General features: G+C 62.7%; 191 protein-coding genes, 1 tRNA gene and 1 pseudogene. 93 read left to right on the top strand and 100 right to left on the bottom strand.

Annotated elements, in window-relative coordinates:
* Positions 1-136 precede the first annotated feature (136 nt).
* Positions 137-1,336: a tyrosine--tRNA ligase gene (gene tyrS / locus MF4836_RS27110; protein WP_078472902.1), complete on the bottom strand. Its 1,200-nt coding sequence runs from the start codon at positions 1,334-1,336 to the stop codon at positions 137-139.
* Between the two features lie 209 nt (positions 1,337-1,545).
* On the opposite strand from tyrS, the gene MF4836_RS27105 reads away from it, so the two are divergent.
* Positions 1,546-2,967: a peptidoglycan DD-metalloendopeptidase family protein gene (locus tag MF4836_RS27105; RefSeq protein WP_078472901.1), complete on the top strand. Its 1,422-nt coding sequence runs from the start codon at positions 1,546-1,548 to the stop codon at positions 2,965-2,967.
* Between the two features lie 3 nt (positions 2,968-2,970).
* The gene (locus tag MF4836_RS27100) at positions 2,971-4,062 is read left to right on the top strand and encodes an anhydro-N-acetylmuramic acid kinase (RefSeq protein ID WP_078472900.1); all 1,092 of its coding nucleotides are present in this window, start codon (positions 2,971-2,973) and stop codon (positions 4,060-4,062) included.
* Between the two features lie 66 nt (positions 4,063-4,128).
* On the opposite strand, the gene erpA is transcribed toward MF4836_RS27100, so the two are convergent.
* Entirely contained in the window at positions 4,129-4,479 is a 351-nt protein-coding gene (erpA, locus tag MF4836_RS27095; protein ID WP_007947969.1) for an iron-sulfur cluster insertion protein ErpA, read from the bottom strand.
* Between the two features lie 138 nt (positions 4,480-4,617).
* Positions 4,618-5,652, bottom strand: a complete 1,035-nt coding sequence (gene argC / locus MF4836_RS27090; protein WP_078472899.1) for an N-acetyl-gamma-glutamyl-phosphate reductase — start codon at positions 5,650-5,652, stop codon at positions 4,618-4,620.
* Positions 5,653-5,787: 135 nt separating this feature from the next.
* Between argC and hemJ the strand changes: the two genes are divergently transcribed.
* The 6 genes from hemJ to coq7 all read left to right on the top strand — a co-directional run bounded on the left by hemJ (position 5,788) and on the right by coq7 (position 10,281).
* Entirely contained in the window at positions 5,788-6,219 is a 432-nt protein-coding gene (hemJ, locus tag MF4836_RS27085; RefSeq protein ID WP_078472898.1) for a protoporphyrinogen oxidase HemJ, read from the top strand.
* Positions 6,220-6,252: 33 nt separating this feature from the next.
* On the top strand, positions 6,253-7,221 hold the full coding sequence (locus MF4836_RS27080; protein WP_078472897.1) for an NAD(P)H-dependent flavin oxidoreductase: 969 nt from the start codon (positions 6,253-6,255) through the stop codon (positions 7,219-7,221).
* Positions 7,222-7,313: 92 nt separating this feature from the next.
* Positions 7,314-8,243, top strand: coding sequence for a DUF805 domain-containing protein (locus MF4836_RS27075; RefSeq protein ID WP_078472896.1), 930 nt, complete (start codon positions 7,314-7,316; stop codon positions 8,241-8,243).
* Positions 8,244-8,303: 60 nt separating this feature from the next.
* Complete coding sequence (locus MF4836_RS27070; RefSeq protein ID WP_020295496.1) at positions 8,304-9,092, top strand: SDR family NAD(P)-dependent oxidoreductase; 789 nt, start codon at positions 8,304-8,306, stop codon at positions 9,090-9,092.
* Between the two features lie 76 nt (positions 9,093-9,168).
* A complete protein-coding gene (locus tag MF4836_RS27065; RefSeq protein ID WP_020295495.1) occupies positions 9,169-9,507 on the top strand; it encodes a histidine triad nucleotide-binding protein in 339 nt (112 codons plus the stop codon).
* Positions 9,508-9,633: 126 nt separating this feature from the next.
* A complete protein-coding gene (gene coq7, locus MF4836_RS27060; RefSeq protein WP_078472895.1) occupies positions 9,634-10,281 on the top strand; it encodes a 2-polyprenyl-3-methyl-6-methoxy-1,4-benzoquinone monooxygenase in 648 nt (215 codons plus the stop codon).
* A gap of 61 nt (positions 10,282-10,342) precedes the next feature.
* Here coq7 and speD read toward each other — a convergent pair whose 3' ends face one another.
* Positions 10,343-11,137, bottom strand: coding sequence for an adenosylmethionine decarboxylase (speD, locus tag MF4836_RS27055; protein WP_020295493.1), 795 nt, complete (start codon positions 11,135-11,137; stop codon positions 10,343-10,345).
* Positions 11,138-11,376: 239 nt separating this feature from the next.
* The gene (locus MF4836_RS27050; RefSeq protein WP_020295492.1) at positions 11,377-11,799 is read right to left on the bottom strand and encodes an OsmC family protein; all 423 of its coding nucleotides are present in this window, start codon (positions 11,797-11,799) and stop codon (positions 11,377-11,379) included.
* 235 nt (positions 11,800-12,034) lie between these two features.
* Here MF4836_RS27050 and crp point away from each other — a divergent pair, with 235 nt between their 5' ends.
* The gene (gene crp, locus MF4836_RS27045; protein WP_020295491.1) at positions 12,035-12,679 is read left to right on the top strand and encodes a cAMP-activated global transcriptional regulator CRP; all 645 of its coding nucleotides are present in this window, start codon (positions 12,035-12,037) and stop codon (positions 12,677-12,679) included.
* Here crp and MF4836_RS27040 read toward each other — a convergent pair.
* The 17 genes from MF4836_RS27040 to MF4836_RS26960 all read right to left on the bottom strand — a co-directional run bounded on the left by MF4836_RS27040 (position 12,676) and on the right by MF4836_RS26960 (position 32,378).
* Positions 12,676-13,377, bottom strand: a complete 702-nt coding sequence (locus MF4836_RS27040; RefSeq protein WP_078472894.1) for a lipoate--protein ligase family protein — start codon at positions 13,375-13,377, stop codon at positions 12,676-12,678. The genes crp and MF4836_RS27040 overlap by 4 nt on opposite strands.
* A 68-nt stretch (positions 13,378-13,445) precedes the next feature.
* Entirely contained in the window at positions 13,446-14,282 is an 837-nt protein-coding gene (gene trpC, locus MF4836_RS27035; protein ID WP_078472893.1) for an indole-3-glycerol phosphate synthase TrpC, read from the bottom strand.
* Positions 14,279-15,328, bottom strand: coding sequence for an anthranilate phosphoribosyltransferase (gene trpD / locus MF4836_RS27030; RefSeq protein WP_020295488.1), 1,050 nt, complete (start codon positions 15,326-15,328; stop codon positions 14,279-14,281). Before trpD ends, trpC begins: the two co-directional genes overlap by 4 nt.
* A 9-nt stretch (positions 15,329-15,337) precedes the next feature.
* Positions 15,338-15,931, bottom strand: coding sequence for an aminodeoxychorismate/anthranilate synthase component II (locus tag MF4836_RS27025; protein ID WP_020295487.1), 594 nt, complete (start codon positions 15,929-15,931; stop codon positions 15,338-15,340).
* Between the two features lie 12 nt (positions 15,932-15,943).
* The gene (gene trpE, locus MF4836_RS27020) at positions 15,944-17,431 is read right to left on the bottom strand and encodes an anthranilate synthase component I (RefSeq protein WP_078472892.1); all 1,488 of its coding nucleotides are present in this window, start codon (positions 17,429-17,431) and stop codon (positions 15,944-15,946) included.
* A gap of 70 nt (positions 17,432-17,501) precedes the next feature.
* Positions 17,502-18,320 (bottom strand): phosphoglycolate phosphatase, encoded by an 819-nt coding sequence (locus tag MF4836_RS27015; RefSeq protein WP_078472891.1) that lies wholly within the window; start codon positions 18,318-18,320, stop codon positions 17,502-17,504.
* A complete protein-coding gene (rpe, locus tag MF4836_RS27010) occupies positions 18,317-18,991 on the bottom strand; it encodes a ribulose-phosphate 3-epimerase (RefSeq protein ID WP_078472890.1) in 675 nt (224 codons plus the stop codon). The genes MF4836_RS27015 and rpe overlap by 4 nt, the downstream gene beginning before the upstream one ends.
* An 80-nt stretch (positions 18,992-19,071) precedes the next feature.
* Complete coding sequence (locus MF4836_RS27005) at positions 19,072-20,220, bottom strand: iron-containing alcohol dehydrogenase (RefSeq protein ID WP_078472889.1); 1,149 nt, start codon at positions 20,218-20,220, stop codon at positions 19,072-19,074.
* A 119-nt stretch (positions 20,221-20,339) separates the two neighbouring features.
* Positions 20,340-21,785, bottom strand: coding sequence for a hypothetical protein (locus MF4836_RS27000; protein ID WP_078472888.1), 1,446 nt, complete (start codon positions 21,783-21,785; stop codon positions 20,340-20,342).
* Positions 21,786-21,864: 79 nt separating this feature from the next.
* The gene (locus tag MF4836_RS26995) at positions 21,865-23,013 is read right to left on the bottom strand and encodes an iron-containing alcohol dehydrogenase (RefSeq protein WP_078472887.1); all 1,149 of its coding nucleotides are present in this window, start codon (positions 23,011-23,013) and stop codon (positions 21,865-21,867) included.
* Positions 23,014-23,208: 195 nt separating this feature from the next.
* Positions 23,209-24,582 carry a sigma-54 interaction domain-containing protein gene (locus MF4836_RS26990; RefSeq protein ID WP_078472886.1) on the bottom strand — a complete coding sequence of 458 codons (1,374 nt, stop codon included), beginning with the start codon at positions 24,580-24,582 and terminating at the stop codon, positions 23,209-23,211.
* A gap of 102 nt (positions 24,583-24,684) precedes the next feature.
* Positions 24,685-25,509: an ABC transporter permease gene (locus MF4836_RS26985; RefSeq protein ID WP_020295479.1), complete on the bottom strand. Its 825-nt coding sequence runs from the start codon at positions 25,507-25,509 to the stop codon at positions 24,685-24,687.
* Between the two features lie 13 nt (positions 25,510-25,522).
* Complete coding sequence (locus MF4836_RS26980; RefSeq protein ID WP_078472885.1) at positions 25,523-26,770, bottom strand: ABC transporter permease; 1,248 nt, start codon at positions 26,768-26,770, stop codon at positions 25,523-25,525.
* 68 nt (positions 26,771-26,838) lie between these two features.
* Entirely contained in the window at positions 26,839-27,882 is a 1,044-nt protein-coding gene (locus MF4836_RS26975; protein WP_020295477.1) for an ABC transporter substrate-binding protein, read from the bottom strand.
* 44 nt (positions 27,883-27,926) lie between these two features.
* Positions 27,927-29,051 carry an ABC transporter ATP-binding protein gene (locus tag MF4836_RS26970; protein ID WP_078472884.1) on the bottom strand — a complete coding sequence of 375 codons (1,125 nt, stop codon included), beginning with the start codon at positions 29,049-29,051 and terminating at the stop codon, positions 27,927-27,929.
* A gap of 259 nt (positions 29,052-29,310) precedes the next feature.
* The gene (locus tag MF4836_RS26965) at positions 29,311-29,940 is read right to left on the bottom strand and encodes a response regulator (protein ID WP_020295475.1); all 630 of its coding nucleotides are present in this window, start codon (positions 29,938-29,940) and stop codon (positions 29,311-29,313) included.
* 44 nt (positions 29,941-29,984) lie between these two features.
* A complete protein-coding gene (locus MF4836_RS26960; RefSeq protein ID WP_078472883.1) occupies positions 29,985-32,378 on the bottom strand; it encodes a PAS domain-containing sensor histidine kinase in 2,394 nt (797 codons plus the stop codon).
* A gap of 74 nt (positions 32,379-32,452) precedes the next feature.
* On the opposite strand from MF4836_RS26960, the gene MF4836_RS26955 reads away from it, so the two are divergent.
* On the top strand, positions 32,453-33,448 hold the full coding sequence (locus MF4836_RS26955; RefSeq protein ID WP_078472882.1) for an alpha/beta hydrolase family protein: 996 nt from the start codon (positions 32,453-32,455) through the stop codon (positions 33,446-33,448).
* 40 nt (positions 33,449-33,488) lie between these two features.
* Here the strand turns inward: MF4836_RS26955 and MF4836_RS26950 are convergent, their stop codons facing one another.
* Genes MF4836_RS26950 through MF4836_RS26940 form a run of 3 tightly spaced genes read right to left on the bottom strand, consistent with a single transcriptional unit; the run spans position 33,489 to position 35,954 of the window.
* On the bottom strand, positions 33,489-34,256 hold the full coding sequence (locus tag MF4836_RS26950) for a TerB family tellurite resistance protein (RefSeq protein WP_078472881.1): 768 nt from the start codon (positions 34,254-34,256) through the stop codon (positions 33,489-33,491).
* Position 34,257: 1 nt separating this feature from the next.
* Positions 34,258-34,932, bottom strand: a complete 675-nt coding sequence (gene murU, locus MF4836_RS26945; RefSeq protein ID WP_078472880.1) for an N-acetylmuramate alpha-1-phosphate uridylyltransferase MurU — start codon at positions 34,930-34,932, stop codon at positions 34,258-34,260.
* Positions 34,929-35,954 carry an aminoglycoside phosphotransferase family protein gene (locus tag MF4836_RS26940; protein ID WP_078472879.1) on the bottom strand — a complete coding sequence of 342 codons (1,026 nt, stop codon included), beginning with the start codon at positions 35,952-35,954 and terminating at the stop codon, positions 34,929-34,931. Before MF4836_RS26940 ends, murU begins: the two co-directional genes overlap by 4 nt.
* Positions 35,955-36,084: 130 nt before the next feature.
* Between MF4836_RS26940 and MF4836_RS26935 the strand changes: the two genes are divergently transcribed.
* The 11 genes from MF4836_RS26935 (at position 36,085) to MF4836_RS26885 (ending at position 50,170) form a co-directional block, all read left to right on the top strand.
* A complete protein-coding gene (locus MF4836_RS26935) occupies positions 36,085-38,859 on the top strand; it encodes an LPS-assembly protein LptD (RefSeq protein WP_078472878.1) in 2,775 nt (924 codons plus the stop codon).
* A complete protein-coding gene (surA, locus tag MF4836_RS26930; protein WP_020295468.1) occupies positions 38,840-40,156 on the top strand; it encodes a peptidylprolyl isomerase SurA in 1,317 nt (438 codons plus the stop codon). Before MF4836_RS26935 ends, surA begins: the two co-directional genes overlap by 20 nt.
* Positions 40,153-41,142 carry a 4-hydroxythreonine-4-phosphate dehydrogenase PdxA gene (gene pdxA, locus MF4836_RS26925; RefSeq protein ID WP_078472877.1) on the top strand — a complete coding sequence of 330 codons (990 nt, stop codon included), beginning with the start codon at positions 40,153-40,155 and terminating at the stop codon, positions 41,140-41,142. Before surA ends, pdxA begins: the two co-directional genes overlap by 4 nt.
* The gene (rsmA, locus tag MF4836_RS26920) at positions 41,139-41,957 is read left to right on the top strand and encodes a 16S rRNA (adenine(1518)-N(6)/adenine(1519)-N(6))-dimethyltransferase RsmA (RefSeq protein ID WP_078472876.1); all 819 of its coding nucleotides are present in this window, start codon (positions 41,139-41,141) and stop codon (positions 41,955-41,957) included. Before pdxA ends, rsmA begins: the two co-directional genes overlap by 4 nt.
* A 122-nt stretch (positions 41,958-42,079) precedes the next feature.
* Positions 42,080-42,460, top strand: coding sequence for a Co2+/Mg2+ efflux protein ApaG (gene apaG / locus MF4836_RS26915; protein WP_020295465.1), 381 nt, complete (start codon positions 42,080-42,082; stop codon positions 42,458-42,460).
* Complete coding sequence (locus tag MF4836_RS26910; protein WP_078472875.1) at positions 42,460-43,344, top strand: symmetrical bis(5'-nucleosyl)-tetraphosphatase; 885 nt, start codon at positions 42,460-42,462, stop codon at positions 43,342-43,344. The genes apaG and MF4836_RS26910 overlap by 1 nt, the downstream gene beginning before the upstream one ends.
* Positions 43,345-43,377: 33 nt before the next feature.
* The gene (gene glpE, locus MF4836_RS26905) at positions 43,378-43,707 is read left to right on the top strand and encodes a thiosulfate sulfurtransferase GlpE (protein WP_078472874.1); all 330 of its coding nucleotides are present in this window, start codon (positions 43,378-43,380) and stop codon (positions 43,705-43,707) included.
* Between the two features lie 297 nt (positions 43,708-44,004).
* A complete protein-coding gene (locus MF4836_RS26900; RefSeq protein ID WP_078472873.1) occupies positions 44,005-45,927 on the top strand; it encodes a PrkA family serine protein kinase in 1,923 nt (640 codons plus the stop codon).
* A 118-nt stretch (positions 45,928-46,045) separates the two neighbouring features.
* Entirely contained in the window at positions 46,046-47,317 is a 1,272-nt protein-coding gene (locus MF4836_RS26895; protein WP_020295461.1) for a YeaH/YhbH family protein, read from the top strand.
* Positions 47,314-48,876 (top strand): SpoVR family protein, encoded by a 1,563-nt coding sequence (locus tag MF4836_RS26890; protein ID WP_078472872.1) that lies wholly within the window; start codon positions 47,314-47,316, stop codon positions 48,874-48,876. Before MF4836_RS26895 ends, MF4836_RS26890 begins: the two co-directional genes overlap by 4 nt.
* Before the next feature lie 64 nt (positions 48,877-48,940).
* The gene (locus MF4836_RS26885) at positions 48,941-50,170 is read left to right on the top strand and encodes a multifunctional CCA addition/repair protein (RefSeq protein WP_078472871.1); all 1,230 of its coding nucleotides are present in this window, start codon (positions 48,941-48,943) and stop codon (positions 50,168-50,170) included.
* A gap of 57 nt (positions 50,171-50,227) precedes the next feature.
* Here the strand turns inward: MF4836_RS26885 and folK are convergent, their stop codons facing one another.
* Entirely contained in the window at positions 50,228-50,743 is a 516-nt protein-coding gene (folK, locus tag MF4836_RS26880; RefSeq protein WP_078472870.1) for a 2-amino-4-hydroxy-6-hydroxymethyldihydropteridine diphosphokinase, read from the bottom strand.
* Positions 50,734-51,087 (bottom strand): dihydroneopterin aldolase, encoded by a 354-nt coding sequence (gene folB / locus MF4836_RS26875; RefSeq protein ID WP_078472869.1) that lies wholly within the window; start codon positions 51,085-51,087, stop codon positions 50,734-50,736. Before folB ends, folK begins: the two co-directional genes overlap by 10 nt.
* Before the next feature lie 74 nt (positions 51,088-51,161).
* Between folB and plsY the strand changes: the two genes are divergently transcribed.
* Positions 51,162-51,731 (top strand): glycerol-3-phosphate 1-O-acyltransferase PlsY, encoded by a 570-nt coding sequence (gene plsY / locus MF4836_RS26870; protein ID WP_078472868.1) that lies wholly within the window; start codon positions 51,162-51,164, stop codon positions 51,729-51,731.
* A 52-nt stretch (positions 51,732-51,783) separates the two neighbouring features.
* Here plsY and tsaD read toward each other — a convergent pair whose 3' ends face one another.
* Positions 51,784-52,809 (bottom strand): tRNA (adenosine(37)-N6)-threonylcarbamoyltransferase complex transferase subunit TsaD, encoded by a 1,026-nt coding sequence (gene tsaD / locus MF4836_RS26865; protein ID WP_078472867.1) that lies wholly within the window; start codon positions 52,807-52,809, stop codon positions 51,784-51,786.
* 200 nt (positions 52,810-53,009) lie between these two features.
* On the opposite strand from tsaD, the gene rpsU reads away from it, so the two are divergent.
* The 5 genes from rpsU to MF4836_RS26840 all read left to right on the top strand — a co-directional run bounded on the left by rpsU (position 53,010) and on the right by MF4836_RS26840 (position 61,550).
* Positions 53,010-53,225, top strand: coding sequence for a 30S ribosomal protein S21 (gene rpsU, locus MF4836_RS26860; protein ID WP_002551877.1), 216 nt, complete (start codon positions 53,010-53,012; stop codon positions 53,223-53,225).
* A gap of 487 nt (positions 53,226-53,712) precedes the next feature.
* Positions 53,713-55,680: a DNA primase gene (gene dnaG / locus MF4836_RS26855; protein ID WP_078472866.1), complete on the top strand. Its 1,968-nt coding sequence runs from the start codon at positions 53,713-53,715 to the stop codon at positions 55,678-55,680.
* 67 nt (positions 55,681-55,747) lie between these two features.
* Positions 55,748-57,595 (top strand): RNA polymerase sigma factor RpoD, encoded by a 1,848-nt coding sequence (gene rpoD, locus MF4836_RS26850; protein ID WP_078472865.1) that lies wholly within the window; start codon positions 55,748-55,750, stop codon positions 57,593-57,595.
* Positions 57,596-57,714: 119 nt separating this feature from the next.
* Positions 57,715-61,458 (top strand): EAL domain-containing protein, encoded by a 3,744-nt coding sequence (locus tag MF4836_RS26845; RefSeq protein WP_078472864.1) that lies wholly within the window; start codon positions 57,715-57,717, stop codon positions 61,456-61,458.
* A 15-nt stretch (positions 61,459-61,473) separates the two neighbouring features.
* A tRNA-Ile gene (locus MF4836_RS26840) sits at positions 61,474-61,550 on the top strand.
* 133 nt (positions 61,551-61,683) lie between these two features.
* Here MF4836_RS26840 and MF4836_RS26835 read toward each other — a convergent pair.
* From MF4836_RS26835 to MF4836_RS26785, 11 genes are all read right to left on the bottom strand, one after another.
* Positions 61,684-62,235, bottom strand: coding sequence for a serine acetyltransferase (locus tag MF4836_RS26835; protein WP_078472863.1), 552 nt, complete (start codon positions 62,233-62,235; stop codon positions 61,684-61,686).
* Between the two features lie 44 nt (positions 62,236-62,279).
* Complete coding sequence (locus MF4836_RS26830) at positions 62,280-62,966, bottom strand: CatB-related O-acetyltransferase (protein WP_153050272.1); 687 nt, start codon at positions 62,964-62,966, stop codon at positions 62,280-62,282.
* Positions 62,967-63,210: 244 nt separating this feature from the next.
* Positions 63,211-64,131, bottom strand: a complete 921-nt coding sequence (locus MF4836_RS26825) for a CobW family GTP-binding protein (protein WP_078472861.1) — start codon at positions 64,129-64,131, stop codon at positions 63,211-63,213.
* On the bottom strand, positions 64,128-65,876 hold the full coding sequence (locus MF4836_RS26820; protein WP_078472860.1) for an amidohydrolase: 1,749 nt from the start codon (positions 65,874-65,876) through the stop codon (positions 64,128-64,130). Before MF4836_RS26820 ends, MF4836_RS26825 begins: the two co-directional genes overlap by 4 nt.
* A 92-nt stretch (positions 65,877-65,968) precedes the next feature.
* Positions 65,969-67,150 (bottom strand): pyridoxal phosphate-dependent aminotransferase, encoded by a 1,182-nt coding sequence (locus MF4836_RS26815; RefSeq protein WP_078472859.1) that lies wholly within the window; start codon positions 67,148-67,150, stop codon positions 65,969-65,971.
* A 48-nt stretch (positions 67,151-67,198) separates the two neighbouring features.
* Positions 67,199-67,888: an ABC transporter permease gene (locus MF4836_RS26810; RefSeq protein ID WP_078472858.1), complete on the bottom strand. Its 690-nt coding sequence runs from the start codon at positions 67,886-67,888 to the stop codon at positions 67,199-67,201.
* A 9-nt stretch (positions 67,889-67,897) separates the two neighbouring features.
* A complete protein-coding gene (locus MF4836_RS26805; RefSeq protein ID WP_078472857.1) occupies positions 67,898-68,611 on the bottom strand; it encodes an ABC transporter permease in 714 nt (237 codons plus the stop codon).
* Between the two features lie 36 nt (positions 68,612-68,647).
* Positions 68,648-69,424: a transporter substrate-binding domain-containing protein gene (locus tag MF4836_RS26800; RefSeq protein WP_078472856.1), complete on the bottom strand. Its 777-nt coding sequence runs from the start codon at positions 69,422-69,424 to the stop codon at positions 68,648-68,650.
* A gap of 55 nt (positions 69,425-69,479) precedes the next feature.
* The gene (locus tag MF4836_RS26795; RefSeq protein WP_020295443.1) at positions 69,480-70,268 is read right to left on the bottom strand and encodes an ABC transporter ATP-binding protein; all 789 of its coding nucleotides are present in this window, start codon (positions 70,266-70,268) and stop codon (positions 69,480-69,482) included.
* A 59-nt stretch (positions 70,269-70,327) separates the two neighbouring features.
* Positions 70,328-71,911: a peptidase M20 gene (locus MF4836_RS26790; protein ID WP_078472854.1), complete on the bottom strand. Its 1,584-nt coding sequence runs from the start codon at positions 71,909-71,911 to the stop codon at positions 70,328-70,330.
* Between the two features lie 34 nt (positions 71,912-71,945).
* Entirely contained in the window at positions 71,946-73,547 is a 1,602-nt protein-coding gene (locus MF4836_RS26785) for a 5-guanidino-2-oxopentanoate decarboxylase (protein ID WP_078472853.1), read from the bottom strand.
* A 194-nt stretch (positions 73,548-73,741) separates the two neighbouring features.
* Here MF4836_RS26785 and MF4836_RS26780 point away from each other — a divergent pair, with 194 nt between their 5' ends.
* Together MF4836_RS26780 and MF4836_RS26775 are read left to right on the top strand one after the other, a co-directional pair.
* Positions 73,742-74,659: a LysR substrate-binding domain-containing protein gene (locus tag MF4836_RS26780; protein ID WP_078472852.1), complete on the top strand. Its 918-nt coding sequence runs from the start codon at positions 73,742-73,744 to the stop codon at positions 74,657-74,659.
* A gap of 107 nt (positions 74,660-74,766) precedes the next feature.
* Positions 74,767-75,885 (top strand): succinylglutamate desuccinylase/aspartoacylase family protein, encoded by a 1,119-nt coding sequence (locus tag MF4836_RS26775; RefSeq protein ID WP_078472851.1) that lies wholly within the window; start codon positions 74,767-74,769, stop codon positions 75,883-75,885.
* Between the two features lie 123 nt (positions 75,886-76,008).
* Here the strand turns inward: MF4836_RS26775 and MF4836_RS26770 are convergent, their stop codons facing one another.
* A complete protein-coding gene (locus tag MF4836_RS26770) occupies positions 76,009-78,378 on the bottom strand; it encodes a glucose/quinate/shikimate family membrane-bound PQQ-dependent dehydrogenase (RefSeq protein WP_078472850.1) in 2,370 nt (789 codons plus the stop codon).
* A gap of 240 nt (positions 78,379-78,618) precedes the next feature.
* On the opposite strand from MF4836_RS26770, the gene MF4836_RS26765 reads away from it, so the two are divergent.
* From MF4836_RS26765 to MF4836_RS26715, 11 genes are all read left to right on the top strand, one after another.
* A complete protein-coding gene (locus MF4836_RS26765) occupies positions 78,619-79,530 on the top strand; it encodes a sugar ABC transporter substrate-binding protein (protein WP_078472849.1) in 912 nt (303 codons plus the stop codon).
* Positions 79,531-79,598: 68 nt separating this feature from the next.
* Positions 79,599-80,060: an Lrp/AsnC family transcriptional regulator gene (locus MF4836_RS26760; RefSeq protein WP_078472848.1), complete on the top strand. Its 462-nt coding sequence runs from the start codon at positions 79,599-79,601 to the stop codon at positions 80,058-80,060.
* A gap of 267 nt (positions 80,061-80,327) precedes the next feature.
* A complete protein-coding gene (locus MF4836_RS26755) occupies positions 80,328-82,010 on the top strand; it encodes a flavin monoamine oxidase family protein (protein ID WP_078472847.1) in 1,683 nt (560 codons plus the stop codon).
* A 79-nt stretch (positions 82,011-82,089) separates the two neighbouring features.
* Positions 82,090-82,884 carry a carbon-nitrogen hydrolase family protein gene (locus MF4836_RS26750; protein ID WP_078472846.1) on the top strand — a complete coding sequence of 265 codons (795 nt, stop codon included), beginning with the start codon at positions 82,090-82,092 and terminating at the stop codon, positions 82,882-82,884.
* 48 nt (positions 82,885-82,932) lie between these two features.
* Entirely contained in the window at positions 82,933-85,389 is a 2,457-nt protein-coding gene (pqqF, locus tag MF4836_RS26745) for a pyrroloquinoline quinone biosynthesis protein PqqF (RefSeq protein WP_078472845.1), read from the top strand.
* 156 nt (positions 85,390-85,545) lie between these two features.
* Positions 85,546-85,620: a pyrroloquinoline quinone precursor peptide PqqA gene (gene pqqA, locus MF4836_RS26740; protein WP_020295432.1), complete on the top strand. Its 75-nt coding sequence runs from the start codon at positions 85,546-85,548 to the stop codon at positions 85,618-85,620.
* A gap of 111 nt (positions 85,621-85,731) precedes the next feature.
* Positions 85,732-86,643, top strand: coding sequence for a pyrroloquinoline quinone biosynthesis protein PqqB (gene pqqB / locus MF4836_RS26735; protein WP_078472844.1), 912 nt, complete (start codon positions 85,732-85,734; stop codon positions 86,641-86,643).
* Between the two features lie 95 nt (positions 86,644-86,738).
* Positions 86,739-87,491, top strand: a complete 753-nt coding sequence (pqqC, locus tag MF4836_RS26730) for a pyrroloquinoline-quinone synthase PqqC (RefSeq protein ID WP_020295430.1) — start codon at positions 86,739-86,741, stop codon at positions 87,489-87,491.
* Positions 87,488-87,763 carry a pyrroloquinoline quinone biosynthesis peptide chaperone PqqD gene (pqqD, locus tag MF4836_RS26725; protein WP_020295429.1) on the top strand — a complete coding sequence of 92 codons (276 nt, stop codon included), beginning with the start codon at positions 87,488-87,490 and terminating at the stop codon, positions 87,761-87,763. The genes pqqC and pqqD overlap by 4 nt, the downstream gene beginning before the upstream one ends.
* The gene (gene pqqE / locus MF4836_RS26720; RefSeq protein ID WP_078472843.1) at positions 87,735-88,904 is read left to right on the top strand and encodes a pyrroloquinoline quinone biosynthesis protein PqqE; all 1,170 of its coding nucleotides are present in this window, start codon (positions 87,735-87,737) and stop codon (positions 88,902-88,904) included. The genes pqqD and pqqE overlap by 29 nt, the downstream gene beginning before the upstream one ends.
* Positions 88,870-90,702: a S9 family peptidase gene (locus MF4836_RS26715; RefSeq protein ID WP_078472842.1), complete on the top strand. Its 1,833-nt coding sequence runs from the start codon at positions 88,870-88,872 to the stop codon at positions 90,700-90,702. The genes pqqE and MF4836_RS26715 overlap by 35 nt, the downstream gene beginning before the upstream one ends.
* A gap of 68 nt (positions 90,703-90,770) precedes the next feature.
* Here the strand turns inward: MF4836_RS26715 and MF4836_RS26710 are convergent, their stop codons facing one another.
* From MF4836_RS26710 to MF4836_RS26685, 6 genes are all read right to left on the bottom strand, one after another.
* Positions 90,771-90,929 carry a YqaE/Pmp3 family membrane protein gene (locus tag MF4836_RS26710; protein ID WP_003228885.1) on the bottom strand — a complete coding sequence of 53 codons (159 nt, stop codon included), beginning with the start codon at positions 90,927-90,929 and terminating at the stop codon, positions 90,771-90,773.
* A gap of 142 nt (positions 90,930-91,071) precedes the next feature.
* Positions 91,072-91,392: a helix-turn-helix domain-containing protein gene (locus tag MF4836_RS26705; protein WP_078472841.1), complete on the bottom strand. Its 321-nt coding sequence runs from the start codon at positions 91,390-91,392 to the stop codon at positions 91,072-91,074.
* A complete protein-coding gene (locus MF4836_RS26700) occupies positions 91,385-91,741 on the bottom strand; it encodes a type II toxin-antitoxin system RelE/ParE family toxin (protein ID WP_078472840.1) in 357 nt (118 codons plus the stop codon). Before MF4836_RS26700 ends, MF4836_RS26705 begins: the two co-directional genes overlap by 8 nt.
* A gap of 238 nt (positions 91,742-91,979) precedes the next feature.
* Positions 91,980-92,705 (bottom strand): type 1 glutamine amidotransferase, encoded by a 726-nt coding sequence (locus MF4836_RS26695; RefSeq protein WP_078472839.1) that lies wholly within the window; start codon positions 92,703-92,705, stop codon positions 91,980-91,982.
* Positions 92,705-93,988 (bottom strand): aspartate aminotransferase family protein, encoded by a 1,284-nt coding sequence (locus MF4836_RS26690; protein WP_078472838.1) that lies wholly within the window; start codon positions 93,986-93,988, stop codon positions 92,705-92,707. Before MF4836_RS26690 ends, MF4836_RS26695 begins: the two co-directional genes overlap by 1 nt.
* Entirely contained in the window at positions 93,985-94,683 is a 699-nt protein-coding gene (locus MF4836_RS26685; RefSeq protein WP_078472837.1) for an MOSC domain-containing protein, read from the bottom strand. Before MF4836_RS26685 ends, MF4836_RS26690 begins: the two co-directional genes overlap by 4 nt.
* A gap of 102 nt (positions 94,684-94,785) precedes the next feature.
* On the opposite strand from MF4836_RS26685, the gene MF4836_RS26680 reads away from it, so the two are divergent.
* On the top strand, positions 94,786-95,715 hold the full coding sequence (locus MF4836_RS26680; RefSeq protein WP_078472836.1) for a LysR family transcriptional regulator: 930 nt from the start codon (positions 94,786-94,788) through the stop codon (positions 95,713-95,715).
* A 236-nt stretch (positions 95,716-95,951) separates the two neighbouring features.
* On the opposite strand, the gene MF4836_RS26675 is transcribed toward MF4836_RS26680, so the two are convergent.
* The 10 genes from MF4836_RS26675 to bioB all read right to left on the bottom strand — a co-directional run bounded on the left by MF4836_RS26675 (position 95,952) and on the right by bioB (position 108,385).
* A complete protein-coding gene (locus MF4836_RS26675) occupies positions 95,952-97,730 on the bottom strand; it encodes an acyl-CoA dehydrogenase C-terminal domain-containing protein (protein WP_078472835.1) in 1,779 nt (592 codons plus the stop codon).
* A 187-nt stretch (positions 97,731-97,917) separates the two neighbouring features.
* Complete coding sequence (locus MF4836_RS26670; RefSeq protein ID WP_078472834.1) at positions 97,918-99,714, bottom strand: acyl-CoA dehydrogenase C-terminal domain-containing protein; 1,797 nt, start codon at positions 99,712-99,714, stop codon at positions 97,918-97,920.
* A gap of 89 nt (positions 99,715-99,803) precedes the next feature.
* Positions 99,804-101,096 carry a GGDEF domain-containing protein gene (locus MF4836_RS26665; RefSeq protein ID WP_078472833.1) on the bottom strand — a complete coding sequence of 431 codons (1,293 nt, stop codon included), beginning with the start codon at positions 101,094-101,096 and terminating at the stop codon, positions 99,804-99,806.
* A 220-nt stretch (positions 101,097-101,316) separates the two neighbouring features.
* On the bottom strand, positions 101,317-103,122 hold the full coding sequence (locus MF4836_RS26660; protein WP_078472832.1) for a phenylacyl-CoA dehydrogenase: 1,806 nt from the start codon (positions 103,120-103,122) through the stop codon (positions 101,317-101,319).
* Between the two features lie 293 nt (positions 103,123-103,415).
* Positions 103,416-103,712, bottom strand: a complete 297-nt coding sequence (locus MF4836_RS26655) for a hypothetical protein (protein ID WP_020295416.1) — start codon at positions 103,710-103,712, stop codon at positions 103,416-103,418.
* Between the two features lie 107 nt (positions 103,713-103,819).
* On the bottom strand, positions 103,820-104,500 hold the full coding sequence (gene bioD / locus MF4836_RS26650; RefSeq protein ID WP_078472831.1) for a dethiobiotin synthase: 681 nt from the start codon (positions 104,498-104,500) through the stop codon (positions 103,820-103,822).
* The gene (gene bioC / locus MF4836_RS26645; protein WP_078472830.1) at positions 104,497-105,309 is read right to left on the bottom strand and encodes a malonyl-ACP O-methyltransferase BioC; all 813 of its coding nucleotides are present in this window, start codon (positions 105,307-105,309) and stop codon (positions 104,497-104,499) included. Before bioC ends, bioD begins: the two co-directional genes overlap by 4 nt.
* A complete protein-coding gene (locus MF4836_RS26640) occupies positions 105,302-106,033 on the bottom strand; it encodes an alpha/beta fold hydrolase (protein ID WP_078472829.1) in 732 nt (243 codons plus the stop codon). The genes bioC and MF4836_RS26640 overlap by 8 nt, the downstream gene beginning before the upstream one ends.
* Positions 106,026-107,204, bottom strand: coding sequence for an 8-amino-7-oxononanoate synthase (bioF, locus tag MF4836_RS26635; protein WP_078472828.1), 1,179 nt, complete (start codon positions 107,202-107,204; stop codon positions 106,026-106,028). Before bioF ends, MF4836_RS26640 begins: the two co-directional genes overlap by 8 nt.
* 125 nt (positions 107,205-107,329) lie before the next feature.
* Entirely contained in the window at positions 107,330-108,385 is a 1,056-nt protein-coding gene (bioB, locus tag MF4836_RS26630; protein ID WP_078472827.1) for a biotin synthase BioB, read from the bottom strand.
* Between the two features lie 92 nt (positions 108,386-108,477).
* On the opposite strand from bioB, the gene MF4836_RS26625 reads away from it, so the two are divergent.
* The 5 genes from MF4836_RS26625 to rarD all read left to right on the top strand — a co-directional run bounded on the left by MF4836_RS26625 (position 108,478) and on the right by rarD (position 114,310).
* Positions 108,478-109,218 (top strand): ComF family protein, encoded by a 741-nt coding sequence (locus MF4836_RS26625; RefSeq protein ID WP_078472826.1) that lies wholly within the window; start codon positions 108,478-108,480, stop codon positions 109,216-109,218.
* 63 nt (positions 109,219-109,281) lie between these two features.
* Complete coding sequence (locus tag MF4836_RS26620; RefSeq protein ID WP_078472825.1) at positions 109,282-110,046, top strand: TOBE domain-containing protein; 765 nt, start codon at positions 109,282-109,284, stop codon at positions 110,044-110,046.
* Positions 110,047-110,212: 166 nt separating this feature from the next.
* Complete coding sequence (locus tag MF4836_RS26615; protein ID WP_078472824.1) at positions 110,213-112,114, top strand: PhoX family protein; 1,902 nt, start codon at positions 110,213-110,215, stop codon at positions 112,112-112,114.
* Positions 112,115-112,239: 125 nt separating this feature from the next.
* On the top strand, positions 112,240-113,214 hold the full coding sequence (locus tag MF4836_RS26610; RefSeq protein ID WP_078472823.1) for a serine/threonine protein kinase: 975 nt from the start codon (positions 112,240-112,242) through the stop codon (positions 113,212-113,214).
* A 208-nt stretch (positions 113,215-113,422) separates the two neighbouring features.
* Positions 113,423-114,310, top strand: a complete 888-nt coding sequence (gene rarD, locus MF4836_RS26605) for an EamA family transporter RarD (protein ID WP_078472822.1) — start codon at positions 113,423-113,425, stop codon at positions 114,308-114,310.
* Positions 114,311-114,536: 226 nt separating this feature from the next.
* On the opposite strand, the gene MF4836_RS26600 is transcribed toward rarD, so the two are convergent.
* Entirely contained in the window at positions 114,537-115,055 is a 519-nt protein-coding gene (locus MF4836_RS26600) for a glycine cleavage system protein R (RefSeq protein WP_078472821.1), read from the bottom strand.
* Positions 115,056-115,556: 501 nt separating this feature from the next.
* Here MF4836_RS26600 and MF4836_RS26595 point away from each other — a divergent pair.
* Positions 115,557-117,734, top strand: a complete 2,178-nt coding sequence (locus MF4836_RS26595; protein WP_078472820.1) for a malate synthase G — start codon at positions 115,557-115,559, stop codon at positions 117,732-117,734.
* A gap of 247 nt (positions 117,735-117,981) precedes the next feature.
* On the opposite strand, the gene MF4836_RS26590 is transcribed toward MF4836_RS26595, so the two are convergent.
* Positions 117,982-118,428: a response regulator gene (locus MF4836_RS26590; RefSeq protein ID WP_078472819.1), complete on the bottom strand. Its 447-nt coding sequence runs from the start codon at positions 118,426-118,428 to the stop codon at positions 117,982-117,984.
* A 258-nt stretch (positions 118,429-118,686) separates the two neighbouring features.
* On the opposite strand from MF4836_RS26590, the gene MF4836_RS26585 reads away from it, so the two are divergent.
* From MF4836_RS26585 to MF4836_RS26550, 8 genes are all read left to right on the top strand, one after another.
* A complete protein-coding gene (locus tag MF4836_RS26585; RefSeq protein ID WP_207202151.1) occupies positions 118,687-120,621 on the top strand; it encodes a DUF294 nucleotidyltransferase-like domain-containing protein in 1,935 nt (644 codons plus the stop codon).
* Positions 120,618-121,325 carry a 3'-5' exonuclease gene (locus MF4836_RS26580; RefSeq protein ID WP_078472817.1) on the top strand — a complete coding sequence of 236 codons (708 nt, stop codon included), beginning with the start codon at positions 120,618-120,620 and terminating at the stop codon, positions 121,323-121,325. Before MF4836_RS26585 ends, MF4836_RS26580 begins: the two co-directional genes overlap by 4 nt.
* Before the next feature lie 224 nt (positions 121,326-121,549).
* A complete protein-coding gene (locus tag MF4836_RS26575) occupies positions 121,550-122,068 on the top strand; it encodes an RNA polymerase sigma factor (protein WP_078472816.1) in 519 nt (172 codons plus the stop codon).
* A complete protein-coding gene (locus MF4836_RS26570; protein WP_078472815.1) occupies positions 122,065-123,039 on the top strand; it encodes a FecR domain-containing protein in 975 nt (324 codons plus the stop codon). The genes MF4836_RS26575 and MF4836_RS26570 overlap by 4 nt, the downstream gene beginning before the upstream one ends.
* A gap of 198 nt (positions 123,040-123,237) precedes the next feature.
* Positions 123,238-125,697: a TonB-dependent siderophore receptor gene (locus tag MF4836_RS26565; protein ID WP_078472814.1), complete on the top strand. Its 2,460-nt coding sequence runs from the start codon at positions 123,238-123,240 to the stop codon at positions 125,695-125,697.
* 69 nt (positions 125,698-125,766) lie between these two features.
* Positions 125,767-126,897 (top strand): PepSY-associated TM helix domain-containing protein, encoded by a 1,131-nt coding sequence (locus MF4836_RS26560; RefSeq protein WP_078472813.1) that lies wholly within the window; start codon positions 125,767-125,769, stop codon positions 126,895-126,897.
* Positions 126,894-127,073, top strand: a complete 180-nt coding sequence (locus MF4836_RS26555) for a hypothetical protein (RefSeq protein ID WP_078472812.1) — start codon at positions 126,894-126,896, stop codon at positions 127,071-127,073. The genes MF4836_RS26560 and MF4836_RS26555 overlap by 4 nt, the downstream gene beginning before the upstream one ends.
* A 380-nt stretch (positions 127,074-127,453) precedes the next feature.
* Positions 127,454-128,761: an MFS transporter gene (locus MF4836_RS26550; RefSeq protein ID WP_078472811.1), complete on the top strand. Its 1,308-nt coding sequence runs from the start codon at positions 127,454-127,456 to the stop codon at positions 128,759-128,761.
* A gap of 46 nt (positions 128,762-128,807) precedes the next feature.
* Here the strand turns inward: MF4836_RS26550 and MF4836_RS35715 are convergent.
* From MF4836_RS35715 to rloA2, 5 genes and pseudogenes are all read right to left on the bottom strand, one after another.
* Positions 128,808-129,308: pseudogene (locus tag MF4836_RS35715) on the bottom strand (hypothetical protein); the annotation flags it as partial.
* Between the two features lie 240 nt (positions 129,309-129,548).
* Positions 129,549-130,928, bottom strand: coding sequence for a cell envelope integrity protein CreD (gene creD / locus MF4836_RS26540; protein WP_078472809.1), 1,380 nt, complete (start codon positions 130,926-130,928; stop codon positions 129,549-129,551).
* Positions 130,929-131,127: 199 nt separating this feature from the next.
* Positions 131,128-132,549 carry a two-component system sensor histidine kinase CreC gene (gene creC, locus MF4836_RS26535; RefSeq protein WP_078472808.1) on the bottom strand — a complete coding sequence of 474 codons (1,422 nt, stop codon included), beginning with the start codon at positions 132,547-132,549 and terminating at the stop codon, positions 131,128-131,130.
* On the bottom strand, positions 132,549-133,229 hold the full coding sequence (gene creB, locus MF4836_RS26530) for a two-component system response regulator CreB (protein ID WP_078472807.1): 681 nt from the start codon (positions 133,227-133,229) through the stop codon (positions 132,549-132,551). Before creB ends, creC begins: the two co-directional genes overlap by 1 nt.
* Before the next feature lie 75 nt (positions 133,230-133,304).
* Complete coding sequence (gene rloA2, locus MF4836_RS26525) at positions 133,305-133,805, bottom strand: retropepsin-like aspartic peptidase RloA2 (protein WP_020295390.1); 501 nt, start codon at positions 133,803-133,805, stop codon at positions 133,305-133,307.
* Between the two features lie 200 nt (positions 133,806-134,005).
* Between rloA2 and MF4836_RS26520 the strand changes: the two genes are divergently transcribed.
* Complete coding sequence (locus MF4836_RS26520) at positions 134,006-134,893, top strand: acyltransferase (protein WP_078472806.1); 888 nt, start codon at positions 134,006-134,008, stop codon at positions 134,891-134,893.
* Here MF4836_RS26520 and MF4836_RS26515 read toward each other — a convergent pair whose 3' ends face one another.
* Positions 134,894-135,451, bottom strand: coding sequence for a DUF2780 domain-containing protein (locus tag MF4836_RS26515; protein ID WP_078472805.1), 558 nt, complete (start codon positions 135,449-135,451; stop codon positions 134,894-134,896).
* Between the two features lie 191 nt (positions 135,452-135,642).
* Here MF4836_RS26515 and MF4836_RS26510 point away from each other — a divergent pair, with 191 nt between their 5' ends.
* The 3 genes from MF4836_RS26510 to MF4836_RS26500 all read left to right on the top strand — a co-directional run bounded on the left by MF4836_RS26510 (position 135,643) and on the right by MF4836_RS26500 (position 137,674).
* The gene (locus MF4836_RS26510; RefSeq protein WP_078472804.1) at positions 135,643-136,284 is read left to right on the top strand and encodes a sigma-70 family RNA polymerase sigma factor; all 642 of its coding nucleotides are present in this window, start codon (positions 135,643-135,645) and stop codon (positions 136,282-136,284) included.
* Entirely contained in the window at positions 136,281-136,955 is a 675-nt protein-coding gene (locus MF4836_RS26505; RefSeq protein WP_078472803.1) for an anti-sigma factor, read from the top strand. Before MF4836_RS26510 ends, MF4836_RS26505 begins: the two co-directional genes overlap by 4 nt.
* 149 nt (positions 136,956-137,104) lie before the next feature.
* Positions 137,105-137,674, top strand: coding sequence for a hypothetical protein (locus MF4836_RS26500; protein ID WP_078472802.1), 570 nt, complete (start codon positions 137,105-137,107; stop codon positions 137,672-137,674).
* Between the two features lie 184 nt (positions 137,675-137,858).
* On the opposite strand, the gene fdhA is transcribed toward MF4836_RS26500, so the two are convergent.
* The 8 genes from fdhA to MF4836_RS26460 form a co-directional block, all read right to left on the bottom strand.
* Positions 137,859-139,058: a formaldehyde dehydrogenase, glutathione-independent gene (fdhA, locus tag MF4836_RS26495; RefSeq protein WP_020295384.1), complete on the bottom strand. Its 1,200-nt coding sequence runs from the start codon at positions 139,056-139,058 to the stop codon at positions 137,859-137,861.
* Between the two features lie 119 nt (positions 139,059-139,177).
* Entirely contained in the window at positions 139,178-140,035 is an 858-nt protein-coding gene (gene purU, locus MF4836_RS26490; RefSeq protein ID WP_020295383.1) for a formyltetrahydrofolate deformylase, read from the bottom strand.
* 82 nt (positions 140,036-140,117) lie between these two features.
* Complete coding sequence (locus MF4836_RS26485; RefSeq protein WP_078472801.1) at positions 140,118-140,750, bottom strand: sarcosine oxidase subunit gamma; 633 nt, start codon at positions 140,748-140,750, stop codon at positions 140,118-140,120.
* A gap of 60 nt (positions 140,751-140,810) precedes the next feature.
* Positions 140,811-143,828, bottom strand: a complete 3,018-nt coding sequence (locus MF4836_RS26480; RefSeq protein WP_078472800.1) for a sarcosine oxidase subunit alpha — start codon at positions 143,826-143,828, stop codon at positions 140,811-140,813.
* Positions 143,825-144,127, bottom strand: a complete 303-nt coding sequence (locus tag MF4836_RS26475; protein ID WP_020295380.1) for a sarcosine oxidase subunit delta — start codon at positions 144,125-144,127, stop codon at positions 143,825-143,827. Before MF4836_RS26475 ends, MF4836_RS26480 begins: the two co-directional genes overlap by 4 nt.
* A gap of 14 nt (positions 144,128-144,141) precedes the next feature.
* On the bottom strand, positions 144,142-145,392 hold the full coding sequence (locus tag MF4836_RS26470; protein WP_078472799.1) for a sarcosine oxidase subunit beta family protein: 1,251 nt from the start codon (positions 145,390-145,392) through the stop codon (positions 144,142-144,144).
* A gap of 22 nt (positions 145,393-145,414) precedes the next feature.
* Positions 145,415-146,668, bottom strand: a complete 1,254-nt coding sequence (gene glyA, locus MF4836_RS26465; RefSeq protein WP_020295378.1) for a serine hydroxymethyltransferase — start codon at positions 146,666-146,668, stop codon at positions 145,415-145,417.
* 269 nt (positions 146,669-146,937) lie between these two features.
* Positions 146,938-147,678, bottom strand: coding sequence for a TraX family protein (locus tag MF4836_RS26460; protein ID WP_078472798.1), 741 nt, complete (start codon positions 147,676-147,678; stop codon positions 146,938-146,940).
* A 221-nt stretch (positions 147,679-147,899) separates the two neighbouring features.
* On the opposite strand from MF4836_RS26460, the gene MF4836_RS26455 reads away from it, so the two are divergent.
* The 3 genes from MF4836_RS26455 (at position 147,900) to MF4836_RS26440 (ending at position 152,014) form a co-directional block, all read left to right on the top strand.
* Positions 147,900-148,940, top strand: a complete 1,041-nt coding sequence (locus MF4836_RS26455; RefSeq protein WP_078472797.1) for a threonine aldolase family protein — start codon at positions 147,900-147,902, stop codon at positions 148,938-148,940.
* A gap of 807 nt (positions 148,941-149,747) precedes the next feature.
* Positions 149,748-151,193 carry a purine-cytosine permease family protein gene (locus MF4836_RS26445; protein WP_078472796.1) on the top strand — a complete coding sequence of 482 codons (1,446 nt, stop codon included), beginning with the start codon at positions 149,748-149,750 and terminating at the stop codon, positions 151,191-151,193.
* Complete coding sequence (locus tag MF4836_RS26440; protein ID WP_078472795.1) at positions 151,190-152,014, top strand: nitrilase-related carbon-nitrogen hydrolase; 825 nt, start codon at positions 151,190-151,192, stop codon at positions 152,012-152,014. The genes MF4836_RS26445 and MF4836_RS26440 overlap by 4 nt, the downstream gene beginning before the upstream one ends.
* Positions 152,015-152,196: 182 nt before the next feature.
* Here MF4836_RS26440 and gbcB read toward each other — a convergent pair whose 3' ends face one another.
* A complete protein-coding gene (gene gbcB, locus MF4836_RS26435) occupies positions 152,197-153,297 on the bottom strand; it encodes a glycine-betaine demethylase subunit GbcB (protein WP_078472794.1) in 1,101 nt (366 codons plus the stop codon).
* Positions 153,298-153,582: 285 nt separating this feature from the next.
* Here gbcB and gbcA point away from each other — a divergent pair, with 285 nt between their 5' ends.
* Positions 153,583-154,878 (top strand): glycine-betaine demethylase subunit GbcA, encoded by a 1,296-nt coding sequence (gene gbcA, locus MF4836_RS26430; RefSeq protein ID WP_078472793.1) that lies wholly within the window; start codon positions 153,583-153,585, stop codon positions 154,876-154,878.
* Between the two features lie 93 nt (positions 154,879-154,971).
* Here the strand turns inward: gbcA and MF4836_RS26425 are convergent, their stop codons facing one another.
* From MF4836_RS26425 to MF4836_RS26395, 7 genes are all read right to left on the bottom strand, one after another.
* Complete coding sequence (locus MF4836_RS26425; protein ID WP_078472792.1) at positions 154,972-156,228, bottom strand: metallophosphoesterase family protein; 1,257 nt, start codon at positions 156,226-156,228, stop codon at positions 154,972-154,974.
* A 992-nt stretch (positions 156,229-157,220) separates the two neighbouring features.
* The gene (etfB, locus tag MF4836_RS26420) at positions 157,221-157,991 is read right to left on the bottom strand and encodes an electron transfer flavoprotein subunit beta (protein ID WP_078472791.1); all 771 of its coding nucleotides are present in this window, start codon (positions 157,989-157,991) and stop codon (positions 157,221-157,223) included.
* A gap of 10 nt (positions 157,992-158,001) precedes the next feature.
* Complete coding sequence (etfA, locus tag MF4836_RS26415; RefSeq protein ID WP_078472790.1) at positions 158,002-159,222, bottom strand: electron transfer flavoprotein subunit alpha; 1,221 nt, start codon at positions 159,220-159,222, stop codon at positions 158,002-158,004.
* Positions 159,222-161,165 carry a dimethylglycine demethylation protein DgcB gene (gene dgcB / locus MF4836_RS26410; RefSeq protein ID WP_078472789.1) on the bottom strand — a complete coding sequence of 648 codons (1,944 nt, stop codon included), beginning with the start codon at positions 161,163-161,165 and terminating at the stop codon, positions 159,222-159,224. The genes etfA and dgcB overlap by 1 nt, the downstream gene beginning before the upstream one ends.
* Positions 161,166-161,261: 96 nt before the next feature.
* Positions 161,262-163,322 carry a dimethylglycine demethylation protein DgcA gene (gene dgcA, locus MF4836_RS26405; RefSeq protein WP_078472788.1) on the bottom strand — a complete coding sequence of 687 codons (2,061 nt, stop codon included), beginning with the start codon at positions 163,320-163,322 and terminating at the stop codon, positions 161,262-161,264.
* Between the two features lie 14 nt (positions 163,323-163,336).
* On the bottom strand, positions 163,337-163,867 hold the full coding sequence (locus tag MF4836_RS26400; RefSeq protein WP_078472787.1) for a 4-vinyl reductase: 531 nt from the start codon (positions 163,865-163,867) through the stop codon (positions 163,337-163,339).
* A 151-nt stretch (positions 163,868-164,018) separates the two neighbouring features.
* A complete protein-coding gene (locus tag MF4836_RS26395; RefSeq protein WP_078472786.1) occupies positions 164,019-164,996 on the bottom strand; it encodes a dipeptidase in 978 nt (325 codons plus the stop codon).
* Between the two features lie 237 nt (positions 164,997-165,233).
* On the opposite strand from MF4836_RS26395, the gene MF4836_RS26385 reads away from it, so the two are divergent.
* The 4 genes from MF4836_RS26385 (at position 165,234) to MF4836_RS26370 (ending at position 166,758) form a co-directional block, all read left to right on the top strand.
* On the top strand, positions 165,234-165,635 hold the full coding sequence (locus MF4836_RS26385) for a lysozyme inhibitor LprI family protein (protein WP_078472784.1): 402 nt from the start codon (positions 165,234-165,236) through the stop codon (positions 165,633-165,635).
* Between the two features lie 141 nt (positions 165,636-165,776).
* Positions 165,777-166,001 (top strand): type II toxin-antitoxin system RelE family toxin, encoded by a 225-nt coding sequence (locus tag MF4836_RS26380; protein ID WP_238596209.1) that lies wholly within the window; start codon positions 165,777-165,779, stop codon positions 165,999-166,001.
* A complete protein-coding gene (locus MF4836_RS26375; RefSeq protein ID WP_078472783.1) occupies positions 165,982-166,308 on the top strand; it encodes a helix-turn-helix domain-containing protein in 327 nt (108 codons plus the stop codon). Before MF4836_RS26380 ends, MF4836_RS26375 begins: the two co-directional genes overlap by 20 nt.
* Before the next feature lie 33 nt (positions 166,309-166,341).
* Positions 166,342-166,758, top strand: a complete 417-nt coding sequence (locus MF4836_RS26370; protein WP_078472782.1) for a DUF3010 family protein — start codon at positions 166,342-166,344, stop codon at positions 166,756-166,758.
* An 18-nt stretch (positions 166,759-166,776) separates the two neighbouring features.
* Here MF4836_RS26370 and MF4836_RS26365 read toward each other — a convergent pair whose 3' ends face one another.
* Entirely contained in the window at positions 166,777-167,724 is a 948-nt protein-coding gene (locus tag MF4836_RS26365; RefSeq protein ID WP_078472781.1) for a GlxA family transcriptional regulator, read from the bottom strand.
* A 195-nt stretch (positions 167,725-167,919) separates the two neighbouring features.
* Here MF4836_RS26365 and MF4836_RS26360 point away from each other — a divergent pair, with 195 nt between their 5' ends.
* From MF4836_RS26360 to MF4836_RS26345, 4 genes are all read left to right on the top strand, one after another.
* Positions 167,920-168,864 (top strand): choline ABC transporter substrate-binding protein, encoded by a 945-nt coding sequence (locus MF4836_RS26360; protein WP_078472780.1) that lies wholly within the window; start codon positions 167,920-167,922, stop codon positions 168,862-168,864.
* An 87-nt stretch (positions 168,865-168,951) separates the two neighbouring features.
* The gene (locus tag MF4836_RS26355; protein WP_078472779.1) at positions 168,952-169,839 is read left to right on the top strand and encodes a 3-keto-5-aminohexanoate cleavage protein; all 888 of its coding nucleotides are present in this window, start codon (positions 168,952-168,954) and stop codon (positions 169,837-169,839) included.
* Between the two features lie 60 nt (positions 169,840-169,899).
* A complete protein-coding gene (locus tag MF4836_RS26350) occupies positions 169,900-170,865 on the top strand; it encodes an L-carnitine dehydrogenase (RefSeq protein ID WP_078472778.1) in 966 nt (321 codons plus the stop codon).
* A gap of 60 nt (positions 170,866-170,925) precedes the next feature.
* Positions 170,926-171,402, top strand: coding sequence for a thioesterase family protein (locus MF4836_RS26345; protein ID WP_078472777.1), 477 nt, complete (start codon positions 170,926-170,928; stop codon positions 171,400-171,402).
* 229 nt (positions 171,403-171,631) lie between these two features.
* Here the strand turns inward: MF4836_RS26345 and MF4836_RS26340 are convergent, their stop codons facing one another.
* Positions 171,632-172,060, bottom strand: a complete 429-nt coding sequence (locus tag MF4836_RS26340; protein WP_078472776.1) for a DUF4952 domain-containing protein — start codon at positions 172,058-172,060, stop codon at positions 171,632-171,634.
* A gap of 263 nt (positions 172,061-172,323) precedes the next feature.
* Between MF4836_RS26340 and MF4836_RS26335 the strand changes: the two genes are divergently transcribed.
* Both MF4836_RS26335 and aac(6') read left to right on the top strand, forming a co-directional pair.
* A complete protein-coding gene (locus MF4836_RS26335; protein WP_078472775.1) occupies positions 172,324-172,584 on the top strand; it encodes a hypothetical protein in 261 nt (86 codons plus the stop codon).
* A 66-nt stretch (positions 172,585-172,650) separates the two neighbouring features.
* Positions 172,651-173,097: an aminoglycoside 6'-N-acetyltransferase gene (aac(6'), locus tag MF4836_RS26330; protein ID WP_078472774.1), complete on the top strand. Its 447-nt coding sequence runs from the start codon at positions 172,651-172,653 to the stop codon at positions 173,095-173,097.
* On the opposite strand, the gene MF4836_RS26325 is transcribed toward aac(6'), so the two are convergent.
* A complete protein-coding gene (locus MF4836_RS26325; RefSeq protein WP_020295353.1) occupies positions 173,098-174,201 on the bottom strand; it encodes a GlxA family transcriptional regulator in 1,104 nt (367 codons plus the stop codon). It lies immediately after the preceding gene.
* 448 nt (positions 174,202-174,649) lie between these two features.
* Positions 174,650-176,026 carry an L-serine ammonia-lyase gene (locus tag MF4836_RS26320; RefSeq protein WP_078472773.1) on the bottom strand — a complete coding sequence of 459 codons (1,377 nt, stop codon included), beginning with the start codon at positions 176,024-176,026 and terminating at the stop codon, positions 174,650-174,652.
* A 430-nt stretch (positions 176,027-176,456) separates the two neighbouring features.
* Between MF4836_RS26320 and MF4836_RS26315 the strand changes: the two genes are divergently transcribed.
* From MF4836_RS26315 to choV, 3 genes are all read left to right on the top strand, one after another.
* Entirely contained in the window at positions 176,457-177,413 is a 957-nt protein-coding gene (locus MF4836_RS26315; protein WP_078472772.1) for a choline ABC transporter substrate-binding protein, read from the top strand.
* Between the two features lie 71 nt (positions 177,414-177,484).
* On the top strand, positions 177,485-178,330 hold the full coding sequence (gene choW / locus MF4836_RS26310; protein WP_020295350.1) for a choline ABC transporter permease subunit: 846 nt from the start codon (positions 177,485-177,487) through the stop codon (positions 178,328-178,330).
* The gene (gene choV / locus MF4836_RS26305; protein ID WP_078472771.1) at positions 178,327-179,505 is read left to right on the top strand and encodes a choline ABC transporter ATP-binding protein; all 1,179 of its coding nucleotides are present in this window, start codon (positions 178,327-178,329) and stop codon (positions 179,503-179,505) included. The genes choW and choV overlap by 4 nt, the downstream gene beginning before the upstream one ends.
* Before the next feature lie 242 nt (positions 179,506-179,747).
* Here the strand turns inward: choV and MF4836_RS26300 are convergent, their stop codons facing one another.
* Positions 179,748-181,688, bottom strand: a complete 1,941-nt coding sequence (locus tag MF4836_RS26300; RefSeq protein ID WP_238596212.1) for a BCCT family transporter — start codon at positions 181,686-181,688, stop codon at positions 179,748-179,750.
* A 484-nt stretch (positions 181,689-182,172) separates the two neighbouring features.
* Here MF4836_RS26300 and betI point away from each other — a divergent pair, with 484 nt between their 5' ends.
* From betI to yccS, 9 genes are all read left to right on the top strand, one after another.
* Positions 182,173-182,766 carry a transcriptional regulator BetI gene (gene betI, locus MF4836_RS26295; RefSeq protein WP_078472769.1) on the top strand — a complete coding sequence of 198 codons (594 nt, stop codon included), beginning with the start codon at positions 182,173-182,175 and terminating at the stop codon, positions 182,764-182,766.
* A gap of 108 nt (positions 182,767-182,874) precedes the next feature.
* Complete coding sequence (betB, locus tag MF4836_RS26290; protein WP_078472768.1) at positions 182,875-184,347, top strand: betaine-aldehyde dehydrogenase; 1,473 nt, start codon at positions 182,875-182,877, stop codon at positions 184,345-184,347.
* A gap of 195 nt (positions 184,348-184,542) precedes the next feature.
* Positions 184,543-186,246: a choline dehydrogenase gene (betA, locus tag MF4836_RS26285; protein ID WP_078472767.1), complete on the top strand. Its 1,704-nt coding sequence runs from the start codon at positions 184,543-184,545 to the stop codon at positions 186,244-186,246.
* Positions 186,247-186,499: 253 nt separating this feature from the next.
* Positions 186,500-187,942, top strand: coding sequence for a TldD/PmbA family protein (locus MF4836_RS26280; protein WP_078472766.1), 1,443 nt, complete (start codon positions 186,500-186,502; stop codon positions 187,940-187,942).
* Entirely contained in the window at positions 187,942-189,279 is a 1,338-nt protein-coding gene (locus MF4836_RS26275) for a TldD/PmbA family protein (RefSeq protein ID WP_078472765.1), read from the top strand. Before MF4836_RS26280 ends, MF4836_RS26275 begins: the two co-directional genes overlap by 1 nt.
* 68 nt (positions 189,280-189,347) lie before the next feature.
* Positions 189,348-190,775 (top strand): multidrug transporter subunit MdtD, encoded by a 1,428-nt coding sequence (gene mdtD / locus MF4836_RS26270; protein WP_078472764.1) that lies wholly within the window; start codon positions 189,348-189,350, stop codon positions 190,773-190,775.
* 324 nt (positions 190,776-191,099) lie between these two features.
* Positions 191,100-192,437, top strand: coding sequence for an ATP-dependent RNA helicase DbpA (gene dbpA / locus MF4836_RS26265; protein WP_238596211.1), 1,338 nt, complete (start codon positions 191,100-191,102; stop codon positions 192,435-192,437).
* Positions 192,438-192,627: 190 nt separating this feature from the next.
* The gene (locus MF4836_RS26260) at positions 192,628-193,806 is read left to right on the top strand and encodes an NAD(P)/FAD-dependent oxidoreductase (protein WP_078472762.1); all 1,179 of its coding nucleotides are present in this window, start codon (positions 192,628-192,630) and stop codon (positions 193,804-193,806) included.
* A 138-nt stretch (positions 193,807-193,944) separates the two neighbouring features.
* Positions 193,945-196,119, top strand: coding sequence for a YccS family putative transporter (gene yccS, locus MF4836_RS26255; RefSeq protein WP_078472761.1), 2,175 nt, complete (start codon positions 193,945-193,947; stop codon positions 196,117-196,119).
* A 65-nt stretch (positions 196,120-196,184) separates the two neighbouring features.
* Here the strand turns inward: yccS and MF4836_RS26250 are convergent, their stop codons facing one another.
* Entirely contained in the window at positions 196,185-196,922 is a 738-nt protein-coding gene (locus tag MF4836_RS26250) for a substrate-binding periplasmic protein (RefSeq protein WP_078472760.1), read from the bottom strand.
* A 276-nt stretch (positions 196,923-197,198) separates the two neighbouring features.
* Between MF4836_RS26250 and MF4836_RS26245 the strand changes: the two genes are divergently transcribed.
* A complete protein-coding gene (locus MF4836_RS26245) occupies positions 197,199-197,651 on the top strand; it encodes a GNAT family N-acetyltransferase (RefSeq protein WP_078472759.1) in 453 nt (150 codons plus the stop codon).
* Positions 197,652-197,673: 22 nt separating this feature from the next.
* Here the strand turns inward: MF4836_RS26245 and MF4836_RS26240 are convergent, their stop codons facing one another.
* The 3 genes from MF4836_RS26240 to MF4836_RS26230 are packed head-to-tail and all read right to left on the bottom strand — an operon-like array spanning position 197,674 to position 200,671.
* Positions 197,674-197,970, bottom strand: coding sequence for a winged helix-turn-helix domain-containing protein (locus MF4836_RS26240; protein ID WP_020295336.1), 297 nt, complete (start codon positions 197,968-197,970; stop codon positions 197,674-197,676).
* Between the two features lie 22 nt (positions 197,971-197,992).
* A complete protein-coding gene (locus tag MF4836_RS26235; RefSeq protein WP_020295335.1) occupies positions 197,993-198,505 on the bottom strand; it encodes a M48 metallopeptidase family protein in 513 nt (170 codons plus the stop codon).
* 42 nt (positions 198,506-198,547) lie between these two features.
* Positions 198,548-200,671, bottom strand: a complete 2,124-nt coding sequence (locus MF4836_RS26230) for a putative bifunctional diguanylate cyclase/phosphodiesterase (protein ID WP_078472758.1) — start codon at positions 200,669-200,671, stop codon at positions 198,548-198,550.
* A 319-nt stretch (positions 200,672-200,990) separates the two neighbouring features.
* Here MF4836_RS26230 and MF4836_RS26225 point away from each other — a divergent pair, with 319 nt between their 5' ends.
* Entirely contained in the window at positions 200,991-201,662 is a 672-nt protein-coding gene (locus tag MF4836_RS26225; RefSeq protein WP_020295333.1) for a polysaccharide lyase family 7 protein, read from the top strand.
* A 57-nt stretch (positions 201,663-201,719) separates the two neighbouring features.
* Here the strand turns inward: MF4836_RS26225 and fba are convergent, their stop codons facing one another.
* From fba to tkt, 6 genes are all read right to left on the bottom strand, one after another.
* Entirely contained in the window at positions 201,720-202,784 is a 1,065-nt protein-coding gene (gene fba / locus MF4836_RS26220; protein WP_020295332.1) for a class II fructose-bisphosphate aldolase, read from the bottom strand.
* 187 nt (positions 202,785-202,971) lie between these two features.
* Positions 202,972-203,301, bottom strand: coding sequence for an MliC family protein (locus MF4836_RS26215; protein ID WP_078472757.1), 330 nt, complete (start codon positions 203,299-203,301; stop codon positions 202,972-202,974).
* A 59-nt stretch (positions 203,302-203,360) separates the two neighbouring features.
* Entirely contained in the window at positions 203,361-203,582 is a 222-nt protein-coding gene (locus MF4836_RS26210) for a hypothetical protein (protein WP_078472756.1), read from the bottom strand.
* A 31-nt stretch (positions 203,583-203,613) separates the two neighbouring features.
* On the bottom strand, positions 203,614-204,777 hold the full coding sequence (locus MF4836_RS26205) for a phosphoglycerate kinase (RefSeq protein WP_078472755.1): 1,164 nt from the start codon (positions 204,775-204,777) through the stop codon (positions 203,614-203,616).
* A 17-nt stretch (positions 204,778-204,794) separates the two neighbouring features.
* Positions 204,795-205,874 (bottom strand): erythrose-4-phosphate dehydrogenase, encoded by a 1,080-nt coding sequence (epd, locus tag MF4836_RS26200; RefSeq protein ID WP_078472754.1) that lies wholly within the window; start codon positions 205,872-205,874, stop codon positions 204,795-204,797.
* A gap of 231 nt (positions 205,875-206,105) precedes the next feature.
* Positions 206,106-208,103, bottom strand: a complete 1,998-nt coding sequence (tkt, locus tag MF4836_RS26195; protein ID WP_078472753.1) for a transketolase — start codon at positions 208,101-208,103, stop codon at positions 206,106-206,108.
* Positions 208,104-208,360: 257 nt separating this feature from the next.
* Here tkt and MF4836_RS26190 point away from each other — a divergent pair, with 257 nt between their 5' ends.
* The 4 genes from MF4836_RS26190 (at position 208,361) to MF4836_RS26175 (ending at position 212,938) form a co-directional block, all read left to right on the top strand.
* On the top strand, positions 208,361-209,356 hold the full coding sequence (locus tag MF4836_RS26190) for an ArsR/SmtB family transcription factor (RefSeq protein WP_020295326.1): 996 nt from the start codon (positions 208,361-208,363) through the stop codon (positions 209,354-209,356).
* A gap of 18 nt (positions 209,357-209,374) precedes the next feature.
* A complete protein-coding gene (gene metK / locus MF4836_RS26185) occupies positions 209,375-210,565 on the top strand; it encodes a methionine adenosyltransferase (protein ID WP_078472752.1) in 1,191 nt (396 codons plus the stop codon).
* 202 nt (positions 210,566-210,767) lie between these two features.
* Positions 210,768-212,447 (top strand): NAD-dependent DNA ligase LigB, encoded by a 1,680-nt coding sequence (ligB, locus tag MF4836_RS26180; RefSeq protein WP_078472751.1) that lies wholly within the window; start codon positions 210,768-210,770, stop codon positions 212,445-212,447.
* Positions 212,448-212,542: 95 nt separating this feature from the next.
* Positions 212,543-212,938, top strand: a complete 396-nt coding sequence (locus MF4836_RS26175; RefSeq protein WP_078472750.1) for a DUF1090 domain-containing protein — start codon at positions 212,543-212,545, stop codon at positions 212,936-212,938.
* Between the two features lie 165 nt (positions 212,939-213,103).
* Here the strand turns inward: MF4836_RS26175 and MF4836_RS26170 are convergent, their stop codons facing one another.
* The gene (locus MF4836_RS26170; protein WP_078472749.1) at positions 213,104-213,553 is read right to left on the bottom strand and encodes a c-type cytochrome; all 450 of its coding nucleotides are present in this window, start codon (positions 213,551-213,553) and stop codon (positions 213,104-213,106) included.
* A 128-nt stretch (positions 213,554-213,681) separates the two neighbouring features.
* On the opposite strand from MF4836_RS26170, the gene mltA reads away from it, so the two are divergent.
* Positions 213,682-214,854, top strand: coding sequence for a murein transglycosylase A (gene mltA, locus MF4836_RS26165; RefSeq protein ID WP_078472748.1), 1,173 nt, complete (start codon positions 213,682-213,684; stop codon positions 214,852-214,854).
* A gap of 82 nt (positions 214,855-214,936) precedes the next feature.
* Here the strand turns inward: mltA and MF4836_RS26160 are convergent, their stop codons facing one another.
* Positions 214,937-215,323, bottom strand: coding sequence for an MAPEG family protein (locus MF4836_RS26160; protein WP_078472747.1), 387 nt, complete (start codon positions 215,321-215,323; stop codon positions 214,937-214,939).
* Between the two features lie 34 nt (positions 215,324-215,357).
* Positions 215,358-216,191, bottom strand: coding sequence for an EamA family transporter (locus MF4836_RS26155; protein ID WP_078472746.1), 834 nt, complete (start codon positions 216,189-216,191; stop codon positions 215,358-215,360).
* 296 nt (positions 216,192-216,487) lie between these two features.
* On the opposite strand from MF4836_RS26155, the gene MF4836_RS26150 reads away from it, so the two are divergent.
* Positions 216,488-217,753 (top strand): cation:proton antiporter, encoded by a 1,266-nt coding sequence (locus MF4836_RS26150; RefSeq protein ID WP_078472745.1) that lies wholly within the window; start codon positions 216,488-216,490, stop codon positions 217,751-217,753.
* Here MF4836_RS26150 and MF4836_RS26145 read toward each other — a convergent pair whose 3' ends face one another.
* Positions 217,754-218,641 (bottom strand): formate/nitrite transporter family protein, encoded by an 888-nt coding sequence (locus MF4836_RS26145; protein WP_078472744.1) that lies wholly within the window; start codon positions 218,639-218,641, stop codon positions 217,754-217,756.
* 87 nt (positions 218,642-218,728) lie between these two features.
* Positions 218,729-219,133: an acyl-CoA thioesterase gene (locus MF4836_RS26140; protein ID WP_020295316.1), complete on the bottom strand. Its 405-nt coding sequence runs from the start codon at positions 219,131-219,133 to the stop codon at positions 218,729-218,731.
* Positions 219,134-219,164 lie beyond the last annotated feature (31 nt).

Genomic DNA, 219,164 nt, shown 5'->3' with positions numbered 1-219,164 from the left:
CTTCGATGATCTGAAGCAGCTCGCTGTCGAAAACCGCGTAACTCTTTGTTTACCAAGGAGTTTTCCGTTTCGACTGCGCCGGAAGTGGGGCGAATTATAGACTTCCAGAATCTGCCGTCAACCCCTATTTTCAGCTTTATTCAGATTTGAGGGTAATTCGTGCAAATGCCTTCTTGCCGGCTTGGCAAACATGAGTCGCGCCCAGCTTATATATAAAGGTGCGATCAACCACCTCACCATCTATACGCACGCCACCCGAGCCGAGAAGATCCCGCGCCACAGCAGAGTTCTTCACCAGGCCCGCCTTATTAAGGACAGCCGCGATCGGCATATCCTCGGCTGCAACCAGTTCGACCTCTGGCAGATCATCCGGCAGCTCGCCATCCTTCATGCGATTGCCCGCGCCGCGATGAGCGCTCACCGCAGCCTCTTCGCCATGGAAGCGCGCAACGATCTCTTCCGCCAGTTTGATCTTGATATCCCGAGGATTAGCGCCCGCTTCAACGTCCGCCTTAAAGGAAAGGATCTCTTCCATCGTGCGGAAGCTGAGCAGCTCAAAGTAACGCCACATCAGCGCATCTGGAATGGAGACCAGCTTGCTGTACATAACACCCGGCGCTTCCTGGATACCGACATAGTTACCCAGCGACTTGGACATCTTCTTGACGCCATCCAGCCCCTCGAGCAACGGCATGGTCAGGATGCACTGAGCCTCCTGACCATAACCACGCTGCAGCTCACGCCCCATCAGCAGATTGAACTTCTGATCGGTACCGCCCAGTTCGACGTCGGCACGCAATGCCACCGAGTCATACCCCTGAACCAGCGGGTAGAGAAACTCGTGAATCGCAATGGGTTGATTGGTCGAGTAGCGCTTGTCGAAGTCATCGCGCTCAAGCATGCGAGCTACGGTGTACTGAGAAGTCAGGCGAATGAAATCCGCCGGCCCCATCTTGTCCATCCATGTGGAGTTGAAAGCCACTTCGGTTTTGGCCGGATCTAGAATCTTGAAGACCTGACTTTTATAAGTCTCGGCGTTATCGAGAACCTGCTCACGGGTCAAAGGAGGACGCGTTGCGCTCTTGCCACTCGGATCGCCGATCATGCCGGTGAAGTCGCCAATCAGGAAGATCACCTGGTGACCCAGATCCTGGAACTGACGCAGCTTATTAATAAGCACGGTATGACCCAAGTGCAAATCCGGCGCAGTCGGATCGAAGCCAGCTTTAATACGCAGCGGCTGACCGCGCTTGAGCTTCTCGATCAGCTCGGACTCGACCAATACTTCTTCCGCACCACGTTTGATCAGCGCTAGCTGCTCTTCAACCGACTTCATAACAGACCCGTAAGGCTCAGATTCAAAGGGAACCAACCATACAAGATCACGGACTAATTACAAGTTTTGCCCCGCGCGCGGAGGCCATTGCACGAGCAGAGTGTCCGCGAGCTTGCGTCACAGATGATTTGGTTATATTTTATACAGTTATTTCATCTTCATCATGTCATTCATCTTTTCCAATTCATCTTTTCAAAGTCAAATTACCTATGACCACAGAACCGTCTAAAGCGCCGCCGCTTTATCCGAAGACCCACCTGCTCGCAGCAAGTGGTATCGCCGCCCTCCTCAGCCTGGCTCTCCTGGTATTCCCTTCCAGTGATGTAGAAGCCAAACGAACAACCCTGAGTCTTGACCTGGAAAGTCCAGCAGAACAACTGACACAAGATCAAGACGCTGCCGACGCCGTCCAAGCCACAAATGAAGCCGTCGCTTCGCCTTTTGCACAGATTGAAAACACCGCTGAAGACACCGCGCAAACCGCTGAGGCCGAGCCCGCTCCAGTCGCGGCAGAAGAGCCGAAGGCGCCGGGCCATAGAGAAGTCATCGTTAGCAAAGGCGATACGCTTTCCACGCTGTTCGAAAAGGTAGGCCTGCCCACCTCATCGGTGCATGAACTGCTGGCCAGCGACAAACAGGCCAAGCAATTCACCCAACTCAAGCACGGTCAGAAACTGGAGTTCGAACTGAGCCCAGACGGCCAGTTGAACAACCTGCACAGCAAAGTCAGTGACCTCGAAAGCATCACCCTGACCAAAGGTCCCAAGGGTTATGCCTTCAATCGCGTCATCACCAAACCGGTTGTGCGCTCGGCTTATGTACATGGCGTGATCAACAGCTCGCTGTCCCAGTCCGCGGCGCGCGCAGGCCTGTCCCACAACATGACCATGGACATGGCCAACGTGTTTGGCTACGACATCGACTTTGCCCAGGACATTCGCCAGGGCGACGAATTCGACGTGATCTATGAGCAGAAAGTGATCAATGGCAAGACGGTCGGTACCGGCAACATTCTTTCTGCTCGTTTCACCAACCGCGGCAAGACCTACACCGCAGTGCGCTACACCAACAAGCAAGGCACCAGCAGCTACTACACCGCTGATGGCAATAGCATGCGCAAAGCGTTCATCCGCACCCCAGTGGACTTCGCACGCATCAGCTCGCGCTTTTCCATGGGGCGCAAGCATCCGATCCTGAACAAGATCCGCGCTCACAAGGGCGTTGATTACGCGGCACCACGCGGTACACCAATCAAGGCCGCAGGTGATGGCAAGGTATTGCTGGCCGGTCGCCGCGGCGGCTACGGCAATACGGTGATCATCCAGCACGGCAATACGTACCGCACGCTGTACGGCCACATGCAAGGTTTCGCCAAGGGTGTGCAGACCGGCGGAAACGTCAAGCAGGGCCAAATCATTGGCTATATCGGTACTACCGGTCTATCCACTGGCCCGCACCTGCACTATGAGTTCCAGGTCAACGGTGTCCACGTCGACCCGCTGGGCCAGAAGCTGCCAATGGCCGACCCAATTGCAAAAGCAGAACGCGCGCGCTTCCTGCAACAGAGCCAGCCGCTGATGGCGCGCATGGATCAGGAACGGGCCACCATGCTGGCCTCGAGCAAACGCTAAGCCATGGTGCTCTATATAGGTGTGATGTCCGGAACTAGCCTTGATGGCCTGGACATCGCACTGATTGAACAGAGCCCGGCGATCAAACTGCTCGCCACCCATTACATCCCCATGCCTGAATCCCTGCGCGCCGAGCTCTTGGCTTTGTGCGCCAGCGGCCCCGATGAGATTGCCCGTTCAGCCATCGCCCAACAACACTGGGTCCGGCTGGCCGCACAGGGCATTCACAGTCTTCTCGAAAAGCAGCAATTGAAACCCGACAGCATTCGAGCGATTGGCAGCCATGGGCAAACCATTCGCCACGAACCCGCTCGGGGGTTTACGGTGCAGATCGGTAACCCGGCGCTGCTGACAGAGCTGACCGGGATCACCGTAGTCAGCGACTTTCGTAGCCGCGACGTGGCTGCAGGCGGGCAAGGCGCCCCGCTAGTCCCGGCCTTTCACGAAGCACTGTTCGAGCAGCGCGCCGGCCAGCGTGCGGTGCTGAATGTGGGCGGCTTCAGCAACCTGAGCCTTATAGAACGCGACAAGCCGGTGGCCGGATTCGACTGCGGCCCAGGCAACGTGCTGCTGGATGCGTGGATCCACTCCCAGCGTGGGGATAACTTTGATCGGGACGGCAGATGGGCTGCCAGCGGTAACGTCGAAGCCAGCTTGCTGAAGACGCTATTGAGCGATCCTTTCTTTGCCACCCAGGGCCCAAAAAGCACCGGCCGCGAAGTGTTCAATCTGCCATGGTTGCAACAGCATCTCGCCACATTGCCAGCCTTTGCGCCGGAAAACGTGCAAGCAACCCTGCTCGAACTCACCGCGCTGACCATCGCCGAGTCACTGCAAGCCGCCCAGCCGGCCACCCAGGAGCTGCTGGTCTGCGGCGGCGGCGCTCATAACTCCGCCCTGATGAACCGCCTGGCCCAGTTGCTCCCTCACAGCAAGGTGGCCAGTACCGCGACCCATGGCGTGGACCCGGATTGGGTCGAGGCCATGGCTTTCGCCTGGCTGGCTCATTGCTGTCTTGAGGGTATTGCCGCCAACCGACCGAGCGTCACTGGCGCCCATGGCCTGCGAGTACTGGGCGCGATCTACCCGGCCTGATCGCCAGACAGCAAAACGCCGCAAGGCCTTGAAGCTATGCGGCGTTGAGTAAAACCTTAAATCGGATCAGATCGAGAACGATGAACCGCAACCACAGGTGGTGCTGGCATTCGGGTTCTTGATCACGAAACGCGAGCCCTCCAGACCTTCCTGGTAATCCACCTCGGCACCCGCCAGGTATTGGAAACTCATCGGATCAACCACCAGACTCACACCTTCGCGCTCGACGATGGTGTCGTCATCGGCCACTTCCTCATCGAAAGTGAAACCGTATTGAAACCCTGAACAACCGCCGCCCGTAACGAATACGCGCAGCTTCAAGCGATCATTACCCTCTTCATCGACCAGGCTCTTCACCTTGTGCGCAGCACCGTGGGTGAATTGCAAAGCCGTGGGGGTGAAGGATTCGACGCTCATGCTGACTATCTCCCGGCGTTACGCCGCCATAATGCGTGATGACGGGCATTATCCGCTTCTCCTAGAAAAGCGGTCAACTATTAGCGGAGCAGCGGCAAGCCTGAAGCTACAAGCCGACCGCTTGGATGCCCTGTGCAGTTACGGCAACATGCCGGCGTGGGACAGGCCCAAACGCTCATCCAGACCGAACATGATGTTGAGGTTCTGCACTGCCTGGCCAGATGCGCCCTTGACCAGGTTATCGATCACCGACAACACCACCACCAGGTCGCCGTCCTGCGGCCGATGCACGGCAATCCGGCAGACGTTGGCGCCGCGCACACTGCGCGTTTCCGGGTGGCTGCCCGCGGGCATCACATCCACGAAAGGCTCGTTGGCATAGCGCTTTTCGAACAGTGCCTGCAAATCGACCGACCTGTCGACCACGGTTGCATAAAGCGTGGAGTGAATGCCGCGAATCATCGGCGTCAGGTGCGGGACAAACGTCAGGCCCACATCCTGGCCTGCTGACCGGCGCAGGCCCTGGCGAATTTCCGGCAGGTGGCGATGGCCTTTGACGGCGTAGGCTTTCATGCTTTCCGAGGTTTCTGAATACAGGGAACCAACGCTGGCGCCGCGACCGGCACCGCTGACCCCGGATTTGCAGTCGGCAATCAGGCGGGAGCTATCGGCAAGGCCGGCTTCCAGCAACGGCAGGAAACCCAGCTGGGTCGCCGTCGGATAGCAACCTGGTACGGCAATCAGGCGGGCGTTCCTGATCTGCTCGCGATTGACTTCCGGCAGTCCGTAGACCGCTTCGCCCAGCAACTCGGGCGCACCGTGGGGCTGGCCGTACCACTTGGCCCACTCCTCGGCATCCTGCAGACGGAAATCGGCCGACAGATCGATGACCTTGGTCCCGGCCGCCAGCAACTCACCGGCCAGCGCGTGGGCTACGCCATGGGGCGTCGCGAAAAACACTACGTCGCAGGCGCCCAGGGTGTTGATATCCGGCACGCTGAATTCCAGGCCGTCATAGTGGCCTCGCAGGTTGGGGTACAGATCGGCTACAGCCAGCCCGGCCTCGGATCGCGAAGTAATGACTTCCACTTGCGCCTGCGGGTGCTGTGCCAATAGACGCAGCAATTCGACACCGGTGTAACCCGTGCCGCCGACGATACCGACCTTGACCATATACCTGCCCTCAACGAACCCACTGGAAAGCCGTCGATGATAGGGCGCGCCCTGCCCTGCGACAACCGTCAAGGTGACGTGCGGACGCTCTACCCTCTACTATCTCGCCTACCGTGAACCTGGGAATAACTAAAAATGCTTTATCTATGGCTCAAAGCTTTTCATATCGTCAGTGTGGTCTGCTGGTTTGCCGGCCTGTTCTATCTGCCACGACTGTTTGTCTACCACGCCCAAAGCGAGGACACCGTGAGCAAGGAGCGCTTCAGCCTCATGGAGCGCAAGCTGTATCGCGGGATCATGGGCCCGGCGATGGTCGCGACCCTGGTGTTCGGCATCTGGCTGCTGAGCCTCAACCCCAGCGCCTACTTCGGCCAGGGTGGCTGGATGCACGCCAAGTTGACCCTGGTGGTGATCCTGATCGGCTACCACCACATGTGCGGCGCGCAAGTGAAACGTTTTGCCCGTGGCGAAAACACCCGCAGCCATGTCTTTTATCGCTGGTTCAATGAAGTACCCGTTCTGATATTGCTGGCTATTGTAATTTTGGTTGTTGTACGACCGTTCTAACCTCTACAGACGTCATTAACCGGGGTACTTCCAATGTCGCTGCCTGCTCTGCTCGAACAACGCCTGCGCCTGCCTGTGGTCGTGGCGCCCATGTTCCTGATTTCCAACCCGCAATTGGTCCTGGCTTGCTGCCGTAATGGCGTGGTCGGCAGCTTTCCGGCGCTGAACCAGCGTGAAAGCAGCGGGTTCAAGGCCTGGCTCGAGGAAATCGAAGCGGGGCTGGCGACACTGGAAAATCCCGCGCCCTATGCCGTCAACCTGATCGTGCATAACAGCAACCCGAGATTGCAGGCCGACCTGGAGATTTGCATCGAGCACAAGGTGCCGATCGTCATTACCAGCCTGGGCGCCGTGAAGGAATTGGTCGACGCGGTGCACAGCTATGGTGGCCTGGTGTTCCATGACGTCACCACGCGTCGCCATGCGGAGAAGGCAGCCGAGGCCGGGGTCGACGGACTGATTGCAGTGGCCGCCGGCGCGGGGGGCCACGCCGGCACCTGGAGTCCCTTCTCGCTGATCGCGGAGATCCGCCAGTTCTTCGACAAGACCCTGTTGCTCGCTGGTTGCCTGAACCACGGCCACGAGGTGCTCGCCGCACAGTTGCTAGGCGCGGACCTGGCTTACTTCGGCACCCGTTTCATCGGCACCACGGAAAGCCACGCCCCGGATGCCTATAAAGAGATGCTGCTGAGCTCCCGAGCCGCCGATATTGTGCACACCGCCGCAGTGTCCGGGGTTCCCGCCAGCTTTATGCGTCAGAGCCTGGAGAATGCAGGTTTCGACCTCGCCGCCCTGCAAGGCAAGGGCGAGGTCAACTTCGGCTCCAAGCTCAAACCCGTCAGCGACGAGGCCAAAGCCTGGAAAACCGTGTGGTCTGCGGGTCAAGGGGTAGGCGAGATCCACGATCTGCCCAGTGTCGACCAATTGATTGCACGCCTGGATGCCGAGTACCGCCAGGCGCTTGAGCAGGCGAGCCAACTGCCGAAACGTTGGCCACGCTGAAATGTCTGAGGTTTGTTAGCCAGCCACGGGTAGCTGGCCTTAAACTGCTGACCTTTATGTAAGCCTTCATTTCAGATGACAAGGATGCCCCTATGAGCGAACCCCGCTTCAAGATTGTTTTCGATGGCGCCCTGTTACCCGGTGTCGAAAAAAACAGCGCTCAGCAAAAGCTCGCCGAGCTGTTCAAGAGCGACATTGCCGCAATCGAACCCCTGTTCGGCGGCCAGCCGGTGGTACTCAAGCGCGAACTGTCCCAAGCCGATGCCGACCGCTACCTCGAAGCCCTGCACAACACCGGGATCGCCGCGCGCATTGAGGCTGAACAAGCCCTGGACCTGAACCTCGCGCACGTCGAACACACGCCCCCCGTCGCGGCCCCGATCGCGGCCAGCAATCCTGAATCGCCCTACGCCCCACCCCGGGCCACCGTGGGTGAAGTGCTGCCAGAGTTTTCCGAGCTCAAGGTCTTCAGCATCCAGGGCCGTATCGGCCGCCTGCGCTACCTGGCCTGGACCCTGGTACTGACCGTGGCGATGATGGTGGTGGTCGGGATCGGCGCCCTGATCGGCTTTGCCAGCCTGATGTCCGCGGAGTCTTCAGGGTTGGCCATGGGGTTTGGTGCCCTGGTCGCGATTGTGCTGTTCGTGGCCTTCGTGGTGGTCAGCATCCAGATCAGTGTTCAGCGTCTGCATGACCTGGGCTGGTCCGGCTGGCTCTGGCTGATCAACTTTGTGCCCATCGTGGGCAGCTTCTTCCCACTGGTCCTGGTCGTCAGCCCCGGCAGCAACATCGCCAACCGTTACGGCCCGCCACCACCGCCAAACACCACAGCCGTAAAAGCATTGGCGTGGATGTGGGTGGCGTTGATCGCCCTGATCATCGTTGCCGGCGTGGCAGGCGGCCTGAGTTCGCTCAGTGAGTACAGCGAAAGCAGCTCCAGCTACAGCGAAAGCCAGAACACAACCGGCGATGAAGACGCGGCCGAAGCGGCCTCACCCGCTGTAAACTATGAAGAAGAATAAACGTACCTGAGCCTGCGACCTCTCTGTCGCGGGCCATTGGCCGTTGCGATGGAGAACTGCATGACCCGTTACGCTCTGATCACTGGCGCTTCCAGCGGCATAGGCCTGGCCTTGGCGGAAGCACTGGCCCGGCGCGGGCGCAACCTGATTCTGGTGGCCCGTCAGCGTGATCAGTTGGAAAGTATCGCCCTTGAACTGACCCAGCGCTTTGGCGTAGAGGTGCTGTTTCGCGCGTGCGACCTGGGCGAGCCACTGCGTCTCTCGGGCTTTCTGCTGGAACTCGAAGAAGGCGATCGGCAGATCGATCTGCTGGTCAATTGCGCCGGCATGGGTACCAGCGGCCCATTCCTGGCACAGGACTGGATGACCGAACAGGACCTGATTGAAGTCAACATCCTGGCCCTGACCCGCCTGTGCCATGCCCTGGGCAACAGCATGGCCTTGCTGGGCGGCGGGCAGATTCTTAATGTCGCTTCAGTTGCCGCCTTTTATCCCGGCCCCTGGATGAGCACCTACTACGCGAGCAAGGCTTACGTCCTGCACTTTTCCGAAGGCTTGCGCGAAGAGTTGAAAAACTGCGCGGTCAAGGTTTCGGTGCTCTGCCCCGGCCCGACACGCACCGCGTTCTTTCGCACCGCCCAACTGAACGCTGAAAAGCTGCAAGCCAGCAAATTGCTGATGAGCCCCGAGGAAGTTGCACTCTATGCCGTGCGCGCCATGGAAAAGAATCGCGCGATCATCATTCCCGGCCGCCTGAACCGCTGGATGGCATTCAGCAGCCGCCTGGGCTCACGATGGCTGACGCGCAAGCTGGTCGGCTACGCCAACAGGGCCTATTGCCCGCGCTAGGCATCACGTAAATGGCTGGGCGCACGCAGGTCGCCTGAGTACACTCAGCCCGGACCCACCCAATGGAGAAACAGCTGTGGATACTCTGTTCACCAAGATCATCAACAGAGAAATACCCGCGAAGATCATTTACGAGGACGACCAGGTCCTGGCCTTCCACGACATTGCTCCGCAAGCGCCAGTGCACTTTCTGGTGATCCCGAAGAAACCGGTGCGCACCCTCAACGACCTCACCGAGGACGACAAGGCTCTGGCCGGCCACATTCTGTTCACCGCTCAACGCCTGGCCAAGGAGCTGGGCTGTGAAGATGGTTTCCGTGTGGTCATGAACTGCAATGAGCTGGGCGGGCAAACCGTCTATCACATTCACATGCACGTACTTGGCCAGCGCCAGATGAACTGGCCTCCGGGCTGATCGCTCTATCTGGCCCTTTTGCGGCGCACTCTCAGCCTGTTTCAGGCGAGGGTGCGCTGATCCAGCGCAGGTTTCGTCCCATCGATTGGGGTAAACTGGCCGCCGTGATTTTTCCCGGAGGTAAGCATGACTACCCAACGTCACTACTCGCCGATTGACCGTCTGCTGCTGCAAGCCGATACGGCCATGCGCACCCTGCTGCCCTTCAGTGGCCAGCCTTATCGCCCTTCGCCAGCCATTGTGCAGCCCGATGCGCAGATGACTGAAGAAGACACCCGCCACGTCGCGGGCCTGATGCGGATCAACCATACCGGCGAGGTCTGCGCCCAGGCGCTGTATCAGGGCCAGGCCCTGACCGCCAAGTTGCCCCAGGTGCGCGAGGCCATGGAGCACGCCGCCGAAGAGGAAATCGATCACCTGGCCTGGTGTGAACAACGCATTCGCCAGTTGGGCAGCCACCCCAGTGTGCTCAACCCGCTGTTCTACGGCCTTTCGTTCGGTATCGGCGCGGTCGCCGGCTTGATCAGCGACAAGGTCAGCCTGGGTTTCGTGGCTGCCACCGAAGACCAGGTGTGCAAGCACTTGAATGAACACCTGGAGCAATTGCCGGCCGAGGACGAAAAGTCCCGGGCGATCCTGCAACAAATGCGCACCGACGAAGAACACCATGCCCAGAGCGCACTGGAGGCCGGCGGTTTCCGCTTCCCGGCACCGGTAAAGTTCGGCATGAGCCTCTTGGCCAAGGTCATGACCAAGAGCACCTACCGCATCTGACGCGGTAAATCGCAGGCACAAAAAAGGGCGCTATCTCAGCGCCCTTTCTTTTGCCTGAAAATCAGCTCGGCATGTTGCGCGCGTAGAAGATTTCCAGCATTTCGTGCTTCACACGCTCTGTCACCTGGGCACGCTGCTCGGTGGACAGGTTGCTGGTGGCGTCGCCGAACAGGTAGTTATCCAGTTCGAAGTTCTTCAGCAGCATCTTGGTGTGGAACATATTCTCCTGGTACACATTCACATCGGTCATCTGGTAACCGTCGCGGGTGTCTTCGGACAAGTAGTTCTGGATCGAGTTGATCTCGTGGTCGATGAAGTGCTTCTTGCCTTCGACGTCACGGGTGAAACCCCGCACGCGGTAATCCACGGTCACGATGTCCGACTCGAACTGGTGAATGAGGAAGTTGAGGGCTTTAAGCGGTGAAATGACCCCGCAAGTCGACACATCGATATCCACACGGAAAGTTGCAATACCGTCCACCGGATGGATCTCCGGGTAGGTGTGCACCGTGATGTGGCTCTTGTCGAGGTGGGCCAGGATAATTTCAGGCAACGGGCCTGGGGACTCTTCGATCTGGCTCTCGGTAGGCGTTACCGGCTCTTCCGAGATCAGAATGGTCACGCTGGCACCTTGGGGATCGTAATCCTGACGGGCGATGTTCAGGATATTGGCACCAATGATATCGACAACTTCCGTGAGGATCTGCGTCAGGCGTTCCGCGTCGTACATCTGGTTGATGTATTCGACATAGGCCTGCTGGTCCTGCGGGGTTTCCGCATAGCAGATGTCATAGATGTTGAAGCTCAAGGTCTTTGTCAGGTTATTGAACCCATGGAGCTTGAGTTTGCTTTTCACCGTTTGAAAACTCTCTGTGTATTGCGGCACGGCCGCGTGATCAAGCATGCCCGTCAGATGCGAACGACGCAGCTGCGTAGGACGGTTAACACCTCTTCGCGATGGCGATTTTGGTTGTCTGTTCGGGCGCGTGACCTGTTGATTAACCGATCACTGCCCTGAAAAAAGTGGCGCATTATGCAGACCTCAGCCAGTGATCGCCAGAGTCTGCGCCGCTTTTATGATAGTTGAATGTCGATTCAACCCAGCTCGACGATTTCGTAATCGTGAGTAATGGCTACGCCGGCAGCGCCAAGCATGATCGATGCCGAGCAATACTTTTCGGCCGACAGCTCGATGGCGCGCTTGACCTGGGCTTCCTTGAGCCCGCGGCCCTTGACCACAAAGTGCATGTGGATCTTGGTAAACACCTTGGGGTCTTCGGTGGCGCGCTCGGCTTCGAGGAAGGCTTCGCAGCTTTCAACGGCCTGCCGAGACTTCTTGAGAATGCTGACCACATCGAAGTTGCTGCAACCGCCCACGCCGAGCAGGAGCATTTCCATAGGGCGAACGCCCAGGTTGCGGCCACCGGCTTCCGGCGGGCCATCCATTACCACCACATGCCCGCTGCCCGATTCACCGAGGAACATGGCTTCGCCTGCCCATTGGATGCGTGCCTTCATGGCCAAGACTCCACTGCTAAAAAAGGGTCGCCAGCTTAGCACAGGGGCCTGAAACGGCAGCGTGCTGACGATTCATCGGCACCCGCGGCTGTCACTCGGAAATATCTTAATTTGAGCGAGATCCGTCTGTTAAGCTGGCGCCAAATCAATGGCGCATCGCCAGCTTGAAATGGCCCGGCAACAGGCCTCATAAGAAAACCAAAACACCACCGTGTAGTCTTTTCGGGATACAACCATGGTTGCTATTGCCCCCACCCCCAAGATCAAGAACCTCGACAAGCTGCTGATGCACTGTCAGCGCCGTCGCTATCAGGCCAAGAGCAATATCATTTGCGCGGGCGATGCGTCGGACACGCTGTTCTTCATCATCAAGGGCTCGGTCACCATCCTCATCGAAGACGATGACGGGCGGGAAATGATCATCGCCTACCTCAACTCCGGGGATTTTTTCGGTGAACTGGGGCTGTTCGAGCAGGCCGGACACGAGCAACAACGCAGCGCATGGGTCCGAGCCAAGGTCGAGTGCGAGGTGGCGGAAATCAGCTACGCCAAGTTCCGTGAGCTGTCCCAGGTCGACCCGGACATTCTGTACGTGCTCAGCGGGCAAATCGCCCAGCGCTTGCGCAACACCACCCGCAAGGTCGGCGACCTGGCCTTCTTCGATGTCACGGGGCGGGTTGCCCGCTGCCTGCTGGAGTTGTGCAAGCAGCCGGACGCCATGACTCACCCCGATGGCATGCAGATCAAGGTCACCCGGCAAGAGATCGGGCGCATAGTCGGCTGTTCACGGGAGATGGTCGGTCGGGTGCTCAAGGACCTCGAAGAGCGCAACCTGGTGAGCGTCAAAGGCAAGACCATGGTGGTGTTCGGCACCCGTTAAGCGGCGAATACCTGCGCCAGCATCTGCCGATACAGGGTCTCCAGGCGCTCCATGGCCTGAGGAGCGGCAAAGGCTTCATGCAGCGCGATATGACTCTGGGCGCGGCAGCGCTGCTCCAGGCCACAGGCCTGATTGAAGCAATTGACCGCGGCGACCATCGACTCACGCTCGTTATCCAGCAGCAGCGCACCATGCACCAACCCCACCGGGCGCTGCCCGCCCCGGCTCTGGCGCCAGCGTTGCGCCGTGCCCACCAGCTTGCGGCCATCCAGATTGACGTTGAAACGTCCATCGCAGAAGGCGCCGTCCACCTCCCCCAGCGAAGGCGTACCGCCCAGCTCGCTCAGCAGGTCGCAGATCGGCTGGCACAGCCGGCGGTAGGCGGTTTCGATCCGACTCTGATCCCCTTCGCTGCGCGGCGGCGCATAGACCAGGGCGATATTCACCGTCGCGGCCGATTGCGGCACCGGTTCGCCGCCGGTCTCACGCAGCAGCACCGGCCAGCCGGTGGCCGCCACCGCCGTGCAAGCCTGTTCGAAATCCGCCAGTCGACTCAGACGACGGGGCATGACCAGGGCTTTATCGCTCGGCCGCCAGAACAGCAGGCCAAAATCTTCATCGCCGGCACAGATGCGCGCCAGCAGGTCCTGTTCGGCTTGCAGGCCGGCTTCGACAGTCAAGGCAACGGGCTGAGTCATGGCAGTAGAGCTTCCTTGGCGATGGCTATAAAAAAGCCGGCATCGCCGGCTTCTTCATGGGGTCAGGTTCAATCCAGCGTGGAGCCGGTCACCGGCAGGCCACGCTCCGGGAAGAACAGACGCTGCAACTCCGCGCCCGGGCTTTCGGCGCGCATGAACGCTTCGCCAACCAGGAACGAATAGACGTCACTGATTTCCATCAGCTCCACATCGGCACGGTTGAGAATGCCGCTCTCGGTGATCACCAGGCGATCGCGGGGAATACGCGGCAGCAGGTCGAGGGTGGTTTCCAGGCTGACGTCAAAGGTGTGCAGGTTGCGGTTGTTGACGCCGACCAAGGGCGTGTCGAGGGTCTTCAGCGCGCGCTCCAGTTCGTCACCGTCGTGCACTTCGACCAGTACATCCAGGCCCACGCTTTTGGCGACGGCGGCCAGTTCGGCCATTTTCCCGTCGTCCAGGGCCGCCACGATCAGCAACACGCAATCGGCGCCCAGGGCCCGGGCCTCAATGATCTGATACGGATCGATCATGAAGTCCTTGCGGATTACCGGCAGCTTGCAGGCCGCACGGGCCTGCTGCAGGTAGGCATCGGCGCCCTGGAAGTAGTCGATATCGGTCAGCACCGACAAACAGGTCGCCCCGCCCTTCTCGTAGCTCTTGGCGATATCCGCCGGCACGAAGTTTTCGCGGATCACGCCCTTGCTCGGCGAGGCTTTCTTGATCTCGGCAATCACCGCTGGCTGCTTGAGCTTGGCCTGCGCCAGCAGAGCCTTGGCGAAACCACGGGGTGCATCAGCAGCCCGAGCCAGGCCTTCGAGTTCAGCCAGGCTGACCCGCGCGCTACGCTCGGCAACTTCCTGCACCTTGCGGGCAAGAATCGCTTCCAGAACCGTCGGCACACTCATCCCTCATTCTCCTGCTTGAATACCGCGGTAAAGGCACCCAGTTCCTCGAGCTTCTCCCGGGCCAGGCCGGTGTGCAACGCATCGTGGGCCAGGGCAACGCCCTCTTTGAGGCTGCTGGCATGGTCGGCGGCATACAGCGCGGCGCCGGCATTGAGCACGATCATCTCCGCTGCTTTCTGCCCATGTTCGGTCTTGCGCCGGCCGAGCGCGTCGCGGATCAACTCAAGCGACGCCGCAGGGCTTTCGACCACCAGGCCGAACAGGCTCTGGCTCTTCATGCCCAAGTCTTCGGGCTGGACCCAATACTCGGTGATGGCATCGTTTTTCAACTCCGCGACAAAGGTCGGCGCGGCCAGGCTGAACTCATCCAGGCCATCCTGGGAATGCACCACCAGCACATGCTTGCTGCCCAGACGCTGCAAGACTTCGGCCAACGGACGGCACAAGGCCTGGCTGAACACCCCGACCACCTGGTGCTTGACCCCGGCCGGATTCGTAAGCGGGCCGAGCATATTGAACAGGGTACGCAGCCCCAGGTCGCGGCGCGGCCCGGCGGCGTGCTTCATCGCACCGTGGTGCGACTGGGCGAACATGAAGCCGATGCCGACGTTATCGATGCAGCGCGCCACCTGGACCGGGGTCAGGTTCAGGTAGATCCCGGCCGCTTCCAGCAGGTCGGCACTGCCGCTCTTGCCGGAAACTGCACGATTACCGTGCTTGGCCACGGTGCAACCGGCGGCGGCGACCACAAACGAAGACGCAGTGGAGACGTTGAAGATATTCGCCCCATCGCCGCCAGTGCCGACCACGTCGACCACGCCGTCGAGGGTTTTCAGTTCGACCTTGTCTGCCAGCTCACGCATGACCGAGACCGCGCCGACAATTTCGTCGATGCTCTCGCTTTTCATGCGCATGGCCATCATGAAGGCGCCAATCTGCGCATCGGTGCATTGACCGGTCATGATTTCGCGCATGACATCGCGCATTTCGTCCGTGCTCAGGTCCAGATGGCCGACGATACGGCTCAGGGCAGTCTTGATATCCATGGAAAGTCCTTAGCGCGTGCCGCCGCTCTGTTTAAGAAAATTGGCGAACAGCTCGTGGCCCTGCTCGGTGAGAATAGACTCGGGGTGAAATTGCACACCCTCGATATTCAGCGTCTTGTGGCGCAACCCCATGATCTCGTCGACGGAGCCGTCTTCCAGCTGCGTCCAGGCAGTCAGTTCCAGGCAGTCGGGCAAGGTTTCGCGCTTGACCACCAGCGAGTGGTAGCGGGTTACGGTCAGCGGATTGTTCAGGCCGCGGAAAACACCCTGATCCTTGTGGAACACCGGGCTGGTCTTGCCGTGCATCACTTGCCGGGCCCGTACCACGTCGCCACCAAAGGCCTGGCCGATGGACTGGTGACCCAGGCACACGCCGAGAATCGGCAGCTTGCCGGCGAAATACTTGATGGCCTCGATGGACACACCGGCCTCGGTCGGCGTGCACGGGCCGGGAGATACCACGATCCGCTCAGGCTTGAGCGCTTCAATCTGCGCCACGGTCAGCTCGTCGTTGCGCACCACTTTGACTTGCGCCCCCAACTCGCCGAGGTACTGCACGACGTTATAGGTGAAGGAGTCGTAATTATCGATCATCAGCAACATAGTAAAAGCTCCTCAGGCATCGGACGCGGGGGATTGTGCAGCGAGCGCAACGGCGCGAAACATCGCGCGGCGCTTGTTCAGCGTCTCTTCCCACTCCAATGCCGGCACCGAGTCGGCGACAATGCCGCCCCCGGCTTGAACATGCAGTTCGCCGTCCTTGATCACCGCCGTGCGAATCGCAATCGCGGTGTCCATGTTGCCGTTCCAGGCGAAATAACCCACTGCGCCACCATAGACGCCACGCTTGACCGGCTCCAGTTCGTCGATGATTTCCATCGCGCGAATCTTCGGCGCCCCGGACAGGGTGCCCGCCGGCAGAATCGCCCGCAGCGCATCCATGGCGGTCAGCCCGGCTTTCAACTGGCCGGTGACGTTGGAAACAATGTGCATCACGTTGGAATAGCGCTCGATCACCATCTTCTCGGTGAGCTTCACCGAACCGATCTCGGATACCCGACCGGTGTCGTTGCGGCCCAGGTCGATCAGCATCAGGTGCTCGGCGATTTCCTTGTCGTCAGACAGCAGGTCCTCTTCCAGCGCCAGGTCCGCCTCTTCAGTGGCGCCACGCGGGCGGGTGCCGGCAATCGGTCGCACGGTGATCAGGTTGTCTTCGACCCGCACCAGCACTTCCGGCGAACTGCCCACCACGTGGAAATCGCCGAAATTGAAGAAGTACATATAAGGCGTCGGGTTGAAGCAGCGCAGCGCGCGATACAGATCGATCGGCGCCGACGTGAAGTCGATGGACATGCGTTGCGACGGCACCACCTGCATGCAGTCACCGGCCAGGATGTATTCCTTGATGGTGTCGACCGCACGCTCGTAGTCGCCCTGGGTAAAACTGGAGCGGAACACCGGATCAGCCGCCTGTTGCTGGCTGAAGTCCAGGCCACGACGCGGCGTGATCGGCTGGCGCAATTGCGCCAGCAATTCCTGCAGACGCGCCTGGCCCTTCTCGTAGGCATCGTCCTGGGCCGGGTCGGCCAGCACGATCGCGTGCATCTTGCCTGCCAGGTTGTCGAACACCACCACGGCATCGGAGACCATCAGCAGAATGTCCGGCACCCCCAGCGGATCCGGGTTCGGGCACTTGCCCAGACGCCGCTCCACATAGCGCACACAGTCATAACCGAAATACCCCACCAGGCCGCCGTTGAAACGCGGCAGGCCGGCGATGGTCGGCACGTTGTAGCGCGCCTTGAATTCTTCGACAAAGGCCAGCGGGTCGGCCACTTCGAGGCTTTCGATCTCGACGCCGTCGTGGGTCACGCTGACCTGGTGGTCATGCACCCGCAACACCGTGCGGCACGGCAGGCCAATGATCGAGTAGCGCCCCCACTTCTCGCCGCCCTGCACCGACTCCAACAGATAGGAGTTGGGCTGGTCGGCCAGTTTCAGGTAGATCGACAGCGGCGTATCGAAGTCGGCCAGGGTTTCGCAGGCAAGCGGAATGCGGTTGTAGCCGGCAGCGGCCAAACGCAAGAATTCTTCACGGATCATGAGGTGCCTCGTGGCTTGAGGGTCTAACAGTCAGGTATGCAAACGTGCCGGCGAAGCCGGCCAGAAAAAGTCAGGCGCGCCAACGCCAGCGGGCCAGGGCCTTGATGACTTTCATCCAGAGTTTGCGAGTGACCACCACGATGGAGTTTCCAGGAGGGGATGGAACAGCGTCGGGCAACGTTATCTCAGCGGCAGGATCCAGGCAACCGGGAATTAGCTGGCGCAGGTCGTCGATCACCAGCGCTGGCGACTCTTCGGCAATCGGCCGGCCATGGTTGTAGCCGTAACTCAGGGCCACGCACTTCACCCCGGCGGCCTTGGCAGCCAGCACATCACTGCGCGAATCCCCGACAAACAGCGATTGCGACGCCGGGACGCTGGCCATTTTCATCACGAAAAACAGCGCCGCCGGGTCAGGCTTCTTCTGCGGCAGGGTATCGCCGCCGATGATCCAGCGGAAATACCGGCCGATCTTCATCTGATCCAGCAGCGGCGCGACAAAACGCTCCGGCTTGTTAGTGATGAGCGCCATCTCCACGCCCTGCTTGTGCAGCCACTTGAGGGTTTCCCGTGCGCCGGGATAGACCACGGTCAGCGCATGCCCATCCTCATAGGCCACATTGAACAGCTCCAGAGCGTGTTCGGCTTCGACGTCATCGACGCCTTCGGGATCCAGGCTGTTGGCCAGGGCCCGGCGCACCAGCATCTGCACGCCGTTGCCGACCCACTCGCGCACCGACTCGATGCCGGCGGGCGGGCGCCCCAGTTTGAGCAGCATGTCGTCCACGGCCGCCGCCAGGTCTGGCACCGAATCGACCAGAGTGCCATCGAGGTCGAACATCACCAGCCGTGGCAGGCGCCCGGGGAACAACTGCTCAAATCCGCTCATGGACGAGCCAACGCCAGTTCGGAGCGCATCTTGTCGATCACTTCCTGATAGTTCGGCGTGTTGAAGATCGCCGAGCCGGCCACAAAGGTGTCAGCACCAGCGGCGGCGATTTCACGGATGTTATTGACGTTGACCCCGCCGTCGATCTCCAGGCGGATGTCGCGTCCGGACGCATCGATCAAGGCCCGCGCTTCGCGCAGCTTGTCGAGGGTCCCGGGGATGAACTTCTGCCCACCGAAGCCCGGGTTGACGCTCATCAGCAGGACCATGTCGACCTTGTCCATCACGTACTTGAGCGCATCCAGCGAGGTGGCCGGGTTGAACACCAGGCCCGCCTTGCAACCGCCTTCGCGGATCATTTGCAGGGAGCGGTCGATGTGCAGCGTGGCTTCCGGGTGGAAGGTGATGTAGGTCGCACCGGCCTCGATGAAGTCGCCGATGATGCGATCCACCGGGCTGACCATCAGGTGCGCATCGATCGGCGCGGTAACGCCGTACTTGCGCAGGGCGGCGCACACCATCGGACCGATCGTCAGGTTCGGCACGTAGTGGTTGTCCATGACATCGAAATGCACGAAGTCGGCGCCGGCGGCGAGAACGTTGTCCACTTCCTCACCCAGGCGGGCGAAATCGGCGGAGAGAATCGACGGAGCAATTACGAAGGGCTGCATGACGCACCTTTTTTGAGCAGAATCACGGTGGCGCGCATTGTATACCTCATGCTTTGGGGCGCACACCGTGGCTGCGATGATCAGTAGGCTGCGCGATAGATCTTCTCGATATCGGCAGGGCTCAGTTGGCGAGGATTATTGCGCATCAGACGCTCGATGCCCGCCGCTTCCTGGGCCATGGCCGGGATCGCCTCTTGCGGCACGCCGAAGCTGCGCAACCCCAGGGGAATCTCCACCGCTGCGCACAATTGGGTCATCGCCGCCACCGCGCTCTCGGCAGCCTCCAGGGCGCTGAGGTGGGCGGTCTTCACCCCCATGGCTTCGGCGATATCCTGCATACGCTCGACACAGGCCATTTTGTTCCAGGTCATGACATAGGGCAGTAGCAAGGCGTTGCTCACGCCGTGGGGGATATTGAAGCGCCCGCCCAGTGGATAAGCCAACGCATGCACCGCACCGACCCCGGCATTGCCGAACGCCATGCCGGCCATCAGGCTGGCAGTGGCCATGTCTTCGCGGGCCTGCTGGTTGGCGGGGTTGGCGTAGGCCTTGGGCAGCGCCCTGGCGATCAGTTTGATAGCCCCCATGGCCAGGGCGTCGGTGATCGGCGACGCATTCAGCGACAGATAGGACTCGACCGCATGCACCAGCGCATCCACCCCGCTGGCGGCGGTCACGCTGCGCGGGCAGGTCAGGGTCATCTGCGGGCTGACCAGCGCCACGTCCGGCAGCAGGTAGTCACTGACGATGCCCTTCTTCAATTGCGCCGCCTTGTCGGAAAGAATCGCCACATTGGTCACTTCGGAACCGGTGCCGGCCGTGGTTGGGATCGCAATCAGCGGTGGCCCCTTGCGCGGTACCTGGTCCACGCCAAACAGGTCCGCCAGGGCGCCGTGATAACCGGCGTACGCCGCGACGCTTTTGGCGATATCAATCGCACTGCCACCGCCCAGGCCGATCAGGCCGTCGTGCCCACCCTCGCGGTAGACCCGCATGCAGTCTTCGACGATGGTGATTTCCGGGTCCGGTTGCACCCGATCGAAGATTTCGTAGCTGCGCTCACCCAATTGCGCCAGCGCCAGCTGCACCGTGCCGGACTTGACCAGTGCGACATCGGTGACGATCAGCGGGTTATCCACATCCAGGCGGGTCAGTTCAGCGGACAACTGCTCGATGGCGCCAGCGCCGGTGAGCAGTTTGTGAGCGATTTTGAACGAGGAAAGACTCATGGGCGCAGCCTCTTATAACGATGGGAGCTGGCACAAAGAGTAGCTGGGGATCGGAGTTTGTCAGTTCGGCTCGCCCTGCTGCCGACCTATGCCGGTAACGGGGCGAACCGCACCATCACCTAGACCGGTTCGCGGGCCGCCTGGCGTTGCACCGTGGCTGCAGTGGCTGCAGGCTCGGCGGGCGCTGGCGGCGCGTCGGGGCTGTTCAGGTCCTTGCTGAAGGTCTTGTCGTTTTCGCCCTTGAAGAAGTTCTTGCCGTAGATCAGCAGGCACAGCACCACGCCAATCGCAAACCCCCAGCTGGCGCCCTTGATCGCCAGGACCGCGCCGATCACTCCGGCAATGCCCAGGTCACGCTGGCTGCGCGCTTCGAGAATCCCCAGGCGCACGCTGACATAGCCCTGGATCAGCAAGGTCAAGGCCAGGGCTACGCCAAGAATCGGCTGCACCAGGGTCACCACCGGCAGCAACAGCAAGCCGGTATTGGTGCCCCAGCGAAACGAACCCATGCCGCCATAGATCGACTTCATGGCCTTGGGCCCGCCCTTGAAGCGTTCGATGACCACTACCAGCATTGCCGCCCACTTCGGGCCGCACATGGCGATGTCCGGGCCAAAAATACTCATGAAGGCGTTACGCCCACCGAAGATCAGGTGCGAGCGGTCCGGGTCATAGTCGATCTTCTCGTCCTTGCGGATCTGTTCGGCCTCGTCCAGCAACACCTTGGCACTGAGCACGTCGCCGAACACGATGATGTACACCGCCAGCATGGTCGGCAACGCGGTAATGAACATCGACAGCGGCGGCATGCCCAGGCCGAACACCGTGTAGTTGCTCCACAGGCCCACGAAGTCCGGCTTGCTGAAGCCCCATTGGATAGTCGGCCACGGCGCCTCGCCAAACAGCGGCGCAATCACCACCGCCAACAGAATGATCGGCAGGATGCCGAGCTTGGCGAAGTTCCACCAGAAGCGGTTGCGCAGCTTGAGCTGGGCAAAGTGCTGGGAAAAGATCAGGTAGAAGGCAATGCCGATGGCGATGGAAATGGTCCAGGGCAGGCTGTCGAACTTGCCGCCCACCTGGAACACCGCCGTGACCGCACTGATGCCGGCGCCGACGATGATCCCCGACTTGATCGCCGAGGGCACGAACCCCACCACCTTGCGCGCCATGCCGGTAGCCCCCAGGGCAATGGAAAACACCCCGAGCATCAACTGGAAGGCAATCAAGGCATGGACACGCTCCGGGCCCATGGGGAACTGCGAGCAGTAGGCCATCAACAACGGCACCGCCGGCGTGATCCAGCCCGGCACCACGGGGTCGCCCAGCAGGTGGTGGGCCAGGTACAGCAAGCCATTGAGCATCACCACGGCCAGGGCGATTTCGAACGGCATGCCGAGAAATTCGGTCATCAACGGAATGGCCGCCAGGTCGACGGCGCACATCAACAGGCCCTGCAGGTAATCCGGCAGTTCGAACTTGTAGTGGATAAAGGGCAAACGCACCTTGAACGGGCCAAGGGGTATGTACGGCGACTCGTGCCGCGTATCGGAAGGGGTTGGCATCAACTGCACCTGTCTTATTGGTATTGGTTGCGGTGTAAAACCGCCCGCAGCGGCACGGACCGCCACGGGCGTGGGTCGATCAGTACGCGGCGCGGTAGATCTGCTCGATATCGGCGGCGCTGAGCTTGCGCGGGTTGTTGCGCATCAGGCGCTCAATGCCGGCGGCTTCCTGGGCCATGGCCGGGATCGCCTCTTCGGGCACGCCGAAGCTGCGCATGCCGGTGGGGATATCGACGGCGGCGCACAACTCGGCCATCGCCTCCACTGCCAGGCTGGCCGCCTGCTGCTCGCTCAGGCCCGCCAGGGGCACGCCCATGGCGTCGGCAATATCGCGAAAGCGCTCGACGCAGGCCATTTTGTTCCAGGCCATGACATAGGGCAGCAGCAAGGCATTGCTCACGCCGTGGGCGATATTGAAACGCCCGCCCAGCGGGTAGGCCAGGGCATGCACCGCGCCGACCCCGGCATTGCCGAAGGCCATGCCGGCCATCAGGCTGGCGGTGGCCATGTCTTCCCGGGCGTGCAGGTTGGCCGGGTTGGCGTAGGCCTTGGGCAGCGCCTTGACGATCAGGCGAATCGCCCCCAGGGCCAGGGAGTCGGTGATCGGCGAGGCATTCACCGACAGGTAGGACTCGATGGCATGCACCAGGGCATCCACCCCGCTGGCGGCGGTTACGCTGCGCGGGCAGCTCAAGGTCATCTGCGGGCTGACCAGGGCCACGTCCGGCAACAGATAGTCGCTGACGATGCCTTTCTTCAGTTGCGCCGCCTTGTCGGAGAGGATCGCCACATTGGTGACCTCGGAACCGGTGCCGGCCGTGGTTGGAATGGCAATCAGCGGCGGCCCCTTGCGCGGCACCTGGTCGACGCCAAACAGCGCCTCCAGCGGGCCGTCATGACCGACAAAGGCCGCCACCGCCTTGGCGATATCGATGGCGCTGCCGCCGCCCACGCCGATCAGGCCATCGTGGGCTCCAGCCCGATAGGCCCGGGCACAGTCTTCGACGATGGCAATCTCGGGCTCGGGTTTGACCTCATCGAAAATCCCATATTGGCGCCCGCCCAACTGGGCCAGGGCCAGGTCGACGGTGCCGGACTTGACCAGGATCGCGTCGGTGACGATCAACGGATGGTTGATCTTGAGGCGCGTGAGTTCGCCGGCCAGCTGCTCGATGGCGCCTTGGCCGGTAATCAGTTTGTTGGCAATTTTGAACGCGGAAATACTCATCAGCTCGGCCTTGATTAATTGTTGTGGCAAGAGCCGCGCAGGGGCGGCTCTCCGAAGGGCTCGAACGCTATAGAGCGAAAGCTGTGCCAAGATGTCGCAGGCCATGTAGATCAAGGCCTGCCGTGGTGCGAGGGGCAAATGACCGGGCACTTGCGATTGGTTTTCTAATCAACCGGGCGGCCCTTGATCAGCAATCTAATCAGAGCGCTCCCAGCGCTTCATCTTCTGCACCACCGTGGCCTGGCTCACCCCCAGCGCCTTGGCCGCCAGGCGGGTGGTCTTGTGCAACTGCAAGGCTGAACGTATGGCCTGGCGCTCGGCGTTCTCCAGCACCTTGCGCAGCGGCAGGCGGCTGTCATCGGTGTTGCGCGCCTGCACATCGATGATTTCCTCGGGCAGGTCCAGGGCTTCGATCACGGGGTTGCTGCAGGTCACCACCAGACGCTCGACCACGTTGATCAGCTCGCGGATATTGCCCGGCCAGGCGTATTCCCCCAGCAGGTCCAGGGCTTCCAGGCTCCATTGCGCCTGGCGCTGATAACGCTGGTTGAAGTGCTGCAGGTAGTACTCGAGCAAGGGCCCGACCTCCTCGCTGCGCTCGCGCAATGCCGGAATCATGATCGGCACCACATTCAGCCGGTAGTACAGGTCGGCGCGGAACTTGCCCTCGGCCACCCGTTGCTTGAGGTCGTGGTGGGTGGCGCTGATGATGCGCACATCGACTTCCTTGAGCTCCAGGCCGCCCACCGGGATAAAGCGGTTTTCCTCGATCACCTTGAGCAGCTTGACCTGCACCGCCAGCGGCAGGTCGCCGATTTCATCGAGAAACAGCGTGCCGTTGTGCGCCAACTCCAGCAGCCCGCGCTTGCCCTTGCTGCCGGCACCGGTAAAGGCCCCCGGGGCGTAGCCGAACAGCTCGGCCTCGATCAGGTTTTCCGGCAGGGCCCCGCAATTGAGGGCGAGGAAGGGTTCGCGGGCGCGCCCGCTGGCGTTGTGGATGTACTGCGCCACCAAGGTCTTGCCGACACCGGTCTCGCCCTGGAGCAAAACCTTCACATCGCAGTCGGCCACCTGCCGCGCCAGGGCGAACACCCGCCCGGAGACTTCCTGGTCGGCCATCAGGGGTGATTGCAGCAGGTTGTCGCGCTGGCCGGCGTGTAACCGAGCGGTGCTGTTGCGCAATTGCTTGAGCTGCTGCAACTCGTCGCGCTCGCGCTTCATGCGCAGCAGTTCGGTCATGTCCCGCACGGTGCTGACCACGTAGCGGATGCTCTGGTCGGCCGCCAGGATCGGCGTAGCACTGACCAACAGTTTTTTGCCCTGGCTCAGGCTCTGCATCACCGACGTCGGCTTGCCGTCCTGCAGCACGCGTAACGAGGCGGACTGGGAAATCAGCCCGGACTTGACCAGTTCCTGCATCTGCCGCCCGAGCAAATCGGCGCCGCTCAAGCCGGTCAGCCGTTCGTAGGCCTGGTTGACCTTGAGGGTCTTGCCCTGGCCGTCGGTGATGTAGACACCGTCATGCAGGGCATTGAGCAGCTCTTCGAAACTGGCATCGTTGAAGTTCACCCGGGACTCCGCGGTCGGCTTGTGGGACGCGAAGTTTACGGCTGATCGGCAGACAGGTGTTGCGCGGCGGCCCCGACCTTGGTCCAAGGCCGCCGAGAGGATTCAGACTTGTGCGGTACGCAGCTTCTCACTGCGCCCGCGCAGCCATTCCAGGGTCAGCAACAGCACCACCGAGAAGGCGATCAGCAGTGTTGCCGCTGCGGCGATGGTCGGGCTGAGGTTTTCGCGGATACCGCTGAACATCTGCCGTGGCAGGGTTGCCTGTTCCGGGCCGGCGAGAAACAGGGTCACCACCACTTCATCGAACGAGGTGGCAAAAGCGAACAGGGCTCCGCTGATCACCCCCGGCGCGATCAGTGGCAAGGTCACCCGGCGAAACGCCGTCAGCGGCGACGCGCCCAGGCTGGCCGCCGCCCGCACCAGGTTGTGGTTGAACCCCTGCAAGGTGGCCGAGACGGTGATGATCACAAAGGGCACCCCCAGCACCGCATGCACCACGATCAGCGAGAAGAAGCTATTGCCCATGCCCAGCGGCGCGAAGAACAGGTAGCTGGCAACACCGATGATTACCACCGGCACCACCATCGGCGAGATCACCAGCGCCATCACCAGTGCCTTGCCCGGGAAGTCGCCGCGGGTCAGGCCGATGGCCGCCAGGGTGCCGAAAATCATCGCCAGCACCGTGGCCGCCGGGGCGACGATGATGCTGTTCTTCAGGGCGCGCATCCATTCGGCGGAGGCGAAGAAGTCCTGGTACCAGTGCAGCGAGAAGCCCTGCAACGGGTACACCAGAAAACTCCCCGAGTTGAACGACAGCGGGATGATCACCAGCACCGGCAGAATCAGGAACAGCAGGATCAGCCCGCAGAGAATGCGCAAGCTGTAGAACCAGACCCGCTCGACGGGCGACATGTAAGGGCTCAGCATTTCGATTCTCTCCTTAGCTCAGGCGCAGGCGACTGGCGCCTACCAGCCAGCTGTAAATCAGATAGAGCACGATGGTCGCCAACAGCAGCAGCCCACCCAGTGCGGTCGCCATGCCCCAGTTGATGCTGGTGTTGGTGTAGAAGGCGACGAAGTAGCTGACCATCTGATCGTTCGGGCTGCCCAGCAGCGCCGGGGTGATGTAGTAGCCGATGGCCAGAATGAAGACCAACAGGCAACCGGCGCCGACACCGGCATAGGTCTGCGGGAAATACACCCGCCAGAAGCTGGCGAACGGATGGCAGCCCAGGGAGATCGCCGCCCGCATGTAGGTCGGCGAGATGCCTTTCATCACGCTGTAGATCGGCAGAATCATGAACGGCAGCAGGATGTGCACCATGGAGATGTAGACCCCGGTGCGATTGAACACCAGCTCCAGCGGTTTATCGATCACGCCCATGGCCAGCAGGGCGCCATTGATCAGCCCGCCCGATTGCAGCAGCACGATCCAGGCCGCCACCCGGACCAGGATCGAGGTCCAGAACGGCAGCAGCACCAGGATCATCAACAGGTTGCTCTTGCGCGCCGGCAGGTTGGCCAGCAGGTACGCCAGGGGATAAGCCAGCACCAGGCAGATGGCGGTGATCACCAGGCCCATCCAGAAGGTGCGGGCGAAAATATCGAGGTAGATCGACTGGTCCGGGGTGGCCGGAGCCACTTCGCCGAGGTCGTCGATCCGATGGTCGACGGCCGCCAGCAGGTAATACGGCGTCAGGCTACTGGTGTTGCGGCGGATCGCCTGCCAGTAGGCCGGGTCGCCCCAACGCTCGTCCAGGGCTTCCATGGCTTCCTTGTAAGAAGCCGGCTGCTCCTTGAACGGCAAGGCGCGGGCGGTTTTGGTCAGCAGGCTGCGATAGCCGGCCAACTCCATGTTCAGGCGCTTGGACAGATCGCCCAGGGTTTGATTCTTGCGGGCCTCGGCCAGGTCTTCGCTCAAGGCTTGGTACACCGGCTCGGCCGGCAGGCCGCGACCATCCCAACTGGTCACCGCGGCCACGGTACGCGGCATGCCACCGACCACCTCCGGGTTACCGACGCTTTTGTACAGCAGCGCCACAATCGGCACCAGGAACACCAGCAACAGAAACAGCACCAGGGGCGCGATCAGGGCCTGCGCCTTCCAGCGGTTGACCCGCTCGGCACGTGCCAGGCGCTGCTTCAAGGTGGGGCTGGTGACCTCGTTCAGGGGAACGGTGATGGCCATGACAAACTCCGCAAAACTTTAAACGATGGCGGCGTCACCCAGGGGTGACGCCGCGTTTGCACGGCGCCTTACTTGGCCGCCCAGGCGTTGAAGCGCTGTTCCAGTTGCTCGCCGTTGTCAGCCCAGAAGCTGACGTCGATCTGCACCTGGTTGGCGATGTTTTCCGGGGTGGTCGGCATGTCTTTCAGCACGTCCTTGGGCAACAACGGCACGGCTTGGGTGTTGGCCGGGCCGTAGGCGATGTTTTCCGAGTAGGTCTTCTGCTGCTGCGGCATGACCGAGAACGCGATGAATTTCTTCGCCGCTTCTGCACGGGCCTTGTCCAGGCCACGTGGAATGGCCCAGGCGTCGAAGTCGTAGATGCCGCCGTTCCACACCACCTTGAGGTTGCTTTCTTTCTGTACCGCGGCGATCCGACCGTTGTAGGCCGAGCTCATGACCACGTCACCCGAGGCCAGGTACTGCGGTGGCTGGGCACCGGCTTCCCACCATTGGATGCTCGGCTTGAGTTCGTCGAGCTTCTTGAAGGCACGGTCCTGGCCATCTTTGCCGGCCAGCACTTTGTACACGTCCTTGGGCGCCACGCCGTCGGCCATCAAGGCGAATTCCAGGGTGTACTTGGCGCCTTTACGCAGGCCACGCTTGCCCGGGAACTGCTTGGTGTCCCAGAAATCCGCCCAGCTGGTGGGCGCGGTCTTCAGCTTGTCGGCGTTGTAGGCCAGCACGGTGGACCAGACGAAGAAACCCACGCCGCACGGCTGAATCGCGCCCTTGACGTAGTCTTCAGACTTGCCGAACAGCGCCGGGTCCAGTTGCTCGAACATGTCCTCGTCGCACCCACGGGACAGTTCAGGCGACTCAACCTCGACCAGGTCCCAGGACACGCTTTTGGTGTCGACCATGGCTTTGACCTTGGCCATCTCGCCGTTGTATTCGCCCGCCACGATCTTGCCGTGACCTGCCGCTTCCCACGGGGCATAGAAGGCTTTGACCTGGGCCGCCTTGTTCGCGCCGCCAAAGGACACCACCGTCAGGTCCGGGCCTGCCGCCATCGCGTTTGCCGCACCCATCAAGCCCAGGGTCAGGGCGGTGAATTTCAGGGATCTCAACATTTATTGTGTTCTCCACGTGCAGGGTTGGTGAAGCAAGGGGGCGATCAATGCGCCTCTAGAAGTGGGTCGAGCGCACGAACGTGCTCGACTTGCCAGCCAAGCGGAACCACATCGCCCACCGCCAGCGCAGGATCGAGCTCGGCAATCGGCTGTTTCACAAAGAAGTCGGTTTTGCCACAGACTTCCAGGCGAACCCGGACGTGGTCGCCCAGATAGATGAATTCCGCCACCCTTCCCGAGAAGCGGTTAACGCAACTTTCGCTGGAACCGTTGAGGCTCACGCGCTCCGGGCGGATGGACAGGGTGACCGGACCGCCGATCTGGCCGACGTTGACCGCCAGCGCCTCGACCTTCTCGCCACGGCCCAGCTCAACCACGCAGCGATCACCGGTGTGGCTGTGCAGGCGCCCATTGAGGCGGTTGTTTTCGCCGATGAAGTTGGCGACGAAGGTGTTCTTCGGCTCTTCATAAAGCGTGCGCGGCGGGGCGATCTGCTGGATCTCGCCTTGATGGAACACCGCCACCCGGTCGGACATGGTCAGGGCTTCGCCCTGGTCATGGGTCACGTAGACCACGGTCACGCCGAGGCGCTGGTGCAGGTGTTTGATCTCCATCTGCATGTGTTCACGCAGCTGTTTGTCCAGCGCCCCCAGGGGTTCGTCCATCAGCACCAGTTGCGGCTCGAACACCAATGCCCGGGCCAGGGCCACCCGCTGTTGCTGGCCACCGGAGAGTTGCGCCGGGTAACGCTGGGCGAAGGCATCGAGCTGGACCATGCTCAGCACGCGCTTGACCCGCTCACTGACGTCGGTCTTGCTGAGGCCGCGCACCGACAGCGGGAACGCCAGGTTCTCGGCCACGGTCATGTGCGGGAACAGCGCGTAGTTCTGGAACACCATGCCGATGTCGCGCTTGTGCGGCGGCACGTTGTTGATGGAGCGACCGGCCAGCTGGATCTCGCCGGCGGTCGGGGTCTCGAAACCGGCCAGCATCATCAGGCTGGTGGTCTTGCCGGAGCCGGAAGGCCCGAGCAAGGTGAGGAATTCGCCTTTGCGAATCTCCAGGTTGAGGTCTTTGACGATCAGGTTCTCGCCGTCGTAGCTCTTTTGCACTCCACGAAAGCTGACCAGAATATCACTCGCCCCAGCGCTTGAATCGACCTCGCTCATACCCGCACCTTTGTGTTCTTCATATATAGGACTGCTGTGGACTAAGCCTAGTGGAGGCCACACGCCCCGCAAATCGGGGGGTAGGAGAGATTTGCCTCAGGTGCTTGGAAGGTTCCTTGTAGGGATTGCCCTACAAGGATGGCGGGGATAGATAAGAGCAGCGGCTAGCGACACGCTGTAAGCGGCAAGAACAGGCAAAAGCCCTGGAGTGGGGATGTCGCAAATGGGTATGTCGCCCTTTTGGGCGGTGAGGGGCTGGTCAGAGCAGTTTGTGCTCCATGGCGTATTTCACCAGCTCGGCGAGAGAGGTGATGTTGAGTTTCTGCATCAGCCGCGCTTTGTGGGTGCTGATGGTCTTGCTGCTCAGGGCCAGTTGCTGGGCGATGTCATTGACGTTGGCGCCCTGGGCCAGGCGTTCGAATACCGAAAACTCGCGCTCCGAGAGCAGCGAATGCAAGGGTCGGGAATCGGTCAGGCCAACCTCGAACACCATGCGGTCGGCCAGGTCGGGGTCGATATAACGACCGCCCGCCGCGACTTTGCGAATGGCGGTCAGCAGTAGCGCGGGATCGCTGTCCTTGGTGGCATAGCCGGCGGCGCCGACTTTGAGGGCGCGGGCCGCCATTTGCGCTTCGTCATGCATCGACAACACCAGGATCGCCGGCGGATTGTGCAACGCGCGAATCCGCGGAATCGCCTCCAGGCCGTTGACCCCGGGCATGGAGATATCCAGCAGCACCACCTCGCAGGGAACGTGGCGCAGGGTTTCGAGCAATTGCTCGCCGTTGCTCGCCTCCCCCACCACCGTCAGGTCCTTGGCCAGGCCGATCAGTTGCTTGATGCCCTCTCGCACAATGGTGTGGTCTTCGGCTACCAGTACACGGATCACTCGTTTCTCCTCTTTATTAGGGCGATCGTTGCAGGCTTCACGGTCTATGGATCCAGCGGCACCCGAACGGTGAGGGACGTGCCCTCACCCTGCTCGCTGTGCAAGTCCAGGCTGCCGCCCATGATCAACACCCGTTCACGCATACCCACCAACCCGAAGGATGTGGGGCGGCCGGAGTCGACCACGAAACCCTGGCCGTCATCACTGATGCTCATGCACAACTCGTTGCCCTCAAGTACCAGGCTCAGTTCGACAGTATGCGCCTGGGCATGGCGCATGACATTGGTCAGGGCCTCTTGCAGGATCCGAAACAAACCAATGGCCTTGGCATCGCTGAGCAAGGGCAGGTTGTCCGGCACCTGCACCAGGCACGGGATCTGGGTGCGCGCCTCGAAACGCCGGGCCTGCCATTCGATAGCCGAGGCAATCCCGGCGTCGAGGATCGGCGGGCGCAAGGCCGTGGCCACATCGCGGACCAGTTGGAACAACTGGGCGATCAGGCGCTTCATGCTGTTGAGACGCTCCTGCAGGCCAGGATCGAGCTGGGCATAGGCCAGCTCGCACATCGAGGTTTCCAGCTTGAGCACCGTCAGCATCTGCCCCAGCTCGTCATGCACCTCACGGGCGATACGGGCCTTTTCCTCTTCGCGCACGCTTTCCAGGTGCGCCGACAGCTCCCGCAGTTGCTCGCGAGAGGCGGCCAGCTCCAATTCGATGCGCTTGCTTTCGCTGATGTCCCAGACGATGCCGTCCCAGACAAAGGCGCCATCGTCGAGACGGCGGGTCACGGCCTTGATCTCGGCCCAGCGCTGCTCGCCCTGGCGCGTAAGAATCCGCCCCTGCCAGGACCAGTCGCTGTCGGTGTCCAGGGCCAGGTCCTGGGTCCGGTGGTAGCTGGCCTTGTCATCCGGATGGACCAGGCTGCGCAATCCGGTATCGCGCTGGCTGAGCACCGCTGGGGCGTAACCCACCAGGCTCTCGCTGCCTTCGCTGATGTAGGCGAAATCGATCTGCCCGGTGACCGGCGCCCGCTCCAGGCGGAACACCAGCCCCGGCACATTGGCGGCGATGCCTTGCAGCCGCGCCTCGCTTTCCTGCAACGCGGCCAAGGCCCGACGGCGCTCGGTGACGTCGTTGAGGTACACCACCAGGTACTCGCTGTCGCGAAAGCGCAGGAAGCTCAGGGACACATCGGCCGGCAGGATGCTGCCATCGGCCCGCACGCAACGGGTTTCAAAACTTTGCGCGGCGCCCTCGCTGGCCCGAGCGCGCTTCCACAAGCCGAGCCAGCGGTCCATGTGCAGGGTGGGCTCGAAGTCGATCAGCGGGCGGTCGATGACCCCGCCTGCGGGGTAACCGAGCATGTCTTCGGCGGCCCGGTTGGCGTAGCGAACGTGGCTGTCCCAATTGACCCAGAGAATGCCCACGGTGCTCTGATCGATGGAAAACTGGGTCAGGCGCAGCGCCTCCTCGGCCGTTTCACGCAGGGCGATATCGGCCCGGGCCGCCAGCAGGCGTTGCTCCAGCCCACGCTGTTGGCGCCGCTGCCAGAACAGGATCCCCAGGCAGGCGAAAAACAGCACCGCGAACAACAGGCTGAGGTTCTGCCAGAACCCCGGGGACTCCGCCAGCCGTGGGTATTGCGGCTGCAGCCAGCGATTGTGCAACTGCTCGATGTCCCGGGCGGGAATCGCATGCAGCGCGCGCTCGATGATGCCGGCCAGCTCCGGCCAGTCACGGCGCGTGGCGACCCGCAGCAATTGCGGCAGGCCGATATCACCGACCACCGCCAGGCCGGCGAACTCCGGTTCGCTGGACAAGCGGCTGAGTTGGGCCTCATCGATCACCGCATAGCGCGCCTGCTGACTCAACAGCAGTTGCAAGGCCTGGCGCTCCAGCGGCACCCCTTGCAGATTCAGATTGGGATAAGTGGCCCGCAGGTAGTCAGCCACGGCACCGGGCATGCGTACGGCTACCCGAGATTGGGCGTCGAGTTTCTCCAGTTCTACCGCGCCGGCGCCCTGGCGTTCGCCGACCACCAATTGCGGGACCCGCATATAAGGGTCGCTGAATTGCCACAGGCGCAGGCCAGCGGGGGTTTGGGTCAGGCCTGGCGCGAGGTCCACCTCACCTTCGCGCAATGCTCTCTCCAACTGCGCCTGATCCGGAAAGTTACGCCAGCTCAGCTCGACCTGCAGCGCCCGGCCCACCCACTGCATCAACTCGACGTTGACCCCGGACAACCGCTGCAAGCGCCGGTCGTATTGGGCGAAGGGCGCCTGCAACACCACGCCAACCCGCAGCTCAGGGTGCTGGACCAGCCATTCGCGCTGTCCGGCACTCAGGTTGGCCGCAGGCACATGGGGCCCGGGAGCCGCCCAGCCCATCAAGGGAAAACTCAGCCAGCCGATAACCAACAGACAGCGAAAAAGCATCATCCGAACTCTCGCACACTGACAAATACTGACCAACCCATTAGGCTGCCGGAATTACTTCTGGCCTGGAATCTCCGATGCCCTTCGTTTACCGCTCGGCACTGAACGCATTGTGCCTGTCGCTGCTGTTGCCTTGTGCCCTTTCCGTCCAGGCTGCCGATCCGGCGCCTGCTGCCGGCGACAAGGCGGCCCAGGAAAAACCCGCCGAACGCCAACCCTTGCTGGAGCGTAGCCAGGAAGATGCGCTTGCCCTTGAGCGCCGTATTCCGCAACAGGAACAACAGCAGTTGCAGGCTGGCGGCGACACCTTCCTCGCCCTGTGGAAACCGGCCAACACCAGCGAGCCCCAGGGCGCGGTGATTATCGTCCCGGGCGCCGGCGAAACGGCTGACTGGCCGCAAGCAATCGCTCCGCTGCGCAACAAACTGCCGGATGTCGAATGGTCCAGCCTGAGCCTGACCCTGCCAGACCTGTCGAGCGAGGCCAGCATGCCACGCATCGTCGAAGCCGCCCCGACGCCGCCGACCAAGGACACCAGCAGCAAGGACGCCAGCACCGAAGCCAAGCCGATCGAACAGGCTGCTGGCGGTGAAGCCGATATCGCCGATCGCGCGGTGGCCGAGAGCACCGAAGAACAAAGCAAGGCCGATGCCGAGCGGATCTTCGCCCGGATCGACGCCGCCCTGGCCTTTGCCGAGCAGCAGAATGCCCGCAGCATCGTCCTCCTCGGACACGGCACGGGCGCCTACTGGGCCGCGCGCTACCTGAGTGAAAAACAGCCCTCCCAGGTGCAGAAATTCGTCATGGTCGCCGCCCAGGTGCCGACCAATGCCAAGCCGCCGTTGGCCGAGCTGACCCCGACCCTGAAGCTGGCGACCGCGGACTTCTTCTATAAAGACACGCCCCTGGCGCAAAAAGCCGCACTCGAGCGACTCCAGGCCAGCAAACGGCAGAAGACGTCGACCTTTACCCAGATCGCCCTCAAGGCCTTGCCCGGCAATAGCGCGGCGCAGCAGGAGCAGCTCTTTCGCCGTGTGCGCGGCTGGCTGAGCCCGCAGCCCGTCGCCGACTGAGCCTTGCGCCATCGCGGCCCCGGCCACGATGGCGGCTGTTTCAGCGGAAGTCCCGACGTTCACGGATCAGCGTATAGGCACTGTGCAGTTCACGGGTTTTCTCCGTGGCTTCACGTACCTGAGCCGGTCCGGCGCCGCTGCCGGCAATCTTGTCCGGATGGTGGCGACTGAGGAGGCGCCGGTAAGCGCGCTTGATCTGGGCCGGCTCACTGGTGCTCGATACGCCGAGTAGCCTCAGCGCTTCCTGATACGCCCCGGCACTGCTGAGCGCAGGCTTTCTAGCCGGCTCGTAATCCGCCGCCAGTGCCTGCACCTGCTGCGGCGTCCATCCCAGCCACTTGCCCCAGAGTTGAATCAACTCGCGCTCGGCGCTGCTGGCCCGCGCGTCAGCCCAGACCATGCGCCAACAAGCTCGCAACACGCCCTCGGTGGCATGGGGCTGCGCGCTCAGGCGACGCAGGTAGCCGCGCAGGGAGTCGTTGCCCGACTTGCCCCGGTTGAACGCGGCAATGGCCCGGCGCTGCGCCGACTCGTTCATGTCCAGCGCGCGCATTTCCTGGCGCGCCTGCTGGATATGGCCATCCACCACCTGGCCATCGCTCTTGGCCAGACGCCCGAGCAAGACAAACAACAGTTCATCGTTGCGCAGCGCCGGGCGCCCGCCCAGGCGCTCGCGCAGTTGCGCCCAGCTGTGCAGTTGCAGGCGCCGGTCCAGCGCCTGGCCCAACAGCGCACCCAATATGGCCCCCGGAATACTGGCTATGGCATAGCCCGCTCCGGCTCCGATCAGAGTCCCTGGCCACCACATATCAGCGACTCGCTTCTAGCAATTGTTCCACCTGTGCCAGGCGCTCGACGGTGCCGACATCGACCCAGCGGCCCTGCATGTGCTCGCCACTGACCTGACCACGAGCCATGGCCTGGCGCAACAACGGCGCCAGCTTGAACGGACCGGGCACGCAGTCGGCGAACAGCTCGGGGTGCATCACCGAAATACCACTGAAGGTCAAGGCCTCGGCGCCGGGCGTCGCGTCATGCAGCAGGCCGTTTTCCAGGCAGAAATCACCGCCGCCCGGGTGATGGGGCGGGTTGTCCACCATCACCAGGTGAGCCAGGCCGGGACGCGGCTGGCGCAGGGTAGCGAAGTCGTAGTCCGTCCAGATGTCGCCATTGACCACCAGGAACGGCTCAGTCCCTAGCAACGGCAGGGCGCGGAAGATCCCGCCGCCGGTTTCCAGGGCCTCGGCCTCCGGCGAATAGGCAATGCTCAGCCCGAACGCCGAGCCATCGCCCAGGTGATCTTCGATCTGTTGCCCCAGCCAGGCATGGTTGATCACGACCTGGGTAAAACCTGCCGCAGCCAACGCCCGCAGGTGATATTCGATCAGCGGGACACCGGCCACGCGAATCAGGGGTTTGGGGGTGGTCAGCGTCAACGGGCGCATGCGCTCGCCTTTGCCGGCCGCAAGAATCATTGCCTTCATTGCGCGGCTCCAGGCGAACGACCCAGGCTGGCCAACAATTGGCCCAGCTCCGCCAGTTCAGGCCGACGCGCCACCACCGCTTCTATATAAGCGAAGAAGCGCGGCACATCGGCCAGGTAGCGCGGCTTGCCATCGCGATGGCAGATCCGCGCGAAAATACCGATCACCTTGAGGTGACGCTGTACGCCCATCAGATCGCTGGCGCGCAGGAAGTCTTCAACATCGGCGTGCACCGGGATGCCAGCACGACCGGCTTGCTGCCAATAGTCCTCGAGCCAGCCGCGTACCCGGGCCTCAGGCCAACTGAGGAAGGCGTCCTTGAACAGGCACGTGACGTCGTAGGTCACGGGGCCGTAGACCGCGTCCTGGAAGTCCAGCACGCCTGGATTTGGCTGGCTGAGCATCAGGTTGCGCGGCATATAGTCGCGATGCACCAGGACCTTGGGCTGGGCCAGGGCACTGTCGATCAGCACCTGGCTGACCCGCTGCCACTGTGCTTGCTGCTGCGGATTCAGCTCTGCCGCCAGCTCGCGCCCCACGTACCATTCGGGGAACAATTGCAGCTCGCGGCGCAACAGGGCGTCATCGTAGCTGGGCAATGGCGCCTCCATCGGCAGCTGCTGAAAAGCCAGCAATGCCGCCAGCGCATCCTTGAACAAGGTGTCGGCATTCTCTTCGTTGATCACGTCCAGGTAGGTCTGATTACCCAGGTCGTTGAGCAAAAGAAAACCGCGCGGTAAATCCTCGGCATAAATTTTCGGCACATTTATGCCGGATGTGGCCAGCAAATGAGCAATATCCACGAAGGGTTTGCAGTTTTCCTGGGGCGGCGGAGCATCCATTACCACAAAGCTGCGCCCCTCCCCCTGCCAGCGGAAATACCGGCGGAAACTCGCGTCGCTGCTGGCTGCAGTCAATGTGGCCGGGGGTACGGCACCCCAGCCATGGGTGGCATAAACGATTGCCAACTGCTCATCGAGCCAAACTTTCAGGTGTTGCAAGCGTACATCTTGGTCAGGCATTGCAAGGGTCTCCGACGGCGCTAGCCGTCAAGCGGGTCATGCTTTATTATCCAGCATCTTTTTCAGACCATCGAGAGGCGTGCGGCCCACACCGCGGGCAGATGGCACGCAGGAAGCCCGGACTAATAAGATGGCATTGAAATCCCCCGCGTTTCGTAAAAAATTTCCGTTGTTGGTTACCGGCAGTTTGCTGGCCCTGCAACCTCTAGCCACTTCATTCGTGGTCGCCGCGGAACAGTATGACTGCTCAGTCTCTGCTTCCGGTGCCTGGGACTGTGCGCCGAAAACCAACTCGGCCCAATTGCCGCCGCGGCCGGTGCATGACGCCAGCTCGGTCAGCTCCAGCAGCCCGACCCCGACAGACAGCGGCTCCACCGCAGAAGCCGGTGACAAGCCGGTGCTGGTTACCGAAGCCAAAGGCCGTGGCCTCAAGGCTCGCAGCGCCGACTACAGTCACCTCGACTGGGTACCGCGGGATAAGCTGACCCCTGCCCAATTGGCTGAGACCGGTCCTTACTGCTCTGGTAGCTATATCGAACCAATTCGTCCTGGCATGAATGACAAGACGAATAAAAGTGACGCCCCGACCTTTATCGGCGCCAAGGCATCGCGTTATCAGCAGGATGAGCAGGTTGCCACCCTCGCCGGTGACGTGGTCATGCGCCAGGGCAGCATGCAGGCCGAGGCTGACGAAGCCAGCCTGTATCAGGCCGAGAACCGTGGCGAACTGAACGGCAACGTTCGGGTGCGCGACAACGGCGCCCTGCTGGTCGGCGATCACGCTGAAGTCCAGCTCGACACCGGTGAAGCCAAGGTCGACAACGCCGAGTACGTGCTGCACAAATCGCGGATTCGCGGTAACGCGCTGTACGCCAAGCGTGCGGAAAACGCCATCATCCGCCTCAAGGATGGTACGTACACAACGTGCGAGCCGAACAGCAACGCCTGGCAGCTCAAGGGCAACAACATCACCTTGAACCCGGCCACCGGCTTCGGCACCGCGACCAACGTGACCCTGCGCGTCAGAGACATCCCGGTCCTGTACACGCCGTACATCTACTTCCCGATCGATGACCGTCGCCAGTCCGGCTTCCTGCCGCCAAGCTTCAGCAGCGGTGGCGAAAGCGGATTTACCCTGGTCACGCCGTACTACTTCAACCTGGCACCCAACTACGATGCCACGTTGTACCCGCGCTACATGAGCAAGCGCGGCATGTTGATGGAAGGCGAGTTCCGCTACCTGACCAAGTCCAGCGAAGGACAGTTCGGTGGTGCCTACCTCAACGACGACAACGACGAGCGCAGCCGTCAGTCCGATTACGAGAAGACGCGCTACATGCTCAACTGGCAGCACAAGGGTGGCCTGGACTCTCGCGTCCTGACCGAGGTCGATTACACCAAGATCAGCGATCCGTATTACTTCCAGGATCTGCAGACCGACCAGATCGGCGTCGAAAGTCAAAGTTTCGTGAACCAGCAGGGCGCAGTGACCTACCGCGGCGATAACTACACCGCGCGCGTCAATGCCCAGGCTTATGAGCTGGCCACCGTTTCCGAGATCACCCCCTACAATCGCCTGCCGCAAATCACTTTCGATGGTGCGCTGCCTTACCACCCAGGCGGGGTGAACTTCGCTTATGAAACTGAAGCGGTCCGGTTTGAACGCGATCTGCAAAACGGCATATTCACCGACGAAGGCGGACTCCCGACTCGTCGCTTGGATACCTATGTCACGGGCCTGACTCGTGCCAACGGTACTCGTTTGAATGCCGCTCCAAGCGTCGAGCTGCCGCTGAACTGGACCTACGGCTATGTCACGCCGAAGCTCAAGTACGAGTACACCAAGTACGATCTCGACCTCGATGGCACCGGCAAGTCGCAAATGGCCACCGCGGGCCAGAAATTCAAAAGCTCCCAAGACCGTGCGATTCCGATCGCCAGTGTCGACAGCGGCCTTTATTTCGACCGCAACACCCAGCTGTTCGGCAAGACCTACAACCAGACCCTGGAGCCACGCCTGTTCTATCTCTATGTTCCCGAGAAGGATCAGGACGATATTCCGGTGTTCGACACCAGCGAATACAGCTTCAACTACGCCTCGCTGTTTCGTGACAACCGCTTCGCCGGCTCCGACCGTGTCGGCGATGAGAACAAATTGTCGCTGGGCGTGACCAGCCGCTGGATCGAAGAAAACGGTTTCCAACGTCAACGGGTATCCGTCGGCCAGGCGCTGTACTTCAAGGACCGCGAAGTTCAATTGCCGGGTGTGGTCGCCAAGGACCGCTCCGACGCGCAGTCCAATGTGTCGCCTATCGCCATGGACTACGAGTTCCGCTTCAACCGCGACTGGCGCGCAACCGCCGACTACAACTGGGATCCGGACAGCCACAGCCCACGCTCGGGCAGCGCGATGTTCCACTACCAGCCTGAAGACAACCCGAACAAGGTCATCAACGCCGGCTATCGCTATCGCAACGACCAGGTGGTCTACAACCAGTTGACCGGCAAATGGCAATTCGGTGGCGACTACGGCACCCCGGGCGCCGAGAACTTTGTGAAGGACTACTACAAGATTCAGCAACATGACTTCTCCGTCATGTGGCCGATCGTTCCGCAGTGGAACCTCATCAGCCGCTGGCAGTATGACTATGCCCGCAACCGTACCCTGGAAGCCTTCGGTGGTTTCGAGTACGACAACTGCTGCTGGAAACTGCGCCTGATCAATCGCTACTGGGTTTCTAACGACGAATACACGCAGATCGCTCCTCTCAATGAAAAAGGCGACCACGGCCTCTTCCTGCAAATTGTCCTCAAAGGGCTGGGCGGGCTGACTGGTACCAAGGTAGAGAGCTTCCTCGACAAAGGCATCCAAGGTTATCGTGAACGTGAAGACCAAGCTTTCTGATTGTCTGCGCCCGCTGATGCTGGGCGCGCTGTTCCTGGGTACCGCGGCCAACGCCGCGGTGCAATCCATCGACAAGGTCGTGGCCATCGTTGATAACGACGTGGTCATGCAAAGCCAGCTGGACCAGCGGGTTCATGAAGTGCAGCAGACCATCGCCAAGCGTGGCGCCGGCCTGCCGCCGACCAGCGTATTGGAACAGCAGGTACTGGAACGCCTGATCGTCGAAAACCTGCAACTGCAGATCGGCGAACGTTCCGGCATCCGCATTACCGATGAAGAGCTGAACCAGGCCATCGGCACCATCGCCCAACGCAATAACATGACGATCGATCAGTTTCGCGCCGCACTGGCTCACGATGGTTTGTCTTATGAAGACGCCCGTGACCAGGTCCGTCGCGAAATGATCATCAGCCGTGTTCGTCAGCGCCGGGTAGCCGAGCGCATCCAGGTTTCCGAACAGGAAGTGAAAAACTTCCTGGCATCGGACTTGGGCAAGATGCAACTCTCCGAAGAGCTGCACTTGGCCAATATCCTGATTGCGACCCCGGAAAGCGCCAACTCTGAAGCCATTCAGAATGCTGCGCGCCAGGCGATGGACGTTTATCAGCAACTCAAGCAAGGTGCGGACTTCGCCCAATTGGCAATTGCCAAATCCGGCAGCGACAACGCTCTGGAAGGCGGCGACATGGGCTGGCGCAAGGCGGCGCAACTGCCGCCTCCGTTCGACCGTGAGCTGAGCAGCATGGCTGTTGGCGACATCACCCAACCAGCGCGCACACCTGGAGGCTTCATTATCCTGAAGCTCCTGGAGAAACGCGGTGGCGGCAATCAGGTGCGCGATGAAGTGCACGTGCGTCACATCCTGATCAAGCCAAGTGAAATTCGTAGCGAAGAAGAGACCAAGCGCCTGGCGCAGAAGCTCTACGAGCGGATCGAGGCCGGTGAAGACTTCGCCGAACTGGCAAAAAGCTATTCGGAAGACCCGGGTTCGGCACTCAACGGCGGCGATCTGAACTGGATCGACCCGAACGCCCTGGTTCCAGAGTTCCGCGAAGTGATGGCCAAGACCCCACAAGGTCAGCTGTCGAAGCCGTTCAAGAGCCCATATGGCTGGCACGTACTGGAAGTCCTTGGCCGTCGCGCCACCGACAGCACCAGCCAGGCCCGTGAGCAGCAAGCGATGACCGTACTGCGTAACCGCAAATACGACGAAGAGCTGCAGACCTGGTTGCGTCAGATCCGTGACGAAGCCTACGTCGAGATCAAACTCCCTGGCGCCGACCAGGCTGCACAGTGAAACCCCAGCGTTTCGCTGTGACACCCGGCGAGCCGGCCGGCATTGGTCCTGACCTGTGCCTGCTGCTTGCCTCGCAACCCCAGCCGCACCCCCTGATCGCCATTACCAGCCGCGACCTGCTCCTTGAGCGGGCCGCGCAGCTGGGTGTGGCTGTCGACCTGTTGCCGGTCACCCTGGCGAACCTGCCGGATGCTCCTGCGCCGGCCAACAGCCTGTATGTCTGGGACACGCCACTGCAAAACAAGGTCGTTGCCGGTCAACTGGATCAGGCCAACGCCGCGTTCGTCCTGGAGACCCTGACCCGCGCCGGCCAAGGCTGCCTGGATGGACATTTTGCCGGGATGATCACCGCCCCCGTACACAAAGGCGTGATCAACGACTCCGGCATTGCGTTCTCCGGGCATACCGAGTTCCTGGCCGACCTGACCCACACCGAACAAGTGGTGATGATGCTTGCGACCCACGGCCTGCGCGTAGCCTTGGTGACCACCCATCTGCCGCTGCGCGAGATTGCCGACGCCATCACCAGCGAACGCCTGGAACGTGTCACCCGAATTCTGCATGCCGACTTGCGCAACAAGTTTGGCATCGCCCAGCCACGCATCCTTGTCTGCGGGCTCAACCCTCATGCCGGCGAAGGCGGGCATCTGGGCCATGAAGAAATAGACATTATCGAACCCACCTTAGAGCGCTTGCGCACCGAAGGCATGGACCTGCGTGGTCCGTTGCCCGCCGACACTCTGTTTACCCCCAAATATCTGGAGCATTGCGACGCAGTGCTGGCGATGTACCACGACCAGGGCCTGCCCGTACTGAAGTACAAAGGCTTCGGCGCGGCGGTCAATGTGACCCTCGGCTTGCCGATCATCCGCACCTCGGTCGACCACGGCACCGCCCTGGACCTGGCCGGCAGCGGCAGGATCGACACCGGCAGCCTGCAGGTCGCCCTGGAAACCGCCTACCAGATGGCCGAGACCCGTATATGACCGAGCATTACCAACACCGGGCGCGCAAGCGTTTCGGCCAGAACTTCCTGCACGACGCCGGCGTCATCGATCGCATTCTGCGTTCGATTCATGCCAAGCCCGATGACCGCCTGCTGGAAATCGGCCCGGGCCAAGGGGCACTGACCGAAGGCCTGCTCAACAGCGGCGCACAACTGGACGTGGTTGAACTGGACAAGGACCTGATCCCGATCCTCAACCAGCAATTCGCCGGCAAGAGCAATTTCAGCCTGCATCAGGGCGATGCCCTGAAGTTCGACTTCAAGTCCCTGGGCGCCGAGCCGAACAGCCTGCGGGTGGTCGGCAACCTGCCCTACAACATCTCCACCCCGCTGATCTTCCACCTGCTGCAGAACGCCAGCCTGATTCGCGACATGCACTTCATGCTGCAAAAAGAAGTGGTGGAGCGCCTCGCTGCCGGTCCGGGTGGCGGTGATTGGGGGCGGCTGTCGATCATGGTGCAGTACCACTGCCGCGTGGAGCACCTGTTCAACGTCGGTCCGGGCGCGTTCAACCCGCCACCGAAAGTCGACTCGGCCATTGTGCGCCTGGTACCTCACGCCGTGCTGCCGCAGCCGGCCAAGGATCACCGCCTGCTGGAGCGCATCGTCCGCGAAGCCTTCAACCAGCGCCGCAAAACCTTGCGCAACACCCTCAAGGCCCTACTGACCAGCGCCGAAATCGAAGCCGCCGGCGTCGACGGCAGCCTGCGTCCGGAGCAGCTCGACCTGGCCGCGTTCGTACGCCTGGCCGACAAGCTCAGCGAGCAGCCTGTGGATAACCCAAGCGCCAGTTGACACGCCATGAGCGTTATCGGGTAGGACGCCAGGCGCGATGTCTGGTTTACTACCCGATACTTGGCCTAGACTGAGTCTCATCTGTCTTGTCCCGCGCCCCGCTTGCTTTTAAGGCCTCTTGCATGTCCGATCCTCGCTATCAGGTCGACGTCAGCGTCGTCACCCGCTTTCTGGCAGAACAATCCCAACCCGAGCAAAATCGCTTTGCCTTCGCCTATACCATCACCGTCGAGAACCATGGGCTGCTGGCAGCCAAGCTGCTCTCGCGGCACTGGGTCATCACTGATGGCGACGGTCATGTCGAGGAAGTTCGCGGCGCCGGCGTCGTCGGCCAGCAGCCGCTGATCGCCCCGGGCCAAAGCCACACCTACAGCAGTGGCACAGTGATGACCACCCGAGTCGGCGCCATGCAGGGCACCTATCAAATGCTCGCCGACGACGGGCAGCACTTTGATGCCGTCATCGCCCCCTTTCGCCTGGCGGTGCCCGGAGCCTTGCACTGATGGCGACTTACGCCGTCGGCGACCTGCAAGGCTGCCTCGAACCGCTGAAATGCCTGCTTGAACAGGTGGCCTTCGACCCAACCCGGGATCGCCTGTGGCTGGTGGGAGACCTGGTAAACCGTGGTCCGCAGTCCCTGGAAACCCTGCGCTTTCTGTATGGCATGCGTGAGTCGCTGGTCTGTGTACTGGGCAATCACGACCTGCATTTACTGGCGGCGTGGCGCAATATCGAGCGCCTGAAAAAATCCGACACCCTGCGTCCGATCCTCGAAGCTCCCGATTGCCCGGAGCTGATGCAGTGGCTGCGCCAGCAAAAGCTGATGCACTACGACGAACAGCGCAACATTGCCCTGGTCCACGCAGGCATTGCGCCACAGTGGTCAATCAAGAAAGCCCTCAAGTGCGCCGCAGAAGTCGAAGAAGCACTGCGTGACGACAATCTGTTCCAGCCTTATCTGGATGGCATGTACGGCAACGAGCCGGCGAAATGGGACAGTGACCTGCAAGGCGTGACCCGGCTGCGGGTGATCACCAACTACTTCACCCGCATGCGTTTCTGCACCAGCGAGGGCAAGCTCGACCTCAAAGGCAAGGAAGGCGTGGATACCGCGCCTCCCGGGTACGCACCATGGTTCAGCTATAAAGAGCGCAAAAGCAAAGACGCGAAGATTATTTTCGGACACTGGGCAGCCCTGGAGGGCAAATGCGACGAGCCCGGCATCTTTGCCCTCGACACCGGTTGCGTCTGGGGCGGCGCCATGACGCTGCTCAATGTCGACACCGGTGTCCGCCTGCAATGCGCCTGCGATGCCCAGGGCCATGCCAGCCAGCAGCCCTCACCCCCCAACCCGATAGCGCCACAGCCGGTAACGGCCAAGCACTAGACCGCGCCTTTATTCAGGCCCCAGGAGCCCGCCATGAGTGAATTCAAACGCATCCCCCCCGATCAGGCCCAGTCGCTGCGCGAACAGGGCGCGGTCGTGGTCGATATCCGCGATCCGCAGACCTACGCCCTGAGCCACATCAGTGGCTCACAGCACCTGGATAATCACTCCATCAGTGACTTTATCCGTGGCGCCGATCTCGACGCCCCGCTGGTCGTGGTCTGCTATCACGGCAACTCCAGCCAAAGCGCGGCGGCCTACCTGGTCAGCCAGGGCTTCTCCGACGTCTACAGCCTGGACGGCGGCTTCGAACTGTGGCGCACCACCTACCCGGCCGAAACCGCCCAAGGCCAAGCCGAATAAATTTTTTCCAGGCTCTAGCCCGCGTGCTACGCGGGCTGGGCAGCGGCAGACGAACGGTCTGTCGCAACTAATTACTCATCTCGCCTTTACCTCTCGGATTCCGAACTATCCTTAGCCTCAGGCCATCCAAATCAGGGGAGAGCCGGTACACCGGCGCACGGGTCATCGGTACTAGCTTTCAAGGTAGATAGCTTTGAAAGTGTTCTGGGGGGTAAACAGCAACTGGACTTTCAGTTGCATGCCAGCACTTGACTGACTGATCCGGCGACGGCTCCACGTATCGAGCGAGGTGACGTCATGAGTATTTTTAGCCACTTCCAACAACGCTTCGAATCCACACGCCAGGAAGAGTTCTCGCTGCAGGAATACCTGGAGCTATGCAAAAAGGACCGAAGCGCCTATGCCTCCGCCGCCGAGCGCCTGCTATTGGCCATTGGCGAGCCCGAACTGCTCGACACGTCGACCAATTCGAGGCTGTCGAGGATCTTTTCCAACAAGGTGATCCGCCGCTATCCGGCCTTTGAAGACTTCCATGGAATGGAAGAATGCATCGATCAGATCGTCTCCTACTTCCGCCATGCCGCTCAGGGCCTGGAAGAGAAGAAACAGATCCTCTACCTCCTCGGCCCGGTGGGCGGCGGCAAGTCGTCCCTGGCGGAAAAACTCAAACAACTGATCGAGAAGGTGCCCTTCTACGCGATCAAGGGCTCACCGGTCTTCGAGTCGCCCCTGGGGCTGTTTAACGCCACTGAAGACGGCGCCATCCTCGAAGAAGACTTCGGCATTCCTCGGCGCTACCTCAATACCATCATGTCGCCCTGGGCCACCAAGCGGCTCTCCGAGTTCGGTGGTGATATCAGCCAGTTCCGGGTGGTCAAGCTCTATCCGTCGATCCTCAACCAAATCGCCGTGGCCAAGACCGAGCCGGGTGATGAAAACAACCAGGACATCTCCGCGCTGGTGGGCAAGGTCGATATCCGCAAGCTGGAAGAATTCCCCCAGAACGACGCCGACGCCTACAGTTACTCTGGCGCCCTGTGCCGGGCCAACCAGGGCCTGATGGAGTTCGTGGAGATGTTCAAGGCACCGATCAAGGTGCTGCACCCACTACTGACCGCCACCCAGGAAGGCAACTACAACAGTACCGAAGGCCTGGGAGCGATCCCGTTCACCGGGATTCTGCTGGCCCACTCCAACGAATCGGAGTGGCACACCTTCCGCAACAACAAGAACAACGAAGCCTTCATCGACCGTATCTACATCGTCAAGGTGCCGTACTGCCTGCGGGTCAGCGATGAAATCAAGATCTACGACAAACTGCTGTTCAACAGCTCCCTGGCCAAGGCCCATTGCGCGCCCGACACCTTGAAGATGCTGGCGCAGTTCACTGTGCTTTCGCGGCTCAAGGAGCCGGAAAACTCCAACATCTACTCCAAAATGCGGGTCTACGACGGGGAAAACCTCAAGGACACCGATCCCAAGGCCAAGTCGATTCAGGAATACCGGGATAACGCCGGGGTGGATGAAGGGATGAACGGGCTCTCGACCCGCTTCGCCTTCAAGATCCTGTCCAAGGTGTTCAACTTCGACCCCCATGAAATCGCCGCCAACCCGGTGCACCTGCTGTACGTGCTGGAACAGCAGATCGAACAGGAGCAATTCCAGGCCGAAACCCGGGAACGCTACCTGCGCTTCCTCAAGGAATACCTGGCGCCGCGCTACATCGAATTCATCGGCAAGGAAATCCAGACCGCCTACCTCGAGTCCTACAGCGAGTACGGACAGAACATCTTCGACCGCTATGTGCTCTACGCCGATTTCTGGATCCAGGACCAGGAATACCGCGACCCGGAAACCGGCGAGATCCTCAATCGCGTGGCACTGAACGAAGAACTGGAAAAAATCGAAAAACCGGCCGGCATCAGCAATCCGAAGGATTTCCGCAACGAGATCGTCAATTTCGTGCTGCGCGCCCGTGCCAACAACAATGGCAAAAACCCGACCTGGCTCAGCTACGAAAAACTGCGGGTGGTTATCGAGAAGAAAATGTTCTCCAACACCGAAGACCTGCTCCCAGTCATCAGTTTCAACGCCAAGGCCAGCAAAGAGGACCAGCAGAAACACAACGACTTCGTCACACGCATGGTCGAACGCGGCTACACCGACAAACAGGTACGGCTTCTTTCCGAATGGTACCTACGGGTCCGGAAGTCGCAGTGACGCAGCTGCAAGCTTCTAGCTACAAGCTGTAAGAAAGAAGTGTGTGAACCGGACATCCGGGTAGTCGCTTCTGCTTGCAGCTTGCAGCTCACAACTTGAAGCTGCCCGGAGGGCCACCATGAGCTATGTGATCGACCGACGTCTCAATGGCAAGAACAAGAGCACGGTAAACCGCCAGCGTTTCCTGCGGCGCTACCGTGATCACATCAAAAAGGCCGTCGAAGAGGCCGTCAGCCGCCGCTCCATTACCGATATGGAGCATGGCGAACAAATCAGCATTCCCGGTCGCGATATCGACGAGCCGGTGCTTCACCATGGCCGCGGCGGCAAACAGACCGTGGTGCATCCCGGCAACAAGGAGTTCACCAGCGGCGAGCATATCGCCCGCCCGCAAGGGGGCGGCGGCGGCAAAGGTCCGGGCAAGGCCGGCAACTCCGGCGAGGGCATGGACGAGTTCGTGTTCCAGATTACCCAGGAGGAATTCCTCGAATTCATGTTCGAGGATCTGGAACTGCCCAACCTGGTCAAACGCAACCTGACCGGCACTGATACCTTCAAGACCGTACGCGCCGGCATCAGCAACGAAGGCAACCCGTCGCGCATCAACATCATCCGCACCCTGCGCTCGGCTCATGCACGGCGCATCGCCCTGTCCGGCAGTAGCCGCGCCAAGCTACGGGAAGCAAAAGAGGAGTTGGCCCGATTAAAGCGGGAAGAACCGGACAACTTCGGCGATATCCAGGAACTGGAAGCAGAAATCGAGAAACTCAGCGCGCGCATCCATCGCGTGCCCTTCCTCGATACTTTCGACTTGAAGTACAACCTGCTGGTCAAGCAACCCAACCCCAGTTCCAAGGCCGTCATGTTCTGCCTGATGGACGTCTCCGGCTCCATGACCCAGGCGACCAAGGACATCGCCAAGCGCTTTTTTATCCTGCTGTACCTGTTCCTCAAGCGCAATTACGACAAGATCGATGTCGTCTTCATTCGTCACCACACCAGCGCCAGGGAAGTCGACGAGGAGGAGTTCTTCTACTCCCGGGAAACCGGCGGCACTATCGTCTCCAGCGCCCTGAAGCTGATGCAGGAGATCATGGCCGAACGTTATCCGAGCAACGAATGGAACATCTACGCAGCCCAGGCGTCGGACGGTGATAACTGGAACGACGACTCACCGATCTGCCGGGACATCCTGATCAATCAGATCATGCCCTTCGTGCAGTACTACACCTACGTGGAAATAACCCCACGTGAACACCAGGCCTTGTGGTTCGAATACGAGCGAATCGCCGACGCCTTTTCTGACACCTTCGCCCAGCAGCAATTGGTCTCGGCCGGAGATATCTATCCGGTCTTCCGTGAACTCTTCCAGCGCAGGTTAGTGACATGACCGCCAGAGAGCAGAAACGCCAGCCCATCTCTACCGGCTCGGAATGGACATTCGAGCTGATCCAGGCCTACGACCGCGAAATCAGCCGTATCGCGGACCGCTACGCCCTGGATACCTATCCCAACCAGATCGAGGTCATTACCGCCGAGCAGATGATGGATGCCTACGCGTCAGTCGGCATGCCCCTGGGTTATCACCATTGGTCCTACGGCAAACACTTCCTCAGTACCGAAAAATCCTACAGCCGCGGCCAGATGGGGCTGGCCTACGAGATCGTGATCAACTCGGACCCATGCATTGCCTACCTGATGGAAGAAAACACCATCTGCATGCAAGCCCTGGTGGTGGCTCACGCCTGCTATGGCCACAACAGCTTTTTCAAGGGTAACTACCTGTTCCGCACCTGGACCGACGCCAGTTCGATCATCGATTACCTGGTGTTCGCCAAGCAGTACATCATGCAGTGCGAGGAGCGGCACGGCATCGACGCGGTGGAAGACCTGCTGGACTCCTGCCACGCCCTGATGAATTACGGCGTCGACCGCTACAAACGCCCATACCCGATTTCGGCCGAAGAAGAACGGCGGCGGCAGAAGGACCGCGAAGAACACCTGCAGAAGCAGATCAACGACCTGTGGCGCACCATTCCCAAAGGCGCTGACAAATACAGCGACAAAGACAATGCGCGCTTCCCCGCCGAACCTCAGGAAAACATCCTCTATTTCATCGAAAAACATGCGCCGCTGCTGGAGCCTTGGCAGCGGGAAATCGTGCGAATCGTGCGCAAGATCGCCCAGTATTTCTACCCACAACGCCAGACCCAGGTGATGAACGAAGGCTGGGCGACCTTCTGGCACTACACCTTGATGAACGACCTGTATGACGAAGGCCTGGTGACCGACGGTTTCATGATGGAGTTTCTGACCTCGCACACCAGTGTGGTCATGCAGCCCGGCTTCGACAGCCCCTACTACAGCGGCATCAACCCCTACGCCCTGGGCTTCGCCATGTATCGCGATATTCGCCGTATGTGCGAAGAACCCACCGACGAGGACCGCCACTGGTTCCCGGACCTGGCCGGGACCGATTGGCTGTCGAGCATCAAGTTCGCCATGAGCAGCTTCAAGGACGAAAGCTTTATCCTGCAGTACCTGTCACCGAAGGTGATCCGTGACCTGAAACTGTTCAGCATCCTCGATGATGACCAGAAGGATGACCTACTGGTGCCAGCCATTCACGATGAAGGGGGCTATCGGACCATCCGCGAAACCCTGGCTGCGCAATACAACCTGGGGAATCGCGAACCCAACGTGCAGATCTGGAGCATCGACCGCCGCGGCGACCGCTCGCTGACCCTGCGTCACCAGCAACATGACCGCAAGCCTTTGGGCGACTCCACGGATGAGGTGCTCAAGCATCTGCACCGCCTCTGGGGGTTCGACATTCACCTGGAAACCCTGCAGGGCGACCAGATCATGAAAACCCACCACGTGCCGCCCAGGGGCGAGCACAGCGAAGGTGACTACGGCCGCCTGGACTTGGCCGTCATCCATCTTTAAGCCGAGATCAGACCTCCGGAAGTTCGACGCAAGGGTTATCCTGTCGGGCTAACGGAGGTTTTTTATGCAGATTTACAAGGTCGGCGGCGCAGTGCGCGATCGCTTGCTCGGCAAGCCGGTCACTGATATCGACTGGGTGGTGGTAGGCGCAACAACCGAAGAAATGCTGGCCCAGGGCTTTCGCCCGGTCGGGGCCGACTTCCCGGTATTCCTGCACCCTAAAAGCGGCGAAGAGTATGCCCTCGCGCGCACCGAGCGCAAAAGCGGTCGAGGCTACGGCGGCTTTACCTTTCATGCCAGCCCCGAGGTCACTCTCGAAGAAGACCTGATCCGGCGAGACCTGACAATCAATGCCATGGCAGAGGATGCCCAGGGCGTGCTGACCGACCCCTATCATGGCCAACAAGATCTTGAAGCCCGCCTGCTCCGTCATGTTTCCTCCGCGTTCGCCGAAGATCCCCTCAGGGTATTGCGAGTTGCCCGCTTCGCTGCGCGCTATGCCGATCTGGGTTTCACCGTCGCGCCAGAGACTCTGGAACTGATGCGCCAACTGAGCGCCTCAGGCGAGCTGGAAGCCCTGACCGCCGAACGCAGCTGGAAGGAAATCTCCCGCGCCCTGATGGAAAACCAGCCTCAGGTATTTATCCAGGTGTTGCGCGATTGCAACGCCCTCAAGGTGCTGATGCCCGAGGTCGACGCCCTGTTCGGCGTTCCTCAGCCTGAAGCGCATCACCCGGAAATCGACACCGGCGTGCATACCTTGAGCGTGCTGCAACAGGCCGCGCAACATCAGCAGCCGCTGACGGTGCGCTGGGCCTGCCTGCTGCACGACCTGGGCAAAGGACTGACGGCACAGGATGAGTGGCCGCAGCACATCGCCCATGAGCAAAAGGGGCTGGCGCCGATCAAGGCCATCAATGAACGCTTCAAGGTGCCGCGGGACTGCCAGGAACTGGCGCTATTAGTCGGCCAATATCACACCCATGGTCATCGCGCCCTTGAACTGCGGGCCTCGACTCTGCTGGAACTGCTGCAAAGCTTCGATATCTATCGCCGCCCGCAGCGCTTCGAGGAGTTTATCGCCGCCTGCGAGATGGACGCCCGAGGGCGCCTTGGCCTGGAATCACGCACCTACCCGCAGGCCGACTACCTGCGAGGCGCCGCCAATGCTGCACGCGCGGTCGCGGTACAACCGCTGCTGGAACAAGGGTTCAAGGGGCCAAAGCTGGGGGAAGCCCTGAGGCTGGAACGCCTCAAAGCACTGAAAGCCTACAAGGAACAACACGCCCCCTGAGCACAGGTCCGGCAGGCCTGCCCGTCAGCAGGTCCGCCACCGCCAAGCCAGGCGCGATCAGAGCCCCGGCGGAGTCAGCTGCACACCGCGCCACTCAAAGGCCACGGGCGCCAGCACCTGATTGATCTGCGACTCTCGCCAAAGCGTGCCCAGGCTCTGCCCGGCAACCGGGTGCAGGCGCTCGGGCGCCATCAGCGACAACGGCCAGAGCACGAAGGCATTTTTCAGGATTTCTGCACGGGGCAGGATCAGGCCATCGAAATTGCCAACCAGATCGCCATACAGCAGCACGTCTATATCCAGCGGCAGGCCTATGCGATCGGGGGCATAACGGCCGTTATCCGCCTCGATGAACTTCAAACGACGATCCAGCTCGTTCAACGGCAAATCCGTGAAGGCCGACACCACCAGGTTGAAAAACGGGCCACTCTTGATCCCCACCGGCTGGCTCTCGAACACCGCCGAGCAGCGCATGTCCTGCAGAAACGCGGCCAAGGCCTCGAGCCCGGCCTGCAAATGGGTTTCGCGCTCGATATTGCTGCCGAGCCCCAGAAAAACCTGAGTTAGCGACATCCGCGCTCGATCTCCACGCCAACACCGGTGGCGGCGGGAACTGCGCCGGGCTTGGTCAGCTTGAGGCGCAGCCAAGGAATATGAAACTCACTCATCAACACCTCGGTCAGACGCTCGGCAAAGGTTTCGACCAGTTGGAACTGCGCCTGCTCGGCGAAGGCTTGAATGCGCGACGAGACGCTTGCGTAATCGAGCGCGAGGGTCAGGTCATCACCTGCAGCTGCCGGACGGTTATCCCAGGCAAAGCTCAGGTCCAGACGCAGGCACTGACGGATGCCGCGCTCCCAGTCATAGGCACCGATCACGGTGTCGACTTCCAGGCCTTCGATAAACACTCTGTCCAAGCACTCTTCTCCGCAGCACGACAAGGGCGCAATGCGCCGTTAGAATCAGGGCGTCCTCGCCCGGAATAGTTAGCATGTTTTGGTTACTGGCGATCCTCGCCTACCTGCTCGGCTCTCTGTCCTTCGCCATTTTGCTCAGCCGCCTGACGGGTAATCCCGATCCGCGAATGAGTGGCTCGGGCAATGCCGGTGCCACCAACATGCTGCGTCTGGCCGGCAAGAAACTCGCCGTCCTGACCTTGCTCGGCGACCTGTGCAAAGGGCTCTTGCCCGTCCTGATCGCCGCCGTGGCAGGCCTTTCACTGCAACAACAAGCCTGGATTGGCCTGTGCGCCGTTCTCGGCCACTTGTTCCCGTTGTACTTTCGCTTCCGCGGCGGTAAAGGTGTCGCCACCGCCGCCGGCATGCTGCTCGGGCTTTACCCGCCAGCTGCCTTGCTGGCCATGGCCGCGTGGGTCCTGGCGTTCTACCTGACCCGCACCAGCTCGCTGGCCGCACTGATCGCCACGCCCCTGACCTTGCCGCTACTGGCCTGGCAGGAACCGGAAGCGCTACTGCCGATGAGCGTGCTCACGCTGCTGATCGTCTGGCGCCACCGGGGCAATTTACGCGACCTGTTTGCCGGGCGCGAACGGCATTTCTGAATCGTCCGGTGAAAACCGTTCAAGCTCGCTGACCGGAAACACCCCTAACGCCCTACAAGGGCGTCAGTTGCTCCATGGGCCAGCGCGCCTGCACGCTAATCGCCAAGCTTTCCTGCTGCCCGGCTTGCAAGCGCTGACAGCCGGCAAAAGCGATCATCGCGCCGTTATCGGTGCAAAACTCGGGGCGGGCGTAATACACATGGCCCTTCATATCCCCGAGCATTTTTTCCAGCGACACACGCAGGGCTTTGTTGGCACTCACGCCGCCGGCGATCACCAGACGCTTGAAACCGGTCTGCTTCAACGCACGCTTGCACTTGATGGTCAAAGTTTCCACCACCGCCTGCTGGAACGCGAGCGCGATGTCGCAACGGGTTTGCTCGCCGTCGTCCCCAGCACTGACGCGTTGCTGCCAGGTATTGAGTGCCGAGGTTTTCAAGCCACTGAAGCTGAACTCCAGGCCCGGACGGTCGGTCATCGGCCGCGGAAAGACAAAGCGCCCGGCCACGCCCTGATTCGCCAGGCGAGCAATCTCCGGACCACCCGGATAATTGAGCCCCATCATCTTTGCCGTCTTGTCGAAAGCTTCGCCTGCGGCATCGTCCAGGGTCTCGCCCAGCAGTTCGTATTGGCCGATCCCATCGACCCGAACCAGCTGCGTATGCCCACCGGAAACCAACAAAGCGACGAACGGAAACTCCGGCGGTTGTTCTTCCAGCATCGGTGCCAGCAAATGGCCTTCCATGTGATGCACACCCAGGGCCGGAATGCCCCAGGCGAACGCCAGCGCCTGAGCACAGGAAGCCCCGACCAGCAAGGCTCCGACCAGTCCCGGGCCGGCGGTGTAGGCAATGGCGTCGATCTCGGTCGGAACGCAGTCAGCTTCCGCCAATACCTGGCGAATCAACGGCAGCATGCGTTTGACGTGATCACGCGAAGCCAGCTCCGGCACCACGCCGCCGTAGGCGCGATGCAGGTCGATCTGACTGAACAGTGCATCGGCCAAAAGCCCGCGTTCACTGTCGTAGAGCGCGACGCCGGTCTCGTCGCAGGAGGTTTCTAATCCCAGTACTAGCATGGGTTTGCGCCTTGTAGAGGCTAAATTCGAAGGCGCGCATAATAGTCGCCACTCCCGCGCCCGACCAGCGGTTTTCGATCAGAGGCTTTGCATTCCGAGCGATGAGGGGTTAACATCCGCAACCCTTAAAAACCGACGACCTCAGCCGTGATTTTTGCGACGAGAACGTTGACCCCGGTAATGAATGAAGGTAGCTCTGGATGCCAGCCGTCAAAGTTAAAGAGAACGAACCCTTCGACGTAGCTCTGCGTCGTTTCAAGCGCTCCTGCGAAAAAGCCGGTGTTCTGGCTGAAGTTCGTAGCCGCGAATTTTACGAGAAGCCGACTTCTGAGCGTAAGCGTAAAGCAGCAGCCGCTGTTAAGCGTCACGCCAAGAAAGTTCAGCGCGAACAGCGCCGCGCCGTTCGTCTGTACTAATACACAGACGTTCGCTGCAAGCTTCTGCCAAGCCCGGCCCTCAGCCGGGCTAATGGCATTTGCGGATATCGCTTGATGCTTCACTGTCAAAGCCGCCCATGCGACCGAGACAACCTGCTTCACCACGTCAGACCTGGCTTATCGCCAGCGGTGCACGTCTCTTCTGACGAGCCTTCCAAGGCTACTGACGAGCACACTTTTTCTGATTTCCTACAGACGATCAGCCCAAGGCGCCCTTCTCCAGCGCCCGCTTATGAGCTATCCGAGGCCTCCCACGGGCCGCAGTCGGACTCAGAGCAACATCTTCGAATAGTCGATTACTGATTGGAACTAACGTCAGTGAACCTTCGGCAGATACACTTCCCGACAGCGATCAAGCCGACGACAGATGGTCGAGCCGCACTGCGTTTGCGCCTCATGACGCCCCTGTTTCGACGCCTTCGCGCCGGTTCAATTCACGCTTGCGCGCAGTGATGACGAGAACGCCATGGCCGGGCTAATTCCCCAGAGCTTTATTGACGACCTTCTGAACCGCACCGACATCGTCGATGTTGTCAGCTCGCGCGTGCAAATGAAAAAAGCAGGCAAGAATTACACGGCCTGCTGCCCGTTCCACAAAGAAAAAACCCCGTCCTTCAGCGTCAGCCCCGACAAGCAGTTCTACTACTGCTTCGGCTGCGGCGCCGGCGGCAATGCCCTCGGCTTCATCATGGACCACGACAACCTGGACTTTCCCCAGGCTGTCGAAGAACTGGCCAAAGCCGCCGGCATGGAAATCCCCCGCGAGGAAAGCGGTCGGCCGCACAAACCGCGGCAACCGACTGACTCGCCGCTGTACCCGCTGCTCACCGCAGCCGCTGATTTTTATCGCCAGGCACTCAAGAGCCACCCCGCGCGCAAGGCTGCCGTCGACTACCTGAAAGGCCGCGGCCTGACCGGCGAGATCGCCCGCGATTTTGGCCTTGGTTTCGCCCCGCCCGGCTGGGACAACCTGTTCAAGCACCTGAGCAGCGACACCTTGCAGCAGAAGGCCATGATCGATGCGGGGCTGCTGATCGAAAACGCTGAAACCGGCAAGCGCTATGACCGCTTCCGCGACCGGGTAATGTTTCCGATCCGCGACAGCCGTGGCCGGATCATCGCCTTCGGCGGCCGAGTGCTGGGCGATGACAAACCGAAGTACCTGAACTCGCCGGAAACCCCGGTCTTCCACAAGGGCCAGGAACTCTACGGCCTGTTCGAAGCCCGCAAGAACAACCGCAACCTCGACGAAATCATTGTGGTCGAGGGCTATATGGACGTGATTGCACTGGCCCAGCAGGGGTTGCGCAATGCCGTTGCCACCCTGGGCACCGCCACCAGCGAAGAACACCTCAAGCGTCTGTTTCGCGTGGTGCCGAGTGTTCTGTTCTGCTTCGACGGCGACCAGGCCGGGCGCAAGGCCGCCTGGCGCGCACTCGAAGCGGCGCTGCCGTGTCTGCAGGATGGGCGTCGCGCCCGCTTCCTGTTCCTGCCCGAAGGCGAGGATCCCGACACCCTGGTGCGCTCCGAGGGCACTGACGCCTTCCGCGCCCGCATCAATCAGCACGCCCAGCCGCTGGCCGATTATTTCTTCCAGCAGCTGATCGATGAAGCCGATCCGCGCTCGCTTGAAGGCAAGGCCCATATGGCCACCCTGGCGTCACCGTTGATCGACAAGGTTCCCGGGGCCAACCTGCGCACCCTGATGCGCCAACGCCTCAGCGAAATCACCGGCCTCAACAACGAGGCCATGAGCCAATTGGTACATAGCGCGCCGCAAGAAGCGCCGCCTGCCTATGACGCCGGCATCAATTACGACGCCATGCCCGATTACGCCGATTACCACGAACCGCAGGAGGCCTATGCGCCCCAGCAGGAGTGGACGCCGAAGAAGAGTGGCGGCGGCAAGAAGTGGGAAAACAAGCCCTGGGACAAGAATGCCAAGGGCAAACGCCATGGCGATCGCGACCAGCCTCGCGGCCCGCGCATCCCGGCCGCAGTCGAGCCGCCGACCCTTTCCGCCCTGCGTACGCTGCTGCACCACCCGCAACTGGCGGAAAAAGTTGAAGATGCCGGACATTTTGCCGATGACAACAACACCAACACTCAGTTGCTGGTGGCGTTGATCGAAGCCGTACAGAAAAATCCTAAGCTACGCTCTATACATCAACTCATGGCGCGCTGGCACGGCACCGAACAGGGTCGCCTGCTCAAGGCGCTGGCAGAAAAGGAGTGGTTGATTGACGGCGATAACCTTGAACAACAGTTTTTCGACACCATTAACAGTTTATCGGTGCGTCAACGCGAACGTGTTTTAGAGCAACTTCTAAGGAAATCGCGTCAAAGTGACTTGAGTGGCGAGGAGAAAGTCCAACTACTTGAGCTTTTAAGACGCAATGTTCCCGCATCAAGCCCGACCTCAACTGGCGCGTGAGGTCATAGCTCAGGTATAATCCTCGGCTTGTTTTTTGCCCGCCAAGACCTTCAGTGGATAGGGTGTTATGTCCGGAAAAGCGCAACAGCAGTCTCGTATCAAAGAGTTGATCACCCTGGGTCGTGAGCAGAAGTATCTGACTTACGCAGAGGTCAACGACCACCTGCCTGAGGATATTTCAGATCCAGAGCAGGTGGAAGACATCATCCGCATGATCAATGACATGGGGATCCCCGTACACGAGAGTGCTCCGGATGCGGACGCCCTTATGTTGGCCGACGCCGATACCGACGAAGCCGCAGCTGAAGAAGCTGCTGCCGCGTTGGCAGCGGTTGAGACCGACATTGGTCGCACTACTGACCCTGTGCGCATGTATATGCGTGAAATGGGTACGGTAGAGCTGCTCACACGTGAAGGCGAAATTGAAATCGCCAAGCGTATCGAAGAGGGTATCCGTGAAGTGATGGGCGCGATTGCGCACTTCCCTGGCACGGTTGATCACATTCTCTCCGAGTACACTCGCGTCACCACCGAAGGTGGCCGCCTGTCCGACGTCCTCAGTGGTTATATCGACCCGGACGACGGCATCGCGCCGCCTGCTGCAGAAGTGCCACCGCCTGTCGATGCCAAGGCCGCGAAAGCGGACGATGACACCGAAGAAGAGGACGCCGAAGCCAGTGACGACGAAGAAGAAACCGAAAGCGGTCCTGATCCGGTCATCGCTGCACAGCGCTTTGGCGCCGTGGCCGACCAGATGGAAATCACCCGCAAGGCGCTGAAAAAGCACGGCCGCGCAAACAAGCAGGCAATTGCCGAGATGTTGGCCCTGGCTGAGCTGTTCATGCCGATCAAACTGGTTCCGAAGCAATTCGAAGGCCTGGTCGAGCGTGTTCGCAGTGCTCTGGATCGTCTGCGTCAACAAGAGCGCGCGATCATGCAACTGTGCGTTCGTGATGCACGCATGCCGCGTGCCGACTTCCTGCGCCAGTTCCCAGGCAACGAAGTTGATGAAAGCTGGACCGACGCGCTGGCCAAAGGCAAAAGCAAATACGCCGAAGCCATTGGTCGCCTGCAGCCCGATATCATTCGCTGCCAGCAGAAGCTGACTGCGCTTGAGACCGAAACCGGTCTGACGATTGCCGAGATCAAGGACATCAACCGTCGCATGTCGATCGGTGAGGCCAAGGCCCGCCGCGCGAAGAAAGAGATGGTTGAAGCGAACTTGCGTCTGGTGATCTCCATCGCCAAGAAGTACACCAACCGTGGCCTGCAATTCCTCGATCTGATCCAGGAAGGCAACATCGGCTTGATGAAGGCTGTGGACAAGTTCGAATACCGTCGCGGCTACAAGTTCTCGACTTATGCCACCTGGTGGATCCGTCAGGCGATCACTCGCTCGATCGCCGACCAGGCCCGCACCATCCGTATTCCGGTGCACATGATCGAGACCATCAACAAGCTCAACCGTATTTCCCGGCAGATGCTGCAGGAAATGGGTCGTGAACCGACCCCGGAAGAGCTGGGCGAACGCATGGAAATGCCTGAGGACAAGATCCGCAAGGTATTGAAGATCGCTAAAGAGCCGATCTCCATGGAAACCCCGATCGGTGATGACGAAGACTCCCATCTGGGTGACTTCATCGAAGACTCGACCATGCAGTCGCCAATCGATGTCGCCACTGTTGAGAGCCTGAAAGAAGCGACTCGCGAAGTACTCTCCGGCCTCACTGCCCGTGAAGCCAAGGTCCTGCGCATGCGCTTCGGCATCGACATGAATACCGACCACACCCTCGAGGAAGTTGGTAAACAGTTCGACGTTACCCGTGAGCGGATTCGTCAGATCGAAGCCAAGGCGCTGCGCAAGCTGCGCCACCCGACGAGAAGCGAGCACCTGCGCTCCTTCCTCGACGAGTGATACCAAAACCCCCAGCCCTGCTGGGGGTTTTGCTTTACGCAGATTAAATTTCCCTCCCCCTCCCCGCCTCGCGTTGCCGTCTACACTCGACACATTCCCCGTGCCATAACGAGACGGTTATGCCCAGACTGCCGGCCGTGCTTCTGCTGTCGCTGCTCGCCTGGACCGCTACGGCTGGCGCGTTGACTCTCACCGATGAAGAGCGTGACTGGCTGGCGGCCCACCCCACATTGCGCCTGGGCGTCGATGCGTCCTGGCCGCCGTTTGAGTATCGCGACGAGGACGGGCGTTACCAGGGCCTGGCCGCTGACTACATCAGCCTGATCCAGCGCCGCCTGGAGATAAAACTCAACCCGATCGAACCGGTCAGCTGGACCGCCGTTCTCGAGCAGGCGAAACAGGGCAAGCTGGACCTGCTGCCGGGGATCATGTCGACCCCGGAACGCCAGACTTACCTGGCCTTTACCCGGCCTTACCTCGACTTTCCCATCGTGATCCTCGCCCATGAGGGTGGCGCCCAGCCCCACAACCTCAGGGAGCTCTACGGCCTGAAGATCGCGGTGGTGGAAAATTATGCCCCCCATGAACTGCTGCGCACCCACCATCCGGACCTGAACCTGGTGGCCTTGCCCAATGTCAGCTCGGCCCTGCAGGCCCTCGCGACAGATCAGGTCGACGCGGTAGTCAGCGACCTCGCCTCGAGCATCTGGAGCCTGCGACAACTCAAGCTGGATGGGCTGTATGTCAGCGGAGAAACCCCCTACCGCTATCAACTGGCGATGGGCGCGCCACGGGATGAAAAGATCCTGATCGGCATTCTCGACAAGGTCCTGGCCGACCTCACCCCTGCGGAAATCAGCGTGATCCAGGAACACTGGGTGGGCAATGTGCTGGATCACCGTTCGTTCTGGTCAGACCTGCTGGTCTACGGCCTGCCCACAGTGCTGTTGCTGTTCGCGGTACTGGCGGTGGTGATCCGCATCAACCGCCGTCTGAGTTCGGAAATCTCCCGGCGCGTGGCCCTCGAGCAGCAACTGCGCAGCAGCGAGTACCACTACCGCGGCCTGGTGGAGAGCCTGTCGGCCATTGCCTGGGAAGCGCGGATCAGCGACTACACCTACAGCTACGTTTCGCCCCACGCCGAGGCGCTGTTGGGCTACCCGCTGTCCCATTGGCTGATTCCGGGGTTCTGGCGCAACATCATCCACCCCGCCGACCTGACCCGCGCCCAGACCTTCTGCGACCACGAAGTGCTCGCCGGGCGTGATCACAGCCTCGACTACCGGGTCATCACCGCCGATGGCCGATGCCTGTGGGTACGGGACATTGTCAGTCTGATCGAACATGGCCACGAACCGGTGATGCGCGGACTGATGATCGATATCAGCGAAGCCAAGCACACCGAGGAAGCCTTGCGCCTGTCCGAGCAGAAGTTCGCCTCGGTGTTCCAGCAATGCCCGGACATCCTGGTTATCGCGCGACTGTCGGACGGCTGCCTGCTGGAGGTCAACAAGGCCTTTGAGGAACAGATCGGCTTGCGGGCCGAACAGGTGCTCGGCCAGACCGCCTCCAACCTCAATATCTGGGGGATCCAGGGCGTCGGGCCGGGCCTGCTGCTGCGCCTGCAAGCCGGGAGTATCCGCAACCTGGAGATGCCCTTTCGCCGACACAACGGCCAGTTGTTCACCGGCCTGATTTCCGCCGAACCCTTCGACCTCGACACCACCCCGGCGCTGGTGGTGGTGGTGCGCGATATCAGTCGGCTCAAGGAGACCCAGCAGTTGCTGCAGACCTCCGAGGAGAAGTTCGCCAAGGCCTTCCACGCCTCGCCTGACGGCTTGCTGTTGAGCCGCCAGCGCGATGGGCTGCTGATCGAGGTCAACGAAGGCTTCAGCCGCATTACCGGATTCAATAGCGCCATGTCCCTGGATCGCTCGACCCTGGACCTGGGCATCTGGGTCAACCTCAACGAGCGCAAACACATGCTCGACCTGCTGAACCGCGATGGCTACGTGCGGGATTTCAGCTGCCATATCCGGCGCAACGACGGTCAGATCCGTTTGTGCGAGCTGTCCAGCCGCCCCCTGCCCATCGGCAACGAAGACTGCATGCTGACCATCGCCCGCGATATCACCGAACGCCACGTGATGCAGGAAAAGCTCCAGCAAGCCGCCACCGTCTTCGAGAGCACCGCCGAAGGAGTGCTGATCACCGACACCCAGCAACACATCAGCGCGGTCAATCGGGCATTCACCGAGATCACCGGCTACAGCGAAGCCGAAGCCCTCGGCCACACGCCGCGCCTGCTGGCGTCCGGCCTGCACGACAGCGCCTTCTACGCCGCCATGTGGTACCAGTTGACGGCAGAAGGACACTGGCAGGGCGAGATCTCCAACCGGCGCAAGAACGGCGAGCTGTACCCCAGCTGGCTGACCATCAGTGCCGTGCGCAACAAGGAGCAATCGATTACCCATTTCGTCGCGGTGTTCGCCGACATCTCGAGCCTCAAGCACGCCCAGGCACGGCTCGATTACCAAGCCCACCATGACCCGCTGACCGGCCTGCCGAACCGCACCCTGTTCGAGAGCCGCTTGCTGACCGCGCTCAACGGCCAGCAGGAAAACGGCAGCCAGGGCGCGGTGCTGTTTCTCGACCTCGACCGTTTCAAGCACATCAACGACAGCCTCGGCCATCCGGTCGGCGATCTTTTGCTCAAGGGCATTGCCGTACGCCTCAAGGAGCAGTTGCGCGACATCGATACCGTGGCGCGCCTGGGGGGCGACGAGTTCATCATTCTGCTGCCCGGGCTGCAGCAAGCCAGCGATGCCGACCACATTGCCGGCAAACTCCTGAACTGCTTCAGCGCGCCCTTCCAGGCCGGGGAACATGAGTTCTTCATCAGCGCCAGCATCGGCACCAGCCTCTACCCCAAAGACGGCACCGACGTTGCCACATTGATCAAGAACGCCGACGCGGCGATGTATCGTTCCAAGGCCAAAGGCCGGAACCGGGTGGAAAGGTACACCCGCGACCTGACCGCCCAGGCCAGCGAGCGGGTCGCCCTGGAACACGAACTGCGCCGCGCCATCGAGCGCAACGAACTGTCTCTCTACTACCAGCCCAAGATCAGCCTTATCGATCAGGAACTGGTCGGCGCCGAGGCGTTAATCCGCTGGCGGCACCCGACGTTTGGCGATGTGCCTCCGGAGGACTTCATCCCGCTGGCCGAAGAAAACGGCATGATCCTGCAGATCGGCGATTGGGTGCTGGAGCAGGCCTGCCAGCAGATGTCTGCCTGGAACGAACGCTATGCGCCCTTCGGCCCGCTCTCGGTGAACCTGGCCGGCGCCCAGCTGCGCCAGCCCAACCTGCTGGGACGCATCGAACAACTGCTCAAGGACAACCACCTGCGGCCAGGCTTCCTGCAGCTGGAGATCACCGAGAACTTCATCATGAGCCAGACCGAAGAGGCGCTGGAGGTGCTGCATCAACTCAAGCACCTGGGGGTCCAGTTGGCGATCGACGACTTCGGCACTGGTTATTCCTCACTCAGCTACCTCAAGCGCCTGCCCCTGGACTTCCTGAAAATCGACCAGTCGTTTGTCCGCGGCTTGCCGGACGACCCTCATGACGTAGCGATCGTGCGTGCCATCATCGCCCTGGGCCGCAGCATGCAATTCACGGTGATCGCCGAAGGCGTCGAAAGCCATGAGCAACAGGCATTTCTCGGCGCCGAAGGCTGCGAGCAGATCCAGGGCTACATCGTCAGCCTGCCGCTGTGCGCCGATGAGTTCGCCGCGACTTTTCTGCAGATGGGCGTTTCCGATTTTTCGGATAGCACAGCCGAGAATCCGTCGTTATAATCCGCCGCCTACTGAGGGCCTATAGCTCAGTTGGTTAGAGCAGAGGACTCATAATCCTTTGGTCCACGGTTCAAGTCCGTGTGGGCCCACCAAATAAAAAGCCGCGCATTGCGCGGCTTTCGTGTATCTGGAGGTTCGTTTCCAGCGTTCAAACGTGCTTCCAGCGAAGTTCGCGGAACACTCGGCACCCCGCTCCCCTGCCCACCTCAAAGGATGCCAACGCATTTACCGCGAAGGCCGGACCTGGGTCTTGCGCTCGTTGTAAAAGGTGCAATTGGCGGGGACGTCTTTGTTTACCAGGGACATCGCGCCGATCGTGGCGTTATCCCCCACCACCAGTTCGTCACCGATGATGCAGCTGTTAGCCCCGACGCTGACGTTGTCACCGATCCTCAGGTTGTAGTGATCGAGGCCGAGGGTCTTGATCCCGACCGTCGTATTTTGCCGGATAAAGAAATTCCGACCGATTTTTGCATGGCCGGAAATCACCACTCCGGGCAGATGCGCAATGCGCAGCCCCGGGCCGATGTCTGCGCCCAGATCAATATCGACCCCGTATTTGAGGTTGAGCTTTTGTTGCATCCGACGTGCACGCGCGGCCCAGAATCCACCCCGTCCATGCAGGTACTGGGCAAGCCGGAAAGAGAACAGGAAGCGCAGTTTATTGTCTCTCCTGGCCCGCCGGAGAATGTTGGAGATCAGGCCGGTCCGGCTGCCCACTTTCTTCTTGTTGGATACTTCAACCCGCCAATACTCAAACAACTGGTCAAGAGTCACGCGTTCGGTCCTATGTGTTTCCGGGATTGATCATTTGAACACCATCAGCGCAGCACTTTGCACCCTTTGCAGGTCAGCTGGATCTGTCGGTAGTTGGCTGGCGCCAGCTGTGGCAGTTGCTCGAGGCAGGAAGCCGGGTCGTTGAGGGGCAGGTCCTTGAGTTGCGACATGTCCCGCTCCCACCACTTTGAAGCCAGCAGGCGCTCAATCATTTCCGCTGAATAGCGGTAGCGGATCAGCTTGGCCGGCACCCCGGCCACCACAGCGTAAGGGGGCACATCCTGAGTGACCAGGGCGCGAGTGGCGATGATCGCCCCGGTGCCGACGTTGACACCCTCCAGAACCATGGCGTCGCGCCCGATCCAGACGTCATTGCCGACGGTGCCGAAGTCGATGTGCGCGTCGTATTGCCAGGCGGTATCGGTGTACTGGAAGGGGTGGGTGCTCAGCCAATCCGCAGGGTGGTTGTTTTTCTCCTGGCCAAGGATCACACCGGCACCGATCGAGCAGAAACGCCCGATCGAGGTCACCATTTGCAGGCAACTGTCACTCCTGATGTAGGTATGGGCACCGATCGACAGCTCGCCTCGAACGTCGATGTCCACCTGGCCCATGCGTACGCCTTCCTCCAGCTTGAGCGTGGCTCGCTTGCCGATGGTCGAAATAGCGGTGCCAAACTTGAAACCATGCCGCCGGACCTGGCGATTCCAGTACCAATCCCTTATGCCCAACACAACCTCCGACCATCGAAATATGCCTGCCCTGCACCCACCTGAGCAACGCTCACGGTGCAGCACATTACATCAGCAAGAGGAGTTTTTGTTGGCACTTGGCGCTTTGTTCAGGAAACAAAATGGACGCGCGGCGCCTGGATTTCGGCGCCGTCCGATTGGCGCCTGAATCGATCAAAACCGGGGGCTCCGGGCAAGGCCACAACGGGCGCGCGAACACCCTTGCAGCCGCTGCCGTTGTCACTCAAGCCGCAATCAAACACGCCTCCAGGCTGCGGCCCAGGCTTTCGCGCAGTTCACTGCCGCGACGGGCGATGAACACCAGTTGCACCGCCTGCTGTGCATCGCTGTTTTGCGCGGCGCTGAACTGGCTGCGCTGGCCGACATGTTGCAACCACTGGGGAGCCTGGATGCCTTGCAGGTGCACCAGGCCCTTGACCCGGAAGACCTGGGGCGGGATCTGCGCCAGCCACTGGCGAAAGCGCTCAGGGTCCAGGGCTTGCGGGCTCTGCCAGAGCCAGGATTCGAACAGTTGGTCATGGCGGGTGGTGGCCGGGAGCATTTTCAGCGAGCCAGCCTCGCCCCGGTCGCTGAGCAGCAGGCTGTCGGGCAGTTCGGCGTACACCGTCTCGATCACCGGCACCCTCGCCCCCAACTTGCTGCGTATCACCGCCAGTTCCTGCGGGGCGAGCAGATCGGTCTTGTTCAGCAGCACCAGGTCGGCACAGGCGACCTGGGCCCGGGACAGGCGGGCAAACTCCCCTTCCAGGCTGCTGTAGCCGACCCCGTCGACCACGGTGATCACCGCATCGAGCTGCAATTGGGCGCGCAGTTGCGGGTAGGCCAGGGTTTGCAGGATGCGCTGCGGATCGGAAACCCCGCTGCATTCGATGACGATGCGCTCCAGGCGCGGGCTCAGTTGGCTGAGGCTGACCAACTGGGCCAGCAGGTCTTCCTGGACGGTGCAGCAGATACAGCCGTTTTGCAGGCTGTACACGGCATCGGTCACCTCGGCGATGATCGCCGCGTCGATGTTGAGCTCGCCAAAATCATTCACGATCACCGCCAGGCGCCCAGCGTCGTCGCGCTGGACCATGCGGTTGAGCAAGGTGGTCTTGCCGGCGCCGAGAAAGCCGCAGATCACCGTCACGGCAATACGGTTCATGACCCCTCTCCTTCCAGCACCGGCGGTTTCCCACGCCAGGTGGCCTGCAGCGGGGTGTCATCGAACAGCCCCTGCAAGTCGTACACCGGCTGGCCTTCAACCAGGGTCAGTTGCACTTGGGTGCGGTGGATATAGTTGCGCGCCGGCTGGGCGAACAGGTCGCGGTCGAGCACGATCAGGTCCGCCGACTTGCCCACCTCCAGGCTGCCGGTGAGGTGCTCCAGGCCCATGGCATAGGAGCCATTGCTGGTCACCACTTGCAGTGCCTGCTCCAGGGAGATCGGTTCACCGAAGCAGTCAGGCTCCTGGTTCCACGGGTTCTGCCGGGTGACCATGGTCTCCAGTGCCAGCCAGGGGTCGATCGAGGCCACCGGCCAGTCGGTGCCCATGACCGCGATACCGCCCGCCGCCAACACGCCCTTGAAGTCATAGATACGCTTGAGGCGCTCCTGGCCGTAGCCGGAGCGGGCGCCGGTGGCGAACGGCGTCGGGTACCAGGCCGCCGGGGAAAATTCAGCAATCACTTCCAGCTCGCGAAAGCGCTTGAGGTTGCCCGGGTGCAGCAAGGTGCTGTGGGCGCACTGATGGCGAATCCCGCTGAAGCCATTGCGCCGGCGCGCCTCGGCCACCGCATCGAGGAAAACGTCGGAGGCGCCATCGCCGGTGCAGTGGGCGATCACCCGCAGGCCACGGCGGTCCATGTCGACCACCATGTCGGTGATGTGCTCAGGCGTCAGGTTGAGCTTGCCGCGCCAGCTCGCTTCCTGCGGCCAGGGGGTCAGCAGGTAGGACGAGCGCGGCTCCACGGTGCCATCAAAGTGAAACTTGACCGCGTTGGCACTGAGCCGCGCGCTGCGGTAATAGTGCCGCTCGCCGCTGAGCAGCTCCCAGCGCCGGCGCACCGGGAAGATATCGTCCTGCCAGCTGATGGCCGCTTCGATACGGACCGTCAACTGGCCCTGGTCGTCGAGTTCCTTGAGGGCTTGCAGGCGCTGCTCACAGACATGCACGTACTTGCTGGCCGTCACGCCGCGGGCGCTCTGGAAGTGCACGCCATCGCGGTAGGCCTGGCGCAGCACCTCCACCGGGGTCGGCGGCATGGCGGCGTGGATCATGGCGTAGGCGCCGTCGATCATCAGCCCGGTGGGTTCGCCCGTCAGTTCGTCGCGTTCCAGGTAGCCGTTGCGCGGGTCGCTGGTATGGCGGTCGATGCCTGCCAGCTCCAGGGCCCGAGAGTTGACCATCATGGTGCCCCACATGCGATCGAGCAGCGCGATCGGGCGATCCGGCAGGATGCTGTCGAGCCAGGCCCGCCCCGGGGTCAGTCCCGCCTCGCGAAAGGTGTAGCGCACCCAGTACTGGCCATGAATCCAGCCATCGCCCGGGTGACTCTCGGCGTAGGCCAGGATCGCCTGCTTGAGCTGCTCCGGGGTCGGGTCTTCGATGCCCACGTCCAGGTCGTCGCTGAAGCGTGGGGCCAGCGCCAGGTCCGGGTGGGTGTGCATATCGTGCAGGCCAGGCATGCAGAACGCCCCTTGCAGATCATGCACCCGGGTCAGCGGGCCCTTGAACGGCAACACGTCGCCGCGCAGGCCCACCGCAATCAGGCGGCCGCCACGAATCGCCACGCTTTCAGCCCAGGGCTGGGCCGGGTTCATGGTACGGATCCTTCCGTTATCGAGGATCAGATCGGCAAACAGCCCACTGCTGGAGTGGGTCGATGTGAAGTTGTCGATGGCTGTCATGTGCGGCACCTGCTTTTTTCTAGGCAAAGGGAGGCCCTGCGGCGCGTTTTCGCGCCGTTGGACGAAGTCAGTCAGCGGGGTTGGGGCAGGCTCTAGCGGCCGGCCTCCAGGCTTTCGACGAAGCGGGCGATGCGCCGGCAGGCTTCGCTGAGGGCCGTGTCGGAAACCGTGAAGGAGACCCGGACAAAGCCTGCGGTGCTGGCGCCGAACGCACTGGCATCAAGCACCGAGACACCGGTGGCACGGAACAGCTGCCAGGCGAATTCGGTGCTCGACAGCCCCGTGCCGCGCACGTCCACCAACATGAACATGCCCGCCTCCGGGACCTTGCACTTGAGCAGCGGCAACTGGCCCAGGCCGGCCACCACCAGGTCGCGGCGCCGGCGATACAGCTCACGGGCCTGGCCGACGATCTGCTCGTCCAGCTCCAGCGCCTTCAGCGCCGCCGCCTGGATAAACCCCGGCAAGCCGTACAGCATGCACAGCAGCAGGTTATCCAGATGCCCGACCAGCTCGGTGGGCGCCACCACCCAACCAACGCGCCAGCCAGTCATGGCATGGGACTTGGACAGGCTGTTGAGCACCACGGTGCGTTCCAGCATGCCGGGCAAGGTGGCCACGCTCTGGTGGGGCCGGTCGTAGGTGAGCTGGCCATAGACTTCGTCGCTGATCACCCACAAGTCATGGCGCCGGGCGACCAGGGCCACCGCTTCCAGTTCTTCGAGGGTGTAGACGTTGCCGGTGGGATTGTTCGGCGTGGCCAGGGCGATGCCCCGGGTGCGCTCGGTGATCTGCGCCTCGAGGGCCGCCACGCTGAGCCGGAAATCCTCCGCCGCCGGCTGCGCGATCGACACCAGCCGCGCGCCGCTGGCCTGGATGCTGGCGGCGTAGGTCAGGTACATCGGCTCCGGCACCAGGACTTCGTCGCCCTGCTCGAACAGGCACATGGCGGTGGCATACAAGCCATTCTGCGCACCGGCGACCACTGCGATGTTTTCCGCAGTTACCGGCAAGTCGAGCAGGGCTGCCTGCTTGGCGGCGATCGCCGCGCGCAGGGCCGGGCGCCCGACCACGTGGGTGTAATGGGTGTCGCCTTCCTTCAAAGCCTGGACGGCTGCGGCGCAGATTGCCTCGTCGGTGGCGAAGTCCGGATCGCCGATGCTCAGCACAATCGCATCCTCGCCGCGCTCCTGGGCGTCGCAGGCGGCGTAGTGGATGTCCCAGGCACTGACGGTCTCGCCGCTGATGCGTTTGACCACGGATGAATACTGCATTAGCCACTCCTCGCCGGCCCTCGGCCAACGCTTAAATGAATTCAGATCTCAGGCCTGGCGCTGTGGCGTCTTGCCAATGCGGTTGAAGGCCTGCTCGATCACGATCGCCAGAATGATGTAGATCACCGCTACCACCAGCAGCGGCTCGTAGACCCGCAGGGTCTGGGCACGCACCAGGTTGGCCGCACCCAGCAGGTCGGTGACCGCCACAGTGGACGCCAGGGCCGTGGCCTTGAGCAGCATCACGCTTTCCCCGGCCAGGGTCGGGCGCAGCATCTGCAAGGCTCGGGGCATCCACACCCGGCGCAGCACCAGCCAGGGCCGCATGCCATAGGCCCGAGCCGCTTCCAGCTCACCCCGCGGCACCGCGCGCAGGCCGCCGCGCAGTACTTCGCCGACATAGGCCGACACGCTCAAGGTCAGGGCCAGGGCCACGTACCAGAAGCCTTCACGCAGGTACGGCCAGAGCAGGCTGCCGCGAATCAGCGGGAAGCTGGCAAACACGCTGCCGACACCGTAGTAGAGGATGTAGATCTGCACCAGCAGCGGCGTGCCGCGCAACACGCTGGTGTAGAAACGCAGCCCGTTGGCCAGCAGCGGGTTGCGCGACAAGCGACCCAACGCCACGCCGACCGCCATCAGAAACCCCAGGGCGCCGGAAATCAGCAGCAACTGGAAGGTGATCCAGGCGCCACGGATCAGTTCGCTGGAAAAGTTGTTCAGCCAGTTGAAGTCCATGCCCGCCTCCTAGACGTGTCGTGGCATCCAGCGTTCGAAGCGCACTTCGAGCTGCCGGAACACCGAGCTGGAGACCAGCGTGATCAGGTAATAGAACGCCGCCACCGCGAGGTAGAACAGCAGGTAGTGTTTGGTCGATGCCGCCGCCTGGCGCCCCGCCGACAGCAGCTCGGTGTAGCCGACGACGCTGATCAGCGCGCTTTCCTTGACCAGCACCAGCCACAGGTTCGACAGCCCGGCGATGGCGAACGGCATCATGCTAGGCAGCACGATGCGCCGCAGCAGCAACAGGCGATTGATGCCATAGGCCCGCGCCGCCTCGATCTGGCCATGGGGAATGGCCTGGATCGCGCCGCGGATGATCTCTCCGGAGTAGGCGCCCTGGACGATCCCCAGCACCACGATGGCCGCCATGAAACCGTTGACCTCCACCCCCGGCCGCCCCAGCTGGGCCATCAGCAGGTTGATCAGGTCGGTGCCGGCGTAATACAGCAGCAGGATCAGCAGCAGTTCCGGCACCGCGCGGTACAGGGTGGTGTAGCAGTTGGCGCACAGCACCAGCCAGCGTGGGCCACGCAGCTTGACCATGGCCACCAGCAAGCCGATGGCCAGCCCGAGGATAAAGGCGCCCAGGGAGATACCCAGGGTTTTCACCATCCCCTGGGCCAGGGCCTGGAGCCAGCCCTCGGCAAAAAACAGCCGGTAGATTTCCGATACAGTCATAAGCGCACCTGCCGGGGATGGACCTGTAGAGCGTGATTATTCAAGGGACGAGATATCGGTCTTGAAGTACTTGGCGCGAATCTTCTCGTAGGTGCCATTGTCCCGCAGGGCCTGCAAGGCCACGTTCAGGCGCTCGCGCAGGGCATCGTTGCCTTTGCGCACACCGGCGCCGACGCCTTCGCCGAACAGCGGGTCCAGGGGCGCCACGCCTTTGCTGGCGAGCATCGCGTTGTCCGGGCTGTCCAGCAGCGGCTCCACCGCCAATTGATCGGCCAGGAAGATGTCGATGCGGCCACTGCGCAGGTCGGCGAGGATGTCGTCCTGGTCGTTGTAGTAGCGCACGGTGGAGTTGGCGCCGAAGTACTTCTTGATGTACGCCGAGTGAGTGGTGGAACCCTGCACGCCGATGATCTTGCCTTTCAGGCCCTCGGGCGTGGGATCGACCTTGAGGCTGGCGTCGGCCACCCACAGCGCACGGGTGAAGAAGTAAGGCTGGGTGAAATCAATCACCTCCTTGCGCTCCGGGGTGATCGACAGCGAGTTGAGCACCACATCCACCTGCTGCGACTTGAGCGCCGGAATCAGCCCGTCCCAGGCCATTTCATTGAGCTTGCAGTCGGCCTGCATCTGCGCGCACACCGCGCTGATCATGTCCGGCTCGAAACCGCTCCAGGCACCACTGCCATTTTTGTAGGAGAACGGCGGATAGGGTTCCAGGGCGATGCCGAACACCACCTTGTCTGCGGCGAAAGCCGGTGCGCCGGCACACGTCAGGACGCACGCCTGGAGCAGGAGCAACAGTGTCTTTTTCATGATGAAACCCTCGTTTTATCGATTGTTATTGTTGGGTCAGGCCGTTTGAGCCAGGTCAGCGGTTGTCCTGCGCCATCACAAATTGTCGGCAGCGTTCGCTGCGCGGGTCCAGTAATACCTGGGCCGGCGGCCCTTCCTCTTCCACCTGGCCCTGATGCAAATACACCACCTTGCTCGAAACATCCCGGGCAAACGCCATTTCGTGGGTGACCAGGATCATGGTCCGCCCCTCTTCGGCAATGCCCTGGATCACCCGCAGCACCTCGCCCACCAGCTCCGGATCGAGGGCCGAGGTCGGCTCGTCGAAGAGCATCACCTGGGGCCGCATGGCCAGGGCCCGGGCAATGGCCACCCGTTGCTGCTGGCCGCCGGAAAGAAAGGCCGGGAACACGTCACGCTTGTCGATCAGGCCGACCTTCTCCAGCAGGTGCTCGCCGTGGGCGATGGCCTCCTTGCGGTCTTCGCCCAAGACAAATACCGGGGCTTCGATGACGTTTTCCAGCACCGTGCGGTGCGGCCACAGGTTGAAGCTCTGAAACACCATGCTCAGCCGGGTACGCAAGCGCTCCACCTGGCGCGCGTCGGCAATCTGCGCCACGCCCCGGGCGTTGGTCTTCAACTTCACCTGTTCGCCATTGATGCGCAAGCTGCCGCTGCACGGCACTTCCAGCAGGTTGATGCAGCGCAGCAAGGTGCTTTTTCCCGAGCCGCTGGAGCCGATCAGCGACACCACTTCGCCCTCGTTGGCGCGCAGCGAAATCCCCTTCAGGACATGGTGATCGGCATAACTCTTGTGCAAGTCGTCAATCGCGACTACCGGGGTGTCCGGACTGTTTTTATTCACTGCTGCAGGCACGTCTGTGTCTCCCCTGGTTGCTCTGGTTGCGCGGCGTAAGCCAGCCGTCATTCGTCATCGCGGGCGGGAATCCACCACTCTTCGCCCCGCGCGGTGCGGATGTACTCCGGCCAGCGGAAGCGGTGCGGGGCCTTGAAGTCCGCCGGCAGCAGCGGCGCCTGCCAGCGACTGCCGCCAATCCCGCCGCCGGTGCGCTGCTCGAACTCGGCCTTGGCCGCGCCCAGCAGGTCGGCATCGCCGAACAGGTCGAGCAAGGTGCAGGCAATGGTCTTGGCCGCGACATCGATCATTGGGTCGATGGTCTGGGCAATCCCGCCCAGGGCGTTGGAAACCCAGTCCGGGTAGACCGTGCCCGGCGGCGCGGCAAGCATCGGCCGGGCCACCAGCAGGCGCACGGTGGGGCAGTGCCAGGTGTATTCCGGGTAGTCGTCGGAGGTCAGGTAGTTCTGCCAGGCCGGCATTTGCAGGCGCAGCTGGCGCTCGCATTCCTGGGGGTCGATCAACTCCTCGATGGCCGGCAGGAAGGGCTTGTCCATCGGCGCAAGACCCAGGTTGACCTGGATCTCGCGGGCAATGGCACAGGCCTCTTCATCCCAGCGTGGTGCGCCGATGGCGGCCAGGTTGTCGTAGGTGGACTGGGCCAGCACATGGTTGGGCAGGCCGCCGCGCGACTTGCAGACCCAGGTTTTTTTCCATTGGCAACCGGTGGCCATGGCGGCCGCAGCGGCGTTGTTGTCCATCACCTGGGAGATGGTTTCGGCCTGCTCGATGGAGTCGCAGCGCAGCAGGTACTGGATTTGCGACAGGTGTGGCGGCAAGTTGTCGGCGGTGGCCTGGCCGGCGGTGAGAATCGCCTCGTTGTAGCTCCACAGGCCGGTGAACGGCAGGGTCGAGCGACGCAGGCTTTCGTTCAGGGTGTAGAAGTGCACCAGGGCATCGTTGGCCCCCGGCGCCCGGGCAGCCAGGTGGTTTTGCGGGATCGGGCTGTAGCGATCGGCGGCGATCCAGTTTTGCGGGTCGTCGCAGGTGAAGCTGTAGATATAGGCGTAGGCAATACCGCAATGGGTATTCCAGGTGGTGGTGTTGTTCAGCGGCAGCATGTAGGTCGGGTGAAAGCTGATGGCCGCGTCCAGGTCATCGTAGTAACCCTTGGCCGCGTGCACCGGCTTGGAGGCGCGGAGTTTTTCCGCCGGCTCGCCGAAGAACTTGATGGTGCCCTGCAGGCCGAATTCGAGCATCGCCGCTTTTGCCGCCAAGGCCCCGCCCAGGGCGCTGATGCCCAGGGCCGAATGCGGGTCGGTATGCCCCGGGGCAAAGCGCGACAGGCCGTCACGGGGCATTTTGCGGGTGGTCGCCGCCTGGCAGTTGCCGGGCACTGCGTCGTACTCGGCGTAGGTCGCCAGCACCGGGCCCGTGCCCTGGGTGAAGGTGGCGCAGAAGGCGGTGGGCATGCCGCCGCTGTTCTGCTCCACGGTGAAGCCTTCAGCTTCCAGCAACTGCACGTACCAGGCGCAGGACTTGTATTCGCGAAACGCCGGCTCGGCGTAATGCCAGATGATCTGATGCCAGTCCGACAGCTGCTGGCGATGGCGTTCGACCCAATCGAGGGCAAATTGCTTGTAGGGAGACATGCACACAACTCCAGGTGGTTTCGCGGCTGTTGGGTCAGGCCGAGAGAAAGGCTTGGGCGTCCACTTCGATCAGCACCGGCTGCCGTGTATCGGCCAGGCTGGCCAGCAATTCGCCCAGCGCTGCGCGTGCGCTCACGCGGTGGTACTGCACGTGGCTGGCCTGGGCCAGGGCGGCGAAATCCGGGGTCAGGATGTCCACCCCCAGCGGCGCGATATCCCGTGCGGTCATGTAGTCGCGAATCTCGCCGTAGCAGTGGTTGTTCCACAGCACCAGAATCACTCCCAGCCCGGCCTCCTGGGCCGCGATCAGCTCCGCGCTGGAGAACTGCGCCCCGCCATCCCCCACCAGCGCCAGCACCGGACGGCCCGGCATCGCCAGCTTGGCGCCAATGGCGGCCGGCAAGGCGTAGCCCAGGGTGCCGAACCCGGTGCCGGCGTTGAACCAGCTATTGGCCTGCGGCGCCCGGTAGCCCAGGGCGCCCTGGTACACCGGCTGGGTCGAATCACCGACCACTATCGGTGCCGGCAGGCTGTCGCGCAGGGTATCGAGCAGCGCCTGCATCCGCCCTTGCTTGTGGTTCCAGCCCGCGCGCTCAGCCGCATTCACGGCGGCCACCCGCGCCTCGGCCCAGGTACCCGCAGGCCGCTCCGGCAGAGCGTCGTGCAGCGCCTGCAAGCCCTGCCCGGCATCCCCCAGCAGGCCGATGTCGGCCCGCAGGGCGCCGAGAATCTGCAGCGGGTCGATGTCCAGGCGAATCAAGGGTGCGTTCAGGCGCAAGGGCCCGAGGCCGAAGAAGTCGTAGTCGGTTTCCCCAAGTTCAGTGCCCACCGCCAGCACCACGTCAGCCTCGGCGATCAGCTCGCGACCATGGCTCGACGACTGCACGCCATCGAGCAGCAACGGGTGTTCCGGGGGCAGCAGGCCTCGGGCGTTGGTGGTCAGCGCCACCGGTGCCTGCAAGCGTTCGGCCAGGGCGCGCAATGCACCCGCGGCGCGACGTGCGCCGCCTCCGGCAAGGATCAACGGCTTGCGCGCCTGACTCAGCAACTGCACCGCGCTGGCAATGGCTTCGGCCGCCGGTGCGGGCGCCTGGGGCAAGGCGCGGGGGCGCAGGTCGAGGTCGTCGGCCGGCATTTCCAGTACATCCAGCGGGATCTCGATATGCACCGGGCGCGGACGCGAGCAGCCGAACAGGGCAAAGGCCCGGCCGAGCAGTTCCGGCAGTTCCTGCGGGCGTTGCAGGGTGTGGCTGAAGGCGCAGACCCCGGCGACCATGGCACGCTGGTCAGGCATCTCATGCAGGTAACCGTGGCCCAGGCGCAGATGCTCACGGCGGCTGGTGGTGGAAATCACCAGCATCGGCACCGAGTCGGCGTAGGCCTGGCCCATGGCCGTGAGGATGTTGGTCATGCCGGGGCCGGTAATGATGAAACACACTCCCGGCTTGCCGCTGGCACGGGCATAACCGTCGGCCATGAAGCCGGCACCCTGTTCATGGCGCGGGCTGACATGACGCAGGGAACTGCCGTGCAACCCACGATAAAGCTCGACCGTATGCACGCCTGGAATGCCGAATACCGACTCCACGCCATAGCCTTCAAGCAACCGGACCAACGCCTGGGCACAACTGACCATGGGAGCTCCTCACATTATTTTTATTAGTGGCCAGGCTCACCCGGAGCTGGCGCAGGTCCCTAGTATTGGTGAATGAATAATTACATCAATCGAATTTATTTTGCGTTAATGTCAAATTAAATTACCCAAACATCAGCCGCCTTGTTGCCTGTCTGCCCGGGCTGGAAGGCACCCCATCGCTGCCAGGAGGTTGCATGCGTTACCCCTCGATGACCGCCTTGCGCGCCCTGGATGCGGTCGCCCGCCTGGGCAGCGTGACCGACGCCGCGCGCCAGTTGAACCTGACCCGCAGCGCCATCAGCCATCAGATCAACAGCCTCGAACAGAGCCTGGGCTTTGCCCTCACCGAACGCATCGGCCGTGGCATTGGTCTGACCTATCGCGGTGAATGTTATGCCCGCGAAGTGCACCAGATCCTCGCCGACATCCAGGAAGCCGGCCGCCGCTTCGAGGACCAGCAGATCTCGGGCAAATTGCGCATCAGCTGCAACCCGGGGTTCGCCAGCTTCTGGCTGTGCTACCACATCAACGATTTCCTGCGGCAGTACCCGCAGGTGCAATTGCAGGTGGTCACCCCTCGCGCACCGGACGACACCAGCGACCCGAATGCCGACCTGTTCATCGCTTATGGCATTGGCGACTGGCCGGACTTGCTGGTGGAGCAGATCGTCGCCTTGCACTTTTTCCCGGTGTGCAGCCCACGCCTGATCAACGCCCTGGGCGGCCTGAAAACACCTCAGGAGCTGGCCGGCTTTCCGCTGATCCACATGAGCGACCAGACCGACTGGCGGGTCTGGCTGGCGGCGGCCGGGGCCTCCAGCATCGACGCCAGCAGCGGGATCATTTTTTCCGACGCCCATTGCGCCCAATCGGCCTGCATCGCAGCCCAGGGCGTGGCCATCGGCGACAACCTGCTCAGTGGCGATGCCCTGGCGCGAGGCCTGCTGGTCAGGCCGTTCGAGATTGCCATCAACCCGCTGCGCGGCTACTTCCTGGTGGTCGACCCGACCAAGGCCGAACGCTCGGTGGTGCAGGCCTTCAGTACCTGGCTGAAAAACCAGTTGCTGGCCACCACCCAGGGCATCAGCGACAAGCCGCCGATCAGCAGTTGAGCCGCGGCAATGGGCAATTGCGCTCACCAGTGAGGCGCAAATTCTTCGATTGATGGGCTGTTTTGCTTTACCGAGAATGGCCCGCCATCACTGCCGAGGAAGCCCCCATGCGTGTCCAACACCAGCCCTTGCTGGCCCGCAGCCCCTGCACCCGACGGGACCTGACGAGTTTGCATTACGGCGAACCCGGGCGGGGCAAAAAGGTCTACCTGCAGGCCAGCCTGCATGCCGATGAACTGCCCGGCATGCTGGTGCTGCATCACCTGCGCCAGCGCCTGGACCAGGCCCAGGCAGAGGGTGCAATCCACGGGGAAATCGTCCTGGTGCCGATCGCCAACCCGGTGGGCCTGGAACAGACCCTGATGCACGATGCCATGGGCCGCTTCGACTTCAACAGTGGGGAAAACTTCAACCGCCGCTACCCCGACCTGGCGGCGTTGATCAGCGACGGCCTCGAGGCACGCCTGGGCCAGGACGCCTCGGACAATCGGCGCCTGATCCGTCAGGCCATGGGCCAGGCCTTGCAACAATGGCCGGTCACCAGCGAGCTCGACTCATTGCGGCGGGCCCAACTGCTGCTGGCCCATGACGCCGATGTGGTGCTGGACCTGCACTGCGACGCCCAGGCCATCCTTCACCTGTACGCCGAAACCCCTTACTGGCCGCAGATCGAACCCCTGGCCCGCTACCTGGGCGTGCACGCCAGCCTGCTGGCCAGCGGCACCGGCGCCGGCTCGTTCGACGAGGCTTGCGGCCAACCCTGGTGGCGCCTGGCCGAGCGGTTCGGCGAACACTTCCCGATCCCCCTGGGCTGCGCCAGCGTGACCCTGGAGCTGCGGGGCGAAGCCGATGTCGAACACGGCCTGGCACAAAGCGATGCCGGGCAGCTCTTCGCCTACCTGCAGCACCTGGGAGTCGTGGGCGGCGAGGCTCCGGCAATGCCGGCGCTGCACCACCCGGCGACGCCTTTTGCCGGCTCGCTGACCTTGCGTGCGCCCTGCGCCGGGCTGGTGGTGTTCCTGCATAAACCCGGGGCCTGGATCAACCACGGGGACCCGGTGGTGGAACTGATCGACCCACTGTCCGGCGTGACCCAGGTGGTGCGCAGCTCAACCTGCGGTGTGATGTACATGCGCTCTGCCATCCGCTTCGCCGCCCCGGGCGTGGAACTGTGCAAGATCGCCGGTGCCGCCCCCCTGCCGGAAGGGGTGCAGGTATCGGCCTGACGCTGGGCCCCTCAGTGAACCAGACGTCACTCTGCTGGGACGGCGCAGCCCCAAGCCGACGCAAAACCCTGGCCCATGAAAAAGCCGCGCAATGCGCGGCTTTTCACTGTGCGGTGTCAGCCCTTACTTGGGCAGCGCATAGGCGATCACGTAATCGCCCCGGTCCGTCGACTGACGGGCGCCACCGGCGGTGAGCAGGATGTACTGCTGGCCGGTTTTCGGTGACACGTAGGTCATCGGCCCCGACTGGCTACCCACCGGCAGGCGGGATTTCCAGATTTCATTGCCGTTGCCGGTGTCGAAGGCGCGCAGGTAGAAGTCCTGGGTGCCGGCGAAGAACAGCAGGCCGGATTGGGTGGCCAGGGAGGCGCCCAGGGTCGGCATGCCGATCGGGATCTGCATGTGCATGCGGATGCCCATCGGGCCGGTGTCCTGCACGGTGCCCACCGGCACCTGCCACATCAGCTTGCGGGTCTTCAGGTCGATGGCCGACATGGTGCCGAACGGGGGTTTCTGGCACGGAATGCCAGCCGCCGACAGGAAGCGTTCACGCATGGCGCCAAACGGCGTGCCGGCCTGGGGCACCACGCCCATTTCGATGCCGCTGGCACCGGCGGCGATCTTGTCCCGCGGGATCATGTAGTTGGCCAGGCCCAGGCGCATGTCGTTGACGAACATGTAGTGCGTGTTCGGGTCCACCGACACGCTGCCCCAGTTCATGCCCCCCAGGGAACCCGGGAATTGCAGGGCACGGTCCAGGCCCGGCGGGGTGTAGACGCCCTGGTGGCGCATGCCCTTGAACTGGATCCGGCACATCAACTGATCGAATGGCGTGGCACCCCACATATCGGCTTCGGTGAGGGTCTGGTTACCGATCGACGGCATTTCCACGGAGAACGGCTGGGTCGGCGAATAACGCTCGCCCGGCACATTGCCCTGGGGCACCGGCCGCTCTTCGACCCGGGCAATCGGCTTGCCGGTCTCACGGTTGAGCAGGAAGATCTCGCCCTGCTTGGTGACCTGGGCCAGCGCCGGTTGCACGCCACCCTTGTCGTCCGGCACGTCGTACAGCAGCGGCTGCGCCGGCAGGTCGAAATCCCAGAGGTCGTGGTGGGTGGTCTGGAAGTGCCAGCGCACCTGGCCGGTTGCAACGTCGAGGGCGACGATGGAGGAGCTCCACTTGTCATCGAACTCGGTCCGTTCACCCGCAAAAAAGTCCGGGGTCGCGTTGCCGGTCGGCAGGTAGACCAGGCCCAGCTTGGGGTCATAAGACATCGCCGACCACACGTTAGGCGTACCGCGGGTGTAAGTCTCGCCCGCCGGTGGCCGCTTGGTGGTGTTCGGGTTGCCCGGATCCCAGGCCCAGACCAGCTCGCCGCTGCGCACGTCGAACGCACGCACCACGCCCGGTGGTTCGCCGGTGGAGAAGTTATCGGCGACGCGGCCGCCGACAATCACCACATTGCCCGCCACCAGGGGGGTCGAGGTCTGCTGGTAATAACCGGGTTTGACTTCGCCCATGTCGGTTTTCAGATCAACCGTGCCCTGGTCGCCAAAGTCGGCGCAGGGCTTGCCGGTTTCGGCGTCGATGGCGATCAGGCGGGCATCGATGGTCGGCAGGAACAGCCGTTTGACACAGGCGCTCGCCGCCACGGGCTGCGCGGTCCCGGTCGCTGCGCTGCTGCTATCGAAGTAACCCAGGCCACGGCAACGCTGCCAGTTCGGTGCGCTGCCCTTGGGGTCGAACTTCCAGCGCTCGGCACCGGTGTCAGCGTCCAGGGAGAAGACTTTGCCGTAGGCGGTGCAGACGTAAATATTGTCGCCGACCTGCAATGGGGTGTTCTGGTCTTCGGCGCCAGAGCCGTTGCTCTCGGGAATGTCGCCGGTGCGGAAGGTCCAGGCCACTTGCAGCTTGTCGATATTGCCTTTGTTGATCTGGTCCAGCGCGGCAAAACGGTTGCCCGCCGTGGTGTTGCCCCAGTGCGCCCAGTCTTTCTGCTCGGTGCCCGGTACCACCGGGGTCACCGCCGGCTCGACGCTGGCCTTGACCACATGGGTCGGCACAAACATGTAGGCCAGGGTCGCCACCACGCCAAGGCCGAGCACACCGGCCAAGCCATAGGCGCCACGGCCGGCGGTCGCGCCGGAAGCCCGCACCAGGGTCGGGTAAACCAGAGCCACCACCAGGCCGATCACGGCGAAGGTCAGGACCCGCGACACCAGCGGCCAGTATTCCAGGCCGGTGTCCCACACCGCCCAGATCGCGGTCAGCACCAGGGCCACGCCATAGATCCAGGCACCGCGAGGGTCGCGGCGGGCGATCAACAGGCCGGAAACCAGCATCGCCAGGCCCATCAGCAGGAAGTACCCACTGCCACCCAGACTCACCAGGTAGCCACCGCCACCTGCCAGGCCAAGCCCGATCAGTGCGATCAGGACACCCAGGCCCACCAGCAGCCATTTGCTGCCGGCGGCAGCTCCAGAGTTGTTCATGTCGGAAATTTCTCCCATCTTTAACGTGGGCGAGAGAATGTACTACCTAGTTACTTATGACAACTTGTCGCAGCCAATTTGTGGCAAAAAATGTCATGAGCGGTTTCAGATTAGCCATAAAGCCGTACCGCGAAGAAAATAATAAATTCCAAACAGTATTGTTATGGAATATTTATTCCAATAATGTATTTACAGAATCTGCCGTTCCTCGTCTCCCACAATAAAAAAGGATCAGATGCCATGAGACGTTTCCTGGGCTGCCTGTGCGTGTTGCTGCTCTCTGTTTCCGCCCACGCCGAACTGCGCATCGGCGTTACGGTGGGGCAGTACGACAACTACATTTCCTACCTGGTGAAAGCCATGCAAGACCGCGCCAGGCAGGTGCCGGGCGGCGTCACCCTGCAGGTCGAGGACTCCGCCAGCGACGTGGTGCGCCAGTTGAGCCAGGTCGAGAGTTTTATCAGCCAGAAGGTCGACGCCATCATCGTCAACCCGGCCGACACCGCCGCCACCCGCAAGATCAGCGAAAAGGTCCTGGCGGCCGGCATCCCCCTGGTCTACATGAACAGCCGTCCCGAAGTCGAAACCCTGCCGGCCGGCGTGGTGTTTGTCGGCACCGACGAGCGCGCCATCGGCCGCCTGCAGATGCAGTACCTGGCCGAGAAGATGGGCGGCAAAGGCAACCTCGCAGTGATTCTCGGGCGCCTGGCCCACAGCGACACCGGCAAGCGCACCCACGGGGTCAAGGACGTACTGGCCAACTACCCGGGCATCAAGCTCGTCGAAGAGCAGTCCGGCGACTGGCAGCGGGAAAAAGGCATGGACCTGATGAACGAATGGCTGACCAAGGGCCAGGCCATTGATGCGGTCGCCGCCAACAATGACGAAATGGGCATCGGCGCCGCCATGGCCCTGCGCCAGGCCGGGCGCGACGACATCTTGGTGGGCGGCATCGACGGCACCCCGGACGGCTTGCTGGCACTGAAAAAAGGCCAGTTGGCGGTCAGTGTTTTCCGCGATCCGGTGGCCATCGGTGCCGGCTCCCTGGACGCCGCCGTGCAACTGATCAACCACGAAGCCTTGCAAGGCGATATCTGGATTCCCACGCAGTTGGTCACCCCGCAGAACTACGCGCAGTTCCAGCGTCAGTAGCGCGGCGAGCGTCGGTGCGGGCGAGGCTGTAACATGCTCGCCCACCGATTCCCGCGCCGGAGCCCACCGTGTCTGAAAGCCGCCCTCCCGTCCTCGACGAAATCGATCGTCAACTGATTGCCGCCTTGCAGATCAACGCCCGCGAAAGCGTGGCCATGCTGGCCCGGCAACTGGGCATCGCGCGGACCACCGTGACCTCGCGCCTGGCCCGCCTGGAAAAAGCCCGAGTCATCACCGGCTATGGCGTGCGCCTGGGGCAACGGGTGATCGATGGCGGCCTGCAAGCGTATGTGGGCATCAAGGTCCAGCCGCGCTCGGGCAAGGAAGTGCTGCGCCGCCTCAGCGCCATGGCCCAGGTCCAGCAATTGTGCGCGGTCAGCGGCGAATTCGATTATGTGGCCTGGCTGCGCACCGACTCGCCGGAACAGCTCGACCAATTGCTCGACCAGATCGGCAGCGTCGACGGCGTCGAAAAAACCACCACCTCCATCATCCTCAGCAGCAAAATCGACCGCGGCCACCCCCTCTGACCCTGTAACCGCTGCCGAGCAGCGCGAGGCTGCGCTGGCCCAAATCGCGCCCGAAAAGTGTCAGGTGTAAACCCATCGCCTGACAGCGCCCGATACTTCACCACCAGCCACACTTCGTCGTTAATTCACATTATTTCGTCATATCGCCTTATATGAATCCAAAACGACGACACTTTGCGTCTTATTTACGGGCGTTACGCTCCCTAGAATGGCTGCCAGCTTTTTCTATACTCAACGCTCTGCGTGAGCCGCCAGCAAGGTCCCGCCATGAACAAGAACAATCGCCATCCTGCAGACGGTAAAAAACCGATCACCATTTTCGGCCCGGACTTCCCTTTTGCGTTTGACGACTGGATCGAGAACCCCGCCGGCCTGGGCAGCATTCCCCAGGCCAACCACGGCGCCGAGGTGGCCATTGTCGGTGCCGGTATCGCCGGCCTGGTGGCTGCGTACGAACTGATGAAACTGGGCCTCAAGCCCGTGGTGTATGAAGCCTCGAAGATGGGCGGACGCCTGCGCTCCCAGGCCTTTGAAGGCGCCGAGGGCATCATCGCCGAGTTGGGCGGCATGCGGTTTCCGGTGTCATCCACCGCCTTCTATCACTATGTCGACAAGCTCGGTCTGCAAACCAAGCCCTTCCCCAACCCGCTGACCCCGGCCTCGGGCAGCACCGTGATCGACCTCGAAGGCCAGACCCACTACGCGCAGAAACTCGCCGACCTGCCGGCACTGTTCCAGGAAGTGGCCGACGCCTGGGCCGATGCCCTGGAGGACGGTTCGCGCTTCGGCGAGATCCAGCAAGCCATTCGCGAACGCGATGTGCCGCGCCTCAAGCAACTGTGGAATACCCTGGTACCGCTGTGGGACGACCGCACCTTCTACGACTTCGTCGCCACCTCCAAAGCCTTCGCCAAGCTGTCCTTCCACCACCGTGAAGTGTTCGGCCAGGTCGGCTTCGGCACCGGCGGCTGGGACTCGGACTTCCCCAACTCGATGCTGGAAATCTTCCGCGTGGTCATGACCAACTGCGACGATCACCAGCACCTCGTGGTCGGCGGCGTCGAGCAAGTGCCCCTGGGCATCTGGCGCCATGTGCCCGAGCGTTGCGCGCACTGGCCCGAAGGCACCAGCCTCAGCTCGCTGCATAACGGCGCACCGCGCACAGGCGTGAAACGCATCGCCCACGCCGCCGACGGGCGCTTTGCGGTGACCGACAACTGGGGCGATACCCGGGAATACGCAGCGGTGCTGACCACTTGCCAGAGCTGGCTGCTGACCACCCAGATCGAATGCGACGAAACCCTGTTCTCGCAAAAGATGTGGATGGCCCTGGACCGCACGCGCTACATGCAGTCGTCGAAAACCTTCGTCATGGTCGACCGGCCATTCTGGAAGGACAAAGACCCGGAAACCGGGCGCGACCTGATGAGCATGACCCTCACCGACCGCCTGACCCGTGGCACTTATCTGTTCGATAACGGCGACGACAAGCCGGGGGTGATCTGCCTGTCCTACTCATGGATGAGCGACGCCCTGAAAATGCTCCCGCACCCGGTGGAAAAGCGCGTGAAGCTGGCCCTCGATGCCTTGAAAAAGATCTACCCGAAAGTCGACATCGCCGCGCGCATCATCGGCGATCCGATCACCGTGTCCTGGGAAGCCGACCCGCATTTCCTCGGTGCCTTCAAAGGCGCGCTGCCGGGCCACTACCGCTACAACCAACGGATGTACGCGCACTTCATGCAGGACGATATGCCCGCCGAACAACGCGGAATCTTTATCGCCGGCGACGATGTGTCATGGACCCCGGCCTGGGTCGAAGGCGCGGTACAGACCTCCTTGAATGCGGTTTGGGGCATCATGAAGCACTTCGGCGGGCAGACCCACGCCGAAAACCCGGGCCCAGGCGATGTGTTCCACGAAATCGGCCCCATCGCCCTGGCCGAATAGTCGACACCCGCCCTCGCGGGCCGGCTTGCCAGCAGCATCGCTGCCAAGCCGGCCCCGCGGTTGATCAGGAGTAATCCCCATGCGCGTAGCGCTTTATCAGTGCCCGCCACTGCCCCTGGATGTAGCCGGCAACCTGCAACGCCTGCAAAACATCGCCATGGAAGCCAGCGACGCCGACCTGCTGGTGCTGCCCGAGATGTACCTCAGCGGCTACAACATCGGCCCCGAGGCGGTCGGCGCCCTGGCCGAAGCCCAGGACGGCCCCTCGGCCGAACATATCGCGGCCATCGCCCGGGCTGCGGGCACCGCGATTGTCTATGGCTATGCCGAGCGCGCCGAGGACGGGCAGATCTACAACGCCATCCAACTGATCGATGCCCAGGGCCAGCGCCTGTGCAACTACCGCAAGACCCACCTGTTCGGCGACCTCGACCGCTCGATGTTCAGCGCCGGGGCCGACCAGTTCCCGCTGGTGGAATTGAACGGCTGGAAACTCGGGTTCCTGATCTGCTACGACATCGAGTTCCCGGAAAACGCCCGGCGTCTGGCACTGGCCGGCGCCGAGCTGATCCTGGTGCCGACGGCGAACATGCGTCCCTACGAGTTCGTTGCCGAGGTGACCGTGCGTTCCCGGGCTTTTGAAAACCAGTGCTACGTGGCCTACGCCAACTACTGCGGCAGCGAGGACGAAATCCACTACTGCGGCCTGAGCAGCATCGCCGCTCCCGATGGCACCCTCTGCGCCAGGGCCGGGCTCGACGAAGCGTTGATCAGCGGCGTGCTGGACCGGCAATTGATGCTCGACTCCCGGGCGATCAATCGCTATTTCGTCGACCGCCGCCCCGAGCTTTACGACGACCTGAACAAGCGCTGATCCCGGGTTATCCGCTAGCATGAGCGCTTCTCTGTTCTGGAAGTGCTCATGCCCGCGCTGAACCACCCCCACCTGCCCCACACTGAAACCCTGGCCAACGGCCTGCGGGTTTCATTGCGCCATGCCCCCCATTTGAAACGCTGCGCGGCGAGCGTGCGGGTCACTGCCGGCAGCCACGATGTGCCTCCGGCCTGGCCTGGCCTGGCGCACTTTCTGGAACACCTGATGTTTCTCGGCACTGAGCGCTTTGCCGCGCAGCAGGGCCTGATGGCCTATGTCCAAGGCCATGGCGGGCAGGTCAACGCCCAGACCCGCGAGCGCAGCACCGAGTACTTTTTCGAGTTGCCACCCGCCGCCTTTGCCGGTGGGCTGGAGCGTCTGTGCGACATGCTGGCCCACCCGCGCCTGGCCGAAGACGATCAACTGCGCGAGCGCGAAGTGCTGCACGCGGAATTTATCGCCTGGTCCCGGGATGCCACGGCACAACGGCAGTTTTCGCTGTTCGACCGCCTGTCCCCGACCCACCCCTTACGCGCCTTCCATGCCGGCAATCGCTACAGCCTGCCGGTGCCACGCCCGGCCTTTCGCCAGGCCCTGGGCGAGTTCTACCAGACCTTCTACCAGGCCGGGCAAATGACCCTGAGCCTGGCCGGCCCGCAACCGCTGCAAGAGCTGCGGGCCCTGGCCGAACGTTGCGGCGGCGAGTTCGCCAAAGGCGCGCCCGTGCCCCAGGAGCTGCCGCCCGATTTGCAGGCCGACGGCCCCGGGCTTTATGCCCGGCAAGACGGCCGTCACCTGGACCTGCTGCTGTGCGCTGAGCAATTGCCCGAGGGTGCCGCAGAGGCCCTGGAGGTGCTCTGTATCTGGCTGGCGTCGAGCAAGCCCGGGGGCCTGGTCGCCGAGTTGACAACACGCGGCCTGATCGATGGCCTCAAAGCCGCGCCGCTGTATCAATTTGCCGGGCAGGCCGTGGTGCATGTCGACATCGGCTTGACTCCCCAGGGCCTGGAACACGCGACGCTGATCCGCCAACAGGTGCAGGACTGGCTGGGCTTTTTTGCGACGCAGACCGACTGGCCGCCACTGAGCGCGGAATACGCGCGCCTGCAACAACGCCGGCAACAGGTCGCGGGCGCGCTGGAACTGGCACGGTTCGACAGCGAGCAGCGCCAGGGCGCATTGACCGGGCCAGGGCTGGCGGCTCTCCAAACACTGCTCCAGCAACTGCAACCCAAGGCGGGCGAGCCCCTGGCGATTGCCTGGCAACTGCCGCCTGCCAATCCGTTTCTGGCCACCGAAGTCGAGCCGCCACGCGCCGGCCTGATTCGCGGACAAACCAGCAAGCACCGCGGGCTGCGCACCTTTGCCCAGGACCGCAGTCGTGGCCGGCTCGAGCTGCCGGCGCTGAACTTCAGCCAGGCCCTGGCCGAAGATACCGGCGAGGCCGCGCTGTACCTGCGCTGGCGTCTGCACCAGGCGGCCCCGGCCGGGCTGCTGCCGGTGCTGGTGCGCAGCCTGCACGAGCTGCAAGTGGATGCGCGCCAGGCCGGGGTGGAGGTGACGCTGAACGCCAATGGCCAGGACTGGCTGCTGAAAATGACCGGCCACCCGCAACCGCTGCCGGCGATTCTGGCCCAGGTGCTCAAACAGCTGAGCCAGCCCGCGGCCGCCACGTGGCTGAGCAGCGAACCCGCCGCCGCGCCCCTGATCCCGATCCGTCAGTTGCTCAAGGCCCTGGCCGAGCCGCAGTGGGAATCCGCCGCGACCAATGATGCCGCGGCCCTGCAGTTACTGTGGGACGGCGCCCGCTGGGACGGGCTGGGCCTGGGCCTGCCCGAAGCGACGCAACACGCGTTGAAAAGAGCCCTGGGCAAGACGCCCGGTAGCCCCGACAGCGCCCTGGCAGACGTCACCCCCAGCGCGGCCGGCTACCTCTGGCAAACCATCGACTGCGACTCCAGCGAACACGCGCTGCTGCTGTTTTGCCCAGCGCCGTCGACCCGCGTGGAAGACGAGGCGGCCTGGCGCCTGCTCGGCCAACTGTCCCAAGCGCCCTTCTATCAACGCCTGCGGGTCGAGCTGCAACTGGGTTATGCGGTGTTCAGCGGCGTACGCCAGATCAACGGACACACCGGGTTGCTGTTTGGCGTGCAGTCGCCCGGAGCTCCGGTGTCTGAGATCCTCGAACACATTCAGCAGTTTCTGCAGCAACTGCCAACGCTGCTGGCTCAGCTTGACCCCGTGGAACTGGCCTCCCAACGCCAGAGTCTGGCGGCGCAATTCGACCCCGCCAGCCTGGGGCTGGCCCAAACCGCCGAGCTGCTATGGCACAGCGCCCAGGCCGGCCATCCGTCGGATTATCTGCAGCAATTGCCGCTAGCCATCGAAGGGCTGTCGGCGGCCATACTTCAGGACGCGGCCCTGCGTCTGAATCACGCCGAAGGCGGCTGTAGGTGCCTGGCCACCGGGGTTTGCCCGGGCGCACCGTGGCAGGTGCAGCGCTGATCATTACCGTGGCGGTAAAGGGCTTTCTTGCACAGGGGCAGGTCAGGACCGGGGACCGTTGAGTAAGATAGCTCCCTAAGCATCTGAACATCTCCGGCCGGAGGTGGACTATATGTAATGCAGTCACCCGTCCCATCCACTTGAAGGAGCGCCTCCATGTCCTGGTCCAAACCTGCCTACACCGACCTGCGTATCGGCTTCGAAGTCACCATGTACTTCGCCAACCGCTGATTTCTGTCCCCGGGCAACTGCCTCGCAGGAACCCCGGAAACAGAACCCGCAGTGCAACGCCTCGGCTCGCCGGGGCGTTTTTTTGTTGTGTCTTGCCCTGATGGAGCCACCATGTTTGTCCAGATTCTAGGTTCGGCCGCCGGTGGCGGTTTCCCGCAGTGGAACTGCAACTGCGTGAACTGCGCAGGCTTTCGCGATGGCAGCCTGCGGGCACAGGCGCGTACCCAATCGTCGATCGCGATTTCCGATGACGGCGTGAACTGGGTGCTGTGCAACGCCTCGCCGGATATCCGCGCTCAGCTCCAGGGCTTTGCCGCGATGCAGCCGGGCCGGGCCCTGCGCGATACCGGGGTCAGCGCGATCATCCTGATGGACAGCCAGATCGACCACACCACCGGCCTGCTCAGCCTGCGCGAAGGATGCCCGCACTCGGTCTGGTGCACCGACATGGTCCACGAAGACCTGAGCACCGGTTTCCCGCTGTTCACCATGCTCAAGCACTGGAACGGTGGGCTGGACTGGCACCCCATCGAACTCGGCCAGAGCTTCGGCATCCCGGCCTGCCCCCACCTGCGCTTCAGCCCGCTGCCGCTGCGCAGCGCCGCCCCGCCCTACTCGCCGCACCGCTTCGACCCGCACCCCGGCGACAACATCGGCCTGCTGGTCGAAGACCTGCGCACCGGCGGCACCTTGTTTTACGCACCGGGGCTGGGCCAGGTCGATGGCTCCCTGCTCAAGATCATGGCCAGCAGCGATTGCCTGCTGGTGGACGGCACCCTGTGGGACGACGATGAAATGCAGCGCCGTGGCGTCGGTACTCGCACCGGGCGGGAAATGGGCCACCTGGCGCAAAACGGCCCGGGCGGCATGCTCGAGGTGCTGGAGCAGTTGCCGAACCAGCGCAAGGTGCTGATCCACATTAACAACACCAACCCGATCCTCGACGAAGACTCCGCCGAACGTGCCGAATTGGTACGCCGAAAGGTGGAAGTGGCTTACGACGGAATGAGTATTGAGCTGTAGGGCGAATCGCGAGCAAGCTCGCTGTACGGGCTCTGCATCCACTGTGCAGGAGCGGGCCTGCGCGACCTTGCACCCGCAGCCCCCGGAGAACCGCAATGACTGACACCGCACTGTCCCCCGCCGAGTTCGAACAGGCCCTGCGGGCCAAGGGCGCCTATTACCACATCCACCACCCCTATCACGTGGCGATGTATGAAGGCCGGGCTACCCGCGAACAGATCCAGGGCTGGGTCGCCAACCGTTTCTATTACCAGGTCAATATCCCGCTCAAGGATGCCGCGATCCTGGCCAACTGTCCGGACCGGGAAATCCGCCGCGAGTGGATCCAGCGCCTGCTGGATCACGACGGTGCCCCCGGTGAAGACGGCGGCATCGAGGCCTGGCTGCGCCTGGGCCAGGCCGTGGGCCTTGACCCGGATCAACTGCGCTCCCAGGAACTGGTACTGCCCGGCGTGCGCTTCGCGGTGGATGCCTACGTCAACTTCGCCCGGCGCGCCAGTTGGCAGGAGGCGGCCAGCAGCTCGCTCACCGAACTGTTCGCGCCGCAGATCCACCAGTCGCGCCTGGACAGCTGGCCACAGCATTACCCATGGATCGACCCGGCCGGCTACCAGTACTTCCGCACCCGCCTGGGCCAGGCCCGGCGTGATGTCGAGCACGGCCTGGCCATCACCCTGCAGCACTACACCACCCTGCAGGGCCAGCAGCGCATGCTGGAAATTCTCCAGTTCAAACTGGACATCCTTTGGAGCATGCTCGACGCCATGAGCATGGCGTACGAGCTGCACCGCCCGCCTTATCACAGCGTCACCGAACAACGGGTCTGGCATAAGGGGATCACCCTATGAGTTTTGATCGCAGCAAGGTTCCGCACTGGCGACCCGGCTACCGCTTCCAGTACGAACCGGCGCAGAAAGGCCATGTGTTGCTGTACCCGGAAGGCATGATCAAGCTCAACGACAGTGCCGCGCTGATCGGTGGCCTGATCGACGCTGAGCGTGATGTGGCGGCGATCATTGCCGAACTCGACGCGCAGTTCCCCGGCGTGCCTGAGCTGGCGGACGATATCGAGCAATTCATGGAGGTCGCCCGTGCTCAGCACTGGATCGAACTTGCCTGATACCGCGCGCCTGCCGCCCAAACCCGAGGTCGGCCTGCCCTTGTGGCTGCTGGCCGAACTGACCTATCGCTGCCCACTGCAATGCCCCTATTGCTCCAACCCGCTGGATTTCGCCGAGCAGGGCAAGGAGCTGAGTACCGAGCAATGGCTCAAGGTCTTTCGTGAAGCCCGGGAAATGGGCGCCGCGCAGCTGGGGTTTTCCGGGGGCGAACCCCTGGTGCGCCAGGACCTGGCCGAGCTGATTGCCGAAGCGCGCAAACTGGGGTTTTACACCAACCTGATCACCTCCGGCATCGGCCTCACCGAGCAAAAGATCAGCGACTTCAAACAGGCCGGGCTCGACCACATCCAGATCAGCTTCCAGGCCAGCGACGAACAGGTGAACAACCTGCTGGCCGGCTCGAAAAAGGCCTTCGCGCAAAAGCTGGAAATGGCTCGCGCGGTCAAGGCCCACGGCTACCCGATGGTGCTGAACTTCGTGACCCACCGGCACAACATCGACAAGATCGACCGCATCATCGAGCTGTGCATCGCCCTCGAAGCCGACTTCGTCGAGCTCGCGACCTGCCAGTTCTACGGTTGGGCGCAGTTGAACCGCGTCGGCCTGCTGCCCACCAAGGAGCAGCTGGTGCGCGCCGAACGGGTGACCAACGAGTACCGCGCCAGGCTCGAAGCCGAGGGGCATCCGTGCAAGCTGATTTTCGTCACCCCGGATTACTACGAAGAGCGCCCCAAGGCCTGCATGAACGGCTGGGGCAATATTTTCCTGACCGTCACCCCGGATGGCACCGCCCTGCCCTGCCATGGCGCGCGGCAGATGCCGGTGCAGTTCCCCAATGTGCGCGAGCACAGCATGCAGCACATCTGGTACGACTCGTTCGGCTTCAACCGTTTTCGCGGCTACGAGTGGATGCCCGAGCCTTGCCGCTCCTGCGACGAGAAGGAAAAAGACTTCGGTGGCTGCCGCTGCCAGGCGTTCATGCTCACCGGTGATGCCAGCAATGCAGATCCGGTGTGCAGTAAGTCGGCGCATCATGGGATGATCCTCCAGGCTCGCGAAGACGCCGAGCACGCCACCCAAACCATTGAACAACTGGCCTTCCGTAATGAACGAAACTCACGCCTCATCGCCAAGGGCTGAGCCCTTCAGCGCCGCCCAGGCAGTTGCCGCCGGGGTCGACTTCAGCGAATTGCGCCTCGGTGCCCAGGGCCTGTTCTGGAACGAATATCGCCCGGCCGACGCGGCCTGCCGAATCTGGCACTGGCAACACAACCAGGCCCGGTGCCTGACGCCCAAGGGTTTCAGCGTCAGCAGCCGGGTCTATGAATATGGCGGCGGTGCCTTCTGCCTGAGCGACGACGGGCTGGTGTTCGTCAATGACGCAGACCAGCAGCTGTACCGCCAGTCCGTTCAGGGAGAAATGCCCACTGCGCTGACCGCCGGGGAATGCCGCTACGGCGACCTGCAATTCGCCGCGGGCCAGGTCCTGGCGGTCGAGGAGCATCAGGACCGGCACCGGTTGGTGGCCATTGCCCTGGCAGATGGCAGTCGCCAGCTGCTGGCCGAAGGCGCGGACTTCTACGCCGCGCCCACCTTGAGCACCGACGGCCAGCGTCTGGCCTGGATCGAGTGGGATCGCCCCCATCAACCCTGGACCGCGACCCGGCTGATGGTCGCCGAGCGCCTGGCCAATGGCCTCTGGAGCGCACCGCGCTGCCTGGCGGGTAACGACACGCAAGAGGCCCTGCAACAACCACGCTTCGATGCCAGCGGTCGCCTGTATGCCCTGACCGATCGCGGCGGCTTCTGGCAACCCTGGGGCGAATCGGCGGATGGCTTGCAGCCGCTGCCCAGCGCCGCTGCCGATCATGCCCCGGCGCCCTGGCAACTGGGCGGTTGCAGCTGGCTGCCTCTGGGTGGCGAGGCATGGCTGGCGAGCTGGACCGAGGCCGGTTTCGGCCGCCTCGGCCTGCGCCGGCAGGACGGCACGCAACAGGACTTGAGCGGCAACTACAGCCGCTTTCGCAGCCTGGCGATGGACCAGCAGTTCATCTATTGCATCGCCGCCTCGCCGGTCAGCCCGTCGGCGGTGATCGCCATCGACCGTCACAGCCAGCAGGTGCAGGTGCTGGCTGGTGGCGTGTCGCCGCTGCCCGCAGAGCAGATCAGCCTGCCGCAGACCCTGAACTACCCGAGCGGCCAGGACCAGGCCCACGGGTTCTTCTACCCGGCCATGGACAACGCAGCCTCACCGCCGTTGGTGGTGTTCATTCACGGCGGCCCGACCTCGGCCTGCTACCCGATACTCGATCCACGCATCCAGTACTGGACCCAACGCGGGTTCGCCGTGGCCGACCTCAACTACCGAGGCAGCACCGGTTACGGCCGGGCCTATCGCCAGGCCCTGCACCTGCGTTGGGGTGAGGTGGATGTGCAGGATGCCTGCGCCGTGGTCGAGTATCTCGCCCATCAAGGGCTGATCGACCGCAGCCGCGCCTTTATTCGCGGCGGCAGCGCGGGGGGCTATACCACCTTGTGCGCGCTGGCGTTCGCCGATGTGTTTCGCGCCGGCGCCAGCCTGTATGGCGTCAGCGATCCCCTGGGCCTGACCCGCACCACGCACAAGTTCGAGGGCGACTACCTTGACTGGCTGATTGGCGACCCGGAGCAGGACGCCGAGCGTTATCGCGCCCGCACACCGCTGCTGCACGCGGGCAATATCCGGGTACCGGTGATTTTCTTCCAAGGCGAACTGGACGCAGTCGTGGTGCCCGAACAGACCCGCGACATGCTCAAGGCCCTGACGGACAACGGCATTGCGGCCCAGGCCCACTACTACCCGGACGAGCGCCACGGCTTTCGCAAGGCGAGCAACCAGGCTCATGCATTGGAACAGGAGTGGTTGTTTTATCGGAAGGTCATGCAAGGGTTGGACTGAATCAAGCGCTCAGCCCGGCCGCCGCAACGCGGCAAGCCCGCCCCTGCCATCAGGGGCGGGCCGCGGCTTCAGCGCTTGGCGATGATGTACACCGCATGCACGATGCCCGGGATATAACCGCACAGGGTCAGCAGAATATTCAGCCAGAACGCGCCGCCGAAACCCACTTGCAGAAACACCCCCAGTGGCGGCAACAGAATGGCGATGATGATGCGGATAAAGTCCATGGGCAGCTCCATAAAGGCAATTGGCTCACACGAGCCTTACAGCTAATCGACCCGCGCCGCTCGACAGGGTTCAGTCGATTTGCCCTGGCCGCTCAGGCAGACGATCAGCCCTAAGCCCTGCGCTACCGGCCCGCGGGTCGATTCACGCCAGTATTTCCAGGCCATGCTTGTGCACGATGCTCAGCAGCTTGAGCGCCATGCCGCTGGGATGTTTGTCCCCGGCCTCCCACTGCTTGACCGTGGACGCGCTGGTGTTCAGGTACCGTGCGAACACCGGCTGGCTGACGTGATTGCGCTCGCGGATCGCCTTGATCTCCTGGGCCGACATCGCGGCCGGAACCGCCGCGATGCAGGATTCATCGAAGCGGTGCAGGGTGGTCTTGCCGATCGCGCCGATGGCGTGCAGCGCACTGGCCGATTCGTGGATCGACTCCAGGGCCTCGCTGTTGAATTTCCTAGTCATGCTTGATCTCCACAAAAGCGTTCATTTCCAGCATCTGCTGCACTTGCCAATCGTCCAGGCGGTCATAGACCCTGGCCAATTCGCGGAAGGCCATCAGCTCCTTGAGGCTGATGTTGCCCTGGTCCTGCTTGGCGAAGAGAAACTGATACACCCAATAACGCCGCCCCCTGGCCAACACGATCGAACGATGGCGGTTGGCGTTCAGGCGTTTTTTCCAGATTCCGCCGCCGAGGTCGTCAGCTTGTCCGAGCAGCATCTCGCTGAAGGCTTGCCGGAGCGAGCTGTCGCTGATCAAGGCCTTGTTGGCGGCGGCCGTGAATCCTCTGGTTTTGAATAATCGGACTTTCATGGTGTCCCTTCCGCAGAAAACCTACCACCAAGTGGTATATATTTTCAAATCAGGCCGCCCGACGGCGCCCCGCCCCGACCTCGGCGAATCCGTGCCGAGTGCTTCAGGCAACCCGAAGCGGAACGCCGCTTCAAGTACCACAAAGGGTTTTGCAAAAGCCCGAGACAAAAAAACGCCCCGTGCGAAAAATCGGACACGGGGCGACGCGTTATTACCGCGAGACGGTTCAGGAATTCTGTCAACGCAAGGTCGGGTGCGGCCCTGAGAGGTAGTCCAGCAAACGGAACAGGGTCGGCGCCAAGCCACTGCAATGGGGAATGCCGGCGCGGATCGCCTGGTCATCCTCGACGGTATCCGGCCGAGCCTGGTGCTCGGCATTCAGCCAGGCCTTGGGCCGGGCCTGGAGCAGCGCCTCGATACTGTGCCAATCGCTCTGCATCAGGCACTGCAGGGCAATGGCTCGCTCCTGCCAGATAAACCCCTGGTTGGCGCAGGCCGCCGAGCGATACAGCGGCAACGCGCCCTTGGGCAGCTCGAAGCTCTCACCGTGCCAATGAAAGGCCATCAGCCGTTCCGGCAATGCCAGGCCCAGAGGCGAACCCTGGGCATGGGGGTATTTTTCCACCGGCCACCAGCCGATCTCCCGCGATGCGCTGGTGCGCACTTCAGCACCCAGCGCCTGGGCCAGCAGCTGGCCGCCCAGGCCAATCCCTAACACCCGCTTGCCCGCGGACAGCGCCTTTCTGATCAAGCGCTTTTCGGCGCCCAGCCAGGGAATCAGGGGATCATCGTGAACGCTCATCGGCCCGCCCAGAGCGATCAGCAAATCGAAACTGTCGAGCCGCGGGATTCGCGCCTGGGCATAGAGATGGCAGATGTGCACGGCACTGGCACGTTCCAGCAGCCACTGGCTGATACGGCCCGGGCCGGCGGCCGGGGAATGTTGCAGAATCAGCACCCGCATCAGACAGCCACTCCCTTGCGGCACTGCAACTGCGCCGTGCGCACCCGAGAAAACGCACGCGCGAGGCGTAGCAGCATTTCATCGATATTGGCTTTGCTCACCGTCAGCGCCGGGGTAAAGCGCAGGCAGTCAGGCTGGGGCGCGCTGAGCAGCAAGCCTTCGTGACGCGCGGCCTTGACCAGTGCCTGGGCCGAGTCGTCGGACAGGCTCAAGCCCCAGAACAGCCCGTGGCCATGCAGCGCGCCCTGGCCGTGACGATGGGCCAGGCGCGCCAGGCCTTCGCGCAGGTATTGGCCGGTGTCGCGAACCTGTTCGAGAAAACCGTGCTCCAGCACCGTGTCGAGGACCGCCAGCCCGGCAGCACTCATCAACGCGTTACCGTGATGGGTGCCGTCGAGTTCGCCCACCTCGAAACAGCAGGCCTTGCCCCGCGCCAGCAACGCCGCCAACGGCACGCCACCCCCCAAGCCCTTGCCGAGCACGGTGATGTCGGCGCGGACGCCATAGACCTGCTCCGCCAGCAGGGCTCCGCAACGCCCGATGCCGGTCTGTACTTCATCGAGAATCAGCAGGATGCCCAGCTCGCGACACAGCCGCTCGACGCCCTTGAGGTAATGCTCGGTGGCGGGAATCACCCCGGCCTCGCCCTGAATCGGTTCCAGCATGATCGCCACGGTGTGTGCGTCCACCGCGGCATGCAGCGCCGGTAGATCATTAAACGGCACATGGCTGAAGCCTGGCAGCCGGGGTTCGAAGCGATTGCCCTGGTTCGGGCTGGCCGAGGCCGACATCGCCGCAAACCCGCGACCGTGACAACTGTTGCTGGCGGTGATGATTTGCGCCGCGCCGCCCCGATGCAGTTGGCCCCACTTGCGCGCCAGCTTGATCGCCGCCTCACAGGCCTCGCTGCCACTGCCCAAGAGGTACGCCTGGTCGCTACCGGTGCTCAGGCACAGGCGTTCGGCGAGCTTGAGCATGCTGCGGTTGTAAAACCCCGAGCCGGGGTTGATCAGCGATTGCGCCTGGGCGGCCAGCGCCGTGACCAGGGCAGATGGGCTGTGGCCCAGGCTGTTGGCGGCCGCGCCCTGGGTGAAGTCCAGGTAGGCGCGGTCTTCGTTGTCCCAGAGCCAGGAACCCTGCCCCCGTACAAACACCGGTTGAGGCCGCTGCACGCTGGGCATCAGGCGCTCGCTGCTGCGCTCGTCAGCGCTGGCCGGCAGGCAGAAATCAGTGGCCAGGTCGTCGAGGCTGGCGGGCTTGCGCCGCAGATTGAACAGATTCATGCACGCAGCCCTTCCAGCGGCAGGCCGAGCAACCGTGAAGACCAGTCTTCGACGCGGCCGGTGCGCATGCGCTTGATTGCGATATCGCGCCAGCGCGAAGCGAGCGCCGGGCAGTCCACCAGTTTTTTCAAGCCGGCATGCTCCAGAGGCTCCTGATAAAAACAACGCAGGGCCCAGGCCACGGTCAGGCCGGGATAGCTGCGCTGGATCAGCTCGAACGGCTGGTCGGCGCTGACGAACCCCGGCTTGAGCACCCGGTAGAACCAGCCGCAGCGACCATTGTCCTGGGCCTGTTGCGGCAGGCTCGGGATGCCCCAGCGGTGGCTCAGGCGATAGCAGGGGGAACGGGGCTGGCTGATCTGCAGCAAGGCGCCGCCCCAGCGAAACATGTCGCCCAGGCACACATGCTCTTCCGTCAGGCCGTGGGTGGAGAGGTTTTCGCCAAAGGCCGGGGCGCACCAGTCGATCTGTGGATAACGCTTGCGCCAATAGGCGTAGTGCTCGGCCGGGTAGTGATGCAGGGCACGCTCGGGGCCGGTATGAAAGCGCGGATCACCGTGCTCATCGCTGCCCAGGCCTTGCGGCCACAACCAGAGTCGATTTGCAACCGGGTGTTTATCCGTGTCGCTGATCAAACCCTGGCCGAGGTTTTTTGCCTTGCCTATGTAAACGCCCTCCACATAAACCGTATTCATCGCGCTCTCTGGCCCTGTAAGCCTTGTGAATAGGGGTTAGACTAGGCTTCTTGGCGGCACTCGGCCATTTCGATTTTCCAGCATTTTTGATAAGTAAAACTTATGGATTTCAAGCAACTGCGTTATTTCGTCGCGGTCTATGAAGAAGGCCATGTGGGCCGGGCCGCAGAACGCCTTTCCATCTCCCAGCCGGCGCTCTCGCAGCAGATCCGGCAGCTGGAACAGAACCTCGATGTCAGCCTGTTCGAGCGCAGCAGCAAGCGCCTGTTGCCGACCCTCGCTGCGCACACGTTGTATAACCATGCCCTGCCGCTGCTCGATGGCATGCAACGGGCACGCGAGGCCCTGGGCAACTTCCGCGGCCAGGCCTTGCGGACCCTGGCCATCGGCGTGTTGCAGACCGTGCACACCAGCCTGGTGCCGCAAATGCTTGAGCGGGTGCGCAAGGCACAGCCCCATCTGGTGGTGCAGATCTATGAATTGACCGGCCTGGAAATCGAACGCCGGCTGCTCAATGGTGCGCTGGACATCGGCATCAGCTACCTGCCGCCGCGCCAGGCCGGATTGCACGGCGTGTCACTGTACGAAGATGAGCTGACCCTGGTCATCCCCGCCGACCACCCGCTGCGCGAATTCAAGAAAGTGTCCATCAGCCAGGCGGCCGAGTTGCCGATGCTGCTGCTCGGCGAGGAATTTCAGGTGCGGCAGATCTGGCAGGCGCAACTGGCCAGCCTCGGGCGCCGCCCGCAAGTGCAGGCCGAGTTGAACAATATGGCGGGGATTCTCGATAGCCTGCCCCATACCCGCCTGGCAACGGTGTTGCCGGGGCGCTCACGCCAGGAACATGGCAATAAGGATTTGCTCTGGAAACCGCTGAGTGAACCCAGGGTGCCGTTGAAAGTGGGGCTGGTCTGTCGCGACGTGCAGCGTCAGCAAGGCACATTGGAGCTGCTGCGCAGCTTGCTGGAAGACGTGATGAATGGCCCGCAAGGACGATTGCCCGGGACCGCCCCCCTGGATGGGCTGGGCTGAAGAGCCCGGAACAAAAACCCGGGCAAAAGAAAACCCCGCCGAAGCGGGGTTTTGCAGACTGTTTCCCTGACATCCTTTTCACTCCGCCATCCTGGCAGAATCCTACGTGTCCATGTTTTGCTTTTGCGCTTCCTGCGCGACGTCCATGTGAAGTAGATTAGCTCTGGATCCAATCTGTCGATAGACGTAATCAGCAGCACGCAATGTAAGAGAATGCTTACATTGCGTCCTCAGCCTCAGAACTGCGCAGCGTCCAGCAGGAACAGCGATTCACTGCCCGCCTTGACCGACGCGCTCAACGAGTGAATCCGCGGCAACAGGCGAGCGAAGTAGAAGCGCGCGGTGCCCAGTTTGCTGGCGTAGAAGTCTTCCTGCCCTTCCTTGCCCAGTGCGGCCTTGGCCATCAACGCCCACATGTAGGCGTAGGCTGTGTAACCAAACGCTTGCAAATACTCGACCGAGGCCGCGCCGATTTCGTTGGGGTTGCTCTTCGCCCGATCCAGCAGCCAGGCCGTCAGGTCGTCGAGCACAGCCACGGCGTCATTCAACGGCTTAGTGAATTCCCCCAGGTCGCTGCTGGCGGTCGCAGTGAAATGGCGGATCTCGTCGGCAAACAACTGATAGAACGCACCGCCGTTGCCGACAATCTTGCGCCCTACCAAGTCCAGCGCCTGAATGCCGTTGGTACCTTCGTAAATCTGGGTGATGCGCACATCACGCACCAGCTGCTCCTGGCCCCACTCGCGAATGTAGCCGTGACCACCGAAAATCTGCTGCCCGTGCACCGTGGTTTCCAGGCCCAGATCGGTCAGAAACGCCTTGGCCACCGGGGTCAGCAAGGCCACCAGGTCTTCGGCGCGTTTGCGCGTGGCGGGCTCTTCGCTGAACTTGGCGGTGTCGAGTTGCATCGCCACATAGGTCGAGAACGCCCGGCCGCCTTCGTTCGAGGCTTTCATGGTCAACAGCATGCGGCGCACGTCCGGGTGGACGATGATCGGGTCGGCCACTTTGTCCTTGGCTTGCGGGCCGGTTGGCGAGCGACTTTGCAGGCGATCGCGGGCGTACTCGACGGCGTTCTGGTAGGAGCGCTCACCCGAGGCCAGACCCTGGATACCAACCCCCAGGCGCTCGTAGTTCATCATGGTGAACATCGCCGCCAGGCCTTTGTTCGGCTCGCCCACGATGTAGCCGACCGCCTCGTCGAAGTTCATCACGCAGGTGGCCGAGGCCTGGATGCCCATCTTGTGTTCGATAGAACCGCAAGTCACCGGGTTGCGCGCACCCAGGCTGCCGTCGGCATTGACCATGAACTTGGGCACCAGGAACAACGAGATCCCCTTGGGCCCGGCCGGTGCGTCCGGCAGCTTGGCCAGCACCAGGTGGATGATGTTTTCGGTCAGGTCGTGCTCACCGCCGGTGATAAAGATCTTGGTCCCGCTGACCCTGTAGGAACCGTCCGCCTGAGGCTCAGCCTTGGTGCGGATAATGCCCAGGTCGGTACCGGCATGGGGTTCGGTCAGGCACATGGACCCGGCCCAGACTCCGGAGTACATGTTCGGCAGATAGGTCTCTTTCAGTTCTTCGCTGGCGTGGGCGTTGATCGACAGGCAAGCCCCGGCGGTCAGCATCGGGTACAGGCCAAACGACAGGCTGGCGGAGTTGACCATTTCCTCGACCTGGGCCGACACCGCCTTGGGCATGCCCATGCCGCCATAGGCCGGGTCGCCGCCGACGCCAACCCAGCCGCCCTCGGCATAGGTCTGGTAGGCCTGGGTGAAACCCTGGGGCGTGGTCACCGCGCCATTGCTCCAGTGGCAACCTTCTTCGTCAGCGCTGCGGCTCAGCGGGGCGATGCTCTTGCCAGTGACTTTGCCGGCTTCCTCAAGAATGGCCTCGACGGTTTGCGCATCGACCGTTTCGGCCAGCGCAGGCAGCTCGGCCCAGAGTTTGGCGACCTCGAAAACTTCATTGAGGACGAAGCGCATATCGCGCAGGGGCGCTTTGTAGTCAGCCATGGCAAACCTCGCAAGATCTAAACAAGAGGGCCGAAACAGGCCCCAATAACGAAAACCGAAGTGTAACCTAACAACTTTTGTGACACATAGGGTCAACTAGTGACCTTTTTGTTAATTTTAGTCACATAGGATTCCAGACATGATAAAGCCCGCACCAGGCGGGCTTTCAACGGCTTGATCGAACAGGTTAAAGCGCGAACAACTCCGCTGGCAGCTGCATCAGACAGTCGCTGCCGGCTTCCACCGCCGCCCGATGAGTTGCAGTACGCGGTAGCAGACGCTTGAAATAAAACTCACAGGTCGCGAGCTTGGCCGTGCAGTAATCCCGGTCACCCTCGCCGGCATCGAGCTGCGCCTGAGCCACCAGTGCCATGCGCAACCAGAGGTAGCCGAGAATGATGTAGCCGCTGTACATCAGGTAATCCAGGGCAGCGGCCCCCACTTCATCGGGATTCTTCAGGGCCGCCATGCCGACCTGGGTGGTCAGTGTGCCCCACTCCTGATTCAGGCCATTGAGCTGGGCGACATAGGCCTTGAGCTGCGGGTGCTCACCCTGGGCCTGGCAGAACTTGTGGACGATCCGGGTGAACCCCTGCAGCAGCTTGCCCTGGCTGCCAAGGACCTTGCGCCCCAGCAGGTCCAGGGCCTGGATGCCGTTGGTGCCTTCATAAATAGGGGCGATGCGGCAATCGCGCACCAGTTGCTCCATGCCCCATTCGCGGATAAACCCGTGGCCGCCAAACACCTGCATGCCGTGGTTGGTCACTTCCAGCCCGGTCTCAGTCATGAACGCCTTGCAGATCGGGGTGAGGAAGGCCAGCAGGTTTTCGGCATCCTGGCGCTGCTCCGGGTCCGCGCCGAGGTGGGCCACGTCCAGCAGTTGCGCGGTGAAATAGGTCAGCGCCCGGTTGCCTTCGTTGAAGGCCTTCATGGTCAGCAACATGCGCCGCACGTCCGGGTGGACGATGATCGGGTCCGCCGCCTTGTCCGGGGCCTTGGGCCCGGTCAGCGAGCGCATCTGCAGGCGGTCGTTGGCGTACTTGATCGCGCCCTGGAAGCTCGCCTCGCCCAGACACAAGCCCTGCATCCCGGTGCCCAGGCGCGCATGGTTCATCATGGTGAACATGCAGTTCAGGCCCTTGTTGGCCTCGCCGATCAGATAGCCCCTGGCCCCATCGAAGTTGAGCACACAGGTGGCCGATGCCTTGATGCCCATCTTGTGCTCGATGGAGCCACAGCTGACCCCATTGCGCTCGCCCGCCTCGCCTTGGGCGTCAGGCACGAACTTGGGCACGATGAACAGCGAAATGCCCTTGGTCCCCGCCGGCGCATCCGGCAGCTTGGCGAGCACCAGGTGGATGATGTTGTCACTCAGGTCATGTTCGCCGGCGGAGATGAAAATCTTGCTCCCGGAGACCGCATAGCTGCCATCGGCCTGAGGCACGGCGCGGGTCTTGATGATGCCCAGGTCGGTGCCGCAATGGGCTTCGGTCAGGCACATGGTGCCGGTCCACTGACCGCTGGTGAGTTTGCTCAGGTAGGTGGATTTCTGCTCGCTGGAGCCATGGGCGTGGATCGCCGACATCGCACCGTGGGTCAGCCCCGGGTACATGCCCCAGGACGTATTGCTGGAACCGACCATCTCGCTGATGACCAGCCCCAGGGACTGCGGCAAGCCCTGGCCGCCGTAACTCGGATCCGCTGCCAGGCCGTGCCAGCCGCCTTCGACGTACTGCGCGAAGGCCTGCTTGAAGCCCTTGGGGGTGGTGACCACGCCATTTTCGAAGTGACAGCCTTCCTCGTCCCCGGAGCGGTTCAGCGGCGCGAGTACGTTCTCGCAGAACCTTGCCCCCTCTTCGAGGATCGCGTCGACCATGTCCGGGCTGGCGTCGGTCGCCCCCAGGGCCGCGTAGTTGGCGTGGAAGTCGAACACATGGTCGATCAGAAAGCGCATGTCGCGCAGCGGGGCTTTGTACTCAGGCATGGTCGTGTCTCCGGCAGCAGATAGCCCACGCTACTGCTGCCCACCAAGCCTGCCAATCACAGTCCAGACGCTGAATGCGCCATCATCACTCAACCGGTAGCGCTGTCCATGCGCACCGCGCCACGGCGGTTCTGGCCGAAGGCGATAACGCAGTTACGACCGGCACCCTTGGCGTTGTACAGGGCCTGGTCGGCGGACTTGAGCACCTCTTCCGGGGAGCGATGCTCCACCAGGCGTTCGGCCACACCAATGCTGACCGTCACCGACACACTGGAGGCTCCGGCGCCCGCTCGGCGCTGGCGGCCTTGGTGATCGTCCTGGGGCCGGCTGTCCTGATTGCGCAACTGGATGTTGTAGCTGGCAATCGACTCACGGATCACCTCCAGGTGCGGCATGCATTCTTCCAGGGTCTTGCCGGCGAATACCAGAGCGAACTCCTCACCGCCATAGCGGTAGGCGCGCCCGCCGCCACTGATTTTCGACAGCTTGCTGGCCACCAGGCGCAGCACCTGGTCGCCGACATCGTGGCCGTGGGTGTCGTTGAATTTCTTGAAGTGGTCGACGTCACTCATCGCCAGCACATAGTTGCGACCCAGACGCTGCATGCGCTCGTTCAAGGCACGGCGCCCCGGCAGGCCAGTCAGCTCATCGCGGAACGCCATCTGGTACGCCTCATGGGCCACCGCGGCGGCGATCATCAACATCACCTGGCTGCACATGATGTTCAGGGTGAACGGCAGGATGAAAGTCTTGGGCAGCATCCAGAACAGCCCGAGCAAGCCCACCAGTTGCGCCGCGTGCAGGGGCCGTGGATTGCGCCAGTACTGCACCGCCAGCAACAGGAACGCTGCCAGGAACACGGGGTAGGACAGCTGGATCAGGCTCATCCAGGCGCCATGCAGCGCCGGCCAGCGGATTTCCGCCAGCCAGTTCAACAGCGCCTGTGGGTAACTTTGCTCAAAGCCCAGGGCCACGCTGCCAAACGCCAGCAGCACGGCAAACCGCGCCACCATGTCCTGGAACAGGTGGGTACGTTCCTGCCAGGCGGCAAACAGCCCGAACAGCAGCGGCAGCAACAGGCACACCAAGTGAAAGACCACCGCCGCGTCCTCACGGACCTTGCCGTTGTCGCGGTAGTAATCGGTCTGGGTATCGAGCAGAAAGTAGGCGATGTACACCGTGACCATCAGGAACAGCTCGCGCTGGCGCCGATAGACCGCGCAATAGGCGCCGCCGAGCAGCAGCACCAAGGTCGGCAGGACGTTGAACAGCGAGGTGAAGAAGACGTTGAGATCCTTGACGTAGGCAGCCGCGAGCCCCGCAAGCAACAGCAGCAAAGACGGTAAAAAGTGACTGAAACGTACAGCAGAAGAACGCGGCAAGGGTAAAGCTCCGACGCGGCTAATCAGTAGATGGCATTGTGCCTGCATTGCATGCAGTTAAGCACAATCAATGTGACAGACATCACATTGCCATCTCTTTAACGGCAGGCAAGACATTCTTCTTAGCGTTTTAGTCAGGAATTTTATTGGCAGATCGCCAGGCATAAAAAAGCCGCTTTCCCCGAAGGAAAAGCGGCCTTTGCATCGACGCCGGTAAGGCTTAGTAGCCCAGGCCGAAGTCTTCTTCTTTCATGTCCATCAGGTTGTTGGCGCCCGATAGCATGGTGGCCACGTGAGTGCGAGTACGCGGCAGGATGCGCTGGAAGTAGAAGCGCGCAGTCTGCAGCTTGGCGGTGTAGAACGCCTCTTCGCTGGTGCCGGCAGCCAGTTTCTCGGCAGCCAGGCGCGCCATGTCGGCCCAGAAGTAAGCCAGGCAGGCGTAACCGGAGTACATCAGGTAGTCCACCGAGGCGGCGCCCACTTCTTCACGGTCTTTCATCGCTGCCATACCGACCTTCATGGTCAGCTCGCCCCACTCTTTGTTCAGCGCAGCCAATGGTGCGACGAACTCTTTGACAGCTTCGTTGCCTTCGTTGGTCTGGCAGAACTTGTGGACGATCTTGGTGAAGCCCTTCAGCGCTTCGCCTTGAGTCATCAGCACTTTACGGCCCAGCAGGTCGAGGGCCTGGATGCCGGTGGTGCCTTCGTACAGCATGGAAATACGGCTGTCGCGAACGTTCTGCTCCATGCCCCACTCGGCGATGAAGCCGTGACCGCCATAGATCTGTACGCCGTGGTTGGCGGACTCGAAGCCGACTTCAGTCATGAAGGCTTTGGCGATGGGCGTCATGAACGCCAGCAGCGCGTCGGCTTTCTTCTTCTCTTCTACGTCCACACCGTATTTGACGATATCGACCTGTTTGGCGGTGAAGTAGACCATCGCCCGGTTGCCTTCGGCGAACGCCTTCATGGTCAACAGCATACGGCGTACGTCAGGGTGCACGATGATCGGGTCGGCAGCCTTGTCCGGCGCTTTCGGGCCAGTCAGTGAGCGCATTTGCAGGCGATCGCGAGCGTATTTCAGGCCGCCCTGGAAACCGATCTCGGCATGGGCCAAGCCTTGCAGGGCGGTGCCCAGGCGCGCGGTGTTCATAAAGGTGAACATGCAGTTCAGGCCTTTGTTCGCCGGGCCGATCAGGAAACCGGTGGCCGCGTCGAAGTTCATCACGCAGGTGGCGTTACCGTGGATGCCCATCTTGTGTTCCAGGGAACCACAGCTCACGGCGTTGCGCGCACCAATCGAACCGTCGGCGTTCGGCAGGAACTTGGGAACGATAAACAGCGAGATGCCTTTGGTGCCCGCAGGGGCATCCGGCAGGCGGGCCAGGACGATATGGACGATGTTGTCGGCCATGTCGTGTTCACCGGCCGAGATGAAAATCTTGGTGCCGGAGACTTTGTAGGAACCGTCGGCCTGAGGTTCGGCCTTGGTGCGCAGCATGCCCAGGTCGGTGCCGCAGTGCGGTTCGGTCAGGCACATGGTGCCGGTCCATTCGCCGGAGACCAGCTTGGTCAGGTAAGCGTCTTGCTGCTCGGGCGTACCGTGCTCGGAGATGGTGTTCATCGCACCATGGGACAGGCCTGGGTACATGCCCCACGACCAGTTGGACTCGCCAACCATTTCACTCACGGCCAGACCCAGGGACTCCGGCAGGCCTTGGCCACCGTGCTCTACGTCATGCGCCAGACTTGGCCAGCCGCCTTCGACAAATTGTTTGTAGGCTTCTTTGAAGCCAGTCGGGGTTTTAACGCCGGACTCGCTCCAGGTGCAGCCTTCGATGTCACCCACGCGGTTCAGCGGAGCCAGCACCTGCTCACAAAACTTGGCGCCTTCTTCGAGAATGGCGTCAACCATGTCCGGAGTTGCGTCTGCGCACGCCGGAAGGCTCTGATAGTGCGCTTCGTAGCCGAGCAGTTCGTCACGAACGAAGCGAATATCACGCAAGGGGGCCTTGTAGTCAGGCATAGCGATAAACCTCTGCTGATGTAACCGGGAATGAACAACCGCGTGGATTTATTATGGCGGTCAAACAGTTGTTTGAAACATACGTTTACGCCTAATTCTTGTCAAGCACCGCGCAACCGCCATTCGTCATCACGCCGCTGAACGCCGCGCAGGCAAAGGCCCGCGGCGAATGCCACGAAAAATGTCAGGCCACGAATGAAGTAGCGACGCTGGCAGGCAGCGCTTGAGAAACAGGAAGGGAGAAGCGGCGCAGTCTGGCCCGCCCCTTCTGAAGGAGCAGGCCGGCGCGGGGATCAGGCGTAGGTATCGATCAACGTACCGAGCATTTCATCGCTGGCCTTGGCGATTTTCACACCCAGTTCGGCCTGGACCTTGCCCATGGACATCTCGACCATGCTCGATTCCAGATCCGACTGCTGGCTGCGGTCCACTGAACGCAAGCGATCGACCTGGACGTCGGAAGACTGGCTGGTGACGGAGCGCTCGATGGTGGTATTGGCGATCTGGCTGGCGGCCTGATCGACACGGTTCTGCCCGGTCTGAATGCTGCTCAGACCCGCGTAGAAAGCGGTATTCCCTGAAATTTCCATGGGAGGACTCGACCTGATTAAGGATGAACGACGCTCATTGAAGCAGACCCGTCAAAAAAACACCCGTCAAAAACACTAATGGCAATCTGCCCTGTCATAGGCAAAATCTAGTCCAGCAAGTCCAGTTGCAAGTGTTCGGCCACCGCCTGGGCGCTGAGAGGCTTGAGCTTGGGCACTCGACCCAGGCACGGGGCCGGCAGGCGTTCAGCCAGGGTGGCGAGGTTTTCCTCCAGGCGGGAGGTCTTGGGATCGATGATATTGGCCACCCAGCCGGCCAGCTGCAGCCCGTCCCGGGCGATGGCTTCGGCGGTCAGCAGCGCATGACTGATGCAACCCAGCCGCACCCCCACCACCAGGATCACCGGCAGGTCCAGGGCCATGGCCAGGTCCGACAGATTGTCCTGGTCAGCCAGGGGCACACGCCAGCCGCCCGCGCCTTCGATCAGGGTGAAATCGGCGCCCCGGGCCAGGATCTGGCGCATGGGCAGCAGCAACGATTGCACCGTCAAGGCCACCCCCGCCTCGCGCGCCGCCAGATGGGGGGCGATGGCCGGTTCGAACGCCACCGGGTTGACCTCGGCATAGTCCAGGGCCAGGGAGCACTCCGCCATCAGCGCCAGGGCGTCCGAATTGCGCAGGCCCTTGGCCGTCACTTCACAGCCGGACGCCACCGGCTTGCCGGCCGCCGTACTCAACCCCGCCAGACGCGCCGCATGCAGCAGCCCGGCGGCGATGGTGGTCTTGCCGACATCGGTATCGGTTCCGGTGATGAAATAGGCAGGGCTCATTGCGGCTTCTCCAACACGGCGTACACCGCCTGATAGGTCGCGGGCAGACCCTGAGGCTGGCGAAAGCCCTCATAAGCGTCGATCAGGCCCATGATCCGGGCGCGTCCGGTCAAGCCGCCGGGGCGTCCGGGGTTCAGATTATGCGCGCCCAGGGCTTTCAACTCATGGGTCAGGCTGCGCACATCCGGATAATGCAGCACATGGGGCCGGGATTGCAGGCTCAAAATCCGCAGGCCACTGGCCGCGCACAGCTGTTGATAAGTGCCGAGCTCGCGGAACCGATTGACGTGCACCATGCCATCGACCTGCCGCCAGCTGTCACGCAGCTCCTGCAAGGTCCCGACACACAGACTGGCAAACGCCAGCACACCACCGGGGCGCAGTACCCGGTGCGCCTCTCGCAGTACCGAGGCGAAATCCGCGCACCATTGCACCGCCAGGCTGGAGAACAGCAGATCGCAGCTGTCTGAACGCAACGGCAGGCGTTCGGCATCCCCGGCAATAAAATACTGCGCGCCGCCCAGGGGCCGTGCGTGATCGAGCATGCCTTCGGCGATATCCAGCGCCAGCCCCTGGGCCCCAGGGAAATGCTCGGCCAGGGCCCGGGTGAAATACCCGGTACCGCAGCCTATATCCAGCCAGCAGGCGAACGACCGCTCGGGCGGCAAGCGCCGCAGCAGCTCATGACCCACCGCCCGTTGCAGATCGGCGACGCTGTCGTAACTGGCTGCGGCACGGGAAAAGGACGCCGCTACCTGGCGCTTGTCCGGCAAGCCGCCGGGTAATGGAGGAAGGGACAGATCAGTCATCACCGGACTCATGCAAAAAGGCCTGGATCGCCCCCGCCACACCGTGGGGGTCTTCCAGAAGAAACGCGTGGCTGGCCTGTTCAATCAGGCCAATTTCGACATCGGGCAATAACGCCAGCAACTCGCTCGCAGCTTCTGCCGGCACCAGCGCGTCGAGCCCGGCAAACAGATGCAACTGCGGGCCACGAAACGCCTGTAACGCGTCCCGTGTATCCAGCTGCGCCAGCAACTCCAGCCCGGCCATCAACACCGCTGGCGGAGTATTCGGTGCACCCCCTAGCAGCAGGCGCGACAGGCCGCGCGGGTCCTCGGCGCCCTGGGCACAGAGCAGGCCGAAACGCTTGAGGGTCAGTCGCGAGTCGGCGTTGCAGCCGGCCAGAAAGGCGTCGAAGGTTTCCCCGGCCATGGCGCTCGTCCACTCGCCATGGGCCACAAAGCTCGGGTTGCTGGCCAGGGTCAGCAAGCCGCAACAGCGATCGCCACGGCGCGCCGCCAGCTCACTGGCCAGCATCCCGCCCAGCGACCAGCCGCCGAGCCAGGCGTTGTCCGGCAAATCCGCGTCGAGTTCATCGAGCCAGTCCCCCAGGTCGCTGGACTCCAGCTCCGGCAAAGGCTCGATCTCGACCTTCAGGTGCTGGTCCAGGCCCTGCAACGCCGCCGCCAGCGGCTCCAGCGGGGAAATGCCCAGGCCCCAACCCGGCAGCAGAATCAGTCGATCACGCATGGCTTGGCTCCGGTCCCAGTTCGCTAAAACAATCCGCCAGTGCGTTTAACAATAGCTGGACCTGGGCTTCGCTGTGGGCTGCGGACAAGGTCACACGCAAGCGCGCACTGCCCGCAGGCACGGTTGGCGGGCGGATGGCCGTGACCATCAGGCCGCGTTCGCGGAGCATCTGCGACAGGCGAATGGCCCGCCCGCTGTCGCCAATCATGATCGGCTGGATCGGGGTAAAACTGTCCATCAACGCCAGGCCGATCTGCTCGGCGCCACGGCGGAACTGGCGGATCAGGCCGTTGAGGTGCTCGCGCCGCCAATGCTCGCTGCGCAGCAGTTCCAGGCTTTTCAAGGTCGCGCAGGCCAGCGCCGGGGGTTGGCTGGTGGTGTAGATGTAGGGCCGGGCAAACTGGATCAGGCTTTCGATCAACTCTTCGCTGCCGGCGACAAAGGCCCCGGCCGTACCGAACGCCTTGCCCAGGGTGCCGACCAGCACCGGCACGTCGTCCTGGCTCAGGCCGAAGTGCTCGACAATCCCGCCGCCATTGGCCCCCAGCGGGCCGAAACCATGGGCGTCATCGACCATCAGCCAGGCGCCCTTGGCCCGGGTTTCACGGGCCAGGGCCGGCAGGTCGGCCAGGTCACCGTCCATGCTGAATACGCCGTCGGTGACCACCAGGGTATTGCCGGTGGCTTTTTCCAGGCGTTTGGCCAGGCTGACCGCATCGTTGTGCAGATACCGATTGAAACGCGCCCCGGACAACAGGCCGGCATCCAGCAGGGACGCGTGGTTGAGACGGTCTTCCAGCACCGTGTCGCCCTGCCCCACCAGGGCCGTGACCGCCCCCAGGTTGGCCATGTAGCCGGTGGTGAACAACAGCGCTCGCGGGCGTCCGGTCAGGTCGGCCAGGGCTTCTTCCAATGCGTGGTGCGGGCCGCTGTGGCCGATCACCAGGTGCGAGGCACCACCGCCCACGCCCCAACGCGAAGCGCCGGCGCGCCAGGCTTCGATGACTTGCGGGTGGTTGGCCAGGCCCAGGTAGTCGTTGTTGCAGAACGCCAGCAACGGCTGGCCATCGACCACCACTTCAGGCCCCTGGGGGCTTTCCAGCAGGGGGCGTTGGCGATAGAGGTTTTCGGCACGGCGGGCAGCGAGGCGCGCGGCGAGATCAAAAGACATGCAGGCCTCGGTGATCAAAAGAGTGGCTGGAGCCGCTGCCCCGGGCTGCGACAGGTAATCGGGACCTCGACGCATGCAAGGTCCTCACGCCCCGGTCCAAGGCCGCGGCTACAGGCTGGGGGCAGTCACAGCGCGGCGTTGTAGAACTGCTCGCTGCTCTTTTGCTCCACCAGCGCCTGCTCGATCGCCGCCTGGTGCACTTCATCGGCGTGCTCTTCACGGGCTTCGGGCAGGATTCCCAGGCGCGAGAACAGTTGCATGTCCTTGTCGGCCTGCGGGTTGGCGGTGGTCAGCAACTTGTCGCCATAGAAAATCGAGTTGGCGCCGGCGAAAAACGCCAGGGCCTGCATCTGCTCGTTCATCGCTTCACGTCCCGCAGACAAGCGCACGTGGGATTGCGGCATCAGGATGCGGGCCACGGCGAGCATGCGGATAAAGTCGAACGGGTCGATGTCCTCGGCGTTTTCCAGCGGCGTGCCGGCGACTTTCACCAGCATGTTGATCGGCACCGACTCCGGGTGCTCGGGCAGGTTGGCCAGTTGGATCAGCAGGTTGGCGCGGTCATCGAGGGACTCGCCCATGCCGAGGATGCCACCGGAGCAGATCTTCATCCCCGAATCACGCACGTAGGCCAGGGTTTGCAGGCGCTCGCTGTAGGTGCGGGTGGTGATGATGCTGCCGTAGAACTCCGGCGAGGTGTCGAGGTTGTGGTTGTAGTAGTCCAGGCCAGCCTTGGCCAGGGCTTCGGTCTGCTCCTGATCGAGGCGCCCCAGGGTCATGCAGGTCTCCAGCCCCATGGCCTTGACGCCCTGCACCATCTGCAGCACGTAGGGCATGTCTTTGGCCGAGGGGTGCTTCCAGGCCGCGCCCATGCAGAATCGGGTCGAACCAATGGCCTTGGCGCGAGCGGCCTCTTCAAGGACCTTCTGCACTTCCATCAGCTTTTCTTTTTCCAGCCCGGTGTTGTAGTGACCGGACTGCGGACAATATTTGCAATCTTCCGGGCAGGCCCCGGTTTTGATCGACAGCAAGGTCGACACCTGGACCCGGTTGGCATCGAAATGCGCGCGGTGCACGGTCTGCGCCTGGAACAACAAGTCGTTGAACGGCTGAACGAACAGGGCTTTGACTTCAGCCAAAGACCAGTCATGACGCAAGGTGGCGGTGGTGCTGGCGCTCATGGGCGATTCCTTGATTATGCTTGGGGCAGACGACGGGGTAATCGGATACCCACAGCCGCGACACGGATGTTCGGCATATTTAAGGAAGCGCCATGCACTGTCAACCAGAATACGAAGGACCGGTTTACATCTGGTTAAATAATAACCAAACTTGTTTGCTCTGCGATGAACCCTGCGATAACCCGCAGCCCATTTGCGTCGAGTGCGAAGCCGAGCTGCCCTGGCTAGGCCCGCAATGCCGGATCTGCGCCCTGCCGTTGCCCCAGGCGGGCCTTACCTGCGGCGAGTGCCTGAGGCGGGTGCCGGCGTTTTCCCAGGTGGTAGCGCCCTGGAGCTACGGCTTCCCGGTCGACAGTTTGATCACCCGCTTCAAGCACGGGGCAAAGTGGCCGTTTGGCCGCCTGCTCGGCGAACTTCTCAGCCAATCCCTGCATCATCGTTTCAATGACGGCCTCCCGCGTCCGGAGCTGCTGTTACCGGTGCCCCTGGCCAGCCGGCGCCTGCGCGAACGCGGTTTCAACCAGGCGGCGCTGCTTGCCCAATGGCTGGGCCAGGGCCTGGGGATTGCCGTGGATGAAGGCATGCTGCTGCGGATGCAGGACACCCCGGCGCAGCAAGGCCTGGACGCCCCTGCCCGGCGGCGCAACTTGCGTCGGGCCTTCAGCCTGGCGGACAAGGCCCGGGTTGGCGGCCGTCACCTGGCCCTGGTGGATGACGTGCTCACCACCGGCGCCACTGCCGAAACCCTGGCCAGACTGCTGCTGGATGCCGGTGCGCACCGGGTCGACGTGTATTGCCTGGCCCGCACACCCAAACCCGGGGAGCCGGCCTGACTTGACTCTCGCCCCTCAAGCCGCACACTCAGCCTCCACCTCCAGCGCTCACAGTGCCCTGCCATGTCCTTGCCCACGTTGTTGACCCAGCACATCGTCCGCCGCCCGCAACGCATCGCCCTGTTGCAGCACATCGCCGAGCAAGGCTCGATCACCCGCGCGGCCAAAAGCGCCGGGCTCAGCTACAAGGCCGCCTGGGACGCCATCGATGAGTTGAATAACCTGGCACAAAAGCCCCTGGTGGAACGCAGCGTCGGCGGCAAGGGCGGGGGTGGCGCCAAGCTCTCGGCTGAAGGTGAACGGGTGTTGCGCCTGTACCTGCGCCTGCAAGCCTTGCAGGCCCAGGTGCTGGAAGCCGCCGAGGACGCCAGCGACCTCGACCTGCTGGGTCGCCTGATGCTGCGCACCAGCGCGCGCAACCAGCTGCACGGCAAGGTGGTGGCGATCGAGGGGCTCGGTCGCAATGACCTGATCAGCCTGGAACTGGCCCCAGGCCTGGTGATCCAGGCGCAGATCACCCACGACAGCACCCAGCGCCTGGAACTGCTGCCCGACACCGAAGTGGTGGCGCTGATCAAGGCCGGCTGGCTGGAGCTGCAAGCACTCGGCCAGCCCATTACCGCCGGACACAATGGCCTGACCGGCAGCATCGAGCAGATCCTCGACGCTGAAGACGGCCCCTGGGAGGTTCGGATCAGCCTGCCCAACGGCCCGACCCTGTGCGCCCTGGTCGAGTCCTCGCAACTCAAGGCCCAAGGCCTCGCGGTGAACCAACCGGTCCAGGTTCAGTTTTCCCCCTCCAACGTCCTCCTCGGCACCCCGCTGTAGCCACTGCCGCCAGGCTGCGCTGGCCCTTGAAAACAACGCATTTCAACCGCAATGCCCCGACCAGCCAGCGCAGCCTTCGGCAGTGGCTACGGGCGGGACATATGGCTGCAACATTTTTGTCATCAGGGCTGATTAAGGTGTCTGCAAAAATCGCAGGAAGCCTGACATGAGCCTATTAGAAGAAGACCAACCCACGGACCTGGAGCAAATCGTCGGCCTCAGCCGCCGTGGTTTCATCGGCGCCGGTGCGCTGTGCGGCGCGGCAATGTTCCTGGGGGGCAGCCTGCTGAGCCGCAGTGCGCTGGCCGCCAGCATCAGCGCCGGCTCCAGCCCGCTGCTGGGTTTTACCGGCATCGCCGCGGCCACCGCTGACAGCCTCAGCCTGCCACCGGGCTACACGGCGTCGGTGCTGATCAGCTGGGGTCAGCCGCTGCACAACAACGGCCCGGCCTTCGACCCCACGGGCAACGGCAGCGCCCAGGCCCAGGAGCTGCAATTCGGCGACAACAACGACGGCATGAGCCTGTTCGCCTTCCCCGGCGACGATCAGCGCGCGCTGATGGCGATCAACAACGAATACACCAACTACCGCTACCTCTATGCCCACGGCGGCATGCCGCAATCGGCCGAAGAAGTGCACAAGGCCCAGGCCAGCGAAGGCGTGTCGGTGATCGAAGTGCAACGCAAGAACGGCCAATGGCAGTTCGTCCAGGGCTCGCGCTACAACCGACGCATCCACGGCAACACGCCGATCCGCCTGAGCGGTCCCGCCGCCGGTCATGCGCTGTTGAAGACCGCCGCCGATGCCCAGGGCAAGCACGTGCTCGGCACTTTCCAGAACTGTGCCAACGGCAAAACCCCATGGGGCACCTACCTGACCTGTGAAGAGAACTTCACCGACTGCTTTGGCAGCAGCAACGCCGAACAGACGTTCGATCCCGCACAAAAACGCTACGGCGCGGTGGCCGCCAGCAAAGAGATCAACTGGCACCCCCACGATCCGCGCTTCGACCTGGCGCACAACCCCAATGAACTCAACCGCCATGGCTGGGTCGTGGAAATCGACCCGTTCGATCCGCAGTCGACCCCGGTCAAACGCACCGCCCTGGGCCGTTTCAAGCACGAGAACGCGGCCCTGGCCGAAACCGCTGATGGCCGCGCCGTGGTCTACATGGGCGACGACGAACGCGGCGAGTTCATCTACAAATTCATCAGCCGCGACAAGATCGACCACCGCAACCCCAAGGCCAACCGCGACCTGCTGGACCACGGCACGCTGTACGTGGCGCGCTTCGATGGCGGCGACAGCAATCCCGACCTTCCCAAGGGCCAGGGCCAATGGATCGAGCTGAGCCACGGCAAGAACGGGCTCGATGCCGCCAGCGGCTTTGCCGACCAGGGCCAGGTGCTGATCCATGCCCGCCTGGCCGCCAGCGTGGTCAAAGCCACGCGCATGGACCGGCCGGAATGGATAGTGGTCAGCCCCAAGGATGGCCAGGTCTATTGCACCCTGACCAACAACGTCAAACGCGGCGAAGACGGCCAGCCGGTGGGCGGCCCCAACCCGCGGGAGAAAAACGTCTATGGGCAGATCCTGCGCTGGCGCACCGACCGCGATGACCATGGCGCCATGAGCTTTGCCTGGGACTTGTTCGTGGTCGCCGGCAACCCTTCAGTGCACGCGGGGCAAGCCAAGGGCGGCTCATCGAACATCACCCCACAGAACATGTTCAACAGCCCCGACGGACTGGGGTTCGACCAGGCCGGGCGCCTGTGGATCCTGACCGATGGCGATGTCAGCAACAGCGGCGACTTCGCCGGCATGGGCAACAATCAGATGCTCTGCGCGGACCCGGCCAGCGGCGAGATCCGCCGGTTCATGGTCGGCCCGGTAGGCTGCGAAGTCACCGGCATCAGCTTCTCACCCGACCAGAAAACCCTGTTTGTCGGGATCCAGCACCCGGGCGAAAACGGCGGCTCGACGTTCCCCGAGCACCTGCCCAACGGCAAGCCGCGTTCTTCGGTCATGGCCATCCGCCGTGAAGACGGCGGGATCGTCGGCACCTGACCCGCCCAGGCCGGGATGTCATCCACCGAGACATCCCGACCAAGCCTAAAGCCGCCACCTATCCGGACCGGTGTGCGCTACCATGCGTGGCCTTACGCGGCAGCCTGCTGCGCGCAGGAGTGAGCATGTCGCACCCGTTTGAAACACTGACCCCGGATCTGGTCCTCGACGCCGTAGAAAGCATCGGTTTTCTCAGCGACGCCCGCGTTTTGGCGCTCAACAGCTATGAAAATCGCGTGTACCAAGTCGGCATCGAAGATGGCGAACCGCTGATCGCCAAGTTCTACCGTCCCCAGCGCTGGACCAACGAAGCCATCCTCGAAGAACACCGCTTCACCTTCGAGCTCGCCGAGTGCGACGTACCGGTAGTGGCGCCGATGATCCACAACGGCGCCAGCCTGTTCGAGCACGCGGGCTTTCGCTTTACCCTGTTCCCGCGCCGTGGCGGCCGGGCACCGGAGCCGGGCAACCTCGACCAGCTCTATCGACTGGGCCAGCTGCTCGGCCGTTTGCACGCGGTCGGCGCCACCAAGCCGTTCGAGCACCGTGAGGCGCTGGGGGTGAAAAACTTCGGCCACGACTCCCTGGCCACCCTGCTTGAAGGCAATTTCATACCCAAGGGCCTGCTGCCCGCCTACGAGTCAGTGGCGCGGGATCTGCTCAAGCGCGTGGAAGAGGTGTACAAGACCACGCCGCACACCAACATCCGCATGCACGGCGATTGCCACCCCGGCAACATGATGTGCCGTGACGAGATGTTCCATATCGTCGACCTCGACGACTGCCGCATGGGGCCGGCCGTGCAAGACCTGTGGATGATGCTCGCGGGTGATCGTCAGGAATGTCTCGGGCAGTTGTCGGAATTGATGGATGGCTACAGCGAATTCCACGATTTCGACCCACGGGAACTGGCCCTGATCGAAGCCCTGCGCGCCCTGCGTCTGATGCACTACAGCGCCTGGCTCGCACGGCGCTGGGACGATCCGGCATTCCCCCACAGCTTTCCGTGGTTCGGTACCGAACGCTATTGGGGCGACCAGGTCCTGGCCCTGCGCGAGCAGCTATCGGCACTCAATGAAGAGCCGCTGAAACTGTTCTGAGCCGCCGTTGCACGCCCGGCCCAGGCCCAGGGTCGGGACTGCTCGTCGCCGCTGCCGCAGGCTCGGGCCGCGTTCGGACGCAGTCCTTCACGAACACCGCCCATGCACCTGGCACCCCAGCGCACGACTGTTAACAAAGTCTCACGACAGTTTCAGACAAATCTCCTTACAATCGTCGCTTTGTTAGCTGCCTAAGCAAGGATTCTGCATGCAAGCCGCCAACCCGCGTCACGGGTACATTCTGGGCCTGAGTGCCTACATCATCTGGGGCCTGTTCCCCCTCTACTTCAAAGCCATTGCCAGCGTGCCCGCGGTTGAAATCATCATTCACCGGGTCCTGTGGTCGGCGTTGTTCGGCGCTTTGTTGCTGATGGTCTGGAAACACCCCGGCTGGTGGCGCGAGCTGCGGGAGAATCCTAAACGCCTGGCGATCCTGGCCTTGAGCGGCACCTTGATCGCCGCCAACTGGCTGACGTACGTCTGGTCGGTGAACAACGGCCGGATGCTGGAGGCCAGCCTGGGCTACTACATCAACCCCCTGGTGAATGTGCTGCTGGGCATGTTGATTCTTGGCGAGCGTCTGCGACGTCTGCAGTGGCTGGCCGTGGTGCTGGCGGCGGTGGGTGTGGCGCAACAGGTGTGGCAGGTGGGCAGCCTGCCCTGGGTGTCGCTGGTGCTGGCGCTGACCTTCGGTTTCTACGGGCTGATCCGCAAGCAGGCACCGGTCAAGGCATTGCCCGGGCTGGTGGTGGAAACCTGGATGCTGGTGCCGATTGCGGTGGCCTGGCTGCTGTTCAACCCGACGGCGAGCAGCGCCCAGCTCGAGTTCTGGGGCAGCTCCGAAGCCTGGTGGCTGGTGGCCGCAGGCCCGGTCACCCTGGTGCCGCTGGTGTGTTTCAACGCGGCTGCGCGGCATTTGCCTTACACCACCCTGGGCTTCTTGCAGTACCTGGCACCGACCCTGGTGCTGTTGCAGGCGGTGCTGCTGTTTGATGAACACCTGTCCTCCAGCACGCTGGTGGCGTTCATGTTCATCTGGGCCGGCCTGGCGGTGTACAGCGTGGATGCCTGGTTGAGTTTGCGTCGCCGCAACTGATCAAAAAACGAACAACAGCTTGCAGGCCACGGCTCACGTGGCCTGCAAGCATCCTTCCCAAGGTTATCCACAGCGTGATCCCCGGCGTTTGTGCACAAGCCCTTGAAAACTGATGATTTTTTGATCAAACCCTGGAGAGCCCCGGCCCCTTTGGGCTGGAGACCTGTCTCTACAGGTTATCCACAGGCGCATGCACCTTAAACTTGGATAACCGGCGGTGCCGGGCTCAGGTCTCGCTGCGCAGCACCAATTCGACCATCAGGTCATCTGCCAGGGTTTCAAGGCGAGCCTGCAGCACATCCAGGGACAAGGTCAGGGGCACCGCAAGGACTGCCTCGGCATGAAACAACGGCTCGCTGCTCATAGGCGCGGGGCGCACTTCAGTCACCAACCGTTCCAGGTTGACCCCCTGCTCGCTGAGCAGCCGGGTGATGTCGCGCACGATGCCAGGCCGGTCGTTGCCCACCAACTCCATGGCGATCGGCTTCCAGGTGCAGGACTGCTCGATACCACTTTCAGCGATCAGCACGCGAATCCCATGGCTCGACAAGCCCTGGAGCGCGTCCACCAGTTCGTCATAGGCTTCGGCCGGCACCCCGACGCGCAGGATCCCGGCAAACTGCCCCGCCATGCGCGACATGCGGCTCTCCAGCCAGTTACCCCCGTGCTCGGCAATGCACTGGGCAATGCGCTCGACCTGTCCGGGCTTGTCCGGGGCGAATACGGTGAGTACGAGATGGTCCATGGCGCAGTCCTCTGATCATGACTTTTGTTATAGAAGCGCAAGTATAGGCAAGCCTCGCCGGCCCACCTGCGGCCAGTGAATCCCGCTACAGACCGCTCGAAAGGGGCACTGGCAGCCGGGGGCCAGGCGCAAAGACACAAATCGTGTACAACTATTTGAATTTATATGGAACAATCCGTGCGCTTTTTGAGAACATGACCGCCACTTGCGTGACCAAAGGAGCAACTTTAGTCGCGGAACGACGTATTTAGTCTAATTTTCACAAGCGCAATTGATCATGTAGTATGCCGCAGCGCGCACTACATAACGTTGGACCGATGTCTGCCAAGGCCCAGTCGCAACCCTCAAAAGCCCCGTCAGCAAGGCTCCGCCGTTGATTGGAAGCAGCCAGCCGCCCGCGATGGCATGTACTGGTAGAGGGGTTTGTGGTTTAAATGCCAGGGCTTCATTGTCAATTTGAAGAGCTGAAAAGCGAAATAGCTGAGCAGAGTGAGGCAAGCAATGACTGAACACGTTCAAGTGGGTGGCCTGCAGGTCGCCAAAGTCCTGTTCGACTTCGTGAACAACGAAGCCATTCCCGGTACCGGCCTCACCGCCGATTCGTTCTGGGCCGGCGCCGACAAGGTCATCCATGACCTGGCCCCGAAAAACCAAGCCCTACTCGCCAAACGCGACGATTTCCAAGCGCGTATCGATGCCTGGCACCAATCCCGTGCCGGTCAATCCCACGACGCTGTGGCCTACAAGGCCTTCCTGCAAGACATCGGTTACCTGCTGCCAGAAGCAGCGGACTTCCAGGCCACGACGCAAAACGTCGATGACGAGATCGCCCGCATGGCCGGTCCGCAGCTGGTGGTTCCGGTCATGAACGCCCGCTTCGCCCTCAACGCTTCCAACGCCCGCTGGGGCTCGTTGTACGACGCGCTGTACGGCACCGACGCCATCAGCGAAGCCGACGGCGCGGAAAAGGGCAAAGGCTACAACAAGGTCCGTGGCGACAAGGTCATCGCCTTCGCCCGCGCCTTCCTCGACGAATCCGCACCGCTGAGCGCGGGTTCCCATGTCGACGCCACGAGCTACAAGATCGTTGGCGGCAAGCTGGTGGTCGGCCTCAAGGGCGGCAGCAACAGTGGCCTGCGCGATGATGCCCAGTTAATCGGCTACCACGGCGACGCTGCGGCACCGACCGCGATCCTGCTCAAACACAACGGCCTGCACTTCGAAATCCAGATCGACGCCACCAGCCCCGTCGGCCAGACCGACGCCGCCGGCGTCAAAGACGTGCTGATGGAAGCCGCACTGACCACCATCATGGACTGCGAAGACTCGGTAGCTGCCGTCGACGCCGACGATAAGGTGGTGATCTACCGCAACTGGCTCGGCCTGATGAAAGGCGACCTGGCGGAAGAAGTGGCCAAGGGCGGCAAGTCCTTCAACCGCACCATGAACGCCGACCGCGAGTACACCGCCGTCGACGGCTCGACCCTGAAGCTGCACGGTCGCTCCCTGCTGTTCGTACGCAACGTGGGTCACTTGATGACCATCGACGCGATCCTCGACAAGCACGGCAACGAAGTGCCGGAAGGCATCCTCGACGGCCTGCTCACCAGCCTGGCGGCGGTGCACAACCTGAACGGCAACACCTCGCGCAGCAACAGCCGCACCGGTTCGGTCTACATCGTCAAACCGAAGATGCACGGTCCGGAAGAAGCGGCGTTCACCAACGAGCTGTTCGGCCGCATCGAAGACGTGCTGGCGTTGCCACGCAACACCCTGAAAGTCGGGATCATGGACGAGGAGCGCCGCACCACGGTCAACCTCAAGGCCTGTATCCAGGCGGCCAGCGAGCGCGTGGTGTTCATCAACACCGGCTTCCTCGACCGTACCGGCGACGAAATCCACACCTCCATGGAAGCCGGCGCCGTGGTGCGCAAGGCTGAGATGAAGGCCGCAAAATGGATCGGCGCCTACGAAAACTGGAACGTCGATATCGGCCTGAGCACAGGCCTGCAAGGTCGCGCGCAGATCGGCAAAGGCATGTGGGCCATGCCCGACCTGATGGCCGCGATGCTCGAACAGAAAATCGCCCACCCGCTGGCCGGCGCCAACACCGCCTGGGTGCCATCGCCCACCGCGGCGGCGCTGCATGCCCTGCACTACCACAAGGTCGACGTATTCGCCCGCCAGGCCGAGCTGGCCAAGCGCCCCCGCGCTTCGGTGGACGACATCCTGACCATCCCCCTGGCCAGCAACACCAACTGGTCGGAGCAGGAAATCCGCAACGAACTGGACAACAACGCCCAGGGCATCCTCGGTTACGTGGTGCGCTGGATCGACCAGGGCGTGGGCTGCTCCAAAGTGCCGGATATCAACGACGTAGGCCTGATGGAAGACCGCGCGACCCTGCGCATTTCCAGCCAGCACATCGCCAACTGGCTGCGCCACGGCGTGGTCACCGAGGCCCAGGTGCTGGAAAGCCTCAAACGCATGGCTCCAGTGGTTGACCGGCAGAACGCCGGCGACGCGCTGTACCGTCCTCTGGCGCCAGACTTCGACAGCAACATCGCCTTCCAGGCGGCGGTCGAACTGGTGATCGAAGGCACCAAGCAGCCAAACGGCTACACCGAGCCGGTGCTGCACCGTCGTCGTCGCGAGTTCAAGGCCAAGAACGGCCTGTAACAACGCGGCGCTAGCCCAATGAAAAAGCCCCGATCACTGATCGGGGCTTTTTTTTGCAACATGGGTGACGGCGTCTAGGGCCTGTACGAAAACTCGCCGAGCAAAGATCAGGCAAGGCAAAAACAGGCGAGGAACGGCCGGGGTCGCGTTCGACTGTAGGGACCTACATGAGCATTCCGATCGGACTCGCGCCCGAGCCTGTTTTTAACGCAGCATGATCGAAGCGCAGGTAGTTTTCGTACAGAGCCTAGGGGACCACGCCCAGTTCGTGCTTGACCAGGCTCAGCAGCTTGTCGGTGTCGATGGGTTTGAGCAGGAAGTCGACCACGCTCAAATGCATGGCCGCAATGGCGTCGCGCACGTCGGCGTCGCCGGAAATGATGATGATCGGCAACGCCGCCCGTTCCGATTCGCGCACCTGGCGGATCAGCTCCAGGCCACTGCAAGGCGCCATGCGCAGGTCGGTGACCAGCAGTCCGATGGATTTATTCGAGTTCAACAGCTCCAGTGCCGCTTTGCCGCTGGCAGCGGTAACGCAACGGATGCCATCCAGTCCGAGGATTTCCGAAAGCAACTCGCGCGCATCTTTGTCGTCATCGGCAATCAATACGCGCTGTGGCGGCAGGTCGGGCTCCAGCATGACTGCGCTTAGCGCCTCGCGCTCGGCGTCACTCAAAATATCGTGGTCGGACATAGGTTTCCTACATGTTCAAGTCAATCCCCTAGCACAGTGGTCAGACATCGCTAAGCAGGCCTTCAATGTGCACTTCGTCGGAAATTTTTCCAAGAGGTCTGTTGAGCACTTTTTTTGCGCCAACGACCCCGGGCTTAGACCAAATCCCCACGATTGAAGCCCTACCTAGACTTACGTCCAATGGGCACCCCGGGCACAGGGGCCGACCATGGCTGTTGATCCGACCACAACAAATCCAAAAAGACTGCGGTAATAGTTATGAGTAAAGCGGATGCCTTCACCCAGGCAGGGAAAACCGCGGTGTTGCAGAACATCCACGGCACCATGCAGTTCCTGCAACGGTTCCCGCCGTTCAACCAGATGGAAAACGCCCACCTGGCCTACCTGGTAGAACAATGCCAACTGCGCTTCTACGGGCCTGACGAGAGCATCATCAAGCCCGCCGACGGGCCGGTGGAACACTTCTACATCGTCAAACAGGGCCGAGTGGTCGGCGAACGTCCGCACACGGCCAAGGGCGGCACCGAGACCACCTTCGAGATCACCACCGGCGAATGCTTCCCGCTGGCCGCCCTGCTGGGCGAACGGGCCACGCGTACCGAACACCTGGCGGCCGAGGACACCTTCTGCCTGCAACTGAACAAGCCGGCCTTTATCAAGTTGTTTGCCCTGTCCTCGGTGTTTCGCGACTTCGCCTTGCGCGGGGTCAGCAGCCTGCTGGACCAGGTCAACCAGCAAGTCCAGCAAAAAGCCGTGGAAACCCTCGGCACCCAATACTCGCTCAACACCCGCCTGGGCGAGCTGGCCATGCGTCATCCCGTGACCTGCAGCACCGTCACCCCCCTGCGCGAAGCCGTGACCCTGATGCACGAGCAACAGGTCGGCAGCATCGTGGTGGTGGATGAGCACAAGGCGCCGATCGGTATTTTCACCCTGCGCGACCTGCGCCAGGTGGTAGCCGACGGCACCGATGATTTCACTCAGCCGATCGAACGGCACATGACCCACGGCCCGTTCTACCTGACGCCGGACCACAGCGCCTTCGACGCGGCCATCGCCATGACCGAGCGCCATATCGCCCACGTCTGCCTGGTCAAGGACCAGCGCCTGTGCGGCGTGGTCTCAGAGCGTGACCTGTTTTCCCTGCAACGGGTCGACCTGGTGCACCTGGCGCGTACCATCCGCAATGCCCCACGGGTCGAGAACCTGGTGGCGCTGCGCGGCGAGATCGGGCAACTGGTGGAACGCATGCTGGCCCACGGCGCGTCCTCGACCCAGATCACCCACATCATCACCCTGCTCAACGACCACACCGTGTGCCGGGTGATCGAACTGACCCTGGCCGACCGCGGCGATCCCGGCGTGCCCTTCAGTTGGCTGTGTTTCGGCAGCGAAGGCCGCCGTGAGCAGACCCTGCACACCGACCAGGACAACGGCATTCTGTTCGACGCCCGCGACGCGGCCCACGCTGCCGAGATCCGCGGCAAGCTGCTGCCCCTGGCGCAGCAGATCAATCAAAGCCTGGCGCAGTGCGGCTTTACCCTGTGCAAGGGCAATATCATGGCCGGCAACCCCGAGCTGTGCCTGTCCCGCGCCGAATGGGCCCGACGTTTTTCCGCCTTTATCCGCGAAGCCACCCCGGAAAACCTGCTGGCCTCCAGCATCTACTTCGACCTGCGGGTGGTCTGGGGCGATGAACAAGGCTGCGAGCAACTGCGACGCGGCATCCTCGACCAGGTGGCCGACAACCGGCTGTTCCAGCGCATGCTGGCGGAGAACGCCTTGCGTCAACGGCCGCCGGTGGGACGCTTCCGCGAATTTGTGCTGGCGAAAAAGAACGGCGAAAAGGCCACCCTCGACCTCAAGGTCCAGGGCCTGACCCCCTTCGTCGACGGCGCCCGCCTGCTGGCGCTGGCCAACGGCATCAGCGCCAACAACACCCTGGAGCGCCTGCGCCAACTGGTGGCCAGGGAAGTGATCGAGCCCCTGGACGGCGCGGCCTATGAAGAGGCCTACCACTTTATCCAGCAGACCCGCATGCAACAGCACCAGCTGCAAACCCGCGAGAACCTGCCCTACTCCAACCGCGTCGACCCGGACCGCCTCAACCACCTGGACCGGCGCATCCTGCGTGAATCCCTGCGCCAGGCCCAGCGCCTGCAAAGCAGCCTGGCCCTGCGGTATCAGCTATGAGCCTGTTCGCCTGGCTGCGCCCCGCCAGTGCCAGCCTCACCCCCGAACAACAGCAGCGCCGCGACCGCCTGCCGGCCCCGGCGCCATTGGGCGAATGCAGCCTGCGGCAACAGCGCTGGGTGGTGCTGGACCTGGAAACCAGCGGCCTGAACCTCAATCGCGACCAGGTGCTGTCGATCGGTGCGGTGGTGATCGAGGACGGCGCCATCGACTTCAGCCAGCAGTTCGAGCGCACCTTGCTGCGGGTCGACCACAAGCTCAGCCCCAGCGTGCTGATCCATGGCCTGGGGCCGAGCGCGATTGCCGCCGGTTGTGACCCGGCCCAGGCGTTGCTGGACTTTATGGAGTTTGTCGGCGACAGCCCGGTGCTGGCCTTCCACGCACCCTTCGACCAGCACATGCTCGGTCGGGCGCTGAAAGACAGCCTGGGTTATCGCCTGCAGCACAGTTTTATGGATATCGCCGAACTGGCACCGCTGCTGTGCCCTCAAGCCAATATCCGCGAAGCCGGGCTGGATGACTGGATCGACTGGTTCAAGCTGCAAGTGGGCGAACGCCACCATGCCGCCGCCGACGCCCTGGCCACCGCAGAACTGGCGCTGATCCTGTTCAGCCGTGCCCGCCAGCAGCAGATCCACAGCCCGCTGAACCTGCAACAGCGCCTCAACCAGTGGAAGCGCCGTCAGCAGGCGCCTTCTTTCTAACCGGCGGATCTTCGGTGCCGGTCAGGGCCAGCGCAGCCTCGCAGGCTCGGCAGCGGCTCCACACCTGGCGGCACCAAGCAACGCCCGCACTCGGCTAAACCCGGCGTCCCTGATGGCCAAAACCACAGGTTCCACCCGACAGGCGCCCATTGCGCGGCCGTTGCGCCCCTGCGACAATCGCGAATAATTCTCGTTAGTTTAAACTTCTCGATTGGTGATGCCCGTTGTCGTCAGCCCAAAGCCCCCACAATGAGCTCGTTGGCGCGTTATATCGCGACCATCGCGGCTGGCTGCTGGCTTGGCTGCGACGCAACGTGGCCTGTCCGCAACGGGCCGAAGACCTGAGCCAGGACACCTTCGTCCGCCTGCTGGGCCGCGACGAACTGAACACGCCGCGCGAGCCACGGGCCTTTCTCGTCGCCATCGCCAAGGGCCTGCTGTTCGACTATTTTCGCCGTGCCGCCCTGGAACAGGCGTACCTCACCGAACTGATGCTGATCCCGGAAGCCGAGCACCCCTCGCCGGAAGAACAGCAGATGATCCTCGAAGACCTCAAGGCCATCGACCGCCTGCTCGGCAAGCTGTCGAGCAAGGCCCGCGCCGCGTTCCTCTATAACCGCCTGGATGGCCTGAGCCACGCCCAGATTGCCGAGCGCCTCGGAGTCTCGGTGCCGCGCGTGCGCCAGTACCTGGCCCAGGGCATCCGCCAGTGCTACATCGCGCTGTACGGTGAGCCGGTATGAACCCCATCAGCTCCAAGCCGGTTTCGTCCCAGGTGCTGGACGCGGCGATTGCCTGGCAGTTGTCGCTCGATTCCGGCAACGCCGTGGAGCGCGAGGAGTTCGCCAAATGGCACGCCGCCCATGAAGAACATGCCCGGGCCTGGCGCCAGCTGGGCATGCTCGACCAGCGCTTCAGCGTGGCCTCGGGCCCGGCCCGGGTGGCCCTGCTGCAATCGCGCGAAGGGATCCGCCGACGGGTGCGCAAGCTCGGCAGCGGCCTGGCCAGCGTTGCGCTGATGATCGGCCTGGCGCTGTTCGCCGGGGAACGCTACCTGCCGCTCAACTATTGGCTGGCCGACCAGCGCACGGCCACCGGCGAGCAGCGCACTCTGCACCTGAGCGACGGCACCGTGATCAACCTCAATACCCACAGTGCCCTGGATGTGCGCTTTGACGACAAGCAACGGCGCATCGTGTTGCAGGAAGGCGAGATCCTGATCGAAACCGGCCACGGCGACGCCCGCCCGTTCATTGTCGAAACCGATGACGGGCACATGCGCGCCCTCGGCACGCGGTTCCTGGTCAAGCGGGAGAACCAGGGCACCCGCCTGAGCGTGCTGCAGTCCGCCGTCGCCGCTCGTCCGCAGGCGAGCCCCGACGAACAGATCCTCAAGGAAGGCCAGCAGGTACTGATGCGCCGTGACGGGCTCGGCCCGCTCCAGGCCTTGAACGCCGGCGCCGACGCCTGGACCCGCGGCATGCTGGTGGTGGACAACGCACGGCTCGAAGACCTGATCGGCGAACTCGGTCGCTACCGCCGCGGCCACCTTGGCGTGGCCCCGGAAGTCGCCGACCTGCGTATTACCGGCAGCTTCCCGCTGCACAACACCGACCTGGCGCTGACCGCGCTACTGCCGACCCTGCCGGTGCAGATCGAACGGCATACGGCGTGGTGGGTAACGGTGGCTGCCAAGGCCGACGCCAAGCCCTGAAACCCAGCGGTCGGCATTGCCGCCGTGGCCGGCAGGCCTGCGCTGCCCCTCTGCCACGCAGGCGCTCGCCTGGTGCAACGGGCGCGATCGAAGCTCGCCTTTATCTAAATCAAAATTATTTTCAATCAGCCCTATCACTTTTTGCATCTCGTCCGGCACATAGGCAATTGCGAACTATTTCCATTCAGGAGCCGCCGTATGTACCGCTCGCTAGACACCTTGTTGCGCCCCAGCCTCTTGGCCGTGGCCATTGCCCTCTGCACCCCGCTGGCCAGCACTGCGTTGTTGGCCGCCGAGCAGGCGTCCAGCGTGCGTACCTACAACCTGCCGGCCGCGCCCCTGGCCAGCACCCTGAACCAGATCGCCAGCCAGGCTGGCCTGGCCCTGAGCCTGAACCCGTCCCTGGCCGCCGGCAAAACCTCGGCCCCGGTCAAGGGCCCGTTCGACGCCCCCGGCGCCCTGCGCGAAGCCCTGCGCGGCACCGGCCTGCAACTGGAGCAAAGCGGCGCCGGCACCTACAGCCTGGCGCCGATCCCGGAGGGCGTGGTGGCGTTGCCGGAAACCAGTATTACCGGTCAGGAGTTCGCTGAAACGGCTTGGGGACCGGTGGATGGCTACGCCGCCAAGCGCACCGCCGCAGGCACCAAAACCGATACCGAGCTGCGAGAAGTTCCCCGTTCGATCTCTGTCGCCACCCGCGATCAGATGCAGGATCGGGCCGTACAGAACCTCGACGATGCCGTGCGCTACATGCCGGGCGTCACCGCCAGCAGCTATGGCAGCGACAGCCGCGCCGAATGGTTGAAGGTCCGTGGCTTCGAGCCCACCCAGTTCCTCGATGGCTTGCCGCTGCCCAAGGGCACTTACACCATGCCCAAGCTGGAAACCTGGGATCTGGAGCGTGTGGCGCTGCTGCGCGGTCCGGCATCCTCGGTGTATGGCCAAACCCCACCCGGTGGCCTGCTGGATATGGTCAGCCGGCGCCCGCAGGACACGGCCGGCCATGAAGTCCAGCTGCAAATCGGCAGCTACCAGCGCAAGCAGATCAGCTTTGACAGCACCGGTCCGATCGATGATGAAGGCCGCTTCCTGTACCGCGTCAGCGGCGTGGTACGCGACAGCAACACCGCCATCGAACATAACGAGGACAAGCGCTACAACATTGCCCCCAGCCTGACCTGGAACATCGACGACGACACCAAACTGACGTTCCTGAGCCAGTTCAACCGCGACGATACCGGGATCACCAGCCAGTTCCTGCCCCTGCAAGGCACCAAGCTGTACAGTCCGGCAGGCGAGGTGAAGTACCACAAGAACCTGGGCGACCCGAGCTGGGAGTATTACGACAAGACCTACTACGCCCTGGGCTACGCCTTTGAACATCGCCTGAATGATGTCTGGCAGTTCCGGCAGAACCTGCGCTACACCAAAAGCGACCTGTCCTTCCAGGGCATTACTGCCGGTGGCTTCTATTGGCCGAACAAACCGGATCTGGCGGTCAGTGCCGACGGTACGGTTCGGCGCGGTGCCAACATCGTCAACGAAGACATCAGCCAGTTCGCCGTGGATAACAACTTCCAGGCCGACTTCAATACCGGTGTACTCAAACACACGCTGTTGCTAGGCCTGGATCACGAACGCGTCAACACCAACTACAAATGGCTGTACGGCGAAGCCCCTACCAGCAACATCATCAACCCGATCTACGGGCAGGACTTCAGCAAGGTCGCCTATTCCGCCTACAACGATTACAACCAGAAACGTCAAGGCACCGGCCTGTATCTCCAGGACCAGATGGCGCTCGACAACTGGCGCCTGACCCTGGGCGGACGCCAGGACTGGCTGCACACCGATACCAAGTTCTACAACATTGCCAGCGAACCCCGTGATCAGCGCGACGACCACGCGTTCACCGGCAATGCTGCGCTGAGTTACGTCTTCGACTCGGGCTTCACGCCCTATGTTTCCTATGCCGAGTCGTTCCAGGCCGAAGCCGGCGGTAACTCCAAGGGGCAGGCCTTCGAGCCTAGCACTGGCAAGCAATACGAACTGGGGGTCAAATACCAGCCGCCAGGCAGCGACATACTGCTGACCGCTGCGGTCTACGACCTGACGCGGCAGAACATCGTGCTCTCCGACAGCCTGGGCGTAAGCCGGCCATTGGGCGAAGCCAAGGTCCGCGGCTTCGAGTTGGAAGCGGTAGGCAACGTCAACGAGAACCTCAAGCTCACGGCGGCCTACACCTACGCCAACAGCAAAATGACCAAGGTCGGCGACCCTCAGGACAAAAACCGTCCGTTGCCCCTGACCCCGGAAAACCAGGCCTCGATCTGGGCCGACTACACCTGGCATAACGGCTTGCTGGACGGCTTCGGCGTGGGCTTTGGCGCGCGCTACATCGGCGAAACCAATAACATCCCCGCAGGTAACCTGCCCTATGTCGGCAGTAAGTCCGACGGCGACACCGATGCCTATACGGTCTACGACGCCGCCGTGCACTACGACCTGGGCCGCCTGCAGAACTCGCTGAAAGGCGCCAGCATCGCCCTCAATGCCAACAACGTATTCGACAAGGAATACATGTCGACCTGCGACGGTACTTACTGCTACTACGGCGATCGCCGCAACGTCATGGCCAGCGTCAACTACAAGTGGTAAACCGCTAGCTTTCCGGTATCACAACAAGGGTCACGGCCACGCCGTGGCCCTTTTGCATCTGGATGATTCATGAAAAGCCAAACCATCCGCCGCTGGTCCTTTATCCACACCTGGACCAGCCTGATCTGCACTGTATTTCTGCTGATGCTGGCCCTGACCGGCCTGCCGCTGATTTTCCACCACGAGATCGATCATCTGCTGGGTGACTCGCCGCAGCTACGGGAAATGCCCGCCGAGACTCCGCACCTGGACCTGCAGCAGCTGGTGCGCGCCGCCGAGGCCCATCGGCCAGGCGAGGTGATGCAGTACTTCGGCTGGGATGAAGACGATCCCAACGGCGTGGTGACGATCATGGCCAAGACCGCCGGCACCGAGCCGAACTCGTCCCACACCTTCATGCTCGACGCCCGCACCGGCGAGGCCGTGGCAATGCCCTCGGCCAACGGCGGGCTGATGATGGTCATGCTGCGCCTGCACGTGGACCTGTTCGCCGGCCTGCCGGGCAAGCTGCTGCTGGCGTTCATGGGCCTGCTGTTCGTGCTGGCGATCATTTCCGGCACCGTGCTGTACCTGCCCTTCATGCGCCGGCTGAAGTTCGCCAGCGTACGCCACGACAAATCCACCCGCCTGCGCTGGCTCGACCTGCATAACCTGATCGGCGTGGTGACCCTGACCTGGGCCCTGGTGGTGGGCGTGACCGGAGTGATCAGCGCCTGCGCCGACCTGATCATCGCCGCCTGGCGCAACGACAGCCTGAGCGCGATGATCGCCCCTTACCGCGACGCGCCACCGCTGACGCAACTGGCCCCGGCCAGCTGTCTGCTGGATATTGCCGCGCAGGCCGCGCCGGGCATGCGCCCGGACTTTATCGCCTTCCCCGGCACGCGCTTTTCCAGCGAGCACCATTACGCGGTGTTCATGAAGGGCAGCAGCCACCTGACCTCGCACCTGCTGACCCCGGTGCTGATCGACGCCGCGACCCTGCAGGTCACTGCCGTGGCCGAACGGCCGTGGTACATGGACGCCATGGGCATGTCCCAGCCGCTGCACTTTGGCGACTATGGCGGCATGCCGATGAAGGTCCTGTGGGCGGTGCTGGATGGGCTGACCATTATCGTCCTGGGCAGCGGCGTGTACCTGTGGCTCGTGCGCCGGCGCAACAGCCGCGTCTTGAACAGCACGCAAAAGGTGGCGCCATGAAGCCCCGGCAGAGCAATTTCTGGAAGGTCTTCAGTGCCCCGCTGCTGATCGGCCTGCTCAGTGCCGTCGGACTCTTCGCCGCCCTGCTGGGGGATGGCGCCTGGGACAGCCTGAGCTGGCTCGGCCTTGGGCTGCCGGCCCTGATCGCCCTGCGCGGATTGCTCGTACCCCGCTAAATCCCCCTCCACGATCCCGCTCTATACCCAGGCGCCCTGCAGTGGCGCCCGGGCCAATTGCGGCCTTCGTTGTACGACGACAGTCCCGCCACAACCCACTGCATCTCGTCAGCCCAGAATAAAAACCCCATTGACAGCCCGTTAAAGGACTCTTATAACGGAATCAAGTTGTACGACGACACACAACGTAACAATTTGTCGACCCATAAAAATAATTCAAAGAGTGTCCAGCCAATCATGACCCGACTCCGTCTTTCGCCCGCACCGCCCGCCTGTTTCCTGCTGCACGCCGCCCATTCGCCACCGTGATGCCCCTGCGCGCGCCCTTTGGCGCCGCCAACCGGCAACACCCATAAATCCAAGAAAATGATGGTGAAGCGATGAAAATCAAAGGCATCCGCTGGTGGATGGTCGGCCTGGTCACGGCTGGCCTGATGGTCAATTACCTGGCCCGCAATACCCTGTCGGTGGCCGCACCGACCCTGATGAGCGAGATGAACATCTCCACCGAGCAGTACTCGCACATCGTCGTTGCCTGGCAGGTCTGCTACGCCCTGATGCAACCGGTGGCCGGCTACATCATCGATGCCATCGGCACCAAACTGGGCTTCGCGATATTTGCCGTGGCCTGGTCCGTGGCCTGCGCGGCGGCGGCGCTGGCCTCGGGCTGGCAAGGCCTGGCGGTGGTTCGTGGCCTGCTCGGCCTGACCGAAGCGGCCGGGCTGCCGGCAGCAGTCAAGGCCTCCACCGAATGGTTTCCTGCCAAGGAGCGCTCGGTGGCCATCGGCTGGTTCAACATCGGCTCGTCGATCGGCGCGCTGCTGGCCCCGCCTTTGGTGGTCTGGGCGATTCTCAACAGTGGCTGGGAGCTGGCGTTCCTGATCGTCGGCGCCATGGGCATCATCTGGAGCTTCCTGTGGCTGGTGCTGTACAAACACCCGCGGGACCAGAAGCTGCTGAGCGAGCGTGAGCGCGACTACATCCTCAGTGGCCAGGAAGAGCACTTCAAGGATCCAAATCCGAAAAAAGGCAGCTGGAAAAAGATCATCGGCAACCGCAACTTCTACGCCATCGCCAGCGCGCGCATGTTGTCGGAACCGGCCTGGCAGACCTTCAACGCCTGGATCCCGCTGTACCTGATGACCGAGCGCCACATGAACATCAAGGAAATCGCGATGTTCGCCTGGCTGCCGTTCCTCGCCGCAGACCTGGGTTGCGTGCTGGGGGGATACCTGAGCCCGTTCTTCCACCGCTACTGCAAGGTGTCGCTGTTCACCTCGCGCAAGATGGTGCTGTTCTTTGGCGCCTCGTGCATGATCGGCCCGGCCTGCATCGGCCTCGTGGCAAGCCCCTACACCGCGATTGCCCTGCTGTGCGTCGGCGGCTTCGCCCACCAGACCCTGTCCGGGGCGCTGTATGCCATTACCTCGGACTCGTTCGGCAAGAATGAAGTGGCCACCGCCACCGGCATGGGCGGGATGTTCGGTTACCTGGGCGCTGCGGCATTCACCCTGGTGTTTGGCGTGATGGTGACCAAGATCGGCTACAGCCCGCTGTTCGTGGTGCTGGCGATTTTCGACATCATCGCCGCCCTGGTCGTGTGGAACGTCGCTCGCGAACTCAAGCCCACCCCGGCCTCACCCGCCAGCAGCAACACCCCGGGCGCCCAATTGAAACCCGCGCTCTGAGTGACCCCCTATAGCCGCTGCCGAGCCTCGCGAGGCTCGGCAGCGGCTATAGGGCGGGGGTGGTGGAGGTGGTGGAGGTGGTGGAGGTGACGGGATGGTATTTGGGGAAGCGGCGCAGGACATAGGCGATGCGGGCCAGGTCGATCAGGATCACCGGCACAAACCACAGGTTCTCCGGCACTGCGCCAGAGGCCACCAGCAATGTGAAACCACTCAGCAACAACAACGGCAGGTGACACAGGGCCAACGCCCGATGCAGCCTGGCACTCACGCCCTTGCGTGCCCTGAGGCAAAACACGCCAAAGCCTGCCACCAGCCATAAGGCCGCCGGAAGCACCAGCATCCAGCCAATGTAGGCAAACATCACCACGAACTCCGGTTCTCCCTCACCCTTGCGCCGAAACTCGCTGTCGAGTGCGATAACCACCGCCAGCCCGTACAGCGCCAGCAAGGCCAACGTCAGCACCGTGTGCTTGAAATACAACCTGCGCATCCTGCATTCCCTGGTTTGAAAGAGTGTCCGGCCGGCACGATACAGATCAATCGCCCGGCCCTGTAGCGCTGTTTACCGATGGCGGCCGGCGCCTTCGCTCAAGCCTTCGGCCCCGGTGCCGATTGCCCCGGCGGTGCAGGCCACGCCGCAGCGACCGGAGCGTCCAGCAACACCCACTGGCGGCGGCTACCCGCCGGCCGTCGCAGAGGCGGTAATTGCTCCAAAGGGAACAACCCGGCAATGCGCTGTGCCAACGCCTCGCCCTCTGCCTGATCTTCACGCAACCCCAATGATCTACACATGAACCGTCTCCAGATCGAACTCCAGTGGCTTGGCTGCACGGGTCTGGGCAATGCCATACCAGTCCAGCTTGCGGGTCAGCACCATGAACACACCCAGCAGCCCGAACAGCAGCAGCGAGCCCATCAACAGTGCGTAGTCTTCAGCGCTCAGTAAGCCAAAGAGCAGGCCGTACAGGGCCGCCAGGCCGACCGCGAAAGCTGAACCGTGACGCCAACTGTGCAAAACGTGGCTGACGTAAAAGCCGATCAGCAACACGCAGGCGCCGGCCGACAGCAGGTACGCCAGGGTGAACCCGAGGTGCTCCGACAGCGACAGCAGCAACAGGTAGAAGAAGGCCAGCGCCACCCCCACCAGGGCGTACTGGATCGGGTGCACCGCCAGGCTCTTGAGCACTTCGAACAGGAAGAACCCGGCAAACGTCAGGCCGATGAACAGCAACGCGTATTTGATCGCCCGATCGCTCTTGAGGTACTGGTCCACCGGGTCGATAAAGCTCACGCCGAAGTTGCGGCTGTTGAAATCACCGCACTGCTCGCTCATGGCCACGCAGCGATCCATGGCCTGCTGCAGGTTGGTGGAGAAGAACGAGGTCTGCCAGGTGGCGGAAAAACCCTGCTCGGTGATTTCACGCTGGGCCGGCAGGTAGTTGCCGATAAAGCTCGGATGCGGCCAGTTGGCCATCAACTGCACCTTGCTGGTCTTGCCCACCGGCACCACCGACAACTGCCCGGTGCCTTGCAGGCGCAGTTCGAAACCGAAATCCAGCTGGGTGGGTTTCTTCACGTCCAGCGGCGGCAACATCACGTGCACGCCCTCGTCCAGCCAGCTGACATAGGTGCCTGGGGCAAAGTCCAGGGTCTGGCCGTTGAGCTCCAGTTTCAGGGCATTTTCAATACCGCGGATGTCGCTGATGCCCACCGCCAGGAAGGCCCGGTCGAACTGATAGTCGGCAAAGTCTTCGCTGATGCCGTACTGCGCGGGAATGGCAAATTGGCCGCTGAGGTGGGTGTTGGCGTGAAACAGCCGGGCCTCGTAGATCCCCCGGGCGCGCAGTTCGGTCTGCGCCTGGCCATTGAGCTCGAAGTGCTCGGGCAGGAAAAACAACCGGCCCTGTTTCTCGACAATGTATTCAGAGCGCTTTTTTGTTTTTTCGTCGACCCGCCAGGTACGGACCTTCTTGCGGTAGTCGACCACCATCACCGGGCCGGTCACCCGTTGGCTACCACTGGAGCTGCGGGCGATCTCGTCGAGCACGCCGTCGCGCAATTGCTGACGGTCGTCGATCAGGCCGTTGATCATCAGCAAGGGGATCAGCAGTAGCAGGATCAACAGGGCAATCGCCCCCAGTTTTACGGTCAAGCTGCGGTTCATGGATTCTCTCCCGATTCGTATGAGAGAGAGTCTGGGCCGCCCACATGGGGGCTTTATGAGGGCAATGTGGAGACTGTGTGGAGATTTTCGTACCCCTGTAGCCGCTGCCGAGCCCGCGAGGCTGCGCTGGCCCTCAACGACCAACGCATTTATCCCGCCAGATCCTCAGCGCCCTTGCGGGCCAGCGGCTACAGGGTAGTTATCGAGGGAGGTGGAGGGTGACTTGCACGCCGCCGGGAACGTTGCCGATGGTCATGCGGCCACCGTGCAGTTGCACCACTTCTTCGACGAAGTTCAGCCCCAGGCCAGTGCTTTTGCGCCCACTGTCCGGGCGTGGCAGGGAGTAGAAGCGCTCGCAGAGGCGGGCCAGGGCATACTCCGGAATCGCCTCGGCCTGGTTGAACAGGCTGAACTCGACCTGCGCCCCCAATTGCTTGGCAAAGAACCGCAGCACGCCCTGGGCCGGGGTGAAGTCCAGGGCGTTTTCCAGCAGATTGCCAATGGCCTGGCGCAACAGGAACGGCTCACCGATCAGGGTCAGATTCGGATCGATGCGCTGTTCGATCTGCAATTGCTTACGCTCGATCCGCGCGCTCTGGCTTTGCAGCAACTCATCGATCAGGGTCGCCAACGGCACCTCGACTCGCTCTTCCAGCCCCTGGCGCTGCTCGACCTGGGCCAGGTCCAGCAGGCGCTCGATCAACTGCTGCATGCGTGCGCTTTCACTGCCGATGTTGCCGACAAAGCGCTGCTGCTGCTCCACCGGCATCTCGCCCTGCAGCAACTCCGCGGCGCCACGAATCGCCGCCAGCGGGCTTTTCAATTCGTGGGTCAGGGTGTGCACATAACGTTCGACGTAGGCCTTGCCCTCAAGCTGGGTGCGCATGTGCTCCACCGCCGTGGCCAGTTGCTCCAGCTCACCACCACGGTAATGCGGCAATGCGGCACGCCGGCCTTCGCTGACCGCCTGGGCATAGGCGGTCAGGCGGCGCAACGCCGCGCTGAGCCACCAGGACAGCAACGCGCCGAACAGCAGGCCCAGGGCAATCAGGCCGATGCCGTACCACACCAGACGGCGTTCGGTGCGGTCGACATAAGGCTGCAACGAGCTGTTGGGTTTGGCCACGGTGACCACGCCGATGATCTTGCCCTTGTCACGGATCGGCGCGCCCACGTGCATGACCGACGAGTTCGGATCATCGGCCACCGCCCGCGACGAACGCGCACCGTACTGGCCGCGCAAGGTCAGGTACACGTCGTTCCAGCGCGAATAATCCTGGCCCACCGCGACTCCGCTGGAGTCCAGCACCACCTTGCCCTGGTCGTCGGTGACATAGATGCGGTGGTTGACCTGGTTCTTCGGCAGGCCCCAGATACTGGCCGCCGGCTGCCGCTCGCCGTAGGCCTCGAGCAGTTGCGGCCAGCGGTTTTCATTGAGGGTGCCGGCCTTGAAGTCATCGCGCAGGATCTCGGCCATCAGGTTGGCGGTGTCCACCAGGGTTTCTTCGGTGGATTGGCGCACCCCGGGACGGATTTCCTCCATCACGGTGCTGAGCACAAAGTAGCTGGTCAGGCCGATAAACAGCGCATACACCAGGAAGATCCGGATGCCGAGGGACATCAGCTATGACTCGGGCTGTAGCTGTAACCCAGGCCGCGGTGGGTCTGGATCGGCTCGGCGGTGGCGGCCACCAGGCGCAATTTGGCGCGCACGCTCTTGATATGGCTGTCGATGCTGCGCTCGTAACCGGCGTCCGCCGCCACCCCCAGGGCATCGAGCAACTGTTCGCGACTGAAGACCCGCTCCGGCTGCTCCAGCAGGCACTGCAACAGGCGAAACTCGTGACGGGTCAGGCTCAGGGGCTGGTTGCGGTAGCTGATCTGCACCCGCTCGGCGTCCACCACAAACAGCGCCGAAGCCGGTTCAGCAATGGCCCGCGGCCCCATGCGCTTGAGAATCGCCTTGACCCGCGCCGCCACCTCGCGCGGGCTGAACGGCTTGACCACGTAATCGTCAGCGCCGATTTCCAGGCCCACCACCCGGTCGATTTCACCGTCGCGGGCGCTGAGAAACATCACCGGCACCTCGCTGAAGCGCCGCAGTTGCTTGCAGGTTTCAAAGCCGCTGATATCGGGCAGGCCGATGTCGAGAATGATCAGGTCCGCCGGCGTCGCCCGCTGATGTTCCAGCGCCGCCTGCCCCAGGCTCAGCCAGGTGGTGCTGAAACCTTCGCCTTGCAGGGCGAAAATCAGCGTATCGGCTATCGCCGCTTCGTCTTCGACAATCAGGATATGGGGCATGGCGTCCGGGCACAGGAGTTGAATGCCCGAACGGTGCCGGATGCCTCTGGCCGCGTCAATCAGATGCAGCAGCCATCAGCAGTCAGGTTTGTCTGCGGTGTAGCGCCGGGCCGGGTTCACCGCCGCGCCAAATTCACGCAGGGCCTTGGCGCCGATCAGCAACGGGTAGTTGAAGCTGCTGCGGTCGGTCAGGTTGACCTCCACCGTGCGCTTGACGTTGCCCAGGCACATTTCCAGGTCGACCACCGGACGCTTGGCGGACTGCGGCTCGTCCTTCTCGTCATCTTCGTCGGAGCGACTCTTGATCTTGCTGATCCGCGCCACCTTGTGTTCGTAGACCTTGTTATCGGCGTCCTTGGTGGCCAGGCGAAAGCGCACCCAGTCCTCGCCGTCACGGGTGAAGGTCTCGATGTCCTTGGCCGACAGCGAGGCGGTCAGGGCCCCGGTGTCCATCTTGGCCTTGAGGGTTTCACCGATTTCCGGCAAGCGAATGTTTTCGTAACGCCCGTAGAGGGTCGGCTCGGCGGCCATGACCGGCAGGGCCAGGAGAGACAAAAGAGCAAGGACGGCTTTCACGTGGTGGGGTTCCTTGAAGAGTGGGCAGCGGGATTTTAGACCCTTGCCGCTGAATTCGTTCGCCAGCGCCACCGTGTTAGCGGCGCAGCGAATGAAAAGCATACCCGGTCATGGGTGAAACATTCGTCAGCACACTGGGATTTGGCCTGTTCGCCGAAGCTGCTTATCATGGCGCGCCAAAATGATTTCAAGAGTGCCTTATGCGCCGCCTGCTCACCGGCTGTTTCGTCACCCTGCTGCTGTTGCTCAACACCCTGGTCCTGTTCGGCCCGCTGATGGTGTTTGCCCTGCTCAAGCTGGTCCTGCCGGGGCGCCTGCGCGATTACGCATCCTGGGCGGTGATGTGGATCGCCGAAACCTGGGCCGAGATCGACAAGCTGATTTTCGCCCTGTGCATCCCCACCCGGTGGGATATTCGCGGCGGCGAGGGGCTGCGGGTCGACACCTCCTACCTGGTGATCAGCAATCACCAGTCCTGGGTCGATATTCCGGCGCTGATCCAGACCCTCAACCGGCGTACGCCGTTCTTCAAGTTCTTCCTCAAGAAGGAACTGATCTGGGTGCCGTTCCTGGGCCTGGCCTGGTGGGCGCTGGACTACCCCTTCATGAAGCGCTACAGCAAGGCCTTCCTGGCCAAACACCCGCAGTTGCAAGGCAAGGACCTGGACATCACCCGCGCCGCCTGCGAGCTGTTCAAGCGCCAGCCGGTGACCGTGGTCAACTACCTGGAAGGCACCCGTTTCACCCCGGCCAAGCGCGCGCAGCAACAATCACCTTTCACCCATTTGCTCAAGCCCAAGGCCGGCGGCGTGGCCTTTGTGCTGGCGGCGATGGGTGAACAGCTGGATGCGATTCTGGATGTGACCGTGGTCTATCCACAGCCGACGATTCCTGGCTTCTGGGACCTGATCAGCGGCGCGGTGCCCAAGGTCATCATCGACATCCGCACCCGCGAGCTGGACCCGGCGTTGTGGCAGGGCGACTACGAAAACGATCCGGCCTTCCGCCAGCAGATCCAGAACTGGGTCAACCAGCTCTGGACCGAGAAGGATCAGCGCATCGCCCAATTGCGCGCCGAGGGCAACTGATCAGCTGCCTGTGCCCCAGATGCCGCTCAGGCTTTGCAGCAACGAACCACCGACGCCCTGCTGCCCCAGGTATTGCAGGATCAACGGCGCAAACTGGCCGATCATGCCGCTGTCCATGCCCAGGGCGCCGAAGGTGTTGTTCAGGTCGTTGGTGTTTTTCACATTGCCCAGCAGCCCGTCCAGGGCCGGGGATTTGGCCGAATCACCGAGCAAGCCACCCAAACCGCCAAGCCCGCCGAGGGCATTGTTGCCAGTCAGTTGATCAAGGCCGGGCACGCTTTTCGCCAACTGCGCGTAATCGGTGGAACTGAGCCGGTTTTTTGCCAGGCCGAGCATGGCTCCCGCGCCGCCCACTGCCTGCTCCGGCGACACGTTCAATTGCGAACCCAGGGTATCGAGCAAACCGGCCGCTTGCGGGGTGGTGGCCGCCTCGCCGGCCTTGTTGCCCTGGGCGCCGGCAATGGCTCCGGCCACATCACCCAGGTTGAACCCCGCAAACACCGGACTCGCAGCCAGGGTCATCAGCGAAGCCAGTAGCAAACCGCGTGAAATCCTCATCGAGCCAACCTCAGTGAACGCTGCGCCATCCTCAAGAGTGGGATGGAAAACAGTTTTTTGACTGAATTCCCGAAGTAATGTTCCGAACGCTGGTCGGCGCGAGACGGGAACAGCGCTCCTGAAAAAAAACCAACGGGGTGCATCCGCCAGCTGCTTGCCCACGTATATCCAAGGGCCTGGAGGACACCCTGATGAATGGAACAACCGCCCACCCTGGACTAACCTCAAGCCACCTTCGCGGCCCGTCGCCTTGGGCTCACCCCTGGACTGCCTGGAGAACGGTTATTTCCACTGTCGATACCGATCAGCTCAGACAGCTGCTGGCCCAGTGTTCACTGGGTGACCGGCACGCCTTCGAAACCTTGTACCGCAGCGTCGCGCCGCGACTGCACGGGGTAGCCCTGCGCTTCATGGGCCGCCGCGACCTGGCGGAAGAGGTGTTGCAGGAAAGCTTCGTGCGCATCTGGAACAACGCCTCGCGCTACCAGGCGCACCTGTCCGCGCCGCTGACCTGGATGATCAACATCACTCGCAATCAGGCCATCGACCAGTTGCGCAAACACCGCGAACGCCCCCTGGGCGCACTGGAAGAACAACAGTTGGAGGATCAAAGCCTGTCAGCCCACGAGCAACTGGACCGCGAACGCGATGCCAGCGCCTTGAACCGCTGCCTGGCGACCCTGGAAAGCATGCAGCGCCAGTCCATCAGCGTGGCCTACTTCCAGGGCCTGTCGTGCTCGGAATTGGCCGAACACCTGGCCGCGCCCCTGGGCTCGGTCAAGTCGTGGATTCGTCGCGGCATGGAGCGCCTGCGCAGGTGCCTTGAATCATGAATTACCAAACCCCCGCCCTGCGCCGCGCCCTCGCCGCCGACTACAGCATCGGCCTGATGCAGGGAGCGGCCCGACGCCGCTTCGAGCAATGGCTGCTGGATGACGCGGCCTTGCGCGCCGAAGTGGCGCAATGGCAAGAACACCTCGCCAGCCTGACCCACACACTCCCGGAGCAGGACGTGCCGGAGCGAGTGTGGCAGGCGATCCAGGCCCGCATCGAACCGCAACGCCTGCACGTGCCGCCCAAGCAACCCCTGTGGATGCGTTTGCGTCTGGTGGTCGCCGCCTGTGCGGTGCTGGCCTCGCTGTACATCGGTTTCATCTACCAGAGCGACAGCGTGCGCTACAGCGCCACCCTGCTCAGCGCCAGCCAGCAACCGGCGTTGCAGATCCAGGCCCATGGCCAATACCTGCAGGTCGACCCCCTGGCCCTGGCCACCGTCGGCCTGGATCGCAGCCTGGAGCTGTGGGCCATACCGGCCGACGGCAAACCCATCTCCCTGGGCGTGGTGCCGGTGGGCGGCAAGGGCCGGATCAACCTGAGCCAGGCCCAACGCGACCTGCTGGGCACCCCCATCGCCCTGGCCGTCAGCCTCGAACCCCATGGCGGCTCGCCCACCGGGCAACCGACCGGGCCGGTGTTGTATCAGGGGCCATTGGTGGCGTTGTGAACCTCAGTGGCGGGCATGAAAAATCAGTCCCGAGATGGCGTTCGAACCCAAGCTGATTGAAAATGCCGCGCAAACCCCTTGGCCTCAGACCGGCCAGGGGCTGCTGGTGTGAAGGACTCACCCTTTTTCGGCGTTATAAGCGAAGCACAATGAAACGTTTTCTGTATGTTTGCGGCCTGCTGGGCCTGGCAACACTGGTTGGCATCTGGAGAATCGGCACTCCGGTCGATGAGGCGGTATGCAGCGCCGAATCAACCACCTCCGGCCCCTTGGGCACGGTTATCAGCCAATACGCCGACGCCACGGGTGGGGCCGATTGGAGAGACAACGGCAGCCCCTTCACCGTTCTCGAACTACCCGCCGCCCACGCCCTCGCACGCGAACCCCGGCAGCACTACTGCGAAGCCCTGAGCCTTCTGCAAAACCCCCAGCGCACGCCCACCGAAAAGGTGCACACCGTGATGGTGATGCTTAGCCTGCCTATCGATTATTACCTCGGCTTTATGGATCGCAGTCATGAGCTGTATCAGCGTGGGCTTATCGATGCCTCGGTGCTGGGCTTCGTCATGACCCCGAGGGGTACCGCACTCAACTACTGGTGGCTGCCGCAATGGCGATCGCGCTATCAACGCGATGCCCCCGGGCTGTATAGCCAGGCGCAGATTGAAGACGTGCTATCCGGCGCGCATTGGTTTGACTACCCGGGGCGGGGGTTTTGAGCGGTTCAGATTGAAGCTGTTTCTCCACCCATCAGCCGCTCGACAGGCGCTGGGGCTGCAAAATGACATCCACACACCTGACACGCCACGGCACCCGATGGGGGCCAGCGCAGGCTACCGGGCGGCTGGGGGGCGGAGGAAAAAAAGGGCGACCCGTGGGTCGCCCTGTTTGTTGCGGCTGGAATTAAGCAGCGCTGAAGAGCTTGTGCGGGTCGATGACGAATTTCTTCGGTACGCCGGCATCGAATTCGCCGTAGCCGCGAGGGGCGTCGTCGAGGCTGATGACTTCGACCCCGACGATGTCGGCGATTTTGATCCGGTCCCACATGATGGCTTGCATCAATTGGCGGTTGTACTTCATCACCGGGGTCTGACCGGTGTGGAAGCTGTGGGATTTGGCCCAGCCCAGGCCGAAGCGAATGCTCAGGCTGCCCATTTTGGCTGCGGCGTCCACCGCACCCGGGTCTTCGGTCACGTACAGGCCGGGAATCCCGATTTTGCCCGCCACCCGCACCACGCCCATCAACGAGTTGAGCACGGTGGCCGGGGCCTCGTGCTTGACCCCGTCATGCCCATGACCACGGGCTTCGAAGCCCACGGCGTCCACCGCGCAATCGACTTCCGGCTCGCCGAGCAAGGCCGCAATCTGTTCGTGCAGCGGGGTGTCCTTGGACAGGTCGGCGATTTCAAAACCCTGGGCCTTGGCGTGGGCCAGGCGGATCGGGTTCACGTCACCAATGATCACCACCGCCGCCCCCAGCAAGCGGGCAGACGCCGCAGCCGCCAGGCCGACCGGGCCGGCACCGGCCACATACACCGTACTGCCAGGCCCTACGCCCGCCGTCACGGCACCGTGGTAACCGGTGGGCAGAATGTCGGAGAGGCAGGTCAGGTCGCGGATTTTCTCCATGGCCTTGTCGCGGTCCGGCAGCTTCAGCAGGTTGAAGTCGGCGTAAGGCACCAGCACATATTCAGCCTGGCCGCCGGTCCAGTCGCCCATGTCGACATAGCCATAGGCACCGCCAGGGCGGGCCGGGTTGACGCTCAAGCAAACCCCGGTGTGCTGCTCCTTGCAGGAACGGCAGCGCCCGCATGCCACGTTGAACGGCACCGACACCAGATCGCCGAGTTTCAGGTTCTCGACGTCGCTGCCCTTCTCGATCACTTCGCCGGTAATTTCATGCCCCAGAACCAGGCCGGTCTGGGCGGTGGTACGGCCGCGCACCATGTGTTGGTCGGAGCCGCAGATGTTGGTGGAAACCACGCGCAGGATGACGCCGTGCTCAATCTTCCTGCCACGGGGGTCCTGCATTTTGGGATAGTCGATTTTCTGTACTTCGACCTTGCCGTTGCCGAGATACACGACGCCACGATTACCAGACATGCAAGTCACCTCTGTAGTTGTTGTTGTGAAGAGATTTGAAGCAGCTTCAAGCGGCAAGCTACAAGCCGCAAGAAGTGTGCATACCGCTGTTACTTGTCGCTTGAAACTTGCCGCTGCCCTTAAAGCACCACCGTGCGGTTGGCGTTCAGGAACACCCGTCTTTCGATGTGATAGCCCACTGCGCGGGCCAGGGTCAGACCTTCGATGTCACGCCCCTTGGCGATCAGGTCCTCGGGATAATGGCTGTGGTCCACCACTTCCACGCCCTGGGCGATGATCGGGCCTTCGTCCAGGTCGTTATTGATGTAATGCGCCGTGGCGCCCACCAGCTTCACGCCTTTGTTGTAGGCCTGGTGGTACGGCTTGGCGCCCTTGAAACCGGGCAGCAACGAGTGGTGGATATTGATCGCCTTGCCGTCGAGCTTGCGGCACAGCTCCGGCGACAGCACTTGCATGTAGCGCGCAAGGATCACCAGCTCGGCGCCCGACTCTTCTATCACCTGCCACACCTGGCGCTCCTGGGACGGTTTGTCGTTAGGGTCGAGGGGGAAATGGTAGTAGGGAATCTGGTGCCAGTCGGCCAAAGGTTTCAAATCGGGGTGATTGGACACCACCGCCACCACGTCCATCGACAGTTGGCCGATGCGCTGGCGGTAGAGCAGGTCGTTGAGGCAGTGATCGGCCTTGGAGACCATGATCACCACTTTGGGCCGGTAATTGGGCGCGGTCAGTTCGAAGACCATGCCGAAGGCCTCGCCCCTGGCGGCCAGGCCGGCGCGAAACCCCTGCTCGTCAAAGGACTCGGGCTGGCGAAATTCAACGCGAATAAAAAAACGGCCCGAAAGCCGGTCATCGAAGGAGTGGTGCTCGGTGACGTAGCAACCCTGCTCGAACAGAAAGCGGGTCACCGCGTCCACCGTGCCGAGCACACTGGGGCAATCGGCGGTCAAAATCCATGTGTCTGGGACGCGGCTCATCGTTGACGACTCCTGAGTAAAGAAAAAACTGGTCGTGGACCGGGCGCTCCCTGCGGCGGGGGCGCCCACCACGGCACAGCATTCAGGCCTGGACGCTCAAGCCGTACTCGGCGGCGGCATCCTGCAGCCACAACCACCAGTAATCGGAGAAGCTGCGGCGGATCAGCAGTTCCCAGGTGTCTTCAGCGGTATGGCGGATCACCAGCTGCGACTTGGCGAACACCGTGCCGACCGCCTTGCCCACCGGGAAGCTGTCCGGGTGCACGTCGTAGCTGGTGGACTTCATCAGCACCTGGCGCACATTGGGCCCCGACAACTCGAGGATCTGCTGGCCGCCGCTGACGTTGACGATCTGGATATGCAACTCGCCCAGGGCTTCGCGCAGGCTCTTTTCCGCGGCGAACTCTTCACCGCCAGGCACGATCAGCAGCCACTCATCCGGGCCGAGCCATTGCAGGCTGGTTTCACCCTTGACGATCACCGCCAGGGCGCCGGGCAATTCGATGCCCAGGGCCTTGTGCACGCCGGCAGCAAAGGCCGGGTCATGGCCGTCGCCACGAATCGTCAGGTGGCCCAGGAGTTTCTTTTCGCGCACGGTCACGCCGGCATTCTTGCGGCCCTTGCCCACAAGGCTGGCGAGGTCGGCGTGATGCAGCGACGACTCGGCCTTGGCCCCGGTGGTCGGGCGTTGCTGGTAAACATTGGCAGCGGTCATATGGAGCACCTGTGTTGAATTCTGTGGGAGCTTGCCAGGCGAACCGGGCAAGGCTCACGGCTACACGTTCTGGCGATCGCCCTTGGGGTCGAAGAACACCGAAGACACGATTTCCGCCTCGATCACGCGACCATCGGCCAGGGGCGCGAAGACCCGCTCGCCCAGGCGCTTGAGGCCGCCCTTGACCACGCCCAGGGCAAACGAATACCCCAGGGAGTTGTGGGCGTAGCTGGAGGTGACGTGGCCGACCATGCTCATCGGGATCGCCTGCTTGGTGTTGAACACCAGTTGCGCGCCCTCCGGCAGCCATTGGGTCGGATCGATCGGCTTGAGGCCCACCAGTTGCTTGCGCTGATCGCGCACGCAGTCTTCACGGTTCATCCCGCGCCAGCCGATCCACGAGAACGGCTTGGTCCGCCCCACGCACCAGCCCATGTTCAGGTCGTCCGGGGTCATGGAGCCGTCGGTGTCCTGGCCCACAATGATGAAGCCCTTCTCGGCCCGCAGCACGTGCATGGTCTCGGTGCCGTAGGGGGTCAGGTTGTAGGCCTTGCCGGCCTCGACGATTTTCTCCAGCACGCCCATGGCGTAGTCGGCCTGGACGTTGACTTCGTACGACAGCTCGCCGGTGAATGAGATACGGAACACCCGCGCCGGCACACCGCCGACCAGGCCTTCCTTCCAGGTCATGAACGGGAAGGCTTCGTTGCCCAGGTCAATGTCGGTGACCTGGCTCAGCAGCTTGCGGCTGTTGGGCCCGGACAGGGTCATGGTCGCCCAGTGGTCGGTGACCGAGGTGAAGTACACCTTGAGCTCCGGCCATTCGGTCTGCTGGTAGATCTCCAGCCACTGCAGCACGCGCGCCGCGCCGCCGGTGGTGGTGGTCATCAGGAAGTGGTTGTCGGCCAGGCAGGCGGTCACGCCGTCGTCGAAGACCATGCCGTCTTCCTTGCACATCAGGCCGTAGCGCGCCTTGCCCACATCGAGCTTGGTCCAGGCGTTGGTATAGATGCGGTTGAGAAACTCGCGGGCGTCCGGGCCCTGGATGTCGATCTTGCCCAGGGTCGAGGCGTCCAGCAGGCCGACGCTGTCGCGCACGGCCAGGCATTCGCGCTTGACGGCGGCGTGCAGGTCTTCGCCGTTTTTCGGGAAGTACCAGGGGCGCTTCCACTGCCCGACGTCTTCGAACTCGGCGCCGTTTTTCAGGTGCCAGTGATGCAGCGCGGTAAAGCGTACCGGCTCGAAAATGTGCCCGCAGTGCCGACCCGCCACAGCACCGAAGGTCACCGGCGTGTAGTTGGGACGGAACATGGTGGTGCCCATCTGCGGAATGCTGACGTTCAGCGAGCGCGCGGCAATCGCCAGGCCGTTGACGTTGCCGAGCTTGCCCTGGTCGGTGCCAAAACCGAGAGCGGTGTAGCGCTTGACGTGCTCCACCGACTCGAAGCCTTCGCGGGTGGCCAGTTCGATGGCGGCGGCGGTGACGTCGTTTTGCAGGTCGACAAATTGCTTGGGTGCCCGCGAGGTGCCTTTTTCATGGGGCACCTGGAACAGCGCCAGGGTCGCTTCTTCGAGACGGGTCAAGGTTTTGGGCAACACCCCTTCCACGGTCTTGAACCCGGCTTCGCTGGCGGCGCGCACGCCCCCTTCAAAACCGTCGGCCAGGGAATCGCCCAGGCCGTAGACGCCATTGATGCCACCGACGCACACGCGCTTTTGCGGAGCTTCGCCGGGTACGAAACCCAGGATGTCTTCACGCCAGGTCGGCTTGCCGCCCAGGTGCGAGGCCAGGTGCACCACCGGGCTGTAGCCACCGGAGCTGGCGATCAGGTCGCAATCGAGCCACTCGCCGGGGCTGGTCACGGTGTGCGCCTTGACATCAATTGCCGCCACTCGCGCGGCCGTCACGTGCTTGCTGCCACGGGCTTCGATCACCGCACTGCCGGTGAGTATGCGAATGCCCTTGGCCCGGGCCTCTTCCACCAGCGCGCCGCGCGGGTTGCTGCGGGCGTCGGCGATGGCCACCACCTGCAGGCTGGCGTCGAGCCAGTCCAGAGCCACGCGGTAGGCATGGTCGTTATTGGTGCTCAGCACCAGTTTCTTGCCCGGGGCCACGCCGTAACGGCGAACGTAGGTCGACACCGCGCCGGCCAGCATATTGCCCGGCACGTCGTTATTGCCGTAGACCAGCGGCCGCTCGCACGCGCCAGTGGCCAGCACCACGCGCTTGGCGCGCACACGGTGGATACGCTGGCGCACCTGGCCGATGGGCGCGCGATCACCGAGGTGGTCGGTGAGGCGCTCGTGAATGGTCAGGAAATTATGGTCGTGGTAGCCATTGACCGTGGCCCGTGGCAACAGCAGCACATCCGGCAGCGCCTTGAGTTCGGCGATCACCGTGGCCACCCAATCCGCTGCGGGCTTGCCGTCCAGGCTTTCGCGGCTGTCGAGCAGGCTGCCGCCGAATTCTTCCTGTTCGTCCGCCAGGATCACCCGCGCCCCGCTGCGCGCCGCGGCCAAGGCTGCGGCAAGGCCGGCAGGGCCGGCGCCGACGATCAGCACGTCACAGTGCTGGTTCATGTAGTCGTAGCTGTCCGGGTCGTTCTCGGTCGGCGAGCGGCCCAGGCCGGCAGCCTTGCGGATGTACTTCTCGTAGGTCATCCAGAACGATTGCGGGTACATGAAGGTTTTGTAGTAGAAGCCCGGCGGCATCAGCTTGCCGCCGACCTTGCCGAGAATCCCCATCATGTCGTTGTTGACGCTGGGCCAGCCGTTGGTGCTGGTGGCGACCAGGCCCTGGTACAGCGCCTGTTGCGTGGCGCGCACGTTAGGGATTTGCGTAGCTTCGGTGGCGCCGATCTGCAGCACCGCGTTCGGCTCTTCGGCACCGGCGGCGAAGATGCCCCGTGGCCGCGAATACTTGAAGCTGCGACCGATGATGTCCACGCCATTGGCCAGCAGCGCGGCGGCCAGGGTATCGCCTTCAAAGCCTTTGTAGGTCTGGCCGTTGAAGGTGAAGCTGAGGACTTTGTTGCGGTCGATGCGGCCACCGTTGGACAGCCGATTGGTCTGGCTCATACCTTCTCTCCAGCAGCCTTGGCGGTGAATTGCGGCTTGGTGCCGATCTTGTAGGTTTCAAGAATTTCGTAGGTCAGGGTGTCGCGGGTGGCGTTGAAATACTGGCGGCAACCGGCGGCATGAATCCACAGTTCGTGGTGCAGGCCACGGGGGTTGTCGCGAAAGAACATGTAGTCGCCCCACTCGGCGTCGGTGCAGGCGTTGGGGTCCAGCGGACGCGGGATGTGGGCCTGGCCCGATGAGTGGAATTCCTCTTCGGAGCGCAGCTCGCCGCAATGAGGACAGAAGATATGCAACATAGGGATTTCTCCTGTTAGTGGGCGACGGCCGCGGCGCCGTGTTCATCGATCAGCGCACCGTTGTGGAAACGGTCGATGGAGAAAGGCGCAGCCAGCGGGTGCATTTCACCCTTGGCCAGGCTCGCGGCAAACACGTTGCCGGAGCCCGGGGTGGCCTTGAAGCCACCGGTGCCCCAACCGCAGTTGAAGAACATGTTCGGCACCGGGGTCTTGGAGATGATCGGGCAAGCATCCGGCGTGGTGTCGACGATGCCGCCCCATTGGCGGTTCATGCGCACCCGGGACAAGACCGGGAACATCTCGACGATGGCCTGGATGGTGTGCTCGATCACCGGGTACGAGCCGCGCTGGCCGTAGCCGACCCAGCCGTCGATGCCGGCGCCGATCACCAGGTCGCCCTTGTCGGACTGGCTGATGTAACCGTGCACGGCGTTGGACATGATCACGCTGTCGATGATTGGCTTGATCGGTTCCGACACCAGGGCTTGCAGCGGGTGGGACTCGATCGGCAGGCGAAAGCCCGCGAGCTTGGCCATGTGCCCGGAGTTACCGGCGGTGACCACGCCGACACGCTTGGCGCCGATAAAACCCTTGTTGGTTTCGACGCCGATGCACACGCCGTTTTCCTTGCGAAAACCGATGACTTCGGTCTGCTGGATCAAGTCCACGCCCAGGGCATCCGCTGCCCGGGCAAAACCCCAGGCCACGGCGTCGTGCCGAGCCACGCCGCCACGGCGCTGGACGGTGGCGCCGAGTACCGGGTAGCGGGTGTTTTTCGAGCAGTCGAGGTACGGAATCTCGTCTGCCACCTGCTGGGTGTTGAGCAGTTCGCCGTCCACGCCGTTGAGGCGGTTGGCGCTGACCCGGCGCTCGGAATCACGGATGTCCTGCAGGGTGTGGCACAGGTTGTAGACGCCGCGCTGGGAAAACATGACGTTGTAGTTGAGGTCCTGGGACAGGCCTTCCCAGAGCTTCATCGCGTGTTCGTAGAGGTGCGCCGACTCGTCCCACAAGTAGTTGGAGCGCACGATAGTGGTGTTACGCGCCGTGTTACCGCCGCCCAGCCAGCCCTTTTCAACCACCGCGACGTTGGTGATGCCGTGCTCCTTGGCCAGGTAGTAGGCAGTGGCGAGGCCATGCCCGCCGCCGCCGACGATGACCACGTCATAGACCTTTTTCGGGGTCGGGGTGCGCCACATGCGCTGCCAGTTTTCATGGTGGCTGAGGGAGTGTTTGAAGAGGCCGAAGCCCGAGTAGCGTTGCATAGTCATTACTCCAAAACGGCGCTCAGCGATAAACCGGGAAATCAGCGCACAAGGCCGCGACCTGGCGGGCGACATTGGCCTCGACATCGGCATCGCCGAGGTGGTCGAGGATGTCGCAGATCCAGCCGGCCAGCTCAGTGCATTGGCTGACCTTGAAGCCGCGGGTGGTGACCGCCGGGGTGCCGATACGCAGGCCGGAGGTGACAAACGGCGACTGCGGATCGTTGGGCACGGCGTTCTTGTTCACGGTGATATGGGCCCGGCCCAGGGCGGCATCAGCTTCCTTGCCGGTCAGGCCCTGGCGAATCAGGCTGACCAGGAACAGGTGGTTATCGGTACCGCCGGACACTACATCGTAGCCACGTTTGATAAACACGCCGGCCATGGCCTGGGCGTTGTCGATCACTTGTTGCTGATAGGTCTTGAAGCCGGGCTCCAGGGCTTCCTTGAAGCACACCGCCTTGCCGGCGATCACGTGCATCAACGGGCCGCCCTGGCCGCCGGGGAATACCGCAGCGTTGAATTTCTTTTCCAGCTCTTCGTTGGCCTTGGCCAGGATCAGGCCGCCACGGGGACCGCGCAGGGTCTTGTGGGTGGTGGTGGTGACCACATCGGCGTACGGCAGCGGGTTCGGGTACAGGCCGGCGGCAACCAGACCGGCGACGTGGGCCATGTCGACGAACAGGTAGGCCCCGACCTTGTCGGCGATCTGCCGGAAGCGCGGGAAATCCAGGGTCTTGGAGTAGGCGGAGAAGCCGGCAATGATCATTTTCGGCTGGTGCTCGACCGCCAGGCGCTCCACTTCGTCGTAGTCGATCAGGCCGGTGTCGGTGTCGATGCCGTACTGCACGGCGTTGTAGAGCTTGCCGGAAAAACTGACCTTGGCGCCGTGGGTCAAGTGTCCGCCGTGGGCCAGGCTCATGCCGAGCACGGTGTCACCGGCCTGCAACAGGGCGAGGAACACCGCGGCGTTGGCCTGGCTCCCGGAGTGCGGCTGGACGTTGGCGTAATCGGCGCCAAACAGCTGCTTGGCGCGCTCGATGGCCAGGGCCTCGACCTTGTCCACGTGCTCGCAGCCGCCGTAGTAGCGCTTGCCCGGGTAGCCTTCGGCGTATTTGTTGGTCAGGCCGCTGCCCTGGGCCTGCATGACGCGCTTGCTGGTGTAGTTTTCCGACGCGATCAGTTCGATATGGTCTTCCTGACGCTGCTCCTCGGCATTCATCGCCGCTAGCAGCGCATCGTCATAACCCTGGATCTGGTCTTGCTTGCTGAACATCGCGTCTCTCCCAGCGGCGGCGGTGCGCCTTTCGTCTCGGTAAGGCCTGCCTCACGACAGTGCCCTTTGGATGCGATGGTAGGGCCGGCGCTGCCCGGCCAAATGCCTATGGACGCCACGCAAAGGTGCGTTTACGACATGGGCCCACCCGCCCCTGTAGCCGCTGTCGCCAGGCTCGGTCTGCGTTCGGATGTTGGCAGGAACTGGCGCCGAGGATCTGCCGGAAGAATCGCGTGCAGCATAGGGCCAGCGCAGCCAGCCGGCAGCGGCTACAGCGCTTGGCGCAACGCCAGCAACAGCAGGAAGTGCCCGGGATACAGCAGGTAGGCCCAACGCCGCATCGGCGGCACGGAATGCGGGTGTACGCCGCGCAACAGGCCGATGCCCAGCAACGGCGCCAGCAGGCAGCTGACAATGCCCAGGCTCGCCGCCTGATTGCCCAGCAGCGCCGCCGGGAACAGGGTCTGCCATTGATTGGCTGCCAGGCACACCAGCCCGGGCAACAGGCTCCAGTACCAGGGCCGGCCAATCACCAGCAGCAACGCCAGGGGCAACAGCACGCCAAACACACCGAACATCAGTCGCTCGGAGAACAGTCCCGCCAGCGCCAAAGCCGCCACCCCCAAGTACAACGCCGTCCCCCGTCGTTGCTGCCAGCCGCGGGCCACCAACAGCCCCAAGGCCAGGGTCGGCAGTACGTTCAAGGTGTCGGGGTCGGGGATAAACAAGCGATAAGGAATCTCGCTGACCAGGCTGAACACCAGCAACCATCCCAGATACCGCCACTGCCCGGCCACCTCGCCCCGGACCACGCCAACCCGCGCCAGATTGGCCGCCATCGCCAGGCAAAACCAGGGGAACGCAAGGCGCCCGGGCACATAGAGAACATCCACCTGCCAGCCCACATAGCGCAGGTGGTCGAGCACCATGCTCAGCAGCGCCAGCCACTTGAGCAGGTCCAGGGCACCGTCACGTCGACCGGCAGGTGTGATCAGCGTGGGCCCAGGCATAAATCTCCATGCAATGTGCATTTTTCATGCATAAACAGAACGTGTGCACCCTCGCCAATCTTGGGTAAAGTGCCCACCACCAGGCGCTCGATAGTGCGGCGCCCTCTACGCAATGTGTGTTTCAACCGATCTTCAGTGCAGCACTCCTTACCCAGGAACGCCTTACCCGAGGCCCTTTACCCAAGGCGCCTCATTACGGACACCTATCACGGAAGCAGGCCATGACCGACAAGAGCCAACAATTCGCCAGCGACAACTATTCCGGTATCTGCCCTGAAGCCTGGGCCGCCATGGAACAGGCCAATCACGGCCATGAACGCGCTTACGGCGATGACCAATGGACCGCACGGGCCTCGGATCATTTCCGCAAACTGTTTGAAACCGACTGCGAGGTGTTCTTCGCCTTCAACGGCACCGCCGCCAACTCCCTGGCCCTGTCGTCGCTGTGCCAGAGTTACCACAGCGTGATCTGCTCGGAAACCGCCCACGTCGAAACCGACGAATGCGGCGCTCCGGAATTTTTCTCCAACGGTTCCAAGCTGCTGATTGCCGGCACTGAAAACGGCAAGCTGAGCCCGGAATCGATCCGCGAAATCGCCCTCAAGCGCCAGGACATTCACTACCCGAAACCACGGGTGGTCACCCTGACCCAGGCCACTGAAGTCGGCAGCGTCTACACCCCGGAAGAAATCCGCGCCATCAGCGCCACCTGCAAGGAACTGGGGCTGAACCTGCACATGGACGGCGCGCGCTTCTCCAACGCCTGCGCCTTCCTCGGCTGCTCGCCGGCCGACCTGACCTGGAAAGCCGGGGTCGACGTGCTGTGCTTTGGTGGCACCAAGAACGGCATGGCGGTGGGCGAGGCGATCCTGTTCTTCAACCACAAGCTGGCCGAAGACTTCGACTATCGCTGCAAACAGGCAGGCCAACTGGCCTCGAAAATGCGCTTCCTCTCGGCGCCCTGGGTCGGCCTGCTGGAAAACGACGCCTGGCTCAAGTACGCCCGCCACGCCAACCACTGCGCGCAACTGCTGGCCAACCTGGTGGCCGACATTCCGGGGGTGGAACTGATGTTCCCGGTGCAGGCCAACGGCGTGTTCCTGCAACTCTCGGAACCGGCCATCGCCGCGCTGACGGCCAAGGGCTGGCGCTTCTACACCTTCATCGGCAAGGGCGGCGCACGCTTCATGTGCTCCTGGGACACCGAAGAAGAGCGCGTGCGCGAACTGGCGGCAGATATCCGCACGGTAATGAGCGCCTGATACAACGCCGGACGTGGCGAGGGAGCTTGCTCCCGCTGGGGCGCGTAGCAGCCCCAATCGCGGCAACCCCGTTTCTCCAGGCAAATCGCGAACTCTTGTTTACGGCCGCAGCGCGACCGAGCGGGAGCATGCTCCCTCGCCACAGAGGGCAAGCCGCCTGTGACGTTGGTGGGAGCATCCGCGCTTTTTTTGTGGCGAGGGAGCTTGCTCCCGCTGGGGCGCGTAGCAGCCCCAATCGCGGCAACCCCGTTTCTCCAGGCAAATCGCGAACTCTTGTTTACGGCCGCTGCGCGACCGAGCGGGAGCAAGCTCCCTCGCCACAGGGGGCAAGCCGCCTGTGACGTTGGTGGGAGCATCCGCGCTTTTTTTGTGGCGAGGGACCTTGCTCCCGCTGGGGCGCGTAGCAGCCCCAATCGCGGCAACCCCGTTTCTCCAGGCAAATCGCGAACTCTTGTTTACGGCCGCTGCGCGACCGGGCGGGAGCAAGCACCCTCGCCACAGAGGACAAGCCGCCTGTGACGTTGGTGGGAGCATCCGCGCTTTTTTGTGGCGAGGGAGCTTGCTCCCGCTGGGGCGCGTAGCGGCCCCAATCGCGGCAACCCCGTTTCTCCAGGCAAATCGCGAACTCTTGTTTACGGCCGCTGCGCGACCGAGCGGGAGCTTGCTTCCTCGCCACAGGGGGCAAGCTCCCTCGCTCTGCAATCAGTTCACAGATTCGTGAACTGATTATTTGCCGCCGCTGATTCAACATCCCCGGCAGATCCCGGACACTTCAAGGTCGACCTATAAAAACAAGGCAGCGACCCCATGACGAGCCTGGCCTCGGCTTCCGACAAAGCCCCTGCGTCAACCCTCAAGATCGAAACCCGCTCCATCGACTACGTCCCCCGCAACGAGCGGCACGGCAAAGTCTGGCACCAGGGCCCCTTCTGGTTCACCGGCAACTTCGTCCTCACCACCATGGTCACCGGCTTCACCGGTGCCGCCCTCGGCTTGAGCCTGCACTACGCGATCCTGGCGATTGTCATCGGCGTGTGCCTGGGCACCTTCTGCATGGCCTTTCACGCCAACCAGGGTCCGCGCATGGGTTTGCCGCAGATGATCCAGTCCCGGGCGCAATTTGGCCTGCGCGGCGCCATCGTGCCGTTTATCGCGGTGGTGTTTGTCTACATCGGCTTCAACGTGTTCAACGTGATTCTTGCCACCGACGCCATCAACACCGTGCTGCCCGGCGCCCGCGCGCCCTGGTACACGCTGATGATCATCCTCGCGGTGATCATTGCGGTGATCGGCCACGACCTGCTGCACACCGTGCAGCGCTGGCTGACCTACGTGATGATCAGCGTGTTCGCGGTGCTGACCATCAGCGCCCTGATGACCCTGCAGGCCGACGCCGCCGTGGCCAACGCGCACTTTTCCTGGTCGGCGTTCCTGATCCAGCTGTCGGCCGCCGCCGGTTACCAGATCAGCTACTCGGTGTACGTCTCCGACTACTCGCGCTACCTGCCGCACAAGACGCCGTCGCGCCAGGTGATTTTCTGGACGTACCTCGGCGCTGCCGGTTCGGCGCTGTGGCTGATGTCCCTGGGGGCATTCCTGGCGTCCGCCCTGCCCTCGCCGGACGCCATCGGCAGCGTGCGTGAAGTCGGCAACCAGGTGATTCCGGGCTTCGGCACCTTTACCGTGTTGATCGCGGTGCCGGCGCTGATCGGCATCATGGCGGTCAACTGCTACGGCGCCATGCTCACCGGCATCAGTGCCATCGACGGCTTCCTGCAGATCAAACCCAACCTCAAGAGCCGGGTGGTGGGGATCTCGCTGGTGGCGGTGGTGATCTTCCTGATCGCCCTGAATATCCCCGAGAGCTACCTGGGCAGCTTCAACACCTTCGTGCTGCTGATGCTGTATTTCCTGGTGCCCTGGACCGCGGTCAACCTCGCCGATTTTTATGTGGTGCGCAAAGGGCGCTACGCCATCGGCGATATCTTCAACCCGGCCGGGATCTACGGCCAATGGTCCAGTGGCGGCCTGGTGGCGTACTTCCTCGGTCTGCTGGCGATGGTGCCGTTCATGTCCCTGAGTTTTTACCAGGGGCCGGTTTCCCGGGCCCTTGAAGGTGCCGACATTGCCTTTGTGATCGGTCTAGCCGTGGCCGGGGTGGCCTATTGGGCGATGACCCGGCGACTTGATCTGGCTGCCGAGCAGCGGGCCATTGCCGCCAGCGAGCACCTGCTGGAGGGCCCGAGCGCATGAACCCGGTACACACCCTGAAAATCGCCTGCCAGCAACTGGCGCCGCGTGTCGGCGAGCTGGCCCATAACCGCGAGCTCAGCGCCGCCGCCATCCGCCAGGCCGCGGCCCAGGGCGCCCAGGTGGTGGTGCTGCCGGAGCTGATGCAAAGCGGCTACGTGTTCCACGACCTGGCGGAAGCCCTGGCACTGGCGGAAACCCTCGACGGCCCGGCCCTGAGCCTGTGGAAAAGCCTGGCCGAAGAACTGCAGGTGGTGATTGTCGCCGGCTTCTGCGAGCGCCTGACAGAAGACCAGGTGGCCAACAGTGCGGTGCTGATCGAGCCCGAAGGCAACCTGACGGTGTACCGCAAGGCCCACCTGTGGGATCGGGAAAACCTGATCTTCACCCCTGGCAATGAACCGCCGCCGGTGGTGGCGACACGCTTCGGGCCGATTGCGCTGATGATCTGCTACGACCTGGAGTTTCCCGAATGGGTGCGCCTGCCGGCCCTGGCCGGGGCCGCCCTGCTCTGCGCCCCGGTGAACTGGCCGGACGGCCCGCGCCCGGTGGGCGAGCGGCCGGGGGAAATGGTTCGGGTACAGGCCAATGCAGCGGTCAACCGGATGTTTATTGCCGCCTGCGATCGCAGCGGGGAGGAGCGCGGGGTGAATTGGGTCGGCGGTTCGACCATCGTCGATGCCGACGGCTACCCCCTGGCGGGCAAAAACCGCCACACCGGGGAGCAACTGCTGCTGGCCGATCTGCCCCTGGCCGAGGCCTGGCACAAGTCCATCAGTGAACATAACCATGTGCACCTGGATCGGCGCCCGAGCTTGTATTAAACCCCTGCGTGGCGAGCGAGCTTGCTCGCGCTGGGTCGGCCGGCGCTCCGGGGCGTAGCCGCCCTAATGGCTGCCCCCCATTTATTCAGATAGACCGTGCACTCTGGGTTTGCGACCGCTGCGCGGCCGAGCGGGAGCAAGCGCCCTCGCCACGGGGGGAGTGCCTGATCCGGTCCTTGGGATCAGAACTCGATGCGTACGTCGCCTTTTGGCACGCTGCAGCAGGAGAGGATGTAGCCTTCGGCTTCGTCTTCTTCGGTGATGCCGCCGTTGTGTTCCATTTCCACTTCGCCGCCGAGCTTGAGCACTTTGCAGGTGCCGCAGATGCCCATGCCGCAGGCCTTGGGGATCATCAGGCCGAGCTTGGCCGCAGCCGCGTGCACGGTTTCACCCGGGGCCACGCGGATGCTCTTGCCCGAGGCGGTGAATTCCACCTGGTGCAGGTCGGCAACGTCGATTTCCGGCGCGTCGGCCGCTTGTTCGGCTTGTTCCACCGCGTCGGCACGGGCTTCGGGCGGGGTCGCGCCGAATGATTCCTCGTGGTAGCGGGTCATGTCGAAGCCCGAGGCCTCCAGCAGGCGCTTGACCGCGGTCATATAGGGCGTCGGCCCGCAGCAGAACACTTCGCGCTCAAGGAAGTCGGGCGCCATCAATTCCAGCATCTTGTGGTTCAGGTAGCCGCGATAACCGGCCCAGGGTTCGCCCAGGCCGTGTTTCTCGCAGATCAGGTGCAGGCTGAAGTTGTCGATGCGCGACGCCATGTGCTCCAGCTCGCGGTGGTAAATGATGTCCTTGGGCGAGCGGGCGCTGTGGATAAACACCATGTCGACATTGGCGTTGGTGTCGTAGAACCAGCGCGCCATGGACATCACCGGGGTAATGCCGACCCCGCCGCTGAGGTAAAGCACCTTGGGACTGGGGAAGTCGATGGCGTTGAACAGCCCCACCGGCCCGTGCACCGCCAGTTCCTGGCCTTCGTGCAGGGTGTCGTGCAACCAGTTGGAGACCTTGCCCCCCGGCACGCGCTTGATGGTCACCGAAAAGCTGTAGGGCACCGAAGGCGAGCTGGAAATGGTGTAGGAGCGCATGATCGGCTGGCCGTCGATTTCCAGCTCCAGGGTCACAAACTGCCCCGGTTTGAAGAAGAACAGGATCGGCTGGTCGGCCATGAAGCAGAAGGTGCGCACGTCCCAGGTTTCCTGGATGACTTTGACGCAACGGACGATATGCCGACCATTGGCCCAGGTCTGGGTCGTTACCGGATTCAGGAAGCTGTTGGACATGCTGTTCTCCATAGCCGTGTGCTCGGCTTCATGGTGGCGATTCTGCGTAACGCACGAAGCACCCATTTACCTATCTGCGACATTCACATGCTTATCGCGACCAGCCCCCAATCACCGGGGGTTGCGCGTCGGGAACAGGTTGGGCCATGTCGCCCATGGATAAGGTTCGGGGCGCTGGCGACCGCACACTCGGCGCAACGACAACAGCCGTATTTCGTGCCTTGCGTAGCACCAACCGTAGCCACTTTTCGCCGGCCGCACAGAACGGCCATGAGGACTTTAACGATGGACGTCACCGCAACCCTGAGCTTGGGCGATCCGCTGGAACCTGCACGCAAGGCCACTGCACAGATGCTGCAGGAGCGCGAGCGGACCTTTTCCCTGCCGCAGCCGTTTTACTCTGACGAGCGACTGTTCGATATCGACATGCAGGAGATCTTCCAGAAGGAGTGGTTGATCGCCGGCATGACTTGCGAGATCCCGACCAAAGGCAACTACCTCACGCTGCAGGTCGGCAAAAACCCGATCATCGTGATTCGCGGCGCCGAGGGCGTGGTGCACGCCTTCCACAACGTCTGCCGTCACCGTGGCTCGCGCTTGTGCACCAGCGAAAAGGGCAAGGTGGCCAAACTGGTGTGCCACTACCACCAGTGGACCTACGAGCTGGACGGCCGCCTGCTGTTCGCCGGCACCGAGATGGGCGCCGACTTCGACATGAAGCAGTACGGCCTCAAGCCGGTGAACGTGAAGACGGCCGGCGGCTACATCTTTATCTCGTTGTCGCAGAACCCGCCGGCGATCGATGACTTCCTGTCGACCCTGAGCCACTACATGGAGCCCTACGACATGGAGAACACCAAGGTGGCGGTGCAAACCACCTTGATGGAAAAGGCCAACTGGAAACTGGTGCTGGAAAACAACCGCGAGTGCTACCACTGCAACGCCTCGCACCCGGAGCTGCTGAAAACCCTGCTGGAATGGGACGACGTCACCGACCCTCGGGCCGATCAGGCGTTCAAGGACCACGTGGCCGCTTCGGCCGCCGCCTGGGATGCCGAGAAGATCCCCTACGCCCACGCCAGCTTCGGCCTGCGCAACCGTATCGTGCGCATGCCCCTGCTCAAGGGCACCGTGTCCATGACCATGGACGGCAAACAGGGCTGCGCCAAACTCATGGGCCGGATCAAGAACCCGGACCTGGGCTCGATGCGCATCCTGCACCTGCCGCACTCATGGAACCACTGCATGGGCGATCACATCATCGTGTTCACGGTCTGGCCGATCAGCGCCCAGGAAACCCTGGTCAGCACCAAGTGGATCGTGCACAAGGACGCGGTCGAAGGCGTGGACTATGACGTCGAGCGCATGCGCAAGGTGTGGGACGCCACCAACGACCAGGACCGGCGCCTGGCGGAAGAAAACCAGCGCGGCATCAACTCCACCGCCTACCAGCCCGGCCCGTACTCCAAGACCTACGAGTTTGGCGTGGTCAACTTCGTCGACTGGTACAGCGAGCGCATGTTGAGCAACCTGGGCGCCGGTCCTGCGCCTTACCTCAAGGGCGTGCCGGTTCAGGGCTGAACGTTGCAGCGAGCCACCCGCCGAATGCCGCAATACAAGAGCCCGGGGGCGAGGTAAGCCGGCCCCCGGGCTCTTGTATTGCAGCGGGTCCCGTCAAGCAAGCGGCCAACTGACGGCGCCGTTCTCGCCCACAAACGCTTCGGTGATCGTTGCGCCCTGCAACGTCACCCTCACATAGCCATTACGCACCCGCTGCGGGTAGTCAGGGTCGTCCGCGGACAGGGTTTCCGACCATTGCACGCGGGGGTTGCCTTTGACCTCGCGGGTGGGGCCATAGGGGATCGCCCCGTGGCCGATGCAGCGTCCGTACATGCCGCCCTGGGGCGCATAGCAGATGCCATTGTGCAGGTGCCCCCAATACCAGTAGTCCGGCGCACGGCCCAAGGCCGCAACCACTTGCTGATAGAGCGCGGTCTGGGTCTGGCCGGTGATGTCCAGCCCCTGGTGATGGCTGAGCAGCATGATCTTGCGTCCCTGCCCCTTGCTGGCGACCAGGTCCTGGAGCCATTGCTGCTGCGCCGGGGCCAGGTTGCCGTCCATATAGAGGCTCATCTCGTCGGCGGCATAGGCCGAGTCCAGGCCGACGATCAGCCAATGGGTATTGAACAGGGCGAAATAGCTGGTGCTCTGCTGCTTGGGAAACAGCGCGTCGATCTCGGCAAAATAGCCATGGGCGCCGCTGTACATCTCATGGTTGGAGTTGAGGCTGAACGAAGCCTGGGTGCCCTGGGGCCAGTTCTTGAGGTCAGCGCCCTCCTCGCTGCCGGTCCCGGCGTAATACACATCCCCCAGGTGGATGGTGTAGTCCGGCTTGTCCTGGAGCATCAGCTCCGCCACCCGCTGCGCCGCCGACGCACTGTCGAAATACCCGGTGCCCCAATCCCCGGCCATGTCCAGCAGCACGTCATCGGCCATTTCGATCAACGCCGGGGTCGTGCCGAAGGGTGCATGATTACGCAGGTTTTCGATCCAGTTGAGCAGGGCCTCGCTCCAGCGCAGGTCCAGCAACTCCCATTGGCGACAGCCCAGCAGGGTGCCGTCCTTCATCACCTGGGTCTGCAGCTCGGCCTCCGTTTGCGGCAGGCGCGCGGCGTTACCAAGGTGCAGCAACGACAGACCGTGGGCCAGCTCCCACGGCACCGGCGCCTGGCCCGGCGGCAGCTCGCCGTGAATGATTGCGTACTGAGCCTGGTCGTGGGCGCGCTGCAACAGGTTGACCAGCGCCTGCAGTTGTTCGGCGTCGAGCTGATTGCTGAGTTTTTTCCAGGCCAGGTCGACCCTGGCGAGCAGGCCGTCGACCCGGGTTTTCACGCGGTCGTACTCATGTTCCAGATGACTGACGAATGACATTCCGTTATCCCTCTTGATCGTCCATTGGGGCAGGCGCCTCACCGGGATCGGCCGTTGAGGCGCAAGTCGAATAGCCCGTGACGCGATTCGATGTGGCCTTGTGGTCAGGCAGTCGCAACTCTTCGGTGGTGCTGACCAGGGGGTTGGGGCGGTCGCCGGGGGAGAGAAACGCGGATCGGGGAACCCTGGGATAAACGACAATCCATTGTCTGCACTCCTGAAAGCAGGTGTGGATAAGTAATCATGTTGTCCTGGTGGCATCAGTGAAGACAGGCCCCTGATCCCTGTCAAGCAGGCCATTAGAACTGTACGAAGTTTGATCTATTGCCTTGCATGCTATGTATTACAAGGCGTCCAGGGTTCGGCCAACATCTTATCCACAGTTTGGCCCACAGCAATTGTGGGCAAGTGCACCGGGTACCGGGACAGCTCAGCGGAAAAAGGCGAGAAAAACCGTGACTTATGGAGAAACAGCGGTTTCAGCGGTAACTGATCAATTTTTGAACAAAACCCTGCAGCCCTTTAATTAAAAGGGCTGCAGGGTAAGGCAAACACCTTATCCACAGAACCGCCAACAGACTTTGGGGGCAACTTGCACACAGCCTGTGGCCGGTGTGGAAAACCCGCTCCACGCCGCGAAAATCGAGGCTTTGCGCGGGCACGTACGGGTAAAATCTCGAAATCGATCAATAATTGAACAACTCTCTGCAAGCAGCTAACGGCGTGGCCTACAGCCGACAGCAAACATCTTATCCACAGAAGCGCCAACAGAGATTGGGGGCAACTTCAGGGGATGGAGGAGCTCAAGGCCTGGGAAAAAGCTCGAAAAAACAACAGCTAACGCTGGTCATTTTTCATACAGGGGGCTGCAGGGCCTGCTGCACGTGGGCTGTAGCGAGGGGCGAACACGTTATCCACAGAAACGCTAACAGGGATTGTGGGTAACATTATGCGGCAGCAACCCGGACCGGTCGCTGCCGCATGAAAGTCTGTCAGCGAACGACGCCTTCCTCGATCAACAGCTTGAGGATGGCGTCGGCGCCGGCCTCGGCCGTCACGCCCTTGAGCACCTGGCCGGTGCCACCGCTGGCCTTAGCCGTGGCGGCTTTCATGCGGTCGGCACCGCTCTTGGCCTTGATCACTTTCAGGCGCTTGGGCCGGGGCTTGGCCGGTTGCAGGGTCGAGGCTGTGAGTAACTCGTCGTCCACCACCGTGACCTGGTCCGCCTGCAACACACCGCGCTGGGCCGGGCCGTAGGCGCTTTGTCGGGGTTTTGGCGCAGCGTTATCCACAGTGGCGAGAAATGGCAGGCGCACTTTCAGGCGCCGCCGCTGGCCACGGGGCAAGGCTTGCAGCACCAGGGCCACCCCGGCGTCGATGGACTCGACCTGGGCCAGCCCCACCACCAGCGGCCAGCCCAGGTTCTCGGCCAGCAGAAACGGGAGCATGCCCGAGCCTTCGCCGGTTTCCGCCTGGCTCCCGGTCAGCACCACCTGGGCCCCGGCGTCGCGCAGGTAGTCGGTCAGCGCCGGCAAGGCATCGGCACCGGACGGCTGTTCCAAGACATGCAACTGCTCCAGGCCCATGCCCAGGTAGGCCCGCAGCGCCGGTTCGTGGATGTCGCCGGCGTGCAGCACCTGTAGTTTGTCCCCCGCCAGTTGCAGGCCCAGCTCCACTGCGCGCGCGTCCTGATCAGCGCGTCGTGGGCGGCCGGAAGTGGGGTGGGCGCCGATGGATACCAGGCTGATTACGTTGCTGTTCATGGTCGTCCCCTTAAGCCGCGTCGCGCTTGGCGCCGTTGCGGTAAGCCGCTACCGCCGCGATCAAGGCTTGAAGAATCTCGGCGCTCTCGCCAATCACCGACAGGTCGGCACGCTTGATCATGTCGCAACCGGGGTCGAGGTTGATCGCCACCACCTTGTCGCAGGCACCGATGCCCTGCAGGTGCTGGATCGCCCCGGAAATCCCCACCGCGACATACACCCGCGCCGTGACCCAGGTGCCGGATGCCCCGACCTGCCGGTCCCGGGCCATGAAACCATCGTCCACCGCCACCCGCGACGCGCCTTCAGTGGCACCCAGGGCAGCAGCGGTCTGGTGAAACAGTGCCCAGTCCTTGACCCCGTTGCCGCCGGAGAAGATGAACTCGGCTTCGGCCATGGGAATGGCGGCCGGGTCCACCGCCACCGCGCCCAGGTCTTCGATCCGCGCCAGGCTGCGGGCAACGCTTGTGGATAACTCCACGGGCAGCGCTTCATGCCGGGTTTCGCTGACCGGCTCGGCGCATTCGACGGCGCCCAGGATCAGCCGTGCGAGAGGCCGGGCCAGATCCTGCAAGCCGGCACCGGCACGTCCGATGCACTGCCCGTCCTTGACCTGCCAGACACGGGTCGCCGGGCGCTCGCCCAGGGCCGCGGCAAAGCGCCGGCCCAATTCGGCGCCGCCGCTGCGGCTGTCAGGCAGCAGCCAATGGCGCGGGCTGAACTGGTTATCCACAGCCCGCAGGCCCTGGACCCGTTGCTCCGGTGCATAACCTTCGAACTCATGACCTTGCAGCACCAGCAGGCGATCGACGCCGGCCTGGGCGAAGGCGGTTTCCTTGTGCTCGCCAAACACCACCGCCAGCACCGCGCCGTCCTGGCCGGCCAACTGGCGGGCCAGGCCCAGCAGGTCGCGGTCGTGGCTGCCGAGACGGCCACCGACCATGTCCGGCACCACGCCGATGTAAAACGCCGGTTGCGGCACCTGATGCAGCGGCAGTTGCACCTCGACCACGGCGCTGCGCTTGCTCATGCCGCCCTGCTGGGCACCGCTGCGGTCGATGCGCTTGATCCCGTTGGGGCCGATAAAACCCTGGCCATGGGGATTCTTGCGCAGCAGGCCATTGGGCCCCATCCAGCTGTGGGTCAGCGGTTGCATGGCGGCATGCAGCGGGTGCAGGCGGTTACGGGCGATCCACTCGGCCCGTCGGTCGCGGCGAATAATGTCGCTCATCAGTGCACCTCCGCAGGTTCGCGCTTGGCCGGAGCCTTGCCTGGCGCCGGTTCTTCGAGCAGGGCATCGGCCACCAGCTCGGCAATGTCCTTGATCTGCGGCCGGGGCTCGACCACCCCTTCGAGCATCGCCGTGCACTGTGGACAACCCACCGCCACCAGCTCGGCGCCGGTTTCGCGGATGTCCTCCATGCGCATATCGGGGATACGCTGCTTGCCAGGGATGTCGGTAATCGGCGCACCGCCGCCACCACCGCAGCAGCGGGAGCGGAAACCCGAGCGCTGCATCTCTTTGACCTCGATCCCCAGGGCACGCAGCACCTGGCGCGGAGCCTCGTATTCGCCGTTGTAACGGCCCAGGTAGCACGGGTCGTGATAGGTCACGCTGCTGCCCTTGTGCTGGCCGAGGTTCAAGGCCCCCTCGCCAATGATCTGAGCCAGATAAGTGCTGTGGTGCTGCACCTGATAGTTCCCGCCAAATGCGCCGTATTCGTTCTTCAGCACATGGAAGCTGTGGGGGTCGCAGGTGACGATGCGCTTGAAGCTGTACTGGGCCAGGGTCTGGATATTGCGCCTGGCCAGTAGCTGGAAGGTCGCTTCATCCCCCAGGCGCCGGGCCACGTCGCCGCTGTCCCGTTCTTCGAGGCCGAGCACGGCAAAGTCGACGCCGGCCGCCTTCAGCACTTTGACGAACGCACGCAGGGTGCGCTGGTTGCGCATGTCGAAGGCGCCGTCGCCGACCCAGAACAGCACGTCGGTGGTTTTCTTTTCGCTGAGCAGGGTCAGGTTCAGGTCCGCTGCCCAGTTCATCCGCCCCCCGGGGTTGAAGCCGCCGGGGTTGTCGGTGGCAATCAGGTTTTCCAGGACTTCGGCGCCCTTGTTCGGGGTCGCGCCTTTTTCCAGGGTCAGGTGCCGCCGCATGTCGACGATGGCATCGACGTGCTCGATCATCATCGGGCATTCCTCGACACAAGCGCGGCAGGTGGTGCAGGACCACAGGGTCTCGGCGTCCACCAGGCCGTTGACGATCGGTTGATGGGGATTACCGCCATGCTCGCCAATCGGTTTGCCAGGGTAAGGGCTGCCGGCGAACTGGGCGTCGGTGCCTCCGGCGAGGCCGACCACCATGTCCTGAATCAGCTTTTTCGGGTTCAGCGGCTGGCCGGCGGCGAACGCCGGGCAGGCCGCTTCGCATTTGCCGCACTGCACGCAGGCGTCAAAACCCAGCAGTTGGTTCCAGGTGAAATCCTTGGGTTTTTCCACCCCCAAAGGCGCCGAGCGGTCGCTCAGGTCCAGGGGCTTGAGCCCGGTGGAGCGACCGCCGCCAAAACGCTCGGCGCGGCGATGCCAGGCCAGGTGCAGGGCACCGGCGAAGGCGTGCTTCATCGGCCCACCCCAGGTCATGCCGAAGAACAGCTCGGACACGCCCCACAGCACACCGACCGCGAGGATCAGCGCCAGCACCCAGCCACCGAAATCTTCCGGCAGGATGCCCGCCACCGGCAGGGTCAGGACAAAGAACGAGGCCGAGAACGCCAGCAGGCTTTTCGGCAGGCGCATCCACGGGCCTTTGGACAAGCGCGCGGGCGGGTTGCGCCGGCGCAGGAAGACAAAGACCGCGCCGACGAACATCACCGCCGTCATCAACAGCAAGGCGTAGCCGAGGATGCGGTTGTGCAGGCCGAAACCGTGCACCAGCAGCGCCAGCACAATCGACGCCACCGCGCCGCCGGCCGTGGCCACGTGGGTATTGGCGATGTATTTGTCCCGCGCCACCACGTGGTGCAGGTCGACCATATAGCGCCTGGGCATGGCCAGCAGGCCGCCGAGCAGGTCAACCTTGGAGGCTCGCCCCCGGCGCCAAAGGGATGCACGCCGCAGCGCGCCGAGGACTGCAAGGCCCAGGGCGGAGAAGAGCAGGATGGGAATAATGACGTTGAGCATGGTGAAGCTCCCGCAAGGATCTTGTCGGAGCTGGCGGGTGAGGCGAGGGAGCTGGCTCCCTCGCCACAACAAGCCGGCTCCTATCAGCAACTGTTGTTAAAAATCCTTGCACAAGCGCAGGGCGTCATAGATGGCGGCATGGGTATTGCGCTGAGCCACGCAGTCGCCGATCCGGAACAGCAGGAAACCCTCGCCCGGCTCGCCCAGGCACGGTTGCGGCTTGATCGCGAACAGCGCCTCGACATCGATCTGGCCCTTGTTGCGCGAGTCTTGCTTGAGCCCGTAATACAGCTCTTCATCCGGGCGCACGCCGTTCTCCACCACCACCTGGTCCACCACCCGCTCTTCCTTGGCCCCGGTGTATTCGTTTTCCAGCACGGCAATCAGCTTGTCGCCCTCGCGGTAGACCTTCTCCAGCATCATGTCGCCAGTCATGATCACTTCCTTGGGGTACATGCTGCGGTAGTAGGTCGGGAACGACGTCCCGCCAATCGCCACCCCAGGCTTGATGTCGTCGGTGACGATTTCGACCTGGCTGCCTTTGTCGGCCAGGAAATCGGCCACCGACATACCGGTGAATTCGCAGATGGTGTCGTAGACCAGCACATTCTTGCCCGGCGCCACCTTGCCATCGAGCACGTCCCAGCTGCTGACCACCAGGCCTTCGGCAGCGCCCCAGTGTTCGTTCTGCTCCAGGTTCGGGTGCCCGCCCACCGCCAGCACCACGATGTCCGGACGCAGGTCGAGGATGGTCGCGATGTCGGCCGCGGTGCCCAGGCGCAGGTCGACTTTCAGGCGCGCCAGCTCCAGCTGATACCAGCGGGTGATACCGGCGATCTGGTCTCGTTGCGGCGCCTTGGAGGCCGTGGTGATCTGCCCGCCGATGGCGTCCTTTTTCTCGATCAGGGTCACGTCATGCCCGCGCTCGGCGGCCACTCGCGCGGCTTCCATCCCCGCCGGGCCGGCTCCGACCACCACCACCTTGCGCTTGACCCCGGTGCTCTTCTCGATGATGTGCGGCACGCCCATGTATTCACGGGAGGTCGCGGCGTTCTGGATGCACAGCACATCCAGCCCCTGGTACTGGCGATCGATGCAGTAGTTGGCACCGACGCACTGCTTGATCTGGTCGATCTGGCCCATCTTGATCTTGGCGATCAGGTGCGGGTCAGCGATGTGCGCACGGGTCATGCCGACCATGTCGACGTAACCGCCTTCGAGAATGCGCGTGGCCTGGTTCGGGTCCTTGATGTTCTGCGCGTGCAGCACCGGGACCTTGACCACTTCCTTGATCCCGGCCGCCAGGTGCAGGAAAGGCTCCGGTGGGTAACTCATGTTGGGAATGACGTTGGCCAGGGTGTTGTGGGTGTCGCACCCCGAGCCCACCACACCGATAAAGTCGAGCATGCCGGTGTCGTCGTAGTACTTGGCGATCTGCTTCATGTCCTCGTGGGACAGGCCGTCCGGGTGGAATTCATCACCGCACAGGCGTATGCCGACGCAGAAATCGTCACCGACTTCGGCACGCACCGCCTTGAGCACTTCCAGGCCGAACTTCATCCGGCCCTCAAAACTGCCGCCCCATTCGTCGGTGCGTTTGTTGACACGCGGGCTCCAGAACTGGTCGATCATGTGCTGGTGCACCGCCGACAGCTCGACGCCATCCAGGCCACCGGCCTTGGCCCGGCGCGCGGCCTGGGCGTAGTTGCCGATCACGCGCCAGATTTCTTCCGGTTCAATGGTCTTGCAGGTGGCGCGGTGCACCGGCTCGCGCACACCGGATGGCGACATCAGGGTCGGCCAGTTGAAGCCATCCCAGCGTGAGCGACGACCCATGTGGGTAATCTGGATCATGATCTTGGCGCCATGCTTGTGCATGGCATCGGCCAGGTTCTGGAAGTGCGGAATGATGCGGTCGGTGGCCAGGTTGACCGAGGCCCACCACTCCTGCGGGCTGTCGATGGCCACCACCGAGGAGCCGCCGCAGATCGCCAGGCCGATGCCGCCCTTGGCTTTCTCTTCGTAGTACTTCACATAACGGTCGGTGGTCATGCCGCCATCGGTGGCATAGACCTCGGCGTGCGCGGTGCTCAGCACACGGTTGCGGATGGTCAGTTTGCCGATCTGGATCGGCTGGAACATCGCTTCGAAAGCCATTTTCTAAACTCCGCCTACAACGGTTTGACGATGAACAGGCCGTCGTCGTGGCCTTCTTCGGAGCCACCGTAGACCTGCTCCGCCACGGTCCGGATCGAACTGCCCCGGGCTTGGAGGATCTGGTCCATGGCGCCGGCGAACCAGCCGGTGAACATGTAGTCGACCTTGCGCCCGACCTTGCCGTAGACGTAGACGAACGCCGAGTGCTCGAGCTTGACGCTGGCGGTGCCTTGATCCAGGTCGATGTCCTGGATCTTGAACAGGCCCCAGCCGCGCTGCGACAGGCGCTTCATGTAGTGCTCGAACACCGCCACGCCTTCCAGGCCGTGGCATTCGGCTTCTTTCTCGCACCAGTGCCAGGCGGATTTGTAGCCGGCCTTGTACAGGATCTCGGCGTAAGCCTCGGCCCCCAGCACGTCTTCGATGCCCATATGGTTGTTGACGAAGAAGTGCCGTGGCACGTAGAGCATCGGCAGGGCATCGGAGGTCCAGACACCGGTCTCGCTGTCGACTTCGATGGGCAATTGCGGGGCGATTTTGGCCATGGAAACTTAACTCCAGAAAATTCGTTTTCAGTGCTTAGCAAAGCTTTTGCCTTGCTCTAATAAACAAGCCGTGTGAATGACTTTGGAGCCGTAGCGAGCACGTCGAGGACCTGACGCCGCTATCGGCGAGCGGAGTAGGCTCCGCAGGCATTCATTCGCCCCAGACGTCCTTCAGGACATTGACCCAGTTCTCGCCCATGATCTTGCGCACCACACGCTCGGGGTGGCCGCGCTTGAGCAGGGTCTCGGTGAGGTTGGGAAACTCGCCCACGGTGCGGATCCCCAGGGGGTTGATGATCTTGCCGAAGCTGGTCAGGCGGCGGGCGTAGCCCTTGTCGTGGGTCAGGTACTCGAAGAAGTCCTGGCCATGGCCCTGGGTGAAGTCGGTGCCGATGCCGATGGCGTCTTCGCCCACCAGATTCATGGTGTATTCGATGGCTTCGGCGTAGTCGTCGATGGTCGAGTCGATGCCCTTGGCCAGGAACGGTGCAAACATGGTCACGCCGACGAAACCACCGTGATCGGCGATGAACTTCAGCTCCGCATCGGACTTGTTGCGCGGGTGTTCCTTGAGGCCCGACGGCAGGCAGTGGGAGTAGCAGACGGGTTTCTTCGATTCGAGGATGACTTCCTCGGACGTCTTGGAACCGACGTGGGACAGGTCGCACATGACCCCGACGCGATTCATCTCGGCCACGATTTCGCGACCGAAACCCGAGAGCCCGCCATCACGCTCATAACAGCCGGTGCCCACCAGGTTCTGGGTGTTGTAGCACATCTGCACAATGCCCACGCCCAGCTGCTTGAACACCTCGACATAGCCGATCTGGTCTTCATAGGCATGGGCATTCTGGAAACCGAAGAGGATGCCGGTCTTGCCCTGCTCCTTGGCCTTGCGGATATCGGCGGTGCTGCGGACCGGCATCACCAGGTCACTGTTTTCGCGCATCAGCTTCTGGCTTTTGCAGATGCTGTCGATGGTGGCCTGGAACCCTTCCCACACCGACACAGTGCAGTTGGCTGCGGTCAGGCCGCCCTTGCGCATGTCCTCAAACAGCTCGCGGTTCCACTTGGCAATGATCAGCCCGTCGATAACGATGCTGTCGGCGTGCAGTTCGGCTGGGCTCATCAGGCTGTCCCCTTATTGGCGATTCATGCGCCGAATCGTCTGCCGGCGCTTTGGGGCCAGCATATGCCGCGTGGGCAAGGGAGCCGGATGCAAAAGCGACAGGGGAATTGCCGAAAGCGTCAAGGCGCGACAAAGGGTCGGCAGCCGGGCATCGGCGTCATCTGTTCTTTGCCCGGCGCTTGCGCCAGAATCCGCCGCTTTACTGGATGCTTCACTGGATTTAGGGGCGGCGACGCAATGAAATCGATCTTCCTCGCTTTGGCACTGATGGCGACCGGCGTACAGGCGGCTGAAGAAGCTGACAACTCGCCCTGCGATGCCGTCGAAAACGACGTGCAGACCCTGGAATGCGCGACCTACAACCGCACCACCGCCGAACAGCTGCTCAAGGACAACGTCCAGGGCCTGCTGGAACGCTTCGCCAACCTGTACGGCAGCGACAAGGCCAAGCTCGCCGACATCACCGGCAAGCTCAACAACGCCCAGCAACTGTGGCAAAAACAGCGCGAAGCCGATTGCGCCGTGGAAAGCTTCCCCGCCAAGCCGGGCAGCAAGGCCTACACCATTGCCCAGAACGACTGCATGGCGCGCATGAGCGATGAACGGTCGGAGTTTCTGGAGTCGATTGCCCAGGAGTGAACCGCGACGACAAAGCCCTGCGGGCGGCAACATTCAGTGAAGGTTCAAGGCTTGGCGACACAGCTTTTATAAGCAAATATTGAGTTACCTTATAAAAAGCTTATTTTTACCATGAACAGTATCCAGTGGACCCGCTAGGCCGTGAAGCAGCTGCTCAGGCTGCAACGCGAACATCAGGTTCAAGTCCGCGATGCCCTCAGCCTGTTGGCCGACATGCCCGATGTGGCTCAGGTCAGGGCATTGACCGGTCACGGCTACGCCTATCGACTGCGCGTCGGTCATTACCGAGTGTTGTTCGATTGGGACGGCGCGATTCACGTGATCAGTATCCAAGAGGTCAAAAGACGTGACGAACGCACCTACTGATATTCAGATCATCAACGACACGGACGGCAAGCCGGCGTTCGTGGTCATTCCCTATGCCCAGTACCTGGCCCGGTACAACAGCGCCGAGCCGATTCCCCATGATGTGGTCAGCCGTATCGTCGACGGCGCCACGCCGATCCGTGCCTGGCGCGAACACCTGCACCTGACCCAGGATGAAGTCGCCCAGCGCCTGGGCATTTCCCAGCCGGCCTTCGCCCAGCAGGAAAGCGTCGCCAAGCCGCGCCGCGCCACCCGCGAGAAAATTGCCCGGGCCTTTGGCATTCGCGCCGACCAGCTGGAGCTGTAAGCTGCACGCCATTACCGGATCAAAGGAACGCTCATGAGCATCTGTGGCATCGAAATCAAAGGCAGCGAAGCCATCTTCGCCATCGCCTCCCTGCAGGGCGACGCCCTGCAGCACGTGGCCATCGCCACCAAGAAAATCGCCCTCGAAGACGACGATGAAGCGGCCAACGTCAAAGCCTTTGCTGCCCAGGTGGCGGCCTTTGTCCGTGACAACGGCATCAGCCGCATCGCCATCAAGAAGCGCAGCAAAAAAGGCGAATTCGCCGGCGGCCCGACCACCTTCAAGATCGAAGGCGTGTTTCAGCTGCTGGAAAACTGCGACGTGACCCTGCTCTCGCCGCAGACCATCAACGCGCAGAACAAGAAGCACAGCTTCGAGCTGCCAGGCACCCTCAACAAATACCAGCACGAAGCCTACAAAGCCGCCTGCTCGGCCCTCCTGAAAAAATAAAGGTTTGGCGTGTTGGCGTTATGCGCTCTGGTGTTGTCGCCGATCCTCGCGCGGGCACTTGGCAAACCTGGCGCGGTAACTGCGGGTGAAGTAGGACGGGGATTCAAAACCGCAGGCGATGCTGACTTCCAGCACGCTGAGATCGGTCTGGCGCAGCAGTTGCCGCGCCTTATCCAGGCGCAGGCCGAGGTAGAAGTTGCTCGGTGTGTCGTTGAGATGCAGGCGAAACAGGCGCTCCAGTTGCCTGCGGGTGACGTTGATTGATTCAGCCAGGGCCAGGGTGCTCAGCGGCGGTTCGCTGTGTTGCTCCATTTCGCCAATCACCTGCACCAGCTTCCGATTGCTGATGCCGTAGCGGCTGGCGACCTCCATGCGCTGGTGATCCTGGCGCGGGCGGATGCGGCCAAGCACGAACTGCTCACTGACCTGGACCGCCAGCGGCGCGCCATGGGCCTGGCCAATCAGGTCGAGCATCATGTCGATGGACGCGGTGCCGCCCGCCGAGGTGATGCGCCGTCGGTCGATTTCGAACAGCTCCTGGGTCACCCACAGCTGTGGATAAGACTCCTTGAACGCCTCGATGGCTTCCCAATGCAGGGTCAGGCGATGGCCTTCCAGCAGGCCGGCTTCGGCCAGGACCACGCTGCCGGTATCGATCCCGCCCAACGTCACGCCTTCCAGGTCGAGACGGCGCAACCAGTGCACCAGAGGCGCGGTCAGCGACTTCAACGGCTCGAAACCGGCCACCACCCACAGCGTTGCGCCCTTTTTCAAGGGTTCCAGCGCCGCATCGGCATTGACCGACATGCCATTGCTGGCCAGCACCGCCCCGCCGTCTGCGCTCAGCACGTGCCAGCGATACAGCTCGCCGCGAAAGCGGTTGGCCACCCGCAGCGGCTCGATGGCGGAAATAAAGCCAATAGCGGAGAAGCCCGGCATCAGCAGAAAGTAAAACTCCTGGGGCATGAAACGCACTCGCAAGACGGGTGGCGTGGGGGCCTGTGATACGCCAATTGCCGGCCCCCGACAAGGGTCCAGGTCGCTGCAGTGCAAGAGCGGGTCGCCGCTGTGCGCTTTCCCTGGGCAGCAGCTGCGTACCTTGGCATTACCGGCGCACAAAGACCCCGGAACCCACAATAACGACCTGCCGAGGGAACCTCCATGAAACGACTGATCAGCAGCTGTGTTCTTGCACTCAGCGGTACCGCTTTCCTGAGTTCCGGCGCCATTGCCGCGGACGCCGCCAGTTGCCAAAACGTGCGCCTGGGCGTGGTCAACTGGACCGACGTCATCGCCACCAGCGCCATGACCCAAGTGCTGCTCGACGGCCTCGGCTACAAGACCAAACAGACCAGCGCGTCCCAGCAAATCATCTTCGCCGGCATCCGCGACCAGCGCCTGGATCTGTTCCTCGGCTACTGGAACCCGCTGATGACCCAGACCATCGCCCCCTTCGTCGAGGCCAAGCAGGTCAAGGTCCTGGCCGAACCCAGCCTCAAGGACGCCCGCGCGACCCTGGCGGTGCCCACTTACCTGGCGGACAAGGGGCTGAAAACCTTCGCCGACATCGCCCGTTTCGAAAAAGAGCTGGGCGGCAAGATCTACGGCATCGAGCCCGGCTCGGGGGCCAATACCCAGATCAAGGACATGATTGCCAAGAATCAGTTCGGCCTCGGCAAGTTCCAACTGGTGGAGTCCAGTGAAGCCGGGATGCTGTCGGCGGTGACCCGCGCGGTGAAACGCAACGAAGCCATCGTCTTCTTCGGCTGGGCGCCGCACCCGATGAACGTCAACCAGAAGATGACCTACCTCACCGGCAGCGACGATGCCCTGGGCCCGAACGAAGGCATGGCCACGGTCTGGACCGTGACCGCGCCGAACTACGCCGAACAATGCCCGAACGTCAGCCGGCTGCTGAGCAACCTGACCTTCAGCGCCGAAGACGAGAGCCGCATGATGCAACCGCTGCTCGACCACAAGGACGCCCTGGAGTCGGCCAAGCAATGGCTCAAGGACCATCCGCAGGACCAGCAACGCTGGCTTGAAGGCGTCACCACCTTCGATGGCAAGCCCGCCGACCAGCACCTGCAACTGACCAGCCAATAACCCCGATGCCCCGCCACCTCGCAGCCGCTTCCCGGCTGCGAACGGCAGCGTCACGCCCACACATCACGCCTGCAAGGAACCCGCACCATGAACCACGACGTCATCATCACCTGCGCACTCACCGGTGCTGGCGACACGACCGCCAGGAGCCCCCACGTCCCGGTCACCCCCAAGCAGATCGCCGCCGCGGCGGTGGAAGCGGCCAAGGCCGGCGCCACCGTGGTCCATTGCCACGTGCGCGACCCACAGAGCGGCAAGTTCAGCCGTGACGTGGCGCTGTACCGCGAAGTCATGGAGCGCATTCGCGAGGCGGACATCGACATCATCGTCAACCTCACCGCCGGCATGGGCGGCGACCTGGAGATCGGCGCCGGGGAAAACCCCATGGAGTTCGGCCCTAACACCGACCTGGTGGGCCCACTGACGCGCCTGGCCCACGTCGAGGCGCTGCTGCCGGAAATCTGCACCCTGGACTGCGGCACCCTGAACTTCGGCGACGGCGACACCATTTACGTTTCCACCCCGGCGCAGCTGCGGGCCGGCGCCAGGCGCATCCAGGAACTGGGGGTGAAGGCCGAACTGGAAATCTTCGACACCGGGCACCTGTGGTTCGCCAAGCAGATGATCAAGGAAGGCCTGCTGGACAACCCGCTGTTCCAGCTGTGCCTGGGCATCCCCTGGGGCGCCCCGGCCGACACCACCACCATGAAGGCCATGGTCGACAACCTGCCGGCCGATGCGGTGTGGGCCGGTTTCGGCATCGGCCGCATGCAAATGCCAATGGCCGCGCAGGCGGTGTTGCTGGGCGGCAATGTGCGGGTCGGGCTGGAGGACAACCTCTGGCTGGACAAAGGCGTGCTGGCGACCAACGGCCAACTGGTGGAGCGCGCCACGCAAATCCTCAGCCGCCCCGGCGCACGGGTCCTGACCCCGGCCGAAGGGCGGGCCAAGATGGGCCTGACCCAGCGCCGCTGACCCGCCTCCCGACAAAACCGGCTTGCACAGCCCCTCGCACCCTTTTTTCAGGAATTTGCCATGCGATTTATCACCGACATCAAAACCTTCGCCGCCCTGGGCAGCGGTGTCATCGGCAGCGGCTGGGTGGCTCGCGCCCTGGCCCACGGCCTGGACGTGGTGGCCTGGGACCCGGCCCCCGGCGCCGAAGCAGCCCTGCGGCAACGGGTGGCCAATGCCTGGGGCGCCCTGGAGCAACAAGGCCTGGCACCGGGCGCCGCGCAACAGCGCCTGCGTTTTGTCGCCACCATTGAGGAGTGCGTGAAGGACGCCGACTTCATCCAGGAAAGCGCCCCGGAGCGCCTGGAGCTGAAGTTGCAGCTGCATAGCCAGATCAGCGCCGCAGCCAAGCCCGATGCACTGATCGGCTCCAGCACCTCGGGGCTGCTGCCCAGCGAATTCTACGAAGGCGCGACCCACCCGGAACGCTGCGTGGTCGGCCACCCCTTCAACCCGGTGTACCTGCTGCCGCTGGTGGAAGTGGTGGGCGGCAAACACACTGCGCCCGAGGCGGTGCAGGCGGCAATGCGGGTCTATGAATCCCTGGGCATGCGCCCGCTGCATGTGCGCAAGGAGGTCCCGGGATTTATCGCCGACCGCCTGTTGGAAGCCCTGTGGCGCGAGGCGCTGCACCTGGTCAATGACGGCGTGGCCACCACGGGTGAAATCGACGACGCGATCCGCTTCGGCGCCGGCCTGCGCTGGTCGTTCATGGGCACCTTCCTCACCTATACCCTGGCGGGTGGCGATGCCGGCATGCGCCACTTCATGGCCCAGTTCGGGCCGGCGCTGCAACTGCCCTGGACCTACCTGCCCGCCCCGCCACTGACCGACAAGTTGATTGACGACGTGGTGCAAGGCACCAGTGAGCAGTTGGGCGAACGCAGCATTTCGGCCCTGGAGCGCTATCGTGATGATTGCCTGCTGGCGGTACTCGATGCGGTCAAGACCACCAAGGCCAAGCACGGCATGAACTTCAGCGACTGACCCGACGTGGCGAGGCCGCTGCGCCTCGCCCGATTTTCTTCGCCCCCTGGAACCCAGCCCATGCCCGCACTGCTCACCTACAGCACCCCCGTCCTGCCTGAGTGGGTCGACTACAACGGCCATCTGCGCGACGCCTTTTACCTGCTGATTTTCAGCTACGCCACCGACGCCCTGATGGACCGCCTGGGCCTGGACAGCGAGAACCGCGAAGCCAGCGGCCACTCGCTGTTCACCCTGGAGCTGCATCTGAATTACCTGCATGAAGTGAAACTCGGCACCCAGGTCGAGGTGCACACCCAACTGATCGCTCACGACCGCAAACGCCTGCACCTCTACCACAGCCTGCATCAGGTCGGTGACCCGCAGATGCTGGCCGGCAACGAGCAGATGCTGCTGCATGTCGACCTAGCCGGCCCACGCTCGACACCGTTCAGCGAGGCTGTACTGGAACGCCTGCAAGCCATTGCTGCCGAGCAGTTGGAACTGCCGGCCCCGGCGTATCAGGGGCGGGTCATGGCCTTGCCGGCGGAAAAATGAACCCGGGCGCCGAATTGCCCGACGCTCGAGCAGCGCCTTTTCGCGCAGACAAAAAAAGCCCCGATCAAGCCGTGACAGGATCGAGGCAGGGAGTGCTTTGCCAAGGAGCTGTAGTAAGAGGGTGACCAAACCGTCGTGACATCAGCTGGGGTTCAGTCTGCCTGCTCGGCCCTGGCGCTGGTTAGCTGAATGCGACCTGTTCATAGGTAAATGGGCCACTGGGCGAGCTTCAGACGTCCTCGGTATACAGCACCACCGTCACATAGAAATAGCCGATCTTGTGCCACCGCTCCCGGCGGTTATGGGGCGTCTCTTCGGACCCCATGCTGAGTTGATAGGTGCGGCCGGCTCTTCGATCCAGGTAGTAGGTCATACGCGTTGTTTCCCAGCCACAGCAGACAAACTTCAAGTAATTTGTCTCCCCCGAGAGGAGCCGCAAATAGCTCTCCACCTCTTGGGCATGCCGGCCTTCGACGCGATAGGTCGCGGTCAGCGGCGCGCCTTGCTGCTGCGGCGTGTATTTACACTCGACAAACTCGAGGACCTGGGGTGGATCGGCGCTGGCCCGAAGAAAGTCGGCACACTCCGGAGCAGCCCAGGCTCCGCTGGAAAACAGCCACAACACACCGGCCAGAGTCCCTCTGAACAGCACTTTCATCGACTACAGCTCCTTGGTTTCCAAGTGAGCGGCCGTCCCTGTCGAACACCGACCGCCGGTGCAGAATACCTTGGGCGCCAGGACCGGTGATGAGTTATCTGCGACGCAGGCGGCGCCCTGGAAATCAGGCCCGGGGACTGCACTTAGTCGAAAACGACCTGTTCATAGGTAAACGGGCCATGGCGACGATTTGCCCTTGCCGACTCCCGGGCGGCCTACCAGAATCGATCCACCACCCCGCTCCCTGAATAAGGATAAGAGTCATGATGCACGCGGATCTGATTGATCAGGATGACCTGCTCGGCCAACTCCGGGCCCTGGGTTTCGAGATGCCGGCTGGCGCCACCGCCGACCAGGCGTGTGAGTACGCGGTGCGCGGCTTGAGCGATGCGCGGGTCCGGGCGCTCAAGGGCATGGTCGAGCAGATGCTGACCGGCAACGCGACCATTCTTCCGGCCGTGCGCCAGGCCATCGACCAACAGTTGCTGCCGGCCCTGGCCCAGTACCGCAACAGCCACGCCTGAGCCGTCGCCGGCAAAGGATCCGAGGGTGTAGAGTGCGGGTCCTTTCAGCCCTCTGGAACCCGCCCCATGCCGCGAATCGAACCCTGTCAGTCAGCCCGACAACCGGGCTGGCTGGAGTTGCGCCAGGCGCTCTGGCCGGACAGTTCGCGCCAGGAGCACCTGGACGAAATCACTGATTTGCTGAGTGACCCACGGCGCTATATCAACCTGCTCGCCTACACCGCCGATGGCCAACCCGCGGGCCTGGCCGAAGCCTCGCTGCGCCGCGATTACGTGAATGGCACCGAACATTCGCCGGTGGTGTTTCTGGAAGGCTTGTATGTGGTCGCCGAACAGCGGCGCCAGGGGATTGCCGAGCAATTGATCGACGCCGTCGCCCAATGGGGACGGGATCAGGGCTGCGGGGAAATGGCGTCGGATACCGGCCTGGAAAACCTGTTGAGCCAGACCGTGCACAAGGCGCTCGGTTTCGAGGAAACCGAGCGCGTCGTGTACTTCAAGAAAACGCTGTGACTACAGGCGCACGCTGGCGAATGTCGACTCGTTGCGCGCCTGGCTCAGGGCCGACAGCGGGCCCGAGAGTGGCGCCAGCACCAGCGCCTGGGGGATCGGCATCATCGCTACCTGCTGGGTGGTGTTGGAACCGACGCGCTCATCCCGCGGCGGAATGCCGAAGTATTCGCGGTAGCACTTGGAGAAATGCGGCGTGGAGACAAAACCGCAGACCGACGCCACTTCGATGATCGACATCGGCGTCTGCTTGAGCAGTTGCCGGGCGCGGATCAGCCGCAGCTTGAGGTAATAGCGCGACGGCGAACAGTGCAGGTACTTCTGGAACAGCCGCTCCAGCTGACGCCGCGAAACAGCGACGTACACTGCCAGCTCGTCGAGATCGATCGGCTCTTCGAGGTTGGCTTCCATCAACGCAACGATTTCCTGCAGCTTCGGCTGGTTGGTGCCGAGCATGTGCTTGAGCGGCACGCGCTGGTGATCCTGCTCGTTGCGGATGCGTTCGTAGACGAACATTTCCGAGATCGCGGCGGACAGTTCACGGCCATGATCGCGGCTGATCAAGTGCAGCATCATGTCCAGCGGCGCGGTGCCACCGGAGCTGGTGAAGCGGTTGCGGTCGAGGGTAAACAGGCGGGTGCTCATGGCGACCCGGGGAAAGGCTTCCTGCATCGACGCCAGACATTCCCAGTGCACGCTGCAATCGAAACCGTCGAGCAGGCCGGCGCACGCCAGGGCCCAGCTGCCGGTGCACACCGCACCCAGGCGTCGTGACTGGCGGGCCTGGCTTTGCAGCCAGGACACGTGTTCACGGGTTACGGTGCGCTGGATACCAATGCCGCCGCAGACAATCACGGTGTCGAGGACGGGCGCTTTGTGCATGGAGGCGTCGGGGGTGATCTGCAGGCCATCGCTGGCCCAGACTTGCCCGCCATCGACGCTGAGGGTGGTCCAGCGATACAGCTCGCGACCGGACAGCTGGTTGGCCATGCGCAGCGGTTCGACTGCGGAGGCCAGAGAAATCAGCGTGAAATTGTCCAGCAGCAAAAAGCCGATGGATTGAGGCGCACGGTTCTGGGGTTGAGCCCCGGAGTTGAACGACGTCATCGCGGTATCTCCTCACACAAAGCGGGTGATGGCCTCAGGCGGAGGCTCTTGTTATTGCCATCATTCTCTTGCAGAGAAGGGCTTTGTCATGACAGAGCAATTGCCATGCCTAAAGTTGAATGGCCATTCAATAACTCCTGAAAACGACATGGCGGGGTGTCTATATAAGCCACGCGCGCAGTGGGGGTTATAAGCACCGGCAATTGCCCCCGGCGCCCTCGCCCGGGGGCCTGTGAGCAGTTCGGTAGCACTTGTGGGAACTGCGTCGCGGAGCCCTGGCGGGGAGTGTCACCACAAGCACGGGTGACAGGCGGTCAGGGCCGGATTGGATTCCGGCCCCGGGAAAGGGGCTTATCTGTTTGCGACGCGCTAAAAGGTGGCGCGGTGTGGGTGGCGTGTTCCTTTAGCGCGCAGCGGCGAGCGGCGGAAAAATGAGCATGTGCCTGACTCAGCACTCCACCGCACTCACCGCCAGGCCACCGCGCGAGGTCTCCTTGTATTTGTCGTGCATGTCGGCGCCGGTATCGCGCATGGTGCGGATCACCCGGTCCAGGGAGATAAAGTGCTGGCCGTCGCCGCGCAGGGCCATTTGCGCGGCATTGATCGCCTTGACCGCGGCAATCGCGTTGCGCTCGATGCACGGCACCTGCACCAGGCCGCCGACCGGGTCGCAGGTCAGGCCGAGGTTGTGCTCCAGGCCAATTTCAGCGGCGTTGCACAATTGCTCCGGGGTCGCGCCGAGGATCTCCGCCAACCCGGCCGCCGCCATGGCGCAGGCCGAACCGACTTCGCCCTGGCAACCGACTTCGGCCCCCGAGATCGACGCATTCTTTTTACAGAGGATGCCCACCGCCGCCGCGCCGAGGAAATAGTCGACCACGTTGGCCTCGGTCACCACTTCGCTGAACTTCATAAAGTAGTGCAGCACCGCCGGGATGATCCCGGCCGCGCCGTTGGTGGGTGCGGTGACCATGCGCCCGCCGGCAGCGTTCTCTTCGTTGACTGCCAGGGCGAACAGGTTGACCCACTCCATGGCCGACAGGGTCGAGCCAATGACGTTGGGCTTGTTCAGTTCCTGCAAGCTGCGGTGCAGGCGCGCCGCACGGCGCCGCACATTCAGCCCGCCGGGCAGGATGCCTTCGTGCTTGAGGCCCTGCTCGACGCAGTCCTGCATGGCCCGCCAGAGGGTCAGCAGGCCACTGCGAATTTCCTCCTCTGAGCGCCAGACTTTTTCATTGGCCATCATCAGTTCCGCGACCCGCAGGTTGTGGGTCTGGCACAGGCTCAGCAGCTCCACCGCGCTGGAGAAGTCGTAGGGCAATTCGGTGCGATCCAGGTCGACCACGCCGCTGCTGGCCTGGGCCTGGTCGACGACAAACCCGCCGCCGACCGAATAGTAGGTGTCGCGATGCACCTCGGCGTTTGCGCCGATCGCGACCAGGGTCATGGCATTGGGGTGGAACGGCAGGTTTTCGTCGATCAGCTGCATGTCCCGGGCCCAGATAAAGGGGATCGGCAGGCGGCCGTCCAGCAGCAGGGTCTGGGTTTCACGCAGCCGGTCGATGCGCGGACCGATCTGCGACGGGTCGATCGCGTCCGGCCACTCGCCCATCAGGCCCATGATCACCGCGTTGTCGCTGCCGTGGCCGATACCGGTGGCCGACAGCGAACCAAAGAGTTGCACCTCGACCCGTTGCACCTGCTCCAGTAGCTGCTTTTCCCTGAGCGATTGCACGAACAAGGCGGCGGCGCGCATGGGGCCGACGGTGTGGGAACTGGAAGGACCGATGCCGATTTTGAACAGGTCGAAAACACTGATAGCCATGACAGCAAAACTCCTCGAATGAGCACACTCCGGGCGGCGCGGCGCCCGCTGACGGAGCTGCTACGCTCAAGCTGCAATCCGCCGAGATGGGCGCATCATCAGGCTTTTTCCACGGTGCTCGACGTCTGACACCGACTCACCCATGCCCAGCAACGCCGCAACCCGAGAACCAAGGGTTTTGGCCGCTTTTTGCGGTGCAGAGCGGCAAAAAGTCCTGAAAAAAGCTGTAAACGACCTCACTGACACTGGATGCGACCCTCCCTGTACTGGATACGACGCACCCTGTAGGCGTCAGATTTTCACTGGTACATGATCAGTCTCGACTCGATTGCAAGGCACCGTGGCACAGCTGTCCCACGCGCCCCAACCGCCACGCTTATAAGTGCGGTAAGAACGCCGCCAAAAAGAAGACACCCAGGAGTCCCCCCCGATGAAAGGTTCCCCCTCGTTGTTGTTGGCCGCCATGCTGAGTCTGCCGCTTCTGGCACAAGCCGCAGAACCGGCGCAATGCAGTACCGTTAACTTCTCCGATGTTGGCTGGACCGACATCACCGTGACCACCGCCACCACCAGCGTGGTTCTCGATGCACTGGGCTACAAAACCAAGACCACGATGATTTCCGTACCGGTGACCTACAAGTCCCTGGCCGACGGCAAGAACATGGACGTGTTCCTCGGCAACTGGATGCCGACCATGGAAAACGACATCAAGGCCTACCGTGATGCCGGCACCGTCGACACCCTGCGCGCCAACCTGGAGAACGCCAAGTACACCCTGGCGGTCCCGGAAGAGCTGTACAACAAGGGGCTCAAGGATTTCGCCGACATCGCCAAATTCAAGAAGGAGCTGGACGGCAAGATCTACGGGATCGAGCCCGGCAACGACGGCAATCGCCTGATCCAGAGCATGATCGACAAGAACGCCTTCGGCCTCAAGGACGCCGGGTTCAAGGTGGTCGAGTCCAGCGAAGCCGGCATGCTGTCCCAGGTCGATCGTGCCCAGCGGCGCAACACCGCCGTGGTATTCCTGGGCTGGGAACCGCACCCGATGAACACCCGTTTCAAGATGAAGTACCTCACCGGGGGTGACGAGTTCTTCGGCCCCAACTTCGGCCAGGCCACCATCTACACCAACACGCGCAAGGGTTACGCCCAGGAATGCAGCAACGTCGGCCAGTTGCTGAAGAACCTCTCGTTCACCCTGAACATGGAAAGCACCCTGATGGGCAACGTGCTGGACGACAAAATGAAGCCGGATGTGGCCGCCAAGGCCTGGCTGAAAAACAACCCGCAAGTGCTGGATACCTGGCTCGCCGGAGTCACCACCATTGATGGCAAACCCGGCCTTGAGGCGGTCAAGGCCAAGCTTGCGCAGGCTGCTAACTAAGTCACTCGCTTACGCCGGGCGGGCCAGTTCCGCCCGGGCTGTTTTTTCCTTGCATGCGGACGTTCACTACCATGCTGACTGATCATAAAATCCCTCTAGGCCAGTACATCGCTGCCTTCGTTGAATGGTTGACGCAACACGGCGCCAGCACATTCGATGCGATCGCCACGACCCTGGAAACGATGATCCACGGCGTGACGTTTGCGCTGACCTGGTTCAACCCGCTGGCATTGATCGGGCTGATCGCCTTGCTCGCGCACGTCATTCAACGCAAATGGGGCCTGACCGCCTTTGTAGTGCTGTCGTTTCTGCTGATCCTGAACCTGGGCTATTGGCAGGAAACCATGGAAACCCTGGCCCAGGTGCTGTTCGCCACCCTGGTCTGCGTGGTCATCGGCGTGCCGTTGGGCATCGTCGCCGCGCACAAGCCGATGTTCTACACCATGATGCGTCCGGTACTCGATCTGATGCAGACCGTACCGACCTTCGTCTACCTCATTCCTACCCTGACCCTGTTCGGTCTGGGGGTGGTGCCCGGGCTGATTTCCACGGTGGTGTTCGCGATTGCCGCGCCGATCCGCCTGACCTACCTGGGTATCCGCGATGTCCCGCAAGAGCTGATGGACGCCGGCAAGGCCTTTGGCTGCTCGCGTCGCCAGTTGCTGTCGCGTATCGAATTGCCCCACGCCATGCCGAGCATCGCCGCCGGGATCACCCAGTGCATCATGCTCTCGCTGTCGATGGTGGTGATCGCCGCCCTGGTCGGCGCCGATGGCCTGGGCAAGCCGGTGGTCAACGCACTCAACACCGCCGATATCGCCCTGGGCTTCGAAGCCGGGCTGGCCATTGTGCTGCTGGCGATCATGCTCGACCGGATCTGCAAACAACCCGACGCCAAAGTAGGGAGCGACGCATGAGCATTATTCGCTTCGATAACGTAGACGTTATCTTCTCCAAAGATCCCCGCGAGGCCCTGAAACTGCTGGACCAGGGCATGACCCGCAACGAGATCCTGAAAAAGACCGGCCAGATCGTCGGCGTGGAAAAAGCCAGCCTCGATGTGGAAAAAGGCGAGATCTGCGTGCTGATGGGCCTCTCCGGCTCCGGCAAATCCAGCTTGCTGCGCTGCATCAACGGCTTGAACACCGTCAGCCGTGGGCACCTGTTCGTCGAGCACGAAGGCAAACAGATCGACATCGCCGCCTGCACCGCCGCCGAACTGAAGATGATGCGCACCAAGCGCATCGCCATGGTGTTCCAGAAGTTCGCCCTGATGCCCTGGCTGACGGTGCGCGAGAACATCAGCTTCGGCCTGGAAATGCAGGGCCGCCCGGAAAAGGAACGGCGCAAGCTGGTGGAGGAGAAGCTCGAACTGGTGGGCCTGACCCAATGGCGCAACAAGAAGCCCGATGAGCTCTCCGGCGGCATGCAACAGCGTGTGGGCCTGGCCCGCGCCCTGGCGATGGACGCCGATATCCTGCTGATGGACGAACCCTTCTCGGCCCTCGACCCGCTGATTCGCCAGGGCCTGCAGGACGAGTTGCTGGAACTGCAACGCAAGCTGAGCAAGACCATCGTCTTCGTCAGCCACGACCTCGACGAAGCGCTGAAGCTGGGCAGCCGCATCGCCATCATGAAAGACGGGCGGATCATCCAGTACAGCAAGCCGGAGCAGATCGTGCTCAACCCGGCCGACGACTATGTGCGTACGTTCGTTGCCCACACCAACCCGCTGAACGTGCTCTGCGGGCGCAGCCTGATGCGCACCCTGGACAACTGCAAACGCATCAACGGTTCGGTATGCCTCGATCCGGGCGGCGACTCCTGGCTCGACCTGGCCGAAGGCAACACCATCAAGGGCGCACGCCAGAACGGCGCCAGCCTCGACCTGCAGAACTGGGCACCCGGCCAGGCGGTGGAAGGCCTGGAACGTCGGCCGACCCTGGTGGACTCCAATATCGGCATGCGCGACGCCTTGCAGATCCGCTACCAGACCGGCAACAAACTGGTGCTGCACGACAACAACAAAGTGGTGGGGATCCTTGGCGACAGCGAGCTCTACCATGCGTTGCTGGGCAAGAACCTGGGGTAATCCCCCGGACATGAAAACGCCGCGAGGATCGCGGCGTTTTCATTGATGCAGCACTGAGTGTGTGTGTGTGTGTGGCGAGGGAGCTTGCTCCCGTTCGGGCGTCCGGCGTCCCGGGGCGAAGCAGCCGTAAAGCCCGGCTCCGCGATCCGACTGCTGGAGCCCGATTGCAGTCATCGGGGTGGCGGTGCCACCCAGCGGGAGCAAGCGCCCTCGCCACAGGCTCGCACCGCCCTTTTCAACCCTCAGCTATAGACACGGCCAAGGAGCTGCCGATGGCTTTCAAACTGATCGAGCACGTCCCGGGTGATCTGCTCCGGGGTGAAGCCCATCAGGTCGTATTCCTGGCTGCCGTTGTGCAGGTAAACCTCGGCGCGGTAGTAGCGCGTGCGCTCTTCCTCGGCCTCGGTGGACTCGCTCGGCGTGGCCAGGTAGCCATCCAGGCTCACCTCGTAGACAAACGGGTTGCCCTCTTCCATCTCGATCCGCACGCCCATGCAGCGCTTGGATTTGCCCAGCAGGGTCTGCACGTCCAGACCCTGAGCACGCAGCAATTGCGCGGCTTCTTCCAGGGCCGGGGTGACTTTCTTGTCCATGAACCGCTGGACCACCGACTGGGTCGGTTGCAGGTCCAGGGCGGTCAGGCGCTCGCTGAAGCCACGACGCCCACGTTCCGCCAGTTGCGCCTGCTCCTGTTCGATCTGCACGTCCTGGCGCATGGCCTTGTGCAAGCCGAACATGAAGAAGATCAGCACCACCGAGAACGGCAGCCCCGCCAGCACCACCATGGTTTGCATGGCTTCGAAGTTGCCGGCGAACAGCAGGCCGATGGTCACCAGGGTGATCACCGCCGACCAGAAGATCCGCAGCCAGTGCGGCGCGTCTTCGTCAACATTGCCGCCTTTGCAGGACAGGTTGGCCATCATCACCGCGCCGGAGTCGGCCGGGGTCAGGAACAGCACGAAGCCGACGAAAATCGATACACCGATCACCACCTTCGACGCCGGGTAATGCTCCAGCAATTGGTAGATGGCCATGGACGGCTGTTCCAGCGCCGTCTTTCCAAGCTCCTCCGCCCCATGGTTCATCACCAGGTCCAGGGCCGAGTTACCGAAGATCGACAGCCACGCCAGGGTAAAGCCCAGGGGAATCAGCAATACGCCCGCCACCAGTTCACGCACCGTACGGCCACGGGAAATACGCGCGATGAACATGCCGACAAAAGGTGCCCAGGAAATCCACCAGGCCCAGTAGAACAGGGTCCACAGGCCCAGCCAGCGATCGGATTTAGCGCTGTCGCCCTCATACACATAGAGGTCGAAGGTTTTCAGCACCACGCCGTTGAGGTAGTCGCCGATGTTCTGCACAAAACCGTTGAGCAGGTGCAGGGTCGGGCCGAACAACAGCACGAAAATCAGCAGGCCGCTGAACAGCACGATGTTCAGGTTGGACAGGCGGCGGATGCCGTTTTCCACACCCGATACCGCGGCGATGGTGGCCACGGTGCTCATGACGATGATCACGATCAGCAGGTTGGTGTTGCTGTGCTCCATGCCGAACAGGTTTTCCAACCCCGAGGACACCTGCATCGAGCCGATACCCAGGTTGGTCACCAGCCCCAGCAGGGTCACGAACATGCCGAAGCCATCCACCGCGTGGCCCGCCGCGCCCTTGACCCAACGCTCGCCCACCAGCGGATACAGCGCCGAACGCAAGGCCAGCGGCTGGTTGTGCCGGTACGCAAAATAGGCCACGGCCAGCCCGACCAGGGCATAGATCGCCCAGCCATGCAGGCCCCAGTGGAGGAATGTCAGCTGCACCGCCTGGCGCGCGGCCAGGTTGCTGCCGGCGACACCCTCGGGCGGGTTGAAGTAGTGATCCAGCGGCTCGGACGCACCGAAGTACAGCAGCGAGATGCCGATACCGGAGGAAAACAGCATGCCGGCCCAAGCGCCGTAGCTGAAATCCGGGGTGTCGTCCTTGCTGCCCAGCTTGAGCTTGCCGTAGGACGAAAATGCCAGGCCCACTACGAACACCAGGTAGGCGGCGATCACCACCATGTAGTACCAGCCGAAGCTGCGGGACAGCCAGGCCTGGGCAATGCCCAGCATGCTGCCGGCCTCTTTCGGGGCGATGATCAGAATGGCGGTCAACAGCAGAATCAGCGCGGTAGAGGTGTAAAACACCCAACCGTTGACCCGCACCTTCTCTGGTGGGGTCTTTATAAGGGAGGCAGAACTCATGGCACAGATGCTCCAGGCAGTGCGAGAGAAGAACGCAAGGCAACGCGATACCCGACCAATCGGTTAGTTGGCAGCCGACCGGCGGGTGATATAAAGACACCCCGAAAAAAAACCGAAACCGCAGAAGTCACATTGAGCACCGGTATCCAAGGCTTGCCACGAGCTGTTCGTTCGTCACTGGCCCCAAGAGCGTCCCGCCCCGTCAACACGTCCTTTCCAGCCGGTTCTTGCCATGCCACCTGTCAGTTTTGGAGCTATTTCGGAGGTCGTTTTTCCGCCCTCTACACGCAGGAAAAACCTGTAGGCAGCGACGATTTGTCGCAGATCTTATTCTTTGTTGATTGAACGTTCAATCAAAACAAAATAGACTGGCCCCTACGCCGGTAGCCGTTCTACGTCTGCCGGCAGGCCTAAGGAGAGGTGCAAGATGCCCAAGGTCGGTATGCAACCCATACGCCGCCAGCAATTGATCGAAGCCACGTTACAGGCCGTCGATCAGGTCGGAATGGGGGACGCCAGCATTGCGCTGATCGCCCGTTTGGCCGGTGTCTCGAACGGCATCATCAGTCACTACTTTCAGGACAAGAACGGCCTGATTGCCGCCACCATGCGGTACCTGATGAACGCCCTGATAGAGAACGTCACCGAGCGTCGTCAGGCGCTGACAGATGACAGCCCGCGGGCCCATCTGCAGGTGATTATCGAAGGCAACTTCGACGCCAGCCAGGTCAATGGCCCGGCAATGAAAACCTGGCTGGCCTTCTGGGCCACCAGCATGCACCACCCGTCTTTGCACAGGTTGCAGCGGATCAACGATCACCGTCTGTATTCCAACCTGTGTTGCCAGTTCCGCCGTGTCCTGCCGCTGGATGAAGCACGCAGCGCAGCACGAGGCCTGGCAGCCCTGATCGACGGTTTGTGGTTGCGCGGCGCGCTGTCCGGAGACGCCTTCGACACCGCACAGGCGCAACAGATCGCTTACGAATACATGGATTTCCAATTGGCTAAGCAGGAGCGCTAGAGCACACAGAGACGCTCGGCCCCCTGAACTGCCGCTGACCCGCGATGCCCAAGCTACAAGGCCCGCCCAGCGGTTAACGCCAACCACTTATGCACTTGCGAGGACTATATGGCCCGTTTCGAACTGCAAAAACTCTACATCGACGGCGGTTATACCGACGCCAGCAGCGACGCCACCTTCGAAGCCATCAACCCGGCTAACGGTGAAGTCCTCGCACAAGTGCAGCGTGCGACCAAGGACGACGTCGAGCGCGCCGTGGTTAGCGCCGAAAAGGGCCAGAAAATCTGGGCCGCCATGACCGCCATGGAGCGTTCGCGCATCCTGCGTCGCGCCGTCGAGATCCTGCGTGAGCGCAACGACGAACTGGCCGCCCTGGAAACCCTGGACACCGGCAAATCGTTCTCCGAAACCAAATACGTCGACATCGTCACCGGCGCCGACGTGCTGGAATACTACGCCGGCCTGGTTCCCGCCATCGAAGGCGAGCAGATCCCGCTGCGTACCACCTCTTTCGTCTACACCCGTCGCGAGCCCCTGGGCGTCGTGGCCGGTATCGGCGCCTGGAACTACCCGATCCAGATCGCCCTGTGGAAATCCGCTCCAGCCCTGGCGGCCGGCAACGCGATGATCTTCAAGCCAAGTGAAGTCACCTCGCTGACCACCCTGAAACTGGCCGAGATCTACACCGAAGCCGGCCTGCCGGACGGTGTGTTCAACGTCCTGACCGGCAGCGGCCGTGAAGTCGGCACCTGGCTGACCGAGCACCCGCGCATCGAGAAAATCTCCTTCACCGGCGGCACCGACACCGGCAAGAAAGTCATGGCCAGCGCCTCCAGCTCCTCGCTGAAAGACGTGACCATGGAACTGGGTGGCAAGTCGCCGCTGATCATTTTCGACGACGCCGACCTCGATCGCGCCGCCGACACCGCGATGATGGCCAACTTCTACAGCTCCGGTCAGGTCTGCACCAACGGCACTCGGGTGTTCGTACCGAGCCACCTGAAAGCCGCTTTCGAAGCCAAGATCGTCGAGCGCGTTGCACGCATCCGCATCGGCAACCCGGAAGATGAAAACACCAACTTCGGCCCGCTGGTCAGCTTCGCCCACATGGAAAGCGTGCTCGGCTACATCGCCAAGGGTAAGGAAGAAGGGGCTCGCGTCCTGTGCGGCGGCGAGCGTCTGACCCAGGGTGACCTGGCCAAGGGCGCGTTCGTGGCGCCAACCGTATTCACTGACTGCACCGACGAGATGACCATCGTCCGCGAAGAAATCTTCGGCCCGGTGATGAGCATCCTGACCTACGAAACTGAAGAAGAAGTCATCCGTCGTGCCAACGACACCGACTTCGGCCTCGCTGCCGGCCTGGTCACCAAAGACCTGAACCGCGCCCACCGCGTGATTCATCAGCTCGAAGCCGGTATCTGCTGGATCAACGCCTGGGGTGAATCCGACGCGAAGATGCCGGTTGGCGGCTACAAGCAATCCGGTGTGGGCCGTGAGAACGGCATCAGCTCGCTGAATAACTTCACCCGCATCAAATCGGTACAGGTTGAGCTGGGCGACTACGCCTCGGTGTTCTAAGACCCGATTGAGCCTGGCATGGCCCCCGTGGCGAGGGAGCTTGCTCCCATCGGGCTGCGAAGCAGCCCCATTCCAGGCACCGCCGTTCTTTCAGACCGAACTCGAGCGCTGACTTTGCGACTGCTGCGCAGTCGAACGGGAGCAAGCTCCCTCGCCACAAAAGCAGCCTGAACCAACTTTTACGAGGGTGCATTTATGTCCCAAGAATATGACTACATCATTGTGGGTGCCGGCTCCGCCGGTAATACCCTGGCGACCCGTCTGACTGAAGACGAAGGCGTCACCGTGCTGCTGCTCGAAGCAGGCGGCCCGGACTACCGTTTCGATTTCCGTACGCAAATGCCGGCCGCCCTGGCGTTCCCGCTGCAAGGCCGACGCTACAACTGGGCCTATGAGACCGATCCGGAGCCGCACATGGACGGCCGCCGGATGGAATGCGGTCGCGGCAAGGGCCTGGGTGGCTCGTCGCTGATCAACGGCATGTGCTACATCCGCGGCAACGCGATGGACTATGACAACTGGGCGAAACTGCCAGGTCTGGAAGACTGGGATTACCTCAACTGCCTGCCGTACTTCCGCAAGGCCGAAACCCGCGACATCGGGCCTAACGACTACCACGGTGGCGATGGCCCGGTCAGCGTGACCACGCCCAAGGCCGGCAATAACCCGCTGTTCCACGCCATGGTCGAAGCCGGCGTGCAGGCAGGTTACCCGCGCACCGAAGACTTGAACGGCTACCAGCAGGAAGGCTTCGGTCCGATGGACCGCACCGTCACGCCTAAAGGCCGTCGTGCCAGCACCGCTCGCGGTTACCTGGACACCGCCAAAAAGCGCTCGACCCTGACCATCGTCACCCACGCTCTGACCGACAAAGTGCTGTTTGACGGCAAGCGTGCAGTGGGCGTGCGTTACCTGATCGGCGCCGCCGAAGAGCGCGTTGAAGCCCGCGCCCGCAAGGAAGTGCTGGTGTGCAGCGGCGCCATCGCCTCGCCGCAAATCCTCCAGCGCTCCGGCGTCGGCCCGGCCAAGCTCCTGGAAAGCCTCGACATCCCGGTGGTGCACGACCTGCCGGGCGTCGGCGAAAACCTGCAGGACCACCTCGAGCTGTACCTGCAGTACGCCTGCACCCAACCAGTGTCGCTGTACCCTTCGCTGCTCTGGTACAACCAGCCGGCCATCGGTGCCGAGTGGCTGTTCAACGGTACCGGCATCGGCGCCAGCAACCAGTTCGAAGCGGGCGGTTTTATCCGTACCCGTGAAGAATTCGATTGGCCGAACATCCAGTACCACTTCCTGCCGGTAGCGATTAACTACAACGGCAGCAACGGTGTGAAAGAGCACGGTTTCCAGGCGCACATGGGCTCCATGCGTTCGCCAAGCCGTGGCCGGATCCAGCTCAAGTCGAAGAACCCGCGCGAGTACCCGAGCATCCTCTTCAACTACATGGCCACCGAGCAGGACTGGCAGGAATTCCGCGACGGCATCCGCCTGACCCGGGAAATCATGCAACAGCCTGCACTGGACGCGTTCCGTGGCCGGGAAATCAGCCCGGGCATCGACGTCCAGACCGACGAGCAACTGGATAAATTCATCCGCGAGCACGCCGAAACCGCGTTCCACCCGTCCTGCTCGTGCAAGATGGGCACCGACGACATGGCCGTGGTCGATGGCGAAGGTCGCGTGCATGGCATGCAGGGCCTGCGGGTGGTCGATGCGTCGATCATGCCGATCATCACCACCGGCAACCTCAACGCGCCGACGATCATGATCGCCGAGAAAATCGCCGACAAGATCCGTGGCCGCCAGCCTCTGCCACGCAGCACCGCCGACTACTTCGTGGCCGGCGACGCCCCGGTACGTGGCAAGCCGCTGCGTGACGTGAGCCGCACCGCGCAGTAAAACAGCCTGGCGCCGACCGCAACGGTCGGCGCCATCGCGGTCTCCCCGCTTCCCTCGCCACACCCCATCCAGCCCATTGCACCGACTGCGTCCTTGATCGCAGCCTTGGGCAGCGGCTACAGTTCTGCACCTGTCTCGCCCATCCCCATCGCACCGCGGACATTATCCCGAGCCCACCGTCGCCTGTAGCTAGCGCGGCCGGTTTGCTGGCGATAGGGCCCGCAGCGCGCCGCGCTTCACCAGGAGGTCACCCATGTTCGACTTTCACCCCCAGCTCAAGCAGCGCTTCGCTGCCTTGCGCACGGGCGGCGAATTTTTCTCGCTGCGGTATGTACGTGAATCCGGCCAGCACCTGTCGGTGCGCAAGAACGTGGCCGAACCGCCCAGCCTGAGCCGTGATGAAGGCGCCATGCTCACCGTGCGGGTCAACGGCGTCGAAGCCTATGCCGCCACCAACGACCTGTCCCAGGCCGGCCTGCAAGCCGCCCTGCAACGGGCCGAACAGCAAGCGCGGCTGATCGCCGGGCATGCCCTGCTCGACTTGCGCGAGCAGGCGGTGTCCAGTGACCGCGGCGACTACTTTTCGCCAAACCTCGACCAGCCCTTCCCTTCCCTGAGCGATTGCTACCAGATGCTCGGCGACGAGTCCGCGGCCGTGCCCAAAGACGAGCGCCTGGTCAACTGGCAGGTGAGCATCGGCATCACCCAGGTCGAGCAGATCTACCTCAACAGCGCCGGCGCCGAGTTGCGCCAGGCCCAGCGCTTCGTCTACCCGGGCCTGGATGTGACCGCCTACGACGGCAGCGACAGCCAGACCCGGACCCTGGGCCGCGACAACTTCGGCCAGCAGGGCGGCGCCGATGTCATCAGCCGCTGCGGCCTGCTGGGCGCCGGGGCACAGGTCGCCGACCAGGCGCTGCAATTGCTGCTGGCGCCCAATACCCCCCAGGGCCCGCGCGACCTGCTGCTGATGCCGGACCAGATGATGCTGCAGATCCACGAGTCCATCGGCCACCCGCTGGAGCTGGACCGGATCCTCGGCGACGAACGCAACTACGCCGGCACCAGCTTCGTCAAAGCCCAGGACTTCGGCAGCCTGCAATACGGTTCGCCGCTGCTCAACGTGACCTTCGACCCGGAGATCCCCGAAGAGCTCGCCAGCTACAGCCACGACGATGACGGCAGCGCCGCCAGCAAGCAGTTTCTGATCCGCGAAGGCTTGCTGCTGCGGCCCCTGGGCGGTGCGCTGTCGCAATTTCGCGCCGGCCTGAAGGGTGTCGCCAACAGCCGTGCCTGTGGCTGGAACCGGGCACCGATCGACCGCATGGCCAACCTCAATATCGAGCCGGGCGAGCAATCCCTGGAACAACTGATCGGTGGGATCGAGCACGGCATCCTGATGTCCACCAACCGCTCCTGGTCGATTGACGATGCGCGCAACAAATTCCAGTTCGGCTGCGAATGGGCGCAGTTGATCGAGAACGGCCAGCTCAAGGGCGTGGTGAAGAACCCCAACTACCGGGGGATCTCCGCGCAGTTCTGGCGCAACCTGAGTGCCGTTGGCGACCGCAGTACCTTCAAGGTGCTGGGCACGCCCAATTGCGGCAAGGGCGAGCCGAACCAGGTGATCCGCGTCGGCCATGCTTCGCCGGCCTGTGTCTTTAGCAACATTGATGTGTTTGGGGGAGATGCCTGATGAGCACCGATATGAGTCAGGCCGAACAGTTCAAGGCCCTGGTCGACTGGCTGCGCGACGCCCTGCGCGAGCCGGAGCAGTTCAGCCTGAGCTACGCCGCCGAGTCCTCGGCGTTCATTCGTTTCAACCACGCCCGGGTACGCCAGGCCGGGCACGTGCAGCAGGCCAGCCTGGAGTTCAAGTTGATCGACCAGGGCCGCCACGCCGACCTCAGCATCACCCTGGCCGGCGACCCGCAAGTGGATTTGCAACGCCTGGCCGAAGGCCTGCAACAACTGCGGGAAACCCTGCCGTTATTGCCCGCAGACCCGTACCTGCTGCTCAACCACAACGGCTGGCACAGTCAGAACGTGCAGGAGCGCCCACTGCCCGACACCGAGCAGGTGGTGGCGGAAATCGGCCGCGCCGCAACGGGCCTGGACCTGGTGGGGTTCTACGCCGCAGGTCCCGTCAGTCGCGGTTTTGCCAGTTCGGCCGGGGCCTTTGGCTGGCACCAGGCCAATAGCTTCAACTTCGACTTCAGCCTGTTCCACGACAACGGCCAGGCGGTAAAGGCCAGCTACGCCGGCGATCTGTGGAACAGCGCCGACTTCGCCAGGCGCTTCGAGCAGGCACGGGAGCAACTGGCGTTTCTCGGGCGGCCGCTGCGCACCCTGGCCCCCGGGCAATACCGCGCGTACCTGGCGCCAGCGGCCCTGGAAGAAATCGTCGGCATGCTCAGCTGGGGCGGTTTCTCGGCCCAGGCCATCGCCAGCAAGCACAGCCCGTTGCAGAAGCTCTACGCCAATGAGGCCAGCCTGAGCCCGCTGGTGTGGCTCGACGAACAGGTCAGCGGCTCCTTGAGCCCGGCCTTCTCCGATGAGGGCTACCCGAGCGAAGACGTGACGCTGATCGCCGCGGGCGCCGCCAGCGGCCAACTGACCAGTTCGCGCAGCGCCGCCGAATACGGCCTGACCACCAACGGCGCCAGCGGCGGCGAATACCCCGGCGCATTGAGCATGCGCGGCGGGCAATTGCCGCAGCAGGAGATTCTCAAGCAACTCGGCACCGGCCTGTACATCAGTAACCTGTGGTACCTGAACTACTCTGACCAGCCCGCCGCGCGCCTGACGGGCATGACCCGCTTCGCCACCTTCTGGGTGGAAAACGGCGAGATCCAGGCCCCGGTCAGCACCATGCGTTTCGATGACAGTGTCTACAGTCTGCTGGGCACGCAGCTCGAAGCCCTGACCCAGGAGCGCGAGCTGCTGCTGTCGCCCAGTACCTACGGCCAGCGCCAGACCGCCTCGACGCACCTGCCCGGAGCGCTGATCAATCGCCTGACCCTCACTCTTTGAAAAACAGCTGCAAGCGCTAAGCTTCAAGCGTGTAGCTCAAAGCTTGGCGCTGCTCCTTTAGAGGTCCTATGCCCGAACGCCCGGTTCTAGATGCCACCACCGCCCGCTGGCTGCCTTGGGTGGTGGCCATCGCGTTTTTCATGCAGTCCCTCGACGGGACCATCCTCAATACCGCCCTGCCGGCCATGGCCCGGGACCTGGCGGAAAACCCGTTGCGCATGCAGGGCGTGGTCATTGCCTACATGCTCACGGTGGCGCTGCTGATTCCGGCTTCCGGCTGGATCGCCGACCGCTTCGGCACCAAGAAGATTTTCTTCGGCGCCATCCTGCTGTTCAGCATCGGCTCCCTGCTCTGCGCCATGTCCAACACCCTGAGCCAACTGATCGGCGCCCGGGTGATCCAGGGCCTGGGCGGCGCCCTGATGCTGCCGGTGGGCAGGCTGGTGGTGCTGCGCGCCTACCCGCGTTCGGAGCTGGTGCGGATCATGGGGTTTATCACCATCCCCGGCCTGCTCGGCCCGCTGATCGGCCCGACCATGGGCGGCTGGATGGTGCAGTACATGACGTGGCACTGGATCTTCCTGATCAACCTGCCGGTGGGTGCCATCGGCTGCTACGCGGTGTGGCGGTTTATCCCCGACCTGCGCGGCAGCGAACGCACGCGCTTCGACGGCCTGGGCTTCCTGCTGTTTGGCGCGGCGATGGTGCTGATCACCATTGCCATGGAAGGCCTGGGCGAACTGCACCTGCCGCACCTGCGGGTGATGCTGCTGCTGTTTGCCGGCCTGGCCTGCCTGGCCGCGTACTGGCTGCGCGCCGGGCATATCGATAACCCGCTGTTTGCGCCTTCGCTGTTCAAGGTGCGGACTTTTGCCGTGGGCATTCTCGGTAACCTGTTCGCGCGCCTGGGCAGCGGCGCCTTGCCGTTCCTGGTGCCGTTGCTGTTGCAGGTGGCCCTGGGTTACTCGCCGTCCCAGGCCGGGATGAGCATGTTGCCCCTGGCCGCCGCAGCCATGCTCGCCAAGTCCGTGGCCCGACCGTTGATCGAGCGCCTGGGCTACCGCGTGGTCCTCACCGGCAATACCCTGGCCCTGGGGCTGATGCTGGCAAGCATGGGCCTGGTCACCGAGCACACGCCTTATCCGCTGCTGCTGGGGATGCTGGCGGTGCTGGGGGCGATCAACTCGCTGCAATTCACCGCGATGAACACCGTGACCCTGATCGACCTCGACGACGCCTCGGCCAGCAGCGGCAACAGCCTGCTGTCGGTGGTCGCGCAGTTGTCCCTGAGCCTGGGCGTGGCCTGTGCCGGTGCCCTGCTCGGCGGCTTTACCGCCGAAGTCGGCAACGACGGGGTGGATACCGTGCTCGGCGCCTTCCAACTGACGTTCCTCACCGTGGGCATCATGGCAATGCTGGCCGCGGCCATCTTCCTGCAGCTATCGCCCAAGGACGGCAAGCGCAGCAAACCGGTGGAAGAACATATCGAGCATTGATCGGCAAATAGGCGACCCGCTGCACTCGACGCGATATGCCCGACGTACACCGGCGCCCATACCGGCCAGCGCAGCCTTCGACAGCGGCTACAGCCCGTAGCCGCTGCCGAGAGCGCGAGGCTGCGCTGGACCTCGCTGACAACGCGATACCTCCTGATGTACACCGGCACGCAGCCTGGCGACAGCGGCAACGTCAATGGCTGCTCGTCCAGAATTTGCAGGTTCGGCGGGCGAGGCTGCTACACTGCGCGACATTTTGTTTTGCAGGCCAGTCCCGTGACCACCATCGCCACCGCTTTTAATACTTTGCCGCTGTCCGCCGCCATGCTGGCTAACCTCGACTCCCTCGGTTATGCCCAGATGACGCCGATCCAGGCGCAAAGCTTGCCGGTGATCCTCAAGGGGATGGATCTGATCGCCCAGGCCAAGACCGGCAGCGGTAAAACCGCAGCCTTCGGTATCGGCCTGTTGAACCCGATCAACCCGCGTTACTTCGGTTGCCAGGCCCTGGTGCTGTGCCCGACCCGTGAACTGGCCGACCAGGTGGCCAAGGAGATCCGCCGCCTGGCCCGCTCCGAAGACAACATCAAGGTCCTGACCCTGTGCGGCGGCGTGTCCCTCGGCCCGCAGATTGCTTCCCTGGAGCACGGCGCGCACATCATCGTCGGCACCCCGGGTCGCATCTCCCAGCACTTGCGCAAGGGCTCGCTGAAACTCGACGGCCTCAACACCCTGATTCTCGACGAAGCCGACCGCATGCTGGACATGGGCTTCTACGACCCGATCGAAGAAATCATCGCCCACACCCCCGAGCGCCGGCAGACCCTGCTGTTCTCCGCCACCTACCCGGTGGGCATCAAGCAACTGGCCTCCAAGTTCATGCGCGACCCGCAGCAAGTGAAGGCCGAAGCCTTCCATGCCGACAGCCAGATCGAACAGCGCTTCTTCGAGATTTCCCCGGAAGAACGCATGGACGCTGTGGTCAAGGTGCTCAACCACTTCCGCCCGCAGTCCTGCGTGGCCTTCTGCTTCACCAAGCAGCAAGTACAGGAAACCGTCGACCACCTGACGTCCAAGGGCATGTCCGCCGTGGGCCTGCATGGCGACCTGGAACAGCGCGACCGTGACCAGGTACTGGCGATGTTCGCCAACCGCAGTACTTCGGTACTGGTGGCCACCGACGTCGCCGCGCGCGGCCTGGACATCGATGCCCTGGACATGGTGATCAACGTCGAACTGGCGCGGGATTCGGAAATCCATATCCACCGCGTCGGCCGTACCGGTCGGGCTGGCGAGAAAGGCATTGCCATCAGCCTGGTCGCACCGTCCGAGGCCCATCGCGCCCAGGCCATCGAACAGTTGCAGAAGTCCCCGTTGAACTGGGACCAGCTGGACAACCTGCCTTCCCAGGGCGGCGGTCCACTGCTGCCAGCCATGAGCACCCTGTGCATCGGCGCCGGGCGCAAGGACAAAGTGCGCCCGGGCGACATCCTCGGTGCCCTGACCGGCGATGCCGGGATCCCCGGTGCCCAGGTCGGCAAGATCGCGATCTTCGACTTCCAGGCGTATGTGGCGGTCGACCGCACCATCGCCAAACAGGCCCTGCAACGCCTGAACGACGGCAAGATCAAGGGCCGTTCGCTGCGGGTACGGATTCTCTGATCGCGGCCCTCCTGTATAGGGGGCCTCAAGGTGGGAGCTTGCTGTGGCGAGGGAGCTTGCTCCCGCTCGAGCGCGCAGCGCTCGCAAAACCCGCGGCCACAGTTTGACTGACCCGCCGCGCTGCCCAAGCAAGCTCCCGCGCCACACACACGCTGTACTGCTCGAACCCAGAATTTCAGAGGACACCGTTTTGCGCTCTACCGAAGTCGTGATCATTGGCGCTGGCGCCGCAGGCCTGATGTGCGCCCTGACCGCTGCCGGTCGTGGACGCCAGGTGATGTTGCTCGACCACGCCAACAAGGCGGGCAAGAAAATCCTGATGTCCGGCGGTGGCCGCTGCAATTTCACCAACATGTACACCGAACCGGGCAATTTTCTCTCGCAGAACGCGCACTTCTGCAAATCTGCCCTGGCCCGCTACACCCAGTGGGATTTCATCGCCATGGTGGCCAAGCACGGCGTGCCGTATCACGAGAAAAAACTCGGCCAGTTGTTCTGCGATAACAAGTCCAGCGACATCCTCGGCATGCTGCTCGACGAGTGCGACCAGGCCGGGGTCACGCTGCACCTGGACACCGCCATCGAGCAGATCGAAAAGCTCGAACACGGCTACCTGCTGCAAACCACCCTCGGCCCGTTGCAGTGCACGTCCCTGGTGATCGCCACCGGCGGCCTGTCGATCCCGACCCTGGGTGCCACCGGCTTTGGTTACCAGGTGGCCCGGCAGTTCGGCCACGAGCTGCTGCCGACCCGCGCCGGGCTGCTGCCGTTCACCATCACCGACCAGCTCAAGGAGCTGTGCGGCGAGCTGTCCGGGACCTCGGTGGATTGCCTGGTGAGCTGCAACGAACAAAGCTTTCGCGAGAACATCCTGTTCACCCACCGTGGTCTCAGCGGCCCGGCGATCCTGCAGATTTCGTCCTTCTGGGAACCGGGCGACACGGTGGAGATCAATCTGCTGCCGGACCACGATGCCCTCGACTGGCTGAATCAACAGCAGGCCGAACGCCCCAACAGCGAATTGAAAACCCTGCTCGGCGAAATCTTCACCAAGAAGATGGCCAACCTGCTGGCGGACAACTGGTTCGTCTCCAAACCGATGAAGCAATACACCCACGCCGAAATCGCCGAGATCGCCGAGAAACTGGCGAGCTGGAAACTGGTGCCGGCGGGCACCGAAGGCTACCGCACCGCCGAAGTGACCCTGGGCGGCGTCGACACCCGCGAAGTGTCGTCCAAGACCATGGAGTCGCTGAAAAGCCCGGGGCTGTACTTTATCGGCGAAGTACTGGACGTGACCGGCCACCTCGGCGGCTTCAATTTCCAGTGGGCCTGGGCTTCGGGTTACGCGGCCGCGCAGTACGTCTGAGGCGGCGACGCTTGCCTCGGGAGGTGTGAGCGGTACAAGGAAGGAACAGATTTTGCTCCAGGATGTGACGACGCCATTGCGCCGTCGTCAATACTGGCTCAATTTACCCAGATCGCCCCGGAAGGCCCTCCCCACTTCATGTCCTCGACCTCTTTTCGCCACTCCCTGCGCCGTCTTTGGGCACTGGATAAATTCAGCTACAGCGTGCGGGTGTTCATCGCCCTGACCGGCAGCATGGCGCTGTGCTGGTACCAGGACGAGATGGGCTTGCTGATCCCGCTGTTCCTGGGGATTATCGCCAGCGCCCTGGCCGAGACCGACGACAGCTGGCAGGGTCGCCTCAACGCCCTGGCCGTGACCCTGGTGTGCTTCAGTGTCGCGGCCTTCTCGGTCGAATTGCTGTTCCCCTACCCCTGGATATTCGTCATCGCCCTGGCGTTGGCCAGCTTCGGCCTGACCATGCTCGGTGCCCTCGGCGAACGTTACGGCGCGATTGCCTCGGCGACCCTGATTCTGTCGGTCTATACCATGATCGGCGTGGATCAGCGCGGCGGCGCGGTCACCGACTTCTGGCACGAACCGGTGCTGCTGGTGGCCGGCGCCGCCTGGTACGGCCTGCTCTCGGTGCTGTGGCAGGCGCTGTTCTCCAACCAGCCGGTGCAACAGAGCCTGGCCCGGCTGTTTCGCGAGCTGGGGTATTACCTGAAGCTCAAATCGTCTCTGTTCGAGCCGATCCGCCAGCTGGACGTCGAAGCCCGGCGCCTGGAACTGGCGCAACAGAACGGCAAGGTGGTGGCTGCACTCAACGCGGCCAAGGAAATAATCCTGCACCGAGTCGGCAATGGCCGGCCGGGGTCCAAGGTCAGTCGCTACCTGAAGCTGTACTTCCTGGCCCAGGACATCCACGAGCGGGCCAGCTCCTCGCACTACCCGTACAACGCCCTGGCCGATGCGTTCTTCCACAGCGACGTATTGTTCCGCTGCCAGCGCCTGCTGCGTCAGCAAGGCAAGGCCTGCCGGGCCCTGGCCGAGTCGATCCAGCTGCGCCAGCCGTTCGTCTACGACGCCAGCTTTGCCGAAGCCCTGAACGACCTGCACGCCTCCCTGGAGCATCTGCGGATCCAGAGCAACCCGGCCTGGCGCGGGTTGCTGCGCTCGCTGCGGGCGCTGGCGGCGAACCTCGGGACCCTGGACCGCTTGCTCAGCGATGCCAGCAACCCCGACGCCCTGGCCGACGCCACCGACAGCAGCCTGCTGGACCGTTCACCGCGCAACCTGAAGGATGTCTGGCTGCGCCTGCGCACTCAGCTGACGCCGACGTCGCTGCTGTTTCGCCATGCCCTGCGCCTGCCGCTGGCGCTGACCATCGGCTACGGCATGGTGCATTTGATTCACCCCTCCCAGGGCTACTGGATCATCCTCACCACGCTTTTCGTGTGCCAACCGAACTACGGCGCCACGCGACGCAAGCTCGGCCAGCGGATCATCGGCACCGCCATCGGCCTGACCGTGGCCTGGGCCCTGTTCGATCTGTTCCCGAGCCCGCTGGTGCAGTCGTTGTTCGCGATCGCAGCCGGCGTGGTGTTCTTTATCAACCGCACCACGCGCTACACCCTGGCGACGGCGGCCATCACCCTGATGGTGCTGTTCTGCTTCAACCAGGTCGGCGACGGTTATGGGCTGTTCCTGCCACGCCTGTTCGATACCCTGCTGGGCAGCCTGATCGCCGGCCTCGCGGTATTTCTATTCCTGCCCGACTGGCAGGGCCGACGCCTGAACAAAGTGCTGGCCAACACCCTGACCTGCAACAGCATCTACTTGCGCCAGATCATGCAGCAGTACGCCGCCGGCAAAAGCGACGACCTGGCCTACCGCCTGGCCCGACGCAACGCCCACAACGCCGATGCGGCGCTGTCCACTACCCTGGCCAATATGCTGATGGAGCCCGGGCACTTCCGTAAGGAAGCGGACGTGGGCTTCCGCTTCCTGGTGCTGTCCCACACCTTGCTCAGCTACCTCTCGGGCCTCGGTGCCCACCGCGAGACCCAGCTGCCGGCCGAAGTCCGGGAACACCTGATCGAAGGCGCCGGGGTCAGCCTGGCAGCCAGCATCGACGAAATCGCCCAGGGCCTGGCCAGCAAAACCCCGATCGCCATCCAGAGCGATGCCGAAGAAGCCCTGGCCAATGAGCTGGAACAGATGCCGGATGAAATCGACGAAGGCCAGCGCCTGGTGCAAAGCCAACTGGCGCTCATATGCCGGCAGCTGGGGCCCCTGCGAACCCTGGCAGTCCACCTCATAAGAGCAGAGTGACGCAGCGGCAAGCTGCGAGCTGCAAGTGGTCCGCGGACTGCTTCCCGCTTGCCGCTGTCCCTCTCCTACATACCGTGTTCGCGCAAGAGCCGGTCATAACTGCCATCGGCTTTCATCTTGGCGATTTCGCGGTCGAAGCCGGCGACGATCTTGGCGTGGTCCGGGTTTTTCAGGCTGACCAGGATATGCAGGCTGTTTTCGCTCAGGGGCTTGGGCACGAACTCCACGGCATTGCGCACTCGGGGTGATTCCCGGGCCAGGTAATAGCGGGCGACGTACTCGTCTTCCAGGGTCAGTTGAACCCGGTCGGCCGCCAGCATGCGCACCGCCATGGCGAAGTTGTGCACCGGGACTTTCTGCAACAGCGGGTCGTTGTCGAATTCGGGGGCGTAGGCATAACCGCGAACCACGGCAATCGGGTATTCGTGCAACTGCTTGAGGTCCTGATATTCCAGCGGAGCGTCCTTGCGCTTGATAAAGCGCACCCGGTTCAGCAGGTACTCGGCGGAAAACTGCCCCAACTGGGTTCGCGCATCGTTGTACCAGGCATTGACCAGCACGTCGTAGCGGCCCTCGCCCACCCCCATCAGCGCCCGGGCCCAGGGCACCTGTTCGAACTCGCTGGGGTACCCGGCACGGGCCAGGGCGGTGCTGACGATATCCGTGGCCAGCCCGCCATTGACCAGCGTGGCATCGGTAAACGGCGGCCAGACGTCGGCCACCAGGCGCAATTTTTCCGCGGACGCGCTCTGGCCCAGCAACAGCAATCCAATCAAAGCAAACGCTCGATGCAATCGCGGCATGCTCAAAGATCCTTAGCGGGCGCGGAGCCCTGCGTGATTTCGGCGGAACCCGAGGTCCTGCTGGCCACTGCGTGACCACAACCCGGACCTAACATTAGCTCATGGGAGCCAGTGCAAAGCGCTCGATTGCAGATTACACAAAGAAGACAGACCCCATCCAAGACAATGATGGCATTTTGATCCACCTCACATAAATCCTCGCCCCCACCGCCCCGCGCAAGACATCCTGGAGAGGGACGCTTAGTATCGCTGCACAGTTTTTGACAGGACGTGAACATGACAATCGATTGGGTCTGCAAACACCACACTGACCTGGGCAAGGAACAGTTGTACGCCATTCTGCAGCTGCGCACCGAGGTGTTCGTGGTCGAGCAGAAATGCGCCTATCAGGAAGTCGATGGCCAGGACCTGGACGGCGACACCTGCCACCTGATGGCCTGGCACAACGACCGCCTGGTGGCCTACCTGCGCCTGCTCGACCCGACGTCCCAGGGCGGCGATGTGGTGATCGGCCGCGTGGTCATCGCGCCCGAGGCACGCAGCCAGGGCCTGGGCCACACGCTGATGGAGCACGCCCTGGTGCAGGCCGAGAAGTACTGGCCCGACACGCCGATCTACCTCTCGGCCCAGGCACATTTGCAGGGCTACTACGGCCGCTACGGCTTCAGCGTGGCGGGCGAGGAGTACGTCGAGGACGGCATCCCCCACATCGGCATGCGCAAGGCTTGAGCCGACGCGGCTTCGGCGGTGTTCAGGGGTAGCCCAGCACCGCCTTGATCTGCGGCAGGTGGCTGGCGATCCAGCCCTTGTCGATCGCGCCCCAGTCCTGGACCTGGTAGCGCCCGGCGTGGTTGCGCGCGCCATCCTGCTGCTCGAACTCGCAGACGATGTCCAGGTCCGCCAGGGCGGCGATGGTGTCCTGGGCGGTGCGCCGGGGCATGCCCGTGGCCTCGGTCAGCGCCGGTACACTGCTGGCCAGCCCGCTGTCGATCAGGTACGCCACGTACAAGCGCCGGTAAAAGCTGCTTTTGGTCTTGCTCACATCCATCGCCTACTCCTTGTTGCTTGGGTTATCCCACCACGTCCGCCTTGCCCTGCAGATCACGCCAGGTGAGGTAGACCCGCAGGTCGAATTCCAGCTGGTGATAGCCCGGCAGCATGTGCTCGCAGAGCTTGTAGAACGCTTTGTTATGGTCCGATTCCTTGAAGTGCGCCAGTTCGTGCACCACGATCATGCGCAGAAACTCCGGGGCGGCCTCCTTGAACAGCGAAGCGATGCGGATTTCCTTCTTGGCCTTGAGCTTGCCGCCCTGTACCCGGGAGATCGCCGTGTGCAGGCCCAGGGCGCGGTGGGTCAGGTCCAGGCGATTATCGAACAGCACCTTGTCCACGGCCGGCGCGTTGCGCAGGTATTCCTGCTTGAGTTCCAGCACATAGCCGTACAGCGCCTTGTCGCTCTGCACCCCATGCTTTTGCGGATAACGCTGGCTCAGGTAGTCGCCCAAGCGCCCCTGGGCGATCAATTGGCGGATTTGTTCTTGAAGAGCGGCCGGGTAGGCCTGGAGGTATTTCAAGGCGGTCATGGGGCGGCAACAGAGTCACGAAAGGTCGCCAGTGTAGCGAATTCAGCCCGGTAACGCGCTCCAGTCGAAGGGCTGGGCAAAGCGCCGGGCGTCACTGGCCATCAGCGGCCGCGCCACCAGGAAGCCCTGCACGTACTGGCAGCCATTGGCTTGCAGCCATTGATATTGCTCGAGGGTTTCCACGCCCTCGGCAATCACCAGCAGCCCGAATTGCTTGCACAAATCGATGGTGCTGCGGGCTATCGCCGCGTCGCGCGGCGAATCCGGCAAGCGCGCGATCAGGTGCCGGTCGAGCTTGAGGGTATCGAGCTCCAGGTCGCGCAGATGGGCCAGGGAACAGACGCCCGAGCCAAAGTCATCCAGCGCCACCCGCACCCCAAGGTGACGCAGCAGGCGCAACTGTTTGCGCGTCTCGTCAGGGTTTTGGAGCAGGGCCTCCTCGGTGACTTCGACCTCCAGCTGCCGGGGCTGCAGGCCGTGACGCTCAAGGACCCGGCGCAATTCGGTGACCAGATTGGGCAAGCCGAACTGCGTGTTGCTCAAGCTGATGGCCAGCACCATGTCCTCGCTGAACAGGCCCTGCCAGCGCCGGCGCTGAGCGGCGCCGCGGTGGTAGATCCAGCTGCCCAGGCGGCTGATCAGCCGCGCCTCTTCCAGCAACGGCAGAAACAGCCCCGGCGGGACGTCGCCGACACTCGGGTGCTGCCAGCGCAACAACGCCTCGAAGCCACGCAGGCGGCCATCGGCAATCGCCACCTGGGGTTGATACACCAGGTTGAATTCCTTGTGCTTGATGGCGTTGCGCACGCTGTCCTCAAGCATCAGCCGCGAGCGCGCCCGGCCGTTCATTTCATGATCGTAGTAGCGATACTGCTGGCGTCCGGCGCGCTTGGCCTCGTACATGGCGATGTCGGAGGCACGCAGCAGGCCATCGAGATCGGCACCGCAATCGGGGTACGTGGCAATGCCGATGCTGACGCCGAGGACGATATCCAGGCCATCGATCTGCTGACAGATCGACACCCGCTCGATGAGTTTTTCCGCGATCTTTGCTGCCTGCTCTGGCTGCTCCAGGTCCAGCAACGCGGTGAATTCATCCCCCCCCATGCGCGCCAGGATATCGAACGAGCGCAAGCAGGCTCGCAACTGCTCCGAGACCCAGCGCAGGACCCGGTCACCGGCATCGTGCCCCAGGGAATCGTTGACTCGCTTGAAGCCGTCCAGGTCCAGGTACAGCAGCACCAGGGACTTTTCCGGGCGCTCCTGGCGCAGCAGCAGGTTCTCCACCGTCTGGTAAAACCCCCGGCGGTTGAGCAGGCCGGTCAAGGGATCGGTCACGGCCTGGTATTCCAGTTGCTGGTGCAGATGGCGCACCTCGGACATGTCCAGCACCGTAACCACCATGGCCTTCTGCTCAGTGGACAGCGGCGCGCAGGACAGGGCCACCGAGACCTGCTGCCCCGTGCGGGTACAGAGCGTGGCGTCATGCAGGCGATAGGTTTCGCCCCGGGCATAGCTGGCGTAGAACTCGGAGTCGCGCCAGACCGGCATCTGCGGCTTTTGCACAAAACTGAGCAGCGCATTGCCTTCCAGGCTGTTGTCCTGGAACTCGAGCAAACGCGAAATCGCCGGGTTGGCAAACTCGATAAGCCCGCCCTCGCCCACCACCAGGATGCCTTCGGCGGCATTGGCCAACACCGAGGCGTTGAACGCCCGGGCGGCTTCCAGCTCGTGGCTCAGGCGCTGCAAGGCACGGCGATTGCGCTGCTGTTCCAGCAGGGTCTGCACCTTGGGCTTGAGGATTTGCGGATCGAAAGGCTTGAACAGGTAATCCACGGCGCCGCTGGCGTAGCCCTTGATCACCGCGTCCTGGGATTGTTCGTTGGCGGTCAGGAAGATGATCGGGGTCAGACGTGTCCGCTGGCTGCCACGCATCAGTCGCGCAACTTCGAAGCCGTCCATCCCGGGCATCTGCACATCCAGCAGCACCAGGTCGACTTCGTGTTCAAGCAGCAGGTTGAGGGCCTCGATACCGGATGCGGCCGTCATGACCTGCCAGTCCTGGCGCTGCAGCAGCGCCCGCATGCTGATCAGATTCTCGGGGTAGTCATCAACGATCAAAAGGACTGAGCTGCCGTCACCTGGCTTGGGTTGCGCGCATTCCATGCTGCTTCTCTTGTGTGCGTAAGGCCGGAAACCGAAGAAAACCGGACAAAAACTGAGTCTTCACTCTAGACCCGGATCCGGCAAAGCAGAAGCTGTCAAAAGGACATCACCGTGCCAAAGCAGCGGGCACCCGACTAACGGTCACCCGCGAAAGCCCCGTATCAAGGGAAAAAACGCCGCAGGACAAAGGCTTGACGTCAAGCATCCGCCAGACGGGCGTTAACCGCGATGCCTTCTACGCTATAAAGACCACCCCTGAAAAACCGCAGGCTAAAGCCTTGCGTGCCTGCCCCTGCCTCAACCGTGGAAACCCCCGACCATGATCGACCTGGCAACCTGGAACCTCAGCGTTCCCGTCGGCAACCCGCCGGCCACCATCGACACACCACGACTGGTGAGTGGTTTCAAGGATCAGTACTTCCACTCCAACACCGGCACCCTGTTCTTCTGGTCCCCCGTGACCGGCTCCAAGACCGAAAACGCCATCTACCCGCGCACCGAACTGCGCGAGACCTACTCCAACGGCACCCTGCGCAACTGGACCTACCCCGACGCCGACAACCTGTTGTACGCGACCCTGGCGGTGAACCAGGTGCCTTCCTCGGGCAAGATCGTCATCGGCCAGATCCACGCCTACAACAGCACCAAGCCGCTGGTGAAGGTCGAGTACCAGTACAAGACCAGCAAGCTGAGCGGCAATATCGTGGCCAAGGTGCGCATGCGTCCGGACGACAAGGAAGGCCGGGTCATCACCATCGCCGAGAACGTCAAGCTGGACCGCGAGTTCTCCTACCTGATCCACCTCAGTCGCAGCGGCACGCTGAGCATCAGCGCCGCCGGCTACCAGTGGGACAACAAGATCAGCGCCACCTGGCGCGACAAGCCGCTGTACTTCAAGGCCGGGGTCTATGTGCAGGACAACACCGGCTACACCAGCGAAGGCGGCAAGGTGACCTTCTACAAGCTGGACATCGACCACAACAAAGGCTGAAACCGACCCACAAAAAAGCCCGCATCGCTGCGGGCTTTTTCGGTACAACGCCGGGGCTTAGTTGACCTTGGCGTTCAGCTCACCCTTGAGGTAACGCTGGAACATGGCTTCCAGGGAAACCGGCTTGATCTTCGAAGCATTGCCGGCGGTGCCGAAGGCTTCGTAACGGGCGATGCACACGTCGCGCATGGCGGTCACGGTAGCGCCGAAGAATTTGCGCGGGTCGAACTCGCTCGGGTTGGTGGCCATCAGGCGACGCATCGCACCGGTGGACGCCAGGCGCAGGTCGGTGTCGATGTTGACCTTGCGCACGCCGTGCTTGATGCCTTCAACGATTTCTTCAACCGGCACGCCGTAGGTTTCTTTGATGTCGCCGCCGTACTGGTTGATGATTGCCAGCCACTCTTGCGGTACCGAAGACGAACCGTGCATCACCAGGTGAGTGTTGGGAATGCGCTTGTGGATCTCTTTGATGCGGTCGATGGCCAGCACGTCGCCGGTAGGCGGCTTGGTGAACTTGTAGGCGCCGTGGCTGGTGCCGATAGCGATGGCCAGGGCATCGACCTGGGTGCGCTTGACAAAGTCGGCGGCTTCTTCCGGGTCGGTCAGCATCTGGCTGTGATCCAGCACGCCTTCAGCGCCGATACCGTCTTCTTCACCGGCCATGCCGGTTTCCAGGGAACCCAGGCAGCCCAGCTCGCCTTCTACCGACACGCCGCAGGCGTGAGCCATGGCCACGGTTTGCTGGGTCACGCGCACGTTGTAGTCGTAGTCGGTCGGGGTCTTGCCGTCTTCGCCCAGGGAGCCGTCCATCATGACCGAGCTGAAGCCCAGCTGGATGGAGCGCTGGCAGACGTCAGGGCTGGTGCCGTGGTCCTGGTGCATGCACACCGGGATGTGCGGGAATTCTTCGATCGCGGCGAGGATCAGGTGGCGCAGGAAAGGCGCACCGGCGTATTTGCGGGCACCGGCCGAAGCCTGGACGATCACCGGGGAGTCAGTCTTGTCAGCGGCTTCCATGATGGCGCGCATCTGCTCAAGGTTGTTGACGTTGAAAGCTGGAACGCCGTAGCCGAATTCGGCTGCGTGGTCCAGCATCTGGCGCATGCTGATGAGTGCCATTGTGTGTGTCTCTCCCGATCGAGGGTCGTTAATCGTGCAAGCCTGCCGTAGCGGCGGCTGCTATTCAAGTTATTGCAGATCGGGGGTCAGCCCGCCCTGCCTGATTCAAGTAAAACGCTGTTTCGTGTCCTGCCAACCCCTGTAGCGAGCGAGCCTGTCGGCTCGGCCGTCGCCACCGGGGCCGGTTTTATTGAGCCTTGCAGCCGCGGCCGATCAGATCGTTAGTGGCGACCCAGTAAACCAGGCCTTCCTCACCTTTTTCGTGAAACGCCAGCATCTCATTGCTGTACAGCGCGCCCGAGGCGCCCGGCTCCAGCTTCAGGCGGTAGACCTGATCGGCCCCGCCCAGGCGCACATCGACTTCCTTGCGGCTGCTGTCGGTGTAGCGCCAGACCACGTGTGCCTGGCTGTCGCAGACCCAGGTGGTCCAGGTGTCGGCGGGTGGCGACTTGAACAGATCCAGGTTGGCGCAACCTGCCAGCAATGCCAGCGCCGCCACGGCGATAAAGCCTTTCATCGGTGTTCCTCGGCAGGCGGCAGCAGGCCGCCGGCACAGCGCGTAATCAATGAGACCCGTCAAGGACAACCATGTTCCTTGGTCCGGGACGGGGTTTCGTATTTGTCCAGGCCATCAGGGCCCAGACGCTTGTTAATCACCGGCGCCGTCTCGGCCTGCCAATCGGCCTGGTAGCAGCCGTTGTCCGGCGCCCCTGGCTCGACCGCAGGTTTGGCCTCGGGGGTGCTGGAACACCCCACCAGCAACCCGACGCCGATCAACAGCATTAACGTCTTGACCATGTGAACACTCCTTTGCCTGGCCAATGGGGCTTCAGCCCTTGGCCCGTGCTTCCAGGACTTCCACGGCTGGCAGCACCTTGCCTTCGACGAACTCGAGGAACGCGCCGCCGCCGGTAGAAATGTAGGAGATTTGCTCGGCCACACCATATTTATCGATGGCCGCCAGGGTGTCGCCACCACCGGCAATGGAGAATGCCGAGCTGTCGGCGATGGCCTGGGCCAGCACCTTGGTGCCGTTACCGAACTGGTCGAACTCGAACACGCCGACCGGACCGTTCCAGAGGATGGTCTTGGACGACTTCAGCAGCTCGGCGAAATGCGCGGCGGTTTGCGGGCCAATGTCGAGGATCATGTCGTCGGCCGCCACATCGGCGATCAGCTTGACCGTGGCTTCGGCGCTTTCGGCAAATTCCTTGGCCACCACCACGTCGACCGGCAGCGGGACGCTGACCTTGGCCGCGATGTCACGGGCGGTGTCCAACAGGTCCGGCTCGTACAGCGACTTGCCGACCGGGTGACCGGCAGCCGCGAGGAAGGTGTTGGCAATACCGCCGCCGACGATCAGTTGATTGCAGATCTGGCTCAGGCTGTTGAGCACGTCAAGCTTGGTCGACACCTTGGAACCGGCAACGATGGCCGCCATCGGTTGTGCCGGGGCGCCCAGGGCCTTGCCCAGTGCATCCAGCTCAGCGGCCAGCAACGGACCGGCCGCAGCGACCTTGGCGAACTTGGCCACGCCATGGGTCGAGCCCTCGGCACGGTGGGCGGTGCCGAAAGCGTCCATCACGAACACGTCGCACAGCGCAGCGTATTGCTGGGCCAGTTCGTCGGCGTTCTTTTTCTCGCCCTTGTTGAAGCGCACGTTTTCGAACAACACGATGTCACCGGCCTTGACCTCGACACCGTTCAGGTAATCGGCCACCAGCGGCACCTCACGGCCCAAGGCCTTGCTCAGGTAGTCGGCGACGGGCTTGAGGCTGTTCTCGGCCGAGAACTCGCCTTCGGTCGGACGGCCCAGGTGCGAGCAGACCATCACTGCCGCGCCTTTTTCCAGGGCCAGCTTGATGGTCGGCAGCGAGGCCAGGATTCGCGCATCGCTGGTGACAACACCGTCCTTGACTGGGACGTTGAGGTCTTCACGGATCAGTACGCGCTTACCTTGCAGATCGAGGTCGGTCATCTTCAACACGGTCATGGGTCGCAATTCCTGGGTTACTGCTGTTGAGAAGCAGGGAGTAGAGGGGCAGAAAGTGGAGCAGCTGTTTGCAGATAATGTCCTGCAACGTCCAGCATTCGGTTGGCAAACCCCCATTCGTTGTCGAACCAGGCCAGGATGTTCACCAGCCGGGGGCCGGAAACACGGGTCTGACTGGCGTCGACGATCGCCGAATGCGGGTCGTGGTTGAAATCACAGCTGGCGTGCGGCAGCTCGGTGTAGGCCAGCAAACCCTTGAGCGGGCCGCTGGTGGCGGCCTCGCGCAGGATCCGGTTGACCTCGCCGGCATCGGTATCACTCACGGTTTGCAGGGTGATATCGAGGCACGACACGTTCACCGTCGGCACGCGCACTGCTTTGGCCTGAATTCGCCCGGCAAGTTCCGGCAGCAGCCGTTCGATGCCTCGGGCCAGACCGGTGGACACCGGGATCACCGACTGGAACGCCGAACGGGTACGGCGCAGGTCTTCGTGGTGATAGGCGTCGATCACCGGCTGATCGTTCATCGCCGAGTGAATGGTGGTGATCGATACGTACTCCAGGCCGATCGCCTGATCCAGCAGGCGCAACAGCGGAACGCCGCAGTTGGTGGTGCAGGAGGCGTTGGATACCAGCAGCTCGCGGCCGGTCAGGCAATCCTGGTTGACGCCGTAGACGATGGTGGCGTCGACATCCGACTCACTGGCCATCGGCTGGGAAAACAGCACCCGCGGCGCACCGGCATCGAGGAAGCGCTGGCCATCGGCCCGGGTGTGGTAAGCGCCGGAGCACTCCAGCACCAGATCGACGCCCAGGGACGCCCAATCGATGCCTTCGGGGGTAGCACTGCGCAAGACCTTCACGCAGTTGCCATTAATATGCAGACAATCGCCATCGATCCTCACCTCGCCGGGGAACCGGCCATGGGTGGAGTCGAAGCGTGTCAGGTATTCGATGCTGGCCATGTCGGCCAGGTCGTTGATTGCAACAATTTCGAACCCGGCCGCGGCCCCTCGCTCGAACAGAGCACGCAAGACGCAACGACCAATCCGGCCGTAGCCGTTGAGTGCAACTTTGTAGGGACGCGGTTGAGGCATGGGGTTCTCAATCAGGTACAGGTAGACACACGGGTTATACGCAAACCCTTGTAGGAGCGCGCTTGCGTGGCGAGGGAGCTTGCTCCCGCTGGAGCGCGCAGCGCTCCCAGGCCGGTTGCCGAGGTATATCTGATACCTCTCGACAGGTCGGTTTGGGGCCGCTTCGCAGCTCAGCGGGAGCAAGCTCCCTCGCCACTACAAGCTCGCTCCTACACAGAGGAGCGGTGCGTTTTAGTCTTCCAGCAGTTCTTCAGCCTGACCCAGGATGTTTTCCAGGGTGAAGCCGAACTCTTCGAACAAGGCTGGCGCAGGCGCCGACTCGCCGTAGGTGGTCATGCCGATCACGCGGCCTTCCAGGCCCACGTACTTGTACCAGTAGTCCGCGTGAGCGGCCTCGATGGCGATACGGGCACTGACCTGCAACGGCAGGACCGATTGCTTGTAGCCGGCGTCCTGGGCATCGAACACGCTGGTGCACGGCATGGAAACCACACGCACCTTGCGGCCCTGCTCGGTCAGCTTGTCGAACGCCTGAACCGCCAGGCCCACTTCCGAACCGGTGGAGATCAGGATCAGCTCAGGCTCGCCTGCGCAGTCCTTCAACACGTAGCCGCCACGGGCGATATCAGCGATCTGGCCGGCATCGCGGGTTTGGTGCTGCAGGTTCTGACGGGAGAAGATCAGCGCCGAAGGGCCGTCCTTGCGCTCGATGGCCAGCTTCCAGCAGACGGCCGATTCCACGGCATCGGCTGGACGCCAGGTGTCGAGGTTCGGGGTGCTGCGCAGGCTGGTCAGTTGCTCGACCGGCTGGTGAGTCGGGCCGTCTTCGCCCAAGCCGATGGAGTCGTGGGTGTAGACGAACACCACGCGCTTCTTCATCAAGGACGCCATGCGCACCGCGTTGCGGGCGTATTCCATGAACATCAGGAAGGTCGCGCCGTAAGGCACCAGGCCGCCGTGCAGGGACACGCCGTTCATGATCGCGCTCATGCCGAACTCGCGAACGCCGTAGTACATGTAGTTGCCGCTGGCATCTTCCGCCGACACGCCTTTGCAGCCTTTCCACAGGGTCAGGTTGGAACCGGCCAGGTCAGCGGAGCCGCCCAGCAGTTCAGGCAGCAGTGGGCCGTAGGCATTCAGGGCGTTCTGGCTGGCCTTGCGGCTGGCGATGGTTTCGCCCTTGGCCGCGACTTCAGCGATATAGGCGGAGGCCTTTTCGGCGAAATCGGCAGGCAATTCACCGGCCAGGCGACGGACCAGCTCGTTGGCCAGCTCAGGGAAGGCGGCGGAGTAGGCCGCGAAGCGCTGATCCCACTCGGCTTCGACCGCGCGGCCGGCTTCCTTGGCGTCCCACTCGGCGTAGATATCGGCCGGGATTTCGAACGGAGCGTAGTTCCAGTTCAGCGCCTTGCGGGTCAGGGCGATTTCCGCGTCACCCAATGGGGCGCCGTGGCAGTCTTCCTTGCCTTGCTTGTTCGGCGAGCCGAAACCGATGGTGGTCTTGCAGCAGATCAGGGTCGGCTGCTCGCTTTTGCGCGCGGTCTCGATGGCGATCTTCAGTTCTTCAGGATCATGACCGTCGACGTTGCGGATCACCTGCCAGTTGTAGGCTTCGAAACGCTTCGGGGTGTCATCGGTAAACCAGCCTTCGACTTCGCCGTCGATGGAGATGCCGTTGTCATCGTAGAAGGCAATCAGCTTGCCCAGGCCCAGTGTACCGGCCAGGGAACCCACTTCGTGGGAAATGCCTTCCATCATGCAGCCATCACCCAGGAACACGTAGGTGTGGTGATCGACAACGTTGTGCCCCGGGCGGTTGAACTGCGCCGCCAGGACTTTCTCTGCGAGGGCGAAACCCACGGCGTTGGCCAGGCCCTGGCCCAACGGACCGGTGGTGGTTTCAACACCCGGGGTGTAGCCGAATTCCGGGTGACCCGGGGTGCGGCTGTGCAGTTGGCGGAAGTTTTTCAGGTCTTCGATCGACAGGTCATAGCCGGTCAGGTGCAGCAGCGAGTAGATCAACATCGAGCCGTGGCCGTTGGACAGCACGAAGCGGTCACGGTCGGCGAAAGCCGGATTACTCGGGTTGTGCTTCAGGTAGTCACGCCAGAGTACCTCGGCGATATCCGCCATACCCATCGGGGCACCGGGATGGCCGCTGTTGGCTTTTTGCACGGCATCCATGCTGAGGGCACGAATGGCGTTGGCACGCTCACGACGGCTGGGCATCGCTGATCTCCTAGGGTTTGAATAAAACGAAACGGAAAAAAGACGCGCATTTTCCCTCAGCCCGTAGGCGGGGGCAATGACAGATAGTCGTTCTGGCACGTTTTTCCTGTGGATAAAGCGCTTATCGCCTGATGAAACCTTTCTGCATTTCGTCTTTAGAGAGCAAAGGCTGCTTCAAGTGCCATTTATCTACCAATATCAAAACTTTTTGATATTGGTCTTGCGGGGTTTTATGGGCGTCACTAGACTGCGCCACTATGAATTTACGTGTGCCTTCCATTCGCCATGACGACTGCGATGAACTGGCGGCCTTGTGCAAGGCCGGCGGCGATCCGCTGCGATTGAATGTATTGCGCGCGCTGACCAACGACTCGTTCGGTGTACTGGAGCTGGCGCAGATCTTTGCCATCGGCCAGTCCGGCATGAGCCACCACCTCAAGGTTCTGGCCCAGGCCGACCTGGTGGCGACCCGCCGCGAGGGCAATGCGATTTTCTATCGCCGTGCCCTGCCCAACACCGAGCAACTGGGTGGCAGGTTGCATGCAGCTCTGCTCGATGAAGTCGACCAACTGGCCCTGCCCTTTGACGTACAGGCGCGGATCGGCCTGGTGCATCGACAACGGGCGACGGCCAGCCAGGACTTTTTTTCCCGGGTCGCGGAGAAGTTTCGCGCCCAGCAGGACCTGATCGCAGGACTGCCCCAGTACCGCGAGAGCTTGCTTTCGTTGCTGGATCAGCTGAATTTCGGCAGCACCGCCACGGCCATCGAAGTCGGCCCGGGCGACGGTGGCTTTCTGCCGGATCTGGCCCGCCGCTTTCATCAGGTCACCGCGCTGGACAACAGCCCGGCGATGCTGGATCTGGCGCGTCAGCTGTGTGAACGCGAAGCGCTGGCTAACGTCAGCCTGCAGTTGGCCGATGCACTGAATGGCGTAGGCCTGAGCGCCAACTGCGTCGTGTTGAACATGGTCTTGCACCATTTCGCAGCGCCCGCCGAAGCCATGAAACACATGGCCGGCCTGCTGCAACCAGGCGGTAGCCTGTTAGTGACAGAGTTGTGCAGCCACAACCAGAGTTGGGCCAGGGAGGCCTGCGGTGATCTCTGGCTGGGCTTTGAACAGGAAGATCTGGCCCGTTGGGCCACCGCTGCGGGACTGGTTCCCGGGGAAAGCCTGTATGTAGGCTTACGTAATGGTTTCCAGATTCAGGTCCGCCATTTTCAGCGACCGGCTGGCGACACTCACCATCGGTAAATTTAGGAAACCGTCGAGATGAGCGAATACTCCCTTTTCACCTCCGAGTCCGTGTCTGAAGGGCATCCGGACAAAATCGCCGACCAGATTTCTGACGCGGTGCTGGACGCCATCATTACCCAAGACAAGTTCGCCCGCGTGGCTTGCGAGACTCTGGTGAAAACCGGCGTGGCGATCATCGCCGGCGAAGTCACCACATCGGCCTGGGTCGATCTGGAAGAAATCGTCCGTAACGTCATCCTGGACATCGGCTACAACAGCTCCGACGTCGGCTTCGACGGCGCGACCTGCGGCGTGATGAACATCATCGGCAAGCAGTCCCCCGACATCAACCAGGGTGTAGACCGTGCCAAGCCTGAAGATCAGGGCGCCGGCGACCAGGGCCTGATGTTCGGCTACGCCAGCAACGAAACCGACGTGCTGATGCCGGCACCGATCACCTTCTCGCACCAACTGGTGCAGCGCCAGGCCGAGGCCCGCAAATCCGGCCTGCTGCCTTGGCTGCGTCCCGACGCCAAGTCGCAAGTGACCTGCCGTTACGAAGGCGGCAAGGTGGTGGCGATCGACGCCGTCGTATTGTCGACCCAGCACAACCCTGACGTGTCGTACAAAGACCTGCGCGAAGGCGTGATGGAGCTGATCGTCAAGCACGTGCTGCCGGCCGACCTGCTGACCAAGGACACCCAGTTCCACATCAACCCGACTGGCCAGTTCATCATTGGCGGCCCGGTGGGCGACTGCGGCCTGACCGGTCGCAAGATCATCGTCGACAGCTACGGCGGCATGGCCCGTCACGGCGGCGGCGCGTTCTCCGGCAAGGATCCATCCAAGGTTGACCGTTCGGCCGCCTACGCCGGTCGCTATGTGGCCAAGAACATCGTCGCTGCCGGCCTGGCCGAGCGCTGCGAGATTCAGGTTTCCTACGCTATCGGCGTCGCTCAACCGACTTCGATCTCGTTGAACACCTTCGGCACCGGCAAGATCAGCGACGACAAGATCGTCAAGCTGGTACGTGACGTGTTCGACCTGCGTCCATACGCCATCACCACCATGCTCGACCTGCTGCACCCGATGTACCAGGAAACCGCTGCTTACGGCCACTTCGGTCGTACCCCGCAAACCAAGACCGTGGGCGAAGACACCTTCACCACCTTCACCTGGGAAAAAACCGACCGCGCCGAGGCCCTGCGCGCCGCTGCCGGTCTGTAAGCTTCACCTGGCAACATCCAAAGCCCCGCACGGTTCGCCCTGCGGGGCTTTTTTGTAGCCGAAGGTTTCCCTGCCGGCCTCTGGCCCGGGGCTTACCGGCCGCCTCCCGGGCCCCGAAACAACCGGCAACCAGCCGAGTGCCCCGCGCCTCGCGGAGCGGCCTAACCTTGGTCGACATCACGCCCGAGCAAGGACGCTCCCCATGTTGCCCAGACTGCAATGGTTGATCAGTTTCGCCCTGGCACTTCTCGTCCTGCCGGCCATGGCCGCCTGCCCGGATTGGCCCACCGCCCGCGCCACTGAAGAAATCAGCGCCCTGCATCGGCAACTGCAGGCCTGGGACGAGGGCTATCACCGACAGGGCCAATCCGCAGTGGCCGACGAGCTGTATGACCAGGCACGGCAACGCCTGATCACCTGGCGCCAGTGCTTCGGCGTCGCGTCCACTGCTGACCAGCCGCTGCGCAGCGCTGCCGGCGACGTGGCCCACCCGATCCCCCATACCGGCCTCGAGAAACTCGCCGACGACCAGGCCGTACAGTCCTGGCTGCAAGGCCGCCGCCAGGTCTGGGTGCAGCCGAAGGTCGACGGCGTGGCGGTGACCCTGATCTACCGTCGCGGCCTGTTCCAGCAGGCCATCAGCCGTGGCGACGGCCTGCGTGGCCAGGACTGGAGCGCCGCTGCGCAGTTGATCGAGGCCATTCCCAAGCGATTGCCCCAGCCGGTGGACCTGCTGCTGCAAGGCGAGCTGTACTGGCGCCTGGAAGCCCACGTTCAGGCGGAGGCCGGCAGCCGCAATGCCCGCAGCCAGATCGCCGGGCTGATGGCACGCAAACAGCTGCGGGCGCAAGAGGCACGGCAGATCGGCCTGTTTGTCTGGGACTGGCCACAGGGCCCGAACACCCTACCCGAACGCCTGGCGCAGTTGAGCAGCCTGGGGTTCACCGAAAGCCGCGAGTACAGCCACCCCGTCACCGACCTTGAAGGCGCACGGCGCTGGCGCGACCACTGGTATCGCGCGCCCCTGCCCTTTGCCAGCGACGGCATTGTGTTGCGCCAAAGCCTGCGCCCGCCCGCGCAGCGCTGGCAGGTCAAGGCACCGTACTGGCTGGTGGCCTGGAAATACCCCTACCGGCAGGCCCTGGCCACGGTACGCAAGGTGCAATTCAAGATCGGCCGCACCGGGCGCATCACCCCACTGCTGGAACTGGAGCCGGTGCGCCTGGATGACCGACAGATCCGCCGGGTCAGCAGTGGCTCGCTACAGCGCTGGCAAGCGCTGGATATCCGCCCCGGCGACCAGGTGGCCATCAGCCTGGCCGGGCTGACGGTGCCACGCCTGGACAGCGTGGTGCTGCGTTCGGCGCAACGGGCACCAATCACGGTGCCCGACCCCGGGGCCTTTGATTACCTGAGCTGCTGGCAGCCGCTGCCCGGTTGCGAAAGCCAGTTCCTTGCACGCCTGACCTGGCTCAGCGGCAAGCAGGGGCTGGACCTGCCCCATGTCGCTAGCGGCACCTGGGAGAAACTGATTGAAACAGGTCGCATCAAAGGCTTGGTCGATTGGTTGACCCTCGACCACGCAGAGCTTGCTAACATTGCCGGTTTTGGCGAACGCAGCAGCGCACGCCTGCTCGACAGCCTGCAAGGCGCCCGGCAACGACCTTTCGCACGCTGGCTGAAGGCCCTGGGCTTGCCGCCCAGTGGCACGGCCAGCCTGCAAGGCCCGTGGCAGATCCTGGCGAGCAAAAGTACCGAACAATGGCAGGCCGAGGGCAACATCGGCCCCAAGCGCGCCGCACAGTTGAGCGCGTTTTTGCAGAGCCCGCAGATGCGGGCTGTCACAGAAGAATTGAGAGCCGCCGGGGTCGAAGGGTTTTGAAGACTGATCGATCCGTGGTGTTGAACCCCAAGGGCACGACTACGCTCCAAGAGCCCAACCGTCTGCCCACCTGATAGCGACCTTACGGAGCCTTTATGAAACTGTTTTCACCGCTCGCGCTTTTGACCCTTTGCAGCCTGGTGGCCGCCCCGGTGCTGGCCACAGAGCAGGCCCCGGAACTCACCGGCTGCGCCGCCAAGCGCCAGGCCATCAGCGTCCAGATCGAGCAAGCCAAGGCTCACGGCAACAGCGAACAGCAGGCTGGCCTGGAAAAAGCCCTGAGCGAAGTCACTGCCAACTGCACCGACGCCTCGCTGAAGAAGGAACGGGAAAATAAGGTGCTGGATGCCAAGCACGAAGTCAGCCGCCGCCAGGCCGACCTGGATAAAGCCATGAAAAAAGGCGATTCGGAGAAGATCAACAAGCGCAAGGACAAGCTCGCCGAATCCCGCAAGGAACTGCAGCAAGCCCTGGACGAGCTGGATAAATAAGCCGCTGACGGGCTTTCACGCCAAACCTTGACTCAGGACTGTCCGTGGCGAGGGAGCTTGCTCCCGCTTGCCTGCGCAGCAGGCACCGCCTCAAGCCCCGGGTCTGGCCGCTGCCGTCGCGACAGATGCCCCGGTCCTGCCCAGGTCGCCCGATTTAAAGCAGGATCAGTGATCACGAAGCTCTTTATGGCAAGCACTGCACGCATCTTCGACCTTCTGCACCGCCGGGCCGAGATTGGCGGCCTTGTAGGGCTGGACCTGACTCGCGATCACCAATTCACCGGTGGCCGCCTCAAGGTTGCGCGCCAGCTCCTGGAAGCGCGCCTGCTTGCGCCAGACATCGTCGGTGGCGCTGGTATTTTCCTCTTCCTTGACCTGGGGAAAGTGCTTCCACGGCTCATGGGACAGGCTGTCGAGTTTGACCGCGCCCTCGGCGAAACGCGCACCGTCGAAGGCGATCCGTCCGCGAAGCATGCCGCCCAGGTCTTCACCGGTCTTGAGCATCTGTTTGAAGATCGCCTTGCGCTGCCCCAGGGGCGAGTTCGGATCGACTCCACCGCAGGCAGAAAGCGTCAGGCAGGCCAGCAATACAACAGCAAGTCTTTTAAGAATCATGGTGGCTCAAGGTTCGGGAAAACGGCAGCCAGTATCCTCGCCTGCCCGGCAAAGACCAATAGCCCTATTAAAAACAAGGGTTGCCCGAGCGCCTGCACGGCTCGCGCAATCGTCAAAGGAAGTACCGCATGAATCTCAGTTTCAGCGCCTGGCGCCGTCACCTGGCCTGGACCCTGCCGACCCTGGCCCTGCTGGCCGGGTGCAATGGCAGCGACACCGAAACGCCCCAGTCCCACGCCATCGCCACCTACGTCAGCGCACCCTGGGAAGCCCTGCCGCAGGTCGCCGACAATGACCTGCTGGCCGGCTTCGGCTCCTGGCGCAGTGCCTGCACCCGACTCAAGGCCGATACGATCTGGGGACCAACCTGCGCCGCGGCGGCCACTGTGCCGCAGACGCCCGCCGCCATTCGCGGCTTTCTTGAAGAACACCTTCAGGTCTTCGGCCTGCGCTCGGCCAATGGCAGCAGCAATGGCCTGATCACCGGTTACTACGAACCGGTCTACCCCGGTAGCCTGACCGCGACCAAGACCGCCAATGTGCCGGTGTACGGCGTGCCGGATGACATGATCATCGTCGCCCTGGACAGCCTCTACCCCGAACTCAAGGGCAAGCGCCTGCGCGGCCGGCTTGAAGGCCGGGTGCTCAAGCCCTACGACGACGCTGCCAGCATCGAGACCAAGGGCGTCAAGGCCCCGGTGATCGCCTGGCTGACCGACCCGATGGACCTGCAATTCCTGCAGATCCAGGGCTCGGGACGGATCCAGCTGGCCGATGGTCGCCAACTGCGCATCGGCTATGCCGACCAGAACGGCCATCCTTATCGGCCGATTGGGCGCTGGCTGGTGGATCAGGGCGAGCTGAAAAAAGAAGAAGTCACCATGGGTGCCATCGCGGCATGGGCCAAGGCCCACCCGGCACGTATTCCCGAGCTGCTGGGGAGCAACCCCAGTTATGTGTTCTTCAACCGCAACCCGGACAGTAACGAAGGTCCGCGTGGGTCGCTGAATGTGCCCCTGACCTCAGGCTACAGCGTGGCGGTGGATCGCAAAGTGATTCCCCTGGGCAGCCTGTTGTGGCTGTCCACCACCCGCCCGGATGGCAGCAGTCTGGTGCGCCCGGTGGCCGCTCAGGACACCGGCGGCGCCATCACCGGCGAGGTCCGTGCGGATCTGTTCTGGGGTACGGGGGATGCAGCCGGGCAACTGGCCGGCGACATGAAACAGCAAGGACAGATCTGGATGCTCTGGCCCAAGGGCGCGGCGCTGCCGGCCGTTCCGGAAGTGGCCGACAGCAAATAACCTCGCCACTCAACTCCACGCCGCCCGTAACTTCGCAGGCGGCGACCCTCGGCGAAAGCAGCCCAGGGTCGCGGAACAGCGATCAGATCGAAACGAAAAAGAAGCTGGCAATCAGTGCCATGCCCACGAACCACACCACCGAGCGCAGCATGGCCCAGTCCGCCAGGTAGCAGATGATGTACAGCAGGCGACTGGTGATAAACAGCACCGCCAGCACGTCGATGGTCACCAGCTGCGCCACATTGGCGACATGGGCAATGATCACCGCCGCCGCAAAGGCCGGGGTCACTTCGAAGCTGTTGAGCTGGGCGGAATGGGCACGCTTGGCGAAGCCTTCAAGGGTCGCCAGGAACGCACGCGGGTCGTGGTTCTGCCGTGGCCCGAACTTGCCACCACTGAACTTGGCGATACCGGTGCACAGGTACGGCAGGAGGATGGCGATAAATACACACCAGAAAGCAACGGTCATGGCAGGGTCCTTTTTTAAAGTTAGGGGGGACGGATCAGAACTTCATCACCAGCATGCCGATCAGGACCAGCCCACAGGCTAAGAGCCGTGGCCGCCCGAAAGGTTCTTTCAAGTAGCGCATGCCGAACAGCACCACCAGGATCACGCTGATCTCGCGCAACGCCGCAGCTTCGGCAATCGAGCCAAGCTGCATGGCCCAAAGCACCAAAGCGTAGCTGAACAATACGCAAAATCCGACGCACAGCCCCAACCGCCACTGTTCACGCCAGAACAGGGCGAATGCCGGGCGCCTGCGGACCAGCGCCAGCAAGGGAAAGGGCCAGGCACTGAGCAGCGTGACCCAGACCAGGTAATCCAGAGGGTGCGACCAGCGCCGCAGGGCCTGGCCATCGATAAAGGTGTAGCAACCGATGCACAGGCCAATCAGCGCCACCACCGGCAGCATCGACCACGGCAGGCGCTCGCCGCCACCGCCCTGCCACAACAGGCAAAGCATGCCGAAGGGGATCAGCAGAATGCCGAGGATCTGCTGGGTGCTGAGCACTTCTCCGGCAAACACCAGGGTCAGGGCCAGCACCACCAGAGGCGATAGCCCGCGCATCAAGGGGTAAACCAGCCCCAGGTCGCCCACCCGGTAGGCCTGGATCAACAGGTAGCGGTACAGCAGTTCAAAGGCGGCGGAGGCCAGGATCCATGGCCAGATCGCGGCAGGCGGCAGCTCGACGAAGCCCAGCATCAAGGCCACGAACAACAGCGCCACACTGTCCATGCACGCCACCACCAACAACCGCTCGGCACTGAATTTGATCAGGGTGTTCCAGGCCGCATGCAGCAGCGCCGCCACCAGAACCAGACTTGTCGCCAGCACTTCAGACTCCCTGTTTGATAGAGGAGAAACGTTTCACCTAGCCCTTTCGGCTGTTTATACTGGCGCCGACCACGCCGCACTCAGTTGCGCAGATACCTATTCCAATAATTCCTGCCGCCGCTCGACCCTCCGGGGACGGGAACCGGCATGCGCATGCCTGATCAGCGCGTCAAGACTACAGACTAATAGCAGCTGCAAGTGGCAAGCGGTGAGCCTCAAGCTTGAAACTTGCAGCTTGAGGCCCGAAGCTTGCTGCCGCCCCCTGTCACCCTCGCTGTTCATCCAAAGGAGTCCGGATGCTTGAACTTGTCGCTGCATTTATTTGCCTGACCACCCTGCTCACCTACGTTAATTTCCGCTTTATCGGCCTGCCGCCGACCATCGGCGTGATGGTGACCGCACTGCTGTTTTCCCTGCTGCTGCAAGGCCTGAGCTTTCTTGGCTACCCCGGGCTCGAAGAGCACGTGCAACAACTGATCGGCCAGATCGACTTCGGCGACCTGCTGATGAACTGGATGCTGTCGTTCCTGCTGTTCGCCGGCGCCCTGCACGTCAACCTCGGCGACCTGCGCAGTTACCGCTGGCCCATCGGCCTGCTGGCCACGGTCGGCGTTCTGGTCGCCACAGTGGTGATCGGCAGCCTGGCCTACTGGATCTTCGGCCTGTTCGGCTGGCATGTGAGCTTCCTCTACTGCCTGCTGTTCGGCGCGCTGATTTCACCCACCGACCCGATTGCCGTGCTCGGCGTGCTGCGTACCGCCAACGCGTCCAAACCGCTGAAGACCACCATCGTCGGCGAGTCGCTGTTCAACGACGGCACCGCCGTGGTGGTGTTTACCGTACTGCTCGGCATCGCCCAGCTGGGTGAAACCCCGACGATTGGCGCGACGGCCATGCTGTTCGCCCACGAGGCCATTGGCGGCGTGGTGTTCGGCGGGCTGATCGGCTACCTGGTGTACCTGATGATCAAGAGCATCGAGCAGCACCAGATCGAAGTCATGCTGACCCTGGCCCTGGTCATCGGCGGCTCGGCGATGGCCGCCGAACTGCACGTATCGGCACCGATCGCGATGGTGGTGGCGGGGCTGATCATCGGCAACCTGGGGCGCAACCTGGCGATGAACGACATGACCCGGCGCTACCTCGACGGTTTCTGGGAATTGCTCGATGACATGCTCAACGCCCTGCTGTTCGCCCTGATCGGCATGGAGCTGCTGCTGTTGCCGTTCTCCTGGCTACACCTGTTGGCGGCGAGCCTGCTGGCGCTGGCGATCCTGCTCTCGCGCCTGCTTACCGTGGCCCCGGCCATCCTCCTGCTGCGCCGCTGGCGCACGGTGCCGCGCGGCACCATCCGGGTCCTGACCTGGGGCGGCCTGCGCGGCGGGGTTTCGGTGGCACTGGCGCTGGCCCTGCCCCTGGGCCCGGAACGCGACCTGTTGCTGAGCATCACCTACATCGTGGTGCTGTCGTCGATCCTGTTGCAGGGCCTGAGCATCGGCAAACTGGTACGCCACGTGACCAACGATGCACCGGCGCCCGCCAGCAAGGCAGACGCTCACTGATCATTTTTTGATCTCTCGCGGATCGGGCGCTGGCGCCTGGTCCGCGGTTTTATTGGGCTTGCCACTCTCGCTGCGCACCTGGGCATGGCTGATCAGGGCAAAGATGCAGCTGCCGCCGATGATATTGCCCGCCAGGGTCGGCCCGGCGAACACCAGCCAGAAATCCTTCCACGGCAACTCGCCGGCAAACACCAGGTACGAGACCTCGGCCGAACCGACCACGATATGGGTGAAGTCACCCAGGGCCATCAGGTAGGTGATCAGGACGATGATCCAGATCTTGGCGCTCTCCATGGACGGGATCATCCAGACCATGGTGGCAATCATCCAGCCGGAAATAATGCCTTTGGCGAACATCTGGCTGCTGTCGTTTTCCATGACCTTGCGCCCGATATCGAGGAAGGCCATATCGGTCTTGCTGTCAAAAATCGGCAGGTGCAGCATCACGTAGGCCACCAGCAGGGTGCCGCACAGGTTACCCACCAGCACCACACTCCACAGCCGCAGTAGGCGCCCGAAGTTGTTCAGGGTCGGCTTGCTCATCACCGGCAGCACCGCGGTCAGGGTGTTTTCGGTAAACAGTTGCTGGCGCGCCAGGATCACCGCAAGAAAGCCCGCGCAGTAACCGAAGCTGGCGATCACCTTGAAGCCTTCGGTGTCGGGCAGGCGCGAATTGAGCAGGCCCATGCCCATCAATGACAGGCCCATGGTCAAGCCGGCAGCCAGGGCCGACCACCACAGCGCAGCGACACTGCGCTCCAGTTCCTGGTCGCCCTGGGTGCGGATGATTTCATGCAGGACCGCCGCGCGAGGCGGTTGGTTGCGGTCGACGTCGTGCTGTTCTTCGGCCGACAGGCCGGGGGTCTTGCCGTCTTTTTGGGTGTCCATAAGGCTCCTGAACCAGGCGGGTCATTTAGCTACGACCTGCGCGGTTCAGGGCTGTTCAGTGGCACAAGGTGTTTTGTCGCAAAGGCTTCACTCGACGGCGGCGTCGTCCTGGAACTGGTCTTTCACGTACTTGATTTCGGTGCGCCCGTGGGGCGCCGGCAAGCCGTCTTCGCCGAGGTTGACGAACACCATCTTCTCGACCGTGAGAATGCTCTTGCGGGTGATCTTGTTGCGCACTTCGCAGGTCAGGGTAATCGAGGTGCGACCGAACTCGGTGGCGGTAATCCCCAGCTCGATGATGTCGCCCTGGCGCGAGGCGCTGACAAAGTTGATTTCCGAGATGTACTTGGTGACCACGCGCTGATTGCCCAGCTGGACGATGGCGTAGATGGCCGCCTCTTCGTCGATCCAGCGCAACAGGCTACCGCCGAACAGCGTGCCGTTGGGGTTGAGGTCTTCGGGCTTAACCCATTTGCGGGTGTGGAAGTTCATGGGGGGCTCCGGGGGTGCGGTCTCGTCTACG

The sequence above is a fragment of the Pseudomonas sp. MF4836 genome (assembly GCF_002018875.1).
In the GTDB taxonomy this organism is placed as follows: domain Bacteria; phylum Pseudomonadota; class Gammaproteobacteria; order Pseudomonadales; family Pseudomonadaceae; genus Aquipseudomonas.
The sequence above is the reverse complement of the archived record's forward strand: the minus strand, read 5'-3'. Positions and strand labels throughout refer to the sequence as shown.

Excerpts from the sequence above, each read along its gene's own strand:
- tyrS (WP_078472902.1), bottom strand. The coding sequence starts at position 1,336 with ATGAAGTCGGTTGAAGAGCAGCTAGCGCTGATCAAACGTGGTGCGGAA.
- MF4836_RS27105 (WP_078472901.1), top strand. The coding sequence starts at position 1,546 with ATGACCACAGAACCGTCTAAAGCGCCGCCGCTTTATCCGAAGACCCAC.
- MF4836_RS27100 (WP_078472900.1), top strand. The coding sequence starts at position 2,971 with ATGGTGCTCTATATAGGTGTGATGTCCGGAACTAGCCTTGATGGCCTG.
- erpA (WP_007947969.1), bottom strand. The coding sequence starts at position 4,479 with ATGAGCGTCGAATCCTTCACCCCCACGGCTTTGCAATTCACCCACGGT.
- argC (WP_078472899.1), bottom strand. The coding sequence starts at position 5,652 with ATGGTCAAGGTCGGTATCGTCGGCGGCACGGGTTACACCGGTGTCGAA.
- hemJ (WP_078472898.1), top strand. The coding sequence starts at position 5,788 with ATGCTTTATCTATGGCTCAAAGCTTTTCATATCGTCAGTGTGGTCTGC.
- MF4836_RS27080 (WP_078472897.1), top strand. The coding sequence starts at position 6,253 with ATGTCGCTGCCTGCTCTGCTCGAACAACGCCTGCGCCTGCCTGTGGTC.
- MF4836_RS27075 (WP_078472896.1), top strand. The coding sequence starts at position 7,314 with ATGAGCGAACCCCGCTTCAAGATTGTTTTCGATGGCGCCCTGTTACCC.
- MF4836_RS27070 (WP_020295496.1), top strand. The coding sequence starts at position 8,304 with ATGACCCGTTACGCTCTGATCACTGGCGCTTCCAGCGGCATAGGCCTG.
- coq7 (WP_078472895.1), top strand. The coding sequence starts at position 9,634 with ATGACTACCCAACGTCACTACTCGCCGATTGACCGTCTGCTGCTGCAA.
- MF4836_RS27050 (WP_020295492.1), bottom strand. The coding sequence starts at position 11,799 with ATGAAGGCACGCATCCAATGGGCAGGCGAAGCCATGTTCCTCGGTGAA.
- crp (WP_020295491.1), top strand. The coding sequence starts at position 12,035 with ATGGTTGCTATTGCCCCCACCCCCAAGATCAAGAACCTCGACAAGCTG.
- MF4836_RS27040 (WP_078472894.1), bottom strand. The coding sequence starts at position 13,377 with ATGACTCAGCCCGTTGCCTTGACTGTCGAAGCCGGCCTGCAAGCCGAA.
- trpC (WP_078472893.1), bottom strand. The coding sequence starts at position 14,282 with ATGAGTGTGCCGACGGTTCTGGAAGCGATTCTTGCCCGCAAGGTGCAG.
- trpD (WP_020295488.1), bottom strand. The coding sequence starts at position 15,328 with ATGGATATCAAGACTGCCCTGAGCCGTATCGTCGGCCATCTGGACCTG.
- MF4836_RS27025 (WP_020295487.1), bottom strand. The coding sequence starts at position 15,931 with ATGTTGCTGATGATCGATAATTACGACTCCTTCACCTATAACGTCGTG.
- trpE (WP_078472892.1), bottom strand. The coding sequence starts at position 17,431 with ATGATCCGTGAAGAATTCTTGCGTTTGGCCGCTGCCGGCTACAACCGC.
- MF4836_RS27015 (WP_078472891.1), bottom strand. The coding sequence starts at position 18,320 with ATGAGCGGATTTGAGCAGTTGTTCCCCGGGCGCCTGCCACGGCTGGTG.
- rpe (WP_078472890.1), bottom strand. The coding sequence starts at position 18,991 with ATGCAGCCCTTCGTAATTGCTCCGTCGATTCTCTCCGCCGATTTCGCC.
- MF4836_RS27005 (WP_078472889.1), bottom strand. The coding sequence starts at position 20,220 with ATGAGTCTTTCCTCGTTCAAAATCGCTCACAAACTGCTCACCGGCGCT.
- MF4836_RS27000 (WP_078472888.1), bottom strand. The coding sequence starts at position 21,785 with ATGCCAACCCCTTCCGATACGCGGCACGAGTCGCCGTACATACCCCTT.
- MF4836_RS26995 (WP_078472887.1), bottom strand. The coding sequence starts at position 23,013 with ATGAGTATTTCCGCGTTCAAAATTGCCAACAAACTGATTACCGGCCAA.
- MF4836_RS26985 (WP_020295479.1), bottom strand. The coding sequence starts at position 25,509 with ATGCTGAGCCCTTACATGTCGCCCGTCGAGCGGGTCTGGTTCTACAGC.
- MF4836_RS26980 (WP_078472885.1), bottom strand. The coding sequence starts at position 26,770 with ATGGCCATCACCGTTCCCCTGAACGAGGTCACCAGCCCCACCTTGAAG.
- MF4836_RS26975 (WP_020295477.1), bottom strand. The coding sequence starts at position 27,882 with ATGTTGAGATCCCTGAAATTCACCGCCCTGACCCTGGGCTTGATGGGT.
- MF4836_RS26970 (WP_078472884.1), bottom strand. The coding sequence starts at position 29,051 with ATGAGCGAGGTCGATTCAAGCGCTGGGGCGAGTGATATTCTGGTCAGC.
- MF4836_RS26960 (WP_078472883.1), bottom strand. The coding sequence starts at position 32,378 with ATGATGCTTTTTCGCTGTCTGTTGGTTATCGGCTGGCTGAGTTTTCCC.
- MF4836_RS26955 (WP_078472882.1), top strand. The coding sequence starts at position 32,453 with ATGCCCTTCGTTTACCGCTCGGCACTGAACGCATTGTGCCTGTCGCTG.
- MF4836_RS26950 (WP_078472881.1), bottom strand. The coding sequence starts at position 34,256 with ATGTGGTGGCCAGGGACTCTGATCGGAGCCGGAGCGGGCTATGCCATA.
- murU (WP_078472880.1), bottom strand. The coding sequence starts at position 34,932 with ATGAAGGCAATGATTCTTGCGGCCGGCAAAGGCGAGCGCATGCGCCCG.
- MF4836_RS26940 (WP_078472879.1), bottom strand. The coding sequence starts at position 35,954 with ATGCCTGACCAAGATGTACGCTTGCAACACCTGAAAGTTTGGCTCGAT.
- MF4836_RS26935 (WP_078472878.1), top strand. The coding sequence starts at position 36,085 with ATGGCATTGAAATCCCCCGCGTTTCGTAAAAAATTTCCGTTGTTGGTT.
- rsmA (WP_078472876.1), top strand. The coding sequence starts at position 41,139 with ATGACCGAGCATTACCAACACCGGGCGCGCAAGCGTTTCGGCCAGAAC.
- apaG (WP_020295465.1), top strand. The coding sequence starts at position 42,080 with ATGTCCGATCCTCGCTATCAGGTCGACGTCAGCGTCGTCACCCGCTTT.
- MF4836_RS26910 (WP_078472875.1), top strand. The coding sequence starts at position 42,460 with ATGGCGACTTACGCCGTCGGCGACCTGCAAGGCTGCCTCGAACCGCTG.
- glpE (WP_078472874.1), top strand. The coding sequence starts at position 43,378 with ATGAGTGAATTCAAACGCATCCCCCCCGATCAGGCCCAGTCGCTGCGC.
- MF4836_RS26900 (WP_078472873.1), top strand. The coding sequence starts at position 44,005 with ATGAGTATTTTTAGCCACTTCCAACAACGCTTCGAATCCACACGCCAG.
- MF4836_RS26895 (WP_020295461.1), top strand. The coding sequence starts at position 46,046 with ATGAGCTATGTGATCGACCGACGTCTCAATGGCAAGAACAAGAGCACG.
- MF4836_RS26890 (WP_078472872.1), top strand. The coding sequence starts at position 47,314 with ATGACCGCCAGAGAGCAGAAACGCCAGCCCATCTCTACCGGCTCGGAA.
- MF4836_RS26885 (WP_078472871.1), top strand. The coding sequence starts at position 48,941 with ATGCAGATTTACAAGGTCGGCGGCGCAGTGCGCGATCGCTTGCTCGGC.
- folK (WP_078472870.1), bottom strand. The coding sequence starts at position 50,743 with ATGTCGCTAACTCAGGTTTTTCTGGGGCTCGGCAGCAATATCGAGCGC.
- plsY (WP_078472868.1), top strand. The coding sequence starts at position 51,162 with ATGTTTTGGTTACTGGCGATCCTCGCCTACCTGCTCGGCTCTCTGTCC.
- tsaD (WP_078472867.1), bottom strand. The coding sequence starts at position 52,809 with ATGCTAGTACTGGGATTAGAAACCTCCTGCGACGAGACCGGCGTCGCG.
- rpsU (WP_002551877.1), top strand. The coding sequence starts at position 53,010 with ATGCCAGCCGTCAAAGTTAAAGAGAACGAACCCTTCGACGTAGCTCTG.
- dnaG (WP_078472866.1), top strand. The coding sequence starts at position 53,713 with ATGGCCGGGCTAATTCCCCAGAGCTTTATTGACGACCTTCTGAACCGC.
- rpoD (WP_078472865.1), top strand. The coding sequence starts at position 55,748 with ATGTCCGGAAAAGCGCAACAGCAGTCTCGTATCAAAGAGTTGATCACC.
- MF4836_RS26845 (WP_078472864.1), top strand. The coding sequence starts at position 57,715 with ATGCCCAGACTGCCGGCCGTGCTTCTGCTGTCGCTGCTCGCCTGGACC.
- MF4836_RS26825 (WP_078472861.1), bottom strand. The coding sequence starts at position 64,131 with ATGAACCGTATTGCCGTGACGGTGATCTGCGGCTTTCTCGGCGCCGGC.
- MF4836_RS26820 (WP_078472860.1), bottom strand. The coding sequence starts at position 65,876 with ATGACAGCCATCGACAACTTCACATCGACCCACTCCAGCAGTGGGCTG.
- MF4836_RS26815 (WP_078472859.1), bottom strand. The coding sequence starts at position 67,150 with ATGCAGTATTCATCCGTGGTCAAACGCATCAGCGGCGAGACCGTCAGT.
- MF4836_RS26810 (WP_078472858.1), bottom strand. The coding sequence starts at position 67,888 with ATGGACTTCAACTGGCTGAACAACTTTTCCAGCGAACTGATCCGTGGC.
- MF4836_RS26805 (WP_078472857.1), bottom strand. The coding sequence starts at position 68,611 with ATGACTGTATCGGAAATCTACCGGCTGTTTTTTGCCGAGGGCTGGCTC.
- MF4836_RS26800 (WP_078472856.1), bottom strand. The coding sequence starts at position 69,424 with ATGAAAAAGACACTGTTGCTCCTGCTCCAGGCGTGCGTCCTGACGTGT.
- MF4836_RS26790 (WP_078472854.1), bottom strand. The coding sequence starts at position 71,911 with ATGTCTCCCTACAAGCAATTTGCCCTCGATTGGGTCGAACGCCATCGC.
- MF4836_RS26785 (WP_078472853.1), bottom strand. The coding sequence starts at position 73,547 with ATGGTCAGTTGTGCCCAGGCGTTGGTCCGGTTGCTTGAAGGCTATGGC.
- MF4836_RS26780 (WP_078472852.1), top strand. The coding sequence starts at position 73,742 with ATGCGTTACCCCTCGATGACCGCCTTGCGCGCCCTGGATGCGGTCGCC.
- MF4836_RS26775 (WP_078472851.1), top strand. The coding sequence starts at position 74,767 with ATGCGTGTCCAACACCAGCCCTTGCTGGCCCGCAGCCCCTGCACCCGA.
- MF4836_RS26770 (WP_078472850.1), bottom strand. The coding sequence starts at position 78,378 with ATGAACAACTCTGGAGCTGCCGCCGGCAGCAAATGGCTGCTGGTGGGC.
- MF4836_RS26765 (WP_078472849.1), top strand. The coding sequence starts at position 78,619 with ATGAGACGTTTCCTGGGCTGCCTGTGCGTGTTGCTGCTCTCTGTTTCC.
- MF4836_RS26755 (WP_078472847.1), top strand. The coding sequence starts at position 80,328 with ATGAACAAGAACAATCGCCATCCTGCAGACGGTAAAAAACCGATCACC.
- MF4836_RS26750 (WP_078472846.1), top strand. The coding sequence starts at position 82,090 with ATGCGCGTAGCGCTTTATCAGTGCCCGCCACTGCCCCTGGATGTAGCC.
- pqqF (WP_078472845.1), top strand. The coding sequence starts at position 82,933 with ATGCCCGCGCTGAACCACCCCCACCTGCCCCACACTGAAACCCTGGCC.
- pqqB (WP_078472844.1), top strand. The coding sequence starts at position 85,732 with ATGTTTGTCCAGATTCTAGGTTCGGCCGCCGGTGGCGGTTTCCCGCAG.
- pqqC (WP_020295430.1), top strand. The coding sequence starts at position 86,739 with ATGACTGACACCGCACTGTCCCCCGCCGAGTTCGAACAGGCCCTGCGG.
- pqqD (WP_020295429.1), top strand. The coding sequence starts at position 87,488 with ATGAGTTTTGATCGCAGCAAGGTTCCGCACTGGCGACCCGGCTACCGC.
- MF4836_RS26715 (WP_078472842.1), top strand. The coding sequence starts at position 88,870 with ATGAACGAAACTCACGCCTCATCGCCAAGGGCTGAGCCCTTCAGCGCC.
- MF4836_RS26710 (WP_003228885.1), bottom strand. The coding sequence starts at position 90,929 with ATGGACTTTATCCGCATCATCATCGCCATTCTGTTGCCGCCACTGGGG.
- MF4836_RS26705 (WP_078472841.1), bottom strand. The coding sequence starts at position 91,392 with ATGACTAGGAAATTCAACAGCGAGGCCCTGGAGTCGATCCACGAATCG.
- MF4836_RS26700 (WP_078472840.1), bottom strand. The coding sequence starts at position 91,741 with ATGAAAGTCCGATTATTCAAAACCAGAGGATTCACGGCCGCCGCCAAC.
- MF4836_RS26695 (WP_078472839.1), bottom strand. The coding sequence starts at position 92,705 with ATGCGGGTGCTGATTCTGCAACATTCCCCGGCCGCCGGCCCGGGCCGT.
- MF4836_RS26690 (WP_078472838.1), bottom strand. The coding sequence starts at position 93,988 with ATGAATCTGTTCAATCTGCGGCGCAAGCCCGCCAGCCTCGACGACCTG.
- MF4836_RS26685 (WP_078472837.1), bottom strand. The coding sequence starts at position 94,683 with ATGAATACGGTTTATGTGGAGGGCGTTTACATAGGCAAGGCAAAAAAC.
- MF4836_RS26680 (WP_078472836.1), top strand. The coding sequence starts at position 94,786 with ATGGATTTCAAGCAACTGCGTTATTTCGTCGCGGTCTATGAAGAAGGC.
- MF4836_RS26675 (WP_078472835.1), bottom strand. The coding sequence starts at position 97,730 with ATGGCTGACTACAAAGCGCCCCTGCGCGATATGCGCTTCGTCCTCAAT.
- MF4836_RS26670 (WP_078472834.1), bottom strand. The coding sequence starts at position 99,714 with ATGCCTGAGTACAAAGCCCCGCTGCGCGACATGCGCTTTCTGATCGAC.
- MF4836_RS26660 (WP_078472832.1), bottom strand. The coding sequence starts at position 103,122 with ATGCCTGACTACAAGGCCCCCTTGCGTGATATTCGCTTCGTTCGTGAC.
- MF4836_RS26655 (WP_020295416.1), bottom strand. The coding sequence starts at position 103,712 with ATGGAAATTTCAGGGAATACCGCTTTCTACGCGGGTCTGAGCAGCATT.
- bioD (WP_078472831.1), bottom strand. The coding sequence starts at position 104,500 with ATGAGCCCTGCCTATTTCATCACCGGAACCGATACCGATGTCGGCAAG.
- bioC (WP_078472830.1), bottom strand. The coding sequence starts at position 105,309 with ATGACTGATCTGTCCCTTCCTCCATTACCCGGCGGCTTGCCGGACAAG.
- MF4836_RS26640 (WP_078472829.1), bottom strand. The coding sequence starts at position 106,033 with ATGCGTGATCGACTGATTCTGCTGCCGGGTTGGGGCCTGGGCATTTCC.
- bioF (WP_078472828.1), bottom strand. The coding sequence starts at position 107,204 with ATGTCTTTTGATCTCGCCGCGCGCCTCGCTGCCCGCCGTGCCGAAAAC.
- bioB (WP_078472827.1), bottom strand. The coding sequence starts at position 108,385 with ATGAGCGCCAGCACCACCGCCACCTTGCGTCATGACTGGTCTTTGGCT.
- MF4836_RS26625 (WP_078472826.1), top strand. The coding sequence starts at position 108,478 with ATGCACTGTCAACCAGAATACGAAGGACCGGTTTACATCTGGTTAAAT.
- MF4836_RS26620 (WP_078472825.1), top strand. The coding sequence starts at position 109,282 with ATGTCCTTGCCCACGTTGTTGACCCAGCACATCGTCCGCCGCCCGCAA.
- MF4836_RS26615 (WP_078472824.1), top strand. The coding sequence starts at position 110,213 with ATGAGCCTATTAGAAGAAGACCAACCCACGGACCTGGAGCAAATCGTC.
- MF4836_RS26610 (WP_078472823.1), top strand. The coding sequence starts at position 112,240 with ATGTCGCACCCGTTTGAAACACTGACCCCGGATCTGGTCCTCGACGCC.
- rarD (WP_078472822.1), top strand. The coding sequence starts at position 113,423 with ATGCAAGCCGCCAACCCGCGTCACGGGTACATTCTGGGCCTGAGTGCC.
- MF4836_RS26600 (WP_078472821.1), bottom strand. The coding sequence starts at position 115,055 with ATGGACCATCTCGTACTCACCGTATTCGCCCCGGACAAGCCCGGACAG.
- MF4836_RS26595 (WP_078472820.1), top strand. The coding sequence starts at position 115,557 with ATGACTGAACACGTTCAAGTGGGTGGCCTGCAGGTCGCCAAAGTCCTG.
- MF4836_RS26590 (WP_078472819.1), bottom strand. The coding sequence starts at position 118,428 with ATGTCCGACCACGATATTTTGAGTGACGCCGAGCGCGAGGCGCTAAGC.
- MF4836_RS26585 (WP_207202151.1), top strand. The coding sequence starts at position 118,687 with ATGAGTAAAGCGGATGCCTTCACCCAGGCAGGGAAAACCGCGGTGTTG.
- MF4836_RS26580 (WP_078472817.1), top strand. The coding sequence starts at position 120,618 with ATGAGCCTGTTCGCCTGGCTGCGCCCCGCCAGTGCCAGCCTCACCCCC.
- MF4836_RS26570 (WP_078472815.1), top strand. The coding sequence starts at position 122,065 with ATGAACCCCATCAGCTCCAAGCCGGTTTCGTCCCAGGTGCTGGACGCG.
- MF4836_RS26565 (WP_078472814.1), top strand. The coding sequence starts at position 123,238 with ATGTACCGCTCGCTAGACACCTTGTTGCGCCCCAGCCTCTTGGCCGTG.
- MF4836_RS26560 (WP_078472813.1), top strand. The coding sequence starts at position 125,767 with ATGAAAAGCCAAACCATCCGCCGCTGGTCCTTTATCCACACCTGGACC.
- MF4836_RS26555 (WP_078472812.1), top strand. The coding sequence starts at position 126,894 with ATGAAGCCCCGGCAGAGCAATTTCTGGAAGGTCTTCAGTGCCCCGCTG.
- MF4836_RS26550 (WP_078472811.1), top strand. The coding sequence starts at position 127,454 with ATGAAAATCAAAGGCATCCGCTGGTGGATGGTCGGCCTGGTCACGGCT.
- creD (WP_078472809.1), bottom strand. The coding sequence starts at position 130,928 with ATGAACCGCAGCTTGACCGTAAAACTGGGGGCGATTGCCCTGTTGATC.
- creC (WP_078472808.1), bottom strand. The coding sequence starts at position 132,549 with ATGTCCCTCGGCATCCGGATCTTCCTGGTGTATGCGCTGTTTATCGGC.
- creB (WP_078472807.1), bottom strand. The coding sequence starts at position 133,229 with ATGCCCCATATCCTGATTGTCGAAGACGAAGCGGCGATAGCCGATACG.
- MF4836_RS26520 (WP_078472806.1), top strand. The coding sequence starts at position 134,006 with ATGCGCCGCCTGCTCACCGGCTGTTTCGTCACCCTGCTGCTGTTGCTC.
- MF4836_RS26515 (WP_078472805.1), bottom strand. The coding sequence starts at position 135,451 with ATGAGGATTTCACGCGGTTTGCTACTGGCTTCGCTGATGACCCTGGCT.
- MF4836_RS26510 (WP_078472804.1), top strand. The coding sequence starts at position 135,643 with ATGAATGGAACAACCGCCCACCCTGGACTAACCTCAAGCCACCTTCGC.
- MF4836_RS26505 (WP_078472803.1), top strand. The coding sequence starts at position 136,281 with ATGAATTACCAAACCCCCGCCCTGCGCCGCGCCCTCGCCGCCGACTAC.
- MF4836_RS26500 (WP_078472802.1), top strand. The coding sequence starts at position 137,105 with ATGAAACGTTTTCTGTATGTTTGCGGCCTGCTGGGCCTGGCAACACTG.
- fdhA (WP_020295384.1), bottom strand. The coding sequence starts at position 139,058 with ATGTCTGGTAATCGTGGCGTCGTGTATCTCGGCAACGGCAAGGTCGAA.
- purU (WP_020295383.1), bottom strand. The coding sequence starts at position 140,035 with ATGAGCCGCGTCCCAGACACATGGATTTTGACCGCCGATTGCCCCAGT.
- MF4836_RS26485 (WP_078472801.1), bottom strand. The coding sequence starts at position 140,750 with ATGACCGCTGCCAATGTTTACCAGCAACGCCCGACCACCGGGGCCAAG.
- MF4836_RS26480 (WP_078472800.1), bottom strand. The coding sequence starts at position 143,828 with ATGAGCCAGACCAATCGGCTGTCCAACGGTGGCCGCATCGACCGCAAC.
- MF4836_RS26475 (WP_020295380.1), bottom strand. The coding sequence starts at position 144,127 with ATGTTGCATATCTTCTGTCCTCATTGCGGCGAGCTGCGCTCCGAAGAG.
- MF4836_RS26470 (WP_078472799.1), bottom strand. The coding sequence starts at position 145,392 with ATGCAACGCTACTCGGGCTTCGGCCTCTTCAAACACTCCCTCAGCCAC.
- glyA (WP_020295378.1), bottom strand. The coding sequence starts at position 146,668 with ATGTTCAGCAAGCAAGACCAGATCCAGGGTTATGACGATGCGCTGCTA.
- MF4836_RS26460 (WP_078472798.1), bottom strand. The coding sequence starts at position 147,678 with ATGCCTGGGCCCACGCTGATCACACCTGCCGGTCGACGTGACGGTGCC.
- MF4836_RS26455 (WP_078472797.1), top strand. The coding sequence starts at position 147,900 with ATGACCGACAAGAGCCAACAATTCGCCAGCGACAACTATTCCGGTATC.
- MF4836_RS26445 (WP_078472796.1), top strand. The coding sequence starts at position 149,748 with ATGACGAGCCTGGCCTCGGCTTCCGACAAAGCCCCTGCGTCAACCCTC.
- MF4836_RS26440 (WP_078472795.1), top strand. The coding sequence starts at position 151,190 with ATGAACCCGGTACACACCCTGAAAATCGCCTGCCAGCAACTGGCGCCG.
- gbcB (WP_078472794.1), bottom strand. The coding sequence starts at position 153,297 with ATGTCCAACAGCTTCCTGAATCCGGTAACGACCCAGACCTGGGCCAAT.
- gbcA (WP_078472793.1), top strand. The coding sequence starts at position 153,583 with ATGGACGTCACCGCAACCCTGAGCTTGGGCGATCCGCTGGAACCTGCA.
- MF4836_RS26425 (WP_078472792.1), bottom strand. The coding sequence starts at position 156,228 with ATGTCATTCGTCAGTCATCTGGAACATGAGTACGACCGCGTGAAAACC.
- etfB (WP_078472791.1), bottom strand. The coding sequence starts at position 157,991 with ATGAACAGCAACGTAATCAGCCTGGTATCCATCGGCGCCCACCCCACT.
- etfA (WP_078472790.1), bottom strand. The coding sequence starts at position 159,222 with ATGAGCGACATTATTCGCCGCGACCGACGGGCCGAGTGGATCGCCCGT.
- dgcB (WP_078472789.1), bottom strand. The coding sequence starts at position 161,165 with ATGCTCAACGTCATTATTCCCATCCTGCTCTTCTCCGCCCTGGGCCTT.
- dgcA (WP_078472788.1), bottom strand. The coding sequence starts at position 163,322 with ATGGCTTTCGAAGCGATGTTCCAGCCGATCCAGATCGGCAAACTGACC.
- MF4836_RS26400 (WP_078472787.1), bottom strand. The coding sequence starts at position 163,867 with ATGGCCAAAATCGCCCCGCAATTGCCCATCGAAGTCGACAGCGAGACC.
- MF4836_RS26395 (WP_078472786.1), bottom strand. The coding sequence starts at position 164,996 with ATGAGCCCAGCCGAACTGCACGCCGACAGCATCGTTATCGACGGGCTG.
- MF4836_RS26385 (WP_078472784.1), top strand. The coding sequence starts at position 165,234 with ATGAAATCGATCTTCCTCGCTTTGGCACTGATGGCGACCGGCGTACAG.
- MF4836_RS26370 (WP_078472782.1), top strand. The coding sequence starts at position 166,342 with ATGAGCATCTGTGGCATCGAAATCAAAGGCAGCGAAGCCATCTTCGCC.
- MF4836_RS26365 (WP_078472781.1), bottom strand. The coding sequence starts at position 167,724 with ATGCCCCAGGAGTTTTACTTTCTGCTGATGCCGGGCTTCTCCGCTATT.
- MF4836_RS26360 (WP_078472780.1), top strand. The coding sequence starts at position 167,920 with ATGAAACGACTGATCAGCAGCTGTGTTCTTGCACTCAGCGGTACCGCT.
- MF4836_RS26355 (WP_078472779.1), top strand. The coding sequence starts at position 168,952 with ATGAACCACGACGTCATCATCACCTGCGCACTCACCGGTGCTGGCGAC.
- MF4836_RS26350 (WP_078472778.1), top strand. The coding sequence starts at position 169,900 with ATGCGATTTATCACCGACATCAAAACCTTCGCCGCCCTGGGCAGCGGT.
- MF4836_RS26345 (WP_078472777.1), top strand. The coding sequence starts at position 170,926 with ATGCCCGCACTGCTCACCTACAGCACCCCCGTCCTGCCTGAGTGGGTC.
- MF4836_RS26340 (WP_078472776.1), bottom strand. The coding sequence starts at position 172,060 with ATGAAAGTGCTGTTCAGAGGGACTCTGGCCGGTGTGTTGTGGCTGTTT.
- MF4836_RS26335 (WP_078472775.1), top strand. The coding sequence starts at position 172,324 with ATGATGCACGCGGATCTGATTGATCAGGATGACCTGCTCGGCCAACTC.
- MF4836_RS26325 (WP_020295353.1), bottom strand. The coding sequence starts at position 174,201 with ATGACGTCGTTCAACTCCGGGGCTCAACCCCAGAACCGTGCGCCTCAA.
- MF4836_RS26320 (WP_078472773.1), bottom strand. The coding sequence starts at position 176,026 with ATGGCTATCAGTGTTTTCGACCTGTTCAAAATCGGCATCGGTCCTTCC.
- MF4836_RS26315 (WP_078472772.1), top strand. The coding sequence starts at position 176,457 with ATGAAAGGTTCCCCCTCGTTGTTGTTGGCCGCCATGCTGAGTCTGCCG.
- choW (WP_020295350.1), top strand. The coding sequence starts at position 177,485 with ATGCTGACTGATCATAAAATCCCTCTAGGCCAGTACATCGCTGCCTTC.
- choV (WP_078472771.1), top strand. The coding sequence starts at position 178,327 with ATGAGCATTATTCGCTTCGATAACGTAGACGTTATCTTCTCCAAAGAT.
- betI (WP_078472769.1), top strand. The coding sequence starts at position 182,173 with ATGCCCAAGGTCGGTATGCAACCCATACGCCGCCAGCAATTGATCGAA.
- betB (WP_078472768.1), top strand. The coding sequence starts at position 182,875 with ATGGCCCGTTTCGAACTGCAAAAACTCTACATCGACGGCGGTTATACC.
- betA (WP_078472767.1), top strand. The coding sequence starts at position 184,543 with ATGTCCCAAGAATATGACTACATCATTGTGGGTGCCGGCTCCGCCGGT.
- MF4836_RS26280 (WP_078472766.1), top strand. The coding sequence starts at position 186,500 with ATGTTCGACTTTCACCCCCAGCTCAAGCAGCGCTTCGCTGCCTTGCGC.
- MF4836_RS26275 (WP_078472765.1), top strand. The coding sequence starts at position 187,942 with ATGAGCACCGATATGAGTCAGGCCGAACAGTTCAAGGCCCTGGTCGAC.
- mdtD (WP_078472764.1), top strand. The coding sequence starts at position 189,348 with ATGCCCGAACGCCCGGTTCTAGATGCCACCACCGCCCGCTGGCTGCCT.
- dbpA (WP_238596211.1), top strand. The coding sequence starts at position 191,100 with ATGCTGGCTAACCTCGACTCCCTCGGTTATGCCCAGATGACGCCGATC.
- yccS (WP_078472761.1), top strand. The coding sequence starts at position 193,945 with ATGTCCTCGACCTCTTTTCGCCACTCCCTGCGCCGTCTTTGGGCACTG.
- MF4836_RS26250 (WP_078472760.1), bottom strand. The coding sequence starts at position 196,922 with ATGCCGCGATTGCATCGAGCGTTTGCTTTGATTGGATTGCTGTTGCTG.
- MF4836_RS26245 (WP_078472759.1), top strand. The coding sequence starts at position 197,199 with ATGACAATCGATTGGGTCTGCAAACACCACACTGACCTGGGCAAGGAA.
- MF4836_RS26240 (WP_020295336.1), bottom strand. The coding sequence starts at position 197,970 with ATGGATGTGAGCAAGACCAAAAGCAGCTTTTACCGGCGCTTGTACGTG.
- MF4836_RS26235 (WP_020295335.1), bottom strand. The coding sequence starts at position 198,505 with ATGACCGCCTTGAAATACCTCCAGGCCTACCCGGCCGCTCTTCAAGAA.
- MF4836_RS26230 (WP_078472758.1), bottom strand. The coding sequence starts at position 200,671 with ATGGAATGCGCGCAACCCAAGCCAGGTGACGGCAGCTCAGTCCTTTTG.
- MF4836_RS26225 (WP_020295333.1), top strand. The coding sequence starts at position 200,991 with ATGATCGACCTGGCAACCTGGAACCTCAGCGTTCCCGTCGGCAACCCG.
- fba (WP_020295332.1), bottom strand. The coding sequence starts at position 202,784 with ATGGCACTCATCAGCATGCGCCAGATGCTGGACCACGCAGCCGAATTC.
- MF4836_RS26215 (WP_078472757.1), bottom strand. The coding sequence starts at position 203,301 with ATGAAAGGCTTTATCGCCGTGGCGGCGCTGGCATTGCTGGCAGGTTGC.
- MF4836_RS26210 (WP_078472756.1), bottom strand. The coding sequence starts at position 203,582 with ATGGTCAAGACGTTAATGCTGTTGATCGGCGTCGGGTTGCTGGTGGGG.
- MF4836_RS26205 (WP_078472755.1), bottom strand. The coding sequence starts at position 204,777 with ATGACCGTGTTGAAGATGACCGACCTCGATCTGCAAGGTAAGCGCGTA.
- epd (WP_078472754.1), bottom strand. The coding sequence starts at position 205,874 with ATGCCTCAACCGCGTCCCTACAAAGTTGCACTCAACGGCTACGGCCGG.
- tkt (WP_078472753.1), bottom strand. The coding sequence starts at position 208,103 with ATGCCCAGCCGTCGTGAGCGTGCCAACGCCATTCGTGCCCTCAGCATG.
- MF4836_RS26190 (WP_020295326.1), top strand. The coding sequence starts at position 208,361 with ATGAATTTACGTGTGCCTTCCATTCGCCATGACGACTGCGATGAACTG.
- metK (WP_078472752.1), top strand. The coding sequence starts at position 209,375 with ATGAGCGAATACTCCCTTTTCACCTCCGAGTCCGTGTCTGAAGGGCAT.
- ligB (WP_078472751.1), top strand. The coding sequence starts at position 210,768 with ATGTTGCCCAGACTGCAATGGTTGATCAGTTTCGCCCTGGCACTTCTC.
- MF4836_RS26175 (WP_078472750.1), top strand. The coding sequence starts at position 212,543 with ATGAAACTGTTTTCACCGCTCGCGCTTTTGACCCTTTGCAGCCTGGTG.
- MF4836_RS26170 (WP_078472749.1), bottom strand. The coding sequence starts at position 213,553 with ATGATTCTTAAAAGACTTGCTGTTGTATTGCTGGCCTGCCTGACGCTT.
- mltA (WP_078472748.1), top strand. The coding sequence starts at position 213,682 with ATGAATCTCAGTTTCAGCGCCTGGCGCCGTCACCTGGCCTGGACCCTG.
- MF4836_RS26160 (WP_078472747.1), bottom strand. The coding sequence starts at position 215,323 with ATGACCGTTGCTTTCTGGTGTGTATTTATCGCCATCCTCCTGCCGTAC.
- MF4836_RS26150 (WP_078472745.1), top strand. The coding sequence starts at position 216,488 with ATGCTTGAACTTGTCGCTGCATTTATTTGCCTGACCACCCTGCTCACC.
- MF4836_RS26145 (WP_078472744.1), bottom strand. The coding sequence starts at position 218,641 with ATGGACACCCAAAAAGACGGCAAGACCCCCGGCCTGTCGGCCGAAGAA.
- MF4836_RS26140 (WP_020295316.1), bottom strand. The coding sequence starts at position 219,133 with ATGAACTTCCACACCCGCAAATGGGTTAAGCCCGAAGACCTCAACCCC.